Source organism: Acinetobacter sp. LF10 (assembly GCF_048585715.1).
GTDB lineage: Bacteria > Pseudomonadota > Gammaproteobacteria > Pseudomonadales > Moraxellaceae > Acinetobacter.
Window position 1 is genome coordinate 345,773 of the sequence record NZ_CP184160.1, and the last position, 228,938, is coordinate 574,710.

Below are 228,938 nucleotides of genomic sequence, written 5' to 3' on the forward strand. Positions count from 1 at the left end.
GTGAAGATTATGTTTTATTTGGTACTACACAAGGTCTAGTAGAGATTGTTGATGCTAGTACTGGGATAGAAAAATTTGCTTTTGTCCCTAAAGAAATCATTGAAAAGCAATCAGAGACCTTCAAACAAGGTGGTGGTAATCTAGCCGCAGGGAAAAATGCCTTATATTATGGTATGGATGGTGAATGGGTTTCGCATACAGTTTACGTTAGTAAAAGTGATGGAACTCTAACTGTCGCAGGTGCATCTCGTACCGTATCTGGAGGAAGTAAAACAGAAGACTTAATTGGTAAACAATGGGTTTATGGTGGTATGCGTATGGGGGGGCGTAGTTATTATGCTCTTGATCTTACAAATATTGATAGTCCAAAAATTAAATTTCAAATTGACCCATCAACAAGTAAGGTTTACTCACAAAATCATCCTGAAGGAGTAACTTACAATGCTTTAGCCAAAATGGGGCAAAGTTGGTCGAAACCTACACTTGGTTATGTAAATTGGAATGGTAAACGTAAGTTAGTTATGATCGTGGGAGGGGGGTATGATGCTGGTGGTGATGATGGAGATGGTTTAAAATCGAATGGTATTCGTACTGGTTATGCTGGTTATGAGATATATAACTATAAGCAAGAAACGAACCTGAACGCTGATGGAACAGAAAAGAGAATTGGTGCGGGTATATATATGTTTGATGCGGATACGGGTGATTTGCTATGGAATGCAGATTCTACTAATAATCCAAGTTTAAAGTATAGTGTAGCTAGTCAAATTCGAAGTGTTGATCGGAATAATGACGGTATTATTGATCATATATATTTTGGAGATTTAGCTGGACAGGCTTTTAGAATCGACTTTAAAAATGATGGTAAAGATACATTCAAAACGCAAACTATTAAAATCTTAGACTTGCATGATAATAATGGTACAAGTCCGCGTTTTTATACATTACCAGCCTTTACGGCACATAATAGTGCAGCCAGTACAAGTATCTTTGGTGGAAATACGGTTGTAGTAACTTTTGTTTCTGGTAATCAAAGTTCACCTATATTAGCAACAAGTGACTCACCTCAAAAGAAAGATCCAACTAACTTGCAGTTTGATGGTGCATATGGAATTTTTGACTATGATAGTTATCCTAGTACGGATGCTGGCCGTTTTCCAAGTACTAATTTAGATGCTCGTACCAAAGCAGATGAAAATGCTACAACTCCAGTAAATACCAAACTTAGATTTATTAATGGTGCTACAACAGCGACCGCTATTGATAAGACAGCTGGTTGGGGTGGATGGTATTATCTCTTTAATAAGAAAATTGATGGTACAACGGCAGCAGGTGCTAGCGTTATTAAAGGTTTGACTACACCGATTGCTTTACAAGGTAGTTTATATGTCACTCAATTTGATGCATCAAACAATGGTACTACGTCTAGTTGTGGTGCTGGCGTGAAAGGTCATACTTTTACTCAACGTATATGTTTACCTGGTGGCGTTTGTAAAGATGGTGAAAAGTACGTCTATAACCTTGGTTCTGGGATTGTAACTTTGAATGTTGGCAGTCCCGATGAGGATCCGAACAAGCGAGTTATTGTTGTACCAGATCCGAACGATACGTGTCCTGCTGGGCAAACTTGCACACCAGCGAATAAGCCAAAATTTATAGCGACTGGAGGTGCATTAAAATTCATTCCAAACAGATGGTATGAGCGGTATGCGCAATAAGGATCAATGACTATGCAAACATCCCAGCAAGGTTTTACATTGATTGAGTTAATGGTAGTTTTGGTAATTATTACTATTTTTGCCGTCATTGCTATTCCAAGCTATCAAGTGTATTCACGTCGAGCTGTTGCAAGTACGGCACAACAAGAAATACAACGTTTAGCTGATCAATTGGAACGCCATAAAGGTAAAAACTTTAGTTACTTAGGCTTTGATGCAAGTTATATGTATAAGAACACAACTGGTAATCTGGTGGGGTATGACCCAGTAACATCTCAACTAGTTTTGCCTGTTGGTGCCACTGGAACTGATATTCGTTATAAGTTATCTATTAGGGATGGTACTGATACTACAAAATTATTGACTGATGTAACGGCGTTAGGGCAACGATGGGTGATTCGGGCTGAAAGCACAGATCCGCAGAACTTTAGTTATTTAATGACTAATACTGGGACACAATGTAGAAATAAAACAGCTGCTAATGTCACTTTTACTAGCTGTGGTGTGGGTGGGGAAAATAAATGGTAATTGAAGAGAAAGGTTTTACACTGATTGAATTGATGATTGCTGTCACAATTATAGGGGTTTTAGCTGCATTTGCTTACCCTTCGTATATACAGTATAAGATTCGCAGTCAGCGTGTAGATGCTCAAAGTGAGATGCTATTTATTGCTCAACGTATGCAAGCATATAAAGCTACCAATGGAACATTTGCAAATGCAACAGTTAATTTGCTTTATGGTGGTACTACTACACCTAAACAAGGTGGTGCTTTATATGACCTGAGTTTCAACCCTTCACCAACTTTAGCTACATCTTGGGTATTAGTTGCAACACCTAAAAGTGGGACAAATCAATTTGGTAATGGTGTCCTCTGTTTGAATGATCAAGGGCAGAGGTTTTGGGCCAAAGGGGCATCTACATGTGTCCTTTCCCAAACTTCAAACTGGGATGGACGTTAATCGGTTCCTTTCCAGTCTCCAAAAGCAAGCTTAATTAGCTTGCTTTTTTATTTAATAGTTTTCCAGATTTAGTTAAAGTAGCATGCCACTTCAGATACTAGCAACTCTTCTTACAAGTTCAAAACTGTGGATAACTCTGAATTTAGTCTTTCTTTCAAAGCAAATATAACGTAGAATATCGCCCTCTATGAAAGGGGTTTGAAGTGCTGCCGATGGTCGGCGCAGGGATAATCCGTAAAAATTATAAGGTTGTTCTCATGGTTGTTATTCGTTTAGCGCGCGGTGGTGCAAAAAAACGTCCATTCTATCAAATCATTGTAACTGATAGCCGCAATGCACGTGATGGTCGTTTCATCGAGCGTATTGGTTTCTTTAACCCAACTGCACAAGGTAAAGCTGAAAAAGTTCGTTTAGATGCTGACCGTTTTGCTCACTGGGTTGCACAAGGTGCTCAACCTTCAGATCGCGTTGCTTCTTTAGCTGCTCAAGCTAAAAAAGCTGCAACTACTGCATAATTGTAGTAGGTAGCCCATGACATCGACACAGAATGTGCCAGAAGATCGTATTCAGATTGGACAGTTACGTTCAGCTTATGGATTGAATGGGTGGCTCTGGGTTTACTCTAACACAGAACCTATGAGCAATATGTTTGACTACCTTCCTTGGTACATTGAGACCAAGGCAGGTTGGCAAACCATAGATGTAAAACGTTGGAAACCACATGGCAAAGGCTTGGTTGTTGCATTAAAAGGCGTGAATGATCGCACGGGTGCAGAAAACTTAGTTGGTGCAAATATCTGGATTGCCAAATCACAGCTTCCTAAAGCAGATGTAGACGAGTACTACTGGTCTGATCTTAAAGGCTTAACCGTGTTAGGTCTTGATGATGAAGAACAAGAAGTGAATCTTGGTCAAATCTACGAACTGTTTGAAACCGGTGCTAATGATGTCATGGTCGTGAAAGCGACACCTGATAGTATTGATGCTGAAGAGCGAATGATTCCTTGGCATAAAGATGTGGTACAACGCGTTGATCTTGAAGCTGGTCGTATTTACGTCAATTGGGGCGTAGACTACTAATCCTTTTGGGAATAGTAGCGCAGCAGGAAAATAGAGGAGTCTGCGGTGTTTTTTGCAGTCATTACACTGTTTCCTGAAATGTTTGAAGCGATTACAGCGCACGGGATTAGCGGACGTGCAGCAAAGCGTGACATCGTGCAAGTCAATTGCATTAACCCACGAGATTTTGCTGAGGGCAACTACAAAAGAGTGGATGAACGTCCTTTCGGTGGTGGTCCTGGTATGGTGATGATGGCTGAGCCTTTGGCAAAAGCAATTAACCATGCTAAACAACTTGCAACACAAGCAGGCTGTGTTCATGCCCCAGTAGTGTATATGTCACCGCAAGGGAAAACCTTAAATGAACAGGCAGTACAACAATTCGTTGGTTATGATGGTTTGATTGTATTGTGTGGGCGTTATGAGGGTGTCGATGAGCGTTTAATCCAAAATTATGTTGATCAAGAATGGTCAATTGGGGATTACGTTTTATCGGGGGGTGAACTGCCAGCGATGGTGTTGCTTGATAGTATTATTCGTCGATTGCCAAATGTCATGTCTGATGAGCAATCTGCGATCCAAGATTCTTTTGTGGATGGTTTACTGGATTGTCCACAATATACCAAGCCAGACCATTTCGAAGGGTTAGATGTGCCTGAGGTACTTAAATCAGGACATCATGCCAATATTGAGAAATGGCGTTTTTTACAGCGTTATCAACGAACTTTAGATCGTCGACCAGAGTTGGTTGATAAAGTTGAGTTGACTAAACAGCAAAAAAAATGGCTTAAAAATTCGCAAGACTAAACTGTTAGAAGTTTGTGTTTGCAACAGACGAGAAGCTTTGCTTCGAGTTACTACTTAAACTGAGTTTAAGTTGAAAATAGGCTCTTTAGAGTAATTTTGCTTTAAAGGGAAAGTTAAACGAGCGATATGCGTTTTAGCCTCTATCCTCAGCGGTATAAGAGACCTCTTCTCTCCCGCACATATTGGAGATTCCACAATGAGTGGTAAACATCCTTTAGTTCAAGCTGTTGAAAATGCACAGTTAAAAACTGATATCCCTGCTTTTGCTCCTGGTGACACTGTTATCGTTCAAGTTAAAGTAAAAGAGGGTGACCGTGAGCGTCTTCAGGCATTTGAAGGTGTTGTAATCGCGAAGAAAAACCGTGGTTTAAACTCTGCTTTCACAGTTCGTAAAATCTCTAGCGGTGTTGGTGTTGAGCGTGTTTTCCAAACTCACTCTCCAATCGTTGCTAAAATCGAAGTGAAACGTCGTGGTGACGTTCGTCGTGCTAAACTTTACTACCTACGCGAGTTGTCTGGTAAAGCTGCACGTATTCGTGAAAAGTTACCAGCTCGTAAACAAGGTTAATTTTAACTTTGTTGTAAAGCAAAAAAATGCGCCTTTGGCGCATTTTTTTATGGCTGTTTTATAATCCTTGTAATTTTAGTCGATTGGCATGTTGACGATAAATATCAATTGGATCAGGTGCAAACAGTGATTTCAAACCTAAAACCTGATTCACTTCATCTGCATGATTCCAAGGGAGATTATCTCTAATTGTACGTCCAAACTTAGCGCTACAACGGCTCACCATACCATCATTATCTCCTTTAATATCGACAATTAGGCTCGTACCTGCAAATAGGGGATCTAGTGGGTCAAGAATGTTTGTGACTGCTTGAGTCCCTGAGAATGAATACATATATATTCCTTTCTCTTGATAATTACCTTCACCACAACTTGTGGTTGGTACACCCATAGGGAATCGTGTATTAAATTGTTTTGAACCTTCAACTGAAATACTACGACCAGCAGCTAAAGCATCATGTGGGTAGCTTTTGGGGTTGAGTCCTTGTGACCATGTAATCGCTCCTGAGAAAAAGTTTACGACGGCAGAGCCAGCTGTACCTAAGACAGTACCATCTACATTCATAATTAAACTAGCGACAGGTGAACCCTTATGAGTGCCACTTACACTGGTTAATGATGCAACTTTACTTGGCATAATGCCAGCCACGTAACGGATCGTTGGACCGCCTTGGCTATGACCAATTAAATTAACTTTAGGTTGTCCAGTAATCGCAATAATTTCTTCAACTTGTTGCGCCAGTTGTTCACCACGAACCTCATTTGAGTTAAAAGGTGAAAGTCGTGTCGCCCAGACATTTGCGCCATTACGTGCAAGGTCGGGTAGGATTTGATGCCAATAATCAACGCCTAATGGATCACTTCCAACGCGTGAAAAACCTGCGACACCATGTACAAAGACCATCGGATATTTGGTTTTTGCATATGTTGACGTGACATTATTGTCTTTAACTTGCGTTGTATTTGATGCGTAACTTGTTGATACGCTCATTGCTATCATAGATAGTGCAAGACAGCGGATTAGTTTTTGCATGATATTTCTCTCGATTTTTGTTTTCATATGGGTCTTGATGTTCTTGCGAACGAGACATTGCATCCTTGCTAAATAGCGTTATTTCAATGCCTTAAGATGTTTCTTAATTACTAAAAGGTAAGGTTCCTCCTTGGTCATAGACAGTTTCAAAAGTTTGCAAACGCTGTTGTTCTTGTGCTGATTGGAATTGTTTTTGCTTGAGTTGTTGAACGGCTTGATCTTTGGCTGAAGTGCTCATATTGCTATCTACAATTGTTTTACGTTCATCAAGATAGGATTGAACTCGCTGTTTCCAATCAGATCGTTGTTGATCGAGTTGCTCTAAACGCTGAGTAGCAGCCTCTCCAACCAAACTAACACGCATATCACGTAGTTCTTGAGCTGAACCATGTCTTGCTTTGATTTGTGCCGTTAATGCATGCAAATCGTCGAGTTTGGATAAATCTTTGAGATTGTCTTGCCAATCTTGAGGCAATTGTTCAAAGCGTTGTTGTAATTGTTTGGCTTTCGCTGCGGCATCTAGTGCGTTGTTTTCTAAAATTCGCATACGATCAAGCGTATATTGCTGATAAACATCTTCCGTTCCAAATAAGCCTTCAATTTCAGGATTTGAAAAGAAACGTTGTTTTAAATCATGCATAGAGTCAAAAATAGCTTGGAAATATTGATAGCTTTCCTGTGTGGGTTGTTGAGTCTGTAACTTACTGAGCTCTTGGCGATAATCTAAATAACGTGACCATAAGGCTAAAATTTGCTGTTGTTGCGATGTTTGGAAAGCTTTGGCGAGATAAAGCTGAAAGTTATGACGAATTTCATTAATATTTCGCTCGCCGTATTGAGAAATAAAATACTCAAAACAATTCCGCACGTGTTCATTCACAATTAAATGCTGAGCGCTATTGAATTGTAATTTGCAGTCAATCTCAGTATCCATTTGGCTGGTGCTATTAAAAGAAGTATCGAGTTGATTGATATTCTTTGGACTCTTATGCAACTGTGATGGATTGCTGTTGTTGCTATATTGATCAGTTGAGTTAAGTGATTGCTGAGACTGATTTGGATATAACCAATACAATACGCTCAGCGTGACTGCTGAAATGATTAATAAGCTACATAATAATGCTATTTTTTTTCCATTTTTATTCATTAAGCATAATCCATTTGCTTTTAATTTCGAAAACGAAAATAAATTTAGCATAGATGTTGTTTTTTTGAGCGTTTAATTTTTAAAAATCCGATGAATAGTTTTGATAAAATACACCTTTCTTGTTTGACTTTTCATTTATGAAAAAAAGCTCTTATCGCCATCTGAGTGGTGTTTTCTTATTAAATAAGCCGTTAGGTTTAAGTTCTAATTCGGCATTGCAAAAAGTACGTCGACTTTTTAATGCACAGAAAGCAGGACATACAGGTGCTTTAGATCCGCTTGCAACAGGTTTATTACCGATTTGCTTAGGGGAGGCAACCAAGTTTTCGCATTATTTATTGGATTCGACCAAGCGTTATCAAACAACAGTAAAACTTGGACAAACAACTGCTACGGGTGATGTTGAAGGGGAAATTCTTCAACAAAGAGATGTGCCAGCATTAACTGAAGCTAATATTGAACAGGTTCTAGAACAGTTCCGTGGTGATATCAAGCAAGTGCCACCGATGTATTCGGCACTGAAACGAGAAGGTCGCCCTTTGTATGAGTTAGCGCGCCAAGGAATTGAAATTGAGCGTGAAGCGCGTCCAGTGACGATTTATGAGTTAAAACTCATTGATTTTACAGAAGACAGTTTGACCTTAGATGTGACGTGTTCTAAAGGAACTTACATCCGAGTGTTAGGTGAAGATATTGGTGAAGCTTTGGGCTGTGGTGGACATTTAACAAAATTACATCGTACTCAAACAGGTCATTTTGAGATTAATCCAAGTTATACCATCGAATATTTAGAAGGGCTTACTCAGGAACAGCGGGATGCATTATTGTTGCCTGTTTATGCACCTGTTGAACATTTTCCACGGGTTCAATTACCCGAAGGGCGTGAAAAATATTTTGGTAATGGTCAAGAAAGTAATATTGAGCACGAAGCTGCTGCTGAAGTATTGGTATTCGATGGTGAGCGTTGTTTAGGCTTAGCTGAAATTACAGATAAAAAGCGTCTTGTGCCAAAACGTTTGTTGAATTTATAAGGTTATATTGATGGAATGGGAGCTGATTCTGAGTCTAGTGTTCTTTGCATTCTGTGCGGGAACAATTGATGCGGCAGTTGGTGGTGGTGGGTTAATTCAGATTCCAGCATTAATGGGTGCATTACCACAAACGGCTCCTGCAACATTATTTGGAACAAATAAACTGGCTTCTATTTTTGGAACGGGTTCTGCAGCTCTTTCATTTGTACGTCGAGTAAAGTTGCAGTGGTCATTATTATGGGTGATCGCAATTTTTGCTTTTATCAGTGCGTATGTAGGTGCAGCCTGCGTTTCACTGGTGCCTACTCATATATTAAGACCAATTGTCTTAGTTATGCTGATTGTAATTGCAATTTATACCTTTATGAAAAAGCAATTTGGGCAAGTGCATGTGGATCAACACATCACACCAAAATTATTATTTTTTGCCGCATTAGGTAGTTTAGCGATTGGTTTCTATGATGGAATCTTTGGTCCTGGTACAGGCAGCTTCTTTATCTTCTTTTTTATTCGCTTTCTTCAAGTCGATTTTTTACATGCTTCTGGATTATCTAAGATTGGTAATTTTATGACTAATCTAGCGGCACTGAGTTTTTTTATTCCCGCAGGGCATATCTTCTTTCAGCTTGGTTTTATGATGGCGGCTGCAAATATTGCAGGTTCATTATTGGGTGTACGTTTGGCTTTGAAATACGGTAGTGGTTTTATTCGTATTTTATTTTTGATTTTGGTCAGTATTTTAATTTGTCGGTTGGCTTATCAAATCTTTGTTGCAGTTTAATCTATAAAAATAAACTTTCCATACAAAAATCTACGCAAACATCGCTGTTTAAAAAAGTGTCATTTTTTAATATGAAGGCTCAGCCAATCAGATCAACTAGAGAAGAATTGAAGTAAGTGTTGATTATGCTAGCCATCGTAGAGGTAAATAATGAATATATTTGAGGCACTCAGAGAAAGCCACGAACAACAACGTAACTTAGCTGAACGATTAATTCAGACCAGCGGACATACTCAAGAAAGGGAACATTTATTTAAACAGCTTAAGAATGAACTCTATGCGCATTCAGTTGCCGAAGACCGCTATTTATATATTCCTTTAATGTTTGATGATGTGGGTTTAGATATTACCCGCCATGCTTTATCTGAGCATCATGAAATGGATGAACTGATTGAAAAATTAGAAGAAACTGATATGAGTAATCCGAGTTGGTTAGCGACAGCAAAACAATTAAGTGAAAAAGTCCATCATCATTTAAAGGAAGAGGAACATAAATTTTTCCAACAAGCTGGAAAAATTTTAGGGGATGATGAAAAGGAAAAACTAGGTAAAAAATATCTTACTGAATATCAGAAATATAAAAATGCAGATAGCTAATTTTCGTTATAACGAGAATGAGCACAAAGGAGTGCTCTTACTGAGTTTGAGATTTTTCACCACGTAAGGTCACTCCAATGGATGCGATCATGATACAGAGAAGTGCGAACCACTGAATCATGCTAATTTGTTCATGCAGTAATACCAGTCCAGCTAAAGCAGCAAGCGCAGGTGCAAGGCTTGAAAGCGTACCATAACTGAGTTTGCTTAAACGTTTTAAAGCCATGAGATCAAGAGCATAAGGAATCGCTGTGGCTAAAACGGCAATCACTAAGGCTTTGCCCCAATATTGAGTGTTGAGTAGAGCAGGTGCATTACTCCACAGACCAAATGGAAGTAAGGTCAGTGCAGATAAACCAATTGCGATGGTTAAGGCATGCATCCCAATATTCTGTTGCACAACTCGATGTCCGAAATAAATATAAAATGCCCAAAATAGTCCAGCACCTAAAGCACAGGCTGCGCCAAGATAAGAAAAATGCTGAGTATTTGTATCATGCCAAGGTACCATCAGTGCAATTCCTAAGACGGCAAAAGCTACCCAGATGTAATCACTACGTTGCTTAATTGAAAGTAAAGCTAAACCAAGAGGACCGATAAATTCTAAACCGACCGCAATGCCTTGAGGCAGCTTCCCTAAAGAGCTATAAAACAAGATATTCATACAGCCCAAAGAAGCGCTATATAACAGCAAATCTCGCCATTTTAGATATTTCAGTTTAGCGATCACTTTCCATGAGCGGAACATGATCGCAACTAGAATAGTGGCGAAGCTCAACCTTAAAATGGTCACGGTGAGAGGATCAAGTGTCGCAATCAGTTGTTTTGCAAATGAAGCACTGATTTGATAAGCCACCATGGAAAGAACCATGTATAGCACAGCGACCAACTGAATATTTTTCATGGGAGATCTACAAAATCAAAGTAAACAGACCTAAAAATAGGCACGATGATTATATGCTGTGAAAACGACATTATGATCATGCAGTGACATTTTATTGAGCCTGTTTCTGTTGTCTAGCCTGTTGAGTGGTAAAAGTACAACCGATCGATGCAGCTATAATCGTTGCTAAAGCGAGCCATTGATTCCAAAGCAAAGTTTCACCCAAAAAGATGAAGCCTGAGAGTGCTGCTACAGCAGGTTCTAAGCTCATTAATGTACCAAAGCTCAGTGGGGTTAAACTGCGCAAAGCAATCATTTCTAATGAGAAGGGTAATGCACTGGCTAAAATCGCAAGCCCAATAAAATAGTATAAATTGGGTAGTTCAAACACTCGATCTATTGCGCCTGAAAAGGCTGCGAAAGGAAGTAGGCACAGCATACCAATACTCATGCCTAAACAAACCGTATGATTGCCTGAGATACCAGATGGCTTCTGTCCTGCAATAATGTACAGCGCCCAACATGCACCTGCACCGATGGCAAAGCAAACACCGATTAAATCAAGACCTTGTTGTGCTTGTTGTAGAGGAAATAGCAATACCAAACCTAGAATGGCACAACCGACCCAGATGAAATCATATTTTTGTCGTGCATGAAATAGTGCAACACTTAAAGGGCCGATAAACTCAAAGGCAACTGCTAAGCCCAAAGGTAAACGCTCCAGTGATAAATAGAACAGGGCATTCATTCCAGCAAGTGCAACACCATAGCTGAGAATCGCTTTCCAACGCACTACTTTGAAATTGATGGTCCAAATTTTAAAAATCAATGCCAAGATGATCGCACCAAAACATAAACGCATGGCTGAGACCGTAAGGACTGGGAAACTTTGGAATAGAATTTTGGCTAAAGAACCACTGCCTTGCACACACAACATGGCAATCATTAATAACAATAAAGCATGTAGTGGTGTTTTTAGCATTGGGAGAGCAACTTATTATTTGAACGATTGGTATATTATTCACATAATAATTCAAATGTGAATAAAAAAGCCACAGCTATTGCTGTGGCTTTTTATAGATTATTCTAAATTTAGCTTAGAACAATACACGTACACGAATTGTGCCTTCAACTTGGCTTAAGGTATCAAGTGCTTCTTGAGAAGCAGATGCGTCAACATCCATAACTAGATAACCAATATCACCTTTGGTCATTAAAGATTGACCAGAGATATTGATGCCTTGTTCCGCAAATAATGTATTGATTTTAGACAACACACCCGGAACGTTTTTGTGGATGTGCAGTAAACGGTGTTGGCCATCAGAAAGTGGTAATGCGATTTCTGGGAAATTCACCGCAGAAAGCGTCATACCTTTATCTGAATATGCAACGAATTTTTCAGCAACTTCTAAACCGATGTTTGCTTGCGCTTCCATCGTAGAACCACCTACGTGCGGTGTTAAAATCACGTTGTCTAAGCCACGAAGTGGAGAAACGAATTCTTCACCATTGGCTTTTGGCTCTTTCGGGAATACGTCAACCGCTGCGCCAGCAATGTGACCAGATTTAATCGCATCTGCCAAATCTTCAATAATCACACATGTACCACGTGCAGCATTAATGAAGATCGAACCTTCTTTCATTTTCGCGAACTGTTCTTTTTTGAAGAAGTTACGTGTAGAAGGAACATCTGGAACGTGTAAAGAAACTACATCAGCAGTTTCTAAAAGCTCATCCAATGAACCCACTTGGCGTGCATTACCTAACGGTAATTTAGTTACCGCATCATAATAGCAAACTTTCATACCTAAGCTTTCAGCTAAAACTGAAAGTTGTGAACCAATTGAACCGTAGCCAATAATACCTAGAGTCTTACCACGCGTTTCAAAAGAACCAACCGCAGATTTGTTCCAACCGCCTGCATGTGTATCTTTTGATTTTTCAGGTACACGACGAAGTAATAAAATTGCTTCAGCAAGAACCAATTCTGCAACCGAACGTGTATTTGAATATGGTGCGTTGAAAACAGGGATACCACGAGACATCGCTGCTTTTAAATCGACTTGGTTGGTACCGATACAGAAACAACCTACCGCAATCAATTTATTCGCTGCTTCAAAGATTTCTTCAGTCAATTGAGTACGCGAACGAATACCAACAAAATGAGCATCTTTGATCGCTTCTTTTAAAGCTTCACCTTCAAGTGCAGTTTTGTGGTAGTCGATGTTGGTATAACCCGCAGCGTTTAATGTATCGATGGCATTTTGGTGCACACCTTCTAACAAAAGGAAACGGATTTTGTCTTTCGGTAGTGATAGATGTTGGCTCATTACGGCTCCGCTACAAAGGCCAAAATTTAGTTGCAGTATCATAGCATAGAGCTTTGAGATATAGATATTTCGTTTAAAATTAGCTCAGCATAAATGTTGAGAATTTTTCAGTTCCGAATGAATTTTAGTTTTTATACACATTTTGTTATGACACTATTGCCATCCTGTGCTTTATCCCTCGCTTGCTTACATGTAAAATAAAGAAATACGATAATCAAACTAATCAATTGAAAGTTTGATGCTTTCGCTAGCGTTTCTATATTTTGGATGTTTCGACACCTTTGTTTATAAGGTTTTGAAAAATATTATGTTGTCATCCAAAAGCCCTATATTTACTTCTTGCTAGGCCTGTAAACGATGAATGCTTCAGTCGCTTTGACACCTGAATTATTGACCCAATTGACGGCAATTGTAGGTGAAAACCGTATTAAAACCGATGCTGACAGTTTAGAAAATTGGGGGCGAGATCATACTAAACATTTTGATCCGAACCCATCAGTCATCGTTTTTCCATCAAGTACTGAACAAGTTCAGTCGATTGTAAAACTTGCCAATCAATTCAATGTTGCGATTACGCCATCGGGTGGTCGTACAGGTTTATCGGCTGGTGCTGTGGCGAATAATGGCGAAATCGTAATTAGTTTCGACAAGATGAATCAAATCTTAGAATTTTTGCCAGCGGATCGTATGGTTCGCGTTCAAGCGGGTGTTGTGACTGAACAATTACAAAATTATGCCGAACAACAAAGCATGTATTACCCAGTTGATTTTGCATCGACAGGTTCTAGTCAAATTGGTGGAAATATCGGAACCAATGCAGGCGGTATTAAAGTCATCAAATACGGTATGACACGTAATTGGGTGCTTGGCTTAACGGTTGTGACGGGTAAAGGCGATATTTTACGTTTAAACAAAGGCATGATTAAAAATGCGACGGGTTATGCCTTGCAGCATTTGTTTATCGGTGGTGAAGGCACATTAGGTTTAGTGACTGAGGCTGAGATTAAACTTGAGCGTAAGCCACAAAACTTACAAGTGATGGTATTGGGTACGCCTGACTTTGAAGCGGTAATGCCTGTATTACATGCTTTCCAAAAAGAAATCGACTTAACTGCATTCGAGTTCTTTGGTGAAGTGGCAATGCAAAAAGTCTTGGATCGTGGTCATGTACAGCGTCCATTTGAAACAACTTGCCCATTCTATGTATTACTCGAATTTGAAGCGCCGTATGAACCAATCATGGACAAAGCGATGCAGATTTTTGAGCATTGTATGGAACAAGGTTGGGTGATTGATGGCGTAATGAGCCAAAGCTTAGAACAAGCGCAGAGCTTATGGCGTTTACGTGAAGATATTTCGGAATCTATTGCACCGTATATTCCTTATAAGAATGATATTTCAGTGTTGATTACGCATGTGCCAGCGTTTATCTCAGAAATTGATGCGATCGTTGCAGACAACTATCCAGACTTTGAAATCTGCTGGTTTGGCCATATTGGTGACGGTAACTTGCACTTAAATATTTTAAAACCTGAAAATTTAACTAAAGACGAATTCTTTGCGAAGTGTCAGGTGGTGAATAAATATGTGTTTGAGACTGTGAAAAAATATGATGGATCGATCTCTGCCGAGCATGGTGTCGGTATGACCAAAAAGCCATATTTGGAATATTCTCGTTCGCCTGAAGAAATTGAATATATGAAAGCATTGAAATTGGCATTTGACCCGAATGGGATTATGAATCCAGGGAAGTTATTTGATCTTTAATGCTTGATTAGATAAAAGAATCTATGCTAAAAGCGTATCGTAAGATGCGCTTTTGCCATAAATTTATTTTTTAAAATTAATCTAATTTACTAGATCGCAACACTTTTTGAATTTCAATCCACTGCCACATGGACATTTTTCATTTCTACCAATCTTTGGCTGGATGTTCTTAAAAGTTCGAGATTGCTCGGGTTTGAAAGTTATTGGATTACCAATATTGATTAGATGCCGAGTATTATTTAGGTTCATACCTCTAAAATCTTTTTCCAAATCTTTGGAATATTGCCATTCGTAATTTTCATAAATTGCTATCGATATATTTAAAGTGTATGGATTAATAATGAATCCAACCCAGCTTTTAGCTTTTTGAGAGTATTTTCTACGTTCAATATGTTTTTTGAGTCTATTGTATGCAGAATTATATGTATCTACATTACAATGGATTGTTATCCCTGAATAGGATTCTGAAATCGGTACAGTTAAATCATGATGATGTAGATCTATATGAAATTGAGCAATCATTTTTTCTATTGCTTCATTAACAAAATTTATAGTCTTTTCATCTAAAGAAAGTAGGTGAAATCCAATTTGCTGTAATTTATAAGAATCTGAATTGCAGACTTGATCAATAAGTTTACCAATATAGCTGTTTTTGAATCTTGTTAATAAGCCATCGGGTATAATAGGTATGTTTTCTAAATGATCTCTTCTTGCCATCATAGCAAGCTCAAGATCACATGTTACATTATCATCTAGCATGACACTTTGAAATTCATTTTGAAAATATAGATTTTGATTAATATAAACAGCTAAGGTTGAAAGTTCATGATTCAATATAATTGATGATCCATAATCTGTACGTTTAATAAGGTAGTCAAATATATGTAATGGTGAAGGTAGCATTTCGGCTAAAGTATCAATAAAAAAAACATCCGTTACAAAAGGGGTTTTAATTATATGATCTGTATGATATCTAAGAAATTGTCTAGCTTGAGTAGCTAATGCTGGATAATGGTCTGAAACAACACAAATAGGTAAAATAGTTTCATATTTTCTAGATATATTGATTGTTTTACCATACTCATCTTTCAAAATTACTTCTGGTGTCTGTATCAATTGGCTGCAATTTAATGCTTGGTCATATGCTTCTTGGACTGCATTTTTAAAGTCTTTAGCCAATTGTGCAGAATTTCCTTTACGTGCGGCAATAGTTAATTTTTTAGATTTAGCCTGTATGATAAGTGCAAGTTTTCCAAAAGTGATTAGAATATCAATTTCGCCTGCTTTATCACCCCCTCTAAAAATATCTATATTTGTGAAGACATTTTCCCTATTAAAAACAGTTTCTAATCGATTGGCTGTAAAATATTCTGTAAATATACCTCTATTTTTACTTGCTTTATCTGCATATTTCGTATTATTGAACCAAAAAAAAGGACTTTCATATATAGACTCCCATATGGTTTGAATACTAAAATTGTAATATAAGTTATTTATTTTAATGATCGGGAAGGCATTAGTGTGGTTAAAGTCATCTACAGAGTTGAAGTTGAATAGTTCTTTGTCATTAGGGTGTGAGAGCAAGGCTGAAATACAAGATTTAACTACTTTTTCTGAAAGTTTTGATTTATTAATAATCTCATTTATTTCAAATTGAAAAATAGATAAAAAGCTTTCAATATAATTTCCATTACTATTAATTAATAAATTATTAGCTTTTTCTAGCTGTATTTCTTCGATTATTGAAACGGTCTTGACGAGGTCTTCTATTGAAAATCCTTTATTTGATTTAAGCCAACCATCATCAGGTTGATATCGTATTTTGGAAATATCTCTATATTGATGTTTAAATGCACTTTCTGCACTATAAAAAATAGCTTCTCTCATCATTGAACTAGACGAAAGAAAATTACCATTTAATATCTCATCTTTAGATAAGTTTTTTGGTAAAAAAGTATAATGTAGTTCTTCAAATAATTTATAAATCTGAGAAATCCTTTCTGAAAACATTAATGGCGTTAATAAATTATTCCCTTTATAGTTCTTAAAAGTTAAAGCTATTAAAGTTGATAATTCTGTCTTTGATAATTTGGTTTTATCATAAGATTGTATAAAAGCTTTACTATCTAATATTTCTCCTTGTACAATAATATAAGTATCTTTGAAGGCAAGAAAAGCTAGGATTTCAAGAAAGCCTTCTTCTTCTGCCAGTTTCTCTAATTCTTTAAATATATCTTTTTCTGTTTTCATTTTAGATCACTTAGTAAATTCTGTTTTTTGCTTTAATAATTTTTTTAAGATAACATCTTTATTATGAGGCAATCAATATTAATGCTTTTTAAGATATATTTTTTATAAAAAATAAAAGAGTAACTTAGTTTTGATTTTAAGTTACTCGTTTAGAATGATAAAGTTAAAAATCTTCAGTTTGGCTAAAGCAATATGGCTTTAACAAAATTAAGTTCTAAATCCCACTTTCCAAAATACGCACTTTGACATTAGCCACATGCGCTTTGGTCGCTTCAAAATGCTTTAGCATATGCGCCGTTTGCATATGTGCTTCAAGGTGAGCGGTACTTTCCCATTGTTCTAACATCACAATGCTATTTTCATCTTGCGTCTGCATCGCAATTTCTGGCAGGTGATCAATCAATGGGGCATAGCCATGACAGCCATCTTCTGCCAGTACAGTTGGAATGATTTTTTGGAAAGCATCTAAAACTGCTTGGCGATGTTCTACACCTGCATGTGTCTGAATTTCTGCAATGATTGTCAACATAGGGTTTCTCTCTTAATGGGCAGTTGCAAAATGCTGATCTAAATGTGCTTTGTAGGCTTTAAGGTAACTTGGCACATTCGGCGCCTTGATGACATCATTGACGATAAATGTAGGTAATGATTCCATACCCAAGAATTGATTGGCTTTATGGAAAGGTAAATAAACACCATCCACGCCCACGCCGTGAAAGAATTGATCAGGATCAGTGAACGCTTCCATTGGTGCATTCCATGTCAACGACAACATGTATTTTTTACCTTGGATTAAACCACCTGAACCATACTTCTTAGAAGCATCAGAACGGCTACGTCCATCGCTGGCATAAAGTGAACCATGACCAATGGTGAATACATCATCAATATATTTTTTCATTGTCCATGGCGCGCCCATCCACCAACCTGGCATTTGATAGATCACCACATCTGCCCATAGATATTTTTCAATTTCGGCTTGGATATTATAGTCACTGTCGGTACGTGTTACTTGAACTGTATGACCTAAAGTTTTTAGATGTGATTCTGAAAAGTCAGTCAGGGTGTCATTCAACTCACCATTTGAGTGAGCGAATTGTTTAGCACCATTAATAATTAAAATATTGCTCATAAAATTAAACTCAAAAATAGATTTCTAAAACTTGAGTGCATTTTAGAGAATCTATTCATGAGTAAAAATGTGTAAATAAGCAAAATACTATTGACTAAAAATCAATAATTATGGGTTCTGTTTTCGTGTTTTATAGGCTTTACGGATTAACCAAACTGCAATAATCACAATGAAAAATGCCCAAAATTGAATCAACCATATGATGGCTTCTTTAAAATACGATAATCCAACTTTGAAGGCTTGAGCGATTCGAGTGAGTAATGGGTCACTGTCTAATGTTGCAATGCGATGAATATTTAAGTCTTGGCTTTTACGAACTTTAGGCTGTTGGAAAAACTCTAAACGAATGGTGCTATATGCTAGACGATCTTTCACTTCTAAATCAGTAAGCTGTTGTAATTGATTATTTACTGCATTAGATGCGCTATTACTTTGGTTCGCTGTATTGAGTTTCTCTTCTAACAGTTTTAACTCGTAACGTTTTGCTTCGTAGCTTTGTGTATTAAAGTTCAGCATTAAAGGCAGTAAATGATTTAGAAATGTTGTCACCTGATCATTTGGAATACGTACCGTCAGTTGTACTGTTGGTGTGATTTTCTCATAAATATCCACGGTTCCATCGATGCGATCATGTTGAGAACGGTCACTCACTTGATAATCAATTTGCTTATTTTCAATATAACCGTTGTATTGCAATAACTGTTGCTCAAGTGTAGATGTGGTTTTTAATACATCCTTTACTTCAAAGCGTAATTCAGCACTTTTAATCAATTGACGATTTTGTTCGAGAGCACTTTGTTGTGTGCTGACCAGCTGTTCAGGATTTTTTGCTGCATTTGCTCGAATTGTTTCACTATTAGGCGCCGCACTTTCTGTCGCTACAGATGCATCACTTGCAGCACCTTCTTCTTTTTTCGAGCAGCCGACAATCGTACTACTGACGACTAAAATAATTGCTAATTGTTTTGCTAAATCTGACATTGGTTATGCCTAATCCGTGGTGATGTTCATGTTATAAAATTTGTTTTTTAGTGATTTGTGATGATGTTCAAATGATTGATAAATACAACAAATCTCTCATAAGTCACATACATTTTGTTGCTTTGAAATTCAGTTTTGCATAGTAGCATAAATGCATGTGGTAAATAGGAAAGGTACAAAATGTATAAAATTTGGATGATTTTAGGATGCGGACTTGTTTTAACGGCATGTAATCAGCCGATTGCACAGTCACAGCAACAAGCAGCGGTACAAAAAAGTACGGCAATACATGCAGTTTTACTCGATCAACCAAATTTATTTCATGATGAAACTAATCTCAAAATTGATCAGCAGTTTAATCGTGCTGAAAACCCAACAGATGCGGAAATCACTGTTGAGCAAGACCAATTAGATGATTCTGTTGCAGCTATTCGTACCGAATATGAGTTAAAGCGTGATCAAGAAGTCTGGAAGATTGTAAATAAAAAACAAAGCTATCGGTGTGCGAGAGGGGACAATACCAATAAATTCCAGTTTGAATTGTGTTCCTGAATCGCATTGATAAATTGACGATGAATAAAAACCAAACAAAAATGTGGATAACTTTTGGGTTATTCACATATCCACACAATTCCTTTTATTGCTTAAATTGCAGGCATTTTTAAAAAGTGCTAAAGTTGCGCTTGGAAATTTTTCCAATAGGTAAAACTTTTTACCAATCTCACGTAAATAAATTGTTTTCTTAATACACCTTGTGAATACGGTGTTTTCACATTTTTACATGCGCTCTCACTGCATGAAAATCAAAATTTAATTTAAATCAAAGCCATAAAATCGTGTGCTGATGATCCTATTTCCCTTTTATTTGTGGAAATGGGCTGTATACGAATTGGTTATTTTTGTGAATAGAACATGATGACGAATAATCAGAGCATGACGTTAAACCGTATAACGCTCATGTTTCCATTAGCTTTAGTGCTATTCGAATTTTCAGTTTATATCGGTAATGATTTAATTCAACCAGCGATGTTGGCGATTACGGAACAATTCGGTGTTAGTGCAACATGGGCACCATCTTCCATGTCTTTTTATTTATTGGGTGGAGCAAGCGTTGCTTGGTTGCTTGGACCTCTTTCAGACCGTCTTGGACGTAAGAAAGTATTATTGGCAGGCGTAGCTTTCTTTACCATCTGTTGTTTGCTGATTTTACTCACGCACAATATTCAACAATTCCTGACTTTACGTTTTTTACAGGGAATTGGCCTTACGGTCATTTCGGCAGTGGGTTATGCTGCAATTCAGGAAACATTTGAGGAGCGTGATGCCATTAAAGTGATGGCCTTAATGGCCAATATCTCATTGCTTGCGCCATTACTTGGGCCTGTTCTTGGTGCATTTCTGATTGATTATGTCTCTTGGCATTGGGGTTTTGTTGCGATTGCAATCGTTTCATTCCTGAGTTGGTTTGGTCTAAATAAATTTATGCCAGCAACCCAAGAGCGTCGAGCGAGACAACCTTTTAGTTATATTTTTGATGATTTCAAAAAAGTATTCACCAATCGCCGTTTCTTAGGGTTAAGCATTGCTTTACCTTTGGTTGGGATGCCATTAATGCTATGGATTGCGCTGTCACCCATTATCTTAGTCGATGAGTTGAAGCTTAGTAGTGTGCAATATGGTTTAGCGCAATTTCCTGTATTTTTCGGGCTTATTGCGGGAAATATTATTCTGATTAAGATTATTGATCGCTTTCCATTAGGTAAAACGATTTTGATGGGCTTACCCATTATGTTGCTCGGAACCTTGTTTTTGGTGCTAGGCGTGATTTGGCAAACTTATCTAGTGCCGTGTTTATTGATGGGTATGACCTTAATAAGCTTAGGAGAGGGGATTAGTTTTTCAGTTTTATATCGTTTTGCATTAATGTCTTCAGAAGTATCCAAAGGGACAGTCGCTGCGGCTGTTTCAATGCTATTGATGATGAGTTTCTTTGTGATTATAGAATTGGTGCGTCTACTTTATACGCATTTCCATATTTGGGCTTTTGCTTTAGCGAGTGTCAGTTTGATCGGTTTTTGGTTTATGCAACCAAGAGCTGTACTCAAACAAGTGATGCAAGAACGTAAAGCCAAGGGAATCAATTAGTGAATAATATGCTGAACCAATAGCGTAGTCATTTGTAGCTGGATAAAATATCTACAAAACTGTGGATATCTTTTTAGATACCCACAGTGCTTTTATGATTGAATAACACCACAGGCAATTCGCTCGCCACCACCACCTAAAGGCTTAGGTGTATCTGAATAATTATCTCCACCTGCATGAATCATGATCGCACGACCTTGAATATCTGAAAGTTTTAGGCGAGGAGCAATGACAGGTGTAACCGCAAAACCTTTATTATTGACCACCAACACAGGTAAGTCACCTAAATGCCCATTTTCTGGTGTGCCGTGATTGGCAGTGTGATCAGGGTTGAAGTGTCCCCCTGCTGCAAGAGCAGCTCCCATTTTTCCATCCTTTAATGCTGCTTCACATGAGCCGTTTTCATGGATATGAAAACCATGTTCACCTGGGGAAAGTTTCCAAAGCGCAGGGGTGATGAGTAAACCTTTTGCTGTTTGCTTAAATGTTACTGTTCCAATCGATGCACCTATACCTTTGGCGTCGACTTGATAAACTTGTATGAGTTGTTTCTGATCTGTTGTCGTTGGCTGTGTTTGAATTTTAGATGCGTTGTTGTCTAAGTTAATAGACGAACATGCACTCATCATCAAAACTAAACTTGCCAGAACACAAGACTTTTGTACCGTTGCAATCATTGCAAATTATCCTTATCTATCATCTTTATTTGTTGGATTCAAACAAAGTATGGGATAACTCCTAAGTTGTCAGTAAGATTAAATGGTAAGTCGTGTAAATAGATTACGGCTTTATTTCAGGTGGTGCTTCAATAGCAGCGATTGGCTCCTGAACATTTTCATGTAACCATTCACGCCAGATCGCCAATAAAATCGCCAAAATGACTGGACCAATAAATAAGCCCACTAAGCCAAAACTTGCGATTCCTCCTAGCACACCAAACATAATTAAAATGAATGGAATTTGGGTTGCGCCTGAGATAACTAAAGGTCGAATCACATTATCTGAGCTACTTACAATCAAGACACCCCATGTAATAACACCAATTGCTTCGACAGTCTGGCCTTGAGCAAATAACCATAAACTAACTCCTAAATAGGAGATGGGAGTTCCAAATGGAATTAAGGCCAAGATAAACGTCACCATGGTGAGTAGCATTGGGTTAGGCACACCTGCTACAAAGTAACTGAGACCCGCTAAAATGGCTTGTGCCACAGCAGTTAATCCCACACCATACACTACAGCGCGTGTTGTTTCTGAAATGGTTTCTAGATAATGATGTACGCGAGGACCAATGATCTTTTCTAATGCACGACTCACCTGAAACAAAATCATTTGCCCATCACGATAAAAAAAGAACAGTGTCATGATTGCAAAGGTCAGTTTAATTAAATTTCGACTAATTTCGCTCAGTACAAAACGACCATAGCTCAAATGACCTTGTATCCATTCGGCAACATTCTTCGCAATACTATTCGGATCGGCACTTAATTCATTGACTGTACGACTGATATCTTTACCAACAATTGGTAGTGTTTTAATAAATTCGGGGACTTGAATATGACCTGAAAATAATTGTTTTTGTAAATTAAAATATAAATTTCGGCCTTCAAGTTGCAGCATGAAAATGGCACAAATAAAGGGAACCCCAATCACTAAAATGACCAACGTAATCATGATCGTTGCATTTAGCGTTGGTCGATTTTCACCAAAAAAACGACGTTGTACCCATAAATAAACAGGCCATGTCATATAAGCAATAATCGCTGCCCAAAGAACAGGAACGATAAAGTATTTGAGGATACTAAATCCGAGGAACATTAAGACAAAAAATAGTCCAAACAGCAAAACGCGTTGTAATGTTGGGGCGTATTGTTGCACGATAATATTTCTCTAGTGCTGGTAGATGAATAAAACCATATTAACTGAAAAACCAGCCTAGGGAAATTTTCATTGCCTTATTTTAAGATTCAATATCAAAAGATTAGCTTGCTTTGCAACGCTTAGAACCATTCAGTTGGATCATCAACCAATTGATTTAGAACAGGCTGCCATTGGCTTTGAATACTGACAAAGTTTTTCTGTGTTTTATCAAAAATACTCAAGCCTTGCATTGCCAATGTGCCGTAAGCGCTACGTTCTGAGATCCATGCGACAGGCTCTTGTTCAATCTTATTAAAGAAGTCTTGAATGTCTTTTGAACTAGAGCTATTCGCTTTCACGCGATTGGCAATCAATAGAATCTGTACTTTTCCTTTACGAATACGTTTAATATCTTGTAAATGTTTTAGGAAACGACGCGTACTATCAATATCAAAGAATGAGGGCTGTAAAGGGGTCACAATGGCATGGGCTTCGCTGACCAATTGTTCTGCATGCTCACCTGACAGTGCGCCTGGGGCATCAATGATTAAATAATCGAGATGTTTAGGTGCATCACCAATTGATTTTTCATGCCTCCAGTCGAGGCTTTGAATCGCAGCAACAGTTTCAGGGCGTTGTTTTAACCATTGTAATGATGATTTTTGGTTATCAGCATCAGCTAACGCGACTTTATAGCCCTTTTGTGAGAGTGCTGCGGCAAGCGTAATGGCTGTCATGGTTTTACCACAGCCACCTTTTTGATTTGCAATTAATATTGTCTTCATGAAATTAGATTTTTTAACAAGCGTTTTGTATTCAACTATACCTTAGCATCTTTTTCAGTAGAGTGTGTGACACATGACAAAAGTTTAATGTTGCAGTTAAATAGCAGATTCAGAAAAAGGAAAGTTTTATGTCGGTTTGGCTTGCAATGTTAATTGGTGGTTGCATTGGTGTTGTGATTACCACACTGATTTTATCCAATACGCGGAATGGTCGTATTCAGGCGGAATATGAAAAATATATTGCTGAATTAGAATTAGAACATAAGCAAGCTTTACTAGATGCGCAGAAACGTAGTGTAAATACCAGTCGTGCGGTATTAAAAGGAAAAATGGCAGAACAGTTTGCGCCGATTTTACCTGAATTTCAGTATTTACCTAGTGATGCAAAATTTCTCGGTGATCCTATCGATTATGTGGTTTTTGATGGCTATACCGATTTTCGTGATGGTGATGGGACTGCGGACGATATTGAAGTGATTCTACTTGATATTAAAAGTGGTGGTGCACGCTTGAGCAAAGGACAGCAGGCAATTGCGCAAGCGGTACGTGAAGGACGTATTCGTTTTGAAACGCTAAGAATTGATTTTGAAAATTAATGATTGCTTTGAATTTATAACTTTTGCACGCGCGCCAATAGCATTTTTTGTGCAATAGCAGGAATACCATCTGCATCAAAATATTCTTTCTCAAGAAATTTAAATTTAGCTTGTGCAAGGTGTCGTTCAATATCACGATTGAGATGGCATCCATCTCCAATCCTTTTTTGTATCGGAGTGAGTAGGGTCTGTAAGGATTGTAATTTGATCGAGTCAGGATGTTTCACATGTTCAATTAAATGAAAGGTGCCTGTAGGTTTCAACACTCGATAAATTTCGGCTAAGGCGAGATCAAGTTTTGGAATACTACAGAGTGTCCATGTGGAAACAATATGATCTAAACTTGCATCGGCAAATGGTAGTTTCTCTGCGCTAGATTGTACATGCTTAATATAAAAAGGCGCATGTTGAACTCGTTCAACGGCAAGATGATAAATGTCTGGGTTGGGTTCTAAAGCATAAAGTGAGTCAACATTGCCATAGAAAGGAATATTTAAACCTGTACCAAAACCTATTTCGAGGACTTCACCTTCGATAGGAACCAATAATTCACGACGCTTATCCATTAGACTTGCAGTTTGCATGACTTGGTTGAGTAAATGTGGGAAAACTCGACGTTGATAGAATTGATAAATCATAGAGATCCATTCGTTGATTCAGATTAGAGAAATCAGTAACAAAGCCACAAAAATATGACTAAAGTAAGTTTGATTGTTACTAAAAAAAGTAATTTTTTTCATCGTCTAAGCATACTATGAAGATATACGCTTTTCTAAGAATTTAGTTAGATTTTGAGGGTGATGAGCCATGAAAAAACGTCTATGGATGAGTTTAGGCATGGTGGTTATGCTTGGGCAGGCACATGCATCGACCAGCGGAATAGAATATAACATTGCCAATGGTTTATCGCCGATCGCAAAGGATCAGTCTATTTCGGTGTTACAGCCTTTTTATGGCAACTTTCGTATTCTCGGCTCTAAAATGTATCAGGATGACGAACAAGCCAAGTTCTCTCCAATTGATTATGCTGTGAGTTGGGGCTTATTTGCCAAGCCTGAGATTGCACGTAAAATTTCAGTGAATCAATATGATCGTTATCTGAATTGGAAAATTGATAAACTGCCTGTTCCTGCCGATCAAGCCATGCAAATGGTGTCCAATATGCATATTATTCCTGCAAATCCTGAAATTGCTCAGCAAATCAAACAAGTGAAGCGTGGGGATTTGGTGCAGTTGAAAGGCGAGTTGGTCGAGATTCGTGATAAAAATTTGGTTTGGAAATCTTCTTTAACACCAACCGATACAGGCGATGGAGCATGTGAGTTATTCCGTGTTAATTCAATTCAGTGGATAGAAAAACAAAAAATCTAATCTTGTTGAACAAGAGAGGGTCGTATGACCCTCAATTTTTTATATCACTCACTAGCCTTTTTAGTTTCTGTTGGTTGAGAACTTTTCCAATGGTGCAGTTGGCTTTGCGCATGTAAATACTCATTTAGATGATCAACTTGTTTGGCTGTATCAGTATTTTCTGTTGTGCTCGCTAAGGTGCTTTGCTCGAGTACTTTGGCTTGATTATCCCAATATTCATACAAAAGCCCTTGAATATAACGACCTTGTTCGGTTTTGAGTTCTAACGCTTTCAGCATATTGAGTGCAGATCGGATATTATCTTTTTGGCGTTGTTGTTCAAATTCAGGTGTGAGTGAATTGGCTTCTTTCATCTTTGCAAGTTCTATTTCCATGCTGTCGCTCATTTCGGTAAAACGACGGTCATAGTCATCTAAAATTGCAATATCATGCGCATCGTCAGCCGTTGTAGGGAACTGTTTAATAGGGATTTGCTTAAGCTGACCAATGGCATCATTAGAATTTTGAGTTTGCTGTTCTTGCTGAGAGGGCGCTTTGGGGTCTTTGTTACAAGCACTCAGTAATAGTGTAGAGCTGATCAAGCAACTGAGTGCAATCGTGGTTTTAAATTTAAAGGTCATAGAAACACCTGATTTATTGTTACTTTGCTATTTTTTGGAAATGGTAAGCAAAGGTTGTATAAGGAAAATCAATCTGATCTTGCGCAGTTCGCCCTGTAAAATCAAATACAATTTGTTCAAATCTTGCTTTCAATTGCTGTTGTTGATGTTCTGGCATTGCTGCAATAAAACTGGTGGAAAGTAACCGTTTGCTGACCACTTGTTCTACTGTGCCTGTATGTTGGAGTTGAAAGGTCTGAAGAGCATTGAATTTAAAGAATTGTTGCTCAAAAACCTGTTTCCATTTCTCACTATGGTAACGCGGTGTATCTGCTTCAAAAGGTGCAATTTCATCAGCCAACGCTTTGACCCAATCCACAGTAATGTCTCGTTGATTCCAAACCAGTCCAAGATGCCCCGCAGGAATTAATACCCGATACATTTCTTTGAGCGTTTCGATATTTGAGAACCAGTGGAAAGATTGGGCACAAATAATGGCGTTAATGGATTCATCCTTCACCAGAAGTTGATCGCTTGAAGTCTGTAGACATTCGACTGTGCTGTAGCGTTGCTCCAGTTGTTCTCGCATGGCTGTCACAGGTTCAACGGCAATCACTTTTGCCTGTGTCTGAAGCAGGAAAGGTAAGAATTTGCCAGTCCCTGAACCGAGGTCAATAACAGTGGAATTTTCACCGACTTTGAGCTGATCTTGCAGCCAAACGATGACTTCTGGTGGATAACTGGGGCGAACTTGCTGATAGAGTTCTGCCCCTAAACTAAAGCCTTTTTGTGCAGCAGGATGCAAGGATTGTGTCATTTTTTGCGCTTTTTAATCTGTCTTATCTCTATAAAATAAGATACTCCGCAAATAGGGTTTGGCAAAGACATCATTTGATGGCTTTTTGCGACAAGCCTAGGATTAATTTTTCAGTGTGAGCATGGATAAGCAAATAATATTTGAAGATGAACATATTCGCGTTATTTTTTTAAAAGGTTCAAGTGACACTTTGGTGGTTTCGTTTGGCGATTTGATTAGTCGTGCCAAAGGAATGTCGATTAATGCTGAAAAATCACTCATAAAATATCAATATAATGTCATAGGCATTATGCCGAAGCAAAAAACTTGGTTTCCTAAAAGCAGCATGTTTGAAATGCAGCGACAGATTCAGCCGATCTTACAACAGTTTGAGCAGATTGTGGGTTACGGTGGATCAATGGGAGGCTATGCTGCGATTAAATATTCTAATTTATTGAATATGCATAAAATCGTTGCTTTTGTACCACAATATTCGATAGACCCTGATGTGGTGCAAGACCGCCGTTATGTGGAATTTTTTGACGCATCTATTCATCAAAATATGCAGATTCAGGCGGATGAAGTGGATTCATCTCGTGAATACATCATTGTCTATGATCCATACTATGCAGAAGATAAAGAACATTTCTTAAAAATACAGCCCTTATTACCAAAGATGCATGTGATTCATTTACCTTTTACAGGACATGAAGCACTCTCGGTTTTGGCAAGTTCGCAATTACTCAATGATTTTGTTGAGCAACCTTTTGAGATTACTTATTTTTATCAGCGCGTTCGAGAGGTTAAAAAGCAAAGTAAGTTCTACTATCGCCATGTACTAGATGCATTATTGAGCAGACATCATCAGGCTTTATTGCGAATCTTGCAAAATAACGATTTTGAATTAGATGAACGTTATTTTGATGCTGTTCTTAAGCAAAAATTGGTTCAACAGTTATTTAATCTACAACAGGGTACTGAGCAAAATCTACGTAAGTTAGGTATTCATGCGCATTTTATCCAACAGATGGACAGCTCAGTGCCAACCATTCGCACGATTCAAAATACATTATTAGTTTTTAATTTAGTCAGCTTAAAGCTAGAGGCTTATAACGCTGAAGCAATTCAGGCGAATCAACAATATTTGCTGCCATTGAAAGGCAGTGTGAATGCCGTTGTTGAACTTGAGTTAAATGCAGAATCTTATGTTTTGACGATGAATGATCGTGGGATTCATAAATTAGTTAAAGTCGGTGAAGCTTTGGCTTTGGATCAGTCTTTATTGATTTTTAAACGCTATCCTGAATATTATCAAGTCAGTTATAAAAACTTAACCTTGAGTTGTGATGATCATGGGCAGGGACATTTTATTGAAGATCATGCGGATGAGCAGACCAAACTACGATTGATAGATTAAATCACATCGTCAAAAGCCCTTTGCTTAAGCAAAGGGCTTTGGATGATTGGTTAGAAAATTAGTTTGTACCCACTTTGGCATTGGTATTTACGTTCGCATTCACACCTAATACTTTCACACCAACATTGGCACCTGTTTGCAGATTTTTTCTATCTGCATTTAAGCCTGTTTTTGCATTTAGAGATGAAGTCTTACCATTCACTTGTGTATTTAAATTCGTTTCCGCATTTAAATTTAATGCTTTAGATTTAGTTTGCTTTTCTTCAATTCGTTTTTTGATGTTGGCCTTTTGGTCAGCAGTAAATTTCTTGCCATCATTTACTTTGTCTACGGTGTAATCACGCGTATTTTTGACAGCCTCACCTGTTTTATTGATGACTTGTGAACTCACATGGGTTGCGACACCAACCGTTTTTTGAGTGGCATTTACACCTGTATCTACAGCAGCATGACCGACATGTTGAGCTACATGACCAACGCCTTGTGCTGTATTTTTAACTGCACCAGTAACGCCTTTGATCAACCCACCTGATTCTACATTCACTTGCGCCGAGCCATTGGCATTGACACCAACGTTTTGTGCAAAAATAGATGCAGAAGCAAGGAGAGTTGTTGTCACGATAGCTGTTTTGATCATTTTTTTCATTGCAATTTCCTTAGCGATGTACCGTATTGGGGTACTTCATCAACGCAAATGCATCATAACGAGCAAAACAGAGAAAGTGATGGATTTCAGCAAAACTTTACAAGCAAATTACAGCTTAAAAACACTGTAGCTAGAAATTGTGGAGATGATATTTTCTATAATTAAATGAAAAATAAAATAAAAAAGTTATGTTATTTAAATAATTCATCTCAATATAACTGAAAGAAATAGGTGAAAAGCATATTTCCCTTGGTTTGTTTTGATCGCAGGATCACAAATATTCTAAGACCCTGCATCATCGATATTCAGCTATGACGCATTAGGCGCATTGCGCGAGTGCATTTTGACTAAAATGACTTTTCAATTTATTGAAGTTGTTCGTTACATCTGGATTTTGAATATCAAAAGTAGTGGCACGACGTGTTTTAGAATCAACCAGAGGTTTTGATGTAGCCGCAAGATGATTTTGATTTACAACGTATTGGTATGTTTCAGAAGATGCCTTCTTTAATTGATTCTTTTTGAAATACCATGTTTCTGTACTTTCACCACCATTAAAATAGCCTGTAAATTGGATCAGACAACCATTGTTAGAGCGACTCAATGTTGCCAAATTGGTTTTGGTATTGGGAAGAGCTTCAATATTTTGTACTTGTTCTAACTGTTTTATGGGCGAAGGTGATGCTGTCGGTAAATAAGAACATGCAGTGAAACTGATTAAGCTGAGTAATGGTAGTACCATCATTTTGAATGGGTGATGCATCATTTGCAAAATTCCAATCCTATGAATTTATGTTATTGAGTGTGTAGATAAACGCTGAGAAGTTCAATCTATGTTTTGGGATAACACTGTAAATCTAAGCTGAATCGGTTGAATGCAAACAATGGTAAGCCGTCTTAGCAATTTGTGTCAAAAATGACCTAAGAAAAGGCCTGTCTTGATAATGACCCTCTACATCGTTTATGCCATGTTGTTCACGGAATTAAAATAAGGAAATACGTGGTTATGGGTACACAATCGAAGACTGTTCCATTTCATCGTGTCATTGTGATCGGCGGTGGTTTTGCAGGTCTAGGCGCAGCCATTAAACTCAAACAAGCAGACATCCAAGATTTTATTTTGCTAGAAAAAGCCAATGAGTTGGGGGGGGTATGGCGTGAAAATACCTATCCAGGCTGTGCTTGTGATGTGCCTTCGGCATTGTATTCGTATTCTTTTGAACCCAATCCTGCATGGAGTCGTGTGTTTGCAGGACAGGCTGAAATCAAACAATATCTGCAAAACACGGCACAAAAATACCAAGTATTACCTCATGTCCGTTTTCAACATGAAGCCCTTGCAGCAACGTGGTCAGATGCTAAACAGTGCTGGATTATTAAAACCAATCAAGGCGAATTACATTCACAATTTGCGATTATGGCATGTGGCCCAATGCACGAGCCAGTGATTCCAAATATTCAAGGATTAAAAGATTTTAAAGGCGAAATTTTCCATTCATCGCGTTGGCGACATGATGTGGACTTAACAGGTAAACGTGTTGCAGTCATTGGTACAGGTGCTTCCGCAATTCAGTTTGTGCCACAAATCCAGCCTTTGGTAAAAGAACTGACTGTGTTTCAACGTACACCGCATTGGATTTTACCTAAATCGGATATGCCACTGCCAAGTGCGATTCAAACCTTATTTAAATATGTCCCTGTCACTCAGTCGGTGATGCGTGGATCAGTCTATGGCATCTTTGAAACCTTAAATGGTGGTTTACAAAGTAATGCGGCGATGCGACAAGTACAGCGTATTGCTGAATTTCATATTAAACAGGGCATTAAAGACTCTAAGTTACGTGCCAAAGTCACACCAAACTACGTGATTGGTTGTAAGCGGATTCTCCAGTCTAATGAATGGTATCCAGCCCTAGCTCAAGACAATGTCAATGTGGTGGCGGGTGCATTGAGCGAAGTGAAAGGCAAGCAATTGATTGCCAGTGATGGCACGACTTTTGAAGCGGATGTGATCATTCTTGGGACAGGTTTTGAAGTGGCTGAACCGCCCATTGCACAGCGTGTCTATAACCGTTATGGGCAGAGTATGGCTGATGTGTGGCAGGGTAGTCCAGAAGGTTATATGGGAACGATGGTGGCAGATTGCCCGAATGGCTTTTTGATGTTTGGACCGAATATTGCGGTGAGTTCTTCTGCTTTTATCATTATCGAAGCGCAGCTCACTTATATTATGGATGCGTTGAAACAAGCGATTCAAAAAAATATCAAAACTATAGAACCTGATCCTGTGCGTATGGCTGAGTTTAATCAACGGGTACAAGAGGCTTTACAAACCACGGTTTGGAACAAGGGTGGTTGTCAGAGTTATTTCATTGATCGGAACGGGCGCAATAGTACGGTATGGCCGTGGACGACGTTTAAGATGCGCCAGCAACTCAGCCGTTTTAATTTAAATGAATATCTGATTGATCGTCAGGTTAAGCTCGAAACTGAAACAGCTTAAATCTCTATCATTAAAAAAACCTCTAATTTTTAATTAGAGGTTTTTTATTTAGTTCGATGATGGCTGACTAAGTTCAGCACGCTCAATAGGAACATTTCCATCATTTGTACCCACCACCGCATCTTTGGTGTCTTGCCATTTTTTAGCAGTGTATTGTTTGGCTTTTTGTGTTTGTTCCTGAACGATTTCAGATTGTTCAGCGGTATATTCTTTGGTGTTTTTCCATCTTTCACTCATTTTTTGTGAGGTGTTTTCAGATGCTCCTTGAATTGAATCACCTAAGTTTTGTAGTCCTTTACCTGTTTTATACAACAATACTCGACCGAGACTAGGGTTGTCACCATAAGGAAGTGTTTTTTCAGCCGTTGTCGTGTTTGCATTTGTGGCTGTTGTATTTTCGGCTGCCCAGAGAGAAGACGATGCGATTAGTGCAGTCGCTAAACACAGTACAGGAACTTTTTTCATCATCTTTTGTTCCGTCAAAGGTAGGATAGTTTGTAAAATATCTATATATTAAAATTTTACACGAGAATATTTGTTTGTTTTTTATATAATAATTATATATGAGGTGTATAATTCTTATTTAAGAAATATTTATAAGTTTAATAGATGGTGTGAAAATGAAAATTGATGCTGCTGATAAAGATATAGGAGATATACTTAATCTAGGCTATTTTAAAATACCACGGTTTCAACGTCCATATTCTTGGGAATTAGACGAAGTGCAAACTTTCTGGGACGATGTTGTTAATGGGAGTGCAACTGATTATTTTATTGGATCAATGGTTGCATTTCAGATAAATAAACCGTACTTTGGTATCGTAGATGGTCAACAGCGTTTAACTACAATTACCCTAATGTTGGCTGCTTTAAGGAATGCATTTTTTAGACTAGGTAGTGATAATTTAGCTAAAGGTATTCATCAATTCATCGAAAGAGAGAATGTTGATTATGAAAATGAGTATATTTTAAATGCAGAAACCTCATTTCCTTATTTTCACTCTCAAATACAAGCTTATCCTGATGAAATTATAGTTGCTGAAAATGATATAGGCGTAGAGGAGCAAAACTTAAAAAATGCATTTGATCGTATCGAAAATAATTTGATAAAGGAATTGACAAATTTAGTTTTAAAAAAGAAATATGAATTTGATAAATTAAAAGACAGAAAATATAATTTTTTACTAGATGATAGCGATCATAAAAAAGTAACAGAATACTTACGTAGTATACGTGACAAAATACGTTCTCTTAAGTTGGTTTTTATTAACTTAGATAATGAGGAAGATGCGTATCTTATTTTTGAAACTCTTAATGCAAGAGGTAAAGACCTTCGAGTTTCAGATTTAATTAAAAACTTACTACTTCAAAAAATAAAATCTACCAGTAAAAGTGTAGATAAACCTAAAGAAGCTTGGAATTCCATTGTAAACAAACTATCTAAGTCAGGAACAGATGTAGTTGATAACTATGTTGTACATTATTGGTTGGCTAACAGAGAATATACTACTGAAAAAGAGCTTTTTGCTAAGGTAAAAAAATACGTAAATTCTGACCAAGATAATGCACAAAGAATTTTAAACGATTTAGGGGTGTATTCTGAGTTTTATTTGAAGATGCTTATGCCTAACTCAACTATAACAACTAAAGAAATGCTAGGTGTTAAAAATAGTTTGAATGGTTTAAGGGTGTTTAATGTCAGACAGCAATCATCTATTGTCTTAGCATTGTTAGCTGCGTATGAAAGTGGGCGTATAACTCTTAAAAATTTAAAAAAATCTTTGAAAATTATTGAGCATTTTCATTTTCAGTATAATGCGATTGCATCAAAAAGATCATCAGGGTCTATTGCTACTGGTTATTCTAAGTTAGCACTAGAACTTAACTTAGTAAAAGATAATGACTCTTTTCAAAAGTTTTATAATAATTTGCATAAACATTTGTCAGATAAAATGCCTCAATTTGATGAGTTTGATGTTAAATTTAAACAATTAATTTATCTTTCTGATCAAACAAGGAATCGTAATATTATTAAGTACGTATTTACATTGCTTATGGAAGAAAATAATCCTGCTTTAAATTTAGATTATGAATCTTTGACAATTGAGCATTTGATTTCACAATCTACACTAAAGGATGTTAATGTTGGAAAAGAACAAATTATTGGTGGTTTTGGAAATTTAATTTTAGTATCAACAAGTATTAATAGTAATGAGTTGGCAAATAAACCAATAGAAGAAAAAATGGTTATTTTAAAAGATAAGCAATATCCGTTTAGACAAAATATGCTAAAACAAGAGTTTTCAGGAACCGATCAGGAAATTGAAAATAGATTGGATGAACTGGCTAAGAAAGTTTATGAGATAACAAAAATTTAAAAAACCGCCAAAAGACGGTTTTTTAAATGGACTTTACTTAATGCTGTAAAACCGAAATATCTGCAGCACTTGTAAACAAATCACGCAACTGAGCCAATAAACGTAAACGGTTTGCTTTCAACTCTGCATCATCTGCCATAACCATCACGCCTTCAAAGAAAGCATCAATTGGCGCACGAAGTGCGGCAAGTTTAGACAGTGCCTCTGTATAGTTACGTGCAGCAAGTAAAGGCTGAACCACTGGTGTTAAAGCTGATAACTCTGCATAAAGTGCTTTTTCAGCAGCTTCAACCAGATTCGCTTCAACCACAGCACCTTCTGGTGTTGCTTCTTTGGCAAGAATATTGGCAACACGTTTATTTGCCGCAGCCAATGCAGCCGCTTCTGGCAAAGTACGGAAATGATTCACCGCAGTCACACGCTTATCAAAATCAAGAGGAGATTTTGGTGCAAGTGCTTGAACCGCTTGAATCACATCAACTGCTACGCCTTGATCTTCATATTTAGCACGGTAACGACCTTCAAGGAACGCAACGGCATCCGCACGCGTCTTGTCATGATCTTTAACCACGTCGCCATAACCTTGAAGCGCAAAGTTCACCAATTCTTCAATCGTCACATCAAGATCATTTTCAATGATCAAACGTAAGATACCGATTGCAGAACGACGTAATGCAAATGGGTCTTTAGAACCTGTTGGTGCTTGACCAATACCAAAAATACCAACAAGCGTATCTAAACGATCTGCAAGGGCAATGGTTGTACCTGTCTTGGTTTGTGGTAATACATCACCCGCAAATTTAGGTAAGTATTGCTCACCTAAAGCTTCAGCAACTTCATGATTCTCACCTTCAAGGCGAGCATAATAAGTGCCTGCAATCCCTTGAAGTTCAGGGAATTCACCTACAAGTTCAGAGGTCAAATCACATTTAGCGAGTAATGCTGCTTTTTCAGCATCGGCTGCATTTGCACCTGTAATCGGTGACAAGGCAACGGCTAATTTCGCAATACGTTCTGATTTGTTCCAAAGCGTACCCAATTGCGCTTGGAATACCATATTCGCGAGTTTTTCTTTACGAGATGCAAGCGGTTGCTTTTGATCTTGTAGGAAGAAGAATTCTGCATCCGACAAACGAGGGCGTACAACTTTCTCATTGCCTTCAATAATTTGAATCGGATCTTTCGACTCAATATTTGAAATAGTAATGAAGTAAGGCTGTAATTTACCTTCAGCATTGATCAAACAGAAATACTTTTGATTGTCCTGCATCGTGGTAATTAAGGCTTCTTGAGGAACAGCTAAATAACGCTCTTCAAAAGTCGCACGTAATGCAACTGGCCATTCAACCAAGCTGGTGACTTCATCAAGTAAGTCTGCTGGGACAATCGCAGTTGCATTGACTTCATCAGCTAACTTTTTCACTTGATCTTGAATGGTTGCTTGACGCTTTTCAAAGTTCGCAACAACATAAGCTTTTTCTAAAGCAGCAAGGTAGTCATTTGCATGCGCCAAAGTCACGGCTTCAGGTGCATGGAAACGATGACCATACGTCACATTAGCTGCTTTGTGATCTTGAATCGTTGCTTCAACCACTTGATCATCTTTCAGTAATACGACCCATTTTACTGGACGCACGAATTCAGTACGGCTTGCTGCTGAACGCATACGTTTTGCGATTGGTAAATTATCCAATGCAGTCTGTAAAATTTGTGGCAGTAAAGCATCAAGGCTTTGACCTTTCACATCTTTCAAGAAGCAAACTTTTTCTACTTTACCTGCTTGGAACGTTGAAAGCTGATCAACCGTAATGCCTTGACCGCGCATAAAGCCTTCAAGTGCTTTAGTTGCTTTGCCTTCAGCATCATAAGCCGCTTGTACAGCAGGGCCGTCAAAACGTTTTTGTGTATCCGCTTGAGCCGCATCAATATCCACAATTTTAAGGGCTAAACGACGTGGTGCTGCATAAGCTTCGATCGCAGCGAAGTTTAAGCCTGCATCTTTTAAGCCTTTTTCGGTTTCGGCTTTTAAAGCATCACGCAAAGTTTTTAAGCTTTTTGGTGGAAGTTCTTCACAGCCAAGTTCAAATAAAACTGTATGTTGAGTCATTATTTATTCTCCTTCGCTTTTTCAGCTTGGGCTGCTTCTGCTTCAACTTGTGCTTTGAGTTGAGCCAATACTTCATCACGTAAATGCGGTTCTGCCATTGGGAAACCGAGCTTCGCGCGGGCAGCGACATAACTTTGTGCAATAGAGCGCGCCAATGTACGCACACGTAAAATATAACGTTGACGTTCAGTTACCGAAATTGCACCACGTGCATCCAACAAGTTAAAGCTATGCGATGCTTTAATCACTTGCTCATAAGCAGGGAGTGGCAGTTCAGCTTCCATTAAGCGAGTTGCTTCCGCTTCATAGAAATCGAATAATTCAAACATTTTTTCAACGTTGGCATATTCAAAGTTATAGGTTGATTGTTCCACTTCATTTTGATGGAATACATCGCCGTAAGTCACTGTACCGAACTGACCTTTAGTCCAAACCAGATCGTAAACTGAGTCTACACCTTGAAGGTACATCGCAAGACGTTCTAAACCGTAAGTAATTTCGCCAGTCACAGGGTAGCATTCAACACCACCGACTTGTTGGAAGTAAGTGAACTGAGTCACTTCCATACCATTGAGCCAAACTTCCCAACCTAAGCCCCATGCGCCCAGTGTTGGAGATTCCCAGTTGTCTTCTACGAAACGGATGTCGTGTGTGAGCGTATCAATGCCGATTGCTTTTAATGAATCAAGATACAGCTGTTGGATATTATCTGGGTTTGGCTTAAGTACCACTTGGAACTGATAGTAATGTTGTAAGCGGTTCGGGTTCTCACCATAACGACCATCTTTCGGACGGCGTGAAGGTTGAACATAAGCCGCATTCCAAGTTTCTGGACCTAATGCGCGTAAGAAAGTTGCAGTGTGGAATGTCCCTGCACCCATTTCCATATCATATGGTTGTAATATGACGCAGCCTTGCTCCGCCCAATAGTTTTGTAGGGCAAGAATCAAGCCCTGAAAGGTATCAATATGCGAAATCGCACGACTCATGGTGCATCCACTGGAATCAAACAAAAATTGTGCTTAAGTATAAGGATTTTGCAGAGTAGTGGCAAAGGCTTAATGTGTTGAAAAATGCTGAGTTGATATCCTAAGTTTTGCTATTTCGATAATTCCAATGATCAGGTTGTGAATTTCATCGATATGTTAAGTTTGATAAGAATATTTTCTATCCAAACTAGTGTGAAAATAAGCACAGCAAAAACTATGAGTTAGCCTGTTTTCTTGTCAAAATTTTTAAGAAATACCAGTAGCAGAAACTTGTAAATACTGCACAAGTACTCATAGCTATAAAGTCATCAGAAATAAAGAATTTTTCCCAATAATTTAAAGATAATTCATGATTAAAAAGAAGTTGTAATACTGCAATAGTAAGAGGTGTGATTAAGATTGCTACTAGTAAAATCATCCACAGATAAAGTAATTTATGTTTGTTTAGAAAAGTAGAAATTACAAAAGAAATTGGTACTACTAATATGCAGTAAAACAACCAAATGATAATACTAAAGCTAAAGTTAAACAAAAGATTAGAAATTGAAAACTGCTTATTAATAGTCGTGAATAAGGACACAAGAATTAAGAGTAAAGGAATTGGAGCGAGTAATAAGCTTTTTATAATAATTGAATTGTTTATAGATTTTATCATGTAGTGACGTGGCTTTTAGAATTATATAAGTAGATTATAAAAGATGAAATTAACTACATCAACGTCACCTCATGACGCAGAGCATCCTTTCCCATCTTAATTTTCCGATGCTGAAATGCTACCGTTTAAATGATGTTTTCTCAGGTCGTTTGAAATGTCTGATCGCATTCGTGAAAAGCTGCAAATCTTAGCGGACGCTGCCAAATATGACGTGTCCTGTTCCTCCAGTGGTAGTGACCGTAAAAATAAAGATAAGGGGCTAGGTGATGCCAGCCGGGCAGGGATTTGCCATAGCTATACCGAAGATGGTCGTTGTGTTTCTTTACTGAAAATCTTGTTCAGTAATGTCTGTATTTTTGATTGCGCTTATTGTGTGTCACGCCGTTCCAATGATGTCACACGTGCTGCATTTACCGTACAAGAAGTGGTTGACCTGACCATTAATTTTTATCGTCGAAATTATATAGAGGGATTATTCCTTAGCTCAGGTATTTTTAAATCCGCAGACCATACGATGGAGCGGATGCTTCAAGTGGTGAAAAAACTACGTCTAGAGGAAAATTTTAATGGCTATATTCATCTCAAAACTATTCCGGGTGCATCGCCTGAGCTGATTCATGAAGCAGGACTTTATGCTGACCGCATGAGCATCAATTTAGAAATGCCAACCGAGGTTGGATTAAAAGCATTTGCGCCTGAAAAATCACATCAAGAAGTACAAAAAGACTTGGGGCTAGTGCGAGATCGACTCATTCAACTCAAAGATGAACGTCAAATTATTAAGCATGTACCGAAATATGTACCCGCAGGGCAAACCACACAGATGGTGGTGGGAGCGCATCAAGAAACTGATCAAGACGTACTTGTGATGGCAGATCGACATTACAAAGAATTTAAGCTGAAACGGGTGTATTTTTCAGGTTATATTCCAATTAATACGGAAAATAACTATTTACCTGCGGTGGGTTCTGCACCGCCTTTGCTACGCGAAAATCGACTTTATCAGAGCGATTGGTTGATGCGGTTTTATGGGTTTGAAGTCAATGAAATCGTCAACGAAAAACACCCACATTTAGATTTGGATGTAGACCCAAAACTGAGTTGGGCATTGCGTCATCCTGAACAATTTCCAGTGGATTTAAATCGTGCGGATTATCAAATGATTCTGCGCGTGCCTGGCATTGGGGTGAAGTCTGCCAAGAAAATCGTACAAGCGCGCCGTTTTGGTAAAGTGCATATTGATTTGCTGAAACAACTTGGTGTGGCGTATTCACGTGCCAAGTTTTTTATTCGTTGTGAAGATAGTCCACGGTTTCAAAAGGAACTTTCTACGACTGATATTCGTCAGCAAATATTAACGCAGAGTTCATCTAAATACGTGAAACAACTGTCACCACAATTGAGTTTAGGATTTTAAACATGCTCAGTGATGCGGTGGTTTATTATTACTTTGATGGCTCTATGGTCGGTTTACTCAACTGTGTATTTCGTGCTTTTCAATTTAAAGAATTCCACGTTCAACTGTGTTTAAACCAAGGTGCACAGCATGGCTTATTTGCCACGGTGGTTGAAATTCCAAATCATGAGCAACATGCAGCACGTGTTTGGTCAGCTTTACAGCAGAAACTTTCGCACTCATCTCTGAAACAATTTTATTTTGCTTATTTGTCGGAATCCTTGGATGCCTATCAGCATTTATTTAATTACTGTGTCTATGTTTTTCAGCATCAACATTCAGTCGAAAAAAATTACTCTCATCCCAGTGTTTTAGCGATTTCGCAATGGACGAAAAAGGTCGGGCGCGAAAAGCATCGTATGGAAGCTTTTGTGCGGTTTAAGAAAACCACAGATGGTTTATTTTTAAGTTTGGTTCGACCTGATTTTAATGTCTTGCCTTTGATACAGCCGCATTTTAAGCGTCGTTATCAAGATCAACGTTGGTTGATTTATGACGAACAACGTAAATATGGATTGTATTATGATTTACGCGAAATTCACGAGGTGTCTTTAGAGGCCAATCAGATTGACCGTAATATCGAAAATGGTGCGAGTCAAAACTTCCAATTAGAATTAGATGAACAAGAAGAATTATACGATCAGCTTTGGAAAGATTATTTCAATAGTATCAACATTAAAGAACGTCAGAATGTGAAATTGCATGTGCAATATTTACCTAAACGCTATTGGCGGTATCTCAATGAAAAATATGTTTAAGGCATTTTTTGATTATTATTTTAAAAATACCAACATAACAAAAGAGCACATTCATGACTAAATTAGTTTTAAAAACAGTAGTACTGATCATGGCTTGTTTGAGTACTTTGGTATTTGCCAAAACGCAAGATAAAGCGATAGATCCTTATAACCAATGTGTCGATGACACCATTCAACAGCTAAAACTGGGGAATATCAATAATGCTGTGGTGGAGATCTGTAGCACCAGAACCAAAACTTTATATGCAAAGCAGATTGTGCAGTTATTGGATCAAATAAAAAAACAGAGTCAGGAATACAAGCAGCCTGAACGCTATCAGGACATCATGAAATCACAACAGCTTTGGAAAAATTTTGTCGATCAAGAGTGCCGTAATGGGGTGCTTATATCGGTTCGCCGATGTATGAGTTTTGCCCCATGCAAAAATATGCAGAGCGATTGGAGCAATTGAAGGAGTATTTAAATTGACCTTGATCAGTTTTCGTTATTATTTAAAACTGTAATTTAAATACACCTTCAGTCTGAGTCAGCGTATACTGCTGCAACCAATGAAACAACACTATTCCAGCAAGGTGCATTGTGAGCTTAACCCAATCAGACTGGCTAAATTTCTTAAAACCGAATTACAAAGTATTACCTTTGAAAGAACGTTTACTTTCAGGATTTGGCGCGCTTTGTGGTTTAGCAATATCTTCTTTAATTAGTTGGTATGTATTGGGCGGTATGAATGCTTGGTATATCGCTCCTATGGGCGCCTCTTCGGTACTGCTTTTTGCAGTTCCGAATAGTCCTTTAGCGCAACCATGGAATGTTGTGGTTGGCAACATATTGGCAGGTTTAATTGGTGTGACATGTACACAGTTATTGCCTGATTTAACCTCTGCTTTTAGTGTCGCAGTTGGGTTAGCCATTTTTATGATGATGACCACTGATTCATTGCATCCTCCAAGCGGTGCAGTTGCAATCACCGCAGTATTAGGTGGTGATGCTGTACATCGTTTGGGATTCCACTTTATTTTATATCCCGTATTACTCAACTCAATTTTACTTTTGTTGATTGCTGTCTTTTTCAATCGTTTGATTGGGCGTCATTATCCGATTACGGCACATGTCAATGAGCGTTCCAAAGACCCTACGCCAACTCAGAAAGTTTCGATCCAACCTAAAGATATTAAGTATGCTTTAGCACACCACACAGAATTATTAGATATTAGTCAGTATGATTTGGAAAAGATCATTTTAGAGGCACAAGAGCATGCTAATGAACGCTTTAATCACTCATTTGTTTGCCAAGATATTATGAGTCGTGATGTGATTAAGCTACATGAAGATGATGATATTCACCAAGCTTTAGATAAATTCAAAGCGGTAAATTTAATGAGTTTGCCTGTAGTAAATTCAGATCATAATTTGGTAGGGACACTTGCTTTGTATGAGGTTGTGGAGTGGTTTAAAGGTGCAACAGATCCAAGAAATTCATGGCAACACTATGTCCATCAAATTATGAGTCATCGCGTGGTAACGGTTCATCCGCTACAACCGATTCAAGATCTCATTCCTTATTTTGTAGAGAAATCTTTTAATTATATTCCTGTCGTGGAAAATCAACGTTTGATTGGCATTATTAGTCGTGCGGATATGATCGCTGCACTTCAACAACAACTCAGTCGTCAAAAGCTTCAATCAGAATAAAAAAAGCTACGGTTGTATTAGGGGGAAATTCAACCGTAGCGACCAAAAGAGGTAAAGAAATTAACGTTTTATGCTTTGGTCTTCATAAACGGTTTTTACGGGCTGATTATAGCCTTGTACATAATCAACGCGACTTTGCTGTTGTTTTGGAATTACTAACCACAAAATCAGGTAAACCAAAATACCAGGGAAAGCTGCGCTCATGAGTGAAATCACTACAAAGATCAAACGTAATAAATTTGCATTCCAACCAAAACGTTCCGCAATACCGCCCATTACACCAGCGATCATGCTTTGTCGGTTTGAGCGATATAAACCAGAATTGGCCATTTAATTTTTCTCCTAAAATATTTGATACAGCAACAGAATGAGGCTTCATTCATGATAAATCGCTGTTAATAATGAGATAGGGATGAACTGGTTTTTTTAAAGTTTAAACAGATGAGAGAATCGTTACGGTGTGTAAAAGGCTGATGGAAAAAACGACAGTATCGCCTAAAATGCACCGACTTAAAGCATACTGCTTTGTTAATTTGCTATTTCATCAAGTTACGTCCGCCATAATTACCCATTTGGGGAATAGACGAATATTCAAATGCTTCCTATATTTTGCAGAACCATGGGGTGTTTTTTGAAAAAAGTGTGACAACGATGTTGATATTAGAGATTTGTGGATATGCAGTTCAGGTTCTTCTTACAGCATGTTAGTGTAGGATTTTTATTGAGTTTGGGCTTGAGTGCTTGTGATAGCTATCATCCGGATTCAATGAAAACATCAAACCAAGCGCAGCCAACTACTGATGAAAGTTCTATTCCTGTCATGTTAGATGCTGAACAAGCACGAACAAGCGCAAGTGAAGGGATGTCACTGACTGAGGTTGCGGGACAAGCAACAATTCCTCATGTTGCTTCTAAACATATGACGCAACCGACTCAGCAAGATATGCAATATGTTGGGCGCTATCATGCGCGTATTCCTTGTACTGATGCATTTGCTGGTTGTGTCAAAGATGAAAAAGAAGCGGAATATATCTTAAATTTATTAGAAGATGGTTCAGTCTATTGGACCAATACCAGTTTTGGACGCTTGGGGTCAGATCCATCGCGCAATATGACCAAAATAGAGCAAACCTGTAAGCAGGTGCAATGGCATGTTCATGAGGCAGGGAAGGAACTTATTGTCCGTTGTGATGCAGCCAATGTAAATTTGTATTATCAAATTAATCAAGATCATGATTTGGTTATGGATCTTGAGCAAATTTGGAATGGTGACCATGGGCGAAATCGTGTTTTTTTTAAAGAATATCCTTTCCCGAAACAAGCTTATGTGTTTAAAAAAGTGAAATAAAGCTTCCATAAAAAAAGAGCGCTTGAAGCGCTCTTTTTATTGATCAGTTCTGATTGAATTAGTAATCGAAGCTGAAGTGTTCTGGAGCAAGTGAAGTTAAAGTACGTGAAGTCGTTACCATTGATTCTGCATGACCTTGTGCACGCGGCAATAAGCGGTCAAAGTAGAAGTCAGCAACTTTGATTTTTGCTTTATAGAATTCTGGAGTTTCAATGCCGTTACCAGCTTCTAGTTTCTCAGAAGCAATCACTGCTTGTTGAGCCCAGAAATAAGCCATCATTACATAACCAGAGAACATCAAGAAATCATTAGAAGCAGAAGATACGATGTCACGGTCTTTACGAGCTGCAAGCATGATGCGAACAGTTAAAGTGTTCCATTGAGCGCAAAGTTTCGTTAAGTCCCAAGCGAAACGACGTAAATACTTGTTACGCGCATGCGTAGCACAGAATTTCAAGATTTCAGCAGTATAGTCACGAACGACTTTACCTTTTGAACTTAAAAGAACTTTACGACCTAATAAGTCAAGTGCTTGGATACCCGTTGTACCTTCATATAATGTTGAGATACGTGCATCACGTGCGATTTGTTCCATGCCCCATTCTTTGATAAAACCATGACCACCGTATACTTGCATACCATGGTTCGCAGCTTCTAGACCTAATTCAGTCAAGAAACCTTTCAAAATCGGGGTATAGAAACCTAGTTTGTCATCAGCAGCTTCATAAGCAGCTTGATCGCCATTGACTAATGCATCTGTCATTTTGTCTGCAAGTTTTGCAGCATGATAGATCATTGCGCGACCGCCTTCTGCAACCGCTTTTTGAGTTAACAACATACGACGAACGTCAGCATGATGAATAATCGCATCAGCTACACGCTCAGGCTCTTTCTTACCAGAAAGGGCACGCATAGACATACGATCTTTCGCATAAGGTAACGCACCTTGGAAAGAAAGTTCAGCATGTGCAATACCTTGAACCGCTGTACCAATACGAGCAGTATTCATGAACGTAAACATGGCATGTAAACCTTTGTTTACTTCACCGATGAGGTAACCTGTTGCATTGTCAAAGTTCAATACAGCAGTTGCTGAAGCACGGATACCCATTTTGTGTTCGATCGAACCACAAGAAACCGTGTTACGCTCACCCACACCGCCATCAGCAGTCGGGATGAATTTCGGTACGATGAATAAAGAAATACCACGAGTACCAGCAGGTGCATCTGGAAGACGCGCAAGTACGATATGAATAATATTGTCTGTTAAATCATGCTCACCTGCAGAGATGAAGATTTTAGTACCAGAGATTTTATAAGTACCGTCAGCAGCAGGTTCAGCTTTAGTTTTAACTTGACCTAAGTCTGTACCACATTGAGGTTCCGTTAAGCACATTGTGCCTGACCAAGTCCCTTCAACCAATTTAGGCATATAGGTATTTTTTTGCTCATCAGTACCGAACTGCATGATGGTATTCATACAACCAGTACTTAAACCTGGGTACATGGTAAATGACCAGTTCGCAGTACCCATCATTTCAGATTTGATGAGGTTCAACGACATTGGTAGGCCTTGACCACCAAACTCTTCTGGGTAAGAAAGACCTTGCCAACCGCCCATTACGAACTGGTCGTAAGCATCTTTAAAACCTTTAGGCGTTGTTACTTCGCCATTATTGAAAGTACAACCTTCTTCATCACCAGATTGGTTCAGTGGAGAAAGTACGTTTTCGCAGTAATCTGCTGCACCTTCAAGAATCATATCAACGGTTTCAGCATCCGCATTTTGACCACTTGTCAAAGTTTGGTAATGTGCTGGATAATCTAACATTTCGTTCATTAAGAAACGAATATCGCGGAGAGGGGCTTTATAAGCTGGCATAATCTTAATCCTGTATTTGAATCATTTTGGATTATCTGTTTCGATACTTTGATTATTCATAATAGTGATAAAAATACATTGATAAACTCTAGGGAAAAAATTGTCAGAAAAGCTAATTTTCGAAATGAGTTGTGTGTAAGAAAATCATTTTTCTGTTAGAGTCTTCGCATATATTATATGTGAAAAATGATCTATTTTATAGTTGAAAATATAACGATATAAGGGTGTTTGGTAAAGCTATGCGTTTAAAATATTTAACATTATGCTTGTTGGGTCTTGGTCTTTCTGCTTGTTCGCAGCATGTCATTAAAACCAATTCAGGTTCTCAGAATTTAGAGCAAAAGGCAATTAACAGTCTCAATGCAATGTATGAATATCCGAGTTACGATTATCGTGGAAAATTCAAAGTTCATGTCGACCTAGATCAAAATAAATCAAACACCTCGTCAGAAAAGGCGACTTTAGATGCAGCACTCAAACAAAAAGTGGATCAATATTTACAAGAACAAAAGGTTAATTTAAACAGCAAACAAAAGCAGGCACTCTATAATGCCTTGGCACAACAGCCCAAAAGTTCTGGTGGTTCTAAAGCTGATAAATTTGCTCAGATCATGACCAATATATTGAATGATATGCAATTTGAATATGATGGCTCAGTCCACTATCGTCAGAAAATGGGTTCGTTTAATCTGACAGCACGTTATGAAAAACCAACCTTGTTAGTTCAAGCAAAAGTGCCGATGGTCCTAGATTTAAATAATTATAAGTTTTATATCAATTATTTTGCTTTGATGCCGTATTTGGTGAACAAAGAAAATCAAAATAATTTAGCTTATTTGGATTTTTCAAAATATCAGGCAATGTTTAAGCAAGTGGATTACAAAAAATTTGCAGAGTATGTGAAAGCTTCAAGTGCTGTTTATTACCGTTTAGCTGATCAAAATAACATTCAAGCATTGTCTGTCTCCGCTGCTGATCGAAATTTAGGAGTAGTCGAAAAAATTCGCTTAAAAACGTCGATTGAAGAATTAATTTTACAAGCGAATTTGTACAGCAAAGTGAATGAAAAATATTTAATGCAAAGCATTTTAAATATTAAAGAACAAAATTTAGAAAAGCTGATTGCTGATGAAACCAATGCTGCAAGCAAAACCAAACCTGATGCAGCGGCATCCATATTAGCGAATAAAGATTCCGCAGATGATGCCAGTGTCGTCAGTCAGCAATTATATCGTTTAGTGAATCAGCACTTTGGTGTTGAAGATGAAGCTGATCCAAAGGTATCCGATGCAGCGCAGCAAGCGATGGATGCTGCCAAAGAAGCTGGGATAGTCACTGACGATTCAGAATCAGCTGATGCTGCCGCAGATGCAGCTTCTTCCTCAAAAGATGAACAAGGTTTGACAGAGACCCAATGTACAGCGCTTCTGAATGCTCAACAGGCTGCTTATGGCGATGCACAGTATTGTGAAAGTATTTACGATATTGATGTTTTTAATACGAAAAAAGCCGAATCAGGTTTTCTATCTTATGTTGAAAAATTACAAAGCGTAGAAAAAGAATTTGCTGTATATGATCAAAATCAATTTATTGATGATCAGGCATTTAAAGCGCTATGGATCAAGCATCAGGCTGAGATTGAAAAAGCATTGCCTCCTCAAGACAAACGTAATCCATTTACTATGGATATTGGTTTAGATGCGCAAGGGCGAGCAGTTAAAATTGATTATGATTTGAATTATGCACTACCTGAACTGAAGTCTCGTTTTAATCTTAAAGCAGATATGTTGATTTCCAATTATGGCCAAGCAACGCCAATTGATCAGGCTCAATTGAAACGAGCGAAAACATGGGCTGAAGCAAGTAAAGGCTCAATGTTGGAACAAGCAATCGGTAGTTTCTCAGAGAAATTGGGACAGACCAGCATTCAAGAGCGTTCAGTTGAACCTTATACGTTATCTTTAGAGGATCAACTCAAGGTTATTGCAGAACAGCGATATGATGCAACACACAGTTATGAGCAAACATTTAAAGCGGTATTTATTGCCAAACTGATAGAAAATAAAGCAGAAACTGCGCAACGTTATACAAGTCAGGAATTGCAGGAAATCGCAGCTGTTTATGCCTATTGGTATGCCACAGATGACATCTATAACCCACAAGGTAAGGCGTTGAAGAGCATTGAAGCATTACAGAAGAAACATCATCTTGAGCAAGATGATCAGTTTGATGACAAGTTAGGGCAGGCTGTTAATCGTATTGTAAATGATGCGATGCATGGTGATAAAGATCGTCAAGCTTGGAAAAAGCTACAATCTCAATATAAGCAGCCACAGCAGCTATTTGCTCAACAGTATCAAGTTCAATTTGAGCGTGATAATGGAGTTTCAAGTGAGGAAAAACCATTATTGGCACAAACCGCAACGATTTTAGGACAAGTATATGTTGATGCTCGTAAAAATCAGTTGTCTGAAAAGAGCATTAATACATTAAAGATTGAGCACAATGAATTTATTGATTATGAAATCTTTAAAGAAGTGTATTTGAAAATGCTAACGGCAAAATAATTGGCGATTACTTGAAAAGAACCTGCGCAATGCAGGTTCTTTTTTGTTTATTAATTTATAGGTGGATTATAAGAAATCTTTTAATTCAGGTTTGACTCCATTCCAAATAGAGAATGCTTCAATCGCTTGGCCCACCAACATACCAAAACCATCTGTTGATGGAACTTGGCGCTCTTGGGCTTGATCCAAAAAGCTCGAAGGTTTGCCATAAGCCATTTCATAGGCATGGTGAAAAACCAAGCATTCAGGGAGTTGTAAAGTATCACCAGTTAAGCTGGCAGAAGTGGCATTGATGACAAAATCAAATTCACCAGCAAGTTGTTCCAAGCTGAGCGCTGAGAGTTGCGCTTGCGGCACGGCATTTTTTAAATCGGAGACCAATTGTTCAGCACGAGTCAGTGTACGATTGGCAATGATAATCTGTTTTGCGCCTGCTTGTACTAAAGGATAAATCACACCGCGAGTTGCGCCACCTGCACCTAAAATTAAAATACGACTATTTTCTAAATTCCAATTTAGGGCTTGAATGGCGGCAACTAAACCCTGACCATCGGTATTATCTCCAAACAGTTTGCCATCTTGCATCCACAAGGTATTCACAGCTTTGGCAATTTTGGCACGTTCAGTAAGTTGATCACATAAAGCAAATGCCTGCTCTTTAAACGGCACAGTTACATTCATTCCAACGCCATCATGAGCAAAAAAATCTTTTGCTGTGCTTTCAAAACCATCTAAGGGCGCAAGAATTTTTTTATAGTCTAAATTGACCCCCGTTTTTGCTGCAAATGCATGATGGAGTTCTGGTGATCGAGATTGTTCAATCGGATTCCCAATGACAGCAAATTGTTTGGTCATACTTTTATCCAAAGTTGAAAGAGAGGACAGAGGCTATTAAACATATTTGAATGCTTATGCGGGCACAATATACGATAATCTTTAGGTACAAAAAAAGCACCTAAATTCAGGTGCTTTGAATAATTACGGTCAATTATTTATTTAAACTCAACCAATCTCTTGGTTTTAGATAATAATCTGTTAAGCGTTTTTCTATTGAGTCGGCATCCCATTCAGGGCGATAAGACCAACCCGCGAGATTAGGCAAGCTAACTAAAATCGACTCAATACGACCACCCGTTTGTAGGCCAAACAAGGTACCTCGATCGTATACTAAGTTGTATTCAACATAGCGACCACGACGATACAATTGGAATTCACGTTGAGCTTCGGTATAAGGCTGTTCACGATGCTTTTCAAAAATAGGCAAGATTGCTTCTAAATAACCATTACCAACGGCTTGAATATATTTAAAGCAAGTTTCGAAGTCCCATTGGTTCAAATCATCAAAGAATAAACCACCTACACCACGTTGTTCATCACGATGTTTTAAGTAGAAATAATCATCACACCATTGTTTATGTTCAGCATAAACATGTTCGCCGAATGGTTGGCATAAATTATAAGCGGTTTGATGCCAGTTTTGAATATCTTGATCATCTGGATAAAAAGGTGTGAGATCAAATCCACCGCCAAACCACCAAACAGGGTCTTGCCCCTCAGGTTCGGCAACAAATAAACGTACATTGGCATGTGAAGTTGGGATATTGGGATTTTTAGGATGAATAACTAAAGAAACACCCAAGGCTTGTGCTTTTGCGCCTGCTATCTGTGGATGCCGTTCAGTTGCAGAAGCAGGAAGTTTACTGATGTTGATGTGGGAAAACATCACCCCACCTTTTTCAATCACTTCACCATTTTGCAGAACACGAGAGCGACCACCGCCACCTTCGGTTCGTTGCCAATCATCAATGATAAACTCAGCGGTGCCACCGCCTGCACATTCCTGTTGCTCTAGTCCTGCACAAATCCGTGCTTGTAGATCGAGTAAAAACTCACGAACACGTTGAATATCAACTGAAGTTGGATGTTGCATGATGATCCTCTGAAAGTGATCTAGAGATTGCTTATATCAAAACATAAATCCATAAAAAAAATAAGGGATTTTTAATTTTTCTAATCAAAAATCCCTTAAATGCTTTATTTTTAAACATCATTAAAAATGAATTAAAAGTCATCTTTTTGATAAAGATGATCCATACGCTCACGTTTGGTCTTTAAATATTGTTCATTAAATGGGTTACGACCTACTGTTAACGGTACACGCTCAACCACATTGATGTCTAAATCAGTTAAGGCTTTAAGTTTTAACGGGTTATTCGTAATTAACTTAACTTCTTTAATTTGTAGATGATCCAGCATAATGCTACACATATCATAACGACGTGCATCCGCAGGAAGATTTAATAACAGGTTTGCATCAACAGTGTCATGCCCTTGATCTTGTAAAGCATAGGCGCGGATTTTATTCGTTAAACCAATCCCACGACCTTCTTGGCGTAGATACAAAATCACACCTTGACCTGCTTCATTAATCAAACGTTGAGTCGCTTGTAATTGAGGACCACAGTCACACTTTAATGAAGCGAAAGCATCACCTGTTAAGCATTCTGAATGAATACGAACTAAAACAGGTCCTGTTGGGGGAGTTTCTAAACCTTTAGAAAGCGCCACATGTTCTTCGCCCGTTTGAGGGTCTTGAAACACAGAAATATTGAAGTCACCAAAAGCAGTTGGTAGCTTTGATGTTGCAATAAATTCAATCGGCACAGAGAGCTCGCTATGTTAGTAAAAACTATCAAAGTATAGCTTAATGTGTGAAGATTGAGTGAATTGGAATTTCTGATTTTTCACATAAGTTTTTCTTTTTCATAGAAAGCACACAATAATGGTTGATAAACAGTGACATAATTCAGGATAATCTGTAAGTCAGTTGTTTAAGATTGGCTTGAGAATGTTCAGCACTACATCATTCGCACATGTGGCTGATTGAAGGTAGATCGTATTTAATTGTATGATTGCCCCCATTTAACCCAGCTTCGGATTTGCCAGGCTTAAAAAGGCTTTGCCACATTATGTTGTATACCGAAATTCCAACTCAACGTCCTGTTACGCCATTGTTAGATGGAATTGATCATCCACAACAATTACGTCAGCTCGAGCAAAGCCAACTCGCACAAGTGGCGGATGAGTTGCGTCAATATATTTTGTATGCGGCAGGGCAAAGCGGTGGCCACTTTGGCGCAAATCTTGGAGTCATCGAACTGACTGTTGCGCTGCACTATTGTTTTGATACGCCGCAAGACCGCTTGGTTTGGGATGTCGGTCATCAAGCCTATCCGCATAAAGTATTAACAGGTCGCCGTGAAACAATTACCACAATTCGTACAAAAAATGGTTTAGCGGCTTTCCCTGCGCGTGATGAATCAGAGTTTGATACCTTTGGGGTAGGGCATTCATCAACTGCAATTTCAGCAGGTTTGGGGATGGCTTTGGCACGTCGCTATCAAAAAGATCCATGCGATGTCGTTGCAATCGTTGGTGATGGTGCAATGACAGCAGGTATGGCATTTGAAGCCATGAATGATGCAGTTGCACATGATGCTGATCTGATTGTCGTTTTAAATGATAACGATATGTCGATTTCATGTAGCACAGGTGGTTTTGCAAAACACTTAGCAGCGATTTGGGAAACAGGTCAGTTTATCAATGTCAATGAACATGGCGAAGCTTATGTTCAACCACATCCAAAATGGACTTACAATTCGCGCTTACACCAATCTGCAACAAATGCTGCTGATAATTTATTTAAAGCGATTGGTTTTGATTACTTTGGTCCATTTGATGGACATGATGTGGAACAGTTAGCGCAAGTTTTTCATGCGCTTAAAAAACGTAATGGCCCTCGTTTAGTTCATATTTATACCAAAAAGGGTAAAGGATTTGCGCCTGCTGAAGCAGACCCGATTACCTATCATGCGATTACTAAAATTGCAGCTACAGCATCTGCATCTGCAAAAAAATCACCGCCTAAATACTCAGACGTGTTTGGACAATGGTTATGTGATGAAGCAGCGCAAGATGATCGTTTACTCGCAATCACCCCAGCGATGTGCGAAGGCTCAGGAATGGTTCAGTTTGCAAAACAATATCCTGAACGTTTCTTCGATGTGGCTATTGCCGAGCAACATGCAGTGACTTTAGCAGCGGGTATGGCGTGTGAAGGTTTAAAACCTGTCGTAGCAATCTATTCGACCTTTTTACAACGTGGTTATGATCAGTTAATCCATGATGTCGCACTCCAGAATTTAGATGTGACTTTTGGTATTGATCGTGCTGGTTTGGTCGGTGAAGATGGTCCGACCCATGCAGGCGCATATGACTATGCTTATATGCGTACAGTGCCGAATATGGTGATCATGGCGCCAAAAGACGAAAATGAATGTCGTCAGATGTTGCATACGGCATATCACTATAATGGACCAACTGCCGTACGTTATCCACGTGGGGTCGGTACAGGTGTTGAAATTCAACAACAGATGACTGCTTTAGAAATTGGTAAAGCTGAAATTGTTGCAGAATTTAATGTAGATGCTGAACAGCAGATCAGTATTTTGGCGTTTGGTAGTCGAGTTGCGGCATCAATTGAAGCCGCAGAACAGTGTGCGAATAAACATGCAATTGGTGTGCGTGTGGTCAATATGCGTTTCGTGAAACCACTGGATGAACAAATGATCCGTGAGCTTGCAGAGAGCACCCAGCTTTTTGTTACTGTGGAAGAACATGCAGTGATGGCAGGAGCAGGCAGTGCGGTCAATGAATTTTTAGCACATGCGCGAATTTTAAAACCAATGTTGAATTTAGGTTTGCCCGATGAATTCTTACATCAAGCAACCCATCAGCAAATGCTGCAAGACTGTGGTTTAGATAGCAACGGTATTTTAGCTTCAATTAAACAAGCTTGGTTCTCATAAATAGAAGGATGTGAAAGCGGAAATAATTTTTCGCAACATTTTTCCCCTAAAAGCGCTTATATTTGATAGAATGTAGGCGCTTTTATGCATTATTCTTTGTCAAAATCTTCAAATTTGTAGTGGGTGTTCAATGGAACCTATGGTGGTTATGGCTGCGCGTGCGGCTCAAACAGTTGGTCAAGAGCTTTTAAAGGCGCATCAAAATCGTCATAAACTCGATTTACAAGTTGAAGAAAAAGGCATCGATGGTCCAGTAACGCGTGTTGACCGTTATATCGAGCAGCTAACAATAGATACGCTTCGTAAAAGCTATAAAAACCACAGCTTCCTTGGTGAAGAGTTTGGCATGCAAGAAGGTAAAGGTCACGATGCAGATTGGTGCTGGGTGATTGACCCTTTAGATGGTACACAAAACTTTATTCACGCTGTTCCTCATTTCTGTATTTCTATTGCTGTACAACATAAAGGTGTAACTCAACACGGTGTGATCTATGATCCAGTGCGTGATGAATTATTCTCTGCAAGTCGTGGTCGTGGTGCAGTCATGAACCAACGCCGTATCCGTGTCAATGTTAAAGACTCTTTAGAAAACACATTCCTTGCGGTAGGTCATCCTTATCGTGCGAAACGTAATGGTGAAATCGTTTCTTATGCAGAACAACATTTCGCTTCTTTGTTGGCTGTAACTAAATCAGGCGCGCAAATCCGTCGTGGTGGCTCTGCTGCTTTGGATTTAGCTTATGTCGCTGCAGGTCGTTTTGATGGTTTCTTTGAGCTTGGTTTAAAACCGTGGGATATTGCTGCGGGTGAGTTAATTGTGAAAGAAGCGGGCGGTGTAGTTGTTGATGCTCGTGGTGGTAATGAATCATTTGATAATGGTCAAGTACTTGCTTGCTCATTGAAAATGTTAAAACCATTGATGCAAACAGTTGTTCCTGCTTGGGGCGATGCTGCAAAATAATTTGTGGATTTTTAGAAAAGGAGTAGCGATTGCTACTCTTTTTTATGCCTAATAATAGAAACACATAGAACAAGATGAAAAAAGAATAATATAAATATATTCATCATATATGCCCACATAAAAGGTGGTGCATGCATAGCACTGCTATATGCAATTAAAAGTTGTATGAAAGTAATAGTGCTTAAAATCGTGCAACTTCTAAAAGGATGTTTTTGAATAGATGAAGTCGATTCTAGAAAATATGTAACGATAAAATAACTAGAAAAAAATAAAGAAATTAGGATTACACCACCTATGGGGTATTGATAAATATACTCTGGTTCACTCTTTATAAGGAATGGATTAAGTTGAAAACCAAAATAGATAATATTGAGGCATCCTAATAGCCATAAGATGAATAATAATTTTAGTAGCATAGAGGTTTTAAAATTTTTGTTTGTGTATAAATATATTTAAGCTAAATTCTTATAAAATCAATGAATAATCGAAATGGATAGAAAAAACCTATTAAAAAAGGTGACTTTTAAAATTATTCTGCTATAATCCGCCCACGCACTTAAATTCCAGTTCATTACCTGAACATTCAGTTCTATTCATCATAAAGCGCACGCTGTCCATCGAGAGGACCACATCTTGCGCCCAAATCGCTTAGCGATTCTTCAGGTTGAAGCAGTAATCAAGCGTGCGTTTAGTCCACATCGTCGTTATTCGGATCGCCGCTGAACTTCATCTATTTTCAGCTTGAGTCGCTTTGCCGCTTGTTGCCGATGTCTATTTTTTTTGAATTTATTAAAATGGAGCACCCATTAGGGTGAAACTCTCTATGAGCAAAACTTTTGCCGAATTTTCTTTACACGAAACCTTACAACAAGCGCTTGAAGGTTTAGGTTTTACCACACCAACTCCTGTGCAAGAACAAGCGATTCCCGCTGCGTTAGAAGGGAAAGATTTATTAGTTTCGAGCCAAACTGGTTCAGGTAAAACTGCTGCATTCTTATTGCCTACTTTAAACTCTTTGGCTGGTGAAGAAGCATTCGTTTCTTTCAAAGACCGTATGAAAGCCGTAACACAACCAACTATTTTGGTTATTTCTCCTACACGTGAATTGGCTCAACAAGTTAGCCAAGATGCGATTGCATTTGTACGTCACATGAAAGGTGTTCGTATTGCTGCAATTATGGGTGGTATGCCTTTTGGTAAGCAAATTCAACAGCTTAAAGGTGCTCAGGTTGTTGTTGCGACTCCAGGTCGTTTACTTGACCTTGTAAACCGTCGTCAAATTAAACTTGATAAAGTTGAATCATTAATTGTTGATGAAGCTGACCGTATGCTTGATCTAGGCTTCTCTGAAGACTTAGAGGCGATTGGTGAATTAGCTGCAAATCGTAAACAAACATTAATGTTTTCTGCAACATTTGCTGATCGTATTATCCGTCTTGCTGAACGCATGATGAATGATCCACAACGTATTGCAATTGAAACTGGTCACAGCACCAATACTGATGTAACTCAAACATTACATTGGACTGATGGTTTCGAACACAAGAAAAAATTACTTACGCATTGGTTATCTGATGAATCAGTAGATCAAGCTGTTGTCTTTGCAAGCACGCAAGAAGATACAGATATGCTTGCTGAAGAATTAGCTGAAGCGGGTCACTCAGTTGTTGCATTGCATGGTGCAATGCCACAAACCGTTCGTAACCGTCGTTTACGTAGTATTCGTGAAGGTCGTGCAAAAATCTTGGTTGCAACTGATGTTGCAGCGCGTGGTTTAGACGTACCAACAATCTCACACGTAATCAACTTCGGTTTACCAATGAAAAATGAAGACTATGTACACCGTATTGGTCGTACAGGTCGTGCGGGCCGTACAGGTCAAGCTGTTACTTTAGCGACTTACCGTGAGCGTGGCAAAATCCGTGCTTTAGAAGATTACTTAGATGCACGTTTAAATGTATCTGAAATCGAAGGTTTAGAGCCATCTCCACCTCCTGCTCGTTCAGGTCGTGATGGTGGTGGTCGTGGTCGTGATGGCGGTGGTCGTGGTCGTGGCGGCCGTGATGGCGGTCGTGGTGGTTTTGGTGGTGGTCGTCGTTTTGAAGGCGAGAGCAATTTCAAACGTCGTGAAGGCGGTGATGATCGTCCACGTCGTAGCTTCGATGATAAACCACGTGGTGAGCGTCCATCATTCGGTGGTGAAGATCGTCCACGTCGCGAGTTTAACTCTGACCGCCCACGTCGTGAAGGTGGTTTTGAAGACCGTCCACGTCGTAATTTTGATGATAAACCACGTGGTGAACGTCCATCATTTGGCGGTGAAGATCGTCCACGTCGCGAGTTCAATTCAGATCGCCCACGTCGTGAAGGTGGTTTCGAAGACCGTCCACGTCGTGAGTTCAACTCAGATCGCCCGCGCCGTGAAGGTGGTTTCAATGATAAACCGCGTTTTGATTCGAATGATGACAACCGTGGTAATCGTGTAGATTATAAACCGCGTCGTGAAGGTGGCTTCGGCGACCGTCCAAAACGTGATTTTGGTGATCGTCCAGCGCAACGTGAAGGTGGCTTCGGCGATCGTCCAAAGCGTAGTTTCGGCGGTGAAGATCGTCCAAAGCGTAGTTTCGGCGGTGAAGATCGTCCAAAGCGTAGCTTCGGCGGGGAAGATCGTCCAAAGCGTAGTTTCGGTGGTGAAGATCGTCCAAAGCGTAGCTTCGGTGATGACCGTCCAAAACGTAAGTTTGGTAGCGAATGATTATCGTCGGAAAAACGAATTTTAATCGTTAAAAACCGATGAAAAGAAGAAGCCAGTTGTAAAACTGGCTTTTTTATTTAGGATTAGTCATGTAAAATTCGAAAAATGTCTACTAATTCAAATTTTACAGAAGAAATGAATAAAGTTAAACAAAATAAAAGTCTTTTAAGTCAAATATGGTCATTCATTTGTGGTGAAGGGTTGCCATGTTTATTTGTTATTTTAATGCTTTGTAATGGGTTGTTTTTTGCATATGCACTTATTACACGCAATCATATCGATTCTTTGAATGCAAGCTCACAACATAAGTTGAGCACAGAAGTTGATAAAAAGAACAATTACATAAATTAATAATCTTCATACGTAGCATATCAAAATAAAAACAAGCGCTTAATCTTTCAGTGTATAGTATGCGTGCATAAAAAGTGCAGGAATGAATGCCAGTATGAATAACAAATCTCCTCTCGATGCTGAAGCCCTAATTGAAGTTAAAAACTTGAGCTTTAATCGAGGGGAACGTGTCATTTATGATGATATCAGTCTTAAAATTCGACGTGGTCAAATTACTGCAATTATGGGGCCTTCAGGAACAGGTAAGACCACTTTGCTCCGCTTGATTGGTGGGCAGTTAATCCCTGATTGTGGTGAAGTATTGCTCGATGGTAAGAATATTGCAGCCATGTCTCGTCCAGACTTGTTTGCTGCACGCGCACGTATGGGGATGTTATTCCAGAGTGGTGCGTTATTTACTGATATGTCAGTTTATGAAAATGTTGCATTTCCTATTCGTGCGCATACACAATTACCAGAACATTTGATTGCTGAGTTGGTCGCTTTAAAGTTGGAGTCGGTTGGGCTACGCGGTGCTGAACCATTAATGCCATCTGAACTCTCAGGCGGTATGAATCGTCGTGTTGCTTTAGCGCGTGCGATTGCACTTGATCCAGAATTGATTATGTATGATGAGCCATTCGCTGGCCAAGATCCAATTGTTAAAGGTGTTCTAACACGATTGATTCGTTCTTTGCGTGAAGCTTTGGACTTAACAACAATTATTGTCTCGCATGATGTCGCAGAGACATTATCGATTGCTGATTATATTTATGTGGTTGCTGAAGGCAAAATTCAGGGTGAAGGTTCACCTGAGCAGCTACAGGCACATGCTTCGCCATTTGTGCATCAATTTTTAACAGGCTCGGCTGAGGGGCCTGTCGAATATCAATTTACTCACCAAGCATATTTAGATAACGAGGTTCGTGCATGAATACGATTGCCTGGTTAGGTAGACTCGTTATTGAGCGAATAAAAGGGATAGGTGCTGCGTCACTTATGCTCATCCAGATTTTATTTTCAGCGCCTTCAAAAGGTGGCTTTCAACGCTTCATATATCAAATGCATCGTGTTGGGGTCATGTCCCTACTGATTATTGCTGTTTCAGGTTTATTTATTGGTGCTGTCCTTGGCTTGCAGATGTATAGCATTTTGGTCACTTTTGGTAGTGAAGCCATGTTGGGGACTGCGATTTCGTTAACTTTGTTGCGTGAACTCGCTGCGGTTGTTGCTGCATTACTATTTGCAGGGCGTGCAGGCTCAGCTCTTACTGCCGAAATTGGTTCAATGAAACAGAGTGAACAACTGGCCAGTATGGAAATGATTGGTGTTGATCCACTTCGTCAAATTGTGGCTCCGCGTTTGTGGGCAGGTATTGTTAGTTTGCCGATGTTGACTGTGATTTTTGCAACGATCGGTATCATTGGTGGCAAATTGGTTGGCGTAGATTTTTTAGGTGCTGATGAAGGTTCTTTCTGGGGTGGTATGCAAAGCACAGTTCAGTTTGGGCATGATATTTTTAATGGCACTATTATTAAAAGTATTGTTTTTGCGCTGATTTGTACATGGGTTGCGGTCTATCAAGGTTATGCTTGTGATCCAACACCAGAGGGTATCGCGACATCGATGACCAGAACAGTCGTATATTCTTCACTTTGTGTATTAGGTTTTGATTTCGTGTTGACTGCGGTCATGTTCGGAGGGATTTAATGAAATCACGTACTAGTGAGCTGGCCGTAGGTATTTTTGTGATTATCTTCGGTATCGCTCTATTTTTTCTTGCGATGAAAGTGAGTGGTTTAGTGGGTACAAATCTACGTGATAGCTATAGCATGACAGCGCAGTTTGATAACGTAAATGGTTTAAAACCAAGAGCAAAGGTGACCATGAGTGGTGTGAACATTGGTCGTGTAGAATCTATTACGCTTGATCCAGTAACACGTTTAGCAACAGTTAAGTTTGATTTGGATGGTAAATTAACCAGCTTTAATACTGAGCAATTAAAACAAGTGCAGAAAAATGCCTTAGAAGAATTGCGTTATAGCTCAGATTATCAACAAACTGATGCGGCGAAACAAAAAGCAATGGAACAGCAACTGATCAGTAACATGACCTCCATCACCAGTTTGGATGAGGATGCTTATATTATGGTCGCAACCAATGGCTTACTGGGTGAGAAATATTTGAAAGTTGTGCCAGGTGGTGGTGTGAACTACTTAAAACGTGGTGATGTGGTTTCAAATACCCAAGGCACAATGGATTTAGAAGATTTGATCAGTAAATTTATTACTGGTGGTTCGAGTAAAGCCACAACAGGCTCGGCAACAACAGAAAGTTCAGCATCACAGCCAGCAGCAGCTGATGCAGAGCCATCATTTGCTGAGTAATTCAGGTTAGGAGATTGAAGTGAATACATTATTGAAACAAACGTTAACAGCAAGTGTATTATCAACCATGCTTGCGAGTGCTGCATTTGCAGCACCAACAGAAACCCCACCTGATTTTGTTAAACGTGTTGCTGATGGTCTAATTACACGTTTAAAAGCGGACCATGCTAAATTACAGAATAACCCTGCTTTAGTTAAATCGATTATTCGTCAAAATCTTGATCCGTATGTTGATTCACAAGCATTTACACGTATCGTATTAGGTACGTATGCAAACAATCAATATACCACTGCTGCGCAACGTGCTCAGTTTGAGCAAAATTTCCGTGCTGTGATTATTGAAAACTACGGCGGTGCTTTCGCGAAATATACCAATGAAAGTTACACGATGCGTCCATTCAAGTCGACCAATAGTAAGAATCCAGTTGTTACATTAGACTTCTTACATAATGGTGAGAAAATCCCTGTATCGTTCCAGTTGACAGATAAAGGCGACCAATGGAAAGTCCGTAATATCAATGTGTCTGGTATTGATTTAGGCTTGCAATTCCGTAACCAGTTTGCTGCAACTGTTCAGCGTAATGGTGGTGATATGAATAAAGCGATTGCAACCTTTAAGCCAGATGCAGATGCTGCTGTTAACAAGAAATAAGTAGGTGACGGGTGATTCAGTATATTGATCAGCAGTTAATTGTTTCAAAAACAATTGATTTCTCGAATGCAGAACAAGTTTATCGCGCAGGTTTAAAGCATATCCAGCAACATAAGAGTTTTCCTCTTATTGTTGATTTGGGTCAGCTTGAACAAGGAAACACCCTTTCTTTGGCAGTATTGGTGCAGTGGTTGCGTCAAACGCCAAATAACAAAGGTTTACATTTTAAAAATGTGTCTGAGAAAATGCTGAAAGTCATCCAAGCTTGCCATTTACAAGATGATTTGAAATTGATATGAAAACAGTCTTGTAATAAAAAAGCACCGTAAGGTGCTTTTTTATTAAATCCATTTCTTCCAACGGAAGTACACCATTGGGAGGACCAAAAACGCCATCAAAATAGCAGTGACGATCCAAAAACTCAGACTGCCATGAGCAAACGGTAATACATCGGTATTCATCCCGTAAATACTAGCAATCAACATTGGTGGTGCAAGCATACTGGGTAAAATCGAGAATCGACGAATCGTGTCATTCTGTTCGGTGTTAATGAAGCCTGATGTGGTATCCAGTAAGAAGCGGACTTTCTGGAATAAGAAAGCATCATGTTCGACCAGTGAACGAACATCCTCACTTAATTCTCGAATATCTGCATCATAAATATGACTGCCTAAAGCTCGAGGACGAGAGAGAAATGTAAGTACACGACGTAAATCGATCAAACACAGTTGCGCCTTTCCAAGCATATCTTCTTGTTGTGCGAGTCGGGTAATCATGTCATCAAGATCGAGCAGGGTTTCACGATGATGATTATTGAGTACCTCTGTGGAGTATCTTTCCAAGTCTTTGTGGATATCTTCCAAGATATCCGCAAGTTCATCTAGTTTTGCTTCAAGTAAACCAAGCAATATCCAAGTGGGATCTTTATAGTCCATATCGTAATCATTACGGCGTGCACGCGCACGGAAGGCACGAAATGCAACTAATTTTTCGCCACGCATGGTAAACAAACGATCTTTATGCAGAATGAAGGCAACAGTTTGTACTGTTGCAAGCATATGAGATGACTCATCTGTATCGCCATCGACCTGATAATTTTTATTCTTTGTTAAAAAATATGTACTGATATGTAAAATGCCATCATCATCACGGTAAAATCGTGCAGATGAGGAAATGTCTTCAAGTGATTTTAATGTTGGTAAGTTTCGCTCGTAAGCATCAAATACCCACTGTTGTTCTTCTTGAGATGGAGCAATTAGATCAATCCAAACCAATTCAGGGTGGAGATCAAAACTCCCATTGATTGTTGCATCTTCTAGACTACCGCGCTCTGTGGCATAAAAGGCTTCAAGCATGTCTTTTTTCCTCGCGCAGCCAATGTGAGATTTTCAGCATTGTACCGAAAACCAGCGTGTATTTTAGACAAGGATGAAACGAAAAACACTTGCCTAAACGTTAATTTCTAAAAAATCTTGTTACACAGCCTACTTTATCAGCATGACAGTTATATAAAACGGTTTTAATTGTATGAATTCTATATGTGTTTTTTGCGGTTCTTCTCTCGGTAATGATCCCATTTATCAACAAATTGCACAGGCGACAGGACTGGCAATTGCACAGCAAGGTCAAACGCTTGTGTATGGTGGCGGTCGCTCTGGTTTGATGGGTGTAGTTGCAGACAGTGCAATAGCCGCAGGTGGGCAGGTCATTGGCATCATTCCACAAGCTTTAGTTGATCGAGAATTAGCGCATACGGGTTTGACTGAATTGTATGTGGTCAATGATATGCATGAGCGAAAAACGAAAATGGCAGAATTAGCTGATGCGTTTGTCGCATTGCCTGGAGGAGCAGGCACCATGGAAGAGATCTTTGAGCAATGGACGTGGAATCAATTAGGGATTCATCAAAAGCCTTGTGCATTTCTAAATGTTGAGGGCTTCTATGATGGCTTAATTCAAACGATCCAAGATTCTGTAGATCGCGGATTTAGTCAGGCAAAGTTTGTAGAAAACTTAATTGTCGCCGATAATATTGGCGAAATTTTAACTGCATTTTCAGTGTATCAGCCTGCAACACCAAAATGGATGTCAGCTGCAGATATTCAAGTTTAAGGGGATAATGTGAAAATCATAACCGTTGCTGCGGCGATTATATTGAATGAACAAAATCAATTGCTTTTGGTTCGTAAGCAGAACACACGAGCTTTTATGCAAGTAGGTGGCAAGCTAGAAAGTAATGAAGCGCCTGAAATTGCGATACAGCGTGAAATTTTAGAGGAAATCGCGTGTGAATCTGAGATCAAACAATTTGTCGGGCGCTTTGAAACGGCTGCTGCAAATGAGCCTGATCATCTGTTAGTAAGTTATGTTTATGAGGTGAAACTGAAACAAACACCACGTATCGCTGCGGAAATTGCGGAGATGAAATGGATTGATTTGCATGATCAATCGACTTTACTTGCACCTCTTACTCAACATGTGGTGATTCCATGGTGTCAGCAAAATCTAGTGTACTAGCTTGATGATTTACTGCAGCTGCTAAACAGATACTATAAATTTGTTGGCAGCCAAGTTGTTGTAAGACGTATGATAAAGCAGTGATCGAACTCCCTGTAGTCACAACATCATCGATGATTAAGACTTTTCGATAACGAAGATGATTGGGTGGTGCAGCCACGAATTGCTGTTCAATATTTTCTAGTCTTTCTATGCGTGACAAACCTTTTTGCGAATGTTGCGCCAAGCGTTGCACGGGTTGCCAGATGGGTACATTTAAGCTTTTACTCAGTGCTTGAGCGAGTAGCAATGTTTGATTGAAACCTCGTTCTACCAAGCGATCTGTTGAAATCGGCATTGGAACGATGGCATGAACTTTAGGAAGCTTTAGTTGTTGTAGCAGTCCTTCCAATAGTCGTTGATGATGCAGTTTTTGTTCATATTTAAATTGCTGAATGATGCGATCAATCGGATATTGATAATGGCAGGTAACAAAAATCTGTTGTTGGTTACGCTCGATGGATTGTTTTAACCACGGTAATTGTTCCCAACAACTTTGACACACGCCAAAGTGCCTTTTTATACCAATATCACACAGGCTACATGGGGTTAGATAATCAAAAAGCTGTCGTGTTGATCTGCTAATGAATTTAAACATAAGCATATCTTGGAGCTTTGGGCAGCCAACGTTTTAATAGTCCATCAGCATGTTGTGGGTAATCTCTTAAAATTTGTTCAGCGACATAATGTGCTTGTGTGAGTAAATGATCATCACGTTCTAAACGTGCCACACGAAAGCCCATATCTCCAGTTTGTTTGGTTCCTAAGAGTTCACCCGGACCGCGTATTTCCAAATCTTTTTCAGCAATCACAAAACCATCATTACTTTCACGTAAGATTGAAAGGCGTTCCTGACCATTTTGAGACAAAGGTACTTTGTAGAGTAGGGCGCAAAAACTAGCGGTAGCTCCACGCCCAACCCGACCACGCAATTGGTGTAATTGGGAAAGCCCCAAACGTTCAGCATTTTCAATGACCATGATTGAGGCATTGGGCACATCGACTCCAACCTCAATCACGGTAGTGGCAATTAACAGTTGTAATTGATTGTCTTTAAATGCTTGCATGACCGCTTGTTTTTCATCTGCTTTCATTTTGCCGTGGACTAGACCAATATTGATGTCTGGAAAGCGTTCTTTAATTTCTTGGTAGGTCGCTTCAGCCGCTTGAGCATCTAGGGTCTCAGATTGTTCCACTAAGGTACAGACCCAATACGCTTGTTTACCTTCACGACAATTGCTGGCAATCCGTTGCAGGACTTGTTCACGACGATCCAAAGGAATGGTGACTGTTTGAATCGGGGTGCGTCCCGGGGGGAGCTCATCAATAATCGAGGTATCTAAATCACCATAAGCACTCATCGCGAGGGTGCGGGGAATCGGGGTTGCTGTCATCACCAATTGATGTGGGGTGAATTGGTCAGCCCCTTTATTTCTTAAGGCAAGACGTTGATCAACCCCAAAGCGATGTTGTTCATCAATAATGACTAAACCAAGTTTGGAGAACCCGACAGTATCTTGGAATAAGGCATGTGTTCCTACAATGAGCTGTGCATGTCCTTCTTTAATTTGTTGTTCGGCTAGAGTGCGCGCTTTGCCTTTTTGTTTGCCTGAAAGCCATGCCACTTGGATGCCTAGTGGCTCAAACCAACGTTTAAAATTTAAATAATGTTGTTCTGCTAAGATCTCAGTCGGTGCCATCAGTGCAACTTGCCAATCCGCTTCTAGTGCATGACAGGCTGCAACTGCTGCGACTAGGGTTTTACCTGCTCCCACATCACCTTGTACCAAACGGAGCATTGGTTGATCTTGCTTGAGATCTTGCAAGATTTCCTTAGAAACTCGTTTTTGTGCATTGGTCATTTGAAAAGGAAGACCGTCTAATAATGCCTTAGCCAAGACTTTACTGCTATCAAAACGAGGTGCAGCAATTTGGCGAATATAGGCACGGCGTGTTAACAGACTAATTTGATGGGCAACCAGTTCTTCAAAAATTAAACGCTGTTGGGCTGGATGTGAACCTTGATTGAGTTGTTGCATGTTGGCATCAACAGGGGGTTCATGAATATATTCTAATGCTTGTTTAAGTTCATAGCCATTGCTGTATTTACTCGGTAATAACTCAGCCAAGTCATCGCTATGGTGCTGTAAGGCTTGGCGTACATATTCACGTAGCTTGGGTTGAGTCAGTCCTTCCTTGCTAGGATAAATTGCCGTAAGTTGGGTTTTGGGTAATGGCGTATGCTGTTGGATGACTTGTATCTCTGGATGATACATTTCTAAGCCACGTGCACCGACACGAACCTCACCAAAAATTCGGAGCTGTTGCCCCATTTTGATGCGATCGGTTAATCCCTTATAAATATGATAAAAACGTAAAGTGACCTTGCCAAAATCATCTTGTAATAAAGCGGCAAGAGATTTCTTTTTACCAGGGGGGAAATCCACTGATCGGACTTCACCTTCAAGCAGATAACTTCGTCCAACAACCAGCTGATTCATTGGAATAATAGTGCTACGATCTTCATAGTCACGCGGAAGATGAAACAGCAAATCATCCGTGCTAAAAATATGAAGCTTTTCTAATAGGGTTGCTGCGGCGGCACCAACACCTTGTAATTGCTGGACTGAAGTCATCTCTATTCAAGGGTGTATATGCATATTTTATTTATTGGTTATGGTAAAACATCTCAGCGCGTTGCTAAACACTTATTTGAGCAAGCTCACCACATTAGCACAATTAGCCGTAGTCAAAAAACAGATTGTTACGCAACACATTATCTTCAAGATATTCAGCAGCTCGATTTAGCACAACTTCGCCCAGTTGATGTGGTCTATGTGATTCTTGCACCTTCACAAAGTGGCATAGCTGCATATCAGCAAACCTATGTTGATAGCGTTGAACCGATTGCTAATGCTCTCAAAAATCATCCTGTTCAACGTATTATTATTGTTTCTTCTACCCGTGTGTATGGTGAAAATGCAGGGGAGCGAATTGATGATGAGTCAATGATTCAGCCAATCGATGAGCAAGGGCATTTACTTCGGAAGATGGAGTTGTTGTGGCAGGCTTACTATCCGCAACAGAGCATTATTGTGCGCCCAACAGGCATTTATGGCACATCGATTGCCCGATTAAAAAAACTTGCTGAGCAGACTCTTAGCTATCCAACCTTACATTTTAGTAATCGGATCCATATCGATGATTTGGCAAAGTTTTTAGCATTGTTGGCGACCTTAGACCAAGTTCAATCGAGCTATATCGTGACCAACAACACCCCTTTAGCTATGCATGAAATTTTACGTTGGTTTCAGCAATGCTTGAGTTTACCTGAAGTGGAGCTTGCATCTGAGCAAGTGACAGGTAAGCAAATTTATGCAACTCGGTTGGTGGAAACAGGGTTTAAATTTGACCATTTGATTTGCTTTAATGACTATGCCGAACTGTTAACGGCACATAGTAATGGAAAATAATTAGATTAAACTGCAAGACAGTTTGAAAGTTTGGTATGAATTTTGATGTTAAAATACCAACAGATTCCGTAATGGAACTGCCTGAGTTGTACACATGGTTTGTGGTGAGGCATTAAGGGGGAATATGAAAAAAATAATTTGTATGCTCATGCTGGGATTCGTGACTACAACCAGTTGGGCAGGTACGCAAACATGGTGTGTATTTGACCCACTTGGTACTCAGGGCGATATCAGTCGTCGTTTACAAGATATTCGTCTCTATGCACTTCAATATAAAACTCAGTTAAAGTTTGATACTTTTAAGGATGAAAAAGATGCGATTCAGGCATTTGATCAAAATAAATGTTCAGGTTTAGTGGCATCTAATTTTCATACCTATGGTTACAACCATTTTATGGGAAGTACCAGTGGAATTGGTTTGATTTCAAACAATCGTGTTGCACGTATGTTGTTGCAGTTATTGACCAATCCAAATGTCGAAAAACGTATGCTAGATCAAAATTATGAAGTGCTAGGCATGATTCCAATTGGCACGGCATATATGATCATGAATACTCAGCAGATCAGGAAAGTTTCACAATTAAAGAATAAGACCATTGGTATTCTGGAAAATAATCCGCCTCAATTGGCATTGGTACAAAGTGTATCGGCAAAACCTATTTATGTGGATTTTGCGACAGCAGTTGATTCATTTAAACAAAAGAAGATCGATATCTTGGCTGCACCAGCATATGGCGTATTACCTTATAACTTGAAAAAAGAGTTTGGTGAATCGACCCAAGTTGTCAATTTTCCAGTCGCGTATTTCGCAATTAATATTGTGATTCGACCTCAAGCTTATCCCGTTGGTTTTGGGCATCAGATACGAACTTGGTTTGTAAAAAATAGTAATGTTTTGGCCGCTCAGGCGATGCAATGGGAAAATCATTTACCAGCGTATTATTGGGCTGATATTTCGGGTTATGAAAAGCAGGGCTATGAGGCGCTGGTTGCTAAGATTCGTAATCGTTATGTGGATTCAGGTTATTATGATGCGTATTTCGTGGAATTAATCAAACGACTAAGATGCCTAGATGATCCGAAATATTTAGAATGCCGCAAATAAATTGGGTTAGCCAAATTTTTGACTAACCCATCAAAAGTGAATACTGAACAATTAAGCTTTCTTGCGTTTTAAACGACGTTTTGCCTGTTGAGAAGCCATTGCTTCTAAAGCGGTTGCAAGTTCTTCATCTGTAAATGTTGTGATGTGTTGCAACATTTGCAAGGTCGTTTCATCAAGTACCAACTGCGCACCTGCTGCCATTTCACTGAAATTATCATCATATTCAATGAAACCTTGTTCATTATTACGAATATAATTTTGCTGTGTAAGGACTTTAATAAAGCTTTGGAATAAAGACTTATCAAAGAATTCAGGTGAGTTGAATTCATATAGAACAGATAAGCGCTGACCTAATAAGTGACTTAACTCTTCGACTTGTTTGGTTGAAATATTGCCAGAACCACGTTGGGTGATCAGTGCAAGCGTCATGTAGTAACGCTCTAAGCTTTGTTTAACTGGCATGCCTAAAGTCAAAAGTTTCTGATGCTCTTCGCTGTTTGGTGTTGGGCTAAATAAGTTGCCATCATGATCTTGGAAAATTAGACCAATTTGAACGAGTGCATTGATATAGTTATCAATGTGCTGTTGCAATTCAGAAGCTTTCCACTTCATGAATAATTCAGCTTTTAAGAATGGATACAATGTACGAATCACATTACTTAAATCTGTTTTATTAATCTTACCGTTATGTTCAACCAATGATGCAACCAATGATGGTAAGACAAAGGCATGCAAGATGTTGTTACGGAAATAGGTTAATAAAACAGCTTGATTGTCTTCTATGGCAATAATATCACCTAGAACATGCTGCACACGTTTGATCAGTTTGAGCTTTAGACCATAAGCAATGATTTCTTTACCTGATAAAGAAGTGACTTGCGTGCGTTCATCATATGGTTGTTGAGTCGCTAAATCACGATAAATATCAAGCTGTTTTGCACAGATCTCTTCATCTAATGTATGCTTTGGTGTTGCTAATAAGATCAAAGACAATAATGAAACAGGATTGATGACCACTGCGCGATTAATATTTTCTAAAATCAGATTGGCTGAGCTAGAAACAACATGAGATACCTCAGCAGGAATCGGTGCATCATTTTTTTCAATCTGAATTTTATCTGCATTATGCTGCTTTAAAATATCATCGAGGAAAACAGGTTCACCAAAGTTGACGTGTACTTTGCCAAAGATTCTTTCAATTTTTCGTAAGGTTTTGACGATACCAAAAATTGATTCTGCTTCTTTTGGCTTACCTTGCATTTCACCTACATAAGTTGAGCCTTCCATCAAGCGCTCATACCCAATATACGTCGGTAAGAAGACGATCGGTTTCGCACGTCCACGTAAATGACCATGTACGGTCATGGCGAGCATACCTGTTTTCGGTGGAAGTAAGCGACCAGTACGTGAACGACCCCCTTCAATGAAGTACTCGATAGGCGTATTGCGCGATAGAATGCTGTATAAATATTCTTTGAATACAGAAGTATACAGTGCATTTCCGCGGAATGAGCGACGTATGAAAAATGCACCACCACCACGTAATAACTGACCTACAAAAGGTAAGTTCAGGTTATCACCCGCAGCAATATATGGAATCATCAAGCCACGTTTATAAATCACATAGGACAATAATAAATAGTCGATATGGCTACGGTGGCATGGTGTGTAAATAATTTCATAGTCTTTCGCAAGTTCGCGAACCGTACTGAAATTATGAACTTCAACGCCGTCATACAGTTGTGTCCATAATCGTGTTAAAGCCATATCTGCGAAGCGTACTGCTGACGCTGAATAATCAGAAACGATTTCATTGACATAGCTAATTGCGCGACGTTCTGCCTCAAGCATGCTGATTTTATGCTGAATGCTTTCTCGACGGATGGCATCTTGTACATCACGTGCTTTTACTACTGACTGCATTACATTACGGCGATCAGATAAGTCAGGACCTAGTACGACTTCACGTTGCTGATCTAGATAAGTATCTAAAGAACTTGAAATATAAGTTGCAGGGGAAATATTTGGATGATGTTTCTTGGCATAATCTACCAATTCACGTAGAGATTGAGGCTCATGGAATTCTAAATATGAATCACGCCCATGTAAGCCAATATTCATGAGTTGTTTAACAGTACCTGGTGTTGCCCAAGTATCAGAAAATAATAATTTAAACCATGAATCTTCTTTATCTGGTGAGCGTCCCCAGAGCACTGTAACGGGAACTAATTGAACATCTACTTCTTGATTTTGTTCTAATGCTTCGATCAATTGTAGAAGGCGTGGGGGATATGTTTGAGTATTAAAAAAGTTATTTTCATTTTGATGTAAAAATAGAACCGAGTTTTTTTCATGATAAGTTCCAAAACTCATGGCATCCAAAGCTGGCTTTAGATGAAGGCGACGCGTTTCACCATCAACTACCAAAGCATTACTACGTGAATAATTTTGTAAAACATAGCAAATTACGGTATTTGAATCTGTTGTGTTTTGCTCAGTTACGGTGGACTCTGTAGGAACTTCACCAAGAACATGTGGGGTGACCACGAGGTCAAGTAACTTACTCGAAAGTTGGCGATACATTTGACCAAATCCAGTCTTGGACATTACAAACTCCTAAATGATAACCCTGAGCATGAGGTGTTGTTATAGTGCTATAAGAAAGCGCAGCTTAAAGTGCAGCGCAAGGCGAAGCTCGATGAACACAAACGTCAACATGACATTTTGCGATATTCTGCCATGAAACGATATGTTATTTTCTGACAAAATATAGCGTATTTGGTAGATTTTATCGTTAAAAATCGTATTTTTAGCAGTTATAAATAAAGATTAATGTGACGGATGAATCATTTTATCCTGAGCATATTTATTGGAATTTGTGGCACAATCGAAATGATCAATCCTGAATGGATTAGTTGATCTCTCCTCATTGATGTTGGAAGGCTATTACATGAATGCGTTAACTCAAGAACTGGTTGAACTTTTGACTTTGGAAAAGTTGGAAGAACATATTTTCCGAGGCAACAGTCGCAATTTGGTTGGGAAACGAGTATTCGGTGGACAAGTTCTTGGACAAGCATTAAGAGCAGCGTCATATACCACAAACCGTCCAGCACATTCGTTGCATGCTTATTTTTTATATGGTGGTGATGTCGATGCACCGATCATTTATGAAGTTGATCCATTGCGAGATGGTAAAAGTTTTGCAAGTCGACAAGTGCGTGCGATCCAACATGGACGTACAATTTTCTCGGCGATGGTATCTTTTGCCAATCCAGAAGAAGGCTTAAATTATCAACATAAAGAACCAGAGTATGCGAGTCCTGAAGAGCTGAAGTCTGAGAAAGAATTAAAAGAAAGTATGCTCAATTTCGTCCCAGAAAATGCACGTACGAGTTTTATGCGCGAACGCCATGTTGAAATCAGACCAACTCGACCAGTTAATCCTTTTCAGCCGCAGCCTGAAGCACCATATTATGCGCACTACATTCGTACCCATGATCGTATTGCAGAAAATGTTGATGACGTTTCATTACATCAAGCCATCGTTGCGTTTTATTCAGACTTTACTTTGATGACCACAGCACTGCGTCCACATGGGTTATCTTGGATTTCGCCAAATTTACAATGTGCAAGCATTGATCACACCATTTATTTCCATCGCCCGTTACGTGCTGATGATTGGATGCTTTACGATATGGAAGCAACGATTAGTGCCAGTTCACGTGGTCTGAATTTTGGACGCATGTGGCAGAATGGTCAGCTGGTATGTAGCACTGTGCAAGAGGGTCTAATTCGATTGAGAGAAATTGAAACCCAGTAAATTAGATCTGAAAAACTCAAATTAAAGCCATCGTTTAGATGGCTTTTTTTGTCATAAGGTTGTGACAAAAAATTGCTCGATTCTTCAATATGAGCGTGCCATAGTACCGACAAGCTAAAATATTTTATTAATCAGAATGAATTTAAATACACAAATTCTAATCGCAGCCGTACTGGGTGTTATATATGGGTTCTTCTTAACTTTGTATCCGCAGACTAGTTTTGCTGAACATAGTTTGTATGGGCTGGGGATTTTAAGCAGTATTTTTATTGGTTTACTCAAAATGTTGCTCATCCCACTTATTTTTAGTTCGATCGTTGTGGGTGTTTCAAATTTACAGGCTGGTGGACAATTTGGACGAGTTTGGAAAATTACAGCATTAAGCTGTCTCACGACGACAACCTTAGCTTTGATTTTAGGGATTAGTTGTGCACATCTATTTGAAGTAGGCAAAGGGGTAGATATTCAAATCTTCCAAGAAGCCATGCAAAACCACCAAACGCCAGATACGTTGACGCCTTCAAGTTTTCTGACCAATTTTATCCAAAATACCTTGATCAATCCTTTTAAAGCATTTAGTGAAGGTAATGTACTTGCAGTTGTGGTCTTTGCGTTATTCCTTGGAGTCGCATTAGTCAAAGGTGGTGAAAGCTTTAGCTTGGTTCGCAATACTTGCCAACAATTCTTTGTCATGATGATGATGCTTGTGGGTTGGGTGATGAAGCTAGCTCCAATCGGTATTTTTGCACTGCTTGCTAAATTGATCGCGACTGAAGATCTTTCTGTGTTAAGTCGTTTAGTTGAATTCGCAGTGGTTGTCACGGGAACAACGATTTTTCACGGTGCTGTTGTTTTGCCTGCATTACTTTGGATTTTTGGCAAAATGAATCCAATCACTTTCTTTAAAGGCGCACGCACAGCTTTGGTTACTGCATTTGCGACCAGTTCAAGTTCCGCGACAATGCCACTCAGTATGAAATGTGCACAAGAAAATTTAGGTGTGCGACCCCAGACAGCAGGATTTGTGATTCCTTTAGGAACACAATTAAATATGGATGGTACAGCACTTTATGAGGCAGCCGCCGCTTTATTTATTGCAAATTTGATGGGCTTGGACTTGAGTTTAACCCAGCAAATTATTGTATGTTTAACTGCCATGATTGCTTCATTGGGAGCACCAGGTATTCCCAGCGCAGGTATGGTGACCATGATTATGGTTTTACAATCAGTTGGTTTGCCTGCGGAAGCGATTGCGATTTTATTACCGATTGATCGAGTATTAGATACTGTACGAACAGTAGTGAATGTACAGGGTGATATGATGATCAGCGTTGTTGTTGATCGTTATGCTAAGCAGGCAGAAGTTGAATCAAGTTGATGCGATTTAAGAAAGAAAAAAGCAGGAGAAGACTCCTGCTTTTTTATTGAAATGCTTATGCAGCTTGTTGTAAAGCGCGTTTTGCTGCCGGTGAATTATTTAAATAATTCACCGCATCTTGAGTATTACCTTCTTTCACAGGATCATACCAAGGCATGAGATAGTCGATTTGTTGAGCGACTAACCAAATTGGATTTGGTAAAACCTGATTATCTTGACGACCAATTTTGTACCATTCCATCCAAACCCATGGTCTAAATAAGCTCGGTTTTTTGTCGGCAAAACGAGGATCTTGACCCATGATATGTGCCGCGCCATCAACCCATAAACCAAGTACACCCACGATTACAGCGACACTCATGTAATAACGTGCAATATAACCACCACCTAAATGACGATATAGATCAAAAGCAACGGTACGATGTTCGATTTCTTCAGAACCATGCCATTTAATCAGATCAATCATTTCTGGATCAGCACCGAGTTCTTCCCAACGTTTGTTGTACAGTGCGTATTTACCCAATACACACGTCATGTGTTCAACTGTTGCAATGACGCCTAGACGGAACAAATCCCATTGATGGTCAAGTATTTTAGGAACTTCTTTACCAAAAGGCTTATCAGCTAAAGCTTTGTTAAATACGAAATCCATAATATCGAGATTACGCTGAATATCAATATTACGTTGGCTAAGATATTCTTTGTTCGCAGACGTATGTGCAACCGCATGCATCGCTTCTTGGCGAATAAATGCTTGAACGTCTTGTTTTAATTTTTCATCAGTAATTTCTGGAAGAACTTTGTTGTATAAGCGGCAGAACCAAAACTCACCAGCAGGCAAAATATTGTTAATTTCATTAATAAAATAACTGGCATAAGGCTGGTTTGGAATCCAATCCACTGGTGTTTTTTCCCAGTCAAACTTCACTTTGCGTGGGAGAATTTTATAGTCAATCGAAGAACCAAGAACTTTGTTCTTCATAAATGATAGTAATTTCATCGTTTAGTCCTAATCGATAGTGCAATGAACCAACACTAAGCAGTATATGAAAACTACCTAGTGTTTGTGTTTAGCAATTCAGGACAATTAGAAATTATTTTATGCATCAAGTTGCATAAAATGCATTATTTATTCTTCGACGTCTATTTCTGAAGCTTCTGGGATCTGATCAAGGTCAAATTCTGCTGGTTGATCAAGTGTGAAATTTAAACGGCCACCCATGACGCTTGCCAATTCTTCTAAACCAATTCGATTGAGTGAAGAGAATAATTGAATCGAGAAATCAAGTTTCATTTTCTTCAACTGCTGCTTAATTTCTAATAGTACTTTATTGGCAGGGCCACGGTTTAATTTATCGGCTTTAGTAAGCAGGATGTGTACAAATAAATGACGTGAATGTGCCCATTCCAGCATCATTAAGTCAAAGTGTTGTAATGGATGACGGATGTCCATTAACAGTACCAAGCCTTGTAAGCTTTTACGATGGATCAGATAGTTCTCAAGTTCTTTCTGCCATACGATTTTCATCGCTTCAGGTACAGCCGCATAACCATAACCTGGTAAATCAACTAAACGTTGATCTGGATTACCTAAGCTAAAAAAGTTAATCATTTGCGTGCGCCCAGGTCTTTTTGAAGCACGTGCGAGTTGCTTTTGATTAGTTAAAGCATTAATTGCACTCGATTTTCCTGCATTAGAACGACCTGCAAATGCGATTTCATAACCTGTATCTTCTACGCACAAATCCAGTTTAGGCGCACTCATCAAAAATTCAGCTTGGCGTAACCAAGTCAAAGACTGCACTGCATACGCGGTTACAGCAGGATCAGTCTTTTTTTCATAACTGATTTTTTGTTTAGGTGCGAGTTTGGCTTTGGTGTCTTTCGATTTTTCACTACGACGCATAGAAGCTTACTTTTTGAATTGAAATAGCAACGACTATTATAAAGGATGTGAGAGATTCGTGCGAATCTTGATGTTTAGGCTTTTTGAACGAGTTGTAAAAAGTCAATATTTGAATTTGTAGAAGAGGGAAGAATGCCATATTGCACCACTTCTCCAAGTGTATATTGATCTAGGCTTTGATAAAAACATTCTAAAGCTTGATCCAAAATACTTTTAAGTCCGCAATGAGAGCGTAAAACACAAGGTGGCGTATTACATTCTACGATTTGATGATTGCCTTGTAGGATACGAACAATTTCACCTAGTTTTAAACTTTTGGCTTCTGGATTTAAACGAAGTCCACCACCTTTGCCGCGAATTGTTACGATCCAATGCTGTTTTCCCATGAAGTGAACGATTTTTACTAAATGGTTTTGGGATACATGCAAGTCCCGTGCAATATCTGCAATCGTATACGGTACATCACTCGGACGAGCGACATACATTAAGATTCTGAGCGCATAATCAGTAAACTTATTGAGTTGCATGGGTTTTCACTCAATCTATTGCTTTAAACAGAAAGGGCTAGTCTAACATAGACTAGCCCTATGCAAAACGCAGCACCGATTAGCTGAGTTTTACGCCACCCGTACCGAATGCTTCGCTATGAATATTTTCAGCAGGGATACCACGAGCAACTAAAGCTTTATGTTGCTCTGCCATAAATGGCATTGGACCACATAGATAATAGTCTGCATTGGCTGGTAATAATCCAGCATCCATTGACACTAAATCTAAGCGACCCGCTGCATCAAAATCTTCGCCTAACACGTCACCTTGATGAGGAAACTCATAAGCAGTGAATGTACTCAGACGTGGATACTTTGCTTTTAGTTCATGAATATGTTTTTTCATGGCATGTACTTGGCTGTTACGACAAGCATGGATAAAGCTCACAGGTTGCGGCATATCTAAAGTTACCAATTGATTGAGCATTGCAATCATTGGCGTTAAACCTACACCACCACTAATAAACACATTACGTTTGCTGCTATCAATTAAATAGAAGTTACCTGTTGGTGCAGAAACTTCAATTTCTGAACCTTCAGCTAAGCTATGCAATGTACTAGATACCCAACCACCTGCTAACTCACCTTTTTCATCCTCACGTTTGACTGAAATACGTAAGTAATCTGCTTGAGGACTCGTCGATAGGGTGTATTGACGTGGCTGTCTTAAATTGAGTTCAGGCACAAACACGCGAACTGAAATATATTGACCTGCTTCATATTTTGGTAGTTCACCGCCATCTACAGGAGCTAAATAGAATGAAGTAATTTCATCGCTTTCAACGACTTTTTTTGCAATTTTGAAATTACGCCAACCCAACCAACTGCCTTTGGTTTGTTGATGTTGATCATAAATGGCTTTTTCAGTGCTAATAAATAAGTCAGCTAATTGACCATAAGCGGCAGCCCATGCCCCAATCAATGGATCTTCCATTGATATATTTAGTACTTCACTGATTGAATGAAGTAGGTTCTCACCCACAATACTGTAGTCAGGTGATTGAATATTCAAGCTCACATGTTTATGTGCAATTAACTCAACCACAGGTAAAAGTACAGAAGGGTCTTCGATGTTTTCTGCATACGCCAAAACTGCACCAGCAAGTGCTTGTGCTTGTGCGCCGCTACGTTGATGCCCCATGTTAAAGGTTTCTTTTAATTCTGGGTTGTTGCCTAACATGCGATTGTAAAAGTAACCCGTGAGCGCTACACCATTTTCACGGAGTACAGGAACAGTTGCTTTTACGAGGTCAATTTGCTGCGGAGTCATGGGTGATCCCTCTTGGCTATCATTTATAAGATATATTTAAAATATACCTTATAAGATTTATTTGCAAGATTAGTTTTTATTAAAACCATAAAAAAAATAGGGGATAAATAATTATCCCCTGATTTTTAAAATAATAAAGATTTTTATTTACCAAATAATGAACCGAGTAAACCGCGAACGATCTTTTGACCTGTAGAGCCGCCTAAGCTACGAGCCGCACTTTTTGCAAAAGTTCCCACAATATCTTGGGTGAGTTTTTCGCGATCTCGCTGGGCTTTCTCTGCGGCTTTTTGTTGCTCTTTCGCTTGTTGTTTGGCTAAAGCATCCTGTTCTTTGTTTTGCTGTTTTTCTAATTCATCTGCCTGTTTTTGTTGAGACTGTTGTAGCACTTTCTTTTGCAAGATTTCATAGGCACTGTCTCGATCCACTGCCTGATCATAAACACCTGCGACAATACTTTTCCCAATAATCACTTGGCGTTCTTCTAACGTGATTGGTGTAAATGAAGAGTAAGGTGGCATGACCCAACCACGTTCTACAATTTGAGGCGTGCCTTGTTCGTCTAGGCAACTAATTAATGCTTCACCGACTGCAAGTTCTGTAATCGCTTGATCAACTTTGAATGCTGGATTGGCTCGAAAGGTATCCGCTGCGGTTTTGACTGCCTTTTGATCTTTTGGAGTAAATGCACGTAAGGCATGTTGTACTCGGTTGCCCAATTGCCCTAAGACACTTTCTGGTAAATCCAGAGGATTTTGGGTAATAAAATAAATTCCCACGCCTTTCGAGCGAATGAGACGTACGACTTGCTCAATCTTTTGTTGTAAGGCTGGACTAGCATTATCAAACAATAGATGCGCTTCATCGAAAAAGAATACCAACTTTGGTTTGTCCATATCACCCACTTCAGGCAACTGTTCAAACAGTTCTGACATCATCCATAATAAGAATGTGGCATAAAGCTTTGGAGTATTCATGAGCTTGTCAGCGGCTAAGATATTGATATAGCCATGACCATTGGTATCGGTCTGAATAAAATCGAGGATATTCAGGCTAGGCTCACCAAAAAATTGCTCTCCACCTTGATCACCTAAAGCCAATAAATTACGTTGAATTGCACCTAGACTAGCTGGAGAAAGGTTGCCATATTCGGCTTTTAATTCGGCTGCATTTTCGCTGACATAGGTCAGCATTGCTTTAAGGTCTTTGAAATCAATTAATAAAAGCCCTTGATCATCTGCAACACGGAAAACGGCCGAAAGAACACCTTCTTGTGTGTCATTCAGATTTAGCATTTGTGCCAAAAGTAACGGACCAATTTCTGAAATTGTGGTACGAATAGGATGACCTTGTTGCCCAAATAAATCCCAAAAAATAACAGGGGAAGCAGCAAATGGAATGGGTTCAAGTTGTAAGTTTTTTAAACGCTCATCAAATTTGAGGTTGCTACTTCCTGCTTTAGCCAAACTAGAGACATCACCTTTAGCATCTGCCAAAAAGACAGGTACGCCCAGCCGTGAGAAACTTTCGGCTAGTACCTTCAGAGTCACTGTTTTACCTGTGCCTGTCGCACCTGCAATTAAACCGTGGCGGTTTGCAAATTGAGAATGTAAAACAATATCTTGCGTTGTATCTGTGGTTTTTTTTGCAATAATAATGGGTGTATTCATTCTTCACCTATGCTTTATTTCATTCGAGTTGTTTTAGTGCGTTTTGAATATCTTGGATTAAATCGTTTGGATCTTCTAGTCCTATGCAGAAGCGAACTAATAAACCTTGTTGTAAATGTGTATTTTCTAGTTCTCGCATCTGTTTTAAATCATAAAGCATAACAAGACTGATAGGGCCGCCCCAACTAAACCCAAGCTTAAATAAAGTTAGGCTGTCACAGAATTTACGAATTGCTGCGAGATCATATTCAGGTTTGAAAATGACGCTGACTAAACCTGCACTTTTTCCTGTTTCACAGACTTGTTGCCAAAATAAATGACCTGTTGAATTGGCATCACTTGGATGTAAAACTTGGCAAAATTGAGATTGTTGCTTTAACCAATCGAGTATGGTGATTGCACTGTTAGATTGTTGTTCATAACGAAGTGGCATATGAGCCAAGCTGCGTTGAATTTGTGCGGTATCATCGCCTGAAACACAGATCCCTTGGGTTGCATGCATACGATACAGTTTATGATGTAATAGTTGGTCTCGTGTGACTACCGAACCCATTAAAATATCACCACCACCGCTTGGGTATTTGGTTAGTGCATGTATAGTGATGTCGACAGACAGATGCTCATCTGAAAAATCAAATGCATTAAAGGCAAGCCCCGCACCCCATGTATTATCCAGTGCTGTTAATACATTGGCTTGCTGTGCTTTTTTAACCAGATTTTTGAGGTCGGGAAACTCTAAAGTGACAGAACCTGCCGCCTCTAGCCAGATCAATTTAGTTTTTTCAGTTGGCTGAAAGCTATTTGCATCAATTGGGTTGTAAATTTTGACGTGAATGCCGTAGCGGTCTTGCAGATTCTTTAAGTGTTCCAGATTCGGGCCATAAATATTATCTGCAACCCAAACTTCATCCTCTGAGCTTAAAAAAGTACTATTTACTAAATTGATTGCAGATAAGCCACTGGGTGCAAGTAAACAATAATTTCCACCTTCAATTCGAGCAATATTATCTCCTAATGTAAACGTCGTCGGTGTACCGTGTGTGCCATAACTATAATCATAAGGGTCAGTCCAGTGGCGATCAAAAAGGTGCGCTGTTGTTTTAAAAATAATCGTTGATGCACGAAATAGGGGAGGTTGAATCGTTTCTATGTATTGGGGAGCTTGGCGTGGTGCATGAATGAGTGTGGTTTGTAAGCTATTTTGTTTAGTCATGGGGCAAAATTAAATCAATAGAATGATTTAGGTTAAGAGAAAATATCGAATCCTGCTAGTCATTTGCATATTTTGTACAGAATCGTTACGAATCAAAGCTTTTAGTCAAAACTGGCTCTATTTTTGCTAAGACTAATTATCATTCTAACTACAATAGGTTTACGCGCATGAAGTCGCATTTAAGAGTGCATTATTTTCAGCACATTGCTGGTGAAGGTTTTGGCAGTTGCTATGACTATTTGAAGGCACATCAAGCAAAAATTACCGCTACAGAGTTCTTTGCTTTACCCGTTGATTTATCTCTTGAATTGGAGGCTCTACCGCATATTGATGAAGTTGATTTACTAATCATTATGGGTGGAACCATGAGTGTGAATGATGAAGCAAATTATCCTTGGTTAAAATTGGAAAAAAGATGGTTGAGACGTTATCTCTCTGCGGGAAAACCTGCGATTGGTTTATGTTTAGGGGGGCAACTGATTGCCAATGCACTTGGTGCATCTGTAAGTCGAAATCAACATCAAGAACTGGGTTGGATGGATGTAGGTCGTGTTTCACACGTCCCTGAAAATTATTTTCAAATCCCTGATAAGCTTAATATTATGCAATGGCACAGCGAGACCTTTGAGATTCCCCGTGGCGGCGTCCGTTTAGCAGAAAATAAGGTCTGCCAAAACCAAATGTATCAAATTGGGCGTAATGTGCTTGGCTTTCAGTTTCACCCTGAGATGACCCCGCATGCTTTGCAATTGTTGATTGAAAATGAAGAAGATAGTGCAGTATTTAATGGAAAATATGTTCAGCCCATCGCAGAATTAAAAAAAACGATTAAAAGTAAGTTTGAACAGGGTAATCAATTACTAAATCAAGCAATAGAGTATGTGGTGAATGCTTAATCAAGTATAAAACTAAAAAAATAAAAGAAGAATTGCATAAGACTTAAACAATCGTTATAATGGGCGACCCTCAAATGGAGGGCGTTCACTACGAAGAAAGTAGTCAACGCATTACAGTCGTGGCATCGATCATGACCTTAGTGATTTTCACTGCCCTTGACACTTACCAATAAGGTGAGGTGCGTCATGGGTGATTCTTTATATTTTTGGCTTGGAGTTTACTGGTATGTCTAACCAGAGAATTCGTATCCGTTTGAAGTCTTTTGATCATCGCTTGATTGATCAATCTGCTCAAGAGATCGTAGAAACCGCTAAGCGTACTGGCGCACAAGTGTGTGGTCCAATCCCGATGCCTACTCGCATCGAACGCTTCAACGTTCTTACTTCACCACACGTCAACAAAGACGCTCGTGATCAGTACGAAATCCGCACTTATAAACGTTTGATCGACATCGTTCAACCTACAGATAAAACTGTTGATGCATTGATGAAGTTAGATCTTGCTGCTGGTGTTGATGTTCAGATCGCTTTGGGTTAAGGCTTTCGGTTAATTAACGTTAAGTTAATTAGGCCGCTTTTTTAGAGGTTTATGCACATGGCTATTGGTTTAGTCGGTCGCAAATGTGGTATGACTCGCGTCTTTACAGATGCTGGTGTATCTGTACCTGTTACAGTTATCGAAGTCGATCCAAACCGCATTACGCAAATCAAAACACTTGAAACTGATGGTTATCAAGCAATCCAAGTAACTACTGGTGAACGTCGCGAATCGCGCGTAACTAATGCTCAGAAAGGTCACTTCGCGAAAGCGGGTGTTGCTGCTGGTCGTTTGGTTAAAGAGTTCCGTGTTACTGAAGCTGAGCTTGAAGGCCGTGAAGTTGGTGCTTCTATCGGTGTTGATTTGTTCACAGTTGGTCAAATTGTTGACGTAACTGGTCAATCAAAAGGTAAAGGCTTCCAAGGTGGTGTTAAGCGTTGGAATTTCCGTACGCAAGATGCTACTCATGGTAACTCTGTATCTCACCGTGTATTAGGTTCTACAGGTCAAAACCAGACTCCTGGTCGCGTGTTCAAAGGCAAGAAAATGGCTGGTCACTTAGGTGATGAACGCGTAACAGTTCAAGGTCTTGAAATTGTATCTATTGACGCTGAACGTTCTGTTTTAGTTGTTAAAGGTGCTGTTCCTGGTGCAACGAATGGTGACGTTATTGTACGTCCTACCATCAAGGCCTGAGGGGAAATACTGTGAATTTAAAAACTGTTTCCGGCTCTGCTGTTGAATTGTCTGAAGTTGCTTTCGGACGTGAGTTTAACGAAGCGCTTGTACACCAAGTTGTTACAGCTTACTTAGCTGGTGGTCGTCAAGGTTCGAAAGCTCAGAAATCACGTGCAGACGTTTCTGGCGGTGGTAAAAAACCATTCCGTCAAAAAGGTACTGGTCGCGCTCGTGCGGGTTCTATTCGTAGCCCGATCTGGGTTGGTGGTGGTAAAACTTTTGCTGCTCGCCCACAAGATTGGTCTCAAAAAGTAAACCGTAAGATGTATCGCGGTGCAATGCAATGTATCTTAGCTGAACTTGTTCGCCAAGATCGTCTTGTGTTGGTTGAAGAGTTTGCTGTTGCAGCTCCAAAAACTAAAGACTTGCTTGCAAAACTTACAGACTTGAATGCAACTCGCGCATTGATCATTACAGATGCTGTAGATGAGAACTTGTATCTTGCAGCTCGCAACCTTCCACACGTTGATGTGGTTGATGCTACTGCTATTGATCCTGTTAGCTTGATTGCATTTGATAAAGTTGTAATGTCTGTAGCTGCTGCTAAGAAAATTGAGGTAGAACTCGGATGAACAACGAACGTATCTATCAAGTCCTATTAGGACCAGTATTCTCAGAAAAAGCACAAGTTTTAGGTGATACTGCTGGTGTTCAAGTGTTCAAAGTTGCATTAAATGCAAACAAACTTGAAATCAAAAAAGCAGTTGAGCAACTCTTCGGTGTTGAAGTTGTAAAAATCAATACAACGATCACTAAAGGTAAAACAAAACGCTTTGGTAAAACATTAGGACGTCGTTCTGATGTGAAAAAAGCATACGTCACCCTGAAAGCTGGCCAAGATGTAGAAATGGCTGACTTGGGCGATACCGCTGAAAACGCAGCGGAATAAGGACGAGAATTATGCCAATTCAAAAATGTAAGCCAACGTCTCCAGGACGTCGCTTTGTAGAGAAAGTGGTTCATGACCATCTTCACAAAGGCGCTCCTTATGCACCGTTGGTAGAAGCTAAAAAACGTACTGGTGGTCGTAATAACAATGGTCACATCACTACACGTCACGTGGGTGGTGGTCATAAGCAAAACTACCGTATTGTTGACTTTAAACGTAACAAAGATGGTATTCCAGCGACTGTAGAGCGCATCGAATACGATCCTAACCGTACAGCTCATATTGCTTTATTGAAATATGCTGATGGTGAACGTCGTTACATCATTGCACCTAAAGGCTTACGTGCTGGTGATAAAGTACAATCTGGTAACGATGCTCCAATTCGTCCAGGTAACTGCTTACCACTTCGCAATATGCCAATCGGTTCTACGCTTCACAACCTTGAACTTAAAATCGGTAAAGGTGCTCAATTAGCACGTTCTGCTGGTACTTCAGTTCAGTTGTTGGGTCGTGATGGTTCTTACGCTATCGTTCGTTTACGTTCTGGTGAAATGCGTAAAGTACACGTTGAATGTCGTGCTGTAATTGGTGAAGTTTCTAACCAAGAAAGCAACCTTCGTTCATTGGGTAAAGCTGGTGCTGCGCGCTGGCGTGGTATTCGTCCTACCGTTCGTGGTATGGCGATGAACCCGGTAGATCACCCGCACGGTGGTGGTGAAGGACGTAGTAAAGGTATTCAACCTGTAAGTCCATGGGGTCAAAAAGCTAAAGGGTACAAGACACGTACCAATAAGCGTACGACTAAGATGATTATTCGCGACCGTCGCGTCAAGTAAGGGAATCTGAATAATGCCTCGTTCATTAAAAAAAGGTCCATTCGTCGACGCGCATTTGTTCGCTAAGGTTGAAGCTGCGATTGCTGCTAACAACCGTAAGCCGATCAAAACATGGTCACGTCGTTCAATGATCCTTCCAGACTTTGTTGGTTTAACAATTTCTGTTCACAATGGCCGTAACCACGTTCCAGTAATTGTTACTGAACACATGGTTGGTCATAAATTGGGTGAATTCGCGCCAACTCGTACCTATCGTGGTCACGGTGTTGATAAGAAGTCTAAACGTTAATAGGTGCTATGATGGAAGTAACTGCTAAATTACGCGGTGCCGCTATCTCGGCACAAAAAGCACGTTTAGTTGCTGATTTGATCCGTGGTAAGTCGGTTGCACGTGCGATAGACATTTTGAACTTCAGTAACAAGAAAGCAGCTGTGCTCGTTAAAAAAGCACTTGAATCTGCAATCGCGAATGCTGAACACAACAACAGCTTAGATGTTGATGACCTTAAAGTAACTACGATTTACGTTGATGAAGGCATGAGCCTTAAACGTATCATGCCACGTGCTAAAGGCCGTGCAGATCGTATTACTAAGCGTACTTGTCACATCACCGTTAAGGTAGGGGTTTGATATGGGTCAGAAGGTTCATCCAATCGGTATCCGCCTAGGTGTTGTGAAACGTCATAACGCTAACTGGTATGCGAGTCCGAAACAATACGCTGAATACTTGCTTAAAGATCTTCAAGTTCGTGAGTTTTTGCTTAAAAAACTTAAGAATGCGATGGTAAGCAATATTCTTATCGAACGTCCTACAGGTGCTGCTAAAGTAACAATTAGCACTGCTCGTCCTGGTATCGTTATCGGTAAGAAAGGCGAAGATATTGAGAAATTACAGCGCGAACTCACCAACATTATGGGTGTTCCAGCTCAAGTTAGCATCAATGAAATTGATCGCCCTGACTTGGACGCACGTTTAGTTGCTGAAGCAATTGCTTCTCAATTAGAAAAGCGTGTTATGTTCCGTCGTGCTATGAAGCGTGCGGTTCAAAACACAATGCGTGCTGGCGCTAAAGGTATCAAAGTTGAAGTTTCTGGCCGTTTAGGTGGTGCAGAGATCGCTCGTACTGAGTGGTATCGTGAAGGTCGTGTACCTTTGCATACACTTCGTGCTGACATCGACTATGCTACTATGCGTGCAGAAACAACATACGGTACGATCGGTGTTAAAGTTTGGATTTTCCGTGGCGAGATTTTAGGTGGCATGAAACAAGTCATGAACCCTGCTCCTGCTGAAGAGCGTCCAGCTAAACGCGGTCGTGGTCGTGGTGAAGGTCAAGAGCGTCGTGGTCGTCGCGGTGACCGTGCTGCTGACAAGGGAGAATAATCCATGTTGCAACCTAAACGTACCAAATTCCGTAAAGTGCACAAAGGCCGTAACACTGGTCTAGCGCATCGTGGTAGTACAGTATCATTTGGTTCGATTGCAATTAAAGCAACTGAACGTGGTCGTATGACTGCGCGTCAGATTGAAGCTGCACGTCGTACCATTAGCCGTCGTATTAAACGTGGTGGTAAAATCTTCATCCGCGTATTCCCAGACAAACCAATTACCGAAAAACCATTAGAAGTTCGTATGGGTAAAGGTAAAGGTAGCGTGGAATACTGGGTTTGTCAGATTCAGCCAGGTAAGATCCTGTACGAAATTGAAGGTGTTAGCGATGAGTTAGCGCGTGAAGCTTTTGCTTTAGCTGCAGCTAAACTCCCGTTTAAAACCACTATCGTGACTCGGACGGTGATGTAATGAAAATTAAAGATCTACGTGAAAAGTCGGTAGAAGAGTTGAAAGCTTTGCTTGATGAGCAACAGCTTAACCAATTCCGTCTTCGTATGGCGAAAGCAACTGGTCAATTAGGCAAATCGCATGAAGTGCAAATTGCTCGTAAGACAATTGCTCGTATCAAGACACTCCTTACCGAAAAACAGGGGAACGGACAATGAGTGAAAAAACAGTCCGCACGTTAACCGGCAAAGTTGTAAGTGACAAAATGGACAAGTCTATTGTTGTGCTTATTGAACGCCGCGTTCAACACCCGTTGTACGGCAAATCAATCCGCCGTTCAACTAAATTACACGCTCATGATGAGAACAATGTTGCTAAAACTGGCGACTTAGTGACCATCAAAGAAAGCCGCCCAATTTCTAAAACTAAAGCTTGGACTTTAGTGGAAGTCGTTGAAGCAGCTGCTGAGTAATTAGACGTTCTTGTTGCATCATCGGACAATTTCGAGTACTCTTTGAGCCTTTCGAAATTGCGACCGGTGATGCTCGGTTTTGGAGTAGGGCAATGATTCAAACCGAAAGTATGCTCGACGTAGCAGACAACAGTGGTGCACGCCGCGTACAATGTATTAAAGTACTTGGTGGTTCACACCGTCGTTATGCTTCAGTTGGCGATATTATTAAAGTTACTGTAAAAGAAGCAATTCCGCGCGCACGTGTTAAAAAAGGTGACGTGATGAATGCTGTAGTTGTACGTACAAAATTCGGCATCCGTCGTCCAGATGGTTCAGTTATTCGTTTCGACGATAACGCAGCTGTTATTTTGAACAACAACAAAGCTCCGATTGCTACTCGTATCTTCGGACCAGTGACTCGTGAACTTCGTACTGAACAGTTCATGAAAATCATTTCATTGGCTCCTGAAGTTTTATAAGAGGCAATCATGGCTAAGATTAAAAAAGGCGATCAAGTAATTGTGATCGCAGGTAAAGAAAAAGGCAAACAAGGTGTTGTTTTGTCTGTTTCTGAAGATCGAGTTAAGGTCGAAGGTCTTAACTTAGTGAAGAAGCATCAAAAGCCAAACCGTGTAACTGGCGCTGAAGGCGGTATCGTTACTCAAGAGGCAACGCTTCATATTTCAAACGTGGCAATTTTTAATGCTACAACCCAAAAGGCTGACCGTATTGGTTACCAAGTGATTGATGGCGCGAAAACTCGTGTTTATAAATCAAATGGTGAATCAGTGGCGGTAGCGAAGTAATAGGTTGAATAGGCGATGGCCAGACTTAAAGCACGTTATAACGACGAACTTAAAGCGAAGTTACAAGAAGAACTTGGCGTTAAGAATGTGATGGATATTCCTCGCATCACGAAAATCACTCTTAACATGGGTGTAGGCGCAGCTGCAACTGATAAGAAATTATTAGATGGCGCTGTTGCTGATATGCAACTCATTGCTGGTCAAAAACCAGTTGTGACACTTGCACGTAAATCAATCGCTGGTTTTAAAATCCGTGATGGTTGGCCAATTGGTTGTAAAGTTACTTTACGTGGCGACCAAATGTACGAATTCTTGGATCGTTTGATCTCGATCGCTATCCCTCGTATCCGTGACTTCCGTGGTTTCTCTTCGAAATCATTTGATGGTCGTGGTAACTACTCTATGGGTTTAAAAGAGCAGATCGTTTTCCCTGAAATCGATTTTGACAAAATTGATCGTATCCGTGGTTTAGATATCACTATTACGACCACTGCTCGTAGCGATGACGAAGGCCGTGCGCTTATGCGTGCATTCGGCTTCCCGTTCAAATAAGAGGTCGATATGGCTAAGAAAGGTATGATTAATCGCGAATTGAAACGCGAAAAGACAGTTGCTAAATACGCTGCAAAACGTGCTGAATTAAAAGCAACGATTGCAAACGTAAATGCATCTGATGAAGAACGTTTCGAAGCGATGATGAAGTTACAAGCATTACCACGTAATGCATCTCCAGTACGTCTTCGTAACCGCTGTGGTTTAACTGGTCGTCCTCATGGTTACTTCCGTAAGTTCGGTTTAAGCCGTAACAAATTACGCGATACAGTAATGCAGGGTGATGTACCAGGCGTTGTTAAAGCAAGCTGGTAAGGAGCGACTATAATGAGTATGCAAGATACCGTTGCCGACATGTTAACGCGTGTTCGTAACGCTCAAATGGCAAAGAAACAAGTTGTTTCTATGCCTTCTTCTAAGTTGAAGGTTGCTATTGCAAACGTTCTTCAACAAGAAGGTTATATTTCAAATGTAGAAGTTGCTCAAGAAGATGCAAAAGCTACTTTGACTATTACGTTAAAATATTTCGAAGGCAAACCAGTTATCGAAACTGTGAAGCGCGTAAGCCGTCCAGGTCTACGTCAGTATCGCGGTAAAGATGCACTTCCAAGCGTTAAGCAAGGTTTAGGTATTGCAATTGTTTCTACAAGCAAAGGCATCATGACTGATCGCGCTGCACGTGCTGCGGGCGTTGGTGGTGAAGTTATTGCTTTTGTTTCTTAATAGGTGATTCCTCATGTCTCGTGTGGCTAAAGCCCCAGTAACTGTACCTAATGGTGTAACAGTTACTCAGAACGGCCGGCAGGTCGAAGTGAAAGGCACTAAAGGTACATTGTCTTTCAACCTGCATGCGCTGGTCGAGCTAAAACAGGAAGAAGGTAAACTTCAACTTGCTCCAGTTAAAGAGTCGAAAGATGCTTGGATGCAAGCTGGTACTGCTCGCGCTGTATTGAACAACCTTGTAAAAGGTGTTAGCGAAGGCTTCGAACGTAAGTTACAGCTAGTTGGTGTTGGTTACAAAGCAGCAGTTAAAGGCACTGTCGTTAACCTTGCTTTAGGTTATTCACACCCAATTGACTACGCTTTACCAGAAGGTGTAACAGCGGAAACTCCAACTGCAACTGAAATCATTTTGAAATCAGCAAACAAGCAGTTGTTAGGTCAAGTAGCAGCGGAAATCCGTGCATACCGTTCTCCTGAACCATATAAAGGTAAAGGTGTTCGTTATTCGGATGAAGTTATTCTTCGTAAAGAAGCTAAGAAGAAATAAGGCGCGAGGTTCTTATGAACGAAAAGAAACAAACCCGTTTGCGTCGTGCAAAAAGCACACGCTTGCACATTCGTGCATTGGGTGCGACTCGTTTGTGTGTAAACCGCACTCCGCGTCACATCTATGCTCAAGTTATTTCAGCAGATGGTGGCAAAGTTTTAGCGCAAGCTTCAACTTTAGATGCATCTTTGCGTAGTGGTGCGACTGGTAATATCGATGCAGCAACTAAGGTTGGTGCTTTAATCGCAGAACGTGCTAAAGCAGCTGGCGTTACTAAAGTTGCATTTGACCGTTCTGGTTTTAAATATCATGGTCGTATCAAAGCCTTGGCTGATGCTGCTCGTGAAGGCGGCTTGGAGTTCTAATCATGGCGAAAGTTGAACAAAACGAAGGTCTCGTTGAAAAGCTGGTTGCCGTTGATCGTGTAGCCAAAGTTGTTAAGGGTGGTCGTATCTTCTCTTTCACAGCATTAACTGTTGTGGGTGATGGTAATGGTCGTGTAGGTTTTGGTCGTGGTAAAGCGCGTGAAGTTCCAGCTGCTATTTCTAAAGCACTTGAAGCTGCACGTCGTAACATGATTACTGTAGACCTTGCGGGGACTACTTTACAACACCCTGTGAATGCTCGTCATGGTGCAAGCCGTGTATACATGCAACCTGCTTCAGAAGGTACTGGCGTAATTGCTGGTGGCGCGATGCGTGCTGTTCTCGAAGCTGCAGGTGTACATAACGTACTTGCTAAATGTTATGGTTCTACAAATGCTGCTAACGTAGTAAACGCAACTTTCAAAGGTTTGCGTGATATGACTTCTCCTGAGAAAGTCGCTGCGAAACGTGGTCTTTCAGTAGAACAAATTCAAGGGTAATCAATCATGAAAACGATTAAAGTTACCCAGACTAAATCTTCTTCGCATCGTTTAAAAAATCATAAACTTTGCTTACAAGGTCTAGGTCTGCGTCGTATTGGTCATACTGTAGAAGTGCAAGATACGCCTTCTAACCGTGGTATGGTCAACAAAGTTTACTATATGGTTAGTGTAGAGGAATAAGCCATGACTCTGCGTTTAAATGAACTTGCACCTGCTGAAGGTGCTAAGCGTGAAAATCGTCGTCTAGGTCGTGGTATCGGCTCTGGCGTTGGTAAGACTGGTGGTCGTGGTATCAAGGGTCAAAACTCACGTAAAAGTGGTGGTACTCGTCCAGGCTTTGAAGGCGGTCAAACAGCGTTATATCGTCGTTTACCAAAATTCGGTTTCACTAGCCAAATCGCTTTGAAAACTGCTGAAGTACGTTTGTCTGAATTGAATAAAGTTGAAGGTGATGTAATTAGCCTTGAAACTTTAAAAGCTGCGAACGTTGTTCGTCGTGATCAAATTCGTGCTCGCATCGTTCTTTCTGGTGAAATCACTCGCGCATTCACTGTTCAAGGTGTTGTGTTGACTAAAGGCGCTAAAGCTGCTGTTGAAGCTGCTGGCGGTAAAGTCGAGGAGTAATCTCGAGTGTCTATGACTCCTAGTTCTTCAGGTCATGTAAACATGATGAAAGGCCAACCATTTCATGTGAAATATCGTGAAATTATTCGTCGATTAATGTTTTTGATTGGCGCGTTATTGGTCTTTCGACTAGGAGCGCATATTCCGTTGCCAGGTATTGATAATATAGCGCTAGCACAGTTTTTTAAGGCGAATGAAGGTACCTTCTTAGGCTTATTTAACATGTTCTCTGGCGGTGCATTAGAACGCATGTCGATTCTAGCGTTGGGAATTATGCCGTACATTTCTGCATCGATTATCGTGCAGTTAATGTCTACGGTTGTTCCTTCGTTAGAAGCTTTGAAAAAAGAAGGCGAGCAAGGCAAACGAAAGATCAATCAATATACACGTTATGGCACCTTATTCCTTGCACTCGTGCAAGGTGTAGGGATGTGTGCTGGTTTGATTAGTCAAGGTATTACTTTGACATCAGGCTTAGCATTCTATGTTCCTGCAGTTACTTCGTTAGTTGCGGGAACAATGTTTCTGATGTGGTTAGGAGAGCAAATTACCGAACGTGGTGTTGGTAATGGTATCTCGATGATCATTTTTGCAGGTATTGTGGCAGGTTTGCCAAATCTTGTAATACAGTCGTTTACTTCTGTAGATAATGGTCAAGGTAGTTTAATTGGTTTAGCTGTATTTGGCTTACTCTCATTAGCCGTTTTAGCTGCGATTGTGTTTATTGAAAAAGCACAACGTCGTATTCCGGTGAACTATGCACAAAAGCAACAAGGTCGTCGTGTTTTTACTGCACAGCAAACGCATTTGCCATTAAAAATTAATATGGCAGGTGTGATTCCAGCGATTTTTGCAAGCTCACTGTTATTATTTCCAGCGAGTTTGGGACAATGGTTGGGGAGTGCTGATCCAAATGCAGGGATTGTGAAGCGTAGCCTACAAGATCTGGCATTGGTGTTATCGCCTGGACAGCCGTTGTATTTAATGCTGTTTGGTGCGTTAATTATTTTCTTCTGTTATTTCTATACAGCGCTAGTATTTAGCCCAAAAGAAGTTGCAGAGAACTTAAAACGCAGCGGAGCATATGTGCCTGGTATCCGCCCAGGTGAGCAAACGGCTCGTTATTTAGATCATATTCTTAACCGTTTGACTTTTATTGGTGCAATTTACATTACTGTAGTGTGTTTAATGCCTATGGTTCTACAAAGTTCGTTTAGTATTCCATTCCATTTGGGTGGAACATCTTTACTGATTGTAGTTGTAGTAGTAATGGACTTTATGGCGCAACTTCAAGCGCACCTTACTTCGCATCAATATGATAATCAAACGTTAATGAGAAAAACGACTGCTCATCCTAAGGGATAAGCGCACTTAGAGGTTTCATCATGAAAGTACAAGCTTCTGTAAAGAAAATTTGTGGTAGCTGCAAAGTTATCCGTCGTAATGGGGTTATTCGCGTGATTTGTAGCGCAGAACCTCGTCATAAGCAGCGTCAAGGTTAATTTAATTAAGACCTGTTGATTTCAGTAGGCTAATTAGGTTATTATCCGCCCCTCAAGATTTTTGTGGGGCGGTTGATTATCTTGACTGCCTTTTTGGAGAAAATTGAATGGCTCGTATTGCCGGTGTAAACATTCCGGATAACAAGCATGCTGTTATCTCTCTCACGTATATTTTTGGTATCGGCCGCCACACTGCTAAGAACATCTTAGCGACTGTAGGTATCACTGAAACTACAAAAATTCGTGAATTAGATGATGCTCAGCTTGATGCGATTCGTGCAGAAGTTGCTAAGGTTCCGACCGAAGGTGATTTACGTCGCGAAATTTCCATGAACATCAAACGTTTAATGGATTTAGGCTGCTACCGCGGTCTTCGTCATCGTCGCAGCTTGCCTGTTCGCGGACAACGCACCAAAACTAACGCACGTACCCGTAAAGGTCCGCGCAAACCGATTAAAAAGTAAGATTTCTGGAAGCTAAAAGATGGCTAAAGATACTCGCACACGCAAGAAGGTCACTCGTACCGTCTCTGAAGGTGTTGCACACATTCACGCGTCTTTTAATAACACCATTGTAACGATTACCGATCGTCAAGGTAATGCATTGGCTTGGGCTACCTCAGGTGGACAAGGCTTCCGTGGTTCACGTAAATCAACTCCGTTCGCTGCTCAGGTAGCTGCTGAAGTTGCTGGTAAAGCAGCTTTGGATTACGGTTTGAAAAACCTAGACGTCCTTGTAAAAGGTCCTGGTCCAGGTCGTGAGTCTGCGGTTCGTGCATTAGGCGCAGTGGGTTATAAGATTAACAGCATTACCGATGTGACACCAATTCCTCACAACGGTTGCCGTCCACCTAAAAAACGTCGCGTGTAAGGAGAAACATTCATGGCTCGTTATATTGGTCCAAAATGCAAACTCTCTCGCCGCGAAGGGACAGACCTGCAACTTAAATCAGGCGTTAAACCGTTTGATGTAAAAACCAAAAAACACAATAAAGCACCTGGTCAACATGGTCAGGCTCGTGGTGGTAAGCAATCTGAGTATTCACTACAATTACGTGAAAAACAAAAAGTACGTCGTATGTACGGTGTGTTAGAGCGTCAATTTAGTAACTACTATAAAGAAGCAGCTCGTGTTAAAGGCGCAACTGGTGAAAACTTGTTGAAATTGCTTGAAAGCCGTCTTGATAACGTGGTTTATCGCATGGGTTTTGGTTCTACACGTTCAGAAGCTCGTCAGTTAGTATCTCACCGTTCTATTACTTTAAATGGTCGTCGTGTAAACATTGCGTCTATTCAAGTAAAAGCGGGTGATGTAATTGCAGTGCATGAAGGTGCTAAACAACAATTGCGTATCAAAAACGCTATTGAATTAGCTGCTCAACGTGGTATCCCTGCTTGGATGGAAGTTGATCATTCTAAGTTGGAAGGTACGTTTAAAGCTGCACCAGATCGCTCTGATTTACCTGCTGAAATCAACGAAAGCTTGATTGTAGAATTGTATTCTAAATAATCCTTGAGGTAGCAATAAATGACGCGTACTGCAAACGAGTTTCTAACTCCGCAAGCGATCAAGGTCGAAGCGGTGAGCGGGACCTCGGCAAAAGTGATTCTTGAGCCTTTAGAGCGTGGTTTTGGCCATACTCTAGGTAATGCTTTACGTCGCATTCTATTGTCTTCTTTACCTGGCGCTGCTGTGGTTGAAGTTGAGATAGAAGGCGTCGAGCACGAGTACAGTACTTTAGAAGGCTTGCAGCAGGACATCGTCGAGCTCTTGCTGAACCTAAAAGGATTGTCTATTAAGCTGTTCGATCAAAATGAAGCATATTTAACATTAGAGAAGCAAGGTGCAGGTGACGTAACAGCAGCTGATCTTCGTTTACCTCATAATGTTGAAGTGGTTAACCCTGATCATTTAATCGGTACTTTGAGTTCTTCTGGTTCATTGAAAATGCGCCTTAAAGTAGCTCAAGGTCGTGGTTATGAGACATCTGACTCTCGTTTCCCAGAAGGTGAAACACGCCCAGTAGGTCGTTTACAGTTAGATGCTTCTTATAGCCCAATCAAGCGCGTTTCTTACACAGTAGAAAATGCTCGTGTAGAACAGCGTACCGATCTTGATAAGTTAGTGATCGATCTTGAGACTAATGGAACTGTTGATCCAGAAGAAGCTATCCGCAAAGCGGCAACAATCTTGCAACAACAAATTGCAATTTTTGTTGATCTTCAGAAAGATCAAACTCCTGTGGCTCAAGAACCTCGCGAAGAAGTTGACCCAATTTTGCTTCGTCCAGTAGATGATCTCGAGCTTACTGTTCGTTCTGCTAACTGTTTGAAGGCAGAAAATATTTACTACATTGGTGATCTTGTTCAACGTACTGAAGTTGAGTTGTTAAAAACTCCTAACTTAGGTAAAAAATCGTTAACAGAGATCAAAGATGTTTTGGCATCGAAAGGTTTACAACTCGGCATGCGTTTAGAGAACTGGCCACCAGCTAGTCTCCGTATGGATGACCGATTTGCCTATCGTAGCCGTTAATTAAGTAGGACTATCACCATGCGTCATCGTAATAGTGGTGTGAAATTAGGCCGTACAAGCAGCCACCGTAAGGCGTTGTTTCAAAACTTAACAAATGCTTTAGTAGAGCACGAGTTAATTAAGACAACTTTGCCTAAGGCGAAAGAACTTCGTCGTGTTGCTGAGCCTTTAATCACTTTGGCTAAAAACGATACTGTTGCAAACCGTCGTTTAGCGTTTGCTCGTACTCGTTCAGCAGCAACTGTTGGTAAATTATTTACCGTTCTTGGCCCTCGTTACAAAGAACGTAACGGCGGTTATCTTCGTGTTCTTAAAGCGGGCTTCCGTGCAGGTGATGCTGCACCGATGGCTTACGTTGAACTCGTTGACCGTGAAGTAAAATAATACTTCTACGTGTAGAACAGTCAGTTGTTCCAAAAAAGGCCGGTGTAATAACCGGCCTTTTTTATTGTTTAATAACGCTTATAATAAAATCATTAAGATACAATTAGATGAGTCAATAAGATTATTACTACTATAAATGAGACGATCATGGATTCTGAAAAATATTGTTTTATTAATGGATTGAAAAGGCGGCATGCTAATTTAATATTTGGATACAATGGAAATTTGTATGATAGACAGCTATTAGGATTCATTACAGCCGAAGCAGCAGCTCTAAGTCCAAATTCAATAAGTGTAAAAAAATTATCCAATATTTGGTATGTTGTATCAGAATATGATTGGATAAATAATTTATCTGATGATGAAAGCTATCTTTTTAAGCCGAATTATTTACCAGATGCTGATAATTTCTATCATTTATCTGGTGCTATTCTGTCTGCATTTTCTAATGGTGTGGGGCTAGCATTAAACGGAGAAATAACAACTTCATATAATCTCAGTGACAATGATCTAAGTGAAATCAAAAATGAAGTTGAACAACTAAAAAGTAGAGTTGTCTTTTTTAAAAGTATTGATACTTCAAGCGAATAAACAAATTAATGGCTTTTCTACGGAATTGAGGAACTTTTTTTAATGTGTTTTATAAAGTTTATTTTTCTTAAAAATTATATAAAGATTTATTCCTAATTTTTTGTATTCAATACAACATAGTTTAAACGTAAACCCAAGTAAAAATATCAAGATTTTTTAGCTTCGTTTTTTCTCAAAATGTCCCGAACTGATATAAAAAAACCGATGAATGACTAAACTTGACATTGTGTATTGTCAAATTTGTGCTTTAATAAAGACATGATTTACACAGGGTATAAAAAAAATGGAAAAGCAAGTTGATGTATTAATTATTGGTGCAGGTATCTCTGGAATTGGGTTAGCTGTGCATCTCTCTAAGAACTGTCCACAACGTAAATTCGAAATTTTAGAACGTCGTGAAAGTTTCGGTGGAACTTGGGATTTATTCCGTTACCCTGGTATTCGTTCTGATTCGGACATGTCAACTTTTGGTTTTAACTTCAAGCCATGGGCAAAAGATAAAGTTCTTGCAAGCGGTGCTGAAATTAAAGGTTATTTAAGCGATGTGATCAGTGAAAATCAGTTAAAAGATAAAATTCACTTTGGTCATCGTGTCCTTTCTGCAAACTATGATTCTACAAAGAAAAAATGGTTAGTTGAGATCGAAGATAACAATAAGAAAAAACAAACTTGGTCTGCAAATTTTGTAATGGGTTGTACTGGTTACTATAACTATGATCAGGGTTATGCGCCAAAATTTCCGAAACAAGAAGATTTCAAAGGTCAGTTTATTCATCCACAACATTGGCCAGAAAATTTAGATTACACTGGTAAGAAAGTGGTCATCATTGGTAGTGGTGCAACTGCAATTACACTTGTACCTTCAATGGTGAAAGGTGGAGCAGGGCATGTCACAATGTTACAGCGTTCACCAACTTATATTGCAACGATTCCTTCAATTGACTTTATTTATGAGAAAACACGTAAATTTATGTCTGAGGAAACGGCGTATAAATTTACTCGTGCACGTAATATTGGCATGCAACGTGGTATTTATGCATTAGCACAAAAATACCCGAAAACTGTACGTCGTTTATTGTTGAAAGGCATTGAATTGCAGCTTAAAGGTAAAGTGGATATGAAACACTTTACACCAAGCTATAATCCATGGGATCAACGTTTATGTGTTGTGCCAGATGGGGATTTATTCAAATCTTTACGTGAAGGCAAAGCAAGTGTTGAGACAGATCAAATTGAAAAATTCACTGCAAATGGTATCCAATTAAAATCTGGAAAACATTTAGAAGCGGATATTGTGATCTCGGCAACTGGTTTAGAAATTCAGATCTTAGGTGGAGTTCAAGGTTCAATTGATGGTAAGCCAATGAACACGTCTCAACATATGCTGTATCAAGGCGTGATGGTGAGTGATGTCCCTAACATGGCGATGATCATTGGTTATATCAATGCTTCATGGACATTAAAGGTTGATATTGCGGCTGATTATATCTGTCGCTTAATCAATCATATGGATAAAAATGGTTTTGATGAAGTGATTGCGCACGCTGATCCTTTACAGCGTGAAAATGATACGATCATGGGTAAAATGTCTTCTGGTTATATCGCACGTGCAGCTGATGTAATGCCTAAACAAGGTAAACAAGCACCGTGGAAGATCACCAATAATTACCTAGCTGATCGTAAAGAACTGAAAGATGCTAAGTTTAATGATGGGGTTTTAGAATTCCATAAGCGTGGTGATCAAACTAATCGTAAGCCAAAATTAGTATCATAAGTTTTTGCTTGAATGTTTTGGAACCCTATGCAGTTGCATAGGGTTTTTTATTTGAGTGGCTATTTAAATATAAAAAATATCGCGTATATTGAGCGCAATAACATTTAAAACAGGGATGACTGAGTGAAAAAGCTATTAATCTTGGGGACATTATTATTCAGTACATTTGTTTTTGCTGATGATGTAAAACAGAAAGAAGTGATTGCTCAAAAATTGGTATCTGTAGATGGAACCGAACAAGGTTTACAAAACACCGATAAAATGATTTTAGAGCAAATCCGCATGCGTTTGCCTAAAGATATACCTGAAAATTTTTACGTAGATTTGATCAAAAATTTAAACAGTGAACAGCGTAAGCAATTCATTATTCAACGCTATGTTGAAACATTCAGTCAACAGGAACTACAAGCTGCATTAACCTTTTATCAATCTACAGAAGGGAAAGCATGGGCTAAAAAAGCCAGTGAGATAGGAAGTGAAGTTGCACATTTCACTACGCAAAATGCACGCACTGCTTTAAATGTCACTATGCAGCAACATATTGATAATCCAACGGTAAAGCAACTAATGGCACGAATGAATCCAACGCCTACGCCAGCTCAAACAACTGAAAAACCTGAAACTAAATAAATAAAAAAGGGATCGTGTAATTAAACACGATCCCTTTAACTTTCCAATTTATGTTTAAAGTGTACGAGAAATTAATTCTTTCATAATTTCATTTGTTCCCGCATAAATACGGTTAGCACGGTTATCGATGTAGGCACGCGCAATTGGATATTCCAACATATAACCATAGCCACCATGTAACTGTAAGCAATCATCCACAACTTTTGAGAACATATCTGAAATTTTGTATTTAGCTGCCGCTGCTGCATCTACACCTAAGCTTTCTTCGAGTTGTAATTCCATACAACGATCTAAATAAGTACGGCAGAAATCAATTTCAGTACGTAATTCAGCTAATTTAAACCGTGTATTTTGGAAAGTACTAATCGCTTTGCCAAATGCTTTACGATCTTTGGTGTATTGAACAGTATGTGCAAATGCTGCTTCTGCACCTGCTTGGCAAATAATCGCAACCAACATACGTTCCCATGCCAATTCTTTCATCAACATGATGAAGCCCATACCTTCCATACCAAGTAGGTTTTCCTTGGGTACGCGTACATTGTCAAAGAACAATTCACAAGTATCTTGTCCTTTCATTCCGATTTTATTTAAAGGTTTACCTTTACTAAAACCAGCACGATCCGCTTCAACGATGATCAATGATAAATTGGCTGAACCTTTTTCATTGTTGCCTGTTTTACAGACGACAATTGCCATGTCACAAAGGTAGCCATTGGTAATGAAAATTTTTGAACCATTAATGACATACTCATCGCCATCAAGTACAGCTGTAGTACGAACTGCTTGAAGATCCGAACCTGTACCCGGTTCAGTCATGGCAATCGCTGTAACTGTTTCACCTGTTGCCATTTTTGGCAACCAATGTTGTTTCTGTTCCTCATTACCAAAGTTATTGACATAATTTGCAACGATGTCTGAGTGTAATGAGAAACCTGTACTTGAGTCCATTGCATAAGCTTGTTCTTCAATCAGAATCATACTGTACAAACGATCAACCCCAGAACCACCATATTGTTCTGGCATTGTGGTACAGAGTAAACCTAGTTCACCTGCTTTGTTCCATAAGTCACGGTCAACATGTTGTTGTTTCTCATATTTTTCAATATTTGGCACAACTTCTTTTTCATAAAATTTACGTACAGTTTCACGAAATGCTTCATGATCAGAAGTAAATAGTTTACGTGGCAACATATTTGGAATTGGACGAATTGCACCTGATTGCATTTGTTATTTTTTCCCTAGTCATTGGATTTAAACGATGATCATCACGATACAAGAAATTGAAAATAGTGAACAATGTGATCAATGCTCAATTTAATTGATGTATTTGGTCACTTGAGAAAAAACGCTGCGAAGTTAATGGGGGATCGAGTACACTATGACTATAAAATTGTTGCATAGTGGAACAAATAATGTCTGATGAAATAAGTTTGGAAGAACGTAAGGTCGTTTATCGCGCACGTCGTGGTTTAAAAGAAATTGATGTGTATTTCGATCCTTATGTTAAAAACTATTATTTAACCGCCGATGCTGATGAAAAGGCGCTATTTGCAGAGTTGGTTGATCAAGAAGATCCAGACTTGTTGGATTGGTTTATGGAAGTGGGTGAGCCGCCTCGCGCTGAGTTAAAAGATTTTATTTTAAAATTAAAACATTATGTACACGGCTAATCGTGTTTTTGAGTTGCAATACAGTCGGTTTTCCTTTGTATTGCAACTTTTAGTTTTTGTCACTGTTCTCATTTTAGCCTACCAATTGCTAGCTCTTTCATTTTGGTTGCTTAGCCTTGTTGTGATGGTTTTATTTTGGTTTCTATTGTTACGGCATCCTTTAATAAAGCGTTTTGAGTATTTGGATCATCAGCATTGGTCATTTGAGTTTGTGGATACTTCTATCCCAATCCAAGGTCGAACAATCACTAAAATTATTGATCACCAAGCTTATATTACGATCTATTTTTCTGATACTCAGTACCAACCTTTAACGATTTGGTGGGATCAATTGTCAATTTCGCAGTGGCAAAACTTAAAATTATTAATAAAAATGCTTTAATTGTTAGACAATTTTACAACTGTATATAATTAATTATATGTTTTTTTTCAATTATTTATATTGTTTTTACTTTACGTTCATTTAAATTGTTAGATTAAATACTCTAAAATTTCGTGAAAATCTGAATTGTCAGACAATCTGACCATCAACTTGTATTCATTTTCGTTAAAGTACAAACACCAACGTAAAGTGTGGTGGAGGTCCAAAGTGATGGAAATTCCAACATGGTCGTTTCTGGTGATTGCAATTTTTTTTGCAATTGTTATAGGAAGAGCAGGAACTTTACTCAGGGAACTTCTTGAATCGCATCAATCTAAAGTTGTTGTGACCAAGAGAAAGAGATTGAAAGTGTCATCAATATATCATACTCCCGTGAATACTGATGACGAACGCCAATCTAGTATCTATCAAAAGTAGATACGCAATGTTGTAGGAGGTCTCTATGGAGATTTCAATGTGGATGTTTCTAGTAATTGCAATCGTTATGGCGATTGTTGTAGGAAGAGCTGGAACATTACTAAAGGATTACTTTCAACAAAACTAAAAGATAAAGAGTTTCACGTTTTTACCAGTTAATAAGTAGCATGTGCTGAACCGTCGCAATGCTACTTTTTTTTGCCTAAAATTTTTGTATTTTCAACTCTCTGTCAATTCACCTATCTGTGAATTGTGTCAAAATGCACATGTTAAATTAGAGCAATTACTCTTTAATTCAAGTATTGCATCTGATAAGGTACATCTAAAAGGAAAAACAAATTAATTAGAGGACAGGAAGAATGTCTAAATTCCAAAAAATGGGACAGGGTGTGGCGGTTGCGTTACTCACAACATCAATATTATCAGGGTGTTCACAAATCATTAAAACAGGGGCTAATGTCGCATTAAGTTTTAGTGAAAATCATATTGTTCCACCAATTTTGGCGATGGATGACGCCGAAATGGTGTGTAATTCAGGTAATGCCTTAACTCCAGCGGTGATGTCAACCAAGGATATGGGTGCTGATCCAACACGTATGGCGGTGTTATTGTATACCTCAGCAGGTATTTGTGCTGAAAATAAAGCCTTAGAAGCGGAACTCCGCTATTTGCGTGCTTCAAAAGCAGGTCAAGTTTCTGAAGCTCAAGATGCTCGTATTGAACAAAAACGTTGGGCGGGGATTGCTGCTGAACGTCAATATGCAGGTTATCAACTTTTTGCAAATCGTTGGGAATCAAAATATAAATATAAATTGGGTGATTCATGCCCAACAATGCGCAATGATTTAGATCAGACAGTTTACCTTTTAGGGATGGTAAGTGGTCTGCAAGCGATGACCAATGATATTAACTCTGGTGGCGCGATTAATGTCCCGAAAGATATTGCGGGTATTGTTGAGCGTGGCATGACCTGTTTGGATAATGAAAAATTCTGGGGCGCGCCGATGGCGACGCGAGCAGTGATTTGGACTTTATTACCAGGTGCGGGTGACGGTAAACCTGAACCTTATGCAACCATGAAAGAATCAATGCAAATTGGTGAGAAAAAAGGTGTTCGTTTATCACATGCATTATATGCAGTCGCTGCACAAGCAAGTGGTGATGATGCCAAACTGCGTGACGCTTTCCGTTCTTATGCTGCTGCAACAGGTGAAGACAAACCAGCCAATCCTCAATTTAGATTGATCGATAAGATGGCTGGTTTGATGGTCCGTGGTATAGCTGATCGTTATTGGACTGAAAATACAGGTGTACGCTCTGGTGATGAAGGTTTGACTTCTTTCTGGGACGATAAGAAAGAAAGTTCATCTGAATTGGATGCGTTATTTGATGGTGGAGATGGCGCATCAGCACCAGCAGAGTAAACTTGAATTAAATGACCTTTTACAAGTGAAACATTTAAACTGGTAAAAGGTCAGTTTTTTCATGGGGTGGTAATGGATGAAAGATCACGTATGGATACCGAAAGTTATTTTAATCGCTGTATGTGTTTCTATATCAGCGTGCTTGCAAGTATTTGCAGATCACTTCATTTATTGGAAACCTAGTTTACTCGCTGAATTTTGGCGTTTTTGGACTGCACATTGGGTTCATGTTGGATGGATGCATTTTTTCTTAAATCTGTTGGCATTCGCATGTTTACCTTTTATTTTTCCTCATGCTCGTAATTGGCACTTATGTGTTCTGCTTTTAATCCTTCCTCCGTTTATTAGTCTTATCTTTTATTTCTACTTACCTTATATCGATGCATATGCTGGTCTTTCTGGGGTGTTGCATGGATTATATGTTGCTGTTGGCCTCGTGTATCTGAAATATCCTAAAGAAAGAAAATTTGCCTTATTGGTCTTGTTGCTGATCTCAGCAAAATTAATATGGGAAAATACTTTTGGTCAGACAGGTACTGCACAGTTAATTGGTAGTCCTGTTTTGACAGAAGCTCATTTGATTGGTGCGATTGGTGGTTTGTTCTGTGGGTTAGGTTATTCATTGTTAAGAAGGATAGAGAGAGAACATATAAGTTGATAAAAAAAACCAACAAAAAAGTGATTGTAGTCATTCTTTTTTGGAAAAGATTGCTGCAAATTTAGGCGGTTAAAAGGGATTGGTTACGAAGAGGGTAAATTCACTTATCTATCAACCATGGACATCGCATGATTCAACATCTTTGGATGGGTGTTGATAACAATAAACTGGAATAGACATGCAAAATGATCAAGAGAAAAAGTCTGGATTAGCCCGACTGGGTTATATCTGGAATGATTGGATATCAACATTCATCATTCTTGCTTTGTTGCTAATGACTTTGCTTATTGGTACTGGCGAGATGATTCACGGTCAAATGCTCCGTATGGGGGAGCGTTTGTACGGTGATGAAAAAATAGGAATGCAGTATTCGTTTTTACGAGCTGAACCTGAAAAACCATCTTGTGATCGACATCCTAATATTGAAGCACAAGTTCAAGAGCAGATGAAAGCAAATGCTGCTGATGAGTTTGCAAGTATGTTTGGTACAGCATCTGAATCAGATGTACGCGCTTCTTTATTAGCTGCACAACAACAGTGTGAAGAAAAATATCAATTCTACGATAAAGCCATGAAACATTTGGATGCTCATCCAAGTATTCGTACTTATCGTAAAGTTGAAACCACTTTCTTTGGTATTTTTAAGTTAGGTTCTGAAAATCAGACTGTACTTTTACTGATCATGGTGTTGTTCACCTCTATCACAGCTTCTTTACGTTATCACCACATTGGTTTACGTGCACCTAAGACGAAGATGGACTATCGTGTCTATTCAGCATTTATGGTTGCAGGTAATGCCTTACTGAGTTTATCGACAATTAGTCAATATAACTCGTTGCTGAATTCTGGCGTAGAATTGACTGCGAAGACATTGACGATTTCATGGTTATGGATAGCACTCTTTGTCTCTTTAACCGTAATCAGCTTAGTGCAATTATTTTTAATTCCTAAAACAGCGCAACCTAAAGGTAATTTTGGTTTGGCGGTGCTGAGCGTACCATTGTATGCACAGATGTCACTGATCACGGGAATAATCTTTACTTTCTTCATGGATTATCCAATGGGGCAAGGGATCTACTTGGGAATTATTGTTGAGTTCTCTGGTATTTTCTTAAACCTTGCATTGTTTATTTGGGCAGGTATGTTACTGACCCAAACGCGTGTGATGGATTTATTCTTAAATATCCTGCGTCCGTGGAATCTAGCACCTGAAACTTTAACTTGGTTAATCTTAATTGCAGCGGCAATTCCAACAGCATATACAGGCGCTTCTGGTATTTTCGTTATTGCCGCAGGTGCAATCATTTATAAAGAGGTTTGGAACTCTGGTGCACGCCGTCAATATGCATTAGCTGTATCGGCAATGTCGGGTTCTTTAGGTGTGGTGATTCGTCCATGCTTACTTGTAATTTTGATTTCAATGTTAGATAGCCGCCATGTAACGTCTACAGAATTATTTGATCATGGTATCTATGTTTTCTGGTTAACTGCATTTATTTTCCTTGGCGTTTCATTGATTCTTGCTGAAGAAAAATTCCGTGTAAATTCACCAAAAGTTGCTGTACCTGGAATGTTACGCGCATGTGTGCCTGTGATTCCATATGTAATCATTGGTTTCGCTGTTGTGTTGTTCTATAAATTTGCTTTAGATACATCGATCAATGAGTTTACCGCGCCAATGATTTTACCATTGGTGTTGATTGCAATGATTTTGTTTGACAAATTGTTTGCAGCAAAACTTGCACCAGCTCCAGTTGTTGATGCAAAGCATGAGGCATTAGTTCGTGAACATGAACAGAAATCAGACTTCTTAAAAAGCCATGATCCTCATGGTGCTAAGAGTTTTGGTTTTGGTGGGGCTATACGTTTTGCAACCTCAGAAACAGTTGGTCATATCGGTGCGTTGATTCTACTGATGGCATTATCTGCGAGCGTTGGTGGTTTAATCGAGCGTGCTGAAGTGGTTGAGTTATTACCAACACACTTGGGTAATATCTACATTTCTCTTGCCTTTATTGCAATGTTACTTGCAATTATTGGTATGACGACTGATCCATTCGGTGCGGTAATCTTAGTTGCTGCGACAGTAGCGCCAGTCGCCTATGAGAATGGTATTCATCCGATTCACTTCTGGATGATCGTATTGGTTGCATTCGAATTTGGTTATGTAACACCACCTGTTGCATTGAACCACTTGCTGACGCGACTCTCTGTCGGGGATGAAGAAGTATCGGCTGCTGATAAGGAAGCGAAAGAGAAATATACAAGTTTCTATTATCGTTATGAACGTTGGTTATTACCGATTATCGTATTGTTCTCATCTTTAGTATTGGTGACCTATGCACCCTATGTCTTCCAAATGTTTGGTTGGTATAAACACTAAAAGTTGAAATTTAAAAAAGCAGCTTCGGCTGCTTTTTTATTTTTTTAAGATTTAAAATGCTTTGGACATTATCAATGTTGATCAGTTATTTTTAAAGATCAAATATTTTAGTGTTGAATCATTTTCTTTTGACGTTGAGTCAATGGACTACATAATAAAATTGCCAGCAAAATAATACAAAATCCAATCACGCTGTATAAATCAGGTACTTCATCCCAAAGTAAGAAGCCCCATACACCTGCAAAAATAATTGCCATATAATTCACAGGTGCAATTTGTCCTGCTGGCGCAAGTCGATAAGCATGAGACATAAAAATTTGGCTGACATTAGCAAGTATCCCTGCGCCAATCAAAAAGAATAATTCTTTTAGATGATAGGTTCGCCACATCCAAAACATCGGAATCACAGAAAGTGCTGATCCTATCAAGCAGAAATAAAATACGATGCGTTCAGGTGGTTCGGTTTGAGTTAATGCCCGAACGGTTACAAAAGCCATTGATGCAAGTAAGCTTGAGACAATACCAATCACCGAAATCCAGTTCAGTAGACCTTGATCGGGTTTAGCAACACAAAATACACCAATAAATCCTAAAACAGCTGCACAAAGCATAGCAATGGTGATTTTTTCTTTTAGAAATAGCCATGCAATAACTGGAATAAAAATTGGGGAAGAGTAGGTAAATACCATTGCATTTGATAACTTTAAATGCGCAATTGCGTAAAAGAAACCATACATGGCTGCAAGTCCAACAATACTACGCCAAGTATGCATCCATAGTTTTTCTGTTTTTACAAAGCCAATACCTTGTTTAAAAATAAAAGGCAGAAATAGGATGAGTCCAACTATGTTGCGGAAAAATACAATTGTATAGTTATCAACCGTATGTGATGCATAACGAATACAGATACCCATGATCGAAAAGAGAAGGGCCGAGGTTGTCAGGCAACCAATCGCAAGTAAAAGGTTGCGATTAGTTTGAAGTGAATTCATATTAGACACGAAACTTTGAGACTAAAGTTATTGTATGCTTGTCAAACGATGAAAGAAATGTGCTTTTAAACTGGATTTTAGATTTGTTGAGTAACTTATATCCATCATACCGCAATCAGTGTAAATACAAACTTATCAGGATCTGTATGAAAAATTGCGATTAGAAATATGAGATTGATATTTAAATGAGTAAAAAGCTTTAAATCGGATTAAAGCTTTTGTTGTTTTAAGATTTATGTTGTGCGGAGATTTGAGCCTCCAAAAGTTTAATTTGATCTTCTTTGAGCTTAAGTAAAGTATCAACATCGTTATTTTGTTGTTTCAAGTCACGCTGTTGCTCTTGCAGTTGCTGATGAATATCATCTAGCTTTGCAATCTCTTCTTTGGCTAAACTATCATTGCTCGGAAGTGGTGATTTGACAATTGACTCTTCAACTAATTGTATTGGTGCAGCAACTTCACTGCTCGCCGTATTTATATCTGGACTAACAGTTGTTTCTGCCTTGGATATAATTGTTTTTTCGGCAATTGGTTGTGTAGCTGTGGTTGTCGATTGCTGATCTTTTTGTGATAAAAACCATTGAATTGCAAGAAACAAAACCACAACAACGCTAATTCCACCAATTATCATCCATAATAATTTGGAATTTTGAGTTTGGTATGTGGACATCATTTTTAACCTTCTAGTCAAAATGACGAGGTTTGAATTGTATCACCCCAATCTCATCTGGCTCAGCGGGTTGTTGCTCTTCCACGTGGGTCGGGCGTTTTTCGCTATAAGCACATTCGATACATTCAATCCACTCGTCATCCACAGTGATGATCTTAACCACACGATCTAAGGCGCCACATTTAGGGCATTTTGCACCCGCGATGAACTGTCTTTTCATGTCAGTTAATTACACCCTGTGAACAATAATGACGTAGTTTAAGCGGTTTTATTGGTGTTCGTCCAACCTTGATGGCGTAATAATGCATCTATTTTTGGTTCTCTTTTTCGGAAATTGCGAAACGCATCAAGTGCTGTATCTTTTCCGCCAACTGCTAGAATAAACTTTCTAAACTCTTTTCCTGTCTCAGTGTTAAAAATACCTTCACTTTCGAAGCGATCGAAGGCATCACTGGCTAAAACTTCTGCCCATTTATAAGAGTAATAACCTGCTGCATAACCGCCTGCAAAAATATGGCTGAAACTATGTTGAAAACGATTATAAGGTACCGCAGGAACCACAGCAAATTTATCGCGAATATCGTCCAGTGTGGCTTGGATTTGTTGACTGTTTAAGGCAGGTGTCTGACGGTGAATGTTTAGGTCAAACAATGCAAATTCTATCTGACGTAAGGTTTGCATTCCTGATTGGAAGAAACGCGCATTGAGTAACGCAGATAGTAATTCTTGGGGCAAAGTTTGCTTGGTTTCGATGTGTTCACTGAGTACATCTAAACTTTCATTGTCCCATGCCCAGAATTCCATAAACTGGCTTGGTAACTCCACCGCATCCCATGCCACGCCGTGTGTGCCTGCAACTGAGATGTTATCCACTTCAGTGAGCATATGATGTAAGCCATGTCCAAATTCATGGAACAAGGTAATGACTTCATCGTGAGTTAATAGTGCAGGTTGATCGCCAATCGGTGGGGTAAAGTTACACACCATATAGCAAATTGGTTTTTGTAGAACATTAGCAGTTTGCACGCGAGAGCGGAAACCACTCATCCATGCACCACCACGTTTGCCATTACGTGCATATAAATCAAAGTAGAAACCACCAACCACTTGACCTTGATCTTCAATTTCAAAATAACGTACATCATTTTGCCAAACAGGGGCTTGGCGTTCGATGATTTGAATACCGTAAAGACGTTGTACGATCTGGAATAAACCATCCACTACTTTTGGCGCAGGGAAATACGGTTTAAGCGCTTCTTGAGAAAGGTTGAACTGTTGTTGTTTCAATTTTTCAGAATAGTAAGTTGCATCCCAAGGTTTGAGTTCATCAATACCATCTTGGTGTGCAATTGCTTTCAGTTCTGCAATTTCAGCAAGTGCAGGCGTACGTGCATGCTCTGCCAGATCTACTAAGAATTTATCTACGGTTTCGACATCAGGTGCCATTTTGCTAGCAAGGGAATATTCAGCGAAGTTGTTGAAACCAAGCAGTTGCGCCATTTCTTGACGTAAGCTCAGGATTTCTTCCATCACAGGGGTATTGTCAAATTCAGTGTGATGGGATTGTTCTGAGGCACGGGTGACATAGGCCTTATACAGCTCTTCTCTTAATTCACGATCATCGGCATAGGTCATAATCGCAAAATAGGCAGGGAAGTCGAGTGTGGCAACGGCTTGCTCAAGCTCACGCTGTTGTCCATATTGTTTTAATAATTCAATGCTGCTTTGTGGCAGACCTATGAGTTGTTCTTCAGATAAAGGTTTAAAATAGGCTTGGGTAGCATCGAGTACATGGTTTGAGAAGTCTGAAGACAACTGGGATAAACGCGCTGAAATTTCCGCATAACGTTTTTTCGCTTCGCCTTCGAGAGCCACACCAGACAGTTTAAAATCACGTAGCGCGAGTTTAATAGCACTTTGTTGTGCTTCGCTCAGCGTTTGTAAGACTGCACTGTCATGAATCTGTTGATAGGTTTGATACAGCGCCGTGTGTTGTCCAAGCTGCGTATAGTATTCACTTAAACTTGGTAACAGGGCTTGGTAAACCTCACGGGTTTCAGCATTGTTCATGACTGCATTGAGATGTGACAAAATGCCCCACGATTCACTCATGTTATTTTCAAGTTGATCAACTTCTGCCAAGGTTGCCAGTTGGGCTTCAGAGCCTTGTGGAACTTCATTGAGTTGATTTAAGAAGTTTTGACCGTTTTGAATCGTTTGTTCAATCTGTTGTTTTAAATCGGCAAGTTGAATTTGATCAAATTGAGGAAGGGGAAGTGTCGCTTGTTGGAGTGTCATTGTATTTTTGCCATATTCATCTTTAAACATAGATATAGATGTAGGGCTTAAGCCTCTATAAATCAAGGCTGATTGATTATTTATTAGATGAGTATTTTGTTTTCTATAAATTTTCATTCATTGCTAACGCACATATTTCAAGACAAAAAATTAGAGAGCCGAAGCTCTCTAATTAAATCTTATTCACTCTTGGTCTTGGCATTTGACTTTTTCTTTTTCACTTTCTTCTTTGGCTTTTCTTTGCTTTCAGGCTTCGTAGAAGATTTTTTACCTGTTTTTTTGGTATAAGAATTAGAACTCGATTTGCTCTTATCCTTTTTCTTACGCACAGGCTTTTCACCATCTTCACTAACTTTAGCTGTTGTCGATTGTGGTTTGCCAAATACCTCTTCAGTGGTTGAAGCACGATTTGAAGTATTGGTTCTTGGCGCTTTTTGACGAATTGTACGTCCCAAATGCGTCAGCTGTTGAACCAATTGGAAGTCAATCTTACGCTCTTCCAGATTTACGCCCGCCACTTGAATTTTGACTTCATCACCGAGGCTAAATGACTGTCCACGATTCTGACCAATCAAACTTTGGCTGGCTTGATCATAAAGGAAGAAGTCTTCACCGAGCTGGCTGACATGAATCATACCATCGACATAGAGGTCTTTTAGCGTCACGAATAGACCAAACTCAGTCACCGCACTAATGATACCAACAAACTCATCACCTAAATGCTGTTGCATATAATGGCATTTCAACCATGTGGTGACGCTGCGTGAAGCTTCATCAGCTCGACGTTCAGTCTGTGAAAAATGCTCCCCTGCATCATCTAAAGCTGCACCAGACAATGGATAAACTTTCTTATCGAGATAGGCTTTAATCGCACGGTGTAACAATAAATCTGGGTAACGACGAATTGGCGAAGTGAAATGCGTATAAGCCTCATACGCTAAGCCGTAGTGTCCTGAATTTTTTGCGCCATAATAGGCTTGCATCATCGAACGTAATAACACTGCATGAATACTCGGTGCATCTAAACGATCTTTGGTCGCTTCAATCACGGCTTGGTAATCAGCTTGGGTTGGTTGCTCTGGGAATGGCAAACCGAGTAATTTGACGAAATCACGTACTTTCTGAATACGTGAAAACTCTGGTGCTTCATGTACACGATAAAGCATCGGAATATCATGTTCTAATGAGTATTCAGCTGCAGCAACGTTCGCCAATAACATGCATTCTTCAATCAGTTTATGTGCATCATTACGAGTACGTGGCAAAATTTCTTTAATACCGCCTAACTCATCAAAGGTCATATAGGTTTCAATGGTTTCAAATTCCATCGCATGACGTTTGGCACGTAGTTCTTTTAGTGTCTGATAAAGCTGGAATAGGGTATTTAACGATTTATGAACGCTTTTATCTTGCGGAATGGCATCGGTTGCGCCGTCAAAATAAGCAGCCACCTGATTATAGGTCAAACGTGCTTTGGAATGCATCACCGCAGGGTAGAACTCATAACCTGTGACTTTACCTGCACGAGACAGTTTTAAATCGCAGACCATACACAGACGGTCAACATGTGGATTGAGAGAACACAATCCATTCGATAATGCCTCTGGCAGCATTGGCAAAACAAAGTGTGGGAAATAAACCGATGTACCACGTTCTTCAGCTTCTTCATTTAAAGGCGAATCTAAACGGACATAATGGCTCACGTCTGCAATTGCCACTACAACACGGTAACCACCACCTGAGCGTTTCTCTGCGAATACTGCATCGTCAAAGTCACGTGCATCTTCACCATCAATAGTGACTAATGGTAAATCGCGTAAATCAACACGACCTTTGCGATCTTGTTCAGAAGGTTCTTTAAAACTTTCAGCTTCTTTAATGACGGCTTCTGGAAATTCATAAGGCAAACCAAATTCTAAAATGGTTTGCGGAATAATGATTTCAGTATCTGCTTTGTCTGCCATAGACTGAACAATATGACCTGTCGCTAATTCTTCACGAGTCGGGTAATCATCAATCGCAACACGGAGCATATCGCCAACTTTGGCATTGGCATGTTCAATCAATTCTTTTTCTAAAGTAATTGGTTGGTGCTGATTTGGATTGCTTGGCTGAATAAAGTATTCGCCTTCATGTTCAGCGACTTTACCAATAATTTGTTTGACACGACGTTGTACGACTTCGGTAATAAAGCCCCAAGCTTTACCTTTACGGTCCACAGAAGTTTGGCGTACTTTAACGCGATCACCATTAAAGACTAGACGTAATTCACGTTCAGGTAACAGGACATCATCCTGACCTGCGATATTGGCCGTACCTAAACCTTTACTGTTGATATAAACCGTTGCTTCATGGCTTGGTAAATCGGTTGCAGGTTGGTATTTAAAACCATCTTTCATTAACTGACCGTCGCGAACCATTGCACTTAAACGATGATTCAAGGCATCAATACTTTTTTGATCTGGGATATTAAAGTGGTCAACCAGTTCTGCATGAGACTGTGCAGTTTTTAATTGTTCTAATGTAGTTAGAATAAGAGTTCGGCTAGGAATAGGATTATCATAACGTTGCGCTTCTGCTTTTGCTTCGGGATCAACCCAATTTGTAGTCATATCGTTTCATTTCACATCTGGCAGATCGGTTTAGCATAAGTCATTCAAACTTTAACTGCACGTCAAAGATTGCAAGATTCTGTTTATTGTCCAATCTGAATAAAGGAGAGAACACTATATTAACAAGCGTTGAGCTAAAAAATGCCGAAAAAACATAAGAATTGGTTAAAAAACATTTGATTGATTTAAAAAAAGAGAAAAAAACAGGATCATCTCTTGTGTAATGTGGTTTTAGTTTGTATTATTGCGCTCGTGTTACGGTGAGATGGGTGAGTGGCTGAAACCGCTTCCCTGCTAAGGAAGTGTACGGGTAACTGTACCGAGGGTTCGAATCCCTCTCTCACCGCCACTTTACTTAAAGCGCTCATAGCTCAGCTGGATAGAGCACTTGGCTACGAACTAAGGGGTCGGGAGTTCGAATCTCTCTGAGCGCACCAAGTAAAGATTTAAAGTAACACATGCCTAAATAGGCACATAAGTAATGCGCTCATAGCTCAGCTGGATAGAGCACTTGGCTACGAACTAAGGGGTCGGGAGTTCGAATCTCTCTGAGCGCACCAACTTAATAGAAGAAACCGCTTAATTGCGGTTTTTTTGTGTCTGTAGTTTGGAGTAGTTCAACTGTGAAATATCTGTTTGATGTTTAAATTAAGGCTCTTCATTCATTTTATTAATAATAAAATCAGTTATTTATGTTGTTTTGAAAGATAATAACTATTGTACTTTAAATTCATAACGATCAATCAATCACCATTTGATTTCTATTTTATTAAAAAACACTTATCAATGGGGAAAAAATGCGTATAATGCGCTCCATCAAATATGCGCTCATAGCTCAGCTGGATAGAGCACTTGGCTACGAACTAAGGGGTCGGGAGTTCGAATCTCTCTGAGCGCACCAATTTGAATTTATCGAAAGATAAAATGAAAGAAACCGCTTAAATGCGGTTTTTTTGTGCCTTATATTTTTGCTTTAATTTTCTGAACAAACACAGTATTACCACCAACTGCGGGTAGTACATCATGATAGGGCAGGCTTCGCATCGCTCTTAATAAAAAAGGTGCTTTTTCATCAATTTTCATTGAGCTAGTGATTTTAAATAAAGTACCTTGATTAAGCTCTGTGGCAATCATTTTTCCTTTTATAAAACGTAAATCGCCACCATTTGCATAAAAGTTATTTTCAACAGTATTTGGATAATTAAAATAAAGCTTAAATGCAAAAGGAATATTAATCACACCTAAACCCACATTCACTTGAATATCTGCATCTTGACCCTGATTTTGGATTGGAGAGGTGATGATTTTCTTGACTTGTCTTGGAAATAATTCTTGATAGGCTAAAGGACTCAACCATTTATGTAATAGCTGCGGTGGCTGTTGATAAAATTGATAGGTTGTGGTGAAGCGCATGGTTTCCCGCCCATGTGTATACAAAATGCTGGTCGGGACATGTAGATAGCTGATGGGTTGTTGAGTGTTTTGACTCAGTTGTGCAATTTTAGCAAGTTGAGTTTCATTTAATTGTGGACTTGGAATTTGTCCTGAATTTAGTGCAACAATATTCGGTTTAATAAAGCGTGTTCGAAGTGATTCTAGGATAAAGGCATTGGTTGAACTTGGGATACCTAATTTGGCTTCAGGAATTGCATTTAGAATCTTCTTAAAAATAAATCCTTTAGGTTGGTTTAAATCACCCCATTGGGTGAGCGTAATTAAGGTTCGATGATCATCTAAGGCGAACCATTCAAATTTTCCTACACCGTATGGAATAGGAGAATCAATCACTAAACTGGCAATACTATTCGATTTAATCTGATGTTGTAGAGTGACATCTTCATTAAAGTTGAGCACTGGGATGGGCGTTGGGATTGAGACCTGATATTTCATTTTTACAGTATTGCCAGATTGTTCTAGTGTTTTGGCCGATTTAAGTGTTGGAAATAGACCGACGTAGTGATTAAAGTCGGTTAATGTCTTGGCAACTTGTTGTACATTGGCAGGTACGATGAGTGCAGCAGATGTAAAGCTTACACTCGGTTGTGAGTTGCTTTTGAGGGTGGGCACATTGGTCTTGGTATTGGGATGTGGGTAAATAAAAATATTATTCTGCGTATAACTTGCCAATAGTTGTGGATTATTTTGAAAAGGTTGTAAAGCACTTGGTATATTGTCATTCCATGTGATGATTTGTGCAAAACAGCTTTGCATTATGCTGAAAAAAACGGCTGTACATATAAATCCATTCAAATAAAACATCACATTCCTTTGATTTTTCTTAGTGATATAGTCAGTGGCATCTATGCATAAATAATAGGGCCTTGCTATTAATAAAAGTTTTTTTGTTTAAAAAATAGTCGTATTGTGTAAAACTTTCTTGAGCATCGAAATCTTAGACAAAGGATTATCTCTGCAAGTAAATACTTATAGCGGTTAATGTTGGTCAGTTAAGCGTAATTTCATTATTACTGAATTAGAAATTCTATCTCTTTGTTAAAAAGCAACTTAGAGTAGTGCTACGCCTTATTTGAATTTTGTATAAAATCGCTATAAATCTGATTTACGCTCAAGTCATTTATGTTCTAATAGATGAGTTTTTTCAAATCTTAGAAATCAAAAATGTCTGAACAACGTCCAACTGTATCTGTGCGCTATTATCTTAATTTAGAAGAATCACAAGATGGTTTTGCTCTTGTCACTTTTGGTAAAAAGACCTTTAGTCGTTTTCTAACACCTGTTATTAGTATTGCAATTATTGGTTGGGGAATCTATTTAGGTTTCTCAGATGTAGGGCGTTATTACGTTGCATTGGGTGCTTTTTTTCTGATTATGCAAGGATTGATGCGCTATTGGTTGTTACCGATGTTGTTTAAACGTCAGTTTGTCCGCTACCAATTTGGAAAAAGTGAGCAGGGAATTGACCTTTATCAAGATCATTTTGAACTTTATGCCACAGGTAAAAAGCAAACAGCGCAGTATGCAGAGGTACAATCTTTTGCAATAGGTAAACTGACTTACATGTTGGAGTTGAAAAACCATACCGTCATTATTGTTCCGAAGCGTTCATTCACTGATCCAGCAGATCAAACCAAATTTGAAAACAGTTTTAAAAAATAACTTCATTCGCGATTTAAGGAACAAGGAGCTTTTATGAGCGCACGTCCGTCAAAAATTGTGTGTGTAGGCAGAAATTATGCTGAACATGCGAAAGAACTAGGTAATGCAATTCCTGATCGCCCAATTTTATTTATCAAGCCACTGAGTAGTTTGAGTAGCTTAGCTCAAGGTATCTATTGGAATCAGGCTTTAGGTGAATGCCATTTTGAATGTGAAATTTGTTTGCAAATCGCACATCCATTATCGCAGGAAACCGATCCAAGCAAAGCTTTAGAAGCGATTGGTGCTGTGACTTTAGGGTTGGATTTAACTTTACGTGATTTGCAGAATGACTTAAAAGTGAAAGGACAGCCTTGGGAACGAGCAAAAGCTTTTGACGGCGCATGTATCTTGGCAGACTGGGTTGAAGCAGATGAAATTGGCGATTTACAAGAGTTAGAGCTTGTTTTAATGATTAATGGCGTTGAACGCCAACATGGTTTTAGCCAAGACATGATTTTTGATATTGGTGCATTATTGGTTGAAATTAATCAGTCATTTAGTTTGGAAGCGGGTGATGTCATTATGACGGGTACGCCTGCTGGCGTCGGTGCATTACATTCAAATGATCAATTAACCATGAAACTAATAACCCAATCAGGAGAATATGATTGGGATACGTTTGTTCAAGCATAATGATTAAGAACAAGTGCTGTTAATAAATAGCTTCTACCTAATTTCGTATGAGCGAGATAGTAAATAAAGAAAAGACCTCAGTTGAGGTCTTTCTTTTTACTTCTGTTCAAAGATCGTTGAAAGTGGAATCGAAAGTTTTGCAGCTAAATAATCATTACTCTCGATGAGGGATGGCCCTAAACGCTCTATCCATTCATCATCTTGATGGATATTGGCCACATCATGACGTAATGGTAAGGGGTAAGGAAGAGCTGTAAAAAAGCTCCAGAAATCGACTTGCGCAAGATTTCTAGCCAATACATACTCATCATTGTCTGTACGTTTGACTAAGTTCTGTTTTTCTAAATGTAAGATATATGCAGGTAAGCGTCCTAATTCACCGCGTCCAATAATCCCAAGTAGTTCTTGTTCACTGACACTTTCTCCAATTTGTTGCTTTTTATAAAACAACTCTAATATGTCCAATAGCATCAAAATAGGATGACGTTTTTGCTCCTTATCTGAATGAAAAGCAGTTAATGCATAACTCACTTCTACACCTAATAAGATAATGTTCCAAGACAAATAAATCCAAAGGAGGAAAATTGGAACAGCAGCAAAAGCACCATACACAATTTCATAACTGGTGAAATTACTCATCACCCAACCAAAGAAGCGTTTTAGTATTTCAAATACTGTTGCGCTAAAACATGCAGCAATAACAGCGGAAAGAATAGGGACGCTACGATTAGGGATGGTCCAGTAAAGAATGAAAAAGCCAACAATTGTAAGTAGAAATGAAATAAGCCATAAAAGGAAAGAGCCATCTAATTGATAACCCGCAAAGTTATTACTGAGAATATTCATTGAAGCGACAGTGGACGAGAGGACAAAAGCACTGCCTAGAATAATTGGACCTAGAGAAATAATCGTCCAATAACGCATAAAGCCAACAAGACCTGCCCGAGTTTCTTTGACACGCCAAATACGATTAAAGACATTTTCGATTGAAGTAAGCATAAGCACGGTGGTCACAAACAGAAATAGCACACCAATAATGGTGAGATTACTGGATTTATCTGTAAATGCGTTCAATGCTTTGTCAAAGGCAATGGTACTTTTTGGTAAAAAATTACTGTAAATCAATTGCTGTAGTTGTTGTCGAGCAGGCTCTAAGGCTTTAATTGAAGAGATAATGACTAAGAAAACAGTCAGCATCGGAACAACGGCAAAGAGCGTAGTGTAGGTCAAACCACCTGCTTGTTCTCTACAGCGATCGGCTTCGAAACGTCGTAACACAAATACAATAAATTGAAACCATGTTTTTTCTAAAAAAGGCAGTTTTCTTAGATAACGATTTAAGATCATGGGTTCTATCCTAGTTATTTTTAATAAAATCCTGTGTAAGCACAGGATTGACTACAGCTCAAAAGATGAAAAATGTCGTATAGTGTTCTTTTTAACAAAATTCATTAAAGTGATGCAACCTTACGTTCTTGTTCTTTATTACAGTAAATATGGTTCAACTCGAGAAATGGCACATTTAATTGCCGATGGAATTGAATCTTCTGGCATGACAGCTCGTATTCGAACTGTTCCTAATCTCTCAACTGTCGTGACGCAAGCAGAGCCAAGCATTCCAGCAGATGGCGATATTTATTGTACTTTAGATGATTTGACGTATTGCTCAGGTTTAGCACTTGGTTCACCTACTCGCTTTGGTAATATGGCGAGCGAGATGAAATATTTTTGGGATCAAACGACGAGTTTATGGTTGAATGGTGCTTTGCATAATAAACCAGCATGTGTTTTTACTTCTTCTGGCTCGATGCATGGCGGGCAGGAAAGTACCTTGCTTAGCATGTTACCGCCATTGTTCCATCATGGTATGTTCATCATGGGATTGCCCAACTCAATTCCAGCTTTGTCGAATACTAAAACAGGCGGTACGCCGTATGGGGCAAGCCATGTCAGTGGCCCTCGTCATGATCAAAATTTGAGTGTAGATGAAAAAGTATTATGCGAAGCGCAAGGTAAACGTTTAGGTGATGTCGTAAAAGCGTTGTTAGGAAAAGTTTAGATCTAAAAATGGGAGCATTTGCTCCCATTGTTTTATTTTTTAATTTGCCAATCGTAGATTTTTTTCTGATAGGCATACCACATCATCCACAGTCCAATCAGTAACATTGGTACAGTGAGAATCTGACCTTTAGTCATCCAACCGAATAGAATAAAACCTTGATCTGCATCGGGCTGACGGAAGAACTCCATGAAGAAACGTGCAACTCCGTAGCCCATCAAGAATAATGCTGAAACCGCCATACGAGGACGAGGTTTAGCGCTAAACCACCAAAGTATGATAAATAGAATCAGACCTTCACAAAGTGCTTGGTAAATTTGCGATGGATGGCGAACTAAGCCCAATGGATCGGTTGGAAAAATCATACCAAATGGATAGCTAGGGTCTTGAACTTGACGGCCATACAATTCACCACCAATAAAGTTACCGATACGACCAAACATCAAACCTGTCGGTACACATGGCGCAATAAAGTCCAAGGTTTGAAACCATGTTTTCTGATATTTCTTACACCAGAATAACATTGCGATCATGACACCCAAGAAACCGCCGTGGAAGCTCATCCCACCTGTCCAGACTTGGAATAACCAAAGTGGGTTTTCTAAGAATTTGCCAAACTCATAAAATAAAACATAGCCAATACGACCCCCAAGTACTACGCCTAGAGCGCCATAAAACACCAGATCGGAGACCATATCGGCAGCCCAACCATCACGTTGTTTAGCACGATAAGAGGCTAAGCCCCAAGCGCATAAAAATGCCAAGAGATACATGAGTCCGTACCAATGCACTTTAACTGGTCCCAAGCTCAGCGCAACTGGATCAATATTTGGATAGGTCAGCATTGCTGTTCCTCAATTTAGAATTTGAAATTAAGTTTTGAGCAGATTGTAGCGGAATGATGTGAAAAATGTTGTACATTCAATGTGTAAAGATGTGAGAACAGAATTAATGTGTATTGTCGCTTTTGCATGGCATGTTCTTGATGATATGCCGTTGTGTTTAATTTCAAATCGTGATGAATTTTATCATCGACCAAGTGCTGTTTTACATCGATGGGATGACAGTTCGATAATTGCTGGGCAAGATTTACAGTCAGGTGGGGCATGGATGGGAGTCACTGAGTCTGGGCGTTGGGCAATCGTGACTAATTTTCGAAATGGAAGAGATAAAAACCAATACTCAACTTCACGTGGGCATTTAATTCAGTCTTTTTTAGAAAGTGATTTAGCCCCCATTCGTTTTGCACAACAATTAGAGCAGCAACAACAAGACTACGCTGGTTTTAATTTGTTTATCGGTGATCGAGAGCAAGCGGTTTATATGAGTAATCGGGGGGAAGCACCACAAGTCTTAGCCAATGGTGTTTATGTTGTTTCCAACGGTTTAATGTCAGAAGATTGGGAGAAAACCAAACATTTACGTAAACGCTTTACACAAGAATTTTTACCAATGTTGCAACAATCAACGATTACAGAATCTGATTTGCAATATTCAGTCTGGGATATTTTGGAAGATGAACGAAAAATTATTCCAGATTTGTTGCCGGATACAGGGATTAGTGTGGACATGGAAGAATTATTATCTTCAACTTTTATTCAAAGCCCAATTTATGGAACACGATGTTCTAATTTTCTGAGAATGACATCTGAGCACTGGCAATGGTTAGAGAAGTCTCAACAAGGTGAGCAGCAGGGTCGTGTTATCGAAATGCAAGTTGATCTGTTGAAATAAAAATACCGACAAGGCTGTCGGTATTTTTTACCAACCAAATTTATTTGGCAGAGGTTTTCTTTTCAACCGATGGTAAAACATCGGCTGTGATATAGCCAACACATGCACTATAACCACCATTATAGTTTTCTAAAACTTTTGCTTTTAATTCAGCAGAAAGTTTTGAGCTATCTCCAGGATGTTGGAAATTACTCATGATATATGTCCAACCATTTACAGAGTCAACTGCATGTAAGCCTGTTGATTCAGCACCTGCTGGAGTAGAGAGGATACGATCTAAAGACTTAGTATCAACGTTATATGCCCAGAGGAAGTTATTGGTATGGTTACCACTGTCTTCACCGATGAATAATGTGCGTAAAGTTTCAGAGAATTTTAAATTGTCTGGGCTTGCAATATTATTTGGATCTGCCGTGTTACCTAAGCTATCTACAGTAATATCTTTACCCATAAGAACCATACGGCTTTGGTAAGGTGTCCATTCACTATTGATCACATTGTTAAGATGATCAACTTGGCTACCTTTGAGGTCATGTCCAAGGACACCACCTGCTTTGAGCGTGCTCTTAAACTTAACATTATGTGATTCAACCCAAGCTGCATTGCCACCAATCATTGATTCTTGAATATTGGCAAGTGCAGAGTAAGCAACTTTATCTTTAATATTTACGGTAGTGCCTTCCATCTTTGTGAAAGCCATACTACCGCCTTTTAGGGCAGCATATCGATGTGTTTCTAGGAATGCAGCAGCAAGCTCAATCTCAGCTTTGCTAAAGCCATTGTTGGCTTCTTTGAGTTTAACCCAAAGCGACTTTCCATCTAACACAATCTTGGTATAACCTGTTAAATCAGCAGGAGCTACCGTTAAACTTTCCATAATGTTTTCAGATTTGATTCCTCGAACATTCACGAGGTCTTCGATGGTCTTACTATCAGTATGACCTAATTTGATCCATTTGATTGCTGCTGTTGAGGTCTCATTCAATTCTGATGTGTATTTCGCAACATATAATGTTCCAGCAGATAAGTCTTTTTCTTTGTCTGCAATAAACATGAAGAAACCACCGTTAGTGTAATCGTCACCCATGATTACAGTGCGGTTGTCTGGCATGACTTGAATCAGTTCATGTGAGATACGACCTAGACAATAATGCTTCACAGCCTGAGCACGACCTTTACCATCAAGAATAATTTCTGGCAAATGACCATAGTTATAGGCATTTGCAGTATTTTCATTGCCATATAGATTTTTACTATATGCTTTGAGCATTGCGAGATCTGAACCGATTTGGTCAAATGCATCAGGCTCATATTCTTCACTTGAAAGGTGAGTATTCCAAGGAGAAAGGCTAGCACCACAGGTGATCCATAGACCATGAACTTTCGACATATCGACATTGAAGTATTTTTTCAATGCCAAGTGTCCAGTTTTTTGATCTTGATCTAATGTTAATACTGCAATTGGTGACGGTAATTTACCATACATGTTTTGCTTAGCTAAGTTTTTGGTGGTGTATTCAAACTGCACCACATGGAAAACTGGGTTTGATACACCCGCTACATTTGCGCCTTTAATATGAATCAGTGATGAACCATCTGGAGAGTCAGAGAAGAATTGGCGTTCTTGACCGACTACAGAAGTATCTTTAATCGGTTGGTTATTAATATCATAATAACTACCTGCAATGATTTTTCCACCATCGATATTATCAACTTGCATGCCAGTACGGAAAAACTCCTGATAACCCAATTTGTACTCTGTGGTTGTATTATCATCCCACGTAATCGTCAAAGCAGATTTAACTGAAGTTGTCGCCATCTCTGGTACAGTTGAAGGTGCCGCCATCGGTGTAAATTTTGCATTTTTAAATTTTGCAGCAGGTACGGTTGGCGTAACGTTAGTATCGTTATTATCATTGCAACCTGCTAAAGCTGCTGCTGTGCCCATTGCCCCTAGTGGTAAAAACGGAACACCCGCGAACCACTTTAAAATATCACGACGACTTGGCTGATTTGTATTGGCTGTCATAATAAATCCGTATCTTTAATAAATGGTAAATAAATCTAGATTGATTTTATGTTTGATAGATGACAATTTTTTGACACTTTTAAGGCAGTTTGAAGACAATTTAATTTTTATAAATATATAAAAAATATAAATTTAAATACAAAAATCCCTGAGCTTATTCAGGGATTGAATAGGGATATTATTATTCTGAAACTGCTTTACGCTTTTCTAATATTTTTCCAAAAAGTAAACCGATTTCAAATAGCATCCACATCGGAACAGCTAGCATAATCATGGATAATGCATCAGGCGGAGTAACAAACATTGCAACAAAAAAACATCCAACAATAATAAAGCGGCGCTTGGCGATTAAAGTTTCGGTATTCACAACACCAATCAAAATTAAAACCAAAGTGATAATTGGAATCTCAAAGGTAAAACCGAATACTAAAAATAGCTTTAAACAAAAGCCTAAATAACTGTTGATATCTGTCATAGGTGCAACAGTTTCAGGAGACACGCTAATAAAGAAATGCAAAATAGCAGGTAGGGTAATGAAATAGGCAAATGCGACACCTAAGTAGAATAAAAGAATGCTGCCAAATAGCAAAGGAATCGCTAAATGTCGTTCTTTTTCATATAGCGCAGGTTTTATAAATGACCAAATTTGATAAATGATATAGGGCATTGCCAGCATAAATGCGACGAATAAATTGAGTTTAAACGGTGCCATAAAGGTAGCTGTGACATCCGTCGCAATCATGGTTGATGTTGCGGGTAATTGTTGTCTCAATGGTTCAGACAGCCATTGATAGGTTTGATTTCTAAACGGTAATAAACAAAAAAACAGAAAAATTGTTACACCAACAATCTTAAAAAGATATTGGCGAAGTACGATTAAATGCTGCATGACCGGCATTTGTTGTAGGGTTTCTTCAGTACTGACTGAAGTTGATGATAATTGGCTCATACGGCAATCTTTAATTCGTTATCAAACTGATTCAACGATGGGTATGCTTCCATACCAATCACAGACGATTTTTGGTATTGAACACAAAAAGGAATAATAGAACTTGAGTGATATGGCACATAGCGAATCGAATTTTGAGATTTAGTTACTGCTTGCTCAGTCTCTACCTCATGATTTTGAGTTTTCAATTCATCTAATTGTTTTTGTAGCCGACGTTCAAGCTCAGTGATTTTTTCAATTTCTTTTTGCATTTCTTCGCGGAACTCAGAAAGACGGAGCTCTCGATCAATTTCGTTCTGAATATTGTTGATAAATTTTTTAATTTTCCCATACCATTTTGCTACAAATCGAGCAGCTTCAGGTAATTTATCAGGACCGAGAACCAATAATGCAATTACTGCAAAGCAAAAAATCTCAGTCATTCCCAAGTTCAGCATAATTCCGCTCGCTTAGCTTTTTACTGAGCTTTCAGCATTTTTAACTTGAGCATCAATGGTACGAGGCTCATTGAGTGGCGCAGCAACTTCATCTTCTTTAATAGACTTTTTGAAATCTTTAACAGCACCGCCAACATCTTTGCCTAAATTTTTAAGCTTTGATGTACCGAATAGTAAAATCACCACAATTGCAAAAATAACGACGTGCCAAATTGATAAACCAGCCATAATTCTATTCCTATATAACTTTGGTTATATCTCAACAGTTTGGCATGACAAAAATGTGACACTTATATTTCAATTTTGCGACAAATAGTTGTAAGAATTAGTATTGGTGAATGGATTTTTTTACTTTTTGGTTTGTAATCAATGCTTAATATTGTGAGGTGTTATTTGCTAACAAGAGAGTATTTTTATTCAATCTTAATTTAAATCACTTGCCCTAGGTTTTAGCTAAGGCAAGCTACTTTTAGACCAAACTTGCTTTAAATAGCTGCATTGCTTGACCACGATGACTGATTTTATTTTTGTCAGCTTTGCTTAGTTCGGCACTCGAAACATTCAATTCTGGTAGCCAAAACAAAGGATCATAGCCAAAACCATTTTCGCCACGAGCCGATTCTAATATTTCACCTTTCCAAATACCTTGAAAGATTTGTGGAAGAGGGTCTTCTGCATGTGTGACAAGTGCTAATACGCATACAAACATACCTTCAATTGCTTCGCCATCTTTACGTAAAGGTGCAAGATCCGCCAATAATTTTTGGTTGTTGGCTGCATCATTGCCATGTTCGCCTGCATAGCGTGCAGAGTAGATGCCTGGTGCACCACCTAAGATCGGGACACACAATCCAGAGTCATCTGCTAGCGCAGGTTTACCAGAAAGTTTAGATGCATGGCGTGCTTTGATAATGGCATTTTCAACAAAGCTGAGACCATCTTCGATGGCATCTTCAATATCTAGTTTGCCTTGAGGAATGATTTCAACAGGAAGATTGAGTTGCTCAAAAAGATGGGTAAATTCAGCAACTTTGCCTTTATTGTTACTTGCAAGCACAAGGCTGCCTTGGTTGAGCCATGATGGAGTAGACATATAAAATTTTAAATTCGCTTAGATTGAGTAGAATTTTAGGGTGTTTTTATAGAATAGGGTAGAGAGTCACTATTTATTTTCGGTAAATGTTCAACAAGTCTAGATATTAATTTCAAAAAGTAGAGGAATATGATCGCTGTAGTTAAGCCATTCATATTTATCGAAACTTTTAAAAGATGAGTTGTTCTTAGAGAATAAATTACGATGACAAAATAAGTAGTCAATATGATAGTTTTTTTCATGATTTCTATTCATGTAAAATGTAGGAAGTGTCTCTTTTCCCTGCTCTTCATTTGATAACTCATGGTAAAGGCTATGAATATTCATTGCTCGTAATTGATTTACTACATCACTGTGATTCCACCAGCGATCCCATACATCCCATTGAGCGTTACTATTTAAATCGCCACAAATAAGGGTAGGTTGTACTTTTATTAGCTCTTCATGTAATTGTAAATATTTCCAAAGTTGCCCAATATATTGAAATGTAGGGGAATTGGCATATTTAGTCCAAGCAGCTAAGAGCTGGAAATTATCATTAACTCTTATTGGTAAAAATAATTCTAACTCGAAATCTTCCCAATACAATTGCTCTAATTTATAGTCTTCTCTAGCAAAGACTCCTAATCCTTTATTTTTATTATTACCTTTCCAAATTAAATTTGGTAACCATGCTTCATAAGCACCTTTGGACTGTTGTTGATTTTCACATTCTTGAATGATGTAGATGTCTGCTTCAATTTGTTGAAGAAACTCGATTTTCTTTCTAAACGCCCCGTTGCAATTCCATGTTAATATTTTCAAACTCTCATTTCCTTAAATAAAAAACCGACTCTTACAAGTCGGTTTTTAAAATCACTCAATAGATCTAAGCAAGATTACTGCGCTTGAATCCATTTATCAGCACGGTCACGTGCGGTACGGATTTGATCTTGAGTCAGGTTAGCAGCCAAAGCAGTTTTCTTACCTTCAGAAAGACTAATGACTTTCGTATCAAGCATGCCATCACGAGTTGAAAGCTCATACCACTGATAAGCACCAACAAAGTTTTTCTTCTGTTCTTCCATCATCGCAAGATTGAAACTCGCACGGTTATCACCATTGCTTGCTGCTTTCTCGAAATATTTGCGTGCTAAAACTTCATCTTTCTTCGTACCGATGCCATCTGCATACATACGACCGACATTTAACTGTGCAGCAGATAAACCTTGATCTGCTGCCGCCTTAAATAAAGAAAAAGCTTGTTTTTCATCTTTCGCAACGTCTTTACCAAATTGGTAACGCGTTGCTAAATAAAATTGTGCCCCAGCTTGACCAGACTTCGCTGCGCTTTGTAATTCACTGATACTCATGACTGAATATCGCGCTGCCTGTGTTGCCACAGATTGTGGTTGAGCAACATAGTCAGCGTGCGCTTGTATACTGATCAGACCAAATAAAAATGTGCTGATTAATGTCTTTTTCATAGAGCGCTCACTCGATAAATTGCGACTTCACCAAATAGGTTCGGCATATGCTTACTGAGCACACTACCTTGTTGGTCACCATTAACGGCAAGTCGATTAATAATTTTAATTCCGTTCTCAGCACATAAGGCTTCAAAGTCACGGAAAGTACATAAATGAATATTCGGGGTGTTATACCACATATAGGGTAAAGCTTCCGAAACAGGCATTTTACCTTTTAATGCAAGAAAAGAACGAGTCTTCCAATACGCAAAGTTTGGAAAGGTAATAATTGCCTGTTTACCAACACGCACCATATCCCGTAATAATACATCGGGTGCATCTACTGCTTGCAAAGCTTGTGCCATGACCACAGAATCAAAAGATTGGTCGGCAAAACGGCTTAAACCAAGGTTTAAGTCTTGTTGAATAATATTTAACCCCCGACTGATGGCAATTGCAATCTTTTCTTGATCGATTTCTAAGCCATAAGCACGAATATTGTGCTGTTTGCTCATATGAGCAAGCAATTCGCCATCACCACAGCCTAAGTCCAATACGCTAGAGTTCGGGCTGATCCATTTTTCAGCGAGTCGTTGATCTATTCGCATTAGTGCTGCTCCTGCGGTGTAGCTTGCAACTGTTGTTCTCCACCTAAAAATGCTCTTAATGTTTTCACATAGAGTGGGATAGGGAATAAGAACGAATCATGACCTTGTTCCGCATCAATATCTAAGTAACTGACGGGCTTATGATTATCAATTAAAGCATCAACTAATTCTTGTGAACGACTTGGGCTAAAACGCCAGTCAGTGGTAAATGAAACCACCAAAAATTGGCACTTCGGTTGACTCATTGCCTTCGTCAGAGAATGTTCATATTCACGAGAGGGATCAAAGTAATCCAATGCCTTGGTCATAATCAAGTAGGTATTTGCATCAAAATTACGGCTAAATTGTTCGCCTTGGTAACGCAAATAACTTTCGACTTGGAATTCAACATCAAAACCATACATAAATTTGCCCGATTTTAAATCGCGACCAAATTTCTGTTTCATGGCTTCTTCAGACAAATAGGTGATATGTCCGACCATGCGCGCCAAAATCAAACCACGTTTTGGATAGCTATCATTTTCTAAATAACGACCATGATGAAAATCTGGGTCAGACAGAATCGATTGGCGAGCAACTTCATTAAAGGCAATATTTTGAGCTGATAATTTTGGTGCACTGGCGATAATGACACATTTTTTTAAACGATCAGCATAGTCCAATGACCATTGTAGTGCTTGCATGCCACCTAAAGAACCACCAATCACGGCAAACCAAGCATCAATTCCAAGACGATCAGATAACATGGCTTGGGTTTTGACCCAGTCACGAACTGTGACTAATGGAAAATCTGGGCCATACGGTCGGTTTTCATTTTCAGGGTTAGGTGAGGTCGGTCCTGTTGAACCATTACAGCCACCAATATTATTTAAAGAAACAATAAAGAAGTGATTGGTGTCAATGGCTTTTCCTGGACCAATACAGCTATCCCACCAACCTGCTTTTTTATCATCTGCATGATGATAACCCGCAGCATGATGATGCCCAGATAATGCATGGCAAATTAAGATTGCATTGGATTTATCTGCATTAAGTGTTCCATAGGTTTCAACCATCAAATCAAAACGTGGCAGGATACGCCCACATTCAAGCTCTAATGGTTGCTCAAATTGAAATTTTTGTGGTGTGACTAAACCCACTGAATCCGATGGAAAAGACACTGGAATGATTCGCCTTGTATAAATCTTTGATCAATAATAAAAGGATACCAATTCAGGTATCCTTTCAAAAGTCATTTTTTCTGATATTACAACTCAGCTTTGCTTAAACTGCCGCAGCAGCAACTTGCTCAGTTGTCAGTACACCTTGCTCTATTAAACGATTGGTACATGCAATAATCGCTTCAATGGATGAGGTGACAATGTTGTCATGAATCCCTGCACCAAATGCGCTCTTACCTGTGCCTTTAACTTGAAGCTCAATCAACGCAAGTGCTTTGGCATTTGCCCCAGAACTGATACTGCGCTCTTCATAGTTTAAGACATCAATTGGCAATTGTAACGCATCGAGCATCGCCGAAATTGGACCGTTACCTTCACCGCGTAAACGTTGTACTTCACCATCAATTTCAATATCTAATTCAATGATTTGTGTGCCATTAATATCGGATAATTGATAATGCTTGGTTTGATAATGGCTATTTTTCACATCCACATAGGTATTTTGGAATAAGGTCCAGATTTCATGTGCACTGATTTCTGTACCGTTTTCATCAGTATGTTGCTGTACGATTTGGCTGAACTCGATTTGTACTCGGCGTGGTAAAGCAACGTTGTAATTCGATTCTAATAAGTATGCAATACCACCTTTACCAGATTGGCTGTTGACACGAATCACTGCATCATAGTCACGACCCAAGTCTTTCGGGTCGATTGGTAAGTACGGCATATCCCAGATCTCTTCATTTTTCTGGAATTCGAAGCCTTTTTTAATCGCATCTTGGTGTGAACCAGAGAATGCGGTAAAGACTAAATCACCTGCGTATGGATGACGAGGGTGAACTGGTAAACCTGTACATTCTTCAACAGTTGCAATGATTTCATTGATATTGGAGAAGTCTAAGTTTGGCGCGACACCTTGGGTATACATATTCAAGGCAATTGCCGCAACGTCGACGTTACCTGTACGTTCACCATTACCAAACACGCAACCTTCAACACGGTCAGCACCTGCCATGATTGCTAATTCAGAGGCTGCGATACCACAACCACGGTCATTGTGACAGTGAACTGAGATAATCACGCCATCACGACGTGCCAAGTTACGGTGCATCCATTCGATTTGATCGGCATAGACATTTGGCGTTGAAACCTCAACCGTTGCAGGCAAGTTTAAGATCACCTTATTGGTTGGAGATGCTTCCCAAATTTCCGTGACCGCATCACAGACATCTTTGGCAACTTCTAATTCTGTTGCAGAAAAACACTCTGGACTGTACTGGAAAATCCAGTCGGTTGCAGGGTATTGCGCTGCGTATTCTTTAACTTTATTTGCTGCATTAATGGCAAGTTGCTTTGCGCCGTTTGCATCTACATTCAACACTTTTTGACGGAATGTTGGTGAGTTTGAATTGTAGATATGCACGATCGCACGTTTAGCATCAACTAAAGCTTCAAAAGTACGCGCAATTAAATGATCTCGAGCTTGAACCAAAACTTCGATGTACACATCTTCTGGAATCAAATCTTCTTCAATTAACTTACGAGTAAAGTCAAAGTCAATTTGAGATGCTGAAGGGAAACCAATTTCAATATGTTTGAAGCCGATTTTAACCAACATGTGGAACATTTTTAATTTTTGATCCATATCCATTGGCTCAAAAATCGCTTGGTTACCATCACGAAGATCGGTGCTCATCCAAATCGGTGCTTGGTTAATTTCGTTATTTGGCCATTGACGATCTGGTAAATCCACTCGTTGATACATACGGCGGTATTTTTTGCTTGGGTCAGCCAACATCATGAGATAACTCCTTGTTGTAGCATGGTTGCTGCTTCAAAATAAATGCAACGTGCTACGAATATATATGGTGTCTATAAGAATCAATTTAAAGAGAATATGTATTGAGTACCTAAAATCTAGGTAAAAATTTATACGCGCGCGAGGCGCAGCATCAGGAGAGCAGTGAGTAGTTTTATATCAGACGGATGGCTAAAATCATCACTTGTTTTCATCATCTACCGTTCAAAGCAAAAGTATTGGGTTTTGCAGTTATCTTAATCACCTAATTTGAATCAGTCTAGGTGAAAATACAAGCGACTGCAGTGGTCTATAATTTATTTTAATTCGAATGGATGGGAAATATTTTCCTATTTTTTGCATAAAAATAAAATTTAAAGAAAATATTTCCCATTAATATGCTTAAGACTGATAAATATAGTCTTGATTAATGTCCTTTATGGTAGCAGTTCCCATAAGTGCCATCGTAATTTCAAATTCTTCTTTTAACATGCGGATGACATGAGCAACACCTAAAGCGCCTGCTGTTGCTAAACCATAAATATAAGGGCGTCCAATCAATACAGCGTTTGCACCTAAAGCAATTGCTTTGAACACATCCGTTCCACGTCGAATTCCACCATCGAATAATACAGGGTAATCAGCAGGAACAATTGCACGAATTTTTTGTAACGCAACTAAAGGTGGAATAGTCGTATCTATAATGCGCCCACCATGATTAGAAACAATAATCCCAGACACCCCATGATCGAGGGCTTTCTGAGCATCGGCAGGATGTAATATTCCTTTTAAGATTACAGGCAGATGTGTATTTGCAATCACCCAAGCAATATCAGACCACTTTGGCGCGATTTGCATTAAACCTTGAAACAACTGACTTTCGGATGGAGATACATCAGGAAAACTCAGGTGTGTAGGCGTATGTGGGTGCTGCATATCTTTAGGTAACTGGAAGAATAATTTGCGTTCTCGATCTCGAATACCAACATGCGGAGCATCGACGGTGATAACCAGTGCGCGATAACCTGATTGTTCAGCTTGTTTGATTAAGGTTAAAGATTTTTCTCGAGAACCCTGCCAATAAAGCTGAAACCATTTATATGGATTATGGTGCGTGAGTTCATCCATTGCGGTATTACTAAAAGTACTGAGAATGATATTACTCTGCATCACTTCGGCAGCAAGGGCAGAAGCCGCCTCTGCTTGTGGGTGAAAAAGTGCTTGATGACCAATCGGTGCTAAAAAAATAGGATGTGGATATTCCATCCCAAATAACTGAAAACGGGTATTTCCCTGTGTTAAATCATTTAAATGTCTCGGAATTAGTTGAATATTTTGAAATTGCTGGCAATTATTTTGCACACTAAGTTCATGCATTGCACCACCATTTAAATATCCCCAAACATCTTCAGGAACATGTCGCTGAGCTTGTTGTTGATAGTCGTGAATGGTTTGAATATATGCAGGAATCGCATCTAATGGCGCTAATGGTCTGTGCTGAGACATTATAAATTGCCCCATTGTCTTAATAAATTATGATAATGACTGGTCAAGCTCACAACTTCTTCGGTGTCTCCCAATTGTTGTCTAAGTTTGATAATGGTCATATCGAGATTAAAGAGCATGGTTCGTTGCCAGTCATCTTTCACCATACTTTGAATCCAAGTAAAAGCCGCAATTCGGCTGCCTTGAGTCACTGGCTCAACGCGATGTAAACTGGTTGCTGGATAGACAATTGCATCTCCCGCATCAAGCTTAACTTCATGGCTGCCATAGGTATCTTCGATGACTAATTCACCACCTTCATATTCATCAGGTTCAGATAAGAAAACGGTAATAGAGACATCTGTACGAATCATTTGCCCAGTTTTGGTTGAATATTGAATTGCATTATCAACATGATTGCCATAGTTACCTTGACTTTGGTAACAGTTAAACATGGGCGATAAAATATGCTGTGGGAGAGCCGCTGAGCGAAGCAGTAAGTTTTGTTGTAAGGCATTTAAAACATGATGGCTGATTGAAGGATATACATCACTATGCACATCAATTTGTAAGTTGTTTTTAATTTGTTGAGCTTGTTGTCCCGCACTTTGGATACCATTAACCCAGACTGATGCTTGTTGTATTTGTTGGCGTAGTTCAGCAACTTTTTGTTTATTTAGGACTTCGGGGATATGCAACATCATATTTAAAATCTTCCAAAAAAATACAGCCTGTCGAAAGTATAACTTTTCTGACAGGCTGTGTTCATGTGTTAAATCATTAATGATTTAACAGAATGATTTAGAACTTATAGTTGAAGCTGAGAGACGCTGAACGTGGTTGACCAAGAACGAGACGGCTACCGCCACCATTTAATGTACTGATATAGTCTTTATCTGCAAGGTTATAGACGTTTAAAGTCATGGATGCATTTTTGTTAAAGGTATAGGCAGCCATTGCATCAAATACCACATAAGATGGAATAATTGGCATCGCTACAGGTGTTGCACTATTGGTAATTAAACGTTTTTGTTCGTCTACATAACGTGCGCCAATACCAGCTTTAAAACCAGAAACGCTATATGTTGTCCATAACGAAGCAGTCCAATCTGGCGACCAACGAACGCCATCGGTATATGTCCATGTTTTGGTTGTTGCATTATACGCTTGTTGATTTTCCTGTTCAGTGTTCATATAAGCAACACCTGCAGAGACGTTCCATGCACGTGTAATTTGCCCAACAGCACCAAGCTCTAAGCCTTTAACTGTTATTTTTCCTTCAGGAATGTACGCCAAAGTGATTGGATCTTGAGTGATTTGGTTTTCATTCTCTGTGTGGTAAGCCGCAGCAGTTAAAATGATTTTATCGTCATTTAAAACCCATTTGGTTCCAATCTCATAATGATGTGTTTCTTGAGGTTTGGTTGATGGGTTGTTGGTTACAGCATTGACTGAATTTGAAGCACTACTTAATACAAAGCCCGTTCCTGGAGGGGTTAATGATTTAGCATAAGATGCATAAACACTACTTTCGGTTGTTGGTTTAAATACACCACCGAGTTTCCAGCTAACCAAGGTATCATGTACTTTTAAATTTGTTTTTACTTCTGTAATTTTAGATGTCGTTGAATCCGTATTTACTTCGAGTGCATCATATTGAGTATCAAAATAATCGACGCGGACACCACCATTTAACTGAAAACGTTCACCAAATTTGAGTGTGTCAAACAAATAAAGTGCCGCTGTATCCGTTTGTGCGTCTGTATATCCGCCTGTGTAAACCAAATCAGGTAATACTGTATCTCGGTTTGGGTTGTATATATTGGCAGCTGGAATGGTTGGGGCTACCTGACCTGGTATTTGTACATTACGAGTCTTGTTGTACTGCTGTTCTTGTAATAGCTCTAAACCAGCAACAATATTATGCTCAATGTCACCTGTTTTTACATTGATATTCAATGTGCTTTGGTTCGCAAGTATTTTATTGGTTTGATCTAAGCCTTGGCGGGTGCGAGCAACTGTAAAAGTATCTGGGTTAGATAAATCAAGGGTCTTATAATTAAATTTATAGCTATAAGTTTTATCCGCATTCACTTTGACATCTACAGATGGAACGGTAATCGCATTGACTCCAGTCAATACACGCTCCATTTCAGTTTTACCAAAACGTGAAATATTGGTGAATTTGATATTTTCAGAGAGATCACTTTCAATTTTTGCAGAGACCATATTGGCTGTAATATCTTCATGATCATTAACATTGCCGTAAAAATTGGTACGGTCAACTGCAGATGCTTTTGCTAAAGCCGCATTAATTTTCTTTGCATCCGCTGAGTTGTTAATATCTGCTCGAATTGTATCTCTTAATGTTTTGTCTTTAGAGTCAAAAGGATACTTGCTATCATATTCATAATTAGATGAATAGCCATAATAGAAACCATCCATGCCAATGGTTGGAATACCACCATCAGGGATATTATTTTGTTTGATATGTTGTGAATATAGATAGAAACGTGTGTCAGAATCTAAACCGAAAGCAATAGAAGGTGCGATTGCCCAACCATTTTGTTCAATATAGTCACGACCTTCAACACCACCTTGTTGCCCCATAACATTCAAACGTACAGCCGTACTTTCATTGATTGCTTGGTTAATATCGGCAGCCAAACGGCTATGTTCTGCTGTGTTGTATGTTGCTGAAACTTCGCTGCTATTGTCCGCATGTGGTAACTTGGTTGATAAATTGATATAACCACCAGCACCGCCACGACCTGCTTCTGCACCAGATGGGCCTTTGACCACTTCAATTTGTTCAAGGTTATAAACATCACGGCTAATTGCACCAATGTCACGGATACCATCGACATAAATCGAGTTTTTGGTATCAAAACCACGCATTTGGAAAGAATCTCCCGCGCTGGTATTACCATTTTCACCTAACTGTAGGGTAATGCCTGGTGTGTTACGCAAGGCATCTGTCAGTGAAGTTGCACCTTGTTCTTTTAAAATTTCTTTTTTGATGACACTAATCGTTTGAGGTGTATCAACCAAAGGTTGTGTGTACTTTGGTGAACTTACTTTATCCGCTTTATAAGTATTTTCTGCATTTACTTCAATCGTTGGAAGTTTAGCAATATTTTCTTCTTTAGTCGCAGCATGACCAGCAAAAGGTAAACTTGCAGCAAGTGCAACTAACTGTGTCGTACCAATATGTTTACGACTTTTAATCTTTGCCATTGAGAGAACCCCTGAATTGAAGTGATGAATGACTGAACTTTCGATTTTGTAAATATTTTTACAAAAAAGCAGTAAAAGTGGATAGATTGTTAAGCTATGTAACAATTTGTGCGAAGTCTAATGATAATTATTATCGTTATCAATGGCTTTATCTATTGTAGAATGAATTGTATACATCTAAGTTGTTGATATATAATATCTAAAAATGTAATTGGTATTAACGATTTTTATTTAGATGTAAATTAATAATAATGATTGATTTAAATAAATATTTGTTTTTTAAATGAATAAATTGTAAATGTTGGATTTGTTAAATTGTATTTTTATCCATAAGTGATGAGAGCTTAAATATAATTTTTTTGATTTATACGAAAAATAGGGAATTTTGATCATCTAATTTTGTATATCCTGAAAGTTGTCATATAATGTGGCACTTTTAAAAATGTTACTACTAACTATATATCGAGGAAGCCATGCAAGTAACGACTGAAGCGGTTTCGGGCGTTGCCCGTCGTTTAAATGTTTCTGTACCGACGAGCCGTGTTAACGAGCAATTTGAAGCTCGCTTAAAACGCACTGCCAAAACTGTGAAGATCAACGGCTTCCGTCCAGGTAAAGTGCCTTTAAATGTTGTTCGCCGTGAATATGGTGCGAGCATTTATCAAGAAGTTGTGAATGACATCATTCGTGACACAGTATTCGAAGCAATTCAACAAGAAAAAATCAATGCGGTCGGCATGCCGAACATTGAAAAAGTTGAAAACAAAGATGATGCTTTAGTTTTTGAAGCGACTGTAGAAGTTTATCCAGAAGTAGAAGTGAAAGCTTTTGCTGACTTAGAAGTTGAACGTAAATCATCAGAAATCAACGATGCCGATGTTGATGTCATGATTGAAAACTTGCAAAAACAACGTGCTTCTTGGACTGAAACTAAAGGCATGGCGAAAAAAGACATGCAAGTGACTTTCGATTTTGAAGGTACAGTTGATGGTGAGAAGTTTGAAGGCGGCGCTGCTGAAGACTTTAAACTTGTTCTTGGTTCTGGTCGTATGATTCCAGGCTTTGAAGATGGCATCATCGGGATGAAGAAAGGCGAAGAGAAAGTGATTGATGTTACTTTCCCTGAAGATTACCAAGCTGAAAACTTAGCGGGTAAAGCAGCTCAATTCAAAATCACTGTTAAACTTGTTGAAAAACAAAAACTTCCAGAGATTGATGCTGAATTTTTAAAAATCTTTGGTTTAACTGAAGAAGAAGGCGTAGACAAGTTAAAAGCTGACGTTCGTAAAAATATGGAACGTGAAGTTCGCAACGGTCTTCGTAACCAAGTTAAACAAGCTGCCTTTGACGCACTTGTCGCTGCAAACGAAATTGAAGTTCCAGCTTCTATGGTTGCTCAAGAAATTGACCGTCAACGTCAACAAATGATTCAACAGTTCACTCAACAGTTTGGTGCTCAAGGTGCAGGTGCATTTGATAGCAGCATGCTTCCAGATGAATTGTTTAAAGAGCAAGCTGAAAAATCAGTGAAGCTTGGTGTATTGGTCAGCAAAGTATTGGCTGATGCTAAACTTGAAGTTGATCAAGCACGTGTTGAAGCTTACATTGATGACATGGCTTCTTCTTATGAAGATCCAACAGAGGTGGTTGAATACTTCAAAAATGATAAACAACAACGTGCTCAAATTGAAGCAGTTGTGTTAGAAGACCAAGTTGTTGACCACATTTTAGCTGCTGCTAAAGTAAATGATGTTCCAGTAAGTTACGAAGACTTATTGAAAGAACAACAAGCTCGTCGTGGCTAATCTTTTAAAAGTTCAGAAGAAAGGCGCTTAATGCGCCTTTTTTTATCAGTGTTATGAAAGTGTTAATTTATCGAAAAATTGCCAGCTTTTAGTCTAAATAGTCGAATATTTAGGGTTGAACCTTTTGCAATTTCAGCGATTATCCCTCATATTGTTGGCATGATCGAGTCAGAATAATTTAGGAATAAATAAACATATGTATGTTCCAACAATTGAAAATGCTTTAGTTCCTGTAGTCGTTGAACAGTCATCACGTGGTGAGCGTTCATTTGATATTTTCTCACGTTTGTTACGTGAGCGTGTCATCTTCTTGACAGGTGAAGTTGAAGATAACATGGCAAATCTTATCGTTGCGCAGATGTTATTTTTAGAAGCTGAGAATCCAGAGAAAGATATCCATCTTTATATCAACTCACCGGGAGGCTCAGTAACTGCTGGTATGGCAATTTATGACACTATGCAGTTTATTAAGCCAGATGTTGTTACATATTGCATGGGACAAGCGGCTTCAATGGGTGCATTCTTATTGAATGCAGGTGCTAAAGGAAAACGTTACTGTCTTGAAAATGCACGCGTGATGATTCACCAACCACTCGGTGGTTTCCGTGGTCAAGCGTCTGATATCGAAATTCATGCACGTGAAATTCTTTATATCAAAGAGCGTCTAAACCGTCTGATGGCTGAGCATAGTGGTCAAGATTATGAAAGAATTGCACGTGACACAGATCGTGACAATTTTATGACTGCACAAGCAGCCAAAGAATATGGTTTAGTTGACCAAGTATTAAGCAAACGTCCCTAGTTTTTAAGATTTAAGTTGTGGAGTAAATATGTCCGAACATCCTCAAGGACAAAAGCATTGTTCATTTTGTGGTAAGACACAATCTGAAGTTGGAAAATTGATTGCAGGTGAGGACGCATATATTTGTAATGAGTGTGTGGATGTCTGCTTAGATTTAGTGCAAACCAGTCAACAAGTTGAAGCAGGTGACTGGGCGACTAAAGCTTTGCCTAAACCACATGAGATACGTGCTGCGTTGGATCAATATGTCATTGGACAAGATGTTGCAAAGAAAACATTATCTGTTGCGGTCTATAACCATTATAAGCGCTTGAAAGTTGGTCAGTCTCATCATGCACATCAGGATATCGAGATTGCGAAAAGTAATATCTTGTTGATTGGACCAACGGGTTCAGGTAAGACCTTACTTGCGCAAACTCTTGCACGCTTATTGGATGTTCCTTTTGCCATGGCAGATGCAACGACACTCACAGAAGCGGGTTATGTGGGTGAAGATGTTGAGAACATCGTGCAGAAGTTATTGCAGAAAGCGGACTACGATGTAGAAAAAGCGCAGAAAGGTATTATCTATATTGATGAGATTGATAAGATTACCCGTAAATCGGAGAATCCATCAATTACGCGTGATGTATCAGGTGAAGGTGTACAACAAGCATTATTGAAAATGATTGAAGGCACCGTTGCTTCTATTCCGCCACAAGGTGGTCGTAAGCATCCGCAACAAGAATTCATTCAAATTGATACCTCAAATATTTTATTTATTTGCGGTGGTGCATTCTCTGGTTTAGAGAAAATTGTACAGCAACGTCAAGAGAAAGGCGGTATTGGATTCACGGCTGATGTGAAGAATAAGGATGACAGTAAAAAAGTCTCTGAGTTGTTCCGTCAAGTTGAAGCAACTGATTTAGTCAAATTTGGTTTGATTCCTGAGTTTATTGGTCGTTTGCCTGTGATTGCAACTTTAGAAGAACTGGATGAAGAAGCATTAATGCAAATTCTGACAGAGCCTAAAAATGCATTAACTCGCCAGTATCAGTATCTTTTCACGATGGAAAATGTTGATCTTGTCTTTGATGAATCTGCATTGCGTGCTGTAGCGAAAAAAGCACTTGAACGTAATACGGGCGCACGTGGTTTACGTTCTATTTTGGAAAATGTATTGCTTGAAACCATGTATGACTTACCAAGTCGTAGTGATGTGGGGACGGTTATTGTGGATGAAGCTGTGATTAATGGTACAGCTAAGCCGACATTTAAAGCTGAACGTTTACCTCAAGTTGCAACACCAGAGTTGGTGGAAAAGAAAGATCTGAAAGTGATTGACTCAAAGTCAGCTTGATTCACATTCATCTAAAAAAGCATGAAAGCCTCGGCTTTTCATGCTTTTTTTATTTGCAATTAATTAATGAGGTGTTAATCTTAAAAATCGGAAAATCCGCATAGTTTTGCGCTGTTAAAAATAAATCCAAGAAAACGCCTTGAGGGATATCATGCGTTATTTAATATTGTCATTATGTTGTGCAGGGGTGTTAGCTGGCTGTCAAAGTCATAAGGCGGTTGAAGAAAATTCGACAGTACTCACAGCGACTTTACCTCCAGTTGATACAGCAAAAGAACCGGGGCTATCTGATCAGTATCATGTTGGTGGTTTTACCATAGGTGGATGGGTCAATCAAAAATTAGGTCAATATTACACACCGATCAAACCACAGAATGAGCAAGCGGCAGTGGTCTATTTATATCGCCCAGATACGCGCTGGAATCGCCAAGAAATTGCTGCTGCAAATTTATTTATCAATGGTCATCGAATTCCAAGCCTGTTACATAATCATTATTATTGGTTAGAATTACCAGCTGGGACATATCGTTTGAGTGTCAGCCGTCCATTGGCAGGGCTACATTTTCAAAAACCAAAATATGTAGATTTTACGGTTGATGCGTCACAAACGTATTTTATTAAATACGATGAAGAAAATAAGATTTCTCGTAGTGAACATACGGGACCATTTATGATTATGCCTGATAAAGTTGCACATCAGGAAATCGCATTTACACGGTTAAAATCATCGAGCTATAACTTTGTAGCACAAGATGCCTCAGGTAAAGTTCGTTCAAAACCACAAGAATTGAAACCTCTGAAATATGATGAAAAATCTGAAGTACTATTGGTTAAACCATTTAAGCTTTGGAATCCTTTGACTTGGTAATGGATAAAGAGCAGGGCTTACTCATCTTGAATTAAAGGTTTGATGATGCTTAAAAGCTGCTCTTTAAGCTGTAAACTCTGCTCAGGGTCAGCCAACGTTTTTTGACTTAAATTATTCATGTATTGAAAAACATTGGTATTAATCTTTAAGTTTTTTTGATTAATTGATTTTCCTTCTGGTGTTCTTAAAAACTTTAAATAGGCTTGTACTTCTTCTTCACTGAGTGTTTCTGTATAAATTTGTTCAATGGCTTGTAATGTCTCAGGGCGAGCAAACATTTTTGAACTTGTCTGTTTTAAAAGCTGTCCCAGTTCTATAACGGCTAAATATTCTTCTGTTGTTGTTAGTCGCTGTTTGCCTAAAATGCGTAATAGAATATTTTCTGCCTCAGCATCTAATGTTGGCTGCATCTCATCTAAAGACGTATGTAAAACATTTTCTAATTCACTGAGTTTAATCAGCTCCTTTACTGATTTGACTTGAGCAGGGCTTGCCTCAGTATTTTGTACAGCTATGACGATGCAAAAGCTTATGAGTAGTTTCGATATTGTTTTATGCATGTTTTTATCCTTATCGTTCTGTGAATAATTTAGCAGAAGCTTAAGGCAAAAAAATAGCCGAATACGATGATTCGGCTAAGATTATTGTATGAGTATTATTGAGCGGCAGCATCTACAACAGGAATTTTCCCAATTTTTGCTTGCCAGATTTTTGGTGCAGTGGCATGGATTGAAGTACCATTGACATCAACTGCAACAGAAACAGGCATATCTTCAACCACGAATTTGTAGATTGCTTCCATACCCAAGTCTGCAAAAGCAACTACTTCAGCTTCACGAACTGCTTTAGACACGAGGTATGCAGCACCGCCAACAGCCATCAAGTATGTTGCTTGATTGTCTTTGATTGCTTCAATTGCAGCAGGACCACGATCCGCTTTACCAATCATACCGAATAAGCCAGTTGCTTCTAACACTTGACGAGTGAACTTATCCATACGAGTTGCTGTTGTTGGGCCTGCAGGACCAACGACTTCATCACCAACTGGATCGACTGGACCCACGTAGTAAATGAATTTACCTTTTAAGTCGACTGGAAGCTCTTCACCATTATTTAACATGTCGACCATGCGCTTGTGTGCAGCATCACGACCTGTGTAAATCGTACCGTTAAGAAGTAATGTATCACCTGGCTTCCATTCATTCATTTCTTCTTGGGTGATGGTATCAAGATTCACACGTTTTGATTGAGATGAATCCCATGTTACAGCAGGGTAGTCTTCAAGTTTCGGTGCTTGAATGTGTGCAACACCAGTACCATCTAACTGGAAGTGTGCGTGACGAGTCGCAGCACAGTTCGGAATCATACCCACTGGCTTACCTGCCGCATGACATGGGTAATCCTTGATTTTAATATCAAGGACTGTAGTTAAACCACCAAGACCTTGTGCACCAATACCTAATGCATTCACTTTCTCGAAGATCTCGATACGGAGTTCTTCCATTTTGCTTTGTGGACCACGACGAAGTAATTCGTCCATGTTGATTTCTTCCATAAGTGCTTCTTTTGCAAGCATCATGGCTTTTTCAGCAGTACCACCGATACCAATACCGAGCATACCTGGTGGACACCAACCTGCACCCATAGTTGGAACAGTTTTAAGTACCCAATCCACGATTGAATCAGATGGGTTTAACATCGCAAGTTTAGATTTATTTTCTGAACCGCCACCCTTCGCTGCAACGGTAATATCAACTTTATTACCAGGAACGAGTTTGTAGTGAATCACGGCAGGGGTATTGTCTTTGGTATTTTTACGACCAAAAGCTGGATCTGCTAAAACAGAAGCACGGAGTACGTTTGAGTTCTCTAGGTAACCTTGGCGTACACCTTCGTTTACAGCATCATCCAAGCTCATGGTTAAATCAAATTTAACATCTAAGCCGACTTCAAGGAAAACGTTAACGATCCCTGTATCCTGACAGATTGGTCGGTGACCTTCAGCACACATACGTGAGTTGATCAGGATTTGGGCAATAGCATCTTTTGCAGCTTTGTTTTCTTCACGATCGTAAGCACGGCTCATCGCTTGGATGAAGTCTTGTGGGTGATAGTAAGAAATAAACTGCAGGGCATCCTTGATTGATGTAATCAAGTCATCTTGTTTGATGATCGTTGTCATATCAAATTTCTCTTGAGCGGGCGATTAGCTGGCGGGCTAAATTATATGACAAAAAGGAATGAATGTGGGAGTTTTAGCTTAGATTTGGCTAAAGGTCTAAAGTAAGCCTTTGATCTAAATTGCATCAACAAAAGATGCGCTGTGGATTTTAGTTTTTTCTCAGTTGAGATGGGCTATAGCCAAACTGTTTCTTAAAGCGATGGCTAAAATGGCTGCTTGAACTAAAGCCATATTGCACTGCAATCTCGGTCAGATTCGTGGTGCTTTGTTCAAGTGCTTGATGTGCCAGTTCTAGGCTGCGTTGCATCACATATTGATGCGGTGGCATCTGCATCGATTGTTTAAACATATGCGCAAAATGATACTCGCTGAGTTGCGCTTGCTGAGCCAGATCAGACAAGGTCAAACTCAAATGTAGATGTTGATCAATCCATTCCAGTAACTGCTTAAGTACGTAAGGGGAGAGACCTCCTTTGACTGCAGGTGCCTGCCATTGTGCATGACTATAATTTTTGATCAGATGATTGAGTAACAGCGTTGTCGCCGTACTCATCTGTAAATGGTTTTCACGATCTTGCCATGCACCATTGAGTAAAAAGTGTCGATAGATCATAGAAATTTGAGGATCAGCCACAAAAATTTGTGGATTTAAAATGATTTGACTCGGTTCGCGATCCCAGACTTGTTCGGCCACACGTTGTAAGTGCTGTTCAGTGTAATACAGATGTACGAAGGTGAGTGGATCACGTAGATCCCAAGTCGATTCAAAATCTTGTGGCATCAGGCACATGCGGTCAGGGCCACCGCCATTGTGCCAGCCCTGTTGGGTTTTTTGATAGCTTTCATAACCGCCCTGAATATACATACTCAAGGTGTGATGATTGCTACAGACGCTGACACGGTCTTGGTTATTTTGCCACATGGCCAACTGCATACCCGGACCGAGTTCTACTGAGTCGAGTAATTGCGCTTTATATTGCTGTAATTGATCTAGAATCTGATATTTCATCTTCTATACGCAGTGCCAAATATGATCCAGTTTAGTGTAGAACTTTCAGTCAGTTTTGTCATCTGGTCAAAAAATTTCTAGAAAAACGCAAATCCATGATAATCACCGCAAGATGGTGCAAGTAATCAACTGCCCCAACCCTGCAAAATATAACAGTTATTGTTGAGTGTGGTTTTAGAGAAATGAATGCGCTGTTATATGCTTTGGTGGTGGTGATCTGGGGAACCACATGGATTGCGATTAGTCTGCAACAACAAAGTGGGATATCAGCCAGTGTTGCGGTGTTCTGGCGTTTTTTTATTTCAGCAATGGTGTTATTTGTTTTCGTCGCTTTGAGCCGCAAGTTGCAGAAACTGGCAGGTAAAGATCATCTGTTTTGTATGTTGCAAGCCTGCTGTATTTTTGGTTTTAACTTCGTCTGTTTTTATTATGCGGTGCAATATATCAGTAGTGGTTTAGAGGCCGTGATTTTTTCCATGGCGGTGATTTTTAATACCATAAATGCCCGATTATTTTTCTCTCAGCAGGTGTCTATGCGCTTTTATCCTGCGGCGTTATTAGGTGTACTCGGAATAATTGCCTTGTTTTGGCATGATGTGGTTGGTACCACTTTAAATCGCAATACATTGATCGGTATTGGGCTGTGTATTTTAGGGACTTATGGTTTTTCTTTGGGGAATATGATCAGTACGCGCCATCAAAAGCATGGGTTGGATATTTTCACCACCAATGCGTATGCCATGTTATACGGTTCTTTGTTGATGGCTGTGATTTCATGGTTAAGACAGGATGACTTTTTTCCAAATATGCAACTCAGTGCTGTGAGTGCTTTATTGTATTTAGCCATCTTTGGTTCAGTGATTGGTTTTACTGCCTATTTCTATTTAGTTGGACGGATTGGGGCAGGCAAAGCCGCGTATAGTACCTTGTTATTTCCTTTAGTTGCCTTGCTGATCTCGACAGTTTGGGAAGATTATCATTGGCAAATGAATGCGGTGATCGGGGTGATCTTGATCTTATGTGGTAATGCAATTTTCTTTGTGAAAATTCCGCAGTTAAAGCGTTTAGGTTCTTCAAAAAATGCTTGATTAATGAATGAACAAAAAAGCCATTAACTTTTGAACGAGTTAATGGCTTTAATATAACGATATGAGTTTAGTCTTGCTGTTTTGCCTGAATCGCCGTTAAGGCAATGGTAAATACAATATCATCAACCAAAGCACCGCGAGATAAGTCATTCACAGGTTTGTTTAGACCTTGCAGCATTGGGCCAACACTCACCACATTCGCTGCACGTTGTACTGCTTTATAGGTGGTGTTACCAGTATTGAGATCAGGGAAAATAAATACATTGGCACGACCTGCAACTTTAGATTCAGGTGCTTTTTGACGTCCAACGCTTTCAACTGAAGCCGCATCGTATTGTAGAGGCCCATCAATCAGTAAATCAGGACGACGTTGTTGGGCGATCTTGGTTGCTTCAGCCACTTTTTCAACATCGGCCCCTGCGCCTGACGTACCTGTGGAATAACTGATCATGGCAATACGTGGATCAAGACCAAAGGCTTTAGCAGAGTCTGCAGATTGAATCGCAATTTCAGCAAGTTGTTCAGCATTTGGATCTGGATTAATTGCACAATCGCCGTAGACATAAACTTCATCAGGTAACAACATAAAGAAGATTGATGAAACTAGTGAATAGTTCGGGGAAGTTTTAATCAATTGAAATGCAGGCCGAACGGTATTGGCAGTGGTATGAATTGCGCCAGATACTAAGCCATCGACTTGATCAAGTGCCAACATCATCGTACCAAGGACTACAGTATCTTGTAGCTGTGCTTTTGCTTGTAATGCATCTAACTTACCTTTGCGTAATTCAACCATAGGTTCAATATATTGGTCACGAATACTATCGGGATCAATAATTTGCAGATCAGCTGGAAGCTGAATACCACGCGCTTTAGCAACTTCAGCAACAGCTTCAGGTTTCGCTAATAAAATACATTCAGCAATACCACGTGATTGGCAAATTGCAGCAGCTTGTACAGTACGAGGTTCATCACCTTCAGGTAGTACAATGCGTTTTTTCGCAGCAATCGACTTTTGTACCAGCTCGTAGCGGAATGCAGATGGAGATAATCGTGGATTCAGGTTGTTCTGAGTATGTTGATCGAGCCAACTATTATCAAGATGGCTTGAAACAAAACGCGTCACTTGTTCAGCACGTTCAATATCATCTACAGGAATTTCATTGCCAAAATGATATAAGCGTTGTGCTGTTTCTAATGTGTCTAGCGAAGTGTGTAAAATTGGTAGACCTTGTTTAATAGCACCTTGGCAGAATTCTAAAATATTCGCGGATGGAGCAGCCTGTTCAGTTAAAACTAAACCCGCCAAAGGAATTCCATTACTGCTTGCAAGACTTGCTGCAAGTAGGGTATCTGTACGTTGAGATGCGCTAATGATAAGTTCGCCAGCAACAAATTTATGTAATTCGGCTTCAATATCAGATGCGATTAAACTGGTATGTAAAATACGGCGTTGTTTTGCTTCACCTTCATTTAACCAAATTCCATTAACAACAGTAGCAATATCTAAGCTACGCGGTACGCTGAGAATATTACTGAATGGCACTAAACCAATGATAGGTAATTCACTTGTTCCAATAAAACGATTGTAACGTTGTAATTGTATTGAAAATTCAGCTATTTGCTTATCTAAACGCAAACTTGGATCAAGTGTGACAGGAATTGCTGCTGTACCATCAGGGAGACCTTTGGTTCGCATAAATAAAACGCCTGTGGTGCGCGCTGATGCAGCACCTCCGAATTGACGCAAATGTGCATCGACTTTTTCGGCTGTTTTACGTGGGTCAGCTAAATCCGCTGTGCTGACCAAAACGACTTGGGCATCGAGTGCTTGTGCAAGTGCGGCATTAATTTCACTGGCAAAGTGATCTTGTCCATTGGGTACAAGTCCTTCGACAATAATCACATCGTGATTGGCTGAGATTTTACGATGCAGTGCAACAGCTTCTTCGAGTAGCTCATCTGTTTCGCCTAAACCAAGAAGCTGGGTGAGTTTTTCATAAGCAATCGGTTCAACAGACTGATGTTGAAATAAATGACGATAAAGTGTTGCAGTGCGATCAATGGTTGAATCTGCTAATTGAGAAAATGGTTTAAGAAAACCAGCATTAATTCCTTTACAGTCTAAAGCGTAGATCATTCCTAAACAGGCAGATGTAAGACCAACCCCTTCACCTGTTGGAATCAGTAAAATCGTATTCATAAGAACCTTAAAATTTATCTAAATTTTTGTGAATTAAGCGAGCTGTTCAACGACTTGACGCGTTTCTTTCGCAATGCGTCCTTCTTCGTCTGTAGGTACAACCCAAATCTGTGGACCTGTGTCATTATCGATTTGGCCTTCAGTGCCGCGTGCTAACGCATTATTTTTTTCTGCACTAAACTGCAAACCAAAGTGTGGTAGATAAGCCAAGGTTTTTTCACGAACATAAGCTGAGTTTTCACCGATTCCACCCGTGAAAACTAAACCATCTAAACGCGGCAAACCACAGCTCAAAGCAGATAATGATTTTGCTAAACGATAGCAGAACACTTCAATCGCCAGTGTTGCCCCTTCATGACCATTACCCGAAGCTTCAACTAAAGTACGCATGTCGTTTGACAGGCCAGATAAGCCAAGCAAGCCACTTTCTTTATTCAACATACTGTCAATTTTCTGGATACTCCAGCCTAAATTACTTGCAAGGAATAAATGTAAGCTTGGGTCAACATCGCCACTACGTGTGCCCATCACTACACCTTCTAATGGAGTCATGCCCATAGAAGTATCAAGACTTTGACCATTCCAAACAGCACAGGTTGAGCTACCATTGCCTAAGTGAGCACTGAGCCAGCCCCCTTGATTTTTCGCACCCGCGAGTTCACTTGCACGTTCAGTCACATAAGCATGGCTTGTTCCATGAAAACCATAACGACGCACATGGTGTTCGGTATATAAATTTTGTGGCAAAGCATAACGATACGCATGTTCAGGCATGGTTTGATGGAATGCCGTATCAAATACAGCAACTTGAGGCAATTCAGGGAACAAACGCATGGTTGCTTCAATCCCAATCAAATGTGCAGGATTGTGTAAGGGTGCAAGTGGTGTTGCAGCTTCGATGCGGCTTACAATTTCAGGTGTTAATAGTTCTGCTTTGGTTAAATTGCCACCATGAACAACACGATGGCCAATCGCTTGTGGATTGTAGTTCGCTAAACGTGCAAGAAGAGTCTCAAGTGCTTTGGCGTGATCTGCATGTGGAATCGAAAGTTCAAGTGGTTCACCACTAATCGTAACGCCTTTGATACGCGCTTCAGCAGAACCTAAGTTTTCTGCTAATCCATAAATACGATCTTCACGACGTTCTGAGATAAGCGCGTATTTGATTGAAGATGAACCACAGTTAATTACAAGTACAGATTTAGCCACGTTTGAACACCTAACAAATTTTAAATTTTATGACGAACACTTTGATCTTGCTGCAACGCATAAGCAGGGTAATCAAGCACAATGTTTTAACATGGGTTGTCATATTGGCGAAGATAGACTTTAGCCTATACAACTGATTTATAATTGAATCTAATGATTATAGAGTGTAAATAGCAACTTCTTAGGATGAATCTGTTTATTTTGATCAGGGTTTTTGTATGAAAATATGTAAAAACACGATAAAGATCAAATAAATGAGCTTTATCGTGCAGCGTTTTACTTGGATCTAAATGCCTTATTGGCGTATTTGACCATCACCAAATACGATCCATTTCTGAGAAGTTAGACCTTCGAGACCAACTGGACCACGTGCATGGATTTTGTCTGTTGAAATCCCTATTTCAGCACCTAGACCATACTCAAAGCCATCAGCAAAGCGGGTTGAAGCATTGATCATGACTGAGCTTGAATCAACTCGTGCGAGAAACTCACGTGCTAGACTAAAGTTTTCAGTAATAATTGCATCGGTATGATGAGAACCATATTTATTAATATGTTCGATTGCTTCATCCATACCTGTAACGACTTTGATTGCAAGGATAGGACCTAAATATTCAGTGTACCAATCTTCTTCGGTGGCTGTTTTAACAGACTCACCTAAGATACGTCGTGTTTCCGCACAACCTCTTAGTTCAACTTGTTTATCTGCATATAGTTCAGCAATACTTGGTAGGAAATCTTCTGCAATTGCTTCATCAACAAGTAATGTTTCCATCGCATTGCATACGCCATAACGATGTGTTTTTGAGTTGAGCGCAATTGGTAATGCTTTTTGTAAATCTGCTTGTGCTTCAACAAAAACATGGCAATTGCCATCTAAATGCTTAATCACAGGAATACGTGCTTCATTCGTTACACGTTCAATCAAGCTTTTACCGCCACGAGGGACAATCACGTCTACAAATTCAGTCATCGTGATTAAATGACCTACTGCTGCGCGGTCAGGTGTGTCAATCACTTGAACAGCATGTTCAGGTAAGCCTGCAATTTGTAAACCGTGTTGAATTGCGATTGCAATTGCTTTATTCGATTCAATCGCTTCTGAACCACCACGTAGAATAATGGCATTTCCTGACTTTAGTGCTAATGATGCGGCTTCAAGGGTAACATTCGGTCTCGATTCGTAAATCATGCCGATTACACCTAAAGGAACCCGCATTTTACCCAGTTGGATACCCGATGGACGGTAAGCTAAATCCGTAATTTCCCCAATTGGGTCAACAAGTGCAATAACATCTTTTAACCCTTGTAGCATGCCTTTAAAGCGAGCAGGAGTAAGTTCAAGACGATCAAGGAGGGCAGAATCTAATTGACGTTGGTGACCATTTTGCATATCAATTTGATTGGCTGCCAAAATTTGTGCTTGATTATTTTCTAAAGCAGTATAAATTGCAGACAGAGCATGGTTCTTTAGATGTGTTGATGCGCTCATTAAGATACGAGACGCTTGACGTGCCTGAGTACCAACCTGTTGCATATAGTTTTGAATAGAATCTTGCATAGCATTTTGACGATTGCATATATTTACAATGATAGTAACAGTCAAATGATGAACAATGAATAGGCTGAACTGATAATTCAAAAAATTATAGATTGTAAATTTTGAGCAGTTCTTTTGATTTAAAATTGAATTTACAAGCTGATTACATATTTTGAAAAATATTATTGATCTAAACAAGATAAGTGGTTAAGGAAATGATTGCGTATAAATCATGCATTTGTATAGAATGAAAAATGTATAGGATAAATGTAATACAAATTTTATAAATTTGTTAACTTGTAACTAGAACTCACTAAAAATGAGACTAATTACAGCAAAAAAATAAACAAGGATGGAGGAAGGATATGAATTCCATAATCCAAATGGACTCGGATTTAAACCATACCTACACAGGGTTTGGTTTTTTCGACATATACAATAAAAACAGTTTTAAACAACCAGCGCGTACTACATGGATAGATGGTTGGAAAATTGAATATATGGCAATTGCAGATCCTAAGACGATCTATAACACGCCAATTGTAATTGTCGGGGGCGCATTTCAAAATTTTAACTCTTATAAGTATTGTGTCGAGCAACTGTTTGAGAGTGGGCCTGTCATATTGATTGATTTACCATCAATGGGTGCAAATCAGCAGATTCGAAATGTAGATACAGGCGAGTCAGCTGGAATTCTTGAATTACCAGATTTATCAAAAATGTTGGGTCAATGGCTTGATATTGTTGGGATTGATAAAGTATCTGTTATGGGCATGTCGTTGGGTTCAGTCGTTGCATCTTCATTTGCACACCAACGTCCCGAACTGATTGATCGCATGGTCTTGATGGGTGTGATGCAAAAGACCCGTAAAAGCTGGCGTATGCTGCTCGAGGAATCTTTACACTTGATGCGTGAAGATCGTATGGAGGGGTTTGGGCAAGCAGTTATTTTGTATCTTGTGAATCATGCCAAGCTTGATAAAACGCGGATGTCTCCAACGGCAAAACGTTTATTCTTTAGACAGATGGCAGAGTTTACTGCAACTGAACGTGAGCGTTACGAGATTAATTGCAATCGACTACTCCGTTTAAGCAATGTACCTGTCGCGCAATGTAAAACTCTTGTTGCAGCAGGGCAGTATGATAGCTTTACTTTGCCACATGAAAATGCTGACTTTGCTTTGCAATGTAATAATATGGAATTTGCGTTGATTGCCAATGCAGACCATGTTCCACAATTACAACGCCGCAAAGAAACGATGACGCTTTTTACTACGTTTTTAAAGGGAGAATCCATCGACAATCTTGATGGTATTATTCCAATGAACCGTGAACAGATGAAAAATATTGAGCGTCGTGGTGAAGAACGTATCCCTGTTTTAAAACCAGACACTAAATTATCACATCGACATTCAGATACCGAAGTAGCAGTAAAGATTGTAGATATTACGTTCTTTGGTGTGTACCTAAAACTTGATCATTTGGATCAGCTTGGTTTTGTTAGCCAGCATCCACGAGATTTAGCCTTACATTTAGCTGATGAAGAAGGTGAGTTTAAAATAGAATGTTTAACATTTGAGGCAACTGAACAAGGTTTACGTATCTTGTTTAAACACGGTAGTTTCGACGTTGCGGATCGTTTATCTCGTTTTATTGAGCGTCAGAAACAAATTTAATTATTTTTTAATAAAATTTAAAAGAGAAGTGTTTTTGAATTCACTTCTCTTTTTTTGACTTTTATTTATTGGTGGCTTGAATCATCCAAACAAGATCACCGAGATGTTGTTCCTTGTTTTCTAAACGTGTTTGTTCAAAAAATTCTTTAGGTTGAAGCACTTCAACTTGCTTAAAACCGGCTTCATGAAAAAAATTCTCTACCTCTGCTGGTGTCTTAAAGTGGAAGCTAAAAGCGCTGCGTGACATTAATTTCAATAAACGACTACTATTCCAGATAATGGTTGCTAATTTATTTTGAGTGGGTTCTGGATAAAGATCGGTTAAATAATGAAGTTCTTTGAAGTCGCGGCCATAGATCGCAATTGCTTGAATAAGTTGCTGAAGTAGGGGCTTTTCAAAGTAGTTAATTAAGCCTTCACTAATAATCACCAAAGGTCGTTTAGGGTCAAAGACTTTAAATACGTTTGCAAATGCTTCTGTAAATAAATCAACGGATAGGACATCATCAACATGTGGTTCAATTTGTTGTAATGCTGCTTGTTTTGTTGCGGCCATGTCAGGTAAGTCAAGCTCACGATAGCAAATGTCTGGGTGATGCTGTCTAAACCACCAACCTCGTGGCGATAAGCCACATGCAATTTCAAGTACTTGTAGGTTTGGATATTGCTGAATTAATTGCTCTAAATGCGTATCAAGCATGGTATGGCGTTGTTTCAAGGTTGTTCGCATACTTCCACCAACATACTTTTCTGCCCAACTTTCAATCGGATGGACTAAGGCTGCTAGTGTTTTTCCTTTAGTTGTCGCTAATGCAGGATGGGAAATGCCCATTTGATACCAAATATAGCCGGTATAGTGTGCAGTAAATGAAATATGGCGGTGTTTCGAAAGTTGTTGTGTCATCTGTCCTAGACTCAATTTTTTCATTTTATTCTGTTCCCATGCACAACCCATTTGCGCGAGGAAATTGACCTATTCATTTTTAAATAGATCAATTGGAGATGGCGTGTTAAATCATCTTTTGCTTATTGGCAAGTTAAAACGAATTCTTAAAGTCTTCAATGACTTTTTTTACGTTCTGCCAACTTTCATCTAAATTTAGTGTTGAGCCTACTTGGATGTTTGGGATTTTACCGCGCATACGCTCTAGACGTTGTTGATTTGGTAAAGCAAGCTTCCCGATACCATCTAAGGCTGTACATGCTGCTGTTCGATCATTACACACTAATCCCATATCACAACCCGCATTTAATGCCGCTTGAATACGTGCATCAGCACCACCAGCAACACATGCGGCTTGCATACTGAGATCATCAGAGAACAAAACGCCGTCAAATTTTAACTGCTGGCGTAAGATATTCTGCAGCCAGAATGAAGAAAAGCCAGCAGGGTTTGGATCGACTTGATCATAAATCACATGTGCGGGCATTAGTGCATCGAGCTGAGGCATCAACTTGATAAAACTTTGCATGTCTTTGTCATAAATTTCTTGATATGAACGGCTATCAATCGCCGCTGCAACGTGCGAATCGGCTTTCACAGAACCGTGTCCAGGAAAGTGTTTTCCAGTCGTTGCCATACCTGCTTGTTTCATTCCACGCATAAACGCATCAGCCAATGGCACGATGTCTTGCATATTTTTAGCAAAGCCACGATCACCGATCACATCACTAATGTCATTCAGGTCTAAGACTGGAGCAAAACTAAAATCGATACCTACAGCGAGAACCTCAGTTGCCATTAACCAACCACACTGTTGGGCTAACTCAATTGCTTGTTCGGGATGATGTGCATAATGTTCACCAAGTCGCCCCATTGCAGGTAACAAGGTGAAGCCTTGTCTTAAACGTTGAACACGCCCACCTTCTTGATCGACAGCAATCAGAATATCTGGACGGACTTGGCGCATATGATCAGTTAAAGCGCGAACTTGTTGAGGAGACTCAATATTTCGTGCAAATAAAATCATGCCACCGACTTGCGGAGCTTGTAATAGTTCAATATCTTCTTGAGTAAGTTCTGTGCCAGCAACGTCTAGCATCAATGCGCCGATCATATAGATTCCATTTGAATTTTGATGTAAAAAAGCGATAGCTAAATTGTGCAATGATTTGCTACATTTTGTCAGTACAGAATATGATAAAACTACATGATATTGATGATAAGTGCTTGTTGGTCATTTATTTACAATGATTAACGCGTACTACAGTTTGGTAAAAATATTGAATGAAATATGTTCATATTGATTGTACTAGCATGTAATAATTGCCATATCCAAGGAAGTACCAAAATTTTATGAAACTTCAAATGATAGCGTGTGCAGTTGCAATCGCGACTGGTGGTTTATTTTTTTCTCATACAATGAATGAGGCATTTGCGGCAACGGAAGCTCCTGTTGTTTCAACCGTGATCAAGCCATCACAAGAACAAGCATTGGTCGCACGTCAGTTGGCAACATTAGTTGATCGTCAGCATTATCTAAATATGCGTTTAGATGCTGCGACATCAAATCGTATTCTAGATATGTATTTGGATAGCTTAGATCCAGATCATTCATTATTTCTGAGCAGTGAAGTTTCAGAATATAAAAATAAATATGGTTCAAATTTTGGTAGCTCATTAAAAGCAGGAAACCTAACTGGACCTTTTGCGATTCATGCCCAATATCGTGAACGCTTGAAACAGTTCTACGAATTTATGTTGGCTGAATTGAAGAAGCCGCAAAATTTACAGCAAAAGGGTGTTTACCTTGATATAGATCGCGAAAAAGCGCCTTATTTTCAGACTTCTGCCGAGCAACAAGCACATTGGCAGAGAATGTTGGTGTCTCAATTAATTAATTTAACGATTAGCAAAGAAGAAGAGCAGGCGAAACAAAAAGCTTTGAAAGCAGATCCATCGCTTGCCAATGGTCAGGACTTAACTGGACCTGAAGACTTAACACCAGTTCAGACGCTGACGAAACGTTATACACGCCAGTTAGAACGTATGGGACGTGTCAAGAGTGATGATGTGTTAGATAAAACACTCAATGCCATGCTTGCAACGTATGATCCACACAGTAATTATTATCCTCCTATCGATGCAATGGAACTAAACCGTCAAACCACCCTACAACTTGAAGGTATTGGGGTATCCATTCGTCCAGAGCGAGGCAATGAGGATTACACCAAGATTGAAACCATTGTTGAAGGTGGGCCAGCGAGTAAATCTGGTCAAATCAAATCAGGAGATCGAATCATTGGCGTTGCCCAAGACGGCGAAAAAATGATTGATGTCATTGGTTGGTCGAGTTCAGAAATTGTTGGATTGATTCGTGGTAAGCGTGGAACTAAAGTAACTGTTCGCTTACTCGGTGCGGGTGCTTCGATGGGCCAAGCACGTAATGTCAGCTTGGTCCGAGATGTGATTCAGGAAGAAGATGCTGGGGTTCGCTCTCGTACGGTTGAGATTACACGTGATGGAAAAAAACATCTTTTCGGTGTAATTGAAATTCCATCATTCTATTTCGATTATCGTTCACGTCGAGCTGGTACAGAATATCGTTCAGTTTCTGAAGATACAGCAAAAGCATTTGAATCGCTCAAAGCACAGAAAGTAGAAGGTGTTCTGGTTGATTTACGTAATGACCCAGGTGGTTCATTAGAAGAGGTTGCTCGTATGCTGGGTCAGGTGATTAAGTCTGGTCCAGTCGTACAAATTCGGGATGGCAATGGCAATGTGAATGTCTTTGAAGACACTGATGGCGGAGAGCAAATTTATGCTGGACCAATGGCTGTGCTCGTTAACTTAGCGTCTGCGTCTGCGAGTGAGATTTATTCTGCGGCAATCCAAGATTATGAGCGCGGTATTATTATTGGTAGTACTACGACAGGAAAAGGCACCGCTCAGGTTCAATTAGATTCCTTAGCACATGGACAAGCAACATTAACGCAACGCAAATTCTATCGTGTCACGGGTGGAAGTACGCAGAACAAAGGCGTAATTCCTGATATCAAACTTGTTGATATTTACAATGAGGAGTTTGGTGAGCGTAAAGCTAAAAATGCATTGAAATGGGATACCATTCCAACAGCTCCTTTCAAGCGAGAAGGTTCTGTGCAACCGTATATTGCTAAGCTTACCCAATCTTCTGAACAGCGGGTGAAAGCTGATTCACAATTTAATTATTTAGAAGCTCGAAAACTGATCGCACAAAAAAGTTCTGATCAGAAGAAAGTTGAGTTAGATATTGCTCAACGTCGGGCTGAGCTAATTGATTTAGAAAAGCAAACACTCAATGCTGAAAATCAGCGTCGTATAGCGACAGGTCAGGCACCTTATGCCAACTGGGAAAGCTATCAGGCTTCGATTGATGCATTAATTGAGTCACGTGCCAAAATGAAAGCTTATGCACGACCAGCATTGCCTGAAGAAGAAACTTTTATTACAGAAGCTGCAAATGTCTTGATTGACTACGCAAAGTTGCAAAGCCATTAAACTACAGTTATAGCAATATAAAAAAGCCCTCAAATTGAGGGCTTTTTTATTGATTAGATTTTTAGTTATTCACACGAATCCAAATTTGACTACGACCTAATACTGATACGCCTACATATCCTCGTAAGTGTAAACGCTGTCCATTGTTACTTACTTTTGCTGCAAGACTATAAATACGACCACTGTTTGGATCTAAGATTTTGCCACCAGAATAAGATAAGTCTTTTTTATGCTTTAACTTGGTGATAACAGTCAAACCGAGGATAGGTTTGTTGGTGTAAGGAGTTGGGCAGCCCGTACAAAATTCTTTTGGTATATAACCTGTGCGTGGCGTGATTTTAGTGATTTTACCAATATATGTTCCATCGGCTTCTTGGGTGATTTCAACTTGCCCTTTGGGTGCTCCAGTTAGATCATCAACACTTTGCCAAGTACCTATAATATCCTGTGCAAAAGTCAAATGGCTAAGACTAAATAAGAAGAAAAACGTAATTAGTTTTGTGTACATGTTAAGCTACTCAGCCACTATTATTGTCTCTCTATTATTTCGGATTTCTAACAAAACATTCAATCATTATTTTACATTTGTGTATTTTTTTTAATAATTGAAATTTCAATGAATTTTTTTAATGTTTAAGAAAAAACACCTTTCATTCAGAACGAAAAAAAGGTGTTTTATAGTGCTAAACCGTGATCAATTTGATCAAATACGGAAATGGTTGGCGCGATGATATCGTTTTAAAAATTATTCATCGCGAATCCAGATCTGATTACGACCTAACGCAGATACTCCAAGATAGCCACGTAAGTGTAAACGTTTACCATTTGAACTTAATTTTGCTTTCATACTATAAACTTTACCTGTATTCGGATCTAGGATACGTCCATTAACGTAGTTAATTCCTTCACCATGTTTTAAGCCTGTCATAACGTCTAAACCTAAAATTGGTTTGTTGGTATATGGCGCCGGACAGCCCACACATATTTCTTTAGGTGTGTAGCCTGCTCGTGGAGTAATCTTTACAACCTTACCCGCATAAGTACCGTTCGCTTCTTGACGAATTTCAACCAAAGCTTTTGGTGCGCCAGTTTTGTCATCGATACTTTGCCACATACCTGTAATATCTTCTGCAAAGCTAAAACTGCTTATCGCAGAGAGAATCAACGCGCCTAATAATTGTTTGCCCATCATTAAAAATCCTTTTAACGTTTGAACTTTCATTATGTAGGATTTTTGACAACTAGTTCAATATTAATTGACATCTGTGTGACAAATTAAGTAAGAGACAAAATAAAAGTGGGTAGCCATATAGCAGTAAACACACCATTCACAGCCATCCCAAAAGCAGCGTAACGACCTGTAACAGGGCCTCGCTGCCATGCCTGTGCTGTACCAATTGCATGAGCAGCCAAACCTAGAGCTAAGCCTGAAGCCCGTTCATCATGGATATGTTTTAAAATCCACGGAGAAAATGCGGCACCAATGACTCCAGATAAAATCACAATCAGTGACACCATCATCAGAGGAGCGTGTAATAGTGTGGCAATATTCAGAGCAATTGGCGTCGTTACAGCCCGGGTCGCAAAAGCCATAATTGTTGGTTCTGACATATGTAATAAATATGCAAGTCCCATCGGCAATGCAACTGCACTGATACTTGCAAAACACAAAATGCCAATCATCGATTTAATTGGCAAATCATCATAACGCATCGCAGCTAGAGGGATGGCTAAAGCTACAGTAACGTAGCCAAGTAAATGATTAAATATACTATTCACATTATTCATGTAATGTTCATAAGGAATACCCAAAATTGCGAGTAGTCCGATCACGATAAACATCGCAAAAACAATTAATGGAATCTGTGGAATTTTTTTATTTAAAGGTTTTGCGATGAGATAACTGATTAAGGTAATCACGAATCCATATATAACCATCAACATATTCATGAACTCCTATAACCAGCGTTTTGCCATTTTGGCGTAAATCCACAATGGCAATAAAGTACTCAGGGTTAAGACAAATAAAAAGATTGGAATTTCTTTACCTAAATGTACCAACATGATCAAAGAGCCAGCACAGATTGGCAAAAATGCAAAAGCACTTTCTTTCATGATTTTGTTGTTGGTATCTATAAGACGATTGGAGATTTTTCTGAATCTTCTCCAAATTAATAAAGTTGCAAGTAAGCTGATCAGCCCGACAAGATTACCTAATTCTGGATGATGAAAGACCGTGGTAATAGCAACAGCGCCTTCACGAAATACAATAATTAATAGAATCGTGCAAAACCAAGCTGTCCAATCAATTTCTTTCATCTTTTTTCTAACTCTCACTTATGAACGATTATTACATTGATGCTTACTTTTCAAATTCTTCCAAAGGCCTGTGAAATAAGGCTGCTTGGTTTCCAAGAATTTCATCTAATGGTAGATGTGCTTGTTTGATCAGTTGATGCAATTTTTGTGGAGCAATACAAACTGATAAATGCAAATCACCTTGCTCATCATATTGTTCAGTTTGAATGACATTGAGTGTATAAAGTTGTGTGCGTAGTTTACCGTAAGCAGGTTTGAGAACTAAGTCGAAATGTTGTAACTGTCCCATCAGGCATTGTTGAACAGCTTGGCTTAATAAATCTAATCCCTGCCCAGAATGCGCAGAAACATAAACGCGATCAGGTAAATCTGCTGCTTTATAAATGATTTTTGCCGTATCACCGCTGAGATCAATTTTATTGTAAACATGAAGAATCGGTGCATCGGCTCCAATTTCTTTCAGCACAGATTCCACTGCTTCGATTTGTTCAGGCATGTTAGGGCTACTGCTGTCAATTACATGCAAAAGTAAGGTCGCTTCTAGTGTTTCTTCTAAAGTCGCTTTGAAAGATTCAACCAAATCATGCTGTAAATTTCTCACAAATCCAACTGTATCTGCGAGTACGACAATACCGATACCATCCCATTCTAGACGACGTAAGGTTGGATCGAGCGTTGCAAAAAGTTGGTCTGCTGCATAGACATCACTTTGGGCTAAAATATTAAACAGTGTCGATTTACCTGCATTGGTATAACCAACCAAAGAAATCGTTGGAATTGCTGCTTTTTGGCGTGCGGCACGACCTTGTAACCGGGTCTGTTGAACTTTAACCAATTTGTCTTTCAGTTGGGTAATACGTACTTTAATGAGTCGGCGGTCAGTTTCAAGTTGTGATTCACCAGGACCACGTAGACCAATCCCACCTTTTTGTTGTTCTAAATTACCTGTGAAGCCTCGAATTAAGCGCGTTGATAAATGCTTAAGTTGGGCAAGTTCAACTTGTAATTTTCCTTCGTGTGTACGCGCTCGTAATGCGAAGATATCTAAAATAAGCCCTGTGCGATCAATCACACGGCATTTTAAGATTCTTTCCAAATTACGTTCTTGGGCTGGTGAAAGAGAGTGATCAAAGATGACTAATTCAGCTTCTAGCTGCTGAACTAATTCTGCGATTTCATCCACTTTGCCTGAGCCAATAAAAAATTTAGGGTCTGGCTTATTTCTTTGTACAGAAATATGTTCAAGAATTTCAGCACCAGCGGATTGAGCGAGCAATCGAAACTCTTCAGCATCAAGGTCATCGAGTAACTGCACAGAAACACTGACTAAAATTGCTCGTTCACCACCTTGTTGCCGCTCAAAAAATTCCACGCTGTTATCATATCCTGAGTATTGAAGCCTTATTCTAGAATAAACTTCAAGCAAAGGGCAAAGGCTTCATGGATTTATATGACATGATGGTGAAGAAGTTTGATAAAACCAACGAGTGTGCCGATATATAAAATTGACCAGCCCAAAAACGTTCTTAAAGCATAGCCATAAGGAATATTCACTTGATTATGAGATGTTGTGTGTTGAGGATTCATCATATGACCTCTTAATTTGTTAATTCGATTTATTTATGATATTTAATTTAAAAAACCTTTTAAAATTGAAAATAATTATATTCACATTCGTTTTTTCTCATGGTGGTAACTTTTATAAATAGATACGGGCATGATATAAGTGAGCTAGTTCAATGCAATGTGCATACATGCGTACGGTTTTAATGATTTATGACTCAAGAAGCAACAGCAGCAAATAACACACCATTAAATTTAATCTCTAAATTGAGCTTGTATAGTAAAAAATTAGCCTCAGGTCTAGAAACAATTGGTGAAGGTTTTTATCTCATTTATCGACACGGTTTATACAAGGATCCGAATAATCCAACGAATACGCGTTATGTTCAGTATTTTTGCCGCCGTTTATGCGAAGTTTTTAATATCGAAGTGCAGATTCATGGCACTATTCCACGAGAACCAGCGCTTTGGGTGAGTAATCATATTTCTTGGTTAGATGTTGCTGTACTTGGCTCTGGAGCACGTATCTTCTTCTTAGCAAAAGCAGAGGTCGAAAAATGGCCTATTTTGGGTAATCTAGCAAAAGGCGGTGGAACCTTATTTATTAAGCGAGGTTCTGGTGACTCAATCCGAATAAAAGAACAAATTACAGCGTTTTTAAAACAAGATATTCCCGTTTTGTTCTTTCCAGAAGCCACAACCACAGATGGTCGTCAGGTCAAAAAAGTACATGGGCGCTTATTGGGTGCTGCCATTGATGCGCAACGTCCAGTTCAAATTTGTGTGATTTGCTATGTCAATCAGCAAGGTGAATTAGATTTGGTCGCACCATTTATTGGTGAAATGTCTTTTGCAGAACATGTACAACGTGTTTTAGAAATGCCAAAAGTTACCGCACATTTATTGACCCTACCTGCAATTCCTGTAACAGACCATACGGTAGATAGCTTAACTAAAGAAGTTGATCGTCAAATGCGAGCAGGGCTGCTTGAGTTACAAAGCAAAGTTTTAAATACGCTGCCATAACAATACTCGCTTTAAATTACATAAAGCCTTCAATTGGCAGCCATGAAATAATTTTCATTCCTGCCTTTTGCCACCATTTCATTCGAGGTTCTTTGGTGTAGATGACAGGGCCTTGTGGTGTTTCACGTCGCCATGTAATTTTTTTATTGGCATCTAACACTAATTTATAGGCATATTTACGTAGATTTTGATCCATAGTCGCATGAACAGCCTGCGCTAAAGGTGGGCTATCTAAAAGCACGCCAATTTCAGTGTTCAGGTATGCAGAGCGTGGATCAAAATTAAATGAACCAATAAAAACTTGCTTTTCATCTAGCGCCATCAGTTTGGCATGTAAACTGGAACGGCTTAGTCCTTTGATATTTACTTTTGCTTTCTTCGCGAGTTCTTCGGTATGTTTATCGAGATCATTTTTATTTAATGCGGGGAGAAACTCATATAGCTGTACACCATGTTCCAGTAAATCCTGACGATATTTTCCATAAAATGCATGAACAACAGCGACATCGTTTGCCTGAAATGAGTTTGTGAGCACTCGAACCTCGATTCCATCTTTTGCAAGATCATTGAGAATTTTAACCCCCTTTTTTTCAGGGACAAAGTAAGCTGAGATGAGGTCAATATTTTTTTCAGGTTGTTCTAAATGGTTAATCAATTGGAAATTAAGGTGTTCTTGTTTTTTGGCTTTTGATTTAATTTTGTCAGGAGAGTCTTTTACAACTTCAGCTTTTACCCAGTTTAAAGGAATATCCCGACTGATAATTGAATCAATTGCCTGTGAGTTACCAGTCAAATCAAGATAATTCTGTACCGTTGCTCGCTTAGAATGTTCATCAAGTTGCTGTTTTAGGCTCTCATAGCTTAAGCGATGAGCATTTTGATTGACAATTTCCCTTACATCGTAAGCGTAACTATGATTCCAGTATTCATCAAAAGACTGTGAAATATCAGTGACTGCTGTACCCACGAGCATCACATCAACATCAGAAAACTGGTAGTTATCACTGACATTATAATATTGATTAGTCATGTTTCTGCCACCAATTAGAGCAACTTGATGATCTGCAATAAAACTTTTGTTATGCATTCTGCGGTTGATACGTTTTAAGTCTAAAACCATATCAAGCGCACGGTATTTGCGAAAACGATAGGGATTGAATAATTTAACTTCAATATTTGGATGCTGTGCTAGAGCTAAGAAGATTCCTTCAGTTTTTTTTGCGTTATTATCATCAATAAGTAATCGAACTTTGACACCACGATCTGCTGCGCGAATCAGCGCATGCAAAGCAAGAGCACCTACTTTGTCATTGTCCCAAATATAATATTGCAAATCTAAGGTTTTCTCTGCCTTATCAATTAAACGTAGTCGTGCTGCTAACGCTTCTAGGGGTTCAAATAAAACGTGATAACCCGTCAATCCAGGATTTTGTTGTTCTAAAGGTTGAATGATCTGAGCCAAAGTTGTCTGGTTTATTTCTAATTGTTGAATGTTAGATTGTTGTATTGGCTCTATTTTATGTTTAGGTAGTGTGCTGCATCCTGTGATTGTGATCGCAATACTGCAATAAATCGCAAGCATACTTTTATTGTAAGTAGTTGTACTTATTTTTGTATGTTTACGATTTAGATGAGAAAATTGCGTCATAATCTTTACTGATTAAAAGTTGGACTTGAGTATAGCATTTCATCAAAAATTATAAATATGAGATGCGATGTATGCCCTAATGTCAGATTAATGAGAGTGGTAATGTCGAATTCAGACACAGTTATATTAATTTTCTATACTATTTTTATTGTTTTAGCCTTATGGGCATTCGCTCAGGCATGGATTCATCAAGCAAGAACTGAAACGATTCATCCTTTCAAAGCTTTTGTACATCTAGCTGCATTTTATCTTTCTTATTTGTTAGTTCCTCTCTGGTTTTTTACCTTGTATGCAGGTTGGTCTGAGTTTTACAGTTTACATGAAAGTATTTTTGTTTTCCTTTTAACGAGCATATTGATTTATGCACGATTTATTGAGCCACATATGGTTCATATTAAACATCATCAATACCGTTTAAATTCGGATCGTGATTTTATTCAACCCGTTAAAGTGGCCTTAATTGCAGATATGCATGTGGGATTGTTTTCTGGTCATGAACGTCAATTAAAAAGCATTGTTAAAAAGTTAAATGAAGCTAAACCAGATATTGTGGTGGTTGCAGGTGATTGGACTTATGAACCTGAAAATCGTTTGATTCAGGAGCTCTCTGTTTTAAAGGAAATCCAAGCACCCGTTTATTCTGTGCCAGGGAATCATGATGAGCAATATCCAGGTCCTCCAATACAATCATTACTCAAAGCGGCATTAGAACAAAATAATGTGATTGATATAGAAGGGCAGATTATCGATTTTGATGAGTTTCGCTTAATTGGCATTGGTGATCTGTGGGCAGGGAAGGCAAATATGCGTTTTATGCCAGATTTACCACAAGATAAACCATGGCTCATTTTATCTCATAACCCTGATACAGTAGATATGGTGCCAGCATTACCTACACGACCATTAATGCTTGCAGGCCATACCCATGGTGGACAAATAGAACTTCCTTGGATTACAACGTATATTATGAAAAAAGTGTCTATCTTGGGGCACAAAAAAGGTTTTTATACACATGAACACGCTGATGTATTTGTAACGGTTGGAACTGGAATGGTTGGTGTTCCATTTCGGTTTCGAGTGCCACCGACGATTGATATTATTCAACTCATATAAATTAAAAAAGCCAACTTTAAATAGTTGGCTTTTAACAAAAATTGCAAGTTAAGAAATAATAATAATCGTAACTCTGCGATTATTCGCGCGGTTCTCATCAGATGTATTTGGTACGAAAGGCTGGCTTGCACCACGACCAATCACAGTGACATTATTGGGCTTGAAACCCTGATGAATGAAAATCGAAGAAACACTTTGAGCACGTTCTTCAGACAATTTCTGGTTATATTCAGGATTACCAATATCATCAGTGTGACCCACAACTTTTAATTTTTGCAGATCATATTTGTTTAGTTGATTGGCAAGACGAACGATTTCTCTTTGATTTTCAGGTTTAATATCTGCTTTATTAAAGTCGAAAAGTAAACGTTCAGGCAGACCCAGACTCCAGCCTTCTTCTGTTAAAACGAAACCTTCTTTTTTTAGCATTTTGACTTGACGATATTTCAAAGGACCAAAACTTAAACAGCCAGTCAATGTTAGGCAGAGTAATGCTACAAAGGATATCTTAAAAGTGTGAGCGCGCATAACATGTCCTAAATTTCTGGTTTATAAAGAAACCAATGTGGATTTAAATTTTTAGCTTTATACATTGCTTGATCTGCTTGCATGACTAAATTATCTGGATTGTCTGCAAACTGTGAAAATGCAATCCCTAAACTAAAGCTAAAATGGATAAGTTGACCGTTAAAATTCAAAGGCTCATCACAACTTGCTAGTAAACCTTCAGCGATTGTTTGTAAATGATCAGAATGATGGATGGTATGCAAAATGATTGCGAATTCATCACCACCCAAACGAGCAATAAAGTCTTCTTGTCTGACAGACTGCATTAATCGATTTGCCATTTCTCTTAATACCGCATCACCAGCAAGATGACCATAATGATCATTAATTGCTTTAAACTTATTATTATCTATGAAAATCAGCGCTGAATTGTGACGAAATTTATTATTTTTAAAAATATTGAGCAATTCTTCATAAAAAAAGTGTCGATTAGGTAAACCTGTGAGCTGGTCATGGTGAGCTTGAAATGAAAGTTGGAGATTCTCTTTCTGTAAATGAGTATGCCAAACTTGTATTTCTTCTAAGAGCTCATTAAATACCGTATTAAGATTTTGAAACTCTTTAATATGGTTATTTGGAAAACGTAAGTTGTAAGCTTTTTGGTCACTCACTAATTGAGCAATATGGGTTAATGGTTTGATCGCTTGCATGATTTGGCGATAGGTAAGATTAACGGACCATAACAGTGCAATCACAATAAAAAACATTGATATGGCTAAGCCAATAATGATGGTTTTTAAAAAATGTAAAATATTTTCTGAGCTGCCATATAAAACTAATTCGCCGACTTGTTTCTTATGATGAATAACCGTCAATTTGATTGGATCATGTAGAAACCATTTATCCAAAACGCTTTGTAAAAATGATGTGTGGTCGATTTGCTTGGTACTTTCTGCTAATAATTGATGCTCTGGATCATAAACATGAATACTACGAATCGCATGTTCTGTTGTGTAGTCCGCTAAAATTTGATCAATTGCTCCATTGTCCTTGAAGACAACAGCGGGCTGGATTCGTTCAAGCAGCGTTTGACTTAATAGTTGCAAATTTTGTTTAGCGTACGTTTCCATTGTGAATATGGAAATAGTTGCAAAGGTAAAGGAACAAATGACAACGGTAAGCGCAAAAATCGAGAACTGAGACTTACGAAATAACGCCCGTAATGAAGTGGACTGATATAAATTCGAAATCACTTTAATTACTCCGTATTCTTCGCCAAGATTAAGACTCGGGGGTCGATATGAACTTTGGAGTAACTCAAAGCATCTAGATTTACTTTAAATGTAGAAGAGGTCTTTTTGTTGTATAAGCAGAAAATACTGCCGATTTCACATGCTGGATTATTAATACTTAATGACAGTAATGAACGCGATGGATAAGCTTGAATCAAGTTTTGTTGTTGTTGCGGTGTTGTTGTTGAGAAATACACAACATGACATTCTGTTTTTTGAAAATCTTTTGAATTAACAGCTTGTACCTGATAATCATACCCAAGTTGTTTAATATTGGATTGAAATTGATTCGAAGCCTCAGCATTATCTATTACACAAATAATTGGGCGAGATGTATTCGACCACTTGCTATAACTCAATATGGTTAATGCTAATTCATAAAAATTATGATTTGAAATGGCGTAACAAATCTGACTCGTAGCGATCGACGCTAAAAGCAACAGTAATTGTACTTTTTTATTAATAAACCGTATTTTCAATCAAAAATGCCAAAAAATTTGAAGCAAGAGATACATTCTACTTAACTTAATTGTTTAAAAAAAGTTCTTATCGACAAAGAAAGTAGACAAAAAGTAACTGATTAGCCTAAAAAGCGTTCACTTAAATAAAAAGATTAAGAAATGGGGTTGCACCTGATGTGAAATGCTGTAGAATGCACATCCATCGGCGGTGATGCAGATAAAAACTTGTTGAGAAACAAGGATTTGGCTAGAAGGGTTAGATTCTTGGATTGATTGGTAGGTTTAAAAAATATCGAAATTACCTGTTGACTTTAGTTTAAATTAGAGTAACATAGCCGACCTAGCTTGATGATGACGAATCATCGAGAAGATCATTAAGAGAATAGAAGAACAACTTGTGTGGATTTTTACTGGTTGATCAATCGAAAATATTTCATTGATTGAATGGTAGAAATTTCTCGAAGTTTATTTGAGCGAATTTTTAGTCAGAAAATTGATGAGCCAAGATTTGTAGCCATAAGCTACTAATGATTTTAAACTGAAGAGTTTGATCATGGCTCAGATTGAACGCTGGCGGCAGGCTTAACACATGCAAGTCGAGCGGAGATGAGGTGCTTGCACCTTATCTTAGCGGCGGACGGGTGAGTAATGCTTAGGAATCTGCCATTTAGTGGGGGACAACATTCCGAAAGGAATGCTAATACCGCATACGTCCTACGGGAGAAAGCAGGGGATCTTCGGACCTTGCGCTAAATGATGAGCCTAAGTCGGATTAGCTAGTTGGTGGGGTAAAGGCCTACCAAGGCGACGATCTGTAGCGGGTCTGAGAGGATGATCCGCCACACTGGGACTGAGACACGGCCCAGACTCCTACGGGAGGCAGCAGTGGGGAATATTGGACAATGGGCGGAAGCCTGATCCAGCCATGCCGCGTGTGTGAAGAAGGCCTTTTGGTTGTAAAGCACTTTAAGCGAGGAGGAGGCTACTAGTATTAATACTACTGGATAGTGGACGTTACTCGCAGAATAAGCACCGGCTAACTCTGTGCCAGCAGCCGCGGTAATACAGAGGGTGCGAGCGTTAATCGGATTTACTGGGCGTAAAGCGTGCGTAGGCGGCTGATTAAGTCGGATGTGAAATCCCTGAGCTTAACTTAGGAATTGCATTCGATACTGGTCAGCTAGAGTATGGGAGAGGATGGTAGAATTCCAGGTGTAGCGGTGAAATGCGTAGAGATCTGGAGGAATACCGATGGCGAAGGCAGCCATCTGGCCTAATACTGACGCTGAGGTACGAAAGCATGGGGAGCAAACAGGATTAGATACCCTGGTAGTCCATGCCGTAAACGATGTCTACTAGCCGTTGGGGCCTTTGAGGCTTTAGTGGCGCAGCTAACGCGATAAGTAGACCGCCTGGGGAGTACGGTCGCAAGACTAAAACTCAAATGAATTGACGGGGGCCCGCACAAGCGGTGGAGCATGTGGTTTAATTCGATGCAACGCGAAGAACCTTACCTGGCCTTGACATACTAGAAACTTTCCAGAGATGGATTGGTGCCTTCGGGAATCTAGATACAGGTGCTGCATGGCTGTCGTCAGCTCGTGTCGTGAGATGTTGGGTTAAGTCCCGCAACGAGCGCAACCCTTTTCCTTATTTGCCAGCGAGTAATGTCGGGAACTTTAAGGATACTGCCAGTGACAAACTGGAGGAAGGCGGGGACGACGTCAAGTCATCATGGCCCTTACGGCCAGGGCTACACACGTGCTACAATGGTCGGTACAAAGGGTTGCTACCTAGCGATAGGATGCTAATCTCAAAAAGCCGATCGTAGTCCGGATTGGAGTCTGCAACTCGACTCCATGAAGTCGGAATCGCTAGTAATCGCGGATCAGAATGCCGCGGTGAATACGTTCCCGGGCCTTGTACACACCGCCCGTCACACCATGGGAGTTTGTTGCACCAGAAGTAGGTAGTCTAACCGTAAGGAGGACGCTTACCACGGTGTGGCCGATGACTGGGGTGAAGTCGTAACAAGGTAGCCGTAGGGGAACCTGCGGCTGGATCACCTCCTTAACGAAAGATTGACGATCGGTAAGAATCCACAACAAGTTGTTCTTCGAAGATGTATCTGAGGGTCTGTAGCTCAGTTGGTTAGAGCACACGCTTGATAAGCGTGGGGTCACAAGTTCAAGTCTTGTCAGACCCACCAAATCTGAAAGATATATCGTTCATTAAGTGATAAGCTGGGGACTTAGCTTAGTTGGTAGAGCGCCTGCTTTGCACGCAGGAGGTCAGGAGTTCGACTCTCCTAGTCTCCACCATGTACTTTACAGAGTACAAGCTAAGAAGATTATAGAGTTTAGTGAATACAGTCTAATTTGACTGGTTTATTAATCTCTGTGATTTATCACAGTTTACTGCAAGCTGACGAGGCTGTAGTTAATCATTAACAGATTAGAATTTGAGTCTGAAATAAATTGTTCAAACTCGATTAAATAGGAAGATAACAAGTAATTGTTAAATTAATATTTAATCTGAGAACTAGCAAAAACACTGAATCAAGCGTTTTGGTATATGAATTTAGATTGAAGCTGTATGGTGATTAAGTTCACAGACAACGAATAGTAGCAATTAAGTTTGCAACGCTAACACTGACTTGTATGTGTTAACGACTGTTTGGGGTTGTATAGTCAAGTAATTAAGTGCATGTGGTGGATGCCTTGGCAGTCAGAGGCGATGAAAGACGTAATAGCCTGCGATAAGCTCCGGGGAGGCGGCAAATATCCTTTGATCCGGAGATTTCTGAATGGGGGAACCCACCCGCTATAAGGCGGGTATCATAAGCTGAATACATAGGCTTATGAAGCGAACGAGGGGAAGTGAAACATCTCAGTACCCTTAGGAAAAGAAATCAATTGAGATTCCCTTAGTAGCGGCGAGCGAACGGGGAGCAGCCCATTAAGTTGTGTGTGTTTTAGTGGAACGCTCTGGGAAGTGCGAACGTAGAGGGTGATATTCCCGTACACGAAAGGGCACACACAATGATGACGAGTAGGGCGAGGCACGTGAAACCTTGTCTGAATATGGGGGGACCATCCTCCAAGGCTAAATACTCCTGACTGACCGATAGTGAACCAGTACCGTGAGGGAAAGGCGAAAAGAACCCCTGTGAGGGGAGTGAAATAGATCCTGAAACCGCATGCATACAAGCAGTGGGAGCCGACTAGTTCGGTGACTGCGTACCTTTTGTATAATGGGTCAGCGACTTATATTCAGTAGCAAGGTTAACCGAATAGGGGAGCCGTAGAGAAATCGAGTCTTAATAGGGCGTTTAGTTGCTGGGTATAGACCCGAAACCAGGCGATCTATCCATGAGCAGGTTGAAGGTTGGGTAACACTAACTGGAGGACCGAACCCACTGTCGTTGAAAAGCCAGGGGATGACTTGTGGATAGGGGTGAAAGGCTAATCAAGCCTGGTGATAGCTGGTTCTCCCCGAAAGCTATTTAGGTAGCGCCTCGGACGAATACCATTGGGGGTAGAGCACTGTTTCGGCTAGGGGGTCATCCCGACTTACCAAACCGATGCAAACTCCGAATACCAATGAGTACTATCCGGGAGACAGACTGCGGGTGCTAACGTCCGTAGTCAAGAGGAAAACAATCCAGACCGCCAGCTAAGGCCCCAAAATCATAGTTAAGTGGGAAACGATGTGGGAAGGCATAGACAGCTAGGAGGTTGGCTTAGAAGCAGCCACCCTTTAAAGAAAGCGTAATAGCTCACTAGTCGAGTCGGCCTGCGCGGAAGATGTAACGGGGCTAAAACTATGTGCCGAAGCTGCGGATTTGACATTAGTCAAGTGGTAGGGGAGCGTTCTGTAAGCCGATGAAGGTGTATTGAGAAGTATGCTGGAGGTATCAGAAGTGCGAATGCTGACGTGAGTAACGACAAAACGGGTGAAAAACCCGTTCGCTGAAAGACCAAGGGTTCCAGTCCAACGTTAATCGGGGCTGGGTGAGTCGACCCCTAAGGCGAGGCCGAGAGGCGTAGTCGATGGGAAATTGGTTAATATTCCAATACTTCTGTGTAATGCGATGAGAGGACGGAGAAGGTTAAGTCAGCCTGGCGTTGGTTGTCCAGGTGGAAGGTTGTAGGCATGTATCTTAGGCAAATCCGGGGTACTCTATGCTGAGAACTGATAGCAAGCTGTACTTGTACAGTGAAGTGGCTGATACCATGCTTCCAGGAAAAGTCTCTAAGCTTCAGTTACACAGGAATCGTACCCGAAACCGACACAGGTGGTCAGGTCGAGTAGACCAAAGCGCTTGAGAGAACTCTGCTGAAGGAACTAGGCAAAATGGTACCGTAACTTCGGGAGAAGGTACGCTGCTGACGGTGATGGGACTTGCTCCCTGAGCTATTGGCAGCCACAGAAACCAGGCCGCTGCAACTGTTTATTAAAAACATAGCACTCTGCAAACACGAAAGTGGACGTATAGGGTGTGATGCCTGCCCGGTGCTGGAAGGTTAATTGATGGGGTTAGCGTAAGCGAAGCTCTTGATCGAAGCCCCAGTAAACGGCGGCCGTAACTATAACGGTCCTAAGGTAGCGAAATTCCTTGTCGGGTAAGTTCCGACCTGCACGAATGGCATAATGATGGCGGCGCTGTCTCCAGCAGAGGCTCAGTGAAATCGAAATCGCTGTGAAGATGCAGTGTACCCGCGGCTAGACGGAAAGACCCCGTGAACCTTTACTGCAGCTTGACATTGAACTTTGACCTTACTTGTGTAGGATAGGTGGGAGGCTTTGAAGTTGGAACGCTAGTTCCAATGGAGCCGTCCTTGAAATACCACCCTGGTAATGTTGAGGTTCTAACTCTGCCCCGTAATCCGGGGCGAGGACCATGTCTGGTGGGTAGTTTGACTGGGGCGGTCTCCTCCTAAAGAGTAACGGAGGAGTACGAAGGTGCGCTCAGCGTGGTCGGAAATCACGCGTAGAGTATAAAGGCAAAAGCGCGCTTAACTGCGAGACCCACAAGTCGAGCAGGTACGAAAGTAGGTCTTAGTGATCCGGTGGTTCTGTATGGAAGGGCCATCGCTCAACGGATAAAAGGTACTCTGGGGATAACAGGCTGATACCGCCCAAGAGTTCATATCGACGGCGGTGTTTGGCACCTCGATGTCGGCTCATCTCATCCTGGGGCTGAAGCAGGTCCCAAGGGTATGGCTGTTCGCCATTTAAAGAGGTACGCGAGCTGGGTTTAGAACGTCGTGAGACAGTTCGGTCCCTATCTACCGTGGGCGCTGGAAATTTGAGAGGATCTGCTCCTAGTACGAGAGGACCAGAGTGGACGAACCTCTGGTGTACCGGTTGTGACGCCAGTCGCATCGCCGGGTAGCTATGTTCGGAAGGGATAACCGCTGAAAGCATCTAAGCGGGAAGCCTACCTCAAGATAAGATTTCCCTAGGAATTTATTCCTCTAAAGAGCCGTTCGAGACTAGGACGTTGATAGGTTGGGTGTGGAAGCACGGTGACGTGTGAAGCTGACCAATACTAATTGCTCGTGAGGCTTGACTATACAACACCCAAACAGTTGTTGTATTCAAGATAAATTCAATACATAACTTGATTTAGTGTGAAAACTAGTTAAAATGCTGAACACAAAGTTAGACTCAATATCTAATCCGTTAATAACTCATTTGGAAAAAGCCTTGGCATAGATAAGACCAAAGCAAGTATCCATAAACAGTTTGCTGGCGACAATAGCAAGAGTGAACCACCTGATCCCTTCCCGAACTCAGAAGTGAAACCTCTTAGCGCTGATGGTAGTGTGGCGTTTGCCATGTGAGAGTAAGTCATCGCCAGCTTTTAAATAATAAACACCCCTAACCTAACGGTTAGGGGTGTTTTTTATTCTGGAAAATATTTTTAAAAAACATAAATTTAAAAGATAATGAAAACTAATTCTATCTTTTAAATGATCTATATTTCTTATCTTTCTACGCTTTTCAATTTAGCTATATTCTATATTAATTATTAATTTGTTAAAAATCATAGAAAATATCTCGATTTTATAAAATACTTTGATAAAGTTCGCTTTAATACTGTCTAGTTGAAGATAAACTTTATTTACAGATAATCTATATTATGGTTACATTAGGTATATTTTTATAATAAATCTAATTCCACTTGGGGATTTGATCGGGGTTAAAAGGAATGAGTATGAATAAAAAACAACTTACCTTAAAGTTGTCGGCAATTGCTGTTTCTGTATTATTAGCTAGTTGTGGTGGTGGAGGTGAGGGCTATTATGGTTCAAATAACAACTCCACTGATTCAGGTGGTGGAACTCCTGGCGGCGGTACAACTACAAATCCTACTGCTGCTGGCTTGAAAATTGAGTTAGACAAGTTATCAATGGCAGCAACAAATGGTCAATTAACAGTTACCGTTCGTGCTTTAGATGCAAATAAAGGAGGTGTTTCTACTATTCCTGTTACATTATCTATTATTGATCCCACAAATAATGTTAATAATGCCAGTGTTTCTAAGCAAACTACTAATGAATCAGGAAATGCAGTATTTGTACTAACAACACCGTCGACTTCGGCTACAATATCAGAACTGATTAAAAATGGATTTAAAATTGTTGTCACAGCAAATGATGGAAAGTTAAGCCAAGAACAAATGGTTACAGTTACGGGGGCGGATACAAGCACTGGTGCTGACACAACAAGTATTGTTCTATTTGATGCTACAAAAACATCTTTAAATGTTAGAGGCGATCAAACAACGGTTACACTGACTGCCGTGGATGCAAATGGAGCCACTTTATCAAATCAAGCAATATCCTTAAAAGTAAAAAATTCTGCATTAAATGGTGTTAAATTTACTCCTAATGCAACTCAGACAGATGCTAACGGTAGAATTACATATACTTTATCATTTACTGAAGCGCAAAGATCTTCTACTTATAGTTCATCATCTTTTATTGTGGATGATCTTATTCTAGAAGCTAATTTTGGGCAATCTACAAAGATTTATAGTTATAAATTGGATGTTGTAAACTCTACTGTGCCTCAACCAGTTGGTGCAATTTCAGTTGCATATAATCCTACAAAAATCGAATCATCGGTGAATGGTGTTTATTATTATCAAAATGTTTCTGTTCAGGTGACAGATGTTGATGGTAAACCGATACCAAATCAAGATGTTGTTATGGGGGTAAATGCTTTAACTTATAATAAAGGTTCTTATGCATTTTTTGATACTAATACTCCACCAGATGGTACCGCAGATAAATATCTCCCCCATGTGATTACTCAATGTGTTACTCCTGTAATCAAAGTAAATAGTAATGGTAAAGAAATTGATCAATTAAAACCTGTTAAAAATGGTCAAACTGTTCAAGTTGTTTCATTTATTAATTCAGAAGGAACACCTGCAACAGATAATAAATATACAACAGATGCAAATGGCCGATTTGACTTGAAAGTACAGTACCCGAAAATATATGCAGGATATTTAAATATCCAATTAATTGCAGATTCAATTGTTAGTGGTAAGAGTATTAGTGGTTCAACTAGTTTTGGTTTAAGTTATTTGGTTAGTGATGTTGTTGTTGCTGATAGAGTAGCACCTAACATAGAGAGCCCTTATGGTTTATCTACTAATTGTTTAGATGGCTTATAATTTTAATCGAAATAAAAAACGGCTAAATAGCCGTTTTTTATTTTATAGAAAGTAGTAATTGTCGTTCAATCATCCAATAAATCCATCTGCTTTGCTAATTGGTATAGGTTATTAGAGCGATTACCTGTGCGACAAAACATTAAAATAGGTTTTGGCAATTCGTTATAATGATTTGCAAATGTACGAACATCTAACTCTGTGATCTGACCTGCAACAACTGGTTGGTAAACATAATCTAGACCAACATTACGTGCTGATTCTTCAATTTGAGCACTCGTTGGTTGCTCTGGACCGCCTTCCATATCGGGACGATTATTAATAATAGATTTGAAGCCTTTTTCGACAACTTGATCTACATGCTCAGGGCCGATTTGACCTGCAAAACCAACATTTTCTGACATCTTGTCACTCCAAAAATAAACAAAACATTTTATGCTCTATCATAGCATTAAGCTTGATCTTGAGTTTAAATGTCTGTAGCAAATAAATGATGATAAGTAATAAGATAAAGCATTGGAGCGCGCATGCACACCTATACAGTTGAGCCGTTGTATGTTCCTAGTGGCGAAGAAACCATAGCAGCAGATTTCTACCTACCAAAGACCAATATTAAACCTGCTGTAATTCTTATGGCACATGGATTTGCTGGATTACGCCAATTTAAATTAGTTCAGTATGCACAACGTTTCGCTAAAGCTGGCTATGCTGTCATTTTATTTGATTATCGCTATTGGGGGGGGAGTACAGGAAAACCGCGTGAATTGGTTTCACTTGGTGCTCAATTAGATGATTGGAAAACCATTGTTCAATATGCTTCAAATTGTAAATTAATTGATAGTCGACGTATTATTTTATGGGGAACTTCTCTAAGCGGTGGATATGCGCTTAGTTTAGCCACTGACCTTAAAAATATTCAGGCCGTGATGGTACAGGTGCCTTATGTTGATGGTGCTGAAACAGCAAAATTATACCCATTACAGCGTTATCCAGAGGCTTTGAAGCGTTCTAGTCAGGATTACATGGGGTCTAAGATGGGTTTAGTACCTAAAACTTTGCCAGTTGTAGATCAGCATAAACTATGCTTTTTACCGACCTCTGATAGTTATTATGGTTATCATTCGATTGTAAATCCTGACTATTATTGGAGTGGTGAAGTTCCTGCACGTGTATTTTTTAATTTAATGCGCTATCGTCCGATTCAATTTGTACGCAAAATTAATATCCCTGTTTTGTTTATTGCTGCGAAACATGATTCTTTGATTCCAATTGAATCTAGTCGTGAAGCCGCTACAAATATTGCACCATTTGTAAGCTATCATGAGTGGGAAATGAAACATTTCGATATTTATCACGGTTCTTGGTTTGAAAAAGCAGTCACAACCCAATTAGAATTTTTACATCAACATATCGGAGTGATGTAAATGATCATTGTCTGTGCATCCTGTGGTGCAAAAAATCGTGTACCTGAAGAAAAATTAGCAGTTCATCCAAACTGTGGGCAATGCCATCAACCATTATTAACGTTAGCGCCAATTGAATTAAATGAACAAAATTTTAGCCATTTCATTAGTCATTCAGATCTACCTGTACTCATCGATCTTTGGGCAGAATGGTGTAATCCTTGTAAAATGATGGCACCTCATTTTGCTGAGGTTGCCAAACATAATCCTCACGTCGTGTTTGCTAAAATTGATACTGAAGCAAATCCCCGTTTAAGTGCTGCATTTAATGTCCGCAGTATTCCGACTTTGGTCTTAATGGATAAGACGACTGAATTGGCCAGAATAAGTGGTGCATTACGTACACCAGAGCTACAGCAATGGTTAAATCAGCAATTACAGCAACATCAAGGACATTAACATGACTGAACGTTCAAATCATCCAGAAGGAGTTTTATCCTTGCAGAATATTGCGATGCCAGCAGATACAAACTGGAGTGGTGATGTATTTGGAGGGTGGATTGTTTCACAGATGGATCTTGCAGGAGCGATTCATGTTGAGCGTTTGAGTAAGGGGCGATGTGCAACAATTGCGATTAATGAAATGACGTTCCTTGTGCCTGTTAAGGTTGGAAATGTGATTAGTTGCTATACTAAAATTTTGAAAGTCGGTAATACTTCCGTACAGGTGCAAATCGAGGTATGGAATAGTCACGACAATTCGCGTGATCCGATTCGAATTACTCAAGGTGTTTTTACATTTGTTGCTGTTGATGTGAATGGTAATAAAAGACAAATCTCAGAACAAATTAAGCAAGATTTTTTAGCAAGCTGATAAAACAATAAAGCCCAAATTTAATTGGGCTTTATTTTAAATCTAAGACTATTTTTTACGTTTTGGCAGCCAAGCCCAAAGCATTTGACATTGAATTGGTTCGTTACCAGAATCGTCAATTACGGTCACAGGAATCAATAACTCGCCTTTGTCATGTTCAGCAATAAACTTTTTTTGGTCTGCTGACAAGCTTGCTGTAGCAGTTAAACCACCTTGCGCAACTTTTAAATAATCGACATGCAATGATTTAATCAACAAGATCCGATCATCAGGAATATGTAAGCCCGTTAAAAAGCCCGTTGCAGTTTCTGCTAATAAAGCCATTGCTGCTGCGTGAACCCCTTTAATATGATTTTGCATATTACGTTGGTTTTCAATGCGCACAGTGACATGGTCTTTATCAACTTCTAAATAACGAATATTTGCTGTTCCCACCATAGGAACAACACGACCAAAAGCTTTACTCCATAGCGTACTACGGATACTTTTTGGAAATTTAGAAGTGGTTTTAACCAGCGTAGAAAGACGGTTATCTTTTGCCATAGTGAACCTAATGTTTAGTCTTTGAAATTATTAAATTGAAGTGGTAGACCAAATTGTTGTTCACGTAAAAAGTTCATGACCTGTTGCAATGTATCGCGCTTTTTATCTGTGACACGGATTTTGTCTCCTTGGATAGAAGATTGCGCTTTGATACCACTTTCTTTAATGGCTTTATTAATTTTTTTTGCGGTATCTGAGTCAAGTCCATCTTTTAGCTTGATCACTTGGACCACATTTTTACCAGAAGCAGTGGCTTTTTGTGGATCTAAAGCTTGTACATCAATCTTACGTTTATAGAAGTGATTTTCAAGCATGGTATAGACTTGTTCACATTGGAAGTCGCTTTCAGTCGAGATTTTGATTTCTTTATTTTTTTCATTTAGCTCAATCGAAACATCTTGTCCGCGGAAGTCAAAACGAGTTGCAATCTCTTTTTCTGTATTTTGTACAGCATGATTGACTTCAAATAACTCTAATTCAGAAACAATATCAAAAGAAGGCATGGTTAGACCTTTACAAAGGGAAAGAATATTTGAGATGCTAAGGGTGTTTTCTTCATTTGCCAAGTGTTGTTTACATCAAAGGAGTGCACAATGATCCGTAAACAAGAAATTACAACATTTGAGTTCCCAGAAGGCGCTGTCATTTGGGATGTCCGAGATGCCAAAGCTTATGCAGAGGCACACGTCAAAGGGGCGTTAAATCGTCCAATTGCTGAAATTAATGCGGATAGTTTGACTCAGGTTGCAGCGGATCAGCCGATTTATATTTTATGTGGTGGTGGTAGTAAAGCACCACGCGCAGCAGAGCTTTTAGACGGTTTAGATGATTCTCGTGAATATGTTGTATTGATGGGCGGTACACGTGCAGCACGTGATGCTGGCTTAGCTTTAGAACAAGGCGCATAGATCAGTTAAATTTGCCAAAATACTTGGGTATTTTGGCAAATTTAAAGAATGAACAACTAAAATAATAATTTACCCAGAATAATAAGGTTTTTTAGCTTTTAATTTCTTTTGAAATCTTTGAGGATTTAATTTATCCAATAAACTTTGAGGAACTGGGCAAAGTTCACCTAAAATTAGTGCTGCTAAGATTTCACTACATAATGGCGCAAATAAGAAACCTTTCGATCCTAAACCAGCAAAAGTATAGATTTGATCAAGATTTTGTATTTTCCCAACAAAGGGGAAATAATCTAAACTTTGTGCGCGAACTGATGCTCTTCCTTGCCAAGTCTCCAGCTTTGGAAGTTGTTCGGCATATTGAGGGAAGACACTGTGGATAAGTTCGTAGTTATGCACATGGTCTTCAGTTAGCACTTCTGCATCATCCCGATTGGGATAAAAAGATGCACCGAGAATCAACTGTGAAGCATCCAGTTGTATGCAATAGCCGCCATAACTATAAGCTTGATCCAGTGCTAAAGGCCGCTGGCTATTCTCAACCCAGCTGACTTGTCCTCGAATTGGCTTTAAGACTGGATAGTTTTCGATGAGTTCAGCACTTTGTTTAGCACAACAGACAATCGCATGATCCGTTATGGCAATTTTTTGTTGGTCATGCCAGAGTGTAACTTGACTACCATTCGACTCTAATCGAGAAATTTTTACTTTTTCTATTCGAATATTAGGATGTTGTAAAATCTCATCACGTAATTGATGAGGTGAAACTGCGCCAGCTTCATGTAAGGTCAGACTTGGAAGCTCTGTTTGGGGAAGGCATTCAAGCGTTGTATTTGCAGTTAAAACATTTTCAGGATATTGCTCAACCAGCCCTAGCAGTTCATCTGCATTTTTTAATGCAATCTGCTCTACTTGAATCGGTCTAAATGCCTTAAAACGAGGATAAAAATTCAACGCATGTTGCCAACTCAAGGTCATCAAGTGTTCATGCGCCTGTTCAATTGGGCATAGTTTTGGATTGAGCAACGCCAAGGGATTGCCAGATGCTCCTGAAAGCGGCTCATTTTGCTCGTAGATCGCAACTTGATGTCCTCGTTGAGCAAATGCCCATGCTGAGCTTAAACCTGCGATTCCTGCACCAATAATCGCAATATGTCGCTGTACAGATGCTGAGCTTGTTATTTCAGATTCATTTTGAATCGTTATGTCTTGTTTCGAATCGGCGGTGTCTGTTTCTTCTTGTGAAGCATTTAGCCAAATAGCTTTGAGCATTTCTCGTTTATGACCAAAACCTCGTGGACGGCTGATTTGGATGCCGTGTTGTTTAAGCCCACGTTTTAATATGCCTGCGACACTAAAGGATGCGAAAGTTGTTCCAAAATCAGATAAACGCACCATATGATCTAAGACATTTGCTTGCCACATATCTGGGTTACAAGACGGGGCAAAACCGTCCAAGAACCATGCGTTAACTGCTTGGGTTTTGGGAATCGTTGGAAAAATATCCTGAGCATCACCTAGCCATAAATCAATACTAAAACGTTCTTCAGGAAAACTTAAGCGATGACAACCTGCGATTGGCAAGGGATATTGCTGAATCAATTTTTCTGCTAAAGGTTTGAGTTCTGTCCAAACATTGAGTGCACGGATCAAATCAGCTTTATTTAATGGAAATTTTTCAACGCTGACAACATGTAAATGGCTGTGATTATCTAAGCGAACTTGTTGCCAGAGTTGCCACAAGGTCAAAATATTGAGTCCTGTACCAAAACCAGTTTCACCTACACAGAAATATTGATAATCGTGCAGTTGAGAGAGGCGTTCGGTTAAATCATTGCCATTTAAAAATACATGTCGAGTTTCAAGCAAACCATTGTCTTTAGAAAAGTAAACATCACCGAATTGTTTAGAAATAGGAATTTCGATGCCATCGACTATTTCCCAATCTAATTCAGCAGTTTGTAATTTTGATGAGTGAGACATAAATAAAAATTATATTTTTACCACTGGCGACGACGTTTGGTGTAGACATAGCTCGCAATAAAGAAACCTAGAATGACACCAACTGCAATCGTCATAGCACCATACAAGAACATTTGAGCACTGCGCTCACTTTGTAAAACTTGAATCTGAACAGTAAGATTGTCATTTTTGAGTTGTAATTCTTGATTTTGCGAGAGCGCTTCAAGATTGGCATTTTCAAGTTGTTTTAAGCGATTGGCTTGATCTTGAACCAATGCTTTGACTTTGGCTTCTTGTTGCTGTTTAGCCTTTGCAATTTGTTCAGCAGTTAAGGGCTTAGCAGTTGCCGTAGCAACAGTGGTGGGAGCTTTTGTTGAGTTTGGTTTAGCTTGAACAGTTGTTGTCGGTGCGACAGCTGGTGTTGGTTCAACAGCCCAGACTGATGAACTTATTAAGCATAAGGCGAAAAAGCTTTTGGCTGCAAAGTGCATGATTTACCCTTTTGGAAAAGCTTTGTTGAAAGGTTTTACGTCAATATTTGAGTAAATTCCTTCTTTTAAAAAAGGCTCTTCCTGAATCCAGCTATCAAGTGCTTCACGCGTGTCAAATTCAACAATAATCGTACTACCTAAAAAACCTGCTTGTGGGTCATTTGGATCTTTAGGATGAGCGCCAGCAGCAATTAAACGTCCTTCATCATCTAGCTTTTGCAATCGTTCAATATGTTGTGGACGAGTTGCTAAACGTTTTTCTAAGGTACTTTCATGATCAGTGCAGGTCAGGACAAAATAAGGCATGGCAGTCGCTCAATGATTCAAAATTCAGTCGGTGGTTTTAAAATGTTTTCTTAAGAAAAATAGTATAGCAGCAAGGTAACTGATAGAAACGATAATATCGCCGAAAGCCGTGAATTCGCCCCAATATTTGCCTTGCATATAGACGAATCCAAAGAAAAAATGTAAAGCGGCAAGCAAAAAGAATTGTCCACACCACGCTAAGTTCAACTTCATCCAGCCTTGATGACTTAATTCGAGTAATGAACCAAGAAGCTTTTTAATAATCGGGGTACGTTCTTTATTGAATAATGGGGTAACTAAAAAACCTATTCCAATACCGATGTTGATGATGATTGCTTTCATTTTAATGTAGGTCACATCACTGAATACGAGTGTGATTCCACCAAAAATCACCGACATTACAACAATAAACCATTGCATTTTTTCCAGTTTAAACTTCTGGAAAAAGAACAAACAACCGTAAACAACAAGCGTTGAAATTAAAAGCGCACAGGTTGCAACAAGAATATGATTTTGATCGGTATTTCCAGCACTACCAACAAGCTCTAATAAAGGATGGTGACTATCTTTTGGATCAGTGGTTTTATAAAAATAAAAGAAGATAATAATCGGCAGATAGTCGAGCAACGCTTTCATGTTACAGTACGATGATGAAATAGGTCAGATAGCATAATACAAACCATGTTCGGTGTCGATTTACATACACATACCCACATTTCAGATGGTACATACTCTCCAGAACAATTGGTAGAGGCGGCTGTTGACTTAAAAATACATACACTTGCGGTCACTGATCATGACACGATGGACGGTTTAAGTCGTGCCAAAAACTATGCTCAAGATTATGATATTCAAATAATTTCTGGTACAGAAATATCTAGCCAATGGTCACGACCGAATACCAAAAAGAGTTATAGTGTACATATTGTGGCACTGAATATGCAAGATGAAGCACCAATACGAGAGATGCTTGAAAATCAGAAAAAAGTCCGTGCTGAGCGTGCCAAAGTCATCTGTAGCTTATTACAGAAATGTATTGATTTTGATATTTATCCTGATGTGGTTGCCAAAGTCGATGGGCAAGCAGACCGTGTAACACGAACGCATATCGCCAAAGTATTGGTAGAGAAAAATATTGTCAGTCGTCCGCAACAAGCATTTGACCGTTTTCTTAAAGAGGGTAAAAAGGCTTTTGTGAAATTTGATGGCATTGGACTCAAAGAAACCATTGATGTGATTCATGCGAGTCAAGGCTTCGCTGTTTTAGCACATCCAACACGTTATGATTTATCTGCCACTAATATTCGTTATTTGATTGAGTTATTTGCTGAATCGGGTGGAGATGCTGTTGAGCTTCCTCCGAGTGTAGAACCTGCATCAACACGTCAAATGGTCGATCGAATGATTGAGCAGTTTGATTTGGCTGTTTCAATCGGTAGTGATTTTCATGGTGAAAATATGCCGTGGATTAAACTGGGTAATACACCTAGAGTGAAAGAAGGGCAGATAGGTATTTGGGAAAGTTTTAGGTAAAATTTCAAAAATATTTGAAGTTTTTTTAATATAGAGGTTTGTATGGCATGTATTTGGCCGAGTGGAGATGACAAAATCATCTTAAGTGTAGACTTTAATTTGATTGATTTTGCTGAGATAAATAAGCTGCCATTGCATGAGTTCGATGATGATGGCTTAGGAAGAACAATAGCAACTCATATATATGAAAAAGAAAAATTTCCTGTAGTTTTTATGAAGCATCTTCAAGCTCAAAAAGCGTATGTCGATATTCATATTGATAGTTCATGTATAAACATTAAAGAGTGGGAGGATCTTTTAATCGAGAAACATTTTAAGGGGTGTTTGTTTTATTTTAGGCTATCTGATCATAAGTTTTAGATCAGAGCATATGATCTTTATGTATAGAGTATGCTCTGTTCTCTAAGTTCAAAATTATTATCTACAATAAATTATGATCATGTGCTTGAATCGGTGGAGGGGTTGGGCGACCTAAAGTTCCGAGTAACTCAATTTCAATTGAACGCACCATCGCATCTAAAGGCAAGTCATTGCTTTGTGTTCCAAAAGGCTCTTCAATTTCTGTACTTAAAGCATCTAACCCCAAAAATGTATAAGCCAAAATTCCGACTAAAAGCGGGGTCACTAGACCTAATAAAGACCCTAAGCTAAACGGTAGCATAAAGCAGAAAAAATACACAGTACGATTCAATAAAACAGAGTAGGCAAATGGAATCGGGGTATTCGCAATACGATCACAACCTGTTTGCATTTCACTTAAGGCCGCGACATGGCGGTTCATTTGAGTATAGATAATATCTGATATTTCACCTTCTTTCATGGCTTGTAATAGTTCCCATTGAATCAGGCTTAAAGTGTATTGTGGCGCATTATGTTGCTGATAAAGTTGAGTGAGTGCTTGTTGGCTCAAGCCACTGGTTTCTGTGAGTTCAGTTGGATTGGCTGTTTGATGACGTAAACGATCACGCAATACATTCGCAAATACAATCACATTTTGAATAATACGTTCACGGCGAGCCTGAGTTAATACACGACAGTCGCGATCAAAATGACGTGACGTTGCGATCAAAACCCCCCAAAGCTTACGTGCTTCCCACCAACGATCATAACAAGCGGTATTCTTAAAACCTAAGAAGATCGAAAGCACTACCCCGATCAGTGTAAAGCCAACCAAAGGAATTTCTGGAAAACGGTATAACTCTACATATTCAATACCTCCAATAATGGCAGAGATGAGCATGACGAAACCGAGAGAGGGTAAAATTTTAGGTAAAATCGTCCCACGCCATGAGAATAAAACTTTAAAAATACTCGGTTGATCACGGACAATCATGTTATTTGAATCATTAATTTTATATGTTGATGTTCGGGTTAGATTTGGGCTTTGTCAAGATGAGATTACTTGATTTTAGTGGGGTTGAGGAGTTGTTGTTCAGAAAATGAAAAATGATCCTCTGCTGAAATAATAAAATGATCAATCAGATTAATTTCCAATAGTTTACAAGCTTGTTTGAGTTGCTGCGTCAGATAAATATCTTCTGCTGAGGGTTGAGCAATGCCATAGGGATGGTTATGTGCAACCACAATTTGGCAGGCTTGTTGTTGTAAGGCATAACGTAAGGTTTGATTCAGTGAAACACTACATGAATGGTGTGAACCATAGAATAGTTTTTTGAAATGGAGCTTTCTAAGTTCAGCATCTAAACACAGTACAGCAAAAACTTCCTGCTTTTCACCTTGCAGTTCGTAGCGCAAATAATCCAATACCAGTGTTGAAGTATCTAGGCATAAACGTTGTTGATGAAAATAGTTATGTAGATAACGCCGTCCAAGTTCTTTAACCGCCATGAGTTGGGCATATTTGGTAGACGCAATTCCATTAAATTGGGATAAGTCTTCAAGTGATGCATCAAAAATTGGATTCAATCCACCAAAATGTTGAATCAAAATCCGAGAAAGTTCCACCGCGGAGTGTTGCTTTGAGCCTGAGCGTAGAAAAATAGCCAATAGTTCTGCATCAGATAGGCTTTGTGCGCCTTGTAATAATAAACGTTCGCGTGGGCGTTCTTGTTCAGGCCATGCTTTGATAGATTGTCTTATTGATTGATTCATTTTTATTCACGTAATTTTTTTATGATGATGATTTTTCCAAGTACATCACTTGGGTATGATCGTATTTAATGCTATTGTGAGCGCCACTGCAACAGTAAGGTATCCTGTTTGTGAGCTTTGATCTAAGTGTTATTCCACATAAAAACATTATATTAGCGGTTACAGGCGGTATTGCTGCCTATAAAAGTGCGATTTTAGTCCGTCGTTTAAAAGACTTTGGTTTTGATGTTCGTGTCGTGATGACGCATGGCGCACAAGCATTTATTACCCCGCTGACTTTTCAAGCACTTTCAGGAAATCCTGTACATACCGAATTGCTTAATCCTGAAGCAGAAGCAGGCATGGGACATATCGAATTGGCACGTTGGGCTGATCTGATTCTCGTTGCACCTGCAAGTTGTGACAGCATTGCAAAATTTGCCAATGGTCTGGCTGATGATCTATTAAGCACTTTATATTTAGCAACCAAAGCACCTGTTTGGGTTGCACCTGCTATGAATCAACAAATGTGGGCAGCCAAAGCCACTCAGCGTAATCTGCAAACCTTAGTTGAAGATGGTGTGCATGTGATTATGCCTGATGCGGGCGAGCAAGCATGTGGTGATGTCGGCTTAGGACGTATGCCTGAACCTGAAGATTTGGCGCGTCAAGTTGCTGCATATTTTCATAAAGCACAACGTGCGATTGCTGAAAAGTTTGGTTTGTTGGCAGGTAAACGAGTCACGATCACTGCGGGGCCAACCCGAGAAGCAATCGATCCTGTTCGTTATATTTCCAATCACAGTACAGGTAAAATGGGCTTTTCACTAGCAGCAGCTTGTTATGCAGCAGGTGCCAAAGTGACCTTGGTTGCAGGTCCAGTCAGTTTGGATACACCGAATGGTGTGCAACGAATTAATGTCAGCTCTGCTATGCAAATGCTCGATGTCAGTATGAATCAGCTCAAAGAGGGCTGTGACATCTTTATTGCAACTGCGGCGGTCGCCGATTATCGCGTTGCTCAAGTCGCAGAACATAAGATTAAAAAAGCAGGTGATGAACTTGCAGTCGCTTTAGTGAAGAACCCAGATATCGTGGCGACCATTGCAGAGCAACAACAACGTCCATTTATGGTTGGTTTTGCGGCAGAAACCCAAAATGTTGAGCAATATGCAGCAGGAAAATTGGTTGCTAAAAAACTCGATATGATTGCGTGTAATGATGTATCACGTCCAGATATTGGTTTTGCTTCAGATGAAAATGCGATGACAGTTTTCTTTGCCCAGTCTTACCATATGCAAAAACGCGAATTAGAGAAAGCTTCAAAACAAGAGATTTCACAACAATTGGTGGAGTCAATTGCGGATGCATTACGGCGCCGTTTATAGAATGGATCAAGGGAGTGTTTTACACTCCCTTCTTTTTAAGTTTCAAAATAATCAACCAGCATAAACTGCCTAAAATGGCACTGAATATACAGCCATAAAAAATAATTGAATAACGAATTAAGCCTAATAATGGATTTTGTAATATCCACGGATAAAACAAATAAACATCATGATGCATAAAGACATCTAAGAGAATATGACTAAAACTACCGATATACGCACTGATCGCAGCAGTTTTCCATGAGATACACCATTTTCTATGACTTATAATTGATAACCCCCATTCACTGATGGGTTTACCGATCAGGAGAGCAATACTACCTATGAGAGTCGCACCCATTAAATTATGTGTAAATAGGTGTAAATATTGCCAACCGTAAATCAAACCCAATAAAGGTTCAATATCCATTAAAACCTGTGTACCTGCAAAAATCATCATGCTAAATCGTTGTTGACCAATTGCTTTACAACAACAGCCAATTCCTAAGTGTAAAGGTGTGATCGGCATTTCATTCGCTCTTATTATGGTTCTTTATCTAGATCTGCCATCATAAAGCAGGCTAGTAACGTTATGAATAATATCTTCTATAGAACAGATCATGGCGTGTGTGATTAAAATGTCTACATCCTATAAATGCACACATATCCTTTTATTAAAATACAACGAAATCGTTGCATTTTTTATGTATGCTAAAACAGCGCAGCAATATATGCAGCCAAATCAGAGTTCAATAAGTTTTGCTTCTGATCAGCCATCTACAGCCACAGTTTTCGATAGGATATCTTGATGATTAAAAAAACTTTAGCCACCGTGATTATGTTTTCTTCTCTTGCCCTTAGCAGCACCGTTATGGCTGCGGGTTTACATGATGATATGAAAGCTTTAGGTAAAAACTATAAAGCGTTTAACCAAGCTAAAAATCCACAAGCAGCGACAACTGCTTTAAATAATATGCGTAATGCAGCAACGCATTCAAAACAATATAAATTAGCGGTAAATACAACGGACAAAGTACCGACCTCAACAGCTTTATTTGATCAAATTATTGTTGAGATTGATAAGGCTAAAGTACTTGTTCAAGCCGGTAAATTAGATGAAGCAAAAAAACAAGGCAAAAAAATTGCCGAGTTACGTGATCAGGGACATAAATACTATACACACTAATCTCATCGAGATGATTGATGAGTCATCCCTTGTAATGAGCTAAAGTATTTTATGTTCTATCTTTTAAAAGCTGTGCTTGAATGAGCGCAGTTTTTTATTTGTACAGAGAGAAGGATAAACAAAAACTTAAACTTAGCATGATTCAGATTTTCACTGCATTTTAAAATTGATACAGTGAAAATGTGAATGATGAGAGGTGGTCTATGTCCTCACAACAACATTATCAAAAAGTTGCTCAAGCAATTGCTTATATTCAACAAAATTTTCAGCAGCAGCCACAACTTGAAGAGGTGGCAGCTCATATTCATTTGAGCTCAGCACATTTTCAGCGTCTATTTACGGAATGGGTGGGGACGAGCCATAAGAAATTTTTACAATATACCAGTATTGAATATGCAAAACAGATTCTGAAGCAGCAACAGGGCAGTATCTTTGATGCGACTTTTGCCACAGGTTTATCGAGTACCAGTCGATTACATGATCTTTTTCTTCAGATTGAAGGAATGACGCCTGCTGAATATAAAAATGGTGGTGCGGCTTTAACAATTTCTTATCAATTTGCAGAAACATTATTCGGTGAGGTTTTAGTTGCTTCAACATCCAAGGGGATTTGTGCTTTAACATTTGTGGAAAATCCAACAGAAGCTTTGCAGCATTTAAAAGCGCAATTTCCTAAAGCAAAGTTTGTCGCTCAATCAGATTCACTTCAGCAAAGTGCTTTGGCACTGTTCCAAATAGATCAAAATCACTTGGCTAAAATTAAATTACATTTAAAAGGAACTGCATTCCAGTTGAAGGTTTGGCAATCTTTACTCAAAATTCCAATGGGTCAACTCACCACTTATGGGGGGTTGGCGAAAGTGATTGATCATCCTAAAGCTGCACGTGCTGTAGGTACTGCAATTGGTAGTAATCCGATTGCTTTCTTGATCCCATGCCATCGTGTGATTCAAGCTACAGGTGCATTGGGTGGATATGAATGGGGACAAGTGAGAAAAACGGCAATGATTGCTTGGGAGGGTGTTCATAGTCATGCAACTATTTGATATTGAAGCTGACTCAGAACATAACTGGCTGCCTTATGATGGTACGGTACAGTACTACGGTAAAGTCGTTCCCCATTTGTCTGCCGATGATTATCTTGATAAATTGCTGCAAAACATTGCATGGGAAAATGATCAGGCAATCATTTTTGGGCGCAAAATTATTACCAAAAGAAAAGTGGCTTGGTATGGTGATCAGGCATTTGAATATACCTATTCAAATATCAATAAATATGCGTTGCCTTGGACAAAAGAATTACTTGAATTAAAAGTACTTGTCGAAAGTTTAACAGGTGAATCATTCAACTCATGTCTGCTCAATCTTTATCATACAGGTGAAGAGGGTATGGCTTGGCATAGTGATGATGAAACAGATCTTAAGCGAGATGGTGCCATCGCTTCACTCAGTTTTGGTGCTGAGCGGAAGTTCGCCTTTAAACATAAACAAAGTAAAGAAAAAGTTGAGTTGTACTTAGAGCATGGCAGTTTGTTGGTCATGAAAGATACGACTCAAAGCTACTGGCTACATCGCTTACCACCAACCAAGAAAGTGACCACACCTAGAGTTAATTTGACCTTTAGAACAATTGTTGATTGATTATTTGACAATAAAAAAGGACTGAAAATCAGTCCTTTTTTATTACAATGATCAGCGTAATTATGCTTGACCCTGCGCATCAGCATCCGCTTGTAAACGTTGCATGTTGGCTTCGAACTCAGCATCAAAGTTAATTGGTGTAAGTAACAATTGTGGGAAGCTACCCTTAGTGACTAAGTCATTTACAGACTCACGTAAGAATGGGAATAGAATATTTGGGCAGTATGCACCTAAGATGTAAGGAAGACGATCTTCTTCTACACCATCAATAAGGAAAATACCTGATTGAGTTACATCAACGATGAACGCAGTTTCATTTTCATTATTTGCTTGAACCACAACTTTTAAAGACACTTCATAGTGTGTTGGATCAATTTTTTCTGCTGAAGAAGATAAATTGATGTTGAGTTCAGGCTGCCATTGTTTAGTAAATACTTGCGCACCAGGAACCTCAAAAGAAATGTCTTTTGTATAAATACGTTCTAACGCGAGTTGTGGTTGAACTTGTTCTTCGCTCATTGTTTTTCCTTAAATCTTGGAGTGTTGTTAAGCTAATAATTGGTCGAGTTTACCTTCACGCTCTAAAGCATAAAGTTGATCAAAACCACCGATAAATTGATCTTTGATAAAAATTTGAGGCACTGTACGATGATTGGTACGTTGCATTAACTCAATACGAACTTCAGGGGCTTCGTTGGAAAGATTAATTTCTTTATAAGCAACGCCTTTACGCTCCAATAATTGTTTTGCGCGTACGCAATATGGACAAGAAAGCGTTGAATAAATTGTGACGTTTGAGGTTGTCATTTCATCTCTCCTTAAGCTTTGGTTTTGCTTTTCACTAAAGGTAAGCCTTGAGCTTTCCAGTTGCTAATACCACCATCTAAACGATAGCTATCCGTATGAGCAACTTTTTGCAATGCAGAGCCTGCAACTTGCCCTAAGTTACAAATAAAAACCAACGGACGATCACTTGCTTTTAACTCATCAACATGACTTGTGATTTGGCTGTATGGAATATTGCGACTACCACTGATATGACCATCACGGAAATCTTTTGCATCACGTAAGTCGATCAAAATCGCATTTTTTGCCTTGACCAAAATACCAAGTGATTGTGGTGAAATTTTACGGCCATTGCGTTGTCCTTCTAAAATAAAGAACAACACAATTAACACGCCGAGCGCACCAAACAAGAAGGGGTGATTCCCCATAAACTCTAACCAGCGTTCCACAAGTCACCTAAAGTTAAAATCAAAATTGACCCTGAGTATAACTTATCTCTATGGTGATCAAAAATCTTAGTTCAAGGGCAAAACTTGAAGAAAACTAACTTTTTTGCTGCGCTTCTTGAATTTCGTCAATAAGACGTAGGTAGCTGTCTAAACGACGTGGCAAAATTTCGCCAGCATCAACCGCTTGTTTTAAAGCACAATTTTTCTCATGGGTATGGGTGCAGTTACGGAACTGACACAGCCCTAAATGGGCTTCGATGTCTGGAAAACCTGTACGTACCTTTTCTAAACTGAGATGCCATAGACCAAATTCTCGAATTCCAGGAGAATCAATTAACGCACCGTTTGTTCCAAATTTAATCAAACGCGTTGAGGTGGTGGTGTGCTGACCAAGTGCTGAATTTTCGGAAATCACATTGGTTTTCTGTGCAGCATCTGGAACGATAGTATTGATGAGCGAGCTTTTACCGACACCAGACTGTCCAACGAAAGCCACCGTCTCATTATCCAAACGTGTAGATAACTCAGATAGATCACCACGAGAATGACAAATCAGGGTTTCATAACCCAAAGTTTCATACTCACTGAGCATCGTGAGAATAGGATCATTGTCAGTCAGTAAATCTGATTTGTTGAGTACCAATAACGCAGGAATGTTGGCATCGGCACAGGCCACTAGATAACGGTCAATCAATGTTGGAGCGGGTTCTGGTAACGGCGAAAAAACAATCACAATCAGACTAATATTTGCCGCAACCGGTTTAACTTTATGATAACGATCTGGTCGAGTGAGCAATGATTGTCTTGGATAAATCGCAGTAATAATACCCAAGCCCGTATTCGGATCTGCTTGCCACTTGACTCGATCACCTGTCACCAAGAGTTCTAAATTAGTACGAGTATGACAGCGCCAAATGCTGTCTAATTCGATTGGTTTCCAGAACGGTTCTGGCTCACCTTCAGCGACCTGTGGTTTTTCAGGATGCTGTTCAGGCACAGATAAAGCTTGTACTTCGAGTTGACGACCATAATGCTGAACAACTAGTCCATCTAAATCTTGCGATGTATCAATGTCGTCTTGACGTGATTTGTGTTGTTTCTCAATACGACGCTGTTGTTGTTCAGTTAAACGACGCTTACGAATTAAAGCCATTCATGTCCCAAAAAATCCACACTTTGAAGACCGCAAAAATAGCATGAAGCCACTATAGAATTACAGCCAAGATGTAATTAATTTGCTACTATTGATGTTTTTAAGCCCTTTAGAATCGCTATTTATGAGCAGCACCCCAGATACACGATTAATTTGGATTGACCTTGAAATGACGGGTCTTGATACTGATAACGACAAGATTATTGAAATTGCAACAATTATTACAGACGACAACCTTAATATTTTAGCTGAAGGACCTGTTTTAGCTGTCCATCAATCAGATATCATTTTGAATGCAATGGATGAGTGGAATACCAAGCAACATGGTCAATCTGGTCTGATTGAGCGTGTACGCCGTAGTAAACTCAATGCACAGGATGTAGAGCAGCAAACACTTGAGTTCTTAAAAAAGTGGGTCAATCCAAAATCATCACCAATGTGTGGTAACTCAATTTGCCAAGACCGCCGGTTCTTACATCGCTTGATGCCTGAGTTGGAACAATTTTTCCATTACCGTAATTTAGACGTGTCTTCTGTGAAAGAGTTGGCGAAACGCTGGAGACCTGAAATTATGAGTGGTTTAAAGAAAAATGCTTCACATCTGGCAATGGATGACATTCGTGACTCGATTGCCGAATTAAAATATTACCGTGAATACTTTTTTATTATGAATCATTAAAAGTCATTGATTCTCAAAAGTAGTTAGCTGTGATATTGGCTAATAAAATGGTAACCCCAAAATAATGAGCATTAAACTGATTGTTTTGGGGTGAGTTTTTGATGCTCAAAGATATTGTTAGTATGCATTGATTGATAAGTGATTTTAGTTGGAAGCCTAGCAATTATTTGCAGTATTTTCATTTTTATAAATTAAGTAATTATCCAATAAACTAAAAAGCATACAGGCAAAAACAAGACTCATTCCAGCGATGCACGTCATTGTCCAACCACCATGATTCCATGAAAAAATCCCAAGTGCAGAGCCACAAGCACCGCCTGTAAAATACGCCGTCATATATATGGCATTAATTCGAGATTTTGCATCAGGTCGTAAACGGAAAATAATACTTTGATTACTGGTATGGACAAGTGCTAAAGCCAATTGGATAACGGCAAATCCAAGAATGTAGCTGAATAGAAAAGTTTGTCCAAAATAGAAACAAATCCAACTGATGATGAACAAGCCACAACCGATCCAAGTTAATTGTTTGGTATAACCTTGGTCAGCGTAGCGACCTATATATTGAGTTGATAATGCGCCGAAAATACCGACAAGGCTAATCATTCCAATCACAAGGTCAGGAAGGTGATGTGCTGCTGTGAGCAATAACGCAATCGTTGAATACAAAATACTGACTGCTGCAAATGCAAAAGCACCTGTCAATGCACGTAATAGCAAACGTTTTTCTTGTTTTAATAATTCAGCCATAGAGACAAAAATTTGTCTGTAATCCATTTTGATTCGCATAACATATGGGAGTCGACTTTTGAGTGCATAAGCCAAAATCAACATTAAAATACCACTCACGACATAAATGACTTTCCAATGAAACAAATTTGAAAAGAGCCCTGCAAGACTTGTGGAAAGTAAAATACCAACCAATAAACCACTCATGAGAAAGCCAACAACTTCACCTGTTTTTTCTGGTTCAACAGTCATGGTTGCGAGTGGAATTAAAACTTGAGCAGCGACAGAAAATAGTCCAACTAGAATTGTACCAATCCAAAGCATTGGTAGATTCACAGAGAAAGCACAAATAAATAGGCCTACCGCACATAATGCCATTAAGAGCGGAATAAATTTGGTCTTATTAACGACATCGCCCATTGGAACAATAAAGAGCAAGCCGAGCGCGTAAGAAACCTGAGCAAAAGTTACAGTCAGAGCTGCTTGCCCTTCTGTAACCGCAAAAAATTGCTGAATGGAGTGAATTAAGGGTTGGCTATAATAGTTTGCACCTGCACATAAACCACATGCTGCTGCCATAAACCAGAGTAAGGCTTTATTTTGACTAATATTTTGGGTGTTTGACATAATATTCTCTTCTCTGGTTCTTAGGCAGTATACGCAGTCGCTTCGATTTCAATTTGCATTTCTGGTAATGCTAAGCCTGTGACTGGAATAAGTGTACAAACTGGGAATTCATGAGTTTTCCAAAGATCCACTATTGTTTTAATCACCAGTTGATGTTTCGGAGCGTCATGATCAACAATCAGAACACGTAACACGGCAATATCTGAAAGCGTTGCTTGAACTGAGGCTAAAGCCTGTTGAATATTATAGAAGACTTGTTGTACCTGTTGGTCAAAAAAAGGTGAAAGTTCACCATTTTTATTTTCTCCACCTTGCCCCGCGAGATGAATAATTCGCATATTCGGTTTCACAACAGCAATATGACTATATCCATTGCTTTTAGGATGATAGAGCGCTTCAGGATTAATTATTTGAAAGGCCTGAGTATTTATTTTATTCATTACGGTACATCTTTATAAAATCTGATATGTGCTAGTATCAAAGCTCAAGTTAACTAGAGGTCAAGAAAATTTTGAAGCAATATTCGCCAGAAACATGGCTTAGCATAGGAGAACTTGCAAAACGTAGCGGCGTAAGTGTTCCAACGATTCGTTTTTATGAAGAAAAAGATCTGATTTGGAGTACTAGAACGGAGGGGAATCAGCGTAGGTATCAGCGTGCGATGCTTAGGCGAATTGCAATTATAAAAGCAGCTCAACAGGTTGGGATCAGTTTAAAACAAATAAAACAAACGCTGAGTATCTTACCAAAGCAACAAGTGGCTACGAAAAAAGATTGGCAAATCATGTCACAAGAGTGGCAGGGGCAATTGGATCAGCAAATCATGATGTTGTTGCAGTTACGTCAACAATTGGATCAATGTATCGGTTGTGGTTGTTTGTCTTTGGAACAATGTCCTTTGCGAAATCCTGAAGATTGTCTTGCTGAGGATGCTATGGGTGCACATTTTCAAGAAATTTTATTTTTGTTGAATCAAAAAAATGAGGCAGAAATTTAAAAGATGATTTTATTGCACTAATTTTGTGCAATTTTTGGGGTTTGATTAGACAAAATCATACAAATATCACTTGAAAAAATGCCATTTAAAATTTTTACATTTATTTTTGATAATTATCTTCATTGATCGCTATTCGCATCTTTGGATCATTTTGAATGATTTGCTTAGTCTTTACTAATCGATGATTTTATCTGTAAAAATTTGATCGAAGTCGCTCTAAAAACGCTATAAATGTTCTAAGAAGCCAATCCCACCGATTAATTGCATGATTATGATGCAGATTCGGATGATTTATAAATCACAATACGTTCAATATCTAAACCAGATAAGTAATTTGTATTGATTATGAGTTATTGATGCAACAAAGCCCTGATTTGTTATTTGTACCTTACTTTTTTATCAGTAGTTGATGACTGAAAAAGACAGTGAGCTGGTGAGTTTGTCTAAATAATCAGACTTACTCATATAGTATATAAAGATAAAGTGTTTTTACTTATAAGCAGGCAAACATGCTGATTATACAAGTTGTAAACATTAATCTGAATCATCAGTTCAAAATATAGGTATTTATTAAATAAATATTGGGTGGAATTTTAAAAAAGTTCCATTAGAATCCAAAATTCAACAAAGAATACTCCTGGGGGAAACATTGCGACTCGCGATGTTTACTTAAGAAAAACTAGCTTGAGGAACGCTCATGCAGATCGGAATCCCAACCGAAACTGTTGCAGGTGAAAGTCGTGTAGCGGCAACACCAGAAACAGTTAAGAAGTTGATTAACGCAGGTCATAGCATTGTCATTCAACGTGGCGCTGGTGTTAAAGCAGCCTATATTGACAGTGCTTATGAACAAGTTGGCGCAACTATTACGGACGATGCTTATACAGGCAGCCAAATTATTTTGAAGGTACGTGCTCCTAGCGGTGACGAAATTCAAAAACTTGCGGCGAATACAACTGTAATAGCTATGTTTGACCCTTACCGCAATCCAGAATTAGACCAGTTTGCTACTCAGCAAGTGTCTGCTTTTGCTTTAGAGTTACTTCCTCGTACGCTTTCACGCGCACAAAACATGGACGTACTTTCTTCTCAAGCAAACTTAGCGGGTTATAAATCTGTATTGTTAGCTGCGGCTGAATATCAACGTATGTTCCCAATGTTAATGACTGCTGCGGGTACCGTAAAACCTGCGCGTGTCGTGATTATGGGTGTTGGTGTTGCTGGTCTTCAAGCGATTGCGACTGCAAAACGTTTAGGTGCAGTTGTAGAAGCAACTGACTTACGTCCAACTGCTAAAGAACAAGTTGAGTCTTTAGGTGGTAAATGGTTAGACGTACCAATGTCAGACGAAGAAAAACAACGTGCTGCTGAAGCTGCGAAAAGCGGTTATGGTTGGCAGCCGGGTGAGCAATACATCAAAGATCAAGCTGCGATTGTAGATAAAGCGGTATCAAATGCTGACATCGTAATCACGACTGCATTGATTCCGGGTCGTAATGCTCCGCGTCTGATCAAAGCTGAAACTGTTGCCAAAATGAAGCCGGGCTCTGTCATTTTAGATATGGCAGTTGAAACGGGTGGTAACGTTGAAGGTTCTAAAGAAGGCGAAACAGTTGTTACTGAAAATGGTGTGAAAATTTTGGGTATTCCAAACATTCCAGGCACAGTTGCAACGGAAGCATCTGCATTGTATGCACGTAACGTTTTTAACTTCCTTGAAACATTATTCGACAAAGACAAAAACTTTGCGATTAATCCAGAAGAAGAAATCCAAAAAGCGTTACTCGTGACTCATGGCGGTCAAGTACTGCTCAAGCGCGGTTAAGGAGAGTTCTCATGGTTGAAACGATTACAATTTTCGTCCTTGCCATCTTTGTAGGTTATTACGTGGTGTGGGGTGTAACGCCAGCGTTACATACACCATTAATGGCAGTAACGAATGCGTTGTCTTCAATTATTGTGGTTGGAGCGATGATCCAGACTGTAGGTATGCCTGCAATTGGTGTTGATGCCAATGTAGCATTCCAAAGTGTAAATGTTGTAAGCATCTTAGGTGCTGTTGCTGTGTTCTTGGCAAGTATCAACATTTTTGGTGGCTTTGCTGTAACTGCTCGTATGCTTGAAATGTTCAAGCCGAAGCAAAAGAAAAAAGAGGGCTAAGCAATGGAATTTATTCGAGACTATGCGGATTGGTTCTACCTGATTGGTGCTGTCCTCTTTATCTTAACTTTACGTGGCTTGTCTGGCCCTAAGACTGCAATTGCAGGTAACCGCTACGGTATGATCGCAATGGCGATTGCTGTAGTAACAACCTTCTTTGTTGCTGAGCATCCAGTAGTTTGGATGATTGGCGGTGCAATGGTATTGGGTGCTGTTGTTGGTATCGCACGTGCGAAAACAGTTCCAATGACGCAAATGCCTGAGACGGTTGCATTGATGCACTCTCTCGTCGGTTTGGCTGCGGTATTAATTGCGATTGCTGCGATCCTGCACAACAACCAACTCAATGTATTGTTTGAACAAAATGAAGCTGCTTTAACTGCTGCTGGTGTTCAACACGCACATATGAGTGCAGTTCATTTATTCGAATTGTTTGTTGGCTGTTTCGTTGGTGCGATTACATTTACTGCGTCTGTATTTGCTTACGGTAAATTGGCTGCGAAGAAATGGGCGAAAACAATTTCTGGTGCATGGGTTAAACCAGTTCAAGCAACAATCTTTATTGCGATGCTTGCATGTGGTTTCTACTTCTTCACTACGGGTAACATGACTGCATTCTGGGCAATGACAGCACTTGCACTTGCATTTGGCTGGGTATGGATTGCGCCAGTCGGTGGTGGTGATATGCCAGTTGTAGTATCACTCTTGAACTCATTCTCTGGTTGGGCTGCGGCAGGTATTGGTTTCACACTTGAAAACAATATGTTGATCGTTGCGGGTTCGCTTGTAGGTTCTTCTGGTGCGATTCTTTCTTACATCATGTGTAAGGCGATGAACCGTTCAATCATCAACGTCTTGTTTGGTGGTGCGATGGGTGGTGCAGCAGTTGCATCAGCAGATAAAGGTGAGCAAGTTCAACGTAATCACCGTTCTGGTTCAGCAGATGACGCAGGCTTCCTGATGTCAAATGCAGACAGCGTTGTGATCGTACCTGGTTATGGTATGGCGCAAGGTCGTGCACAGAATGCGGTTAAAGAATTGTGTGAAATCTTAAAAGAGCAAGGTGTAAAAGTTCGCTTCGCGATTCACCCAGTTGCTGGTCGTATGCCTGGTCACATGAACGTATTACTTGCTGAAGCTGATGTTGCGTATGAAGACATCTTGGAAATGGATGAGATTAACTCAGACTTCCCTGCAACAGACGTAGTACTTGTGATTGGTGCGAATGACGTAGTTAACCCTGCGGCGAAAGACGATCCGACATCACCAATTTATGGTATGCCGATTCTTGAAGCACACAAAGCACGTACCATCATGGTGATCAAGCGTTCTATGGCAACAGGTTATGCTGGCTTAGACAATGACTTGTTCTACAATGAAAAAACCATGATGATCTTCGGTGATGCCAAGAAAGTTGTGGAAGATATGACGAAAGCCATCAATGGTGGTGGTCACTAATCTGACCTCATTAAGATTATAAAAGCCACCCTTGGGTGGCTTTTTTATTTGCGATTTAATTAAAGATATTTTTCTACCAAATCCATAGATTGAGCATAAAGATCGCGTGCAAGTTGTTGGTTTTTAGCATGTGGTGATTTCCAATCTGGCATATGAGCACTGACATATTCGCCATTGCGGTTTGCCCAATGATCTGCAATAGCCATATCTGTAATTAACTTTGCAGGAACCGAGGTGGGTACTAAACCAATTTTCATCACTTCATAAACCGGCTTTGGCAGTTCGCGATAAATATCCGAAGCCACACCGCCTGGATGTAAAGCATTATTGGTAATTGTACTGTTTGCCATTTTTTCAGCCAGTGCATTGCTGAATAATAGATTCGCTAATTTAGATTGACCATAATAAAACAGTGGATTATAAAAACCCTCAGCACGAAATTTATTTGGTTTGATTGAACCCGCCCAATGCGCAATTGAAGCAAGGTGTACGATTCGGGCTTTAGGTGCTTTTTCTAGAACTGGGAGTAATTTTTGAGTTAAAAGGAAATGTCCTAAATAATTCACTCCAAATTGTTGTTCAAATCCATCAGCGGTGAGTTGCTTGGTTTTGGCAAAAAGACCAGCATTGTTAATTAAAACATCTAGATTGCCATATTGATCAGCGATTTGATCAGCCGCTTTTCGGGTTTGTTCAAGACTATTTAAATCAAGTGAAACTAAGTCTACTTGTGCTTGATCAAGTTTACGTAATTTTTCTTGTGCAGCTTGTGCTTTTTGAGGATTGCGGCAGGCAAGAATGACATGCTGTCCTTGTTTGACCAATTGCTCCGCTGTAGCAAAGCCAATTCCTGTATTTGCACCTGTAATCAAGACCTTCATGTGTTACTCCTGTGATACTTTTTATTAACCGAGTTCTAAGGTGGTGTTATAGTGTGTTAAATTTGACAATTTGTCATGTCAATTTTTTAAAATTACCAATAGCTCATCTTTGTACTTTGAGTAAAAAACTTTAATCATCAATATGAATGTTAAATCGCTTTTTTATGATAGATAAATATAAACCAATAAATTTTTTGAATAAATAAAGTTTGTTTTGGCATTCTCTTTGCATTTAATTTCTTGTTCTTTTTAGGGGAATTATATGAAAAATATCGTATTGATTTTGCCATTTTTATTGTTTCTCTCTTCCGCTTCTTTTGCTGAAACTGCACCTAATATTCAAGAAATTCGCCTTTCCTTGGATAGCGTGTGGGTGGTTGTTGGTGGAATTTTAGTTTTCTTTATGCAAGCAGGATTTGCTTTAATTGAAAGTGGATCTGTTCGTAGTAAGAATACCGTTAATGTTCTTATGAAAAATTATATGGACACCTGTATAGGCGGTATCATTTTCTGGCTATTTGGTTTTGGTTTGATGTTCGGTTTAAATCAAACAGGCTGGATAGGGTGGGGATATTTTATGCCGAGTCAATTAGATGACTGGCATTGGAATTTATTGTTTTTCCAAATGATGTTTGCAGCAACAGCAACCACGATTGCAAGTGGTGCGATGGCGGAGCGAATACATTTTGTGGCCTATGTGGTTAGTGCCATCTTTGTCAGTGGTGTGATTTATCCGATATTTGGAAGTTGGGCTTGGGGGGGATTGTTTGGTGGAGATGGTTGGTTAAAAGCTCTGGGTTTTATTGATTTTGCAGGTTCAACCGTCGTGCATTCAATTGGTGGTTGGGTGGCACTGGCAGGCATTATCGTGTTAGGACCACGTTTAGGTCGTTTTGGTCGCAAAGGGCAAAGTCATTTTTTAGCAGGACATAACTTACCTCTCGTTGCATTAGGCGGCTTTATTTTGTGGTTTGCTTGGTTCGGTTTTAATGCCGCTTCAACCGTTGCAGCCAGTGTTAGTATTGGGCGTATTGTACTGAATACACATCTTGCTGCGTGTGCTGCGGCTTCAACTTACATGATTCTTGCACTGCTTCAATCAAAAGCAGTCTTGATGCGTTATACGATTAATGCATCATTAGCGGGCCTAGTCGCAATTACGGCAGGATGTGCCACAATGTCACCGCCGTTTGCGATTATCACAGGAGCAATCGCGGGATTATTAATTACCTTTGTTCCACAATTTATAGAAAAGATGCAATTAGATGATGTTGTGGATGCAGTGACTGTTCATGGTGTTTGTGGTGCATGGGGGACATTAGCTGCAGGTATTTTCTTTGAAAAATCACTATTTAATTTAGATATTATTCTTGTTCAAGCCTTAGGTGTGGGGGCTGCATTAATTTGGGGATTTGGTGCATCTTTTATTATGTTTAAATTACTTGATAAGCTCTTAGGTGGTTTGCGAGTTTCACAACAACATGAACAACGTGGTTTAGACTACACAGAACATACGGAATTATCTTATCCTGAGTTTCAAAGAGATGTAACTTTTGAGACTGAAAATATCACTCATCGGCATTAAGGGGTGATCGCTATGGTTGAGCTAACAATTGAACAAAAGAAGCAGGCAGTCACAAAAGGATTATCCCAATTTTTGCCAGATACCGTTTTGCAACGTGTTTTACAGTATTGGGAAAGTGAATATGGACATCAGCCTTCTTTTGTATTAAACCGTTTTTTAAGTGAAATTTGTACAACACATGAGTTGCGGTTGCTCCGCAAAGACATGTTGCGTCAGGTCTTGCATGAAATATCGATTGTTGAAAAGCAGCAACATCTTGAGGTTAAAGAAGATCTAGAGGTGGTGATTGCGGAAGAAGAGCAGCCTGTAGATTTATTTCAAGCTTTTTATGATTTTATTATCACAATTTTAAAGTCAGTTCATCGGAATGATTATTTAGAGTTCGTAGATGAACTGGGGGTAAAAATGAAAAAGCATCGCTTATTGGCTGCTTATCGATTTATTGATGGTTCAGAAAAAAATTGTCTTAAGCAAATACCTCAAGCACTCTATGCGGAACTGATTACAATTTTTTATGCTATTTATTGTGATTTTTATGGGCCAAATAAAGCTGATCAGCTTTATGCGCAGATTAAGAATACAGTGAAGCAACAACATCCTGAAATTGATTTAAAACAGTTATTATGAATATAAAAAAAGCGACCAATTTGGGTCGCTTTTTTGAGCATTACGCTACTGATTCTGGTGCACGCCATAAACTTTCTAAGTCATAGAACTTACGGGCGGTAGGTAGCATAACGTGTACAACAACGAACCCTAGATCAATTAGGATCCATTCAGCATCTCGTTCACCCTCAACACCAATTGGGCGAAAACCTGCTTTACGTGCTTCATCAGCAACATTGTCAGCAAGTGCTTTGACATGACGAGTAGATGTTCCGCTTGCAATCACAATTGCATCGGCAACATTGCTAATAGAACTTACATCAAGTTCTAGAATATCTTTGGCTTTTACATCAGTAAGGGCTTCATGTACAACTTTTAAACAAGCATGTACATCTTTGTTTGCTGTTTTGATTTTTAGGTCGTGAGAATTAGAAGCGCTGGGCGATGGTTCTAAATTCATAGAGGGTATATTTTCCTGACAATTACTCATCGTCAAATATACCGTTTTTCTCTATAAAATTCAAATTTCAGCAGTAACAGTTTATGTATTCACGTCATTGGAAAAGTACTTTTTTTTCCATGCAAAAGATTGATCTGATTGAGTTTTTGGTCGGTATTCTGCACCAATATAACCTTGATAGTCACTTTGACGTAACCAGTCAAAAATTTGCTTATAGGGAATATTTCCTGTGTCAGGTTCATGTCGATTTGGATAATCGGCGAATTGGATATGTCCAATTTGATGTAAATTTTCCTGTAATCCAGCCAGAATCTCTTCGCCCATCATTGCCATATGGTAACAATCGTACTGCATTTTTAAAGCAGGATGGTTGACGACTTCCAGCATTTCTTGGGCTTGAGCGATATTCTGAACTAGAAAACGTGGCATATCTGTGCCATTAATCATTTCAAAAACGGGTTCAATACCTTGTTCAGTGAGCATGTGGCAAGCAAGTTTCAAATTGCTTGCTAAGGTATTTAAACAGGGTAAGAGGTCAGCATCTTGAGGCTGTTTACCCGCTAAAATATTGACTCGAGGAACATTCAGTGCCTTTGCATAACGAATTGCAAGCATAAGGGCATGATGAAATTCAATTTCTTTTCCAGGAATACCTGCTAGGCCATTACCGCCCTGCATTAAATCGCCAGCAGGCGCATTAATGAGGCAAAGGGAAAGATCATATTGTTCAAGTTGAGTTTGAATATCGATAACATCTAATTCATATGGAAACTGAATTTCAATATGTTGGAAGCCATGTGCATGAGCTAAAGCAAAACGCTCAATCAAAGGAACTTCTGTAAAAATCATCGATAAATTGACTGCAAGATGGCTCATATTCAAACTCCTCGAATCAATTATTATTGCTCTATATATTGAATGATAGTTGCTAAATCATTCTCAGAAAAGCCATTTTCTTGGTGAGCTTGTAACTGTAATAGAGCTTTTTGTGCGACAGGTATCTTTAAATTAAAACTCTGCGCAAGTTTTAATGCATTATTAAGGTCTTTTGATAAGGTTTGCACTTTCCATTGTACTGGCTCAAAAGTGTGTGTTGCCATACGGGGAGCAAGAATTTGGAAAGGTTTAGAGTCTGCAAAACCGCCCGCGAGTGCAGGGGCAAGTAAGCGAGTATCTACGCCTGCTTGGCTTGCTAATGCAACAGCTTCTGCGATCAAAGTGCTATTTGCTGCAACAATTAATTGATTACAAATTTTGGTGGCTTGTCCAGTCCCTGTTTCACCCATACGGGTGACACGTTGGGATAAGACTTTATAAATAGGCTCGAGTGCTTGGATGGTGTGTTCATCGCCACCAGCAAAAATGACCAATGTACCTTGTTCTGCTCCGATAGTCCCACCTGAAACAGGCGAGTCAATCCAAGTCACTTGTTGCTGTTGGGCAGATTGCGCCAATTGTTGTGTCACGGTTACCGACAAGCTAGAAAAATCAACAATCACTTGCTCTGCTTTTAAATAGGGCTGGATTTGATCGAAAACGCTTTGAACAGCTTGATCATCCGCTAAACATATTAAAATAACATGGTATTCCGCAATCTTGTTTAATTCTAATTGAGTTGCACCTTGTTGAATAAGTGCTTCACATGCATGTTGGCTTCGATTCCATACAGCTACAGTATAACCAGCTTGAAGAAGTCGAGAGGCCATACGTGTACCCATTAACCCCATACCTAAGAACGCGATAGGTGTTTGTTGATTCGCATGCATGTGAATTTATCCTCGTGCTTATTTATATTGGCGCGGCAAGAATTGAATTTCTGGATTCTTATCTTTTTTACGTGCAAGGCTACTGTTTTTACCTAAAAGTAATTTAAGCTGCCACAGTTTTTCTAAACGTAAAGCCTTTTCAGGTTGATGTTCCATTGCATCCAATACTCGTTTCGCTGCCATAATCGCATCAGGTGAGCGTTGTAAGATTTCTTGAGCGATCATATTGGCTTTGGCTAAAGGATCATTGTCTAAGTGTGTCACAAGACCAATTTCTTTGGCATATCCTGCATCAAAGATACGCGCAGTCAGCGTTAATTCTTTGGCTAAATCAACACCGATGAGTCCTTTTAATGAACGTGTTAAGCCCATATCTGGAACTAAGCCCCAACGGCTTTCCATAATTGACATTTGAGTGTTTGGTGTTGCAATACGAATGTCTGCTGCTAGCGCAAGTTGCATGCCTGCACCAAAGCAAAAACCTTCGATCGCTGCAATAACTGGAATAGGCAAATTTTGCCAAATTAAAAAAGCTTTTTGAAATAAGCTTTGTCCAGGTTTGATCAGTTCCCATGCCGCAAATGCTGTATTTTTTGGATTATTTAGATCTGATAAGTCGATACCAGCACTAAATACCTGTGCTTCACCCGTGAGGATGACACAACGAATTGAACGATCTTTCTCAATTTTTTTAGCTGTTGCAACCAATTCTTTTAATAATGCAAAACTCATTGCATTGCGTTTATCTGGTCGATTTAAGGAAACTGTTGCAATCCCATTGTTCTTTTCAACGCGTAAAAGTGCCATTTACCATACTCTTATTGTGTTTGATTGGGGCAGCATAACATGAGTCTTTAACCTGAAACATGACACCGCAGTCACATTAAATGTCATGGGTGTGTAAGATGAGATTTGCGGCTTGTCGCACCTGTTCAATGGCTGTATTCAATTCATTAAAGCGATAATTTGTTTCCCGAATAAAGCCATCGTCTGCTTTACGTCGTTCTTTACGCAGGGTTGAAACGAATTGTTCAAATTCGCCAGAAACCTGTTGCAAATTCGGTGTTCCTACGTATCGAGTAGCGCCATATAGACGGTGCAATACATGTTCCAGTTGAGGGAAGTCTTCCATTTCAATCAATTGTTGCATTTCAGCAAGTTCTGTATCGAAACTATCTACCAACATATTCAATAGGTCTTGTGCTAGATCTTCTTTATTCGCTGCTAGTTGAACGCTTTGTTGCCAATTCAAAATTTGAGGATCAATCGTTTCAGTCGAACGTTTTTGTTCTGTATTTGCTGCTTGAGAAGAGAAATTGTTGTTCGTCCAGTGCGTTAAGATTTGAATGATTTGTTCCATTTGAATCGGTTTGGTTACGTAATCATTCATACCAACTTTGAGTAATTTTTGCTTCTCGTCTGCTAGAGCATGTGCCGTGAGCGCAATAATCGGAAGTTGCATGCCTGTATCTAATGTTGACTCTAAGGAACGAATTGCTCGTGTGGTATCGATTCCTGACATCACTGGCATTTGGATGTCCATAAAGACTAAGTCAAATGGCGGTAATTTTTGTTGTATGCGTGCTTGAATGATATCAATCGCTTTCTGCCCACTGAGCGCTTTTGTAGTGGTGACGTTCAATTCACCGAGTAATGCTTCTAGTACAATCAAGTTAGGTAAATGATCGTCTACAGCAAGTATATGTAATCCTTGACCATTAAAGTTTTCTGGTTCTGGCTCAAAAATCGGTTGATTCCCTAACAGTTGCACCAGTTCTCGGCGACTCAATGGTTGATAGAGTGGGCGCGCACGATATTCATTCAGCATGTTCGGCTCAAGGCTCATTTGATAACCGTAAACGGCTAAGTTTCCTTGGTAACGCTGACGAATTTCTTTGAGTAGTGCTTCTGTATCACCACTATGGTCAACAATGAGCCATGTGTTTTCTTGCTGATTTAAATGATTCAGACGACTAAATAAATCCAAAATTGATTGTGTTTCGATATGTGAGACACGGTAGTTTTCTAAATATGAACGAAGCACGCTCGCTGTGGCAGGGTGAGCGAGGTAAGACACCACTTGTAAATGATCGAAATGTGGGTGCTCAACAAATTCATCTTGTTCATCTACTTTGAATGAAGCCGTAAACCAAAAGGTTGAACCTTTTTCTGTCGGGGCACGTTCTTGGTTGTCTTCAAAGCCAATTTGACCATGCATCAAATGAACAAGTTGTTTGGAAATCGCTAAGCCTAATCCCGTACCACCAAATTGACGAGTAACGGAAGCATCGCCTTGAGAGAATGATTCAAAAAGTTTTTTACGGTCGGTACCACTGAGACCAATACCACTATCTTGGACGCTGAAATGTAAGAGACATTGTCCAATTTCATCATCTTCCATACGTACACGAACAATGATTTCACCATCTGGGGTAAATTTGATGGCATTGGAAATGAGGTTGGTCAGAATTTGTTTAAAGCGTAATGCATCACCAATCACATGTTGGGGAATATTTTCGGCATAGTAAAATGCCATATTGATATACTTTTGTGCCGCGAGAGGGGAAAGCATATCCATCACATCAAAAATAGCTTCTTCCAAATCAAATGGCGCTGTTTCGAGCTCTAATTTACCCGCATCAATTTTAGAGAAATCGAGGACATCATTAATCAGTGCTAAAAGGTGAGCTGAAGATTTACGAATAGTTTGAAGATACAGGTTCTGTTCATTACTTAAGTTCTGCTGACGCAGTAAGAGGTGAATAAAACCGTCAATACTGTTGAGAGGTGTTCTAAGTTCATGGCTGATATTGGCTAAAAAGACTGATTTAGATTGATTCGATGAAATCGCTTGGTCACGTGCTTGACGATAAGTAATATTTTGGACTTCGAGTGTATCTAAAGTACGACGTAAATCCTCTTCGGTTTGTTCAGTATGCTCTTTCAACTCCAAGAAGCTAAAATGTAAACGTTTGACTACATTCGCAATATCACGCTGGAGTAAGCGTAACTCACCTGTACTGTTCACCACGATATGCTGATCAAGTGTATCTGCATTTAAGCGTTGCATTTGCATGCGAATTTCATAGAGTGGCGCAAGCCAAATTCTTGAAAATACGTTTAAACAAAGTAATAAAAGTAATAAGGTAATTAGTCCAGTCACGACCAGTGCCAATAGAATTTTATAGCGAGCTAACTCAAGTGGCTGATTGTCTAGTTCAATCATGAGCCAAATCGATTCGTTATGACCACCAGCCAATTTTGCACCATAGATGCTATTGTGGTTATGTGCGATTGGACCAAAAAAATTACTGTTATTCGGAAAAGTCGGCCAAAAACGATTATTTTGATAACCAACACTGAGATAGGTTTGCCCTTGATTATCAATAATGACAGCGCGTTGTAAGTTTTTCTCATCAAACATTTTTTGCATAATGTTTTGAGCGCGATCATATTGATCGGGGTGTTGTTGTACCAGTTGTAGTAATTTTTCTGCGGTTTGATGGTAGCGAGCTAAAATCGCAGAAGCATCTGAATATTGTTGTTGTTTTGCTGCACTGGTGGTTTCAGATAAAACCCATAAAATACCAACACCTGTCAGTACGGCGATCGGCACTAAAATAAGTGCAATCAATTGTCCATAAGCATGATTGAGCCGTAAGCGTTTAGATAGGGTTTTATTGAAATTTGACATAGCGCGGTCAGATTTATCATTCTGCGAAACATCTTATCATGCTTTGCCGAAATCAGAGGTATTGGCTAGCCAATAAAAAGCATAGTGAAAAGGTGCAGTATTTCTTATTTTTTCATACAATAGTCGCCACCTTAATATCGGTGTCGATCATGACGAATACGCAAACTGATTTTTTAGCAGATGAATTTTTACTAGACTATTATGTCGGTAAAAGCCCTTTAGTGCGTTTGCAGCGTTTAGCAAGTCATACTCAAGCTACCGTATTAGCGAAATTAGAAGGTAATAATCCTGCTGGCTCAGTCAAAGATCGCCCTGCTTATAACATGATTGTTCAAGCAGAGAAGCGTGGACAAATTCAACCTGGTGATACTTTAATTGAAGCCACTAGTGGTAACACTGGCATTGCTTTAGCCATGGTTGCAGCCATGCGTGGTTATAAAATGAAGCTGATCATGCCAAATAACATGAGTCAGGAACGTAAAGATGCAATGTTGGCTTATGGTGCTGAGTTAATCGAAGTGACTCAACAGCAAGGTATGGAAGGCGCACGCGATTTAGCTTTACAAATGCAGGCTGAGGGCAAAGGTTTTGTCCTCAATCAATTTGGTAATCCAGACAATGTAGAGGCGCATTACCTCACAACTGGACCTGAGATCTGGAAGCAAACGGGCGGAAAAATTACTCACTTTGTGAGTTCGATGGGGACGACAGGAACGATTATGGGGGTCTCTAAGTATTTAAAAGAACAGAACCCTGATATTCAAATTGTGGGCTTACAACCATCTGATGGTTCGAGCATTGCAGGGATTCGTCGTTGGCCGGAAGAATATCTTCCAACTATTTTTGATCGTCGTCGTGTGGATCGAATTATTGATATTCCACAAATCGAAGCAGAAAAAACCATGCGTAAGTTAGCACGTACTGAAGGTATTAGTGCAGGTACTTCTTCTGGTGGTGCAGTTTGGGCGTCAATTAAAATTGCTGAAGAACATCCAGATGCTGTGATTGTCTGCATTATCTGTGACCGAGGTGATCGTTATTTGTCAACAGGGCTGTTTTCAGTTCAAGATTAAAATCTCCCCTAATCTCTCTGTTAAAAAGAGGGAGAACTCCCCTTTATAAAAGGTGGGTTGGGAGGGATTTGAAGAGATTTCAAGATGAGTTTACGCTTTCCGACTTTAGTTTTTGATATTGAAACACTGACCGATTTAAAGGCTGGTGCCCATCTTCATCATCTTGATTTACCTGAAGCCGATGTTGAACAAGCATTAACGAAGATTCGCCGTCAAGAATCAGGTAGTGATTTTCAACGCCTACCTTTGCATGAAATTGTGTGTATTTCTGGTTTGTGGATTGATGAAAAAGGTGTTCGACTTTTTTCATTTAGTCAGGAGCAAAATACAGAAGCTGAGATGTTGACCAAATTTTTATCTATTTTTGATAAGAAGCAACCCACATTAATCAGTTGGAATGGTTCGCAATTTGATCTGCCAGTGATTTTATTTCGCGCCATGTATCATGGTTTGTCTGCGTCAAGTTTATTTGATCAAGGTGAAATTGATAACCAAAAGCGTTTCAATAACTATCAAAACCGTTATCACCATCGTCATGTCGATTTGATGGATGTGATGGCAATGTTTAATGGTCGAAATTTTCAAAAACTTGATGATGTTGCTTGCCTTTTAGGATTCCCTGGGAAACGTGGTGAGACTGGTTATCATGTGCCAGAGTATGTGCGTACTGAACAATGGTTAAAACTGACCAGTTATTGTGAAGGTGATGTTTTAAATACATGGTTGATCTATTTACGTTGGTTGTTGCTCAAAGGGCAGCTTAATCAACATGATCATCAGTATTGGCTTCAAACCACGATCGATTATTTACAAACTCAAACGCAACAAACAGAATTCTTACAGGTATGGCAACAAACATCGCAATATACTGTATTTACCGCAAATACGTTTGCGCCAAAAAATTAGGTTGATCTTTTGAAACATAAAGCGAAACAGCGCCCAGCTCAATATCCAACATATACCTTTCAAATCGAAGCTTTTTCTCATGAGGGGCGAGGGATTGCGCATTATGGAACGCATCCTGATCATCCAAAAGAAAAGCACGGTAAGAAGGTTTTTATTCGTTATGCGCTCGTGGGTGAAACGGTACAAGCCAAGATCACTAATCAAACTTCGCGTTTAGAAGAAGCGGATATGGTTAAGCTAGAAAGTGATGCGGCTGTGGGACGAGTCGATCCGATTTGTCCGCATTTTGGGGTCTGTGGTGGCTGTAGCTTGCAACATATTCATCCAGATGAACAGATTTTATTAAAACAGAATGTATTGAAGTCACATTTACAACATTTTGCTGGTTTACAACCAGAACAATGGTTAGATCCAATCCGATCTGAAAAAATAGATTATCGTCGTCGTGCTCGAGTGGGCGTTCGCTATATTGCGAAACAAAATCGTTTGGTGATGGGCTTTCGTGAACATCACAGTAATCATTTAACACCGATTCAGCAGTGTCACGTACTTGATCAGCGTTTGTCCGAAAGTTTGGTAGAGTTGAGAAAACTACTCGAAAGTCTAACAGGCAAAGCCCACATTGGTCATATAGAATTAGCAATGGGTGATACCGAGACAGCCTTATTGATTCGCCACTTGGATGAATTAAATGTGTCGGATGTCAACCAATTACGTCAATTTGCGTTACTAAAGGATTGGCAGTTGTATTTACAACCTAAAGGCGCAGATAGTTTACATCGTGTTGATGATGCTCAAGCACCGATGCGTTTGCACTATAGTCTGGATGAGTTTGCGGTTAAATTTGCATTTTCGCCTTTAGACTTTACTCAAGTAAATAGTGGTGTAAATGCAAAGATGATTCACTTGGCATGTGAATTGCTAGATTTACAGAAAGGGGAGAGAGTGCTCGACCTATTTTGTGGACTGGGTAATTTTTCCTTACCTTTAGCACGTTGTGTTGGTGAGACAGGTCAGGTCATTGGTGTTGAAGCAAGTGATGAGATGGTACAACGGGCAACTGAAAATGCAAAAGCAAATCAATTGTCTCAGGCATTGTTCTTTTCACAAGATTTAACAAAAGACTTTTCGCATCATTCTTGGGCAAAACAAGGATTTGATGCATTATTAATTGATCCTCCACGATCAGGTGCGTTTGAAGTTATGCAATATGTATCTAATTTTGGAGCAAAAAGAATCGTTTATGTTTCATGTAATCCATCAACACTGGCAAGGGATGCGGGTGTACTGGCACAATATGGTTATCAACTTAAAAAAGCGGCAGTAATGGATATGTTTACCCATACTGAGCATGTTGAATCAATTGCCTTGTTTGAAAAAATTGAGCAATTTGAATAGACCCAAGAGATAAACGATTAGAGAATGAGTTACATATCCAGAGGAGAATGGTATGGTCACAGTACGTGAGCAGTTACCTGGACGACTCCATGAGTTGTCAGAGGAAACGACTGTAGAACATGCCGCTGAAGCGCAAAGTGGTCTGGTCTCTTGGCTAGATCGAGTGCGTGATATTTTGGATGGGGCAGAGCTAAAGCAACTTCAAAAAGTTGCAGAGCTGACCTTGGCAAAAGAATTAGAAACCACGGTTCATCATCGTAGCAATACCTTTAGTACAGGTATTGGTATGGCTGATATTTTAGCGCATTTACATGTTGATGAAGACACATTGTCAGCGGCAGTGTTATATCGCAGTGTGCGCGAAGGCTTAATTACCTTAGAGGATATTCAACAACAGTTTGGTGGGCAAGTACTTGGTCTTGTACAGGGTACGCTTGCGATGGGTAAGCTCTCTGAATTGATTGAAAAAAATAAACGTTTAGAAGATCATTTCAATAATAATCAACGTGAGCACTTAAACGGCATTTATAAAATGCTGATTTCGGTGACAGAAGATGTACGTGTCGTTTTAATCAAACTGGCTGAACGTACTTATGCCTTGCGTGAATTGGCAACGGCGAGTAAAGAACGTCAAGAGCGTGTTGCACGTGAGATTTTAACGATCTATTCACCACTTGCACATCGCTTAGGTATAGCACAGCTTAAATGGGAGCTAGAAGATCTTGCTTTCCGTTATTTAGCACCAGAACGCTATAAAGAAATCGCATCGTTACTGAATGAAAAACGTTTAGAGCGTGAGCAGTATATTCAATTTGTCATTGATAAATTGAAGACTGAACTAGGTACGCATCATATCCAAGCTGAAATCACTGGGCGAGTGAAGCACATTTATTCGATTTATCGAAAAATGAAAAGCAAAAACCTGAGTTTCGATCAGCTTTACGATATTCGTGCGGTACGTGTATTGGTAAAAAGTGTACCTGATTGTTATCACGCTTTAGGCATTGTGCATCAATTATGGCGGCATATTCCCAACCAGTTTGATGACTATGTCACCAATCCAAAGGCAAATGGTTATCGCTCATTACATACTGCTGTGATTGCAGAAAATAAATCTTTAGAAGTGCAAATTCGTACCTTTGAAATGCACAATGAGGCTGAGTTAGGTGTTTGTTCGCACTTCAATTATAAAGAAGGCGCAAAAAATACCGATCATTCATTTAACCATCGTTTGCATTCTTTACGTGCCGTACTTGAGCATTATCAAGAGCGTACTGAAACGACACCACATGGCGAAGATGAAGAGTCAAATGGCATAGATCAAATTCAAGATTTTGAGAATTTTGAAAAGATTTATGTATTTAGTCGTGATGGTGATATTAAGGAATTACCACGAGGTTCAACCGTTTTAGATTTCGCCTATCATGTGCATACTGAAGTTGGAAACAAGTGCTATGCAGCACGTGTCAATCAGCGCTATGTGCCATTAACCTATACCTTGAAAACAGGTGAGCAGGTTGAAATCTTAACCAAGAAAGACCGCGAACCTAACCGTGATTGGTTGGTCAATTCTTTAGGCTATATCAAAACGGCGCGTGCGCGTGACAAGTTACGCCATTGGTTTAGACAGCAAGATCGCAGTAAAAACGTTGAAGTTGGACGTGAGTTACTGAATAAAGAATTATCTCGTTTAGCTATTCATCCAAAGAGTATTGATTTAAAAGATTATTCATCTCATTTCAACCTGAAAGCGGGTGATGATATTTTAGTGGCTTTGGTGAGTGGTGATATCAGCCTTCATGCCTTGATGAATCAAGTCAATCGTCAGATGCACTTGGATCAAGATGAGCCTGAACTGGTTTTAAAACCTGCGTTAAATCCTCGTGCGAGCCATACGCTCTCAGCACACGGGATTTTGATTGATGGTTTGGATAATGTTGAGCTGCATATTGCGCAATGTTGTCAACCTGTGCATGGTGAGTCGATTGGTGGTTATATCACTTTAAACCGTGGTGTCAGTATCCATAAGATCGCTTGTCCAGATTATTTACGCATGACGACACAAGAGCCTGAGCGTGCTGTTGAAGCAGATTGGGAAATGCAACCAACGCGTGGTCAGAGCGTGCAAATCGTGGTTGAAGCTTATGATCGCCGTGGTCTACTTAAAGACCTCACCCAAGTGATTTTCTCAGACCAAATCAATATTCGTCAGGTCAATACCATTTCTGAGGCAGATGGTATTGCCAATATGAAATTATTGATTGAAGTCAAAGGTTTGGCACAACTGTCTCGTTTATTGGCTCGTTTAGAGCAGCAACCCGGGATTATCAGCGCACGACGTTTAGTTCAGGGAAGTTAGAACATAAAATAAAAAAGCTGCATTGAGATGCAGCTTTTTTATGCTTAACGCTTCGATAGGAAAATATTAGTCAATCGATTTAAAAACTGTGGACTGATGCTCGACAATTGATACATCAGTTTGGTTTTTATGCCTACAGGAGTATGAGTTGGAATCAGGGCATGATCTTTTTGTTGGGCTAACTGTAAGACTTGTTTCGCAACATCCGCAGGGGTTAAATCCACACCAATATTTTGAATACTGCCTGCATTCATATTCTTTACCATATTGGTTTGTACAAATAGAGGCATTACATCGAGTACGCGAATATTATATTTTTGCCATTCTACATCTAAGGCTTCTGTTAAGCCTCGAACCGCAAATTTACTCGCAGAGTACGATGCTAAATCAGCTTGTCCATAAATTGCTGAGGCGGAGGATAAATTAATCACACGAGCAAAACTGGCTTTTTCTAGGTGGGGTAACCCAGCATGGCAACCGTTCAGAACCCCTTTGATATTGATATCCACAGTGCGATGATGGGATTGAATTGACGTCTCTTCAAATGCGCCAGAGTATAAGATTTCAGCGTTATTAATTAAAATATTCAGTTCGCCTGCCCAATTTTTAAAATCTTGTAGTGCCATTTTCCACTGGCGAAAGTTACTAACATCCAAATAACCCGCTTTAGCATTTTCACCAAGTTCGTTGGCTAAACGAAGCGCTTGCTCATCATTAATATCATAAATACCGACTTTATAACCGTGACGATGAAAGATGCGCGCAATCTCAGCACCAATTCCTTGTGCTGCTCCGCTAATAAATACGCTATGTTGCATTGCTTTGCCTTGCTTTATCATATTTCTTTAATCGGCGTATATTACGCATAAGCAGGTTCAAGCTGCAACAATTTGGCTGTATTTGGAGAGGATCATGGAAAAGTTATTAGAAATTATGCAAGAATTGCGACAAAAATGCCCATGGGATCAACAACAAACACCTAATAGCTTGACTTGCTATGCGATTGAAGAAGCCTATGAGGTTGAAGCAGCGATTCGAGAGGGTGATCTAAATGAAATTCGCAACGAGTTAGGTGATTTATTATTACAAGTGGTTTTTCAATCCCAAATGTACAGTGAGCAAGGCGCATTTAACTTTCATGATGTGGTGGATGCAATTAGTGAGAAGTTAATTCGTCGTCATCCACATGTATTTCAAGCTGAAAAATATCAAAATTTAGATTCAGAACAAGTCAGTGAATTATGGAAAAAAATTAAGCAGCAAGAAAAACAAGGTAAGGCTCAATCTCGACTAGATGCTGTGAAACATGCGCCAGCTTTGGTACAGGCACATGAAATTCAAAAAAAAGCAGCGCAGTTGGGTTTTGATTTTGAAACAGTTGAAGATGCTTATGGGAAGTTAAATGAGGAATTAGAGGAATTGCAACAGGCGATAAAAACTCAAAAAACTGATGACATACAAGAAGAATTTGGAGATTGTCTATTTTCTTTAATTAACGTAGGACGTAAACTTGGCGTGTCGAGTGAGACCGCATTATTGGCAACGATTCATAAATTTAGAAGCCGATTTGCATACATTGAACAACAAGCACAAAGACAAAATAAAGACTTGCAAGAAATGAGTTTGGCAGAAATGGACGAACTTTGGGAGCAAGCAAAAAGACACTTAAAACTTCAGGGGAAATCCAATGAATTTGCCGCAACCACGCAGCAAACATAATCTTTTTCTATTCATCTTTTTATATTTAGGGTGTTTTTCATATGTAGATGCGCAGCCTTTTGATCAGTCCTATGAAAAATGGAAAGCGCAACAACAGGCACGTGATCAGCAATTGGCGAAGCAACCAAACAATAATTATTATTTATCAAGACCCACGGCACAACAAGGTTCAAAGCAAGTTTCATCTTCTGTAAACATTCAAGGAGATAAAATTAGTTTGAACCAAGCAAATTTACAGCAGCTACAAACGTTGAATGGCGTGGGTGAGAAAAAAGCTCAGGCAATTGTTGAATATCGCCAAAAGAATGGTGGTTTTAAAACGATAGATGAGTTGGTCAATGTAAAAGGAATTGGACCCAAATTGCTTGAGAAAAATAAAGCACGCTTAGGATTATAGGATAAAAATAAAGATGATATTGCAATTAAAACATACTGATCTGTTGAAACTTCAACAGAATAAATTGCCCTTTGAGTGTGTTAGAGCTATGATTAGCGACAAATTGTTATTTACGTCCTGACGTAGGAGACAGTGTCTTTTGCAAACTTTGCGTGCGTCAAAATGTGGTTTGTCCACAACCCAACTCCCTTCTTCAATATTAGATGTGATTGATAGCCTTACGAAAGCTGGCTATGAGGCATATATTGTAGGCGGCGGTGTTCGCGATATGATGTTAGGTCTTAATCCTAAGGATTTTGACGCTGTTACCAATGCAACACCAGCTCAAGTGAAAGAAGTTTTTGGTCGACGTTGCCGAATTATTGGTCGACGTTTCGAATTAGCACATGTTTATTCTGGTCGCGAACTGATTGAAGTCGCAACTTTCCGCGCTCCTCCCAAAAAAGCAGTCACCAGTGCTTCCGGTATGATCCTGCGAGATAATAATTGGGGAACAATTGAGCAAGATTTTGCGCGTCGAGATTTCTCAATTAATACTTTGTATTATCAACCGCGCCAAGCGATCGTGCTAGATTTTTGTCATGCAGTTGATGATATTAAAACGCGTACTTTGCGTTTTCTAGGTGAGCCTGCACAGCGGTTTGAAGAAGACCCTGTGAGAATGTTACGTGCCTTACGTTTTGCTGCGAAACTCAACTTCCAAATTGATCAATCGATTATTGATGTTTTTGATGTTGAAATGACGCAACTGTTACGTGACGTATCACCTCATCGATTATACGATGAGTCTCAAAAATTATTTACTATGGGACATCTTGCACGCGTTTTGCCGATGCTGATTGAGTTTGGGGTTTGGAAGCAATTATTTGCTGAAATTCCTCCAAATCTAACAGCCTTCATTGAACGTGCAGCTAAAAATACTGATCAACGAATTCAAATTGGTAAGACTATTAATCCCGCATTTTTTTATGCAGTATTGTTGTGGAAGCCTTTCTTAGAACGTTGTGACTTTTATTTAAATAAAGGTGTTGTTCCTGCTGAAGCACGTGCCCAAGCCGGTTTGGATGTATTGAAACGTCAAGCCACACGTACCATTATTCCCCGTTTTGCTGAAACTTTCATTCGTGAAGTATGGGAAATGCAAACCCGTTTGCTCAATCCAAAGCCACAGCAAATTGAAGCTTTGGCTGGACATGCACGTTTCCGTGCAGGCTTTGACTTCTTGTTGTTACGTGAGAAATCAGGTGATAGCAGTACCGAAGGCATGGGGATTTGGTGGGAAGCTTACCAAGAAATGTCAATCGATCAGAAAGAAGTCGCAATTCGTCAATACAACCGTCAACGTAGTAAAACACGTCGTAAGACAGTTGAAGTTGATGAGCCAAAGACCACTGAGATTGAGCCTTTGGTCAATGTCCCTGAGCCTAGAAGCCGCCGTGCCAAGAAAGAACGTGTTAGAGCAGATGAATCTTCGAGTCGTTTTATCGAAAAAGCGACTATGGGTTCTGGTCAAATTCATACGGATCACCCGATTCTCAAGCGTAAACGGGTACAGCGTGATTTAGCCCAAGTTGTTTTTGGACCAACACAATGACGACTCGTGCTTATATTGGTCTTGGTAGCAATTTAGGCGATTCACAACAGATTCTTAGCGAGGCTGTTGTGAAGCTGGCTAGTTTAGGTCCGGTAAAAGTTTCAAGACTTTATCAAAGTCCGCCAATGGGGCCGCAAGATCAGCCGAATTATTTAAATGCGGTTGTTCAACTCGATACCACACTTGCACCGCTTGCCCTATTAGATCAATTACAACAATTCGAGCAAGATGCAGGACGTATCCGTGCGCGACGTTGGGGCGAGCGAACGCTTGATTTGGATCTATTGATTTATGGCCAAGAGCAGATTCAAAATGAACGTTTGACCGTACCACATATTGGTATTTTAGAACGTGATTTTGTGATTGTTCCCTTATTGGATTTAGATGCTCATTTACAGTTGAATGGGTGTCGATTAAAAGATTTAGAACTGGTACAGCAGGCAAATTTAACTGTAATCGCAGACCAGTCTTGGGCAACCGCTTAAGATTGCTTTGTTCTAGAAACGCCGTAGAGGACATCATCATGATTAGTCTAAGTGACTTAAGAAAATTTAAAGCCGAAGGACGTAAGTTCTCATGTCTCACTTGTTACGATGCAAGTATGGCTAAAGCGATGGAATTGGCTGAAATTGATACGATTTTAATCGGTGATTCTCTAGGCATGGCAATTCAAGGTCGAGATTCTACGCTGCCTGTGACAGTTGAAGATATGGCTTACCATACGGCAGCTGTGCGCCGTGGCAATTCACATGCTTTAATTATGACTGATTTGCCATTTATGAGTTATGCGACGCTTGAAGATGGTCTAAAAAATGCCAAAGCCGTGATGCAAGTAGGCGCACAAATGGTCAAGATTGAAGGCGGTGCGTGGCTTAGTGAATTAGTCCAAGTCTTGACCCGTAATGGTATTCCTGTGTGTGTACATTTAGGTTTAACCCCACAATCGGTACATGTATTTGGTGGTTATAAACTTCAAGCGCGCACACGTGAAGCAGCAGATCAGTTGATTGCCGATTGCCAAGCTGTGGTTGATGCAGGTGCTGCGGTATTATTATTAGAGTGTGTTCCAGCTCAGTTAGGCAAAGAAATTGCTGAACTATTTCCTAATACTCCAGTGATTGGTATTGGTGCGGGCAATGAAACTGATGGACAGGTTTTGGTTGTACAAGACATGCTTGGTTTGACTTTTGGTCGCGTTGCACGTTTTGTGCGTAATTTTATGAAAGAACAAGCGGGGGAAACAGCAATTATAGATGCGTTTAAATCGTATCATGCTGCTGTTCAAGATCAGTCATTTCCAGCGAAAGAACATACTTTTCAAGTTGAGCTCTAACTCATGAAAACAGAAACAACAATACAAGGCTTAACTGCATCATTAGCACCAGCAAGAACAACAAAAAAATTAATTGGTTTTGTGCCAACTATGGGGAATTTGCATGAAGGTCATTTGACTTTGGTGCGCGCTGCAAAAAAAATCTGTGATGTTGTGGTGGTGAGTATTTTTGTCAACCCAATTCAGTTTGGTGCAGGCGAGGATTTTGATAGTTATCCACGTACTTTAGAACAAGATAGTCGTTTGTTAGCAGATGTAGGTTGCGATATTATTTTTGCCCCTTCTGTCGATCAAATGTATGGTAAACAGCCTCGTTTAACCAATATTCGTGTTAGTCAAATTACCAATGATTTATGTGGTCAATCACGACCTGGTCATTTTGATGGTGTTGCAGTTGTTGTAACCAAATTATTCAATATTGTACAACCAGACTATGCTTTTTTTGGGCAAAAAGATTATCAACAATTGGCTGTAATTCGTCAGTTGGTGCAGGATTTAAATATTCCATTAGAAGTCATCGGCGTACCAATTGTACGAGCAGCAGATGGTTTGGCTTTAAGTTCACGCAATGGTTATTTGTCAGAAGAGCAACGAAGTATTGCGCCAACAATTTATCAGTTGTTAAAACAAGCAGAAGTTGCATTGGGAGAGGGGCAATCACTTTCGCAAGTGTTAGCAAATATCTCAACGGAATTGACACAAGCTGGATTTGTTGTGGATTATGTAGAAGCACGTCAGCCTAACTTGCAACCAATTGAAGAGTTTGATCGCGATTTAGTTTTGTTTGTTGCGGCTAAATTGGGCTCGACACGTTTGATTGATAATTTACAAATTAACTTTAAAACATAAAATAAATTAAAGGGCGATATGCGATGAAGCGTATTCTTATCGTTACAGGACAATCAGGTTCAGGAAAATCATCTGCATTACAGGTGCTTGAAGATTTGGGCTATTATTGTATAGATAATTTACCTTTGGCATTGTTGCCTGAAATTGTAGCTAAACTGGATCATGAAAATAACTTAGAGCAGTTGGCATTAGGTGTGGATATTCGAAGTACTCGTGCGGATATGCAGGAGTTTGACCATGTTTTTGAGCAATTAAAAAAGCATGGTACTGTGGATATCATTTACTTAACCACGCAAGATCAAGATTTGGTTGCACGGTTTAGCTCTTCGCGTAGACCACACCCGTTGGCAAATCGTTTTAATAGCCTGTTGCAATGTATACAGGAAGAAAAGCAACTGCTGATTCCGATACAATTCCGCTCTACGGTGCATATTGATACGACAGGTAAAAGCGTCCATGATCTCAAACATATCTTGCTGTCTCGATTGGGGCAGTCTGATAAGTTGATTGTGATTCTACAATCATTTGGCTATAAACATGGCATTCCGCTTGATGCTGATTATGTGTTTGATGTGCGTCATTTACCGAATCCACATTGGGATTTAGAGTTGCGTCGTCTTTCAGGGTTGGATGATCCTGTATGTCAGTTTTTAGAAAGCAATCAACAAACCAATGAAATGTTTACCGATATTTATAACTTCTTGGAAAAATGGTTGCCTGCTTTTGCAGAAGGACATCGCCACTACATGACCATTTCAGTCGGGTGCACAGGTGGGCAACATCGTTCAGTTTATATCGTGGATAGACTCAAACGAGCTCTTAAGGCAAAATGGACTGTCCAAATCTTACATAGAGAAATGAAGCACTGGTCATGATAGACACAACAATTGATGTAATTAATAAACTCGGCTTACATGCGCGTGCATCTGGTAAACTGATTGAAGTGACAACCAAGTTTAGCTCTTCGATACAAATCGGCAAGGGTGATAAATTGGTTGATGCAAAAAATATTATGTCTTTGTTGATGTTAGGTGCTGGTAAAGGCACAACATTAAGATTGGTGATTGATGGTGCTGATGAAGAAAAAGCACTGGAAGAAATTCAAACGCTGTTCGCAGCAAAATTTTATGAGGCAGAGTAATAGTGGCACGTGGTACCCAACAACGTTATACAGATGAAGATTTTGAGTCATTAGAAGGGCGTGCGAGTAGAACCGAGCAAAAAAAAGCTGTGCAACGTATGGCTGCTTTAGGTGAGCAATTGGCTCAACTCAATCCAAAGCAAATTCAAAAGCTTCCTGTCGATGAGCGTTTGATTGATGCATTACTTGAAGTGCAAAAAATCAGTTCATTTGAAGCACGTCGTCGTCAGTTTCAACGTGTTGGTAAGTTATTGCGTAATGAAAATGAAACCACGATTTTATCTTATTTGACACCGCAGCAAGGTGCTAAAAAACAAATGCAATTGATGCGTTGGGTAGATCGAATGATTGATCAAGGTGACCCAATCATTAATGAGTTTAGTAAAGTTTTTAATGCTTCTGAACGCCATACTTTACGTCAGCATGTTTTGCGCATTCATCGAGATATCAAACAGCAGGTGAGTGAAGAAGATCTTGCAGCATCCAAGCTTAAATTTGTGAACTATGTACAGCAAGTCGCCTTGTTATCTGATCAAGGCTAAAGCCAAAAAGAAGTTTCCTCGGAAACTTCTTTTTATTTTGGGGTATTAACTTTCAAATGAGCCATCTGCTCGTTGTTTTGCCCATTCTCTTAAAATAAATTTCTGTAATTTCCCTGTTGATGTTTTTGGAATCTCAGTAATGACGACATCTTTGGGAACTTTAAAGCGAGCCAGTTCTTTTTGGCAATGTGCAATGATGTCTTCGGCGGATGCAGATGCACCTTGTTTTAGTTCAATAAAAGCACAAGGCACTTCTTGCCAACGTTCATCAGGTTTTGCGACCACTGCGGCGGTGAGTACAGCAGGGTGGCGGTAAAGTACATCTTCGACTTCGAGCGATGAAATATTTTCGCCACCTGAAATGATAATATCTTTAGAGCGATCAGTAATTTTGGCATAACCATCAGGATGGCAAACGGCTAGATCTCCTGTATGAAACCAACCACCTTTAAAAGCTTCTTCAGTCGCTTGTGGATTTTTGAGATAACCTTTCATCACGATATTGCCACGGAACATAATTTCGCCCATGGTTTGCCCATCATTCGGTACGGGTTGCATCGTTTCAGGATCAAGTACCCGCATGCTGTCTTGGAGCGGGTAAGGAACACCTTGACGAGAGTGTAGTTGTGCTTGTTCTTGAATAGATAAGTCACTCCATCCTGCTTGCGAAGCACATAATGCCGATGGGCCATACGTTTCCGTCAAACCATAGACATGGTTAACATTGATTCCAAGATGACGCATACCTTCAATAATCGCAACGGGTGGGGCAGCACCAGCAACCATGACTTCAACATGGTGGTTGAAAGCTGTTTTTTGTTCTGGTGACGTGTTAATTAACATGGATAAGACAATTGGCGCACCGCAGAAATAATCGACTTTGTGTTCAGCGATGTATTGAAAGATGAGAACGGGGTCAACTCGACGTAAGCAAATATTGGTGCCGCCACTGGCTGCAATTGACCATGCAAAACACCAACCATTACAGTGAAATAGCGGCAGTGTCCATAGATAAACTGCACGAGGTTTCATACCACATGCCAAGATGTTACTGGCTGCATTCAGATAAGCGCCGCGATGGTGATAAACCACACCTTTCGGATTACCTGTTGTGCCTGAGGTGTAATTTAAACTAATTGCATCCCATTCATCTTGTGGAAGTAGCCAGTCAAACTCAGAATCACCTTCAGCCAACCACGATTCATATTCATATTGCCCAAGTGCAATTTGCTCACCTTCATATTCCTGATCAAATACATCAATCACAATAATGTCTTGAGAGATGAGTGTTAAGGCTTCTGCTGCAAGTTGTCGAAATTCAGGATCGACTAAAAGGACTTTGGACTCGGCATGAGCTAACATAAAAGCAATGGTTTTGGCATCGAGGCGAGTATTCAGCGTATTGAGTACTGCACCTGCCATTGGTACAGCAAAATGTGCTTCAATCATTGCAGGTACATTCGGCAAGAGTACCGAAACGGTATCATTCTTTTGAATTCCTAACAGAGTGAGTTGATGTGCAAACTGGCGGCAACGTTGATAGCTTTGTTGCCATGTGATTTGACGCTCCCCATGAATAATTGCGGCTTGGTGTGGATAAATATAAGCAGCACGTTCTAAATAACGTAAAGGCGATAAGGCAACGAAATTTGCAGGGGTTCTCGGTAATTCATCATATGCACTAACCATGTGTTTGCTCCATTTGTGTTTTTTTCATTTATATCTATATCAACATAGTGTGTCATTCAGTCTAAATCATTTAGGCTTTAGTCGGAGATGAAGCCTAATCAATCTAGGTTTTTATGATTCAAAGGTTTCATCCTCAACTAAACCTGTGTAAAATCTTGAATACTTTTTTATCCGCCGTTTTTTATCTTTTGAGGTTCGCCTCAATACATAATCTCGCGGTGATATGCTCCTTCGTATAGGGCATCACTCCTTAAGGATTTTATTATGCCAATTATTACTTTGCCAAATGGCGATCAAAAACACTTTGATCAAGCCGTATCTGTGATGGACGTTGCATTAAGCATTGGTCCGGGTCTTGCGAAAAATACCGTAGCAGGTCGTGTTAATGATCGTTTAGTCGATGCTTCAGACTTGATTACCGAAGATGCAACTGTGCAAATTATCACGCCTAAAGATGAAGAAGGCGTAGAAATTATTCGTCACTCTTGCGCACATCTCGTTGGTCACGCTGTTAAGCAGCTGTTTCCAGAAGCAAAAATGGTAATTGGTCCAGTCATTGAAGAAGGTTTCTACTATGACATCTGGATGCCACGTCCTTTTACTTTAGATGATATGGCAGCGATTGAAGAGCGTATGAAAAAGCTCATCGATCAAGATTATGATGTCATCAAAAAAATGACACCACGTGATGAGGTGATTGCAGAATTCACAGCACGTGGCGAAGAATACAAATTGCGCTTGATCGCAGACATGCCGAATGAAACACAAATGGGCTTGTACTACCATCAAGATTATTTGGATATGTGCCGTGGTCCGCACGTACCAAACACTAAATTCTTAAAATCATTCAAGCTTACAAAAATCTCTGGTGCTTACTGGCGTGGTGATGCGAAGAATGAACAGCTTCAACGTATCTATGGTACGGCTTGGGCTGATAAAAAGCAGTTAGCTGCGTATATCAAACGTATTGAAGAAGCTGAAAAGCGTGACCATCGTAAAATTGGTAAAGCGTTAGATTTGTTCCATATGCAAGAAGAAGCACCAGGTATGGTGTTCTGGCATCCAAATGGTTGGACAATCTACCAAGTGCTTGAACAATACATGCGTAAAGTTCAGCAGGACAATGGCTACCTAGAGATTAAAACGCCGCAAATCGTAGACTTTACGCTTTGGGAAAAATCTGGTCATGCAGCAAACTACGCAGACAACATGTTTACGACTCATTCAGAAAGTCGTAACTATGCAGTTAAGCCAATGAACTGCCCATGTCATGTACAGGTCTTCAACCAAGGTTTGAAATCTTACCGTGACTTACCGATTCGTTTAGCTGAATTTGGTTCTTGTCACCGTAATGAGCCATCAGGTTCTTTACACGGGATTATGCGTGTTCGTGGCTTTACTCAAGATGATGCACATATTTTCTGTACCAAAGAACAAATTGGTAAAGAAGTTGCAGACTTTATTAAACTGACTTTAGATGTTTATAAAGACTTTGGCTTTGAAGAAGTGCAAATGAAGCTATCTACACGTCCTGAAAAGCGTGTCGGTGATGATGCACTTTGGGATTTAGCTGAAAAATCTTTGGCGGATGCTTTAGATGATGCAGGCTTGGCGTGGGATTTACAACCTGGTGAAGGTGCATTCTATGGTCCTAAGATTGAATTTTCACTGAAAGACTGTTTAGGTCGTGTATGGCAGTGCGGTACAATTCAATGTGACTTCAACTTACCAATTCGTTTAGATGCATCTTATGTGACTGAAGAGAATGATCGCGATCAACCAGTCATGCTTCATCGTGCAATTCTTGGCAGTTTTGAGCGTTTTATTGGTATACTAATTGAACACTATGCGGGCTTTATGCCACCTTGGTTAACGCCAATCCAAGCGTGTGTCATGAATATCACTGATTCACAAGCAGAAGCATGTGAACAAGTGGTTGCAAAACTCAAGGAAAGTGGTCTTCGTGCTATTTCTGACTTGAGAAATGAAAAAATCGGATTTAAGATTCGTGAGCGTACCCTAGAGCGTATTCCTTACCTTTTAGTTCTTGGTGATCGAGAAGTTGAAGAAGGTACTGTTAATGTGCGTACTCGCTCAGGAAAAAATTTAGGTACTATGTCGGTAGATGCGTTTATTGACTTAGTGAAATCTGCCGTTGCCGAACGTGGCCGGTACATTGTGGAGTAATAAAGATTAAACAGCCTGACCGTAACCAGCAACAAGGTGCTAAAAGTAACCGTCCTGCAATTAACGAAGAGATCCGTGCGAAAGAAGTACGCCTCGTCGCTGCAGATGGGGAACAAAAAGGTGTTGTTTCATTAACTGAAGCATTACGTGCTGCTGAAGAAGCTAATCTTGACCTTGTTGAGATTGTTGCTAATGCAGAACCGCCTGTTTGTAAAATCATGGACTACAACAAGCACTTATTTGACTTGAAACAAAAGCAAAAAGATGCGAAGAAAAAACAGCATCAAGTGCAAGTGAAAGAAATCAAGTTACGTCCTGCAACGGACGTAGGTGATTACCAAGTAAAATTGCGTGCAATTTTACGTTTCCTTGAAGAGGGAAATAAGGTCAAAATCACCTTGCGTTTCCGTGGTCGTGAGATGGCACATCAACAGCTTGGTTTGGCTCAATTACAAAAAATTGAAGCTGACGTTGCTGAGTTTGGCGTAGTTGAACAAGCGCCGAAGATGGAAGGTCGTCAGATGGGCATGTTACTTGGTCCAAAAAAGAAAAAGTAATTTTTCTTTAAGAAAGCACCGCAAGCAGCGGTGCTTTTTTATGTCAAAAAATCATGTATTGATTGACTTAGACGTTTATAAGTGTCGCTAACAGGTACTTAAAATGAAACATGTTAAACCACGATTAATTAAATGAATTCATAAATGTAAGTTATGTTTGCAATTGGTATGTTTGATTCATTTGTTTGTAGATCAGTCTCAATGGTAATCATATAGGGCATAGGTTGTTTGAATAAAATGGAAAGAATTTTTGAGGAGAATAACTGTGATTCTCACAACATTTTCTTTGAAAACATGGTTTTATTGTTTGTTTTTGTGCTTGTTTGCTGATCAGTATTGAATAAATATGCTATAACGAGATAACCGTCATGAGAAAGGTGAATAGGATAATAAATGATTGACTTATATTATTGGGGTACACCCAACGGCCATAAAATAACAATTGCCTTAGAAGAAATGGGGCTTGAATATCAGATATTCCCAATCAATATTTTGGAAAATGATCAATTTCAACCAGATTTTCTAAAAATTTCTCCCAATAATAAAATTCCAGCGATTGTTGACCAAATTGGTCCACGAGGTGAACCGATTTCTGTATTTGAATCAGGTGCGATCCTACAATATTTAGGTCGGAAGACTGGATTATTCTATCCTACGGATGAACAAGAGCGAGTAGAAGTTGAACAATGGTTAATGTGGCAAATGGGTGGGTTTGGTCCAATGCTTGGTCAGAATCACCATTTTAATAAATTTGCACCTGAACGAATTCCGTATGCGATTGAACGTTATATCAATGAAACTAAACGCCTTTACACTGTTTTAAATAAACAATTGATTGGTCAGAAGTTTGTGGCGGGTGAGTATTCAATTGCGGATATGGCAATCTTGCCTTGGGCATTGCGTTATGAATGGCAAGGCATTCAACTTCAAGATTATCCGTATGTACAAGATTATATTGAACGTTTAACTGCTCGTCCTGCGATACAAAAAGCTTTGTCGATCCAAGTCTAATTTTTCTATAGTGTCTAAGTTCGCCTCATGAGTTATTGGTTGTTGTTTATATCTGCTTTTGGGGCTGCGACATTATTACCTTTACAGTCGGAAGCAGTATTAATAACCTTATTGATACAAGGGTTTTCTAATCCTCTTTATCTGATCTTTGTTGCAACCATTGGAAATGTCTTGGGTTCATGTGTGAACTGGTGGTTAGGAATGAAAATTGAACATTTTAAAGATAAAAAATGGTTTCCTGTTTCTGGACGGCGTTTAGAGCAGGCTCAACAGATTTATCATAAATATGGTTTTTATTCACTTCTACTGAGTTGGACACCTGTGATTGGTGATCCAATTACCCTGATCGCAGGTTTGATGAAGGAAAATTTTTGGCGATTCTTATTGGTTGTCACCATCGCCAAAGGTGGTCGTTATCTCACTTTATATGCTTTATATCTAGGAATTTTTTAAAAATAAGGGAAAGATTTAGCCTTTCCCAAAATACTTAATGATCAGTACCTTTAGTAATATCGACTTTAAATAAATCGCTGGTTTTAAACCAACTGTAAGTTACAACTGCAAGCGTCATACAACCACCAAATATAGTTGCGGTGATTGTCCCAAGATATTTAGCTGCAAGACCAGATTCAAACGCGCCGAGTTCATTACTCGATGAAACGAACATACCATTCACTGCTGCAACTCGACCTCGCATATTTTCAGGCGGGAAAATTTGCAATACAGTTTGGCGAATTACCACTGAAACACTGTCACATGCACCAGTCATCATCAGTGCAAACAGTGACAGCCATATGTTATTTGAAAAAGCGAATAAAATTGTAAAAATACCAAAACCAGCCACTGCCAAGAGCATATTTCGCCAAGCGTGGTGCATAGGCGGGAACTTGGTCAGGGCAATCATAGTAATCAGTGCGCCGATTGAAGGGGCGGCGCGTAGATAACCTAAACCTTCAGGGCCAACCTTTAAGATTTCTTCGGCAAAAATGGGTAACAGAGCAATCACACCACCAAAGAGTACCGATACCAAGTCTAGTGAAATTGCCCACAAAACAATTTTGGTTTTCCAAATAAAGCGGAAACCATCGGTCAGGCTTTGTAAGACATTCTCAGTTTCCATTTTGGGGAATATTCGTTTCTGTAAGGAATTAATCAAAATAAAGCAGATCGCCAATAATGCGGATACTGCAAAAAGGCTCGTTTCACGTCCCAGAAATGCCAACATAAAGCCACCCAACATTGGCCCGATAATGACACCACTTTGCCAGCCGATCGTGGTCCAAGTGGCACCATTTGCATACAGTTCGCGTGGAATTAAAAAGGGTTTGAGTGAGGTTGCTGATGGATTGTAAAAACCTCGAATAGTACCCAAGGCAAATATGACAGCATAAATGCCCCAAGAAAGTGCGCTAATACCAATTTTTTCTAAGCCATGTAAATGGAACAATGCCCAAAGAACCAAAGGTAAAGGAATGGAAAAGAATAAACAGACCTTCATAATGCTTTGTTTATTCAGTTTATCTGCAAAATAGCCACCCCATAAAGAAAGCGTGATAAATGGGATTGCTTCAGAGAGACCAATAAAACCTAAGGTTAGGGGGTCACGAGTGATTTGATAGAGTGAATAAGCAACAATAATTTCCTGAATTAAAATTGCCAGTGTTAAGCAAAATTGATTCAAGGTCACAATAGAGAAATCTCGATACCGTAACGCGGCGAATGCGTCATTCTGAATATTCATAAGAATAAAGATTTAATAATTTGATTCTATTATAGGCGCTGATTTTGTGGATTTTTCTCATAATTTGAGAATTGGTTATGGAAAATAACGTTTGAGAAAAATAAAGTAGTTGCTGTTAAAAAATGAGCATTTTACTTTTGTTTTAAAGGCAGATGCTATATGATACTGCCTTCCTTACCTGCAGGTCGATTTGCAATAGTGCAAACGAGCCGAACAGGTGCCCAAAAGAGGTTACTATGGCTAAGTTAAAAACTCGCCGTGGTGCAGCTAAACGCTTTAAAGCGACTGCAAACGGTTTCAAGCGCAAACAAGCATTCAAGCGCCACATTTTGACCAAAAAATCTGCTAAGCGTATCCGTCAATTGCGCGGTTGTGTAATGGTTCACGTAAGTGACGTTGCATCAGTTCGTGCTATGTGCCCATACATCTAAGGAGATTATAAATGGCTCGTGTAAAACGTGGTGTAGTGGCTCATCGCCGTCACAAAAAAATTCTTGCTCGCGCTAAAGGTTACTATGGTGCTCGTTCACGCGTTTACCGCGTAGCGTTCCAAGCGGTAATCAAAGCTGGTCAATACGCTTACCGTGACCGCCGTCAAAAGAAACGTCAATTCCGTGCTTTATGGATTGCGCGTATCAATGCTGGTGCTCGTCTTAACGGTTTGTCTTACAGCCGTATGATCGATGGCTTGAAAAAAGCTCAAGTGATCATCGACCGTCGCGTATTAGCTGACATCGCTATGCATGATGCAGTTGCATTTGCTGCTTTAGCTGAAAAAGCTAAAGGTGCATTAGCTGCATAAGCTTAGAGATTCAAAGAAGACCGCTTTTTAGCGGTCTTTTTTATTTTTAGAACATTCATTTTAAACAATAGATAATAAGCAGAGATAAATGATGCAAGATGAAATTTTTTTAAATGATTTAATTGAAAAAACTAAACAATGTCACCAGTTCAAATATTTATATTTTTGGGGACATACTCCAAAGCAAGCCAATCTTGTTGATAAAAGTTGTTTGAGTCAGTGGTTTCCATCGCCATTTAAACAGGATGGAATTGAATATCTCACGGCTGAACATTATATGATGGCGCAAAAAGCGAAACTCTTTCATGATGATGAGATATTTAATCAAATTTTGAAGGTCACACATCCAAATGAGGCAAAGCAACTTGGTCGAAAAGTGCAGAACTACGATGAACAAGTGTGGTTAGAAAAACGCTTTGATATTGTGGTGGAAGCCAATCTAGCTAAATTTTCACAGCATCCTGAACTAAGCGATTTCTTAATAACGACGAAGGATCGTATTCTTGTTGAGGCATCACCCGTTGATAGAATTTGGGGTATTGGTATGGCGCAAGACCATGAACAGATTCAAGATCCGAAACAATGGAAAGGCCTAAACCTACTTGGTTTTGCACTCATGCAGGTTCGGTCTCAATTTCTGGTTCAGTAGTATTGAGCCTTTGGGAAGAAGCTATACTCAGATTTATTGTATAGCCCTTATATAAGTCTGTTCAAACATGCTGATGTTATGACGATAGAATTTGAGCCATCATCTGAATCTGATTTTATCAACATCTATGAATATGACTGAGCGTTTGATGGGAGTTATAGCCCAAAATAATAAGCAACTAGACAAATAATCACGGTTAATATAATCAATTTAATTACGCCAGACGCACCTACTTTATGATGGGGAGACTTATCAATCTGATGTGGAATTTCCATGGTTCGGTCAATGATTTCAGGTTCTTCTGCCGTAAGTTGAGCCGTTTGGTAGTGATTTGCGGTTTTTACAATCAGCTTTGCAAATAAGTCATCAGTTTTTTGTGAAAAATTACGGAGATTGATCTGTTCTTCAGGGCTAATTAACTCACCTGTAGCCGTATAAGGATGCTTTCTTTGTTGTTCTAAATAATCAGTTAATGCTTGTGTGCGATGTAATAAACGATGCGCACAGTCCGCAGGATAATCGGTTGGAATGAGTGCAAGCTGTTTGCTTGAAATAGCTGTTGGATTAATCTCGTAGCCGTAAAAAGGAAAGTCTTGTTGTTCAGGTTCTAAAAAGTCTTCAGTATATTTATGATTGAATAACTCTCGTTCTAAGAAAACGGCAATCGCATTCCAATTTACCTTCTGTAAGTCTGCATCAACTTTTTTTGCGAATTTATCATTCAACTCATAACGCCAAAAGCTTTCTTCGCGGAGCGTTGTGCATTGAGAAAGTGGGGCTTCAAACTCATTATCACTGTTGTACCACTCTGCAAGTTCAAGTCCACAAATCCATGCGGTTTTTTTATTGCCTTGATGGCTCACAATAAAATGCGCAAAAGGAAGCAGCTCTACGTTAGCATTTGGATTTTGCTCATCATTAAGTACGCTAGATAAATGCAGGCTGAGTTTTTTAACGCCTTGTTTTTTTAGGCCTTCAAGCCAAATCTGGAAATGTTGTGCCAATAGATGTTGAGACAGTAAGTCTCTAAAAATCAGTCGATTTTGATTGAAAATTGGATGTTCAATCCAACGGCTAAAATTGAGTTCACCTGCAAGAAACTCATTGCCATAAGTCACTAATGTAAGCTGTTGTTTCCAGATTTGATCAAGCGCCATCGTTATTCTTTCTCATTGACGATATCGGTATCTTATACATTTTATTCAATTGTTGAGTAATTTTCAGAAATTTTAGTTGATCTGCTTAGGTATCTTGTTGTTTTATTTTTGCATCTATATTTTCAAAAGTACGCTATTTAAACCGCTGTTTATTTTCATCAAACTTGTAAAAAGCTGATAAACTATAGCGTTTTATTATATTTCTATATTTTGTTGCTTTGAGAGTTACTATGTCACTGGAAGCCCTGACCACTGAAGCGCTTGCTGCCATTGCAGCGGCTCAAGACCTTGCTGCACTCGATCAAGTCCGTGTGCAATTTACAGGGAAAAAAAGCCAGCTTGCAGAGCAGTCGAAAGCACTTGGAAAAATGGATCCTGAAGAACGAAAAGTACAAGGTGCTGCCATCCATGCTGTTCGTGAAGCAATCAATGCAGCTTTGACCGAGCGTCAACAGTCATTACAACAAGCTGAACTTGCAAAAAAATTAGCAAGTGAAACCATTGATATTACTTTACCGGGCCGCGGTCAGCGCATGGGAAGTATTCATCCTGTTACTCAAGTACAAGAGCGTATTTGCCAATTCTTTACTAAAGCGGGTTTCCAAATTGCTCATGGTCCAGAAGTTGAAGATGATTATCACAACTTTGAAGCCTTAAATATTCCGGGACATCACCCAGCCCGTGCGATGCATGACACTTTCTACTTTGATGCAACGCATTTGCTTCGTACCCATACTTCGGGTGTGCAAATTCGAACCATGGAAACCAGTCAGCCGCCAATTCGTATCGTGTGTCCTGGCCGTGTTTATCGTTGTGACTCAGATCAAACCCATTCGCCAATGTTCCATCAGATCGAAGGTTTGTACGTTGCTGAAAATACCAGCTTTGCTGAGTTAAAAGGTTTATTGATTAACCTACTCAATGAGTTCTTTGAAAAAGATTTAAAAGTACGTTTCCGTCCATCTTACTTTCCATTTACAGAGCCAAGTGCAGAAGTGGATATTATGGATGAACGTGGCCGTTGGTTAGAAGTTTTAGGCTGTGGCATGGTGCATCCAAATGTATTGCGTGCTGCAGGAATTGATCCTGATAAATACAAAGGCTTTGCCTTTGGTCTAGGGGTAGAACGTTTTGCAATGTTGCGTTATGGCATTAATGATTTGCGTATGTTCTACCAAAATGACGTGCGTTTCTTACGCCAATTTGCCTAAACAGTTTTTCAGGATTAAAGAAGGTTTATACAAATGAAAATTAGTGAAAATTGGTTACGCAGCTGGGTAAATCCAGCAATTGATAGCGATACATTGTCTGATCAATTGACTATGTTGGGTTTGGAAGTTGATGAGTTAGCGCCTGTAGCAAAACCGTTTAGCGGTGTGGTTGTTGGTGAAGTCCTTACGGTTGAACAACATCCAGATGCAGATCGTTTACGTGTGACCACGATTAATATTGGTTCAGGTGATGCTTTACAGATTGTTTGTGGTGCGCCAAATGTTCGTGTAGGCATGAAAGCACCTGTTGCAACGATCGGTGCGGTATTACCAGGCGATTTCAAAATTAAAAAAGGCAAGCTCCGTGGTGTTGAATCACAAGGTATGCTCTGTGGTGCTTCTGAAATTGATTTAGAAGACAAAATTGATGGTTTGTTAGAGTTGCCTGCTGATGCACCAGTGGGAATGAATATTCGTGAATATTTAAAACTTGATGACAATGTGATTGACATCAGTATCACGCCAAACCGTGGTGACTGCTTTAGTATCCGCGGGATTGCCCGTGAAATCGCGGTGATTAACCAGCTTGAAGTGAATGAGCCGAAGATTCAGGCCATTGCAGCAAATATTGCTGATGAGAAAGTGGTCAGCATCAATACAGAAGGTACACCACGTTATTTAGGTCGTATCGTTAAAAATGTCAATGTGAAAGCGCCAACCCCTGAATGGATGGAACAGGCATTGACACGCTCAGGCATTCGTACCCATAGTATTTTGGTGGATATTACCAACTATGTGTTACTTGAACTCGGCCAACCGATGCATGCTTTTGATTTGGCAAAAATCGAAGGTTCGATTCAAGTGCGCCAAGCGCGACCACAAGAAAAACTGACTTTGCTCAACGATCAAGAAGTTGAATTGCAAGATGACATCATGGTCATTGCCGATGATCAAAAACTATTGGCGATTGCAGGGATTATGGGTGGGTTGGATTCATCGGTAACTGATGAAACTCAAGATATCTTCCTTGAAAGCGCATTCTTTGCACCTTTAGCTATTGCAGGACGTGCTCGTCGTTTTGGTTTGCATACTGACTCATCACAGCGCTACGAACGTGGTGTAGACTTTGAATTGCCAATGATCGCCATGCACCGTGCTTCTGAGCTGATTCAAGCCTTTGCTGGTGGTGAGTTTGGTCCAATTACGGTTGCTGAGCAAGAGGCTTTATTGCCGAAGCGTGAAGCGATTGCATTAAAACAAGCACAAGTAGACCAATTGTTGGGCTATCCAGTTGCTGGTGATTTTATTGCGGATGCGTTAACACGGTTGGGCTGTGTGGTGGAAACCAAAGCTGAAGGAGAGTGGAGTGTTGTCCCACCATCACATCGTTATGATATGGCAATCTATCAAGACCTGATTGAAGAAGTTGCACGTATTCACGGCTATGACAATATTCAAATCAGTTTGCCAAAAATTGATGTGCAATTAGAAAAGTATCAAGACCGTTTTGAAGTTGCACAATTACGTCAAACTGTTGCGACATTGGGTTATCAAGAAGCGATTAGCTTTAGCTTTGCTGATGCAAAACTTGAAAAGCAGTTGAATCCAAATGTACAACCATTAATGCTTGCCAATCCAATTTCAAGTGATTTGGCAGCAATGCGTAGTACCTTGTTATCGAGTTTGATTCCTTGTGTACAGCACAATCTCAATCGTCAACAGCAGCGTGTACGTTTCTTTGAGTTGGGCTTGCGTTTTGATTATCAGAATGCGCAAAGTATTCATGATCTTCAGCAAATTCCAACTTTGGCACTGATTGCCGTTGGTTCTCGTACACCAGAATCTTGGCATGTGAAACCTCAAGCAATGGATTTCTTTGATTTCAAAGGTGAGATTGAGGAGGTTTTAGCTGCGGGTCGTGTGAATGTTGAATTTGTTCGTACTGAACGTGCGTGGCTACATCCAGGTCAATCAGCTGAAATTCTAGTCAATGGACAATCGATTGGTTATCTCGGTCGCTTACATCCATCTTTGGAAAATGAACTTGATTTAGGCATAACTTGGGTTGCTGAGCTAGATCAACAGGCGGTTTTGCAATCTTATGTATCTAATTTTACAGAATTATCACGTTTTCCATCGGTTAGACGTGATATTGCGCTTTTAATCTCTGATAATATTGAGGTAAGAGATATTCAGCGATTAATTGAGCAAACTGGTGGAGAGTTACTCGACTCTACATGGTTGTTCGATGTGTATACGGGGCAAGGGGTTGAACAAGGCAAGCGCTCTTTGGCTTTTGCAGTGTTGTGGCAACACCCAACTCGTACGCTTGAAGATGCTGAAATTAAATCTGGTATGGATAACATTATTCAAGTGTTGGAAGACACTTACCAAGCGACATTGAGGGCCTCATGACAGCATTAACAAAAGCAGAGATGGCGGACCATTTAAGTGAGCTTACTAGCTTAAATCGCCGTGAAGCAAAACAGATGGTCGAGCTATTTTTTGATGAAATTAGCCAAGCATTAATTGCGGGTGAACAAGTCAAACTTTCTGGTTTCGGTAATTTTGAATTACGTGATAAACGTGAACGTCCAGGACGCAATCCAAAAACGGGTGAAGAAATTCCGATTTCTGCCCGCCGAGTGGTTACGTTTAGAGCAGGTCAAAAATTTAGACAGCGCGTTGGAAATGAGCAGATCGATTGATCTGCTTTTTTATAGTGATATTTTTATTTGATTAAAAATCTAGCCGTAAAAAAAGAGAACCTATAAAGGTTCTCTTTTTGATAATCTAAAAATATTAGATTATTGAGCAGCAGAAGCTGGAGCAGCTTCAGAAGCAGCAACGTCAGAAGCAGCAGCAGCAACGTCAGAAGCAGCAGCAGCAACGTCAGAAGCAGCAGCAGCAACGTCAGAAGCAGCAGCTTCAACAGCAGTAGTAGCTTCAGAAGCAGCAGCTACAGCTTCAGAAG

Annotated in this window: 229 protein-coding genes, 6 tRNA genes, 3 rRNA genes and 3 pseudogenes (2 of these 241 running past the window's edge); 139 read left to right on the forward strand and 102 right to left on the reverse strand. The window is 39.4% G+C overall.

Annotated elements, in window-relative coordinates; all coding sequences use genetic code 11:
• The 7 genes from ACN19N_RS01565 to rplS form a co-directional block, all read left to right on the forward strand.
• On the forward strand, positions 1-1,718 hold the 3' end of the coding sequence (locus ACN19N_RS01565; RefSeq protein ID WP_420001839.1) for a hypothetical protein. It extends 2,284 nt beyond the left edge of the window; only the last 1,718 of its 4,002 coding nucleotides appear in the window; the start codon falls outside the window, past its left edge; its stop codon occupies positions 1,716-1,718.
• Positions 1,719-1,730: 12 nt separating this feature from the next.
• Positions 1,731-2,246 (forward strand): type IV pilin protein, encoded by a 516-nt coding sequence (locus ACN19N_RS01570; RefSeq protein WP_269229463.1) that lies wholly within the window; start codon positions 1,731-1,733, stop codon positions 2,244-2,246.
• Positions 2,240-2,680, forward strand: coding sequence for a type IV pilin protein (locus ACN19N_RS01575; RefSeq protein ID WP_269229464.1), 441 nt, complete (start codon positions 2,240-2,242; stop codon positions 2,678-2,680). The genes ACN19N_RS01570 and ACN19N_RS01575 overlap by 7 nt, the downstream gene beginning before the upstream one ends.
• A 257-nt stretch (positions 2,681-2,937) precedes the next feature.
• On the forward strand, positions 2,938-3,195 hold the full coding sequence (rpsP, locus tag ACN19N_RS01580; protein ID WP_004660208.1) for a 30S ribosomal protein S16: 258 nt from the start codon (positions 2,938-2,940) through the stop codon (positions 3,193-3,195).
• A gap of 16 nt (positions 3,196-3,211) precedes the next feature.
• On the forward strand, positions 3,212-3,760 hold the full coding sequence (gene rimM / locus ACN19N_RS01585) for a ribosome maturation factor RimM (protein ID WP_005156501.1): 549 nt from the start codon (positions 3,212-3,214) through the stop codon (positions 3,758-3,760).
• Between the two features lie 45 nt (positions 3,761-3,805).
• Complete coding sequence (gene trmD / locus ACN19N_RS01590) at positions 3,806-4,546, forward strand: tRNA (guanosine(37)-N1)-methyltransferase TrmD (RefSeq protein ID WP_269229465.1); 741 nt, start codon at positions 3,806-3,808, stop codon at positions 4,544-4,546.
• A 196-nt stretch (positions 4,547-4,742) separates the two neighbouring features.
• The gene (gene rplS / locus ACN19N_RS01595) at positions 4,743-5,114 is read left to right on the forward strand and encodes a 50S ribosomal protein L19 (RefSeq protein WP_004660214.1); all 372 of its coding nucleotides are present in this window, start codon (positions 4,743-4,745) and stop codon (positions 5,112-5,114) included.
• A 58-nt stretch (positions 5,115-5,172) separates the two neighbouring features.
• Here the strand turns inward: rplS and ACN19N_RS01600 are convergent, their stop codons facing one another.
• Positions 5,173-6,147 (reverse strand): esterase/lipase family protein, encoded by a 975-nt coding sequence (locus tag ACN19N_RS01600; protein WP_269238622.1) that lies wholly within the window; start codon positions 6,145-6,147, stop codon positions 5,173-5,175.
• A 103-nt stretch (positions 6,148-6,250) separates the two neighbouring features.
• Positions 6,251-7,294, reverse strand: a complete 1,044-nt coding sequence (locus ACN19N_RS01605) for a lipase secretion chaperone (RefSeq protein ID WP_269238621.1) — start codon at positions 7,292-7,294, stop codon at positions 6,251-6,253.
• A 137-nt stretch (positions 7,295-7,431) separates the two neighbouring features.
• Between ACN19N_RS01605 and truB the strand changes: the two genes are divergently transcribed.
• From truB to ACN19N_RS01620, 3 genes are all read left to right on the forward strand, one after another.
• On the forward strand, positions 7,432-8,325 hold the full coding sequence (gene truB, locus ACN19N_RS01610) for a tRNA pseudouridine(55) synthase TruB (protein WP_269229468.1): 894 nt from the start codon (positions 7,432-7,434) through the stop codon (positions 8,323-8,325).
• A 10-nt stretch (positions 8,326-8,335) separates the two neighbouring features.
• Positions 8,336-9,106: a sulfite exporter TauE/SafE family protein gene (locus tag ACN19N_RS01615; protein ID WP_420001840.1), complete on the forward strand. Its 771-nt coding sequence runs from the start codon at positions 8,336-8,338 to the stop codon at positions 9,104-9,106.
• A 150-nt stretch (positions 9,107-9,256) separates the two neighbouring features.
• Positions 9,257-9,703, forward strand: coding sequence for a hemerythrin domain-containing protein (locus ACN19N_RS01620; RefSeq protein WP_420001841.1), 447 nt, complete (start codon positions 9,257-9,259; stop codon positions 9,701-9,703).
• 37 nt (positions 9,704-9,740) lie between these two features.
• Here ACN19N_RS01620 and ACN19N_RS01625 read toward each other — a convergent pair whose 3' ends face one another.
• From ACN19N_RS01625 to serA, 3 genes are all read right to left on the reverse strand, one after another.
• A complete protein-coding gene (locus ACN19N_RS01625; protein ID WP_420001842.1) occupies positions 9,741-10,607 on the reverse strand; it encodes an EamA family transporter in 867 nt (288 codons plus the stop codon).
• A gap of 91 nt (positions 10,608-10,698) precedes the next feature.
• Positions 10,699-11,568, reverse strand: a complete 870-nt coding sequence (locus ACN19N_RS01630; protein WP_420001843.1) for an EamA family transporter — start codon at positions 11,566-11,568, stop codon at positions 10,699-10,701.
• A 115-nt stretch (positions 11,569-11,683) separates the two neighbouring features.
• Entirely contained in the window at positions 11,684-12,916 is a 1,233-nt protein-coding gene (gene serA, locus ACN19N_RS01635) for a phosphoglycerate dehydrogenase (protein WP_269229473.1), read from the reverse strand.
• Between the two features lie 357 nt (positions 12,917-13,273).
• Here serA and ACN19N_RS01640 point away from each other — a divergent pair, with 357 nt between their 5' ends.
• Entirely contained in the window at positions 13,274-14,683 is a 1,410-nt protein-coding gene (locus tag ACN19N_RS01640; RefSeq protein ID WP_420001844.1) for an FAD-binding oxidoreductase, read from the forward strand.
• Between the two features lie 81 nt (positions 14,684-14,764).
• Here ACN19N_RS01640 and ACN19N_RS01645 read toward each other — a convergent pair whose 3' ends face one another.
• The 4 genes from ACN19N_RS01645 to ACN19N_RS01660 form a co-directional block, all read right to left on the reverse strand.
• A complete protein-coding gene (locus ACN19N_RS01645; RefSeq protein WP_420001845.1) occupies positions 14,765-16,933 on the reverse strand; it encodes an SEC-C metal-binding domain-containing protein in 2,169 nt (722 codons plus the stop codon).
• 214 nt (positions 16,934-17,147) lie between these two features.
• Positions 17,148-17,462 (reverse strand): putative quinol monooxygenase, encoded by a 315-nt coding sequence (locus ACN19N_RS01650; RefSeq protein ID WP_420001846.1) that lies wholly within the window; start codon positions 17,460-17,462, stop codon positions 17,148-17,150.
• Between the two features lie 12 nt (positions 17,463-17,474).
• A complete protein-coding gene (locus tag ACN19N_RS01655; RefSeq protein ID WP_420001847.1) occupies positions 17,475-18,065 on the reverse strand; it encodes an NAD(P)H-dependent oxidoreductase in 591 nt (196 codons plus the stop codon).
• A gap of 108 nt (positions 18,066-18,173) precedes the next feature.
• A complete protein-coding gene (locus ACN19N_RS01660; protein ID WP_420001848.1) occupies positions 18,174-19,046 on the reverse strand; it encodes a DUF4349 domain-containing protein in 873 nt (290 codons plus the stop codon).
• 180 nt (positions 19,047-19,226) lie between these two features.
• Here ACN19N_RS01660 and ACN19N_RS01665 point away from each other — a divergent pair, with 180 nt between their 5' ends.
• Together ACN19N_RS01665 and ACN19N_RS01670 are read left to right on the forward strand one after the other, a co-directional pair.
• Complete coding sequence (locus tag ACN19N_RS01665; protein WP_269238614.1) at positions 19,227-19,598, forward strand: hypothetical protein; 372 nt, start codon at positions 19,227-19,229, stop codon at positions 19,596-19,598.
• A gap of 363 nt (positions 19,599-19,961) precedes the next feature.
• A complete protein-coding gene (locus ACN19N_RS01670) occupies positions 19,962-21,191 on the forward strand; it encodes an MFS transporter (RefSeq protein ID WP_269239719.1) in 1,230 nt (409 codons plus the stop codon).
• A 92-nt stretch (positions 21,192-21,283) separates the two neighbouring features.
• Here the strand turns inward: ACN19N_RS01670 and sodC are convergent, their stop codons facing one another.
• From sodC to ACN19N_RS01685, 3 genes are all read right to left on the reverse strand, one after another.
• Positions 21,284-21,868 (reverse strand): superoxide dismutase [Cu-Zn] SodC, encoded by a 585-nt coding sequence (gene sodC / locus ACN19N_RS01675; RefSeq protein ID WP_293745262.1) that lies wholly within the window; start codon positions 21,866-21,868, stop codon positions 21,284-21,286.
• A gap of 103 nt (positions 21,869-21,971) precedes the next feature.
• Positions 21,972-23,069 (reverse strand): AI-2E family transporter, encoded by a 1,098-nt coding sequence (locus tag ACN19N_RS01680; RefSeq protein ID WP_293745263.1) that lies wholly within the window; start codon positions 23,067-23,069, stop codon positions 21,972-21,974.
• 122 nt (positions 23,070-23,191) lie between these two features.
• The gene (locus ACN19N_RS01685; protein ID WP_269238611.1) at positions 23,192-23,836 is read right to left on the reverse strand and encodes a ParA family protein; all 645 of its coding nucleotides are present in this window, start codon (positions 23,834-23,836) and stop codon (positions 23,192-23,194) included.
• Positions 23,837-23,964: 128 nt separating this feature from the next.
• Here ACN19N_RS01685 and ACN19N_RS01690 point away from each other — a divergent pair, with 128 nt between their 5' ends.
• Positions 23,965-24,432, forward strand: a complete 468-nt coding sequence (locus ACN19N_RS01690) for a Holliday junction resolvase-like protein (protein ID WP_420001849.1) — start codon at positions 23,965-23,967, stop codon at positions 24,430-24,432.
• 14 nt (positions 24,433-24,446) lie between these two features.
• Here ACN19N_RS01690 and ACN19N_RS01695 read toward each other — a convergent pair whose 3' ends face one another.
• On the reverse strand, positions 24,447-25,070 hold the full coding sequence (locus ACN19N_RS01695; RefSeq protein WP_293745265.1) for a class I SAM-dependent methyltransferase: 624 nt from the start codon (positions 25,068-25,070) through the stop codon (positions 24,447-24,449).
• Positions 25,071-25,239: 169 nt separating this feature from the next.
• On the opposite strand from ACN19N_RS01695, the gene ACN19N_RS01700 reads away from it, so the two are divergent.
• Entirely contained in the window at positions 25,240-25,803 is a 564-nt protein-coding gene (locus tag ACN19N_RS01700) for a hypothetical protein (protein WP_269229481.1), read from the forward strand.
• A 44-nt stretch (positions 25,804-25,847) separates the two neighbouring features.
• On the opposite strand, the gene ACN19N_RS01705 is transcribed toward ACN19N_RS01700, so the two are convergent.
• Both ACN19N_RS01705 and ACN19N_RS01710 read right to left on the reverse strand, forming a co-directional pair.
• Positions 25,848-26,423 carry a hypothetical protein gene (locus tag ACN19N_RS01705; RefSeq protein ID WP_269229482.1) on the reverse strand — a complete coding sequence of 192 codons (576 nt, stop codon included), beginning with the start codon at positions 26,421-26,423 and terminating at the stop codon, positions 25,848-25,850.
• A 19-nt stretch (positions 26,424-26,442) separates the two neighbouring features.
• Positions 26,443-27,219 (reverse strand): class I SAM-dependent methyltransferase, encoded by a 777-nt coding sequence (locus ACN19N_RS01710; protein ID WP_420001850.1) that lies wholly within the window; start codon positions 27,217-27,219, stop codon positions 26,443-26,445.
• 121 nt (positions 27,220-27,340) lie between these two features.
• Between ACN19N_RS01710 and ACN19N_RS01715 the strand changes: the two genes are divergently transcribed.
• Positions 27,341-28,615 (forward strand): hypothetical protein, encoded by a 1,275-nt coding sequence (locus tag ACN19N_RS01715; RefSeq protein ID WP_420001851.1) that lies wholly within the window; start codon positions 27,341-27,343, stop codon positions 28,613-28,615.
• A 58-nt stretch (positions 28,616-28,673) separates the two neighbouring features.
• On the opposite strand, the gene ACN19N_RS01720 is transcribed toward ACN19N_RS01715, so the two are convergent.
• Positions 28,674-29,261 (reverse strand): hypothetical protein, encoded by a 588-nt coding sequence (locus ACN19N_RS01720; protein WP_269229485.1) that lies wholly within the window; start codon positions 29,259-29,261, stop codon positions 28,674-28,676.
• A gap of 319 nt (positions 29,262-29,580) precedes the next feature.
• A complete protein-coding gene (locus ACN19N_RS01725; protein WP_269238606.1) occupies positions 29,581-30,027 on the reverse strand; it encodes a hypothetical protein in 447 nt (148 codons plus the stop codon).
• 240 nt (positions 30,028-30,267) lie between these two features.
• On the opposite strand from ACN19N_RS01725, the gene ACN19N_RS01730 reads away from it, so the two are divergent.
• On the forward strand, positions 30,268-31,764 hold the full coding sequence (locus ACN19N_RS01730) for a flavin-containing monooxygenase (RefSeq protein WP_420001852.1): 1,497 nt from the start codon (positions 30,268-30,270) through the stop codon (positions 31,762-31,764).
• A 48-nt stretch (positions 31,765-31,812) separates the two neighbouring features.
• Here ACN19N_RS01730 and ACN19N_RS01735 read toward each other — a convergent pair whose 3' ends face one another.
• On the reverse strand, positions 31,813-32,229 hold the full coding sequence (locus ACN19N_RS01735; RefSeq protein WP_420002346.1) for a hypothetical protein: 417 nt from the start codon (positions 32,227-32,229) through the stop codon (positions 31,813-31,815).
• 155 nt (positions 32,230-32,384) lie between these two features.
• Here ACN19N_RS01735 and ACN19N_RS01740 point away from each other — a divergent pair, with 155 nt between their 5' ends.
• Positions 32,385-34,142, forward strand: a complete 1,758-nt coding sequence (locus tag ACN19N_RS01740; RefSeq protein ID WP_420001853.1) for a DUF262 domain-containing protein — start codon at positions 32,385-32,387, stop codon at positions 34,140-34,142.
• Positions 34,143-34,179: 37 nt separating this feature from the next.
• On the opposite strand, the gene glyS is transcribed toward ACN19N_RS01740, so the two are convergent.
• Positions 34,180-36,249: a glycine--tRNA ligase subunit beta gene (glyS, locus tag ACN19N_RS01745; protein WP_420001854.1), complete on the reverse strand. Its 2,070-nt coding sequence runs from the start codon at positions 36,247-36,249 to the stop codon at positions 34,180-34,182.
• On the reverse strand, positions 36,249-37,238 hold the full coding sequence (gene glyQ / locus ACN19N_RS01750; RefSeq protein ID WP_018679456.1) for a glycine--tRNA ligase subunit alpha: 990 nt from the start codon (positions 37,236-37,238) through the stop codon (positions 36,249-36,251). Before glyQ ends, glyS begins: the two co-directional genes overlap by 1 nt.
• Before the next feature lie 809 nt (positions 37,239-38,047).
• On the opposite strand from glyQ, the gene ACN19N_RS01755 reads away from it, so the two are divergent.
• The 4 genes and pseudogenes from ACN19N_RS01755 (at position 38,048) to ACN19N_RS01770 (ending at position 41,800) form a co-directional block, all read left to right on the forward strand.
• Complete coding sequence (locus tag ACN19N_RS01755) at positions 38,048-39,310, forward strand: putative DNA modification/repair radical SAM protein (protein ID WP_420001855.1); 1,263 nt, start codon at positions 38,048-38,050, stop codon at positions 39,308-39,310.
• 2 nt (positions 39,311-39,312) lie between these two features.
• On the forward strand, positions 39,313-40,107 hold the full coding sequence (locus ACN19N_RS01760; RefSeq protein WP_346510464.1) for a TIGR03915 family putative DNA repair protein: 795 nt from the start codon (positions 39,313-39,315) through the stop codon (positions 40,105-40,107).
• A gap of 53 nt (positions 40,108-40,160) precedes the next feature.
• Positions 40,161-40,576 (forward strand): annotated as a pseudogene (locus ACN19N_RS01765) (lysozyme inhibitor LprI family protein).
• Positions 40,577-40,687: 111 nt separating this feature from the next.
• Positions 40,688-41,800, forward strand: a complete 1,113-nt coding sequence (locus tag ACN19N_RS01770; RefSeq protein ID WP_420001856.1) for an HPP family protein — start codon at positions 40,688-40,690, stop codon at positions 41,798-41,800.
• A gap of 60 nt (positions 41,801-41,860) precedes the next feature.
• On the opposite strand, the gene ACN19N_RS01775 is transcribed toward ACN19N_RS01770, so the two are convergent.
• On the reverse strand, positions 41,861-42,130 hold the full coding sequence (locus ACN19N_RS01775; protein WP_004660281.1) for a PspC domain-containing protein: 270 nt from the start codon (positions 42,128-42,130) through the stop codon (positions 41,861-41,863).
• 346 nt (positions 42,131-42,476) lie between these two features.
• On the opposite strand from ACN19N_RS01775, the gene ACN19N_RS01780 reads away from it, so the two are divergent.
• The gene (locus tag ACN19N_RS01780; protein ID WP_420002347.1) at positions 42,477-43,148 is read left to right on the forward strand and encodes a hypothetical protein; all 672 of its coding nucleotides are present in this window, start codon (positions 42,477-42,479) and stop codon (positions 43,146-43,148) included.
• Between the two features lie 58 nt (positions 43,149-43,206).
• On the opposite strand, the gene ACN19N_RS01785 is transcribed toward ACN19N_RS01780, so the two are convergent.
• Positions 43,207-45,030 (reverse strand): acyl-CoA dehydrogenase C-terminal domain-containing protein, encoded by a 1,824-nt coding sequence (locus tag ACN19N_RS01785; RefSeq protein ID WP_241339541.1) that lies wholly within the window; start codon positions 45,028-45,030, stop codon positions 43,207-43,209.
• A gap of 239 nt (positions 45,031-45,269) precedes the next feature.
• Between ACN19N_RS01785 and ACN19N_RS01790 the strand changes: the two genes are divergently transcribed.
• The gene (locus tag ACN19N_RS01790) at positions 45,270-47,597 is read left to right on the forward strand and encodes a hypothetical protein (protein WP_420001857.1); all 2,328 of its coding nucleotides are present in this window, start codon (positions 45,270-45,272) and stop codon (positions 47,595-47,597) included.
• Between the two features lie 66 nt (positions 47,598-47,663).
• Here the strand turns inward: ACN19N_RS01790 and aroE are convergent, their stop codons facing one another.
• The 3 genes from aroE to ribA form a co-directional block, all read right to left on the reverse strand.
• Entirely contained in the window at positions 47,664-48,452 is a 789-nt protein-coding gene (aroE, locus tag ACN19N_RS01795; protein ID WP_420001858.1) for a shikimate dehydrogenase, read from the reverse strand.
• A gap of 133 nt (positions 48,453-48,585) precedes the next feature.
• Positions 48,586-49,527: an oxygen-dependent coproporphyrinogen oxidase gene (hemF, locus tag ACN19N_RS01800; RefSeq protein ID WP_420001859.1), complete on the reverse strand. Its 942-nt coding sequence runs from the start codon at positions 49,525-49,527 to the stop codon at positions 48,586-48,588.
• Positions 49,528-49,658: 131 nt separating this feature from the next.
• Complete coding sequence (gene ribA / locus ACN19N_RS01805; protein ID WP_004660293.1) at positions 49,659-50,261, reverse strand: GTP cyclohydrolase II; 603 nt, start codon at positions 50,259-50,261, stop codon at positions 49,659-49,661.
• 305 nt (positions 50,262-50,566) lie between these two features.
• On the opposite strand from ribA, the gene dxs reads away from it, so the two are divergent.
• From dxs to ACN19N_RS01845, 8 genes are all read left to right on the forward strand, one after another.
• Positions 50,567-52,465 carry a 1-deoxy-D-xylulose-5-phosphate synthase gene (dxs, locus tag ACN19N_RS01810; RefSeq protein ID WP_269229502.1) on the forward strand — a complete coding sequence of 633 codons (1,899 nt, stop codon included), beginning with the start codon at positions 50,567-50,569 and terminating at the stop codon, positions 52,463-52,465.
• A 130-nt stretch (positions 52,466-52,595) separates the two neighbouring features.
• Entirely contained in the window at positions 52,596-53,426 is an 831-nt protein-coding gene (locus tag ACN19N_RS01815; protein ID WP_269229503.1) for an inositol monophosphatase family protein, read from the forward strand.
• An 823-nt stretch (positions 53,427-54,249) separates the two neighbouring features.
• Positions 54,250-56,181, forward strand: coding sequence for a DEAD/DEAH box helicase (locus ACN19N_RS01820; protein WP_269229504.1), 1,932 nt, complete (start codon positions 54,250-54,252; stop codon positions 56,179-56,181).
• Between the two features lie 445 nt (positions 56,182-56,626).
• Positions 56,627-57,445, forward strand: coding sequence for an ABC transporter ATP-binding protein (locus tag ACN19N_RS01825; RefSeq protein ID WP_269229505.1), 819 nt, complete (start codon positions 56,627-56,629; stop codon positions 57,443-57,445).
• The gene (gene mlaE, locus ACN19N_RS01830; RefSeq protein WP_269229506.1) at positions 57,442-58,221 is read left to right on the forward strand and encodes a lipid asymmetry maintenance ABC transporter permease subunit MlaE; all 780 of its coding nucleotides are present in this window, start codon (positions 57,442-57,444) and stop codon (positions 58,219-58,221) included. The genes ACN19N_RS01825 and mlaE overlap by 4 nt, the downstream gene beginning before the upstream one ends.
• Positions 58,221-58,898 (forward strand): outer membrane lipid asymmetry maintenance protein MlaD, encoded by a 678-nt coding sequence (locus ACN19N_RS01835; RefSeq protein ID WP_269229507.1) that lies wholly within the window; start codon positions 58,221-58,223, stop codon positions 58,896-58,898. The genes mlaE and ACN19N_RS01835 overlap by 1 nt, the downstream gene beginning before the upstream one ends.
• 19 nt (positions 58,899-58,917) lie before the next feature.
• Positions 58,918-59,550: an MlaC/ttg2D family ABC transporter substrate-binding protein gene (locus tag ACN19N_RS01840; RefSeq protein ID WP_269229508.1), complete on the forward strand. Its 633-nt coding sequence runs from the start codon at positions 58,918-58,920 to the stop codon at positions 59,548-59,550.
• An 11-nt stretch (positions 59,551-59,561) separates the two neighbouring features.
• Positions 59,562-59,849: an STAS domain-containing protein gene (locus ACN19N_RS01845; RefSeq protein ID WP_004660311.1), complete on the forward strand. Its 288-nt coding sequence runs from the start codon at positions 59,562-59,564 to the stop codon at positions 59,847-59,849.
• Positions 59,850-59,891: 42 nt separating this feature from the next.
• Here the strand turns inward: ACN19N_RS01845 and ACN19N_RS01850 are convergent, their stop codons facing one another.
• On the reverse strand, positions 59,892-60,905 hold the full coding sequence (locus ACN19N_RS01850) for a CorA family divalent cation transporter (protein WP_046738987.1): 1,014 nt from the start codon (positions 60,903-60,905) through the stop codon (positions 59,892-59,894).
• A 172-nt stretch (positions 60,906-61,077) separates the two neighbouring features.
• Here ACN19N_RS01850 and ACN19N_RS01855 point away from each other — a divergent pair, with 172 nt between their 5' ends.
• A complete protein-coding gene (locus ACN19N_RS01855) occupies positions 61,078-61,662 on the forward strand; it encodes a TIGR00730 family Rossman fold protein (protein WP_269229509.1) in 585 nt (194 codons plus the stop codon).
• A 9-nt stretch (positions 61,663-61,671) separates the two neighbouring features.
• Positions 61,672-62,067 (forward strand): NUDIX hydrolase, encoded by a 396-nt coding sequence (locus ACN19N_RS01860; protein WP_269229510.1) that lies wholly within the window; start codon positions 61,672-61,674, stop codon positions 62,065-62,067.
• On the opposite strand, the gene ACN19N_RS01865 is transcribed toward ACN19N_RS01860, so the two are convergent.
• Both ACN19N_RS01865 and recG read right to left on the reverse strand, forming a co-directional pair.
• Positions 62,018-62,704 carry a ComF family protein gene (locus ACN19N_RS01865; protein ID WP_269229511.1) on the reverse strand — a complete coding sequence of 229 codons (687 nt, stop codon included), beginning with the start codon at positions 62,702-62,704 and terminating at the stop codon, positions 62,018-62,020. The two genes, ACN19N_RS01860 and ACN19N_RS01865, sit on opposite strands and share 50 nt — an antisense overlap.
• Positions 62,697-64,742 (reverse strand): ATP-dependent DNA helicase RecG, encoded by a 2,046-nt coding sequence (gene recG / locus ACN19N_RS01870; protein ID WP_420001860.1) that lies wholly within the window; start codon positions 64,740-64,742, stop codon positions 62,697-62,699. Before recG ends, ACN19N_RS01865 begins: the two co-directional genes overlap by 8 nt.
• Positions 64,743-64,760: 18 nt before the next feature.
• Between recG and ACN19N_RS01875 the strand changes: the two genes are divergently transcribed.
• Together ACN19N_RS01875 and ACN19N_RS01880 are read left to right on the forward strand one after the other, a co-directional pair.
• Positions 64,761-65,579: an NAD-dependent epimerase/dehydratase family protein gene (locus ACN19N_RS01875; protein ID WP_420001861.1), complete on the forward strand. Its 819-nt coding sequence runs from the start codon at positions 64,761-64,763 to the stop codon at positions 65,577-65,579.
• Positions 65,580-65,703: 124 nt separating this feature from the next.
• The gene (locus ACN19N_RS01880; protein WP_420001862.1) at positions 65,704-66,684 is read left to right on the forward strand and encodes a putative solute-binding protein; all 981 of its coding nucleotides are present in this window, start codon (positions 65,704-65,706) and stop codon (positions 66,682-66,684) included.
• Between the two features lie 51 nt (positions 66,685-66,735).
• On the opposite strand, the gene plsB is transcribed toward ACN19N_RS01880, so the two are convergent.
• Complete coding sequence (plsB, locus tag ACN19N_RS01885) at positions 66,736-69,291, reverse strand: glycerol-3-phosphate 1-O-acyltransferase PlsB (protein WP_420001863.1); 2,556 nt, start codon at positions 69,289-69,291, stop codon at positions 66,736-66,738.
• Between the two features lie 343 nt (positions 69,292-69,634).
• On the opposite strand from plsB, the gene ACN19N_RS01890 reads away from it, so the two are divergent.
• Together ACN19N_RS01890 and ACN19N_RS01895 are read left to right on the forward strand one after the other, a co-directional pair.
• A complete protein-coding gene (locus ACN19N_RS01890; RefSeq protein ID WP_269229516.1) occupies positions 69,635-70,507 on the forward strand; it encodes an acyl-CoA thioesterase in 873 nt (290 codons plus the stop codon).
• A gap of 136 nt (positions 70,508-70,643) precedes the next feature.
• A complete protein-coding gene (locus tag ACN19N_RS01895) occupies positions 70,644-71,885 on the forward strand; it encodes a dicarboxylate/amino acid:cation symporter (RefSeq protein WP_269229517.1) in 1,242 nt (413 codons plus the stop codon).
• Between the two features lie 55 nt (positions 71,886-71,940).
• On the opposite strand, the gene ACN19N_RS01900 is transcribed toward ACN19N_RS01895, so the two are convergent.
• The 6 genes from ACN19N_RS01900 to ACN19N_RS01925 all read right to left on the reverse strand — a co-directional run bounded on the left by ACN19N_RS01900 (position 71,941) and on the right by ACN19N_RS01925 (position 78,492).
• Positions 71,941-72,885 carry a metal-dependent hydrolase gene (locus ACN19N_RS01900; protein WP_269238580.1) on the reverse strand — a complete coding sequence of 315 codons (945 nt, stop codon included), beginning with the start codon at positions 72,883-72,885 and terminating at the stop codon, positions 71,941-71,943.
• A 129-nt stretch (positions 72,886-73,014) separates the two neighbouring features.
• Positions 73,015-73,791 (reverse strand): ribosome biogenesis GTP-binding protein YihA/YsxC, encoded by a 777-nt coding sequence (yihA, locus tag ACN19N_RS01905; protein WP_004660333.1) that lies wholly within the window; start codon positions 73,789-73,791, stop codon positions 73,015-73,017.
• Positions 73,792-73,865: 74 nt separating this feature from the next.
• A complete protein-coding gene (locus ACN19N_RS01910) occupies positions 73,866-74,318 on the reverse strand; it encodes an RrF2 family transcriptional regulator (protein WP_004660334.1) in 453 nt (150 codons plus the stop codon).
• A gap of 79 nt (positions 74,319-74,397) precedes the next feature.
• Entirely contained in the window at positions 74,398-75,609 is a 1,212-nt protein-coding gene (gene hmpA / locus ACN19N_RS01915; protein ID WP_420001864.1) for an NO-inducible flavohemoprotein, read from the reverse strand.
• Between the two features lie 143 nt (positions 75,610-75,752).
• Positions 75,753-77,279, reverse strand: a complete 1,527-nt coding sequence (locus tag ACN19N_RS01920; protein ID WP_420001865.1) for a helicase HerA-like domain-containing protein — start codon at positions 77,277-77,279, stop codon at positions 75,753-75,755.
• A gap of 19 nt (positions 77,280-77,298) precedes the next feature.
• A complete protein-coding gene (locus tag ACN19N_RS01925) occupies positions 77,299-78,492 on the reverse strand; it encodes a PLP-dependent transferase (protein WP_293743651.1) in 1,194 nt (397 codons plus the stop codon).
• Positions 78,493-78,659: 167 nt separating this feature from the next.
• Here ACN19N_RS01925 and ACN19N_RS01930 point away from each other — a divergent pair, with 167 nt between their 5' ends.
• The 32 genes and pseudogenes from ACN19N_RS01930 to ACN19N_RS02085 all read left to right on the forward strand — a co-directional run bounded on the left by ACN19N_RS01930 (position 78,660) and on the right by ACN19N_RS02085 (position 96,159).
• Positions 78,660-79,388 carry a type 1 glutamine amidotransferase gene (locus tag ACN19N_RS01930; RefSeq protein ID WP_420001866.1) on the forward strand — a complete coding sequence of 243 codons (729 nt, stop codon included), beginning with the start codon at positions 78,660-78,662 and terminating at the stop codon, positions 79,386-79,388.
• Positions 79,389-79,614: 226 nt separating this feature from the next.
• Entirely contained in the window at positions 79,615-79,926 is a 312-nt protein-coding gene (gene rpsJ, locus ACN19N_RS01935) for a 30S ribosomal protein S10 (protein WP_000070912.1), read from the forward strand.
• 57 nt (positions 79,927-79,983) lie between these two features.
• Positions 79,984-80,622: a 50S ribosomal protein L3 gene (rplC, locus tag ACN19N_RS01940; RefSeq protein WP_004660344.1), complete on the forward strand. Its 639-nt coding sequence runs from the start codon at positions 79,984-79,986 to the stop codon at positions 80,620-80,622.
• An 11-nt stretch (positions 80,623-80,633) separates the two neighbouring features.
• The gene (gene rplD / locus ACN19N_RS01945) at positions 80,634-81,236 is read left to right on the forward strand and encodes a 50S ribosomal protein L4 (RefSeq protein WP_004660347.1); all 603 of its coding nucleotides are present in this window, start codon (positions 80,634-80,636) and stop codon (positions 81,234-81,236) included.
• Positions 81,233-81,553 (forward strand): 50S ribosomal protein L23, encoded by a 321-nt coding sequence (rplW, locus tag ACN19N_RS01950; RefSeq protein ID WP_004641070.1) that lies wholly within the window; start codon positions 81,233-81,235, stop codon positions 81,551-81,553. Before rplD ends, rplW begins: the two co-directional genes overlap by 4 nt.
• Before the next feature lie 11 nt (positions 81,554-81,564).
• Positions 81,565-82,389 carry a 50S ribosomal protein L2 gene (rplB, locus tag ACN19N_RS01955; RefSeq protein WP_004660349.1) on the forward strand — a complete coding sequence of 275 codons (825 nt, stop codon included), beginning with the start codon at positions 81,565-81,567 and terminating at the stop codon, positions 82,387-82,389.
• Between the two features lie 13 nt (positions 82,390-82,402).
• Positions 82,403-82,678: a 30S ribosomal protein S19 gene (gene rpsS, locus ACN19N_RS01960; protein WP_004641066.1), complete on the forward strand. Its 276-nt coding sequence runs from the start codon at positions 82,403-82,405 to the stop codon at positions 82,676-82,678.
• A gap of 11 nt (positions 82,679-82,689) precedes the next feature.
• Positions 82,690-83,019: a 50S ribosomal protein L22 gene (gene rplV, locus ACN19N_RS01965; RefSeq protein WP_004657676.1), complete on the forward strand. Its 330-nt coding sequence runs from the start codon at positions 82,690-82,692 to the stop codon at positions 83,017-83,019.
• A gap of 1 nt (position 83,020) precedes the next feature.
• Positions 83,021-83,837: pseudogene (rpsC, locus tag ACN19N_RS01970) on the forward strand (30S ribosomal protein S3).
• Positions 83,777-84,190: a 50S ribosomal protein L16 gene (gene rplP, locus ACN19N_RS01975; RefSeq protein WP_004657678.1), complete on the forward strand. Its 414-nt coding sequence runs from the start codon at positions 83,777-83,779 to the stop codon at positions 84,188-84,190. The pseudogene rpsC and the gene rplP overlap by 61 nt, the downstream one beginning before the upstream one ends.
• Positions 84,190-84,387: a 50S ribosomal protein L29 gene (gene rpmC, locus ACN19N_RS01980; RefSeq protein WP_004660354.1), complete on the forward strand. Its 198-nt coding sequence runs from the start codon at positions 84,190-84,192 to the stop codon at positions 84,385-84,387. Before rplP ends, rpmC begins: the two co-directional genes overlap by 1 nt.
• Positions 84,384-84,641 carry a 30S ribosomal protein S17 gene (gene rpsQ / locus ACN19N_RS01985; protein WP_004641057.1) on the forward strand — a complete coding sequence of 86 codons (258 nt, stop codon included), beginning with the start codon at positions 84,384-84,386 and terminating at the stop codon, positions 84,639-84,641. The genes rpmC and rpsQ overlap by 4 nt, the downstream gene beginning before the upstream one ends.
• Positions 84,642-84,733: 92 nt before the next feature.
• A complete protein-coding gene (gene rplN, locus ACN19N_RS01990; RefSeq protein WP_004657680.1) occupies positions 84,734-85,102 on the forward strand; it encodes a 50S ribosomal protein L14 in 369 nt (122 codons plus the stop codon).
• 9 nt (positions 85,103-85,111) lie between these two features.
• A complete protein-coding gene (gene rplX / locus ACN19N_RS01995) occupies positions 85,112-85,429 on the forward strand; it encodes a 50S ribosomal protein L24 (protein WP_004641054.1) in 318 nt (105 codons plus the stop codon).
• A gap of 15 nt (positions 85,430-85,444) precedes the next feature.
• A complete protein-coding gene (gene rplE / locus ACN19N_RS02000) occupies positions 85,445-85,981 on the forward strand; it encodes a 50S ribosomal protein L5 (RefSeq protein ID WP_004660357.1) in 537 nt (178 codons plus the stop codon).
• 9 nt (positions 85,982-85,990) lie between these two features.
• Complete coding sequence (gene rpsN / locus ACN19N_RS02005; RefSeq protein ID WP_004660360.1) at positions 85,991-86,296, forward strand: 30S ribosomal protein S14; 306 nt, start codon at positions 85,991-85,993, stop codon at positions 86,294-86,296.
• Positions 86,297-86,308: 12 nt separating this feature from the next.
• Positions 86,309-86,704, forward strand: a complete 396-nt coding sequence (rpsH, locus tag ACN19N_RS02010) for a 30S ribosomal protein S8 (protein ID WP_004660361.1) — start codon at positions 86,309-86,311, stop codon at positions 86,702-86,704.
• Between the two features lie 13 nt (positions 86,705-86,717).
• Entirely contained in the window at positions 86,718-87,251 is a 534-nt protein-coding gene (rplF, locus tag ACN19N_RS02015; protein WP_004660363.1) for a 50S ribosomal protein L6, read from the forward strand.
• Between the two features lie 14 nt (positions 87,252-87,265).
• Positions 87,266-87,616, forward strand: a complete 351-nt coding sequence (rplR, locus tag ACN19N_RS02020) for a 50S ribosomal protein L18 (protein WP_004660364.1) — start codon at positions 87,266-87,268, stop codon at positions 87,614-87,616.
• A gap of 2 nt (positions 87,617-87,618) precedes the next feature.
• Positions 87,619-88,116, forward strand: a complete 498-nt coding sequence (gene rpsE, locus ACN19N_RS02025) for a 30S ribosomal protein S5 (protein WP_004657688.1) — start codon at positions 87,619-87,621, stop codon at positions 88,114-88,116.
• A 6-nt stretch (positions 88,117-88,122) separates the two neighbouring features.
• A complete protein-coding gene (gene rpmD / locus ACN19N_RS02030) occupies positions 88,123-88,299 on the forward strand; it encodes a 50S ribosomal protein L30 (protein ID WP_003653652.1) in 177 nt (58 codons plus the stop codon).
• Between the two features lie 3 nt (positions 88,300-88,302).
• On the forward strand, positions 88,303-88,743 hold the full coding sequence (gene rplO / locus ACN19N_RS02035; RefSeq protein WP_004660366.1) for a 50S ribosomal protein L15: 441 nt from the start codon (positions 88,303-88,305) through the stop codon (positions 88,741-88,743).
• 45 nt (positions 88,744-88,788) lie between these two features.
• Entirely contained in the window at positions 88,789-90,108 is a 1,320-nt protein-coding gene (gene secY / locus ACN19N_RS02040; RefSeq protein WP_171287530.1) for a preprotein translocase subunit SecY, read from the forward strand.
• 20 nt (positions 90,109-90,128) lie between these two features.
• Entirely contained in the window at positions 90,129-90,245 is a 117-nt protein-coding gene (gene rpmJ, locus ACN19N_RS02045) for a 50S ribosomal protein L36 (RefSeq protein ID WP_000867907.1), read from the forward strand.
• Between the two features lie 107 nt (positions 90,246-90,352).
• Positions 90,353-90,709 (forward strand): 30S ribosomal protein S13, encoded by a 357-nt coding sequence (rpsM, locus tag ACN19N_RS02050; protein WP_000090816.1) that lies wholly within the window; start codon positions 90,353-90,355, stop codon positions 90,707-90,709.
• A 19-nt stretch (positions 90,710-90,728) separates the two neighbouring features.
• Entirely contained in the window at positions 90,729-91,115 is a 387-nt protein-coding gene (rpsK, locus tag ACN19N_RS02055; protein WP_001040166.1) for a 30S ribosomal protein S11, read from the forward strand.
• A gap of 12 nt (positions 91,116-91,127) precedes the next feature.
• Positions 91,128-91,754, forward strand: a complete 627-nt coding sequence (gene rpsD, locus ACN19N_RS02060; protein ID WP_004641035.1) for a 30S ribosomal protein S4 — start codon at positions 91,128-91,130, stop codon at positions 91,752-91,754.
• An 18-nt stretch (positions 91,755-91,772) separates the two neighbouring features.
• Positions 91,773-92,780, forward strand: a complete 1,008-nt coding sequence (locus ACN19N_RS02065; RefSeq protein WP_004660372.1) for a DNA-directed RNA polymerase subunit alpha — start codon at positions 91,773-91,775, stop codon at positions 92,778-92,780.
• An 18-nt stretch (positions 92,781-92,798) separates the two neighbouring features.
• Positions 92,799-93,164 carry a 50S ribosomal protein L17 gene (rplQ, locus tag ACN19N_RS02070; RefSeq protein ID WP_004641032.1) on the forward strand — a complete coding sequence of 122 codons (366 nt, stop codon included), beginning with the start codon at positions 92,799-92,801 and terminating at the stop codon, positions 93,162-93,164.
• A gap of 147 nt (positions 93,165-93,311) precedes the next feature.
• Positions 93,312-93,755 (forward strand): hypothetical protein, encoded by a 444-nt coding sequence (locus ACN19N_RS02075; protein ID WP_269229523.1) that lies wholly within the window; start codon positions 93,312-93,314, stop codon positions 93,753-93,755.
• A gap of 283 nt (positions 93,756-94,038) precedes the next feature.
• The gene (locus tag ACN19N_RS02080; RefSeq protein WP_241306627.1) at positions 94,039-95,529 is read left to right on the forward strand and encodes a flavin-containing monooxygenase; all 1,491 of its coding nucleotides are present in this window, start codon (positions 94,039-94,041) and stop codon (positions 95,527-95,529) included.
• A gap of 123 nt (positions 95,530-95,652) precedes the next feature.
• Entirely contained in the window at positions 95,653-96,159 is a 507-nt protein-coding gene (locus ACN19N_RS02085) for a DUF2059 domain-containing protein (RefSeq protein ID WP_420001867.1), read from the forward strand.
• 54 nt (positions 96,160-96,213) lie between these two features.
• Here the strand turns inward: ACN19N_RS02085 and ACN19N_RS02090 are convergent, their stop codons facing one another.
• Complete coding sequence (locus ACN19N_RS02090) at positions 96,214-97,386, reverse strand: acyl-CoA dehydrogenase family protein (protein ID WP_004660381.1); 1,173 nt, start codon at positions 97,384-97,386, stop codon at positions 96,214-96,216.
• Positions 97,387-97,574: 188 nt separating this feature from the next.
• On the opposite strand from ACN19N_RS02090, the gene ACN19N_RS02095 reads away from it, so the two are divergent.
• From ACN19N_RS02095 to ACN19N_RS02120, 6 genes are all read left to right on the forward strand, one after another.
• Positions 97,575-97,832: a succinate dehydrogenase assembly factor 2 gene (locus ACN19N_RS02095; RefSeq protein ID WP_005156268.1), complete on the forward strand. Its 258-nt coding sequence runs from the start codon at positions 97,575-97,577 to the stop codon at positions 97,830-97,832.
• Complete coding sequence (locus ACN19N_RS02100; protein ID WP_269238575.1) at positions 97,819-98,214, forward strand: hypothetical protein; 396 nt, start codon at positions 97,819-97,821, stop codon at positions 98,212-98,214. Before ACN19N_RS02095 ends, ACN19N_RS02100 begins: the two co-directional genes overlap by 14 nt.
• Positions 98,215-98,424: 210 nt before the next feature.
• Entirely contained in the window at positions 98,425-98,631 is a 207-nt protein-coding gene (locus ACN19N_RS02105) for a hypothetical protein (protein WP_269229528.1), read from the forward strand.
• A gap of 359 nt (positions 98,632-98,990) precedes the next feature.
• On the forward strand, positions 98,991-100,055 hold the full coding sequence (locus tag ACN19N_RS02110; RefSeq protein WP_269229529.1) for a hypothetical protein: 1,065 nt from the start codon (positions 98,991-98,993) through the stop codon (positions 100,053-100,055).
• Positions 100,056-100,131: 76 nt separating this feature from the next.
• Positions 100,132-100,713: a rhombosortase gene (gene rrtA, locus ACN19N_RS02115; RefSeq protein WP_420001868.1), complete on the forward strand. Its 582-nt coding sequence runs from the start codon at positions 100,132-100,134 to the stop codon at positions 100,711-100,713.
• A 178-nt stretch (positions 100,714-100,891) separates the two neighbouring features.
• Positions 100,892-103,096, forward strand: a complete 2,205-nt coding sequence (locus ACN19N_RS02120) for a TRAP transporter large permease subunit (RefSeq protein ID WP_420001869.1) — start codon at positions 100,892-100,894, stop codon at positions 103,094-103,096.
• A 107-nt stretch (positions 103,097-103,203) separates the two neighbouring features.
• On the opposite strand, the gene ACN19N_RS02125 is transcribed toward ACN19N_RS02120, so the two are convergent.
• The 5 genes from ACN19N_RS02125 to rnr form a co-directional block, all read right to left on the reverse strand.
• Complete coding sequence (locus ACN19N_RS02125; protein ID WP_420001870.1) at positions 103,204-104,088, reverse strand: DMT family transporter; 885 nt, start codon at positions 104,086-104,088, stop codon at positions 103,204-103,206.
• Between the two features lie 226 nt (positions 104,089-104,314).
• On the reverse strand, positions 104,315-104,761 hold the full coding sequence (locus tag ACN19N_RS02130; protein WP_269229534.1) for a hypothetical protein: 447 nt from the start codon (positions 104,759-104,761) through the stop codon (positions 104,315-104,317).
• A gap of 10 nt (positions 104,762-104,771) precedes the next feature.
• Positions 104,772-104,978 (reverse strand): YheV family putative metal-binding protein, encoded by a 207-nt coding sequence (locus ACN19N_RS02135; RefSeq protein ID WP_004660391.1) that lies wholly within the window; start codon positions 104,976-104,978, stop codon positions 104,772-104,774.
• A gap of 38 nt (positions 104,979-105,016) precedes the next feature.
• On the reverse strand, positions 105,017-107,056 hold the full coding sequence (locus ACN19N_RS02140) for a M3 family metallopeptidase (RefSeq protein ID WP_420001871.1): 2,040 nt from the start codon (positions 107,054-107,056) through the stop codon (positions 105,017-105,019).
• A gap of 179 nt (positions 107,057-107,235) precedes the next feature.
• Positions 107,236-109,668, reverse strand: coding sequence for a ribonuclease R (rnr, locus tag ACN19N_RS02145; protein WP_420001872.1), 2,433 nt, complete (start codon positions 109,666-109,668; stop codon positions 107,236-107,238).
• A 259-nt stretch (positions 109,669-109,927) separates the two neighbouring features.
• Here rnr and ACN19N_RS02150 point away from each other — a divergent pair.
• From ACN19N_RS02150 to ACN19N_RS02165, 4 genes are all read left to right on the forward strand, one after another.
• Positions 109,928-110,017, forward strand: a tRNA-Ser gene (locus ACN19N_RS02150).
• Between the two features lie 11 nt (positions 110,018-110,028).
• A tRNA-Arg gene (locus ACN19N_RS02155) sits at positions 110,029-110,105 on the forward strand.
• Positions 110,106-110,151: 46 nt separating this feature from the next.
• Positions 110,152-110,228 (forward strand) — tRNA-Arg (locus ACN19N_RS02160).
• Positions 110,229-110,492: 264 nt separating this feature from the next.
• Positions 110,493-110,569: transfer RNA gene (locus ACN19N_RS02165), tRNA-Arg, on the forward strand.
• Positions 110,570-110,628: 59 nt separating this feature from the next.
• Here ACN19N_RS02165 and ACN19N_RS02170 read toward each other — a convergent pair.
• Positions 110,629-111,927 (reverse strand): SRPBCC family protein, encoded by a 1,299-nt coding sequence (locus ACN19N_RS02170; protein ID WP_420001873.1) that lies wholly within the window; start codon positions 111,925-111,927, stop codon positions 110,629-110,631.
• Between the two features lie 360 nt (positions 111,928-112,287).
• Between ACN19N_RS02170 and ACN19N_RS02175 the strand changes: the two genes are divergently transcribed.
• Together ACN19N_RS02175 and ACN19N_RS02180 are read left to right on the forward strand one after the other, a co-directional pair.
• Complete coding sequence (locus ACN19N_RS02175; protein WP_004660401.1) at positions 112,288-112,785, forward strand: YcxB family protein; 498 nt, start codon at positions 112,288-112,290, stop codon at positions 112,783-112,785.
• Between the two features lie 33 nt (positions 112,786-112,818).
• The gene (locus ACN19N_RS02180; RefSeq protein ID WP_420001874.1) at positions 112,819-113,460 is read left to right on the forward strand and encodes a fumarylacetoacetate hydrolase family protein; all 642 of its coding nucleotides are present in this window, start codon (positions 112,819-112,821) and stop codon (positions 113,458-113,460) included.
• Between the two features lie 96 nt (positions 113,461-113,556).
• Here the strand turns inward: ACN19N_RS02180 and ACN19N_RS02185 are convergent, their stop codons facing one another.
• Positions 113,557-114,807, reverse strand: a complete 1,251-nt coding sequence (locus tag ACN19N_RS02185) for a YihY family inner membrane protein (RefSeq protein ID WP_420001875.1) — start codon at positions 114,805-114,807, stop codon at positions 113,557-113,559.
• 112 nt (positions 114,808-114,919) lie between these two features.
• On the opposite strand from ACN19N_RS02185, the gene wrbA reads away from it, so the two are divergent.
• Entirely contained in the window at positions 114,920-115,519 is a 600-nt protein-coding gene (wrbA, locus tag ACN19N_RS02190; protein WP_420001876.1) for an NAD(P)H:quinone oxidoreductase, read from the forward strand.
• 32 nt (positions 115,520-115,551) lie between these two features.
• Here wrbA and lgt read toward each other — a convergent pair whose 3' ends face one another.
• Positions 115,552-116,364 (reverse strand): prolipoprotein diacylglyceryl transferase, encoded by an 813-nt coding sequence (lgt, locus tag ACN19N_RS02195; RefSeq protein ID WP_420001877.1) that lies wholly within the window; start codon positions 116,362-116,364, stop codon positions 115,552-115,554.
• A 106-nt stretch (positions 116,365-116,470) separates the two neighbouring features.
• Between lgt and ACN19N_RS02200 the strand changes: the two genes are divergently transcribed.
• Positions 116,471-117,253: an NRDE family protein gene (locus ACN19N_RS02200; RefSeq protein WP_420002348.1), complete on the forward strand. Its 783-nt coding sequence runs from the start codon at positions 116,471-116,473 to the stop codon at positions 117,251-117,253.
• 40 nt (positions 117,254-117,293) lie between these two features.
• On the opposite strand, the gene ACN19N_RS02205 is transcribed toward ACN19N_RS02200, so the two are convergent.
• From ACN19N_RS02205 to ACN19N_RS02265, 13 genes are all read right to left on the reverse strand, one after another.
• The gene (locus ACN19N_RS02205) at positions 117,294-119,282 is read right to left on the reverse strand and encodes a PhoX family protein (RefSeq protein ID WP_420001878.1); all 1,989 of its coding nucleotides are present in this window, start codon (positions 119,280-119,282) and stop codon (positions 117,294-117,296) included.
• Positions 119,283-119,463: 181 nt separating this feature from the next.
• Positions 119,464-120,231: a twin-arginine translocase subunit TatC gene (gene tatC / locus ACN19N_RS02210; RefSeq protein ID WP_420001879.1), complete on the reverse strand. Its 768-nt coding sequence runs from the start codon at positions 120,229-120,231 to the stop codon at positions 119,464-119,466.
• Positions 120,228-120,668 carry a Sec-independent protein translocase protein TatB gene (tatB, locus tag ACN19N_RS02215; RefSeq protein WP_420001880.1) on the reverse strand — a complete coding sequence of 147 codons (441 nt, stop codon included), beginning with the start codon at positions 120,666-120,668 and terminating at the stop codon, positions 120,228-120,230. Before tatB ends, tatC begins: the two co-directional genes overlap by 4 nt.
• Positions 120,669-120,680: 12 nt before the next feature.
• Complete coding sequence (locus tag ACN19N_RS02220; RefSeq protein WP_004660425.1) at positions 120,681-120,896, reverse strand: Sec-independent protein translocase subunit TatA; 216 nt, start codon at positions 120,894-120,896, stop codon at positions 120,681-120,683.
• 241 nt (positions 120,897-121,137) lie between these two features.
• Positions 121,138-121,761 carry an RdgB/HAM1 family non-canonical purine NTP pyrophosphatase gene (gene rdgB / locus ACN19N_RS02225; RefSeq protein WP_420001881.1) on the reverse strand — a complete coding sequence of 208 codons (624 nt, stop codon included), beginning with the start codon at positions 121,759-121,761 and terminating at the stop codon, positions 121,138-121,140.
• A gap of 99 nt (positions 121,762-121,860) precedes the next feature.
• Complete coding sequence (locus ACN19N_RS02230; protein ID WP_269229548.1) at positions 121,861-122,565, reverse strand: endonuclease/exonuclease/phosphatase family protein; 705 nt, start codon at positions 122,563-122,565, stop codon at positions 121,861-121,863.
• A 74-nt stretch (positions 122,566-122,639) separates the two neighbouring features.
• The gene (locus ACN19N_RS02235) at positions 122,640-123,227 is read right to left on the reverse strand and encodes a tetratricopeptide repeat protein (protein WP_269229549.1); all 588 of its coding nucleotides are present in this window, start codon (positions 123,225-123,227) and stop codon (positions 122,640-122,642) included.
• Positions 123,224-123,817 carry a methionine biosynthesis protein MetW gene (gene metW, locus ACN19N_RS02240; protein WP_004909236.1) on the reverse strand — a complete coding sequence of 198 codons (594 nt, stop codon included), beginning with the start codon at positions 123,815-123,817 and terminating at the stop codon, positions 123,224-123,226. Before metW ends, ACN19N_RS02235 begins: the two co-directional genes overlap by 4 nt.
• Positions 123,817-124,977, reverse strand: a complete 1,161-nt coding sequence (metX, locus tag ACN19N_RS02245; RefSeq protein WP_269229551.1) for a homoserine O-succinyltransferase MetX — start codon at positions 124,975-124,977, stop codon at positions 123,817-123,819. Before metX ends, metW begins: the two co-directional genes overlap by 1 nt.
• A 103-nt stretch (positions 124,978-125,080) precedes the next feature.
• A complete protein-coding gene (gene leuA / locus ACN19N_RS02250) occupies positions 125,081-126,778 on the reverse strand; it encodes a 2-isopropylmalate synthase (protein WP_420001882.1) in 1,698 nt (565 codons plus the stop codon).
• A gap of 399 nt (positions 126,779-127,177) precedes the next feature.
• On the reverse strand, positions 127,178-128,281 hold the full coding sequence (locus ACN19N_RS02255; protein ID WP_269229553.1) for an alpha-hydroxy acid oxidase: 1,104 nt from the start codon (positions 128,279-128,281) through the stop codon (positions 127,178-127,180).
• Positions 128,281-128,964, reverse strand: coding sequence for a Fe2+-dependent dioxygenase (locus ACN19N_RS02260; RefSeq protein WP_269238557.1), 684 nt, complete (start codon positions 128,962-128,964; stop codon positions 128,281-128,283). Before ACN19N_RS02260 ends, ACN19N_RS02255 begins: the two co-directional genes overlap by 1 nt.
• Before the next feature lie 97 nt (positions 128,965-129,061).
• Positions 129,062-131,497 carry a catecholate siderophore receptor Fiu gene (locus ACN19N_RS02265; RefSeq protein WP_420001883.1) on the reverse strand — a complete coding sequence of 812 codons (2,436 nt, stop codon included), beginning with the start codon at positions 131,495-131,497 and terminating at the stop codon, positions 129,062-129,064.
• Between the two features lie 473 nt (positions 131,498-131,970).
• Here ACN19N_RS02265 and tig point away from each other — a divergent pair, with 473 nt between their 5' ends.
• From tig to ACN19N_RS02285, 4 genes are all read left to right on the forward strand, one after another.
• Positions 131,971-133,302: a trigger factor gene (tig, locus tag ACN19N_RS02270; protein ID WP_046738411.1), complete on the forward strand. Its 1,332-nt coding sequence runs from the start codon at positions 131,971-131,973 to the stop codon at positions 133,300-133,302.
• Positions 133,303-133,498: 196 nt separating this feature from the next.
• Entirely contained in the window at positions 133,499-134,104 is a 606-nt protein-coding gene (gene clpP, locus ACN19N_RS02275; RefSeq protein WP_004660445.1) for an ATP-dependent Clp endopeptidase proteolytic subunit ClpP, read from the forward strand.
• A 28-nt stretch (positions 134,105-134,132) separates the two neighbouring features.
• Positions 134,133-135,443: an ATP-dependent Clp protease ATP-binding subunit ClpX gene (gene clpX, locus ACN19N_RS02280; RefSeq protein ID WP_269229556.1), complete on the forward strand. Its 1,311-nt coding sequence runs from the start codon at positions 134,133-134,135 to the stop codon at positions 135,441-135,443.
• Positions 135,444-135,594: 151 nt separating this feature from the next.
• Complete coding sequence (locus ACN19N_RS02285) at positions 135,595-136,311, forward strand: DUF2846 domain-containing protein (protein WP_269238555.1); 717 nt, start codon at positions 135,595-135,597, stop codon at positions 136,309-136,311.
• A 17-nt stretch (positions 136,312-136,328) separates the two neighbouring features.
• Here the strand turns inward: ACN19N_RS02285 and ACN19N_RS02290 are convergent, their stop codons facing one another.
• The 3 genes from ACN19N_RS02290 to ACN19N_RS02300 form a co-directional block, all read right to left on the reverse strand.
• Positions 136,329-136,871: a DUF2059 domain-containing protein gene (locus ACN19N_RS02290; RefSeq protein ID WP_269229558.1), complete on the reverse strand. Its 543-nt coding sequence runs from the start codon at positions 136,869-136,871 to the stop codon at positions 136,329-136,331.
• 95 nt (positions 136,872-136,966) lie between these two features.
• A complete protein-coding gene (locus ACN19N_RS02295) occupies positions 136,967-138,493 on the reverse strand; it encodes a fumarate hydratase (RefSeq protein WP_004660453.1) in 1,527 nt (508 codons plus the stop codon).
• Between the two features lie 148 nt (positions 138,494-138,641).
• Positions 138,642-139,502 carry a helix-turn-helix transcriptional regulator gene (locus ACN19N_RS02300; RefSeq protein WP_420001884.1) on the reverse strand — a complete coding sequence of 287 codons (861 nt, stop codon included), beginning with the start codon at positions 139,500-139,502 and terminating at the stop codon, positions 138,642-138,644.
• 182 nt (positions 139,503-139,684) lie between these two features.
• On the opposite strand from ACN19N_RS02300, the gene ACN19N_RS02305 reads away from it, so the two are divergent.
• Positions 139,685-140,590 carry a DMT family transporter gene (locus ACN19N_RS02305; RefSeq protein WP_420001885.1) on the forward strand — a complete coding sequence of 302 codons (906 nt, stop codon included), beginning with the start codon at positions 139,685-139,687 and terminating at the stop codon, positions 140,588-140,590.
• A gap of 67 nt (positions 140,591-140,657) precedes the next feature.
• Here the strand turns inward: ACN19N_RS02305 and pta are convergent, their stop codons facing one another.
• From pta to ACN19N_RS02320, 3 genes are all read right to left on the reverse strand, one after another.
• Positions 140,658-142,793 carry a phosphate acetyltransferase gene (gene pta, locus ACN19N_RS02310; protein WP_420001886.1) on the reverse strand — a complete coding sequence of 712 codons (2,136 nt, stop codon included), beginning with the start codon at positions 142,791-142,793 and terminating at the stop codon, positions 140,658-140,660.
• 33 nt (positions 142,794-142,826) lie between these two features.
• On the reverse strand, positions 142,827-144,002 hold the full coding sequence (locus ACN19N_RS02315) for an acetate/propionate family kinase (protein ID WP_420001887.1): 1,176 nt from the start codon (positions 144,000-144,002) through the stop codon (positions 142,827-142,829).
• A gap of 295 nt (positions 144,003-144,297) precedes the next feature.
• On the reverse strand, positions 144,298-145,563 hold the full coding sequence (locus ACN19N_RS02320) for a glutamate-5-semialdehyde dehydrogenase (RefSeq protein ID WP_269229562.1): 1,266 nt from the start codon (positions 145,561-145,563) through the stop codon (positions 144,298-144,300).
• Positions 145,564-145,907: 344 nt separating this feature from the next.
• Between ACN19N_RS02320 and ACN19N_RS02325 the strand changes: the two genes are divergently transcribed.
• Positions 145,908-147,218 carry an alpha/beta fold hydrolase gene (locus ACN19N_RS02325; RefSeq protein WP_420001888.1) on the forward strand — a complete coding sequence of 437 codons (1,311 nt, stop codon included), beginning with the start codon at positions 145,908-145,910 and terminating at the stop codon, positions 147,216-147,218.
• A gap of 61 nt (positions 147,219-147,279) precedes the next feature.
• Here the strand turns inward: ACN19N_RS02325 and ACN19N_RS02330 are convergent, their stop codons facing one another.
• Both ACN19N_RS02330 and nagZ read right to left on the reverse strand, forming a co-directional pair.
• The gene (locus ACN19N_RS02330; RefSeq protein WP_004660461.1) at positions 147,280-148,122 is read right to left on the reverse strand and encodes a class I SAM-dependent methyltransferase; all 843 of its coding nucleotides are present in this window, start codon (positions 148,120-148,122) and stop codon (positions 147,280-147,282) included.
• Positions 148,123-148,255: 133 nt separating this feature from the next.
• Positions 148,256-149,275 carry a beta-N-acetylhexosaminidase gene (gene nagZ / locus ACN19N_RS02335; protein ID WP_269238548.1) on the reverse strand — a complete coding sequence of 340 codons (1,020 nt, stop codon included), beginning with the start codon at positions 149,273-149,275 and terminating at the stop codon, positions 148,256-148,258.
• A 239-nt stretch (positions 149,276-149,514) separates the two neighbouring features.
• On the opposite strand from nagZ, the gene ACN19N_RS02340 reads away from it, so the two are divergent.
• Positions 149,515-151,698 (forward strand): carboxy terminal-processing peptidase, encoded by a 2,184-nt coding sequence (locus ACN19N_RS02340; protein ID WP_420001889.1) that lies wholly within the window; start codon positions 149,515-149,517, stop codon positions 151,696-151,698.
• Between the two features lie 61 nt (positions 151,699-151,759).
• Here the strand turns inward: ACN19N_RS02340 and ACN19N_RS02345 are convergent, their stop codons facing one another.
• The 6 genes from ACN19N_RS02345 to ACN19N_RS02370 form a co-directional block, all read right to left on the reverse strand.
• Positions 151,760-152,206 carry a DUF2147 domain-containing protein gene (locus ACN19N_RS02345; protein WP_269238546.1) on the reverse strand — a complete coding sequence of 149 codons (447 nt, stop codon included), beginning with the start codon at positions 152,204-152,206 and terminating at the stop codon, positions 151,760-151,762.
• Between the two features lie 237 nt (positions 152,207-152,443).
• Positions 152,444-152,887, reverse strand: a complete 444-nt coding sequence (locus ACN19N_RS02350) for a DUF2147 domain-containing protein (protein WP_269230394.1) — start codon at positions 152,885-152,887, stop codon at positions 152,444-152,446.
• A gap of 86 nt (positions 152,888-152,973) precedes the next feature.
• Positions 152,974-153,642: an LrgB family protein gene (locus ACN19N_RS02355; protein ID WP_269229567.1), complete on the reverse strand. Its 669-nt coding sequence runs from the start codon at positions 153,640-153,642 to the stop codon at positions 152,974-152,976.
• A 12-nt stretch (positions 153,643-153,654) separates the two neighbouring features.
• Positions 153,655-154,017, reverse strand: coding sequence for a hypothetical protein (locus tag ACN19N_RS02360; protein WP_004660470.1), 363 nt, complete (start codon positions 154,015-154,017; stop codon positions 153,655-153,657).
• A 43-nt stretch (positions 154,018-154,060) separates the two neighbouring features.
• On the reverse strand, positions 154,061-155,389 hold the full coding sequence (gene hflX, locus ACN19N_RS02365; protein ID WP_420001890.1) for a ribosome rescue GTPase HflX: 1,329 nt from the start codon (positions 155,387-155,389) through the stop codon (positions 154,061-154,063).
• Between the two features lie 74 nt (positions 155,390-155,463).
• Positions 155,464-155,604 (reverse strand): hypothetical protein, encoded by a 141-nt coding sequence (locus ACN19N_RS02370; protein WP_420001891.1) that lies wholly within the window; start codon positions 155,602-155,604, stop codon positions 155,464-155,466.
• A 189-nt stretch (positions 155,605-155,793) separates the two neighbouring features.
• Between ACN19N_RS02370 and ACN19N_RS02375 the strand changes: the two genes are divergently transcribed.
• On the forward strand, positions 155,794-156,606 hold the full coding sequence (locus ACN19N_RS02375) for a lysophospholipid acyltransferase family protein (protein ID WP_269229568.1): 813 nt from the start codon (positions 155,794-155,796) through the stop codon (positions 156,604-156,606).
• Positions 156,607-156,622: 16 nt separating this feature from the next.
• Here ACN19N_RS02375 and ACN19N_RS02380 read toward each other — a convergent pair whose 3' ends face one another.
• Positions 156,623-158,188, reverse strand: coding sequence for a phospholipase D family protein (locus tag ACN19N_RS02380; protein ID WP_420002349.1), 1,566 nt, complete (start codon positions 158,186-158,188; stop codon positions 156,623-156,625).
• Between the two features lie 168 nt (positions 158,189-158,356).
• On the opposite strand from ACN19N_RS02380, the gene ACN19N_RS02385 reads away from it, so the two are divergent.
• On the forward strand, positions 158,357-159,367 hold the full coding sequence (locus ACN19N_RS02385; protein WP_269238543.1) for a metallophosphoesterase: 1,011 nt from the start codon (positions 158,357-158,359) through the stop codon (positions 159,365-159,367).
• Positions 159,368-159,415: 48 nt separating this feature from the next.
• On the opposite strand, the gene ACN19N_RS02390 is transcribed toward ACN19N_RS02385, so the two are convergent.
• Genes ACN19N_RS02390 through ACN19N_RS02400 form a run of 3 tightly spaced genes read right to left on the reverse strand, consistent with a single transcriptional unit; the run spans position 159,416 to position 161,606 of the window.
• Positions 159,416-159,895, reverse strand: coding sequence for an OmpA family protein (locus ACN19N_RS02390; RefSeq protein WP_269229571.1), 480 nt, complete (start codon positions 159,893-159,895; stop codon positions 159,416-159,418).
• An 8-nt stretch (positions 159,896-159,903) separates the two neighbouring features.
• Complete coding sequence (locus ACN19N_RS02395) at positions 159,904-161,127, reverse strand: diguanylate cyclase domain-containing protein (RefSeq protein WP_420001892.1); 1,224 nt, start codon at positions 161,125-161,127, stop codon at positions 159,904-159,906.
• Between the two features lie 5 nt (positions 161,128-161,132).
• The gene (locus ACN19N_RS02400; protein ID WP_034601049.1) at positions 161,133-161,606 is read right to left on the reverse strand and encodes a YfiR family protein; all 474 of its coding nucleotides are present in this window, start codon (positions 161,604-161,606) and stop codon (positions 161,133-161,135) included.
• Between the two features lie 556 nt (positions 161,607-162,162).
• Here ACN19N_RS02400 and ACN19N_RS02405 point away from each other — a divergent pair.
• The 6 genes from ACN19N_RS02405 (at position 162,163) to ACN19N_RS02430 (ending at position 169,320) form a co-directional block, all read left to right on the forward strand.
• Positions 162,163-163,700, forward strand: a 16S ribosomal RNA gene (locus ACN19N_RS02405).
• 59 nt (positions 163,701-163,759) lie between these two features.
• A tRNA-Ile gene (locus ACN19N_RS02410) sits at positions 163,760-163,836 on the forward strand.
• A gap of 36 nt (positions 163,837-163,872) precedes the next feature.
• A tRNA-Ala gene (locus ACN19N_RS02415) sits at positions 163,873-163,948 on the forward strand.
• A gap of 367 nt (positions 163,949-164,315) precedes the next feature.
• Positions 164,316-167,206, forward strand: a 23S ribosomal RNA gene (locus ACN19N_RS02420).
• A gap of 174 nt (positions 167,207-167,380) precedes the next feature.
• Positions 167,381-167,495: ribosomal RNA gene (gene rrf / locus ACN19N_RS02425) — 5S ribosomal RNA — on the forward strand.
• Together the 16S, 23S and 5S rRNA genes with 2 tRNA genes alongside form the textbook arrangement of a ribosomal RNA operon.
• 349 nt (positions 167,496-167,844) lie before the next feature.
• Positions 167,845-169,320 carry a hypothetical protein gene (locus ACN19N_RS02430; RefSeq protein WP_420001893.1) on the forward strand — a complete coding sequence of 492 codons (1,476 nt, stop codon included), beginning with the start codon at positions 167,845-167,847 and terminating at the stop codon, positions 169,318-169,320.
• Between the two features lie 65 nt (positions 169,321-169,385).
• Here the strand turns inward: ACN19N_RS02430 and ACN19N_RS02435 are convergent, their stop codons facing one another.
• Positions 169,386-169,721 carry a TIGR01244 family sulfur transferase gene (locus ACN19N_RS02435; RefSeq protein WP_420001894.1) on the reverse strand — a complete coding sequence of 112 codons (336 nt, stop codon included), beginning with the start codon at positions 169,719-169,721 and terminating at the stop codon, positions 169,386-169,388.
• 123 nt (positions 169,722-169,844) lie between these two features.
• On the opposite strand from ACN19N_RS02435, the gene ACN19N_RS02440 reads away from it, so the two are divergent.
• From ACN19N_RS02440 to ACN19N_RS02450, 3 genes are read left to right on the forward strand one after another with little or no spacing between them, the layout of a single operon-like run.
• Positions 169,845-170,741 carry an alpha/beta hydrolase gene (locus tag ACN19N_RS02440; RefSeq protein ID WP_004664939.1) on the forward strand — a complete coding sequence of 299 codons (897 nt, stop codon included), beginning with the start codon at positions 169,845-169,847 and terminating at the stop codon, positions 170,739-170,741.
• The gene (gene trxC, locus ACN19N_RS02445; protein ID WP_269229575.1) at positions 170,742-171,179 is read left to right on the forward strand and encodes a thioredoxin TrxC; all 438 of its coding nucleotides are present in this window, start codon (positions 170,742-170,744) and stop codon (positions 171,177-171,179) included. It begins immediately after the preceding gene.
• Position 171,180: 1 nt separating this feature from the next.
• Positions 171,181-171,594 carry an acyl-CoA thioesterase gene (locus ACN19N_RS02450; RefSeq protein WP_005214645.1) on the forward strand — a complete coding sequence of 138 codons (414 nt, stop codon included), beginning with the start codon at positions 171,181-171,183 and terminating at the stop codon, positions 171,592-171,594.
• A gap of 48 nt (positions 171,595-171,642) precedes the next feature.
• On the opposite strand, the gene ACN19N_RS02455 is transcribed toward ACN19N_RS02450, so the two are convergent.
• Both ACN19N_RS02455 and ACN19N_RS02460 read right to left on the reverse strand, forming a co-directional pair.
• Positions 171,643-172,137 (reverse strand): DUF4442 domain-containing protein, encoded by a 495-nt coding sequence (locus ACN19N_RS02455; protein WP_420001895.1) that lies wholly within the window; start codon positions 172,135-172,137, stop codon positions 171,643-171,645.
• Between the two features lie 14 nt (positions 172,138-172,151).
• Positions 172,152-172,640, reverse strand: coding sequence for a YajQ family cyclic di-GMP-binding protein (locus ACN19N_RS02460; RefSeq protein WP_004655922.1), 489 nt, complete (start codon positions 172,638-172,640; stop codon positions 172,152-172,154).
• A 90-nt stretch (positions 172,641-172,730) separates the two neighbouring features.
• Here ACN19N_RS02460 and ACN19N_RS02465 point away from each other — a divergent pair, with 90 nt between their 5' ends.
• A complete protein-coding gene (locus ACN19N_RS02465; RefSeq protein WP_004664933.1) occupies positions 172,731-173,045 on the forward strand; it encodes a rhodanese-like domain-containing protein in 315 nt (104 codons plus the stop codon).
• A gap of 69 nt (positions 173,046-173,114) precedes the next feature.
• Here ACN19N_RS02465 and mnmC read toward each other — a convergent pair whose 3' ends face one another.
• Genes mnmC through ACN19N_RS02485 form a run of 4 tightly spaced genes read right to left on the reverse strand, consistent with a single transcriptional unit; the run spans position 173,115 to position 176,437 of the window.
• The gene (mnmC, locus tag ACN19N_RS02470; RefSeq protein WP_420001896.1) at positions 173,115-175,025 is read right to left on the reverse strand and encodes an FAD-dependent 5-carboxymethylaminomethyl-2-thiouridine(34) oxidoreductase MnmC; all 1,911 of its coding nucleotides are present in this window, start codon (positions 175,023-175,025) and stop codon (positions 173,115-173,117) included.
• A gap of 17 nt (positions 175,026-175,042) precedes the next feature.
• Entirely contained in the window at positions 175,043-175,495 is a 453-nt protein-coding gene (locus ACN19N_RS02475; RefSeq protein ID WP_420001897.1) for a hypothetical protein, read from the reverse strand.
• Positions 175,496-175,498: 3 nt separating this feature from the next.
• A complete protein-coding gene (locus ACN19N_RS02480) occupies positions 175,499-175,801 on the reverse strand; it encodes a YciI family protein (protein ID WP_420001898.1) in 303 nt (100 codons plus the stop codon).
• 24 nt (positions 175,802-175,825) lie between these two features.
• Positions 175,826-176,437 (reverse strand): septation protein IspZ, encoded by a 612-nt coding sequence (locus ACN19N_RS02485; protein WP_420001899.1) that lies wholly within the window; start codon positions 176,435-176,437, stop codon positions 175,826-175,828.
• A 45-nt stretch (positions 176,438-176,482) separates the two neighbouring features.
• Here ACN19N_RS02485 and ACN19N_RS02490 point away from each other — a divergent pair, with 45 nt between their 5' ends.
• Positions 176,483-177,334: a PHP domain-containing protein gene (locus tag ACN19N_RS02490; protein WP_420001900.1), complete on the forward strand. Its 852-nt coding sequence runs from the start codon at positions 176,483-176,485 to the stop codon at positions 177,332-177,334.
• A gap of 42 nt (positions 177,335-177,376) precedes the next feature.
• On the forward strand, positions 177,377-177,694 hold the full coding sequence (locus ACN19N_RS02495) for a hypothetical protein (RefSeq protein WP_420001901.1): 318 nt from the start codon (positions 177,377-177,379) through the stop codon (positions 177,692-177,694).
• 61 nt (positions 177,695-177,755) lie between these two features.
• Here ACN19N_RS02495 and ACN19N_RS02500 read toward each other — a convergent pair whose 3' ends face one another.
• Positions 177,756-178,667: a bestrophin family protein gene (locus ACN19N_RS02500; protein WP_420001902.1), complete on the reverse strand. Its 912-nt coding sequence runs from the start codon at positions 178,665-178,667 to the stop codon at positions 177,756-177,758.
• Positions 178,668-178,732: 65 nt separating this feature from the next.
• Positions 178,733-179,446 (reverse strand): RadC family protein, encoded by a 714-nt coding sequence (radC, locus tag ACN19N_RS02505; RefSeq protein ID WP_269238534.1) that lies wholly within the window; start codon positions 179,444-179,446, stop codon positions 178,733-178,735.
• A gap of 110 nt (positions 179,447-179,556) precedes the next feature.
• On the opposite strand from radC, the gene coaBC reads away from it, so the two are divergent.
• Complete coding sequence (gene coaBC / locus ACN19N_RS02510; protein WP_420001903.1) at positions 179,557-180,813, forward strand: bifunctional phosphopantothenoylcysteine decarboxylase/phosphopantothenate--cysteine ligase CoaBC; 1,257 nt, start codon at positions 179,557-179,559, stop codon at positions 180,811-180,813.
• Positions 180,814-180,832: 19 nt separating this feature from the next.
• Here coaBC and ACN19N_RS02515 read toward each other — a convergent pair whose 3' ends face one another.
• Positions 180,833-181,321, reverse strand: a complete 489-nt coding sequence (locus ACN19N_RS02515; RefSeq protein WP_420001904.1) for a hydrolase — start codon at positions 181,319-181,321, stop codon at positions 180,833-180,835.
• Positions 181,322-181,600: 279 nt separating this feature from the next.
• Between ACN19N_RS02515 and ACN19N_RS02520 the strand changes: the two genes are divergently transcribed.
• From ACN19N_RS02520 to ACN19N_RS02530, 3 genes are all read left to right on the forward strand, one after another.
• Entirely contained in the window at positions 181,601-181,978 is a 378-nt protein-coding gene (locus ACN19N_RS02520) for a cytochrome b562 (protein WP_420001905.1), read from the forward strand.
• A gap of 203 nt (positions 181,979-182,181) precedes the next feature.
• Positions 182,182-183,024: a methylated-DNA--[protein]-cysteine S-methyltransferase gene (locus ACN19N_RS02525; RefSeq protein WP_420001906.1), complete on the forward strand. Its 843-nt coding sequence runs from the start codon at positions 182,182-182,184 to the stop codon at positions 183,022-183,024.
• Positions 183,011-183,619: an alpha-ketoglutarate-dependent dioxygenase AlkB family protein gene (locus tag ACN19N_RS02530; RefSeq protein WP_420001907.1), complete on the forward strand. Its 609-nt coding sequence runs from the start codon at positions 183,011-183,013 to the stop codon at positions 183,617-183,619. Before ACN19N_RS02525 ends, ACN19N_RS02530 begins: the two co-directional genes overlap by 14 nt.
• Positions 183,620-183,679: 60 nt before the next feature.
• Here ACN19N_RS02530 and secB read toward each other — a convergent pair whose 3' ends face one another.
• The 4 genes from secB to rsgA form a co-directional block, all read right to left on the reverse strand.
• Positions 183,680-184,138: a protein-export chaperone SecB gene (gene secB, locus ACN19N_RS02535; RefSeq protein WP_004664141.1), complete on the reverse strand. Its 459-nt coding sequence runs from the start codon at positions 184,136-184,138 to the stop codon at positions 183,680-183,682.
• A 27-nt stretch (positions 184,139-184,165) separates the two neighbouring features.
• Complete coding sequence (gene grxC, locus ACN19N_RS02540; protein ID WP_004664142.1) at positions 184,166-184,426, reverse strand: glutaredoxin 3; 261 nt, start codon at positions 184,424-184,426, stop codon at positions 184,166-184,168.
• An 11-nt stretch (positions 184,427-184,437) separates the two neighbouring features.
• On the reverse strand, positions 184,438-184,854 hold the full coding sequence (locus ACN19N_RS02545; RefSeq protein WP_293745401.1) for a rhodanese-like domain-containing protein: 417 nt from the start codon (positions 184,852-184,854) through the stop codon (positions 184,438-184,440).
• Between the two features lie 94 nt (positions 184,855-184,948).
• The gene (gene rsgA / locus ACN19N_RS02550) at positions 184,949-186,007 is read right to left on the reverse strand and encodes a ribosome small subunit-dependent GTPase A (RefSeq protein ID WP_420001908.1); all 1,059 of its coding nucleotides are present in this window, start codon (positions 186,005-186,007) and stop codon (positions 184,949-184,951) included.
• A 124-nt stretch (positions 186,008-186,131) separates the two neighbouring features.
• Between rsgA and orn the strand changes: the two genes are divergently transcribed.
• Positions 186,132-186,686 (forward strand): oligoribonuclease, encoded by a 555-nt coding sequence (orn, locus tag ACN19N_RS02555; protein ID WP_269229590.1) that lies wholly within the window; start codon positions 186,132-186,134, stop codon positions 186,684-186,686.
• A 156-nt stretch (positions 186,687-186,842) separates the two neighbouring features.
• On the opposite strand, the gene ACN19N_RS02560 is transcribed toward orn, so the two are convergent.
• Complete coding sequence (locus ACN19N_RS02560) at positions 186,843-188,042, reverse strand: MFS transporter (protein WP_420001909.1); 1,200 nt, start codon at positions 188,040-188,042, stop codon at positions 186,843-186,845.
• A gap of 20 nt (positions 188,043-188,062) precedes the next feature.
• Positions 188,063-188,482, reverse strand: a complete 420-nt coding sequence (locus ACN19N_RS02565) for a RidA family protein (protein ID WP_269229592.1) — start codon at positions 188,480-188,482, stop codon at positions 188,063-188,065.
• Positions 188,483-188,553: 71 nt separating this feature from the next.
• Here ACN19N_RS02565 and soxR point away from each other — a divergent pair, with 71 nt between their 5' ends.
• The 4 genes from soxR (at position 188,554) to ACN19N_RS02585 (ending at position 192,657) form a co-directional block, all read left to right on the forward strand.
• Positions 188,554-189,039: a redox-sensitive transcriptional activator SoxR gene (gene soxR, locus ACN19N_RS02570; RefSeq protein ID WP_269238526.1), complete on the forward strand. Its 486-nt coding sequence runs from the start codon at positions 188,554-188,556 to the stop codon at positions 189,037-189,039.
• Positions 189,040-189,736: 697 nt separating this feature from the next.
• Positions 189,737-190,864: a Re/Si-specific NAD(P)(+) transhydrogenase subunit alpha gene (locus tag ACN19N_RS02575; protein WP_005214623.1), complete on the forward strand. Its 1,128-nt coding sequence runs from the start codon at positions 189,737-189,739 to the stop codon at positions 190,862-190,864.
• An 11-nt stretch (positions 190,865-190,875) separates the two neighbouring features.
• A complete protein-coding gene (locus tag ACN19N_RS02580) occupies positions 190,876-191,199 on the forward strand; it encodes a proton-translocating transhydrogenase family protein (RefSeq protein WP_004664154.1) in 324 nt (107 codons plus the stop codon).
• Between the two features lie 3 nt (positions 191,200-191,202).
• On the forward strand, positions 191,203-192,657 hold the full coding sequence (locus ACN19N_RS02585) for an NAD(P)(+) transhydrogenase (Re/Si-specific) subunit beta (RefSeq protein WP_269229595.1): 1,455 nt from the start codon (positions 191,203-191,205) through the stop codon (positions 192,655-192,657).
• Positions 192,658-192,716: 59 nt separating this feature from the next.
• Here the strand turns inward: ACN19N_RS02585 and ACN19N_RS02590 are convergent, their stop codons facing one another.
• Positions 192,717-193,538, reverse strand: a complete 822-nt coding sequence (locus ACN19N_RS02590; RefSeq protein ID WP_420001910.1) for an SDR family NAD(P)-dependent oxidoreductase — start codon at positions 193,536-193,538, stop codon at positions 192,717-192,719.
• Between the two features lie 262 nt (positions 193,539-193,800).
• On the opposite strand from ACN19N_RS02590, the gene ACN19N_RS02595 reads away from it, so the two are divergent.
• Both ACN19N_RS02595 and ACN19N_RS02600 read left to right on the forward strand, forming a co-directional pair.
• On the forward strand, positions 193,801-195,123 hold the full coding sequence (locus tag ACN19N_RS02595) for an ammonium transporter (protein WP_420001911.1): 1,323 nt from the start codon (positions 193,801-193,803) through the stop codon (positions 195,121-195,123).
• Positions 195,124-195,135: 12 nt separating this feature from the next.
• Positions 195,136-195,750 (forward strand): hypothetical protein, encoded by a 615-nt coding sequence (locus tag ACN19N_RS02600; RefSeq protein WP_269229598.1) that lies wholly within the window; start codon positions 195,136-195,138, stop codon positions 195,748-195,750.
• Positions 195,751-195,790: 40 nt separating this feature from the next.
• Here the strand turns inward: ACN19N_RS02600 and rsfS are convergent, their stop codons facing one another.
• The 5 genes from rsfS to ACN19N_RS02625 all read right to left on the reverse strand — a co-directional run bounded on the left by rsfS (position 195,791) and on the right by ACN19N_RS02625 (position 201,649).
• Entirely contained in the window at positions 195,791-196,189 is a 399-nt protein-coding gene (gene rsfS / locus ACN19N_RS02605) for a ribosome silencing factor (RefSeq protein WP_004664160.1), read from the reverse strand.
• A gap of 81 nt (positions 196,190-196,270) precedes the next feature.
• A complete protein-coding gene (locus ACN19N_RS02610) occupies positions 196,271-197,065 on the reverse strand; it encodes a hydroxypyruvate isomerase family protein (protein WP_269238523.1) in 795 nt (264 codons plus the stop codon).
• Between the two features lie 23 nt (positions 197,066-197,088).
• Positions 197,089-197,955, reverse strand: coding sequence for an NAD(P)-dependent oxidoreductase (locus ACN19N_RS02615; RefSeq protein ID WP_420001912.1), 867 nt, complete (start codon positions 197,953-197,955; stop codon positions 197,089-197,091).
• 18 nt (positions 197,956-197,973) lie between these two features.
• A complete protein-coding gene (locus ACN19N_RS02620) occupies positions 197,974-198,762 on the reverse strand; it encodes a crotonase/enoyl-CoA hydratase family protein (RefSeq protein ID WP_420001913.1) in 789 nt (262 codons plus the stop codon).
• 76 nt (positions 198,763-198,838) lie between these two features.
• Entirely contained in the window at positions 198,839-201,649 is a 2,811-nt protein-coding gene (locus ACN19N_RS02625; RefSeq protein WP_269238520.1) for an ATP-binding protein, read from the reverse strand.
• Between the two features lie 149 nt (positions 201,650-201,798).
• Here ACN19N_RS02625 and cysM point away from each other — a divergent pair, with 149 nt between their 5' ends.
• The 4 genes from cysM (at position 201,799) to ACN19N_RS02645 (ending at position 207,385) form a co-directional block, all read left to right on the forward strand.
• A complete protein-coding gene (gene cysM, locus ACN19N_RS02630) occupies positions 201,799-202,722 on the forward strand; it encodes a cysteine synthase CysM (RefSeq protein ID WP_004664170.1) in 924 nt (307 codons plus the stop codon).
• Positions 202,723-202,806: 84 nt separating this feature from the next.
• Positions 202,807-203,628, forward strand: coding sequence for a 3'-5' exonuclease (locus ACN19N_RS02635; RefSeq protein ID WP_269238519.1), 822 nt, complete (start codon positions 202,807-202,809; stop codon positions 203,626-203,628).
• Positions 203,629-203,637: 9 nt separating this feature from the next.
• Positions 203,638-205,026: a 23S rRNA (uracil(1939)-C(5))-methyltransferase RlmD gene (gene rlmD, locus ACN19N_RS02640; protein WP_420001914.1), complete on the forward strand. Its 1,389-nt coding sequence runs from the start codon at positions 203,638-203,640 to the stop codon at positions 205,024-205,026.
• A 52-nt stretch (positions 205,027-205,078) separates the two neighbouring features.
• Positions 205,079-207,385 carry a RelA/SpoT family protein gene (locus tag ACN19N_RS02645; RefSeq protein WP_269229606.1) on the forward strand — a complete coding sequence of 769 codons (2,307 nt, stop codon included), beginning with the start codon at positions 205,079-205,081 and terminating at the stop codon, positions 207,383-207,385.
• 44 nt (positions 207,386-207,429) lie between these two features.
• On the opposite strand, the gene ACN19N_RS02650 is transcribed toward ACN19N_RS02645, so the two are convergent.
• A complete protein-coding gene (locus ACN19N_RS02650) occupies positions 207,430-208,203 on the reverse strand; it encodes an SDR family oxidoreductase (protein ID WP_420001915.1) in 774 nt (257 codons plus the stop codon).
• A gap of 94 nt (positions 208,204-208,297) precedes the next feature.
• On the opposite strand from ACN19N_RS02650, the gene mazG reads away from it, so the two are divergent.
• The 9 genes from mazG to yjgA all read left to right on the forward strand — a co-directional run bounded on the left by mazG (position 208,298) and on the right by yjgA (position 214,960).
• Positions 208,298-209,104: a nucleoside triphosphate pyrophosphohydrolase gene (gene mazG, locus ACN19N_RS02655; protein WP_420001916.1), complete on the forward strand. Its 807-nt coding sequence runs from the start codon at positions 208,298-208,300 to the stop codon at positions 209,102-209,104.
• Entirely contained in the window at positions 209,073-209,501 is a 429-nt protein-coding gene (locus ACN19N_RS02660) for a ComEA family DNA-binding protein (protein WP_420001917.1), read from the forward strand. Before mazG ends, ACN19N_RS02660 begins: the two co-directional genes overlap by 32 nt.
• Before the next feature lie 139 nt (positions 209,502-209,640).
• Positions 209,641-211,095: a polynucleotide adenylyltransferase PcnB gene (pcnB, locus tag ACN19N_RS02665; protein WP_420001918.1), complete on the forward strand. Its 1,455-nt coding sequence runs from the start codon at positions 209,641-209,643 to the stop codon at positions 211,093-211,095.
• Positions 211,092-211,580, forward strand: a complete 489-nt coding sequence (folK, locus tag ACN19N_RS02670) for a 2-amino-4-hydroxy-6-hydroxymethyldihydropteridine diphosphokinase (protein WP_269229611.1) — start codon at positions 211,092-211,094, stop codon at positions 211,578-211,580. The genes pcnB and folK overlap by 4 nt, the downstream gene beginning before the upstream one ends.
• Before the next feature lie 38 nt (positions 211,581-211,618).
• A complete protein-coding gene (gene panB / locus ACN19N_RS02675; protein WP_269229612.1) occupies positions 211,619-212,428 on the forward strand; it encodes a 3-methyl-2-oxobutanoate hydroxymethyltransferase in 810 nt (269 codons plus the stop codon).
• Between the two features lie 3 nt (positions 212,429-212,431).
• Complete coding sequence (gene panC / locus ACN19N_RS02680) at positions 212,432-213,277, forward strand: pantoate--beta-alanine ligase (protein ID WP_269229613.1); 846 nt, start codon at positions 212,432-212,434, stop codon at positions 213,275-213,277.
• A gap of 23 nt (positions 213,278-213,300) precedes the next feature.
• Entirely contained in the window at positions 213,301-214,152 is an 852-nt protein-coding gene (gene rapZ, locus ACN19N_RS02685) for an RNase adapter RapZ (protein WP_269229614.1), read from the forward strand.
• Positions 214,149-214,418 (forward strand): HPr family phosphocarrier protein, encoded by a 270-nt coding sequence (locus ACN19N_RS02690; protein WP_087545614.1) that lies wholly within the window; start codon positions 214,149-214,151, stop codon positions 214,416-214,418. Before rapZ ends, ACN19N_RS02690 begins: the two co-directional genes overlap by 4 nt.
• Positions 214,419-214,420: 2 nt before the next feature.
• A complete protein-coding gene (gene yjgA, locus ACN19N_RS02695; RefSeq protein ID WP_269229615.1) occupies positions 214,421-214,960 on the forward strand; it encodes a ribosome biogenesis factor YjgA in 540 nt (179 codons plus the stop codon).
• A gap of 45 nt (positions 214,961-215,005) precedes the next feature.
• On the opposite strand, the gene ACN19N_RS02700 is transcribed toward yjgA, so the two are convergent.
• Positions 215,006-216,649 (reverse strand): acyl-CoA synthetase, encoded by a 1,644-nt coding sequence (locus tag ACN19N_RS02700; protein ID WP_420001919.1) that lies wholly within the window; start codon positions 216,647-216,649, stop codon positions 215,006-215,008.
• 264 nt (positions 216,650-216,913) lie between these two features.
• Here ACN19N_RS02700 and thrS point away from each other — a divergent pair, with 264 nt between their 5' ends.
• The 4 genes from thrS (at position 216,914) to ACN19N_RS02720 (ending at position 220,857) form a co-directional block, all read left to right on the forward strand.
• Positions 216,914-218,836 carry a threonine--tRNA ligase gene (gene thrS / locus ACN19N_RS02705; protein WP_420001920.1) on the forward strand — a complete coding sequence of 641 codons (1,923 nt, stop codon included), beginning with the start codon at positions 216,914-216,916 and terminating at the stop codon, positions 218,834-218,836.
• Between the two features lie 5 nt (positions 218,837-218,841).
• Positions 218,842-219,393, forward strand: coding sequence for a translation initiation factor IF-3 (infC, locus tag ACN19N_RS02710; RefSeq protein ID WP_081399795.1), 552 nt, complete (start codon positions 218,842-218,844; stop codon positions 219,391-219,393).
• Between the two features lie 393 nt (positions 219,394-219,786).
• Positions 219,787-220,404, forward strand: a complete 618-nt coding sequence (locus ACN19N_RS02715) for a glutathione S-transferase N-terminal domain-containing protein (protein WP_420001921.1) — start codon at positions 219,787-219,789, stop codon at positions 220,402-220,404.
• Positions 220,405-220,431: 27 nt separating this feature from the next.
• Positions 220,432-220,857: a YqaA family protein gene (locus ACN19N_RS02720; RefSeq protein WP_269229618.1), complete on the forward strand. Its 426-nt coding sequence runs from the start codon at positions 220,432-220,434 to the stop codon at positions 220,855-220,857.
• 34 nt (positions 220,858-220,891) lie between these two features.
• Here the strand turns inward: ACN19N_RS02720 and ACN19N_RS02725 are convergent, their stop codons facing one another.
• Positions 220,892-222,145, reverse strand: a complete 1,254-nt coding sequence (locus ACN19N_RS02725) for an MFS transporter (protein ID WP_420001922.1) — start codon at positions 222,143-222,145, stop codon at positions 220,892-220,894.
• Between the two features lie 236 nt (positions 222,146-222,381).
• On the opposite strand from ACN19N_RS02725, the gene rpmI reads away from it, so the two are divergent.
• The 3 genes from rpmI to ACN19N_RS02740 all read left to right on the forward strand — a co-directional run bounded on the left by rpmI (position 222,382) and on the right by ACN19N_RS02740 (position 223,596).
• Positions 222,382-222,576 carry a 50S ribosomal protein L35 gene (rpmI, locus tag ACN19N_RS02730; protein WP_004637967.1) on the forward strand — a complete coding sequence of 65 codons (195 nt, stop codon included), beginning with the start codon at positions 222,382-222,384 and terminating at the stop codon, positions 222,574-222,576.
• A gap of 11 nt (positions 222,577-222,587) precedes the next feature.
• A complete protein-coding gene (gene rplT, locus ACN19N_RS02735; RefSeq protein ID WP_004664213.1) occupies positions 222,588-222,947 on the forward strand; it encodes a 50S ribosomal protein L20 in 360 nt (119 codons plus the stop codon).
• Positions 222,948-223,038: 91 nt separating this feature from the next.
• Positions 223,039-223,596 carry an NADAR family protein gene (locus ACN19N_RS02740; protein ID WP_420002350.1) on the forward strand — a complete coding sequence of 186 codons (558 nt, stop codon included), beginning with the start codon at positions 223,039-223,041 and terminating at the stop codon, positions 223,594-223,596.
• A 155-nt stretch (positions 223,597-223,751) separates the two neighbouring features.
• On the opposite strand, the gene ACN19N_RS02745 is transcribed toward ACN19N_RS02740, so the two are convergent.
• Positions 223,752-224,753 carry a hypothetical protein gene (locus ACN19N_RS02745; RefSeq protein WP_420001923.1) on the reverse strand — a complete coding sequence of 334 codons (1,002 nt, stop codon included), beginning with the start codon at positions 224,751-224,753 and terminating at the stop codon, positions 223,752-223,754.
• 230 nt (positions 224,754-224,983) lie between these two features.
• Between ACN19N_RS02745 and pheS the strand changes: the two genes are divergently transcribed.
• Genes pheS through ACN19N_RS02760 form a run of 3 tightly spaced genes read left to right on the forward strand, consistent with a single transcriptional unit; the run spans position 224,984 to position 228,672 of the window.
• Positions 224,984-225,964 carry a phenylalanine--tRNA ligase subunit alpha gene (pheS, locus tag ACN19N_RS02750; protein ID WP_420001924.1) on the forward strand — a complete coding sequence of 327 codons (981 nt, stop codon included), beginning with the start codon at positions 224,984-224,986 and terminating at the stop codon, positions 225,962-225,964.
• Positions 225,965-225,997: 33 nt separating this feature from the next.
• On the forward strand, positions 225,998-228,379 hold the full coding sequence (pheT, locus tag ACN19N_RS02755; RefSeq protein ID WP_420001925.1) for a phenylalanine--tRNA ligase subunit beta: 2,382 nt from the start codon (positions 225,998-226,000) through the stop codon (positions 228,377-228,379).
• The gene (locus ACN19N_RS02760) at positions 228,376-228,672 is read left to right on the forward strand and encodes an integration host factor subunit alpha (RefSeq protein WP_004664224.1); all 297 of its coding nucleotides are present in this window, start codon (positions 228,376-228,378) and stop codon (positions 228,670-228,672) included. The genes pheT and ACN19N_RS02760 overlap by 4 nt, the downstream gene beginning before the upstream one ends.
• Positions 228,673-228,843: 171 nt before the next feature.
• Here ACN19N_RS02760 and ACN19N_RS02765 read toward each other — a convergent pair.
• Positions 228,844-228,938 (reverse strand): annotated as a pseudogene (locus tag ACN19N_RS02765) (hypothetical protein); its annotated part runs 106 nt beyond the window's last position; the annotation flags it as partial.

What these genes read in the sequence shown, in the direction of transcription:
- ACN19N_RS02740 (WP_420002350.1), top strand. Translation starts at nt 223,039, where the DNA reads ATGCAAGATGAAATTTTTTTAAATGATTTAATTGAAAAAACTAAACAA.
- leuA (WP_420001882.1), bottom strand. Translation starts at nt 126,778, where the DNA reads ATGATGTTGGCTGACCCAAGCAAAAAATACCGCCGTATGTATCAACGA.
- serA (WP_269229473.1), bottom strand. Translation starts at nt 12,916, where the DNA reads ATGAGCCAACATCTATCACTACCGAAAGACAAAATCCGTTTCCTTTTG.
- ACN19N_RS02450 (WP_005214645.1), top strand. Translation starts at nt 171,181, where the DNA reads ATGACTGAACGTTCAAATCATCCAGAAGGAGTTTTATCCTTGCAGAAT.
- mlaE (WP_269229506.1), top strand. Translation starts at nt 57,442, where the DNA reads ATGAATACGATTGCCTGGTTAGGTAGACTCGTTATTGAGCGAATAAAA.
- rplP (WP_004657678.1), top strand. Translation starts at nt 83,777, where the DNA reads ATGTTGCAACCTAAACGTACCAAATTCCGTAAAGTGCACAAAGGCCGT.
- nagZ (WP_269238548.1), bottom strand. Translation starts at nt 149,275, where the DNA reads ATGATCGGCGCATTGATGCTAGACGTTGCTGGCACAGAACTTACTCAA.
- ACN19N_RS01760 (WP_346510464.1), top strand. Translation starts at nt 39,313, where the DNA reads ATGCTCAGTGATGCGGTGGTTTATTATTACTTTGATGGCTCTATGGTC.
- ACN19N_RS02065 (WP_004660372.1), top strand. Translation starts at nt 91,773, where the DNA reads ATGACGCGTACTGCAAACGAGTTTCTAACTCCGCAAGCGATCAAGGTC.
- rpsH (WP_004660361.1), top strand. Translation starts at nt 86,309, where the DNA reads ATGAGTATGCAAGATACCGTTGCCGACATGTTAACGCGTGTTCGTAAC.
- ACN19N_RS01705 (WP_269229482.1), bottom strand. Translation starts at nt 26,423, where the DNA reads ATGACCTTTAAATTTAAAACCACGATTGCACTCAGTTGCTTGATCAGC.
- ACN19N_RS02610 (WP_269238523.1), bottom strand. Translation starts at nt 197,065, where the DNA reads ATGAGCCATCTTGCAGTCAATTTATCGATGATTTTTACAGAAGTTCCT.
- ACN19N_RS02180 (WP_420001874.1), top strand. Translation starts at nt 112,819, where the DNA reads ATGAGCGCACGTCCGTCAAAAATTGTGTGTGTAGGCAGAAATTATGCT.
- ACN19N_RS01775 (WP_004660281.1), bottom strand. Translation starts at nt 42,130, where the DNA reads ATGGCCAATTCTGGTTTATATCGCTCAAACCGACAAAGCATGATCGCT.
- ACN19N_RS02360 (WP_004660470.1), bottom strand. Translation starts at nt 154,017, where the DNA reads ATGAAAGAAATTGATTGGACAGCTTGGTTTTGCACGATTCTATTAATT.
- ACN19N_RS01790 (WP_420001857.1), top strand. Translation starts at nt 45,270, where the DNA reads ATGCGTTTAAAATATTTAACATTATGCTTGTTGGGTCTTGGTCTTTCT.
- mnmC (WP_420001896.1), bottom strand. Translation starts at nt 175,025, where the DNA reads ATGTCTCACTCATCAAAATTACAAACTGCTGAATTAGATTGGGAAATA.
- trxC (WP_269229575.1), top strand. Translation starts at nt 170,742, where the DNA reads ATGATCATTGTCTGTGCATCCTGTGGTGCAAAAAATCGTGTACCTGAA.
- mazG (WP_420001916.1), top strand. Translation starts at nt 208,298, where the DNA reads ATGGAAAAGTTATTAGAAATTATGCAAGAATTGCGACAAAAATGCCCA.
- ACN19N_RS01640 (WP_420001844.1), top strand. Translation starts at nt 13,274, where the DNA reads ATGAATGCTTCAGTCGCTTTGACACCTGAATTATTGACCCAATTGACG.
- ACN19N_RS02560 (WP_420001909.1), bottom strand. Translation starts at nt 188,042, where the DNA reads ATGTCAAACACCCAAAATATTAGTCAAAATAAAGCCTTACTCTGGTTT.
- ACN19N_RS01875 (WP_420001861.1), top strand. Translation starts at nt 64,761, where the DNA reads ATGCATATTTTATTTATTGGTTATGGTAAAACATCTCAGCGCGTTGCT.
- grxC (WP_004664142.1), bottom strand. Translation starts at nt 184,426, where the DNA reads ATGACAACCTCAAACGTCACAATTTATTCAACGCTTTCTTGTCCATAT.
- dxs (WP_269229502.1), top strand. Translation starts at nt 50,567, where the DNA reads ATGTTGTATACCGAAATTCCAACTCAACGTCCTGTTACGCCATTGTTA.
- rplT (WP_004664213.1), top strand. Translation starts at nt 222,588, where the DNA reads ATGGCTCGTGTAAAACGTGGTGTAGTGGCTCATCGCCGTCACAAAAAA.
- ACN19N_RS01615 (WP_420001840.1), top strand. Translation starts at nt 8,336, where the DNA reads ATGGAATGGGAGCTGATTCTGAGTCTAGTGTTCTTTGCATTCTGTGCG.
- ACN19N_RS02370 (WP_420001891.1), bottom strand. Translation starts at nt 155,604, where the DNA reads ATGAATCCTCAACACACAACATCTCATAATCAAGTGAATATTCCTTAT.
- ACN19N_RS01665 (WP_269238614.1), top strand. Translation starts at nt 19,227, where the DNA reads ATGTATAAAATTTGGATGATTTTAGGATGCGGACTTGTTTTAACGGCA.
- rsgA (WP_420001908.1), bottom strand. Translation starts at nt 186,007, where the DNA reads ATGGCTTTAATTCGTAAGCGTCGTTTAACTGAACAACAACAGCGTCGT.
- ACN19N_RS01825 (WP_269229505.1), top strand. Translation starts at nt 56,627, where the DNA reads ATGAATAACAAATCTCCTCTCGATGCTGAAGCCCTAATTGAAGTTAAA.
- ACN19N_RS02090 (WP_004660381.1), bottom strand. Translation starts at nt 97,386, where the DNA reads ATGCAATCAGGTGCAATTCGTCCAATTCCAAATATGTTGCCACGTAAA.
- ACN19N_RS02200 (WP_420002348.1), top strand. Translation starts at nt 116,471, where the DNA reads ATGTGTATTGTCGCTTTTGCATGGCATGTTCTTGATGATATGCCGTTG.
- rplB (WP_004660349.1), top strand. Translation starts at nt 81,565, where the DNA reads ATGCCAATTCAAAAATGTAAGCCAACGTCTCCAGGACGTCGCTTTGTA.
- pheS (WP_420001924.1), top strand. Translation starts at nt 224,984, where the DNA reads ATGTCACTGGAAGCCCTGACCACTGAAGCGCTTGCTGCCATTGCAGCG.
- ACN19N_RS01785 (WP_241339541.1), bottom strand. Translation starts at nt 45,030, where the DNA reads ATGCCAGCTTATAAAGCCCCTCTCCGCGATATTCGTTTCTTAATGAAC.
- ACN19N_RS02125 (WP_420001870.1), bottom strand. Translation starts at nt 104,088, where the DNA reads ATGAATTCACTTCAAACTAATCGCAACCTTTTACTTGCGATTGGTTGC.
- rplF (WP_004660363.1), top strand. Translation starts at nt 86,718, where the DNA reads ATGTCTCGTGTGGCTAAAGCCCCAGTAACTGTACCTAATGGTGTAACA.
- ACN19N_RS02340 (WP_420001889.1), top strand. Translation starts at nt 149,515, where the DNA reads ATGAAACTTCAAATGATAGCGTGTGCAGTTGCAATCGCGACTGGTGGT.
- ACN19N_RS01620 (WP_420001841.1), top strand. Translation starts at nt 9,257, where the DNA reads ATGAATATATTTGAGGCACTCAGAGAAAGCCACGAACAACAACGTAAC.
- ACN19N_RS01880 (WP_420001862.1), top strand. Translation starts at nt 65,704, where the DNA reads ATGAAAAAAATAATTTGTATGCTCATGCTGGGATTCGTGACTACAACC.
- ACN19N_RS01820 (WP_269229504.1), top strand. Translation starts at nt 54,250, where the DNA reads ATGAGCAAAACTTTTGCCGAATTTTCTTTACACGAAACCTTACAACAA.
- ACN19N_RS02580 (WP_004664154.1), top strand. Translation starts at nt 190,876, where the DNA reads ATGGTTGAAACGATTACAATTTTCGTCCTTGCCATCTTTGTAGGTTAT.
- rdgB (WP_420001881.1), bottom strand. Translation starts at nt 121,761, where the DNA reads ATGTCTACTCCATCATGGCTCAACCAAGGCAGCCTTGTGCTTGCAAGT.
- ACN19N_RS02290 (WP_269229558.1), bottom strand. Translation starts at nt 136,871, where the DNA reads ATGCATAAAACAATATCGAAACTACTCATAAGCTTTTGCATCGTCATA.
- lgt (WP_420001877.1), bottom strand. Translation starts at nt 116,364, where the DNA reads ATGCTGACCTATCCAAATATTGATCCAGTTGCGCTGAGCTTGGGACCA.
- ACN19N_RS02350 (WP_269230394.1), bottom strand. Translation starts at nt 152,887, where the DNA reads ATGGGCAAACAATTATTAGGCGCGTTGATTCTCTCTGCGATAAGCAGT.
- ACN19N_RS02520 (WP_420001905.1), top strand. Translation starts at nt 181,601, where the DNA reads ATGATTAAAAAAACTTTAGCCACCGTGATTATGTTTTCTTCTCTTGCC.
- ACN19N_RS01655 (WP_420001847.1), bottom strand. Translation starts at nt 18,065, where the DNA reads ATGAGCAATATTTTAATTATTAATGGTGCTAAACAATTCGCTCACTCA.
- ACN19N_RS02485 (WP_420001899.1), bottom strand. Translation starts at nt 176,437, where the DNA reads ATGAAAGCGTTGCTCGACTATCTGCCGATTATTATCTTCTTTTATTTT.
- aroE (WP_420001858.1), bottom strand. Translation starts at nt 48,452, where the DNA reads ATGACCAAACAATTTGCTGTCATTGGGAATCCGATTGAACAATCTCGA.
- panC (WP_269229613.1), top strand. Translation starts at nt 212,432, where the DNA reads ATGAAAACAGAAACAACAATACAAGGCTTAACTGCATCATTAGCACCA.
- ACN19N_RS01780 (WP_420002347.1), top strand. Translation starts at nt 42,477, where the DNA reads ATGCAGTTCAGGTTCTTCTTACAGCATGTTAGTGTAGGATTTTTATTG.
- ACN19N_RS02095 (WP_005156268.1), top strand. Translation starts at nt 97,575, where the DNA reads ATGTCTGATGAAATAAGTTTGGAAGAACGTAAGGTCGTTTATCGCGCA.
- folK (WP_269229611.1), top strand. Translation starts at nt 211,092, where the DNA reads ATGACGACTCGTGCTTATATTGGTCTTGGTAGCAATTTAGGCGATTCA.
- ACN19N_RS01895 (WP_269229517.1), top strand. Translation starts at nt 70,644, where the DNA reads ATGAATTTAAATACACAAATTCTAATCGCAGCCGTACTGGGTGTTATA.
- sodC (WP_293745262.1), bottom strand. Translation starts at nt 21,868, where the DNA reads ATGATTGCAACGGTACAAAAGTCTTGTGTTCTGGCAAGTTTAGTTTTG.
- ACN19N_RS01720 (WP_269229485.1), bottom strand. Translation starts at nt 29,261, where the DNA reads ATGAAAAAAATGATCAAAACAGCTATCGTGACAACAACTCTCCTTGCT.
- ACN19N_RS01725 (WP_269238606.1), bottom strand. Translation starts at nt 30,027, where the DNA reads ATGATGCATCACCCATTCAAAATGATGGTACTACCATTACTCAGCTTA.
- ACN19N_RS02600 (WP_269229598.1), top strand. Translation starts at nt 195,136, where the DNA reads ATGGTTGAGCTAACAATTGAACAAAAGAAGCAGGCAGTCACAAAAGGA.
- ACN19N_RS02490 (WP_420001900.1), top strand. Translation starts at nt 176,483, where the DNA reads ATGTTCGGTGTCGATTTACATACACATACCCACATTTCAGATGGTACA.
- rpsJ (WP_000070912.1), top strand. Translation starts at nt 79,615, where the DNA reads ATGTCTAACCAGAGAATTCGTATCCGTTTGAAGTCTTTTGATCATCGC.
- ACN19N_RS02475 (WP_420001897.1), bottom strand. Translation starts at nt 175,495, where the DNA reads ATGCACTTTGCAGCCAAAAGCTTTTTCGCCTTATGCTTAATAAGTTCA.
- rpsK (WP_001040166.1), top strand. Translation starts at nt 90,729, where the DNA reads ATGGCTAAAGATACTCGCACACGCAAGAAGGTCACTCGTACCGTCTCT.
- ACN19N_RS01570 (WP_269229463.1), top strand. Translation starts at nt 1,731, where the DNA reads ATGCAAACATCCCAGCAAGGTTTTACATTGATTGAGTTAATGGTAGTT.
- rplV (WP_004657676.1), top strand. Translation starts at nt 82,690, where the DNA reads ATGGAAGTAACTGCTAAATTACGCGGTGCCGCTATCTCGGCACAAAAA.
- ACN19N_RS02635 (WP_269238519.1), top strand. Translation starts at nt 202,807, where the DNA reads ATGAGTTTACGCTTTCCGACTTTAGTTTTTGATATTGAAACACTGACC.
- cysM (WP_004664170.1), top strand. Translation starts at nt 201,799, where the DNA reads ATGACGAATACGCAAACTGATTTTTTAGCAGATGAATTTTTACTAGAC.
- rpsM (WP_000090816.1), top strand. Translation starts at nt 90,353, where the DNA reads ATGGCTCGTATTGCCGGTGTAAACATTCCGGATAACAAGCATGCTGTT.
- secY (WP_171287530.1), top strand. Translation starts at nt 88,789, where the DNA reads ATGAAAGGCCAACCATTTCATGTGAAATATCGTGAAATTATTCGTCGA.
- ACN19N_RS02135 (WP_004660391.1), bottom strand. Translation starts at nt 104,978, where the DNA reads ATGAAAAGACAGTTCATCGCGGGTGCAAAATGCCCTAAATGTGGCGCC.
- clpP (WP_004660445.1), top strand. Translation starts at nt 133,499, where the DNA reads ATGTATGTTCCAACAATTGAAAATGCTTTAGTTCCTGTAGTCGTTGAA.
- ACN19N_RS02390 (WP_269229571.1), bottom strand. Translation starts at nt 159,895, where the DNA reads ATGCGCGCTCACACTTTTAAGATATCCTTTGTAGCATTACTCTGCCTA.
- ACN19N_RS01630 (WP_420001843.1), bottom strand. Translation starts at nt 11,568, where the DNA reads ATGCTAAAAACACCACTACATGCTTTATTGTTATTAATGATTGCCATG.
- ACN19N_RS02575 (WP_005214623.1), top strand. Translation starts at nt 189,737, where the DNA reads ATGCAGATCGGAATCCCAACCGAAACTGTTGCAGGTGAAAGTCGTGTA.
- ACN19N_RS01835 (WP_269229507.1), top strand. Translation starts at nt 58,221, where the DNA reads ATGAAATCACGTACTAGTGAGCTGGCCGTAGGTATTTTTGTGATTATC.
- metW (WP_004909236.1), bottom strand. Translation starts at nt 123,817, where the DNA reads ATGCGAATAGATCAACGACTCGCTGAAAAATGGATCAGCCCGAACTCT.
- glyQ (WP_018679456.1), bottom strand. Translation starts at nt 37,238, where the DNA reads ATGAGTCGTGCGATTTCGCATATTGATACCTTTCAGGGCTTGATTCTT.
- clpX (WP_269229556.1), top strand. Translation starts at nt 134,133, where the DNA reads ATGTCCGAACATCCTCAAGGACAAAAGCATTGTTCATTTTGTGGTAAG.
- rpsD (WP_004641035.1), top strand. Translation starts at nt 91,128, where the DNA reads ATGGCTCGTTATATTGGTCCAAAATGCAAACTCTCTCGCCGCGAAGGG.
- ACN19N_RS01890 (WP_269229516.1), top strand. Translation starts at nt 69,635, where the DNA reads ATGAATGCGTTAACTCAAGAACTGGTTGAACTTTTGACTTTGGAAAAG.
- ACN19N_RS01645 (WP_420001845.1), bottom strand. Translation starts at nt 16,933, where the DNA reads ATGAAAACAGAAAAAGATATATTTAAAGAATTAGAGAAACTGGCAGAA.
- ACN19N_RS02590 (WP_420001910.1), bottom strand. Translation starts at nt 193,538, where the DNA reads ATGAAGGTCTTGATTACAGGTGCAAATACAGGAATTGGCTTTGCTACA.
- rpsN (WP_004660360.1), top strand. Translation starts at nt 85,991, where the DNA reads ATGGCTAAGAAAGGTATGATTAATCGCGAATTGAAACGCGAAAAGACA.
- ACN19N_RS02175 (WP_004660401.1), top strand. Translation starts at nt 112,288, where the DNA reads ATGTCTGAACAACGTCCAACTGTATCTGTGCGCTATTATCTTAATTTA.
- ACN19N_RS01930 (WP_420001866.1), top strand. Translation starts at nt 78,660, where the DNA reads ATGAAGTCGCATTTAAGAGTGCATTATTTTCAGCACATTGCTGGTGAA.
- plsB (WP_420001863.1), bottom strand. Translation starts at nt 69,291, where the DNA reads ATGTCCAAGACTGGATTTGGTCAAATGTATCGCCAACTTTCGAGTAAG.
- rpmD (WP_003653652.1), top strand. Translation starts at nt 88,123, where the DNA reads ATGAAAACGATTAAAGTTACCCAGACTAAATCTTCTTCGCATCGTTTA.
- rplX (WP_004641054.1), top strand. Translation starts at nt 85,112, where the DNA reads ATGGCTAAGATTAAAAAAGGCGATCAAGTAATTGTGATCGCAGGTAAA.
- ACN19N_RS01690 (WP_420001849.1), top strand. Translation starts at nt 23,965, where the DNA reads ATGTCGGTTTGGCTTGCAATGTTAATTGGTGGTTGCATTGGTGTTGTG.
- rimM (WP_005156501.1), top strand. Translation starts at nt 3,212, where the DNA reads ATGACATCGACACAGAATGTGCCAGAAGATCGTATTCAGATTGGACAG.
- ACN19N_RS01755 (WP_420001855.1), top strand. Translation starts at nt 38,048, where the DNA reads ATGTCTGATCGCATTCGTGAAAAGCTGCAAATCTTAGCGGACGCTGCC.
- ACN19N_RS02235 (WP_269229549.1), bottom strand. Translation starts at nt 123,227, where the DNA reads ATGAAAAAGACATTAATCAGCACATTTTTATTTGGTCTGATCAGTATA.
- rplS (WP_004660214.1), top strand. Translation starts at nt 4,743, where the DNA reads ATGAGTGGTAAACATCCTTTAGTTCAAGCTGTTGAAAATGCACAGTTA.
- ACN19N_RS02615 (WP_420001912.1), bottom strand. Translation starts at nt 197,955, where the DNA reads ATGCATGCGAATCAACAAACACCTATCGCGTTCTTAGGTATGGGGTTA.
- orn (WP_269229590.1), top strand. Translation starts at nt 186,132, where the DNA reads ATGAGCAGCACCCCAGATACACGATTAATTTGGATTGACCTTGAAATG.
- ACN19N_RS01670 (WP_269239719.1), top strand. Translation starts at nt 19,962, where the DNA reads ATGACGAATAATCAGAGCATGACGTTAAACCGTATAACGCTCATGTTT.
- ACN19N_RS02745 (WP_420001923.1), bottom strand. Translation starts at nt 224,753, where the DNA reads ATGGCGCTTGATCAAATCTGGAAACAACAGCTTACATTAGTGACTTAT.
- rplQ (WP_004641032.1), top strand. Translation starts at nt 92,799, where the DNA reads ATGCGTCATCGTAATAGTGGTGTGAAATTAGGCCGTACAAGCAGCCAC.
- rplW (WP_004641070.1), top strand. Translation starts at nt 81,233, where the DNA reads ATGAACAACGAACGTATCTATCAAGTCCTATTAGGACCAGTATTCTCA.
- rplO (WP_004660366.1), top strand. Translation starts at nt 88,303, where the DNA reads ATGACTCTGCGTTTAAATGAACTTGCACCTGCTGAAGGTGCTAAGCGT.
- ACN19N_RS02595 (WP_420001911.1), top strand. Translation starts at nt 193,801, where the DNA reads ATGAAAAATATCGTATTGATTTTGCCATTTTTATTGTTTCTCTCTTCC.
- ACN19N_RS02465 (WP_004664933.1), top strand. Translation starts at nt 172,731, where the DNA reads ATGATCCGTAAACAAGAAATTACAACATTTGAGTTCCCAGAAGGCGCT.
- ACN19N_RS01715 (WP_420001851.1), top strand. Translation starts at nt 27,341, where the DNA reads ATGGATAAGCAAATAATATTTGAAGATGAACATATTCGCGTTATTTTT.
- hmpA (WP_420001864.1), bottom strand. Translation starts at nt 75,609, where the DNA reads ATGACTCCGCAGCAAATTGACCTCGTAAAAGCAACTGTTCCTGTACTC.
- glyS (WP_420001854.1), bottom strand. Translation starts at nt 36,249, where the DNA reads ATGACTCAACATACAGTTTTATTTGAACTTGGCTGTGAAGAACTTCCA.
- ACN19N_RS02430 (WP_420001893.1), top strand. Translation starts at nt 167,845, where the DNA reads ATGAGTATGAATAAAAAACAACTTACCTTAAAGTTGTCGGCAATTGCT.
- ACN19N_RS02320 (WP_269229562.1), bottom strand. Translation starts at nt 145,563, where the DNA reads ATGCAAGATTCTATTCAAAACTATATGCAACAGGTTGGTACTCAGGCA.
- truB (WP_269229468.1), top strand. Translation starts at nt 7,432, where the DNA reads ATGAAAAAAAGCTCTTATCGCCATCTGAGTGGTGTTTTCTTATTAAAT.
- rrtA (WP_420001868.1), top strand. Translation starts at nt 100,132, where the DNA reads ATGAAAGATCACGTATGGATACCGAAAGTTATTTTAATCGCTGTATGT.
- ACN19N_RS01650 (WP_420001846.1), bottom strand. Translation starts at nt 17,462, where the DNA reads ATGTTGACAATCATTGCAGAAATTCAGACACATGCAGGTGTAGAACAT.
- rpmJ (WP_000867907.1), top strand. Translation starts at nt 90,129, where the DNA reads ATGAAAGTACAAGCTTCTGTAAAGAAAATTTGTGGTAGCTGCAAAGTT.
- rpmC (WP_004660354.1), top strand. Translation starts at nt 84,190, where the DNA reads ATGAAAATTAAAGATCTACGTGAAAAGTCGGTAGAAGAGTTGAAAGCT.
- ACN19N_RS02305 (WP_420001885.1), top strand. Translation starts at nt 139,685, where the DNA reads ATGAATGCGCTGTTATATGCTTTGGTGGTGGTGATCTGGGGAACCACA.
- ACN19N_RS02690 (WP_087545614.1), top strand. Translation starts at nt 214,149, where the DNA reads ATGATAGACACAACAATTGATGTAATTAATAAACTCGGCTTACATGCG.
- ACN19N_RS02380 (WP_420002349.1), bottom strand. Translation starts at nt 158,188, where the DNA reads ATGCTTGCGATTTATTGCAGTATTGCGATCACAATCACAGGATGCAGC.
- ACN19N_RS02345 (WP_269238546.1), bottom strand. Translation starts at nt 152,206, where the DNA reads ATGTACACAAAACTAATTACGTTTTTCTTCTTATTTAGTCTTAGCCAT.
- ACN19N_RS01660 (WP_420001848.1), bottom strand. Translation starts at nt 19,046, where the DNA reads ATGTCAGATTTAGCAAAACAATTAGCAATTATTTTAGTCGTCAGTAGT.
- ACN19N_RS02530 (WP_420001907.1), top strand. Translation starts at nt 183,011, where the DNA reads ATGCAACTATTTGATATTGAAGCTGACTCAGAACATAACTGGCTGCCT.
- radC (WP_269238534.1), bottom strand. Translation starts at nt 179,446, where the DNA reads ATGAATCAATCAATAAGACAATCTATCAAAGCATGGCCTGAACAAGAA.
- ACN19N_RS02495 (WP_420001901.1), top strand. Translation starts at nt 177,377, where the DNA reads ATGGCATGTATTTGGCCGAGTGGAGATGACAAAATCATCTTAAGTGTA.
- ACN19N_RS02130 (WP_269229534.1), bottom strand. Translation starts at nt 104,761, where the DNA reads ATGATGTCCACATACCAAACTCAAAATTCCAAATTATTATGGATGATA.
- ACN19N_RS02110 (WP_269229529.1), top strand. Translation starts at nt 98,991, where the DNA reads ATGTCTAAATTCCAAAAAATGGGACAGGGTGTGGCGGTTGCGTTACTC.
- ACN19N_RS02325 (WP_420001888.1), top strand. Translation starts at nt 145,908, where the DNA reads ATGAATTCCATAATCCAAATGGACTCGGATTTAAACCATACCTACACA.
- ACN19N_RS02295 (WP_004660453.1), bottom strand. Translation starts at nt 138,493, where the DNA reads ATGACAACGATCATCAAACAAGATGACTTGATTACATCAATCAAGGAT.
- ACN19N_RS02625 (WP_269238520.1), bottom strand. Translation starts at nt 201,649, where the DNA reads ATGTCAAATTTCAATAAAACCCTATCTAAACGCTTACGGCTCAATCAT.
- rapZ (WP_269229614.1), top strand. Translation starts at nt 213,301, where the DNA reads ATGAAGCGTATTCTTATCGTTACAGGACAATCAGGTTCAGGAAAATCA.
- panB (WP_269229612.1), top strand. Translation starts at nt 211,619, where the DNA reads ATGATTAGTCTAAGTGACTTAAGAAAATTTAAAGCCGAAGGACGTAAG.
- ACN19N_RS02515 (WP_420001904.1), bottom strand. Translation starts at nt 181,321, where the DNA reads ATGCCGATCACACCTTTACACTTAGGAATTGGCTGTTGTTGTAAAGCA.
- rpsQ (WP_004641057.1), top strand. Translation starts at nt 84,384, where the DNA reads ATGAGTGAAAAAACAGTCCGCACGTTAACCGGCAAAGTTGTAAGTGAC.
- ACN19N_RS02140 (WP_420001871.1), bottom strand. Translation starts at nt 107,056, where the DNA reads ATGACACTCCAACAAGCGACACTTCCCCTTCCTCAATTTGATCAAATT.
- ACN19N_RS02100 (WP_269238575.1), top strand. Translation starts at nt 97,819, where the DNA reads ATGTACACGGCTAATCGTGTTTTTGAGTTGCAATACAGTCGGTTTTCC.
- ACN19N_RS01850 (WP_046738987.1), bottom strand. Translation starts at nt 60,905, where the DNA reads ATGCTTGAAGCCTTTTATGCCACAGAGCGCGGTAGTCTAGAAGATGCA.
- ACN19N_RS02205 (WP_420001878.1), bottom strand. Translation starts at nt 119,282, where the DNA reads ATGACAGCCAATACAAATCAGCCAAGTCGTCGTGATATTTTAAAGTGG.
- ACN19N_RS02170 (WP_420001873.1), bottom strand. Translation starts at nt 111,927, where the DNA reads ATGTTTTATTTGAATGGATTTATATGTACAGCCGTTTTTTTCAGCATA.
- pta (WP_420001886.1), bottom strand. Translation starts at nt 142,793, where the DNA reads ATGAATACGATTTTACTGATTCCAACAGGTGAAGGGGTTGGTCTTACA.
- ACN19N_RS01700 (WP_269229481.1), top strand. Translation starts at nt 25,240, where the DNA reads ATGAAAAAACGTCTATGGATGAGTTTAGGCATGGTGGTTATGCTTGGG.
- tatB (WP_420001880.1), bottom strand. Translation starts at nt 120,668, where the DNA reads ATGCTGAACTTGGGAATGACTGAGATTTTTTGCTTTGCAGTAATTGCA.
- ACN19N_RS01695 (WP_293745265.1), bottom strand. Translation starts at nt 25,070, where the DNA reads ATGATTTATCAATTCTATCAACGTCGAGTTTTCCCACATTTACTCAAC.
- ACN19N_RS01910 (WP_004660334.1), bottom strand. Translation starts at nt 74,318, where the DNA reads ATGCAACTCAATAAGTTTACTGATTATGCGCTCAGAATCTTAATGTAT.
- secB (WP_004664141.1), bottom strand. Translation starts at nt 184,138, where the DNA reads ATGAGCGAAGAACAAGTTCAACCACAACTCGCGTTAGAACGTATTTAT.
- ACN19N_RS02375 (WP_269229568.1), top strand. Translation starts at nt 155,794, where the DNA reads ATGACTCAAGAAGCAACAGCAGCAAATAACACACCATTAAATTTAATC.
- ACN19N_RS01575 (WP_269229464.1), top strand. Translation starts at nt 2,240, where the DNA reads ATGGTAATTGAAGAGAAAGGTTTTACACTGATTGAATTGATGATTGCT.
- ACN19N_RS01710 (WP_420001850.1), bottom strand. Translation starts at nt 27,219, where the DNA reads ATGACACAATCCTTGCATCCTGCTGCACAAAAAGGCTTTAGTTTAGGG.
- ACN19N_RS02075 (WP_269229523.1), top strand. Translation starts at nt 93,312, where the DNA reads ATGGATTCTGAAAAATATTGTTTTATTAATGGATTGAAAAGGCGGCAT.
- ACN19N_RS02585 (WP_269229595.1), top strand. Translation starts at nt 191,203, where the DNA reads ATGGAATTTATTCGAGACTATGCGGATTGGTTCTACCTGATTGGTGCT.
- ACN19N_RS02260 (WP_269238557.1), bottom strand. Translation starts at nt 128,964, where the DNA reads ATGATGTTGCATATCCCCGAAGTCCTAAATAAACAAAAAGTTGCTGAA.
- ACN19N_RS02265 (WP_420001883.1), bottom strand. Translation starts at nt 131,497, where the DNA reads ATGGCAAAGATTAAAAGTCGTAAACATATTGGTACGACACAGTTAGTT.
- ACN19N_RS01925 (WP_293743651.1), bottom strand. Translation starts at nt 78,492, where the DNA reads ATGACTAAACAAAATAGCTTACAAACCACACTCATTCATGCACCACGC.
- ACN19N_RS01740 (WP_420001853.1), top strand. Translation starts at nt 32,385, where the DNA reads ATGAAAATTGATGCTGCTGATAAAGATATAGGAGATATACTTAATCTA.
- rsfS (WP_004664160.1), bottom strand. Translation starts at nt 196,189, where the DNA reads ATGAATTTAGAACCATCGCCCAGCGCTTCTAATTCTCACGACCTAAAA.
- ACN19N_RS02720 (WP_269229618.1), top strand. Translation starts at nt 220,432, where the DNA reads ATGAGTTATTGGTTGTTGTTTATATCTGCTTTTGGGGCTGCGACATTA.
- ACN19N_RS01730 (WP_420001852.1), top strand. Translation starts at nt 30,268, where the DNA reads ATGGGTACACAATCGAAGACTGTTCCATTTCATCGTGTCATTGTGATC.
- tatC (WP_420001879.1), bottom strand. Translation starts at nt 120,231, where the DNA reads ATGAGCCAATTATCATCAACTTCAGTCAGTACTGAAGAAACCCTACAA.
- ACN19N_RS02525 (WP_420001906.1), top strand. Translation starts at nt 182,182, where the DNA reads ATGTCCTCACAACAACATTATCAAAAAGTTGCTCAAGCAATTGCTTAT.
- ACN19N_RS02440 (WP_004664939.1), top strand. Translation starts at nt 169,845, where the DNA reads ATGCACACCTATACAGTTGAGCCGTTGTATGTTCCTAGTGGCGAAGAA.
- rpmI (WP_004637967.1), top strand. Translation starts at nt 222,382, where the DNA reads ATGGCTAAGTTAAAAACTCGCCGTGGTGCAGCTAAACGCTTTAAAGCG.
- ACN19N_RS02285 (WP_269238555.1), top strand. Translation starts at nt 135,595, where the DNA reads ATGCGTTATTTAATATTGTCATTATGTTGTGCAGGGGTGTTAGCTGGC.
- ACN19N_RS02480 (WP_420001898.1), bottom strand. Translation starts at nt 175,801, where the DNA reads ATGCCTTATTTTGTCCTGACCTGCACTGATCATGAAAGTACCTTAGAA.
- rplC (WP_004660344.1), top strand. Translation starts at nt 79,984, where the DNA reads ATGGCTATTGGTTTAGTCGGTCGCAAATGTGGTATGACTCGCGTCTTT.
- ACN19N_RS02760 (WP_004664224.1), top strand. Translation starts at nt 228,376, where the DNA reads ATGACAGCATTAACAAAAGCAGAGATGGCGGACCATTTAAGTGAGCTT.
- recG (WP_420001860.1), bottom strand. Translation starts at nt 64,742, where the DNA reads ATGACTTCAGTCCAGCAATTACAAGGTGTTGGTGCCGCCGCAGCAACC.
- ACN19N_RS02105 (WP_269229528.1), top strand. Translation starts at nt 98,425, where the DNA reads ATGGAAATTCCAACATGGTCGTTTCTGGTGATTGCAATTTTTTTTGCA.
- ACN19N_RS02435 (WP_420001894.1), bottom strand. Translation starts at nt 169,721, where the DNA reads ATGTCAGAAAATGTTGGTTTTGCAGGTCAAATCGGCCCTGAGCATGTA.
- ACN19N_RS01600 (WP_269238622.1), bottom strand. Translation starts at nt 6,147, where the DNA reads ATGCAAAAACTAATCCGCTGTCTTGCACTATCTATGATAGCAATGAGC.
- ACN19N_RS02330 (WP_004660461.1), bottom strand. Translation starts at nt 148,122, where the DNA reads ATGACACAACAACTTTCGAAACACCGCCATATTTCATTTACTGCACAC.
- rpsP (WP_004660208.1), top strand. Translation starts at nt 2,938, where the DNA reads ATGGTTGTTATTCGTTTAGCGCGCGGTGGTGCAAAAAAACGTCCATTC.
- ACN19N_RS02725 (WP_420001922.1), bottom strand. Translation starts at nt 222,145, where the DNA reads ATGAATATTCAGAATGACGCATTCGCCGCGTTACGGTATCGAGATTTC.
- ACN19N_RS02715 (WP_420001921.1), top strand. Translation starts at nt 219,787, where the DNA reads ATGATTGACTTATATTATTGGGGTACACCCAACGGCCATAAAATAACA.
- ACN19N_RS02565 (WP_269229592.1), bottom strand. Translation starts at nt 188,482, where the DNA reads ATGAATAAAATAAATACTCAGGCCTTTCAAATAATTAATCCTGAAGCG.
- ACN19N_RS02460 (WP_004655922.1), bottom strand. Translation starts at nt 172,640, where the DNA reads ATGCCTTCTTTTGATATTGTTTCTGAATTAGAGTTATTTGAAGTCAAT.
- ACN19N_RS02385 (WP_269238543.1), top strand. Translation starts at nt 158,357, where the DNA reads ATGTCGAATTCAGACACAGTTATATTAATTTTCTATACTATTTTTATT.
- hemF (WP_420001859.1), bottom strand. Translation starts at nt 49,527, where the DNA reads ATGCAACATCCAACTTCAGTTGATATTCAACGTGTTCGTGAGTTTTTA.
- ACN19N_RS02500 (WP_420001902.1), bottom strand. Translation starts at nt 178,667, where the DNA reads ATGATTGTCCGTGATCAACCGAGTATTTTTAAAGTTTTATTCTCATGG.
- ACN19N_RS02660 (WP_420001917.1), top strand. Translation starts at nt 209,073, where the DNA reads ATGAATTTGCCGCAACCACGCAGCAAACATAATCTTTTTCTATTCATC.
- ACN19N_RS02620 (WP_420001913.1), bottom strand. Translation starts at nt 198,762, where the DNA reads ATGGCACTTTTACGCGTTGAAAAGAACAATGGGATTGCAACAGTTTCC.
- ACN19N_RS02080 (WP_241306627.1), top strand. Translation starts at nt 94,039, where the DNA reads ATGGAAAAGCAAGTTGATGTATTAATTATTGGTGCAGGTATCTCTGGA.
- ACN19N_RS02185 (WP_420001875.1), bottom strand. Translation starts at nt 114,807, where the DNA reads ATGATCTTAAATCGTTATCTAAGAAAACTGCCTTTTTTAGAAAAAACA.
- ACN19N_RS01920 (WP_420001865.1), bottom strand. Translation starts at nt 77,279, where the DNA reads ATGAATACACCCATTATTATTGCAAAAAAAACCACAGATACAACGCAA.
- ACN19N_RS02355 (WP_269229567.1), bottom strand. Translation starts at nt 153,642, where the DNA reads ATGTTGATGGTTATATATGGATTCGTGATTACCTTAATCAGTTATCTC.
- ACN19N_RS02645 (WP_269229606.1), top strand. Translation starts at nt 205,079, where the DNA reads ATGGTCACAGTACGTGAGCAGTTACCTGGACGACTCCATGAGTTGTCA.
- rpsS (WP_004641066.1), top strand. Translation starts at nt 82,403, where the DNA reads ATGCCTCGTTCATTAAAAAAAGGTCCATTCGTCGACGCGCATTTGTTC.
- ACN19N_RS02300 (WP_420001884.1), bottom strand. Translation starts at nt 139,502, where the DNA reads ATGAAATATCAGATTCTAGATCAATTACAGCAATATAAAGCGCAATTA.
- ACN19N_RS01685 (WP_269238611.1), bottom strand. Translation starts at nt 23,836, where the DNA reads ATGAAGACAATATTAATTGCAAATCAAAAAGGTGGCTGTGGTAAAACC.
- ACN19N_RS01605 (WP_269238621.1), bottom strand. Translation starts at nt 7,294, where the DNA reads ATGAATAAAAATGGAAAAAAAATAGCATTATTATGTAGCTTATTAATC.
- rplN (WP_004657680.1), top strand. Translation starts at nt 84,734, where the DNA reads ATGATTCAAACCGAAAGTATGCTCGACGTAGCAGACAACAGTGGTGCA.
- ACN19N_RS02650 (WP_420001915.1), bottom strand. Translation starts at nt 208,203, where the DNA reads ATGCAACATAGCGTATTTATTAGCGGAGCAGCACAAGGAATTGGTGCT.
- ACN19N_RS01855 (WP_269229509.1), top strand. Translation starts at nt 61,078, where the DNA reads ATGAATTCTATATGTGTTTTTTGCGGTTCTTCTCTCGGTAATGATCCC.
- ACN19N_RS01900 (WP_269238580.1), bottom strand. Translation starts at nt 72,885, where the DNA reads ATGAAATTACTATCATTTATGAAGAACAAAGTTCTTGGTTCTTCGATT.
- thrS (WP_420001920.1), top strand. Translation starts at nt 216,914, where the DNA reads ATGCCAATTATTACTTTGCCAAATGGCGATCAAAAACACTTTGATCAA.
- ACN19N_RS01735 (WP_420002346.1), bottom strand. Translation starts at nt 32,229, where the DNA reads ATGAAAAAAGTTCCTGTACTGTGTTTAGCGACTGCACTAATCGCATCG.
- ACN19N_RS01815 (WP_269229503.1), top strand. Translation starts at nt 52,596, where the DNA reads ATGGAACCTATGGTGGTTATGGCTGCGCGTGCGGCTCAAACAGTTGGT.
- ACN19N_RS01865 (WP_269229511.1), bottom strand. Translation starts at nt 62,704, where the DNA reads ATGTTTAAATTCATTAGCAGATCAACACGACAGCTTTTTGATTATCTA.
- ACN19N_RS02700 (WP_420001919.1), bottom strand. Translation starts at nt 216,649, where the DNA reads ATGGTTAGTGCATATGATGAATTACCGAGAACCCCTGCAAATTTCGTT.
- rnr (WP_420001872.1), bottom strand. Translation starts at nt 109,668, where the DNA reads ATGACTACAAATTGGGTTGATCCCGAAGCAAAAGCAGAAGCGCAACGT.
- tig (WP_046738411.1), top strand. Translation starts at nt 131,971, where the DNA reads ATGCAAGTAACGACTGAAGCGGTTTCGGGCGTTGCCCGTCGTTTAAAT.
- rplE (WP_004660357.1), top strand. Translation starts at nt 85,445, where the DNA reads ATGGCCAGACTTAAAGCACGTTATAACGACGAACTTAAAGCGAAGTTA.
- ACN19N_RS02120 (WP_420001869.1), top strand. Translation starts at nt 100,892, where the DNA reads ATGCAAAATGATCAAGAGAAAAAGTCTGGATTAGCCCGACTGGGTTAT.
- ACN19N_RS02220 (WP_004660425.1), bottom strand. Translation starts at nt 120,896, where the DNA reads ATGGCTGGTTTATCAATTTGGCACGTCGTTATTTTTGCAATTGTGGTG.
- yihA (WP_004660333.1), bottom strand. Translation starts at nt 73,791, where the DNA reads ATGCGTCGTAGTGAAAAATCGAAAGACACCAAAGCCAAACTCGCACCT.
- rpsE (WP_004657688.1), top strand. Translation starts at nt 87,619, where the DNA reads ATGGCGAAAGTTGAACAAAACGAAGGTCTCGTTGAAAAGCTGGTTGCC.
- pheT (WP_420001925.1), top strand. Translation starts at nt 225,998, where the DNA reads ATGAAAATTAGTGAAAATTGGTTACGCAGCTGGGTAAATCCAGCAATT.
- rplR (WP_004660364.1), top strand. Translation starts at nt 87,266, where the DNA reads ATGAACGAAAAGAAACAAACCCGTTTGCGTCGTGCAAAAAGCACACGC.
- ACN19N_RS02255 (WP_269229553.1), bottom strand. Translation starts at nt 128,281, where the DNA reads ATGTCTCAGCACAGACCATTAGCGCCATTAGATGCGATTCCTGCATAT.
- ACN19N_RS02455 (WP_420001895.1), bottom strand. Translation starts at nt 172,137, where the DNA reads ATGGCAAAAGATAACCGTCTTTCTACGCTGGTTAAAACCACTTCTAAA.
- wrbA (WP_420001876.1), top strand. Translation starts at nt 114,920, where the DNA reads ATGCAACCTTACGTTCTTGTTCTTTATTACAGTAAATATGGTTCAACT.
- ACN19N_RS01625 (WP_420001842.1), bottom strand. Translation starts at nt 10,607, where the DNA reads ATGAAAAATATTCAGTTGGTCGCTGTGCTATACATGGTTCTTTCCATG.